The 230,686-nt window shown below is 59.6% G+C and carries 214 protein-coding genes, 3 tRNA genes, 1 other RNA gene, 4 pseudogenes and 1 riboswitch (2 of these 223 only partly in view); of the genes and pseudogenes, 99 read left to right on the forward strand and 123 right to left on the reverse strand.

The annotated features are described in order from the left end of the window. From LOY52_RS21435 to cmoB, 9 genes are all read left to right on the forward strand, one after another. Positions 1–432: the end of a carbohydrate porin gene (locus LOY52_RS21435; RefSeq protein WP_258675910.1), read on the forward strand. The gene continues 930 nt to the left of window position 1, outside the view; only the last 432 of its 1,362 coding nucleotides appear in the window; the start codon falls outside the window, past its left edge; its stop codon occupies positions 430–432. A gap of 162 nt (positions 433–594) precedes the next feature. Beyond that, positions 595–3,006 (forward strand): glucose/quinate/shikimate family membrane-bound PQQ-dependent dehydrogenase, encoded by a 2,412-nt coding sequence (locus LOY52_RS21440; RefSeq protein WP_258675911.1) that lies wholly within the window; start codon positions 595–597, stop codon positions 3,004–3,006. Between the two features lie 538 nt (positions 3,007–3,544). Continuing rightward, positions 3,545–3,919 (forward strand): DUF6124 family protein, encoded by a 375-nt coding sequence (locus LOY52_RS21450; RefSeq protein WP_258675912.1) that lies wholly within the window; start codon positions 3,545–3,547, stop codon positions 3,917–3,919. A gap of 776 nt (positions 3,920–4,695) precedes the next feature. Further along, positions 4,696–7,113 (forward strand): endopeptidase La, encoded by a 2,418-nt coding sequence (gene lon, locus LOY52_RS21455; RefSeq protein ID WP_258675913.1) that lies wholly within the window; start codon positions 4,696–4,698, stop codon positions 7,111–7,113. Positions 7,114–7,327: 214 nt separating this feature from the next. Beyond that, entirely contained in the window at positions 7,328–7,720 is a 393-nt protein-coding gene (locus LOY52_RS21460; RefSeq protein WP_007964468.1) for a protease inhibitor I42 family protein, read from the forward strand. Positions 7,721–7,722: 2 nt separating this feature from the next. Beyond that, a complete protein-coding gene (locus LOY52_RS21465) occupies positions 7,723–8,355 on the forward strand; it encodes a lysoplasmalogenase (RefSeq protein ID WP_258675914.1) in 633 nt (210 codons plus the stop codon). A gap of 144 nt (positions 8,356–8,499) precedes the next feature. Next, complete coding sequence (locus LOY52_RS21470) at positions 8,500–8,997, forward strand: hypothetical protein (protein ID WP_258675915.1); 498 nt, start codon at positions 8,500–8,502, stop codon at positions 8,995–8,997. 113 nt (positions 8,998–9,110) lie between these two features. After that, the gene (gene cmoA / locus LOY52_RS21475; RefSeq protein ID WP_258675916.1) at positions 9,111–9,890 is read left to right on the forward strand and encodes a carboxy-S-adenosyl-L-methionine synthase CmoA; all 780 of its coding nucleotides are present in this window, start codon (positions 9,111–9,113) and stop codon (positions 9,888–9,890) included. Further along, positions 9,887–10,843 (forward strand): tRNA 5-methoxyuridine(34)/uridine 5-oxyacetic acid(34) synthase CmoB, encoded by a 957-nt coding sequence (gene cmoB / locus LOY52_RS21480; RefSeq protein WP_258675917.1) that lies wholly within the window; start codon positions 9,887–9,889, stop codon positions 10,841–10,843. Before cmoA ends, cmoB begins: the two co-directional genes overlap by 4 nt. 81 nt (positions 10,844–10,924) lie before the next feature. Here the strand turns inward: cmoB and tadA are convergent, their stop codons facing one another. Next, positions 10,925–11,419, reverse strand: coding sequence for a tRNA adenosine(34) deaminase TadA (gene tadA / locus LOY52_RS21485; RefSeq protein ID WP_258675918.1), 495 nt, complete (start codon positions 11,417–11,419; stop codon positions 10,925–10,927). Beyond that, positions 11,419–12,795 carry a multicopper oxidase family protein gene (locus LOY52_RS21490; RefSeq protein ID WP_258675919.1) on the reverse strand — a complete coding sequence of 459 codons (1,377 nt, stop codon included), beginning with the start codon at positions 12,793–12,795 and terminating at the stop codon, positions 11,419–11,421. Before LOY52_RS21490 ends, tadA begins: the two co-directional genes overlap by 1 nt. 226 nt (positions 12,796–13,021) lie before the next feature. On the opposite strand from LOY52_RS21490, the gene LOY52_RS21495 reads away from it, so the two are divergent. Further along, a complete protein-coding gene (locus tag LOY52_RS21495; protein ID WP_258675920.1) occupies positions 13,022–15,961 on the forward strand; it encodes a membrane-targeted effector domain-containing toxin in 2,940 nt (979 codons plus the stop codon). Between the two features lie 82 nt (positions 15,962–16,043). Here the strand turns inward: LOY52_RS21495 and guaA are convergent, their stop codons facing one another. From guaA to LOY52_RS21515, 4 genes are all read right to left on the reverse strand, one after another. Then, complete coding sequence (guaA, locus tag LOY52_RS21500) at positions 16,044–17,621, reverse strand: glutamine-hydrolyzing GMP synthase (protein WP_003227864.1); 1,578 nt, start codon at positions 17,619–17,621, stop codon at positions 16,044–16,046. A gap of 99 nt (positions 17,622–17,720) precedes the next feature. Then, complete coding sequence (gene guaB / locus LOY52_RS21505) at positions 17,721–19,190, reverse strand: IMP dehydrogenase (RefSeq protein ID WP_027612123.1); 1,470 nt, start codon at positions 19,188–19,190, stop codon at positions 17,721–17,723. A gap of 206 nt (positions 19,191–19,396) precedes the next feature. Further along, positions 19,397–19,945: a sugar ABC transporter ATPase gene (locus LOY52_RS21510; RefSeq protein WP_258675921.1), complete on the reverse strand. Its 549-nt coding sequence runs from the start codon at positions 19,943–19,945 to the stop codon at positions 19,397–19,399. Between the two features lie 144 nt (positions 19,946–20,089). Further along, entirely contained in the window at positions 20,090–20,863 is a 774-nt protein-coding gene (locus LOY52_RS21515; RefSeq protein WP_258675922.1) for a sulfite exporter TauE/SafE family protein, read from the reverse strand. 100 nt (positions 20,864–20,963) lie between these two features. Between LOY52_RS21515 and LOY52_RS21520 the strand changes: the two genes are divergently transcribed. From LOY52_RS21520 to leuA, 4 genes are all read left to right on the forward strand, one after another. Beyond that, positions 20,964–21,851: a LysR family transcriptional regulator gene (locus LOY52_RS21520; protein WP_258675923.1), complete on the forward strand. Its 888-nt coding sequence runs from the start codon at positions 20,964–20,966 to the stop codon at positions 21,849–21,851. Positions 21,852–21,982: 131 nt separating this feature from the next. Beyond that, positions 21,983–23,362: an exodeoxyribonuclease VII large subunit gene (gene xseA, locus LOY52_RS21525; protein ID WP_258675924.1), complete on the forward strand. Its 1,380-nt coding sequence runs from the start codon at positions 21,983–21,985 to the stop codon at positions 23,360–23,362. 3 nt (positions 23,363–23,365) lie between these two features. Then, on the forward strand, positions 23,366–24,190 hold the full coding sequence (locus LOY52_RS21530; protein WP_027612128.1) for a peptidoglycan DD-metalloendopeptidase family protein: 825 nt from the start codon (positions 23,366–23,368) through the stop codon (positions 24,188–24,190). Positions 24,191–24,652: 462 nt separating this feature from the next. Beyond that, positions 24,653–26,332, forward strand: coding sequence for a 2-isopropylmalate synthase (gene leuA / locus LOY52_RS21535; RefSeq protein WP_027612129.1), 1,680 nt, complete (start codon positions 24,653–24,655; stop codon positions 26,330–26,332). A 144-nt stretch (positions 26,333–26,476) separates the two neighbouring features. On the opposite strand, the gene LOY52_RS21540 is transcribed toward leuA, so the two are convergent. From LOY52_RS21540 to trmJ, 21 genes are all read right to left on the reverse strand, one after another. Continuing rightward, a complete protein-coding gene (locus LOY52_RS21540; RefSeq protein ID WP_047599302.1) occupies positions 26,477–27,268 on the reverse strand; it encodes an amidohydrolase in 792 nt (263 codons plus the stop codon). Further along, positions 27,256–28,404, reverse strand: a complete 1,149-nt coding sequence (locus LOY52_RS21545; RefSeq protein ID WP_258675925.1) for a pyridoxal phosphate-dependent aminotransferase — start codon at positions 28,402–28,404, stop codon at positions 27,256–27,258. Before LOY52_RS21545 ends, LOY52_RS21540 begins: the two co-directional genes overlap by 13 nt. Positions 28,405–28,653: 249 nt before the next feature. Beyond that, on the reverse strand, positions 28,654–30,126 hold the full coding sequence (gene der / locus LOY52_RS21550; protein WP_103520542.1) for a ribosome biogenesis GTPase Der: 1,473 nt from the start codon (positions 30,124–30,126) through the stop codon (positions 28,654–28,656). Between the two features lie 135 nt (positions 30,127–30,261). Then, complete coding sequence (bamB, locus tag LOY52_RS21555) at positions 30,262–31,413, reverse strand: outer membrane protein assembly factor BamB (RefSeq protein WP_027612133.1); 1,152 nt, start codon at positions 31,411–31,413, stop codon at positions 30,262–30,264. After that, positions 31,406–32,047 (reverse strand): tetratricopeptide repeat protein, encoded by a 642-nt coding sequence (locus LOY52_RS21560; RefSeq protein ID WP_007964436.1) that lies wholly within the window; start codon positions 32,045–32,047, stop codon positions 31,406–31,408. Before LOY52_RS21560 ends, bamB begins: the two co-directional genes overlap by 8 nt. A gap of 41 nt (positions 32,048–32,088) precedes the next feature. After that, complete coding sequence (hisS, locus tag LOY52_RS21565; RefSeq protein WP_258675926.1) at positions 32,089–33,378, reverse strand: histidine--tRNA ligase; 1,290 nt, start codon at positions 33,376–33,378, stop codon at positions 32,089–32,091. A 36-nt stretch (positions 33,379–33,414) separates the two neighbouring features. Then, complete coding sequence (gene ispG, locus LOY52_RS21570; protein ID WP_007964434.1) at positions 33,415–34,524, reverse strand: flavodoxin-dependent (E)-4-hydroxy-3-methylbut-2-enyl-diphosphate synthase; 1,110 nt, start codon at positions 34,522–34,524, stop codon at positions 33,415–33,417. Between the two features lie 3 nt (positions 34,525–34,527). Continuing rightward, positions 34,528–35,565 (reverse strand): RodZ family helix-turn-helix domain-containing protein, encoded by a 1,038-nt coding sequence (locus LOY52_RS21575; protein ID WP_258675927.1) that lies wholly within the window; start codon positions 35,563–35,565, stop codon positions 34,528–34,530. Continuing rightward, positions 35,565–36,323, reverse strand: a complete 759-nt coding sequence (pilW, locus tag LOY52_RS21580; protein ID WP_007964430.1) for a type IV pilus biogenesis/stability protein PilW — start codon at positions 36,321–36,323, stop codon at positions 35,565–35,567. Before pilW ends, LOY52_RS21575 begins: the two co-directional genes overlap by 1 nt. Positions 36,324–36,335: 12 nt before the next feature. Beyond that, a complete protein-coding gene (gene rlmN, locus LOY52_RS21585) occupies positions 36,336–37,484 on the reverse strand; it encodes a 23S rRNA (adenine(2503)-C(2))-methyltransferase RlmN (RefSeq protein WP_003227893.1) in 1,149 nt (382 codons plus the stop codon). Positions 37,485–37,512: 28 nt separating this feature from the next. Then, on the reverse strand, positions 37,513–37,938 hold the full coding sequence (ndk, locus tag LOY52_RS21590; RefSeq protein WP_258675928.1) for a nucleoside-diphosphate kinase: 426 nt from the start codon (positions 37,936–37,938) through the stop codon (positions 37,513–37,515). A gap of 87 nt (positions 37,939–38,025) precedes the next feature. Beyond that, positions 38,026–38,226 (reverse strand): Fe-S cluster assembly protein IscX, encoded by a 201-nt coding sequence (iscX, locus tag LOY52_RS21595; RefSeq protein WP_003227895.1) that lies wholly within the window; start codon positions 38,224–38,226, stop codon positions 38,026–38,028. A 14-nt stretch (positions 38,227–38,240) separates the two neighbouring features. Continuing rightward, a complete protein-coding gene (fdx, locus tag LOY52_RS21600; RefSeq protein ID WP_007964424.1) occupies positions 38,241–38,582 on the reverse strand; it encodes an ISC system 2Fe-2S type ferredoxin in 342 nt (113 codons plus the stop codon). Beyond that, a complete protein-coding gene (gene hscA / locus LOY52_RS21605; protein ID WP_258675929.1) occupies positions 38,582–40,447 on the reverse strand; it encodes a Fe-S protein assembly chaperone HscA in 1,866 nt (621 codons plus the stop codon). The genes fdx and hscA overlap by 1 nt, the downstream gene beginning before the upstream one ends. Positions 40,448–40,498: 51 nt before the next feature. Beyond that, positions 40,499–41,020, reverse strand: coding sequence for a co-chaperone HscB (hscB, locus tag LOY52_RS21610; protein WP_008084660.1), 522 nt, complete (start codon positions 41,018–41,020; stop codon positions 40,499–40,501). A gap of 8 nt (positions 41,021–41,028) precedes the next feature. After that, a complete protein-coding gene (iscA, locus tag LOY52_RS21615; RefSeq protein ID WP_003227904.1) occupies positions 41,029–41,352 on the reverse strand; it encodes an iron-sulfur cluster assembly protein IscA in 324 nt (107 codons plus the stop codon). 28 nt (positions 41,353–41,380) lie between these two features. Beyond that, on the reverse strand, positions 41,381–41,767 hold the full coding sequence (gene iscU, locus LOY52_RS21620; protein WP_003227907.1) for a Fe-S cluster assembly scaffold IscU: 387 nt from the start codon (positions 41,765–41,767) through the stop codon (positions 41,381–41,383). Positions 41,768–41,850: 83 nt separating this feature from the next. Beyond that, a complete protein-coding gene (locus LOY52_RS21625) occupies positions 41,851–43,065 on the reverse strand; it encodes an IscS subfamily cysteine desulfurase (protein ID WP_007964423.1) in 1,215 nt (404 codons plus the stop codon). A 50-nt stretch (positions 43,066–43,115) separates the two neighbouring features. Further along, positions 43,116–43,607 (reverse strand): Fe-S cluster assembly transcriptional regulator IscR, encoded by a 492-nt coding sequence (gene iscR / locus LOY52_RS21630; protein WP_007956690.1) that lies wholly within the window; start codon positions 43,605–43,607, stop codon positions 43,116–43,118. Positions 43,608–43,855: 248 nt separating this feature from the next. Continuing rightward, complete coding sequence (gene cysE, locus LOY52_RS21635; RefSeq protein ID WP_007964422.1) at positions 43,856–44,632, reverse strand: serine O-acetyltransferase; 777 nt, start codon at positions 44,630–44,632, stop codon at positions 43,856–43,858. A 3-nt stretch (positions 44,633–44,635) separates the two neighbouring features. Then, positions 44,636–45,406: a tRNA (cytosine(32)/uridine(32)-2'-O)-methyltransferase TrmJ gene (trmJ, locus tag LOY52_RS21640; RefSeq protein WP_027612138.1), complete on the reverse strand. Its 771-nt coding sequence runs from the start codon at positions 45,404–45,406 to the stop codon at positions 44,636–44,638. Positions 45,407–45,551: 145 nt separating this feature from the next. Between trmJ and suhB the strand changes: the two genes are divergently transcribed. Continuing rightward, positions 45,552–46,370 (forward strand): inositol-phosphate phosphatase, encoded by an 819-nt coding sequence (suhB, locus tag LOY52_RS21645; RefSeq protein WP_258675930.1) that lies wholly within the window; start codon positions 45,552–45,554, stop codon positions 46,368–46,370. A 218-nt stretch (positions 46,371–46,588) separates the two neighbouring features. Here the strand turns inward: suhB and LOY52_RS21650 are convergent, their stop codons facing one another. From LOY52_RS21650 to queA, 6 genes are all read right to left on the reverse strand, one after another. Then, on the reverse strand, positions 46,589–47,137 hold the full coding sequence (locus tag LOY52_RS21650; RefSeq protein WP_027612139.1) for a glycine zipper 2TM domain-containing protein: 549 nt from the start codon (positions 47,135–47,137) through the stop codon (positions 46,589–46,591). Between the two features lie 121 nt (positions 47,138–47,258). Beyond that, the gene (gene secF / locus LOY52_RS21655; protein WP_047599292.1) at positions 47,259–48,173 is read right to left on the reverse strand and encodes a protein translocase subunit SecF; all 915 of its coding nucleotides are present in this window, start codon (positions 48,171–48,173) and stop codon (positions 47,259–47,261) included. A 9-nt stretch (positions 48,174–48,182) separates the two neighbouring features. Further along, positions 48,183–50,054: a protein translocase subunit SecD gene (gene secD, locus LOY52_RS21660; RefSeq protein WP_258675931.1), complete on the reverse strand. Its 1,872-nt coding sequence runs from the start codon at positions 50,052–50,054 to the stop codon at positions 48,183–48,185. Between the two features lie 64 nt (positions 50,055–50,118). Further along, on the reverse strand, positions 50,119–50,457 hold the full coding sequence (gene yajC / locus LOY52_RS21665; protein WP_003227923.1) for a preprotein translocase subunit YajC: 339 nt from the start codon (positions 50,455–50,457) through the stop codon (positions 50,119–50,121). A 43-nt stretch (positions 50,458–50,500) separates the two neighbouring features. Further along, a complete protein-coding gene (gene tgt, locus LOY52_RS21670; RefSeq protein ID WP_161794909.1) occupies positions 50,501–51,616 on the reverse strand; it encodes a tRNA guanosine(34) transglycosylase Tgt in 1,116 nt (371 codons plus the stop codon). 14 nt (positions 51,617–51,630) lie between these two features. Further along, the gene (queA, locus tag LOY52_RS21675; RefSeq protein ID WP_007964414.1) at positions 51,631–52,695 is read right to left on the reverse strand and encodes a tRNA preQ1(34) S-adenosylmethionine ribosyltransferase-isomerase QueA; all 1,065 of its coding nucleotides are present in this window, start codon (positions 52,693–52,695) and stop codon (positions 51,631–51,633) included. Positions 52,696–52,803: 108 nt separating this feature from the next. On the opposite strand from queA, the gene LOY52_RS21680 reads away from it, so the two are divergent. From LOY52_RS21680 to LOY52_RS21725, 10 genes are all read left to right on the forward strand, one after another. Next, positions 52,804–52,888 (forward strand) — tRNA-Leu (locus LOY52_RS21680). A 164-nt stretch (positions 52,889–53,052) separates the two neighbouring features. After that, the gene (locus LOY52_RS21685) at positions 53,053–54,294 is read left to right on the forward strand and encodes a tyrosine-type recombinase/integrase (RefSeq protein ID WP_258675932.1); all 1,242 of its coding nucleotides are present in this window, start codon (positions 53,053–53,055) and stop codon (positions 54,292–54,294) included. A 280-nt stretch (positions 54,295–54,574) separates the two neighbouring features. Beyond that, a complete protein-coding gene (locus tag LOY52_RS21690) occupies positions 54,575–55,414 on the forward strand; it encodes a hypothetical protein (RefSeq protein WP_258675933.1) in 840 nt (279 codons plus the stop codon). Positions 55,415–55,514: 100 nt separating this feature from the next. Further along, positions 55,515–55,796 (forward strand): AlpA family transcriptional regulator, encoded by a 282-nt coding sequence (locus tag LOY52_RS21695; protein WP_085641060.1) that lies wholly within the window; start codon positions 55,515–55,517, stop codon positions 55,794–55,796. Further along, entirely contained in the window at positions 55,793–56,098 is a 306-nt protein-coding gene (locus LOY52_RS21700) for a hypothetical protein (protein ID WP_258675934.1), read from the forward strand. Before LOY52_RS21695 ends, LOY52_RS21700 begins: the two co-directional genes overlap by 4 nt. Before the next feature lie 531 nt (positions 56,099–56,629). After that, complete coding sequence (locus tag LOY52_RS21705; protein ID WP_258675935.1) at positions 56,630–56,914, forward strand: hypothetical protein; 285 nt, start codon at positions 56,630–56,632, stop codon at positions 56,912–56,914. Next, complete coding sequence (locus LOY52_RS21710) at positions 56,911–57,183, forward strand: DUF3077 domain-containing protein (RefSeq protein WP_085641054.1); 273 nt, start codon at positions 56,911–56,913, stop codon at positions 57,181–57,183. Before LOY52_RS21705 ends, LOY52_RS21710 begins: the two co-directional genes overlap by 4 nt. Further along, positions 57,180–60,095: a DUF927 domain-containing protein gene (locus tag LOY52_RS21715; RefSeq protein WP_258675936.1), complete on the forward strand. Its 2,916-nt coding sequence runs from the start codon at positions 57,180–57,182 to the stop codon at positions 60,093–60,095. The genes LOY52_RS21710 and LOY52_RS21715 overlap by 4 nt, the downstream gene beginning before the upstream one ends. 219 nt (positions 60,096–60,314) lie before the next feature. Then, entirely contained in the window at positions 60,315–61,157 is an 843-nt protein-coding gene (locus tag LOY52_RS21720; protein ID WP_258680014.1) for a chromosome segregation protein SMC, read from the forward strand. Positions 61,158–61,472: 315 nt separating this feature from the next. Next, a complete protein-coding gene (locus LOY52_RS21725) occupies positions 61,473–61,838 on the forward strand; it encodes a histone-like nucleoid-structuring protein, MvaT/MvaU family (protein WP_258675937.1) in 366 nt (121 codons plus the stop codon). A gap of 51 nt (positions 61,839–61,889) precedes the next feature. On the opposite strand, the gene LOY52_RS21730 is transcribed toward LOY52_RS21725, so the two are convergent. The 5 genes from LOY52_RS21730 to LOY52_RS21750 form a co-directional block, all read right to left on the reverse strand. Beyond that, positions 61,890–62,177: a hypothetical protein gene (locus LOY52_RS21730; RefSeq protein ID WP_258675938.1), complete on the reverse strand. Its 288-nt coding sequence runs from the start codon at positions 62,175–62,177 to the stop codon at positions 61,890–61,892. Between the two features lie 152 nt (positions 62,178–62,329). Then, positions 62,330–62,965, reverse strand: a complete 636-nt coding sequence (locus tag LOY52_RS21735) for a hypothetical protein (RefSeq protein ID WP_258675939.1) — start codon at positions 62,963–62,965, stop codon at positions 62,330–62,332. 48 nt (positions 62,966–63,013) lie between these two features. After that, the gene (locus LOY52_RS21740; RefSeq protein ID WP_258675940.1) at positions 63,014–64,075 is read right to left on the reverse strand and encodes a hypothetical protein; all 1,062 of its coding nucleotides are present in this window, start codon (positions 64,073–64,075) and stop codon (positions 63,014–63,016) included. Then, a complete protein-coding gene (locus LOY52_RS21745) occupies positions 64,072–66,306 on the reverse strand; it encodes a sensor histidine kinase (RefSeq protein WP_258675941.1) in 2,235 nt (744 codons plus the stop codon). The genes LOY52_RS21740 and LOY52_RS21745 overlap by 4 nt, the downstream gene beginning before the upstream one ends. A gap of 25 nt (positions 66,307–66,331) precedes the next feature. After that, complete coding sequence (locus LOY52_RS21750; RefSeq protein ID WP_258675942.1) at positions 66,332–67,711, reverse strand: Eco57I restriction-modification methylase domain-containing protein; 1,380 nt, start codon at positions 67,709–67,711, stop codon at positions 66,332–66,334. 897 nt (positions 67,712–68,608) lie between these two features. Between LOY52_RS21750 and LOY52_RS21755 the strand changes: the two genes are divergently transcribed. Then, positions 68,609–68,830 (forward strand): hypothetical protein, encoded by a 222-nt coding sequence (locus LOY52_RS21755; protein ID WP_215502325.1) that lies wholly within the window; start codon positions 68,609–68,611, stop codon positions 68,828–68,830. A 20-nt stretch (positions 68,831–68,850) separates the two neighbouring features. Next, positions 68,851–69,645: a hypothetical protein gene (locus LOY52_RS21760; RefSeq protein ID WP_258675943.1), complete on the forward strand. Its 795-nt coding sequence runs from the start codon at positions 68,851–68,853 to the stop codon at positions 69,643–69,645. A 444-nt stretch (positions 69,646–70,089) separates the two neighbouring features. Here LOY52_RS21760 and LOY52_RS21765 read toward each other — a convergent pair whose 3' ends face one another. Both LOY52_RS21765 and LOY52_RS21770 read right to left on the reverse strand, forming a co-directional pair. Further along, a complete protein-coding gene (locus LOY52_RS21765) occupies positions 70,090–70,446 on the reverse strand; it encodes a hypothetical protein (RefSeq protein WP_258675944.1) in 357 nt (118 codons plus the stop codon). Positions 70,447–70,513: 67 nt separating this feature from the next. Further along, positions 70,514–70,774, reverse strand: a complete 261-nt coding sequence (locus tag LOY52_RS21770) for a DUF6429 family protein (protein ID WP_258675945.1) — start codon at positions 70,772–70,774, stop codon at positions 70,514–70,516. A gap of 265 nt (positions 70,775–71,039) precedes the next feature. On the opposite strand from LOY52_RS21770, the gene LOY52_RS21775 reads away from it, so the two are divergent. Next, positions 71,040–71,369, forward strand: a complete 330-nt coding sequence (locus tag LOY52_RS21775) for a hypothetical protein (protein ID WP_096795509.1) — start codon at positions 71,040–71,042, stop codon at positions 71,367–71,369. Positions 71,370–71,393: 24 nt separating this feature from the next. On the opposite strand, the gene LOY52_RS21780 is transcribed toward LOY52_RS21775, so the two are convergent. Then, positions 71,394–72,143 (reverse strand): hypothetical protein, encoded by a 750-nt coding sequence (locus LOY52_RS21780; RefSeq protein ID WP_258675946.1) that lies wholly within the window; start codon positions 72,141–72,143, stop codon positions 71,394–71,396. 118 nt (positions 72,144–72,261) lie between these two features. Between LOY52_RS21780 and LOY52_RS21785 the strand changes: the two genes are divergently transcribed. From LOY52_RS21785 to LOY52_RS21800, 4 genes are all read left to right on the forward strand, one after another. Then, on the forward strand, positions 72,262–72,627 hold the full coding sequence (locus LOY52_RS21785) for a hypothetical protein (protein ID WP_123589100.1): 366 nt from the start codon (positions 72,262–72,264) through the stop codon (positions 72,625–72,627). A gap of 96 nt (positions 72,628–72,723) precedes the next feature. After that, positions 72,724–73,455: a hypothetical protein gene (locus tag LOY52_RS21790; RefSeq protein ID WP_258675947.1), complete on the forward strand. Its 732-nt coding sequence runs from the start codon at positions 72,724–72,726 to the stop codon at positions 73,453–73,455. A gap of 72 nt (positions 73,456–73,527) precedes the next feature. After that, the gene (locus LOY52_RS21795) at positions 73,528–75,447 is read left to right on the forward strand and encodes an alkaline phosphatase D family protein (RefSeq protein WP_258675948.1); all 1,920 of its coding nucleotides are present in this window, start codon (positions 73,528–73,530) and stop codon (positions 75,445–75,447) included. A 31-nt stretch (positions 75,448–75,478) separates the two neighbouring features. After that, a complete protein-coding gene (locus LOY52_RS21800) occupies positions 75,479–75,862 on the forward strand; it encodes a hypothetical protein (protein ID WP_258675949.1) in 384 nt (127 codons plus the stop codon). Positions 75,863–76,099: 237 nt separating this feature from the next. Here LOY52_RS21800 and LOY52_RS21805 read toward each other — a convergent pair whose 3' ends face one another. Then, the gene (locus tag LOY52_RS21805; protein WP_258675950.1) at positions 76,100–77,272 is read right to left on the reverse strand and encodes an aspartate aminotransferase family protein; all 1,173 of its coding nucleotides are present in this window, start codon (positions 77,270–77,272) and stop codon (positions 76,100–76,102) included. 102 nt (positions 77,273–77,374) lie between these two features. On the opposite strand from LOY52_RS21805, the gene LOY52_RS21810 reads away from it, so the two are divergent. Further along, positions 77,375–78,280 (forward strand): LysR family transcriptional regulator, encoded by a 906-nt coding sequence (locus tag LOY52_RS21810; protein WP_102357917.1) that lies wholly within the window; start codon positions 77,375–77,377, stop codon positions 78,278–78,280. Between the two features lie 54 nt (positions 78,281–78,334). Next, a complete protein-coding gene (locus tag LOY52_RS21815; RefSeq protein ID WP_258675951.1) occupies positions 78,335–78,739 on the forward strand; it encodes a GNAT family N-acetyltransferase in 405 nt (134 codons plus the stop codon). 10 nt (positions 78,740–78,749) lie between these two features. Here the strand turns inward: LOY52_RS21815 and msrA are convergent, their stop codons facing one another. From msrA to msrB, 3 genes are read right to left on the reverse strand one after another with little or no spacing between them, the layout of a single operon-like run. Then, the gene (gene msrA, locus LOY52_RS21820; protein WP_258675952.1) at positions 78,750–79,454 is read right to left on the reverse strand and encodes a peptide-methionine (S)-S-oxide reductase MsrA; all 705 of its coding nucleotides are present in this window, start codon (positions 79,452–79,454) and stop codon (positions 78,750–78,752) included. A gap of 15 nt (positions 79,455–79,469) precedes the next feature. Then, the gene (locus LOY52_RS21825) at positions 79,470–81,245 is read right to left on the reverse strand and encodes a cytochrome c biogenesis protein DipZ (protein WP_258675953.1); all 1,776 of its coding nucleotides are present in this window, start codon (positions 81,243–81,245) and stop codon (positions 79,470–79,472) included. Positions 81,246–81,288: 43 nt separating this feature from the next. After that, entirely contained in the window at positions 81,289–81,807 is a 519-nt protein-coding gene (msrB, locus tag LOY52_RS21830; protein WP_258675954.1) for a peptide-methionine (R)-S-oxide reductase MsrB, read from the reverse strand. A gap of 151 nt (positions 81,808–81,958) precedes the next feature. Between msrB and LOY52_RS21835 the strand changes: the two genes are divergently transcribed. From LOY52_RS21835 to LOY52_RS21845, 3 genes are all read left to right on the forward strand, one after another. Further along, the gene (locus tag LOY52_RS21835) at positions 81,959–82,669 is read left to right on the forward strand and encodes a response regulator transcription factor (RefSeq protein ID WP_258675955.1); all 711 of its coding nucleotides are present in this window, start codon (positions 81,959–81,961) and stop codon (positions 82,667–82,669) included. Then, positions 82,666–84,186 carry a HAMP domain-containing sensor histidine kinase gene (locus tag LOY52_RS21840; RefSeq protein WP_258675956.1) on the forward strand — a complete coding sequence of 507 codons (1,521 nt, stop codon included), beginning with the start codon at positions 82,666–82,668 and terminating at the stop codon, positions 84,184–84,186. Before LOY52_RS21835 ends, LOY52_RS21840 begins: the two co-directional genes overlap by 4 nt. A 119-nt stretch (positions 84,187–84,305) precedes the next feature. After that, the gene (locus tag LOY52_RS21845) at positions 84,306–85,007 is read left to right on the forward strand and encodes a hypothetical protein (RefSeq protein ID WP_258675957.1); all 702 of its coding nucleotides are present in this window, start codon (positions 84,306–84,308) and stop codon (positions 85,005–85,007) included. 67 nt (positions 85,008–85,074) lie between these two features. On the opposite strand, the gene LOY52_RS21850 is transcribed toward LOY52_RS21845, so the two are convergent. From LOY52_RS21850 to hmpA, 11 genes are all read right to left on the reverse strand, one after another. Next, positions 85,075–85,566, reverse strand: coding sequence for a RidA family protein (locus tag LOY52_RS21850; RefSeq protein WP_258675958.1), 492 nt, complete (start codon positions 85,564–85,566; stop codon positions 85,075–85,077). 198 nt (positions 85,567–85,764) lie between these two features. After that, complete coding sequence (locus LOY52_RS21855; protein WP_047599259.1) at positions 85,765–86,079, reverse strand: DNA-binding transcriptional regulator; 315 nt, start codon at positions 86,077–86,079, stop codon at positions 85,765–85,767. Then, positions 86,076–86,420 carry a toxin gene (locus LOY52_RS21860; RefSeq protein ID WP_096795494.1) on the reverse strand — a complete coding sequence of 115 codons (345 nt, stop codon included), beginning with the start codon at positions 86,418–86,420 and terminating at the stop codon, positions 86,076–86,078. The genes LOY52_RS21855 and LOY52_RS21860 overlap by 4 nt, the downstream gene beginning before the upstream one ends. Before the next feature lie 126 nt (positions 86,421–86,546). Beyond that, a complete protein-coding gene (gene cyoE / locus LOY52_RS21865) occupies positions 86,547–87,434 on the reverse strand; it encodes a heme o synthase (protein ID WP_003227980.1) in 888 nt (295 codons plus the stop codon). Positions 87,435–87,444: 10 nt separating this feature from the next. Continuing rightward, positions 87,445–87,780 (reverse strand): cytochrome o ubiquinol oxidase subunit IV, encoded by a 336-nt coding sequence (cyoD, locus tag LOY52_RS21870; RefSeq protein ID WP_003227981.1) that lies wholly within the window; start codon positions 87,778–87,780, stop codon positions 87,445–87,447. Further along, complete coding sequence (cyoC, locus tag LOY52_RS21875) at positions 87,780–88,403, reverse strand: cytochrome o ubiquinol oxidase subunit III (protein WP_003227982.1); 624 nt, start codon at positions 88,401–88,403, stop codon at positions 87,780–87,782. The genes cyoD and cyoC overlap by 1 nt, the downstream gene beginning before the upstream one ends. Positions 88,404–88,406: 3 nt before the next feature. Beyond that, positions 88,407–90,434: a cytochrome o ubiquinol oxidase subunit I gene (cyoB, locus tag LOY52_RS21880; RefSeq protein ID WP_007968380.1), complete on the reverse strand. Its 2,028-nt coding sequence runs from the start codon at positions 90,432–90,434 to the stop codon at positions 88,407–88,409. Between the two features lie 3 nt (positions 90,435–90,437). Continuing rightward, positions 90,438–91,379 carry a ubiquinol oxidase subunit II gene (gene cyoA, locus LOY52_RS21885; protein WP_027612162.1) on the reverse strand — a complete coding sequence of 314 codons (942 nt, stop codon included), beginning with the start codon at positions 91,377–91,379 and terminating at the stop codon, positions 90,438–90,440. 826 nt (positions 91,380–92,205) lie between these two features. Then, the gene (locus tag LOY52_RS21890; protein ID WP_025109264.1) at positions 92,206–92,715 is read right to left on the reverse strand and encodes a disulfide bond formation protein B; all 510 of its coding nucleotides are present in this window, start codon (positions 92,713–92,715) and stop codon (positions 92,206–92,208) included. A 25-nt stretch (positions 92,716–92,740) separates the two neighbouring features. After that, complete coding sequence (locus LOY52_RS21895) at positions 92,741–93,301, reverse strand: ester cyclase (RefSeq protein WP_258675959.1); 561 nt, start codon at positions 93,299–93,301, stop codon at positions 92,741–92,743. Positions 93,302–93,519: 218 nt separating this feature from the next. Further along, complete coding sequence (gene hmpA / locus LOY52_RS21900) at positions 93,520–94,701, reverse strand: NO-inducible flavohemoprotein (RefSeq protein WP_258675960.1); 1,182 nt, start codon at positions 94,699–94,701, stop codon at positions 93,520–93,522. A gap of 162 nt (positions 94,702–94,863) precedes the next feature. Here hmpA and norR point away from each other — a divergent pair, with 162 nt between their 5' ends. The 5 genes from norR (at position 94,864) to LOY52_RS21925 (ending at position 99,374) form a co-directional block, all read left to right on the forward strand. Further along, positions 94,864–96,417: a nitric oxide reductase transcriptional regulator NorR gene (gene norR, locus LOY52_RS21905; RefSeq protein WP_258675961.1), complete on the forward strand. Its 1,554-nt coding sequence runs from the start codon at positions 94,864–94,866 to the stop codon at positions 96,415–96,417. A gap of 261 nt (positions 96,418–96,678) precedes the next feature. After that, a complete protein-coding gene (locus LOY52_RS21910; protein ID WP_007968390.1) occupies positions 96,679–97,581 on the forward strand; it encodes a chemotaxis protein CheV in 903 nt (300 codons plus the stop codon). A gap of 27 nt (positions 97,582–97,608) precedes the next feature. Next, a complete protein-coding gene (locus LOY52_RS21915) occupies positions 97,609–98,067 on the forward strand; it encodes an N-acetyltransferase (protein ID WP_258675962.1) in 459 nt (152 codons plus the stop codon). 147 nt (positions 98,068–98,214) lie between these two features. Beyond that, the gene (locus LOY52_RS21920) at positions 98,215–98,538 is read left to right on the forward strand and encodes a hypothetical protein (protein WP_258675963.1); all 324 of its coding nucleotides are present in this window, start codon (positions 98,215–98,217) and stop codon (positions 98,536–98,538) included. An 86-nt stretch (positions 98,539–98,624) separates the two neighbouring features. Beyond that, complete coding sequence (locus tag LOY52_RS21925) at positions 98,625–99,374, forward strand: YkgJ family cysteine cluster protein (RefSeq protein WP_258675964.1); 750 nt, start codon at positions 98,625–98,627, stop codon at positions 99,372–99,374. Between the two features lie 140 nt (positions 99,375–99,514). Here the strand turns inward: LOY52_RS21925 and LOY52_RS21930 are convergent, their stop codons facing one another. The 5 genes and pseudogenes from LOY52_RS21930 to LOY52_RS21945 all read right to left on the reverse strand — a co-directional run bounded on the left by LOY52_RS21930 (position 99,515) and on the right by LOY52_RS21945 (position 102,541). After that, on the reverse strand, positions 99,515–100,645 hold the full coding sequence (locus LOY52_RS21930; protein WP_408980447.1) for a methyl-accepting chemotaxis protein: 1,131 nt from the start codon (positions 100,643–100,645) through the stop codon (positions 99,515–99,517). 177 nt (positions 100,646–100,822) lie between these two features. After that, a pseudogene (locus LOY52_RS27545) lies at positions 100,823–101,104 on the reverse strand (PAS domain-containing protein); the annotation flags it as partial. A gap of 149 nt (positions 101,105–101,253) precedes the next feature. Then, positions 101,254–101,493, reverse strand: a complete 240-nt coding sequence (locus tag LOY52_RS21935; protein ID WP_041071739.1) for a hypothetical protein — start codon at positions 101,491–101,493, stop codon at positions 101,254–101,256. Between the two features lie 111 nt (positions 101,494–101,604). Next, positions 101,605–101,910, reverse strand: coding sequence for a type 1 fimbrial protein (locus tag LOY52_RS21940; protein WP_247842129.1), 306 nt, complete (start codon positions 101,908–101,910; stop codon positions 101,605–101,607). A 268-nt stretch (positions 101,911–102,178) separates the two neighbouring features. Continuing rightward, entirely contained in the window at positions 102,179–102,541 is a 363-nt protein-coding gene (locus LOY52_RS21945) for a DUF6124 family protein (protein WP_258675966.1), read from the reverse strand. 1,031 nt (positions 102,542–103,572) lie between these two features. Between LOY52_RS21945 and LOY52_RS21950 the strand changes: the two genes are divergently transcribed. The 7 genes from LOY52_RS21950 to LOY52_RS21980 all read left to right on the forward strand — a co-directional run bounded on the left by LOY52_RS21950 (position 103,573) and on the right by LOY52_RS21980 (position 113,496). Then, entirely contained in the window at positions 103,573–104,733 is a 1,161-nt protein-coding gene (locus LOY52_RS21950; RefSeq protein WP_258675967.1) for an efflux RND transporter periplasmic adaptor subunit, read from the forward strand. Further along, positions 104,730–107,831: a multidrug efflux RND transporter permease subunit gene (locus tag LOY52_RS21955; protein WP_258675968.1), complete on the forward strand. Its 3,102-nt coding sequence runs from the start codon at positions 104,730–104,732 to the stop codon at positions 107,829–107,831. Before LOY52_RS21950 ends, LOY52_RS21955 begins: the two co-directional genes overlap by 4 nt. Before the next feature lie 7 nt (positions 107,832–107,838). After that, a complete protein-coding gene (locus LOY52_RS21960) occupies positions 107,839–108,516 on the forward strand; it encodes a heavy metal response regulator transcription factor (protein ID WP_007916978.1) in 678 nt (225 codons plus the stop codon). Then, complete coding sequence (locus LOY52_RS21965; protein WP_258675969.1) at positions 108,506–109,870, forward strand: heavy metal sensor histidine kinase; 1,365 nt, start codon at positions 108,506–108,508, stop codon at positions 109,868–109,870. Before LOY52_RS21960 ends, LOY52_RS21965 begins: the two co-directional genes overlap by 11 nt. A 189-nt stretch (positions 109,871–110,059) precedes the next feature. Further along, complete coding sequence (locus LOY52_RS21970) at positions 110,060–110,281, forward strand: hypothetical protein (protein WP_202369010.1); 222 nt, start codon at positions 110,060–110,062, stop codon at positions 110,279–110,281. Positions 110,282–110,478: 197 nt separating this feature from the next. Then, on the forward strand, positions 110,479–111,795 hold the full coding sequence (locus LOY52_RS21975) for an OprD family porin (protein ID WP_258675970.1): 1,317 nt from the start codon (positions 110,479–110,481) through the stop codon (positions 111,793–111,795). Between the two features lie 195 nt (positions 111,796–111,990). Beyond that, positions 111,991–113,496, forward strand: coding sequence for a sensor domain-containing diguanylate cyclase (locus tag LOY52_RS21980; protein WP_258675971.1), 1,506 nt, complete (start codon positions 111,991–111,993; stop codon positions 113,494–113,496). Between the two features lie 149 nt (positions 113,497–113,645). On the opposite strand, the gene lpxC is transcribed toward LOY52_RS21980, so the two are convergent. The 18 genes from lpxC to rsmI all read right to left on the reverse strand — a co-directional run bounded on the left by lpxC (position 113,646) and on the right by rsmI (position 133,198). Then, positions 113,646–114,557 (reverse strand): UDP-3-O-acyl-N-acetylglucosamine deacetylase, encoded by a 912-nt coding sequence (lpxC, locus tag LOY52_RS21985; protein ID WP_007961638.1) that lies wholly within the window; start codon positions 114,555–114,557, stop codon positions 113,646–113,648. Between the two features lie 112 nt (positions 114,558–114,669). Beyond that, on the reverse strand, positions 114,670–115,866 hold the full coding sequence (ftsZ, locus tag LOY52_RS21990; RefSeq protein ID WP_047599230.1) for a cell division protein FtsZ: 1,197 nt from the start codon (positions 115,864–115,866) through the stop codon (positions 114,670–114,672). A gap of 68 nt (positions 115,867–115,934) precedes the next feature. Beyond that, complete coding sequence (gene ftsA, locus LOY52_RS21995; RefSeq protein ID WP_003228014.1) at positions 115,935–117,194, reverse strand: cell division protein FtsA; 1,260 nt, start codon at positions 117,192–117,194, stop codon at positions 115,935–115,937. Positions 117,195–117,209: 15 nt separating this feature from the next. Then, positions 117,210–118,076: a cell division protein FtsQ/DivIB gene (locus LOY52_RS22000; protein WP_007961636.1), complete on the reverse strand. Its 867-nt coding sequence runs from the start codon at positions 118,074–118,076 to the stop codon at positions 117,210–117,212. Between the two features lie 4 nt (positions 118,077–118,080). Continuing rightward, positions 118,081–119,055, reverse strand: a complete 975-nt coding sequence (locus LOY52_RS22005) for a D-alanine--D-alanine ligase (protein ID WP_027612179.1) — start codon at positions 119,053–119,055, stop codon at positions 118,081–118,083. Further along, positions 119,052–120,512 (reverse strand): UDP-N-acetylmuramate--L-alanine ligase, encoded by a 1,461-nt coding sequence (murC, locus tag LOY52_RS22010; RefSeq protein ID WP_258675972.1) that lies wholly within the window; start codon positions 120,510–120,512, stop codon positions 119,052–119,054. Before murC ends, LOY52_RS22005 begins: the two co-directional genes overlap by 4 nt. Then, positions 120,505–121,575, reverse strand: coding sequence for an undecaprenyldiphospho-muramoylpentapeptide beta-N-acetylglucosaminyltransferase (murG, locus tag LOY52_RS22015; protein WP_258675973.1), 1,071 nt, complete (start codon positions 121,573–121,575; stop codon positions 120,505–120,507). The genes murC and murG overlap by 8 nt, the downstream gene beginning before the upstream one ends. After that, entirely contained in the window at positions 121,565–122,782 is a 1,218-nt protein-coding gene (gene ftsW / locus LOY52_RS22020; RefSeq protein WP_003228018.1) for a putative lipid II flippase FtsW, read from the reverse strand. Before ftsW ends, murG begins: the two co-directional genes overlap by 11 nt. After that, the gene (gene murD, locus LOY52_RS22025; protein WP_258675974.1) at positions 122,779–124,125 is read right to left on the reverse strand and encodes a UDP-N-acetylmuramoyl-L-alanine--D-glutamate ligase; all 1,347 of its coding nucleotides are present in this window, start codon (positions 124,123–124,125) and stop codon (positions 122,779–122,781) included. Before murD ends, ftsW begins: the two co-directional genes overlap by 4 nt. Positions 124,126–124,130: 5 nt before the next feature. Further along, a complete protein-coding gene (gene mraY, locus LOY52_RS22030) occupies positions 124,131–125,213 on the reverse strand; it encodes a phospho-N-acetylmuramoyl-pentapeptide-transferase (RefSeq protein WP_025109289.1) in 1,083 nt (360 codons plus the stop codon). Further along, positions 125,213–126,580, reverse strand: a complete 1,368-nt coding sequence (gene murF / locus LOY52_RS22035; RefSeq protein WP_258675975.1) for a UDP-N-acetylmuramoyl-tripeptide--D-alanyl-D-alanine ligase — start codon at positions 126,578–126,580, stop codon at positions 125,213–125,215. The genes mraY and murF overlap by 1 nt, the downstream gene beginning before the upstream one ends. Next, on the reverse strand, positions 126,573–128,036 hold the full coding sequence (locus tag LOY52_RS22040; RefSeq protein WP_258675976.1) for a UDP-N-acetylmuramoyl-L-alanyl-D-glutamate--2,6-diaminopimelate ligase: 1,464 nt from the start codon (positions 128,034–128,036) through the stop codon (positions 126,573–126,575). The genes murF and LOY52_RS22040 overlap by 8 nt, the downstream gene beginning before the upstream one ends. Beyond that, a complete protein-coding gene (locus LOY52_RS22045; RefSeq protein ID WP_177325626.1) occupies positions 128,036–129,775 on the reverse strand; it encodes a penicillin-binding protein 2 in 1,740 nt (579 codons plus the stop codon). The genes LOY52_RS22040 and LOY52_RS22045 overlap by 1 nt, the downstream gene beginning before the upstream one ends. Further along, positions 129,775–130,068: a cell division protein FtsL gene (gene ftsL, locus LOY52_RS22050; RefSeq protein ID WP_007961627.1), complete on the reverse strand. Its 294-nt coding sequence runs from the start codon at positions 130,066–130,068 to the stop codon at positions 129,775–129,777. Before ftsL ends, LOY52_RS22045 begins: the two co-directional genes overlap by 1 nt. Beyond that, a complete protein-coding gene (gene rsmH, locus LOY52_RS22055) occupies positions 130,065–131,012 on the reverse strand; it encodes a 16S rRNA (cytosine(1402)-N(4))-methyltransferase RsmH (RefSeq protein ID WP_408980410.1) in 948 nt (315 codons plus the stop codon). The genes ftsL and rsmH overlap by 4 nt, the downstream gene beginning before the upstream one ends. Next, positions 131,009–131,464: a division/cell wall cluster transcriptional repressor MraZ gene (mraZ, locus tag LOY52_RS22060; RefSeq protein WP_003228026.1), complete on the reverse strand. Its 456-nt coding sequence runs from the start codon at positions 131,462–131,464 to the stop codon at positions 131,009–131,011. Before mraZ ends, rsmH begins: the two co-directional genes overlap by 4 nt. 401 nt (positions 131,465–131,865) lie before the next feature. Further along, positions 131,866–132,219, reverse strand: an RNA gene (gene rnpB, locus LOY52_RS22065) — RNase P RNA component class A. Between the two features lie 73 nt (positions 132,220–132,292). Beyond that, a complete protein-coding gene (gene rsmI, locus LOY52_RS22070; protein ID WP_258675977.1) occupies positions 132,293–133,198 on the reverse strand; it encodes a 16S rRNA (cytidine(1402)-2'-O)-methyltransferase in 906 nt (301 codons plus the stop codon). Positions 133,199–133,375: 177 nt separating this feature from the next. Between rsmI and LOY52_RS22075 the strand changes: the two genes are divergently transcribed. From LOY52_RS22075 to LOY52_RS22090, 4 genes are all read left to right on the forward strand, one after another. After that, the gene (locus LOY52_RS22075) at positions 133,376–135,187 is read left to right on the forward strand and encodes a penicillin-binding protein activator (RefSeq protein WP_041073162.1); all 1,812 of its coding nucleotides are present in this window, start codon (positions 133,376–133,378) and stop codon (positions 135,185–135,187) included. After that, positions 135,187–135,549 carry a YraN family protein gene (locus tag LOY52_RS22080; protein WP_007961623.1) on the forward strand — a complete coding sequence of 121 codons (363 nt, stop codon included), beginning with the start codon at positions 135,187–135,189 and terminating at the stop codon, positions 135,547–135,549. Before LOY52_RS22075 ends, LOY52_RS22080 begins: the two co-directional genes overlap by 1 nt. Before the next feature lie 104 nt (positions 135,550–135,653). After that, on the forward strand, positions 135,654–136,247 hold the full coding sequence (locus tag LOY52_RS22085; RefSeq protein WP_007961622.1) for a phosphoheptose isomerase: 594 nt from the start codon (positions 135,654–135,656) through the stop codon (positions 136,245–136,247). Then, positions 136,244–136,822, forward strand: coding sequence for a BON domain-containing protein (locus LOY52_RS22090; RefSeq protein ID WP_007961621.1), 579 nt, complete (start codon positions 136,244–136,246; stop codon positions 136,820–136,822). Before LOY52_RS22085 ends, LOY52_RS22090 begins: the two co-directional genes overlap by 4 nt. A 149-nt stretch (positions 136,823–136,971) precedes the next feature. On the opposite strand, the gene LOY52_RS22095 is transcribed toward LOY52_RS22090, so the two are convergent. From LOY52_RS22095 to rplM, 7 genes are all read right to left on the reverse strand, one after another. Beyond that, a complete protein-coding gene (locus LOY52_RS22095; RefSeq protein WP_003228047.1) occupies positions 136,972–137,385 on the reverse strand; it encodes a ClpXP protease specificity-enhancing factor in 414 nt (137 codons plus the stop codon). 16 nt (positions 137,386–137,401) lie between these two features. After that, the gene (locus LOY52_RS22100; RefSeq protein WP_007961620.1) at positions 137,402–138,019 is read right to left on the reverse strand and encodes a glutathione S-transferase N-terminal domain-containing protein; all 618 of its coding nucleotides are present in this window, start codon (positions 138,017–138,019) and stop codon (positions 137,402–137,404) included. A gap of 146 nt (positions 138,020–138,165) precedes the next feature. Further along, a complete protein-coding gene (locus LOY52_RS22105; RefSeq protein WP_258675978.1) occupies positions 138,166–138,948 on the reverse strand; it encodes a cytochrome c1 in 783 nt (260 codons plus the stop codon). Beyond that, on the reverse strand, positions 138,948–140,159 hold the full coding sequence (locus LOY52_RS22110; RefSeq protein WP_258675979.1) for a cytochrome bc complex cytochrome b subunit: 1,212 nt from the start codon (positions 140,157–140,159) through the stop codon (positions 138,948–138,950). The genes LOY52_RS22105 and LOY52_RS22110 overlap by 1 nt, the downstream gene beginning before the upstream one ends. Then, positions 140,159–140,752, reverse strand: a complete 594-nt coding sequence (gene petA, locus LOY52_RS22115) for a ubiquinol-cytochrome c reductase iron-sulfur subunit (protein ID WP_003228055.1) — start codon at positions 140,750–140,752, stop codon at positions 140,159–140,161. Before petA ends, LOY52_RS22110 begins: the two co-directional genes overlap by 1 nt. A gap of 270 nt (positions 140,753–141,022) precedes the next feature. After that, on the reverse strand, positions 141,023–141,415 hold the full coding sequence (gene rpsI / locus LOY52_RS22120; RefSeq protein WP_003228056.1) for a 30S ribosomal protein S9: 393 nt from the start codon (positions 141,413–141,415) through the stop codon (positions 141,023–141,025). 14 nt (positions 141,416–141,429) lie between these two features. Next, positions 141,430–141,858, reverse strand: a complete 429-nt coding sequence (gene rplM, locus LOY52_RS22125) for a 50S ribosomal protein L13 (protein ID WP_003228062.1) — start codon at positions 141,856–141,858, stop codon at positions 141,430–141,432. Between the two features lie 244 nt (positions 141,859–142,102). On the opposite strand from rplM, the gene LOY52_RS22130 reads away from it, so the two are divergent. Continuing rightward, positions 142,103–143,143 carry an NADP(H)-dependent aldo-keto reductase gene (locus LOY52_RS22130; RefSeq protein ID WP_139054190.1) on the forward strand — a complete coding sequence of 347 codons (1,041 nt, stop codon included), beginning with the start codon at positions 142,103–142,105 and terminating at the stop codon, positions 143,141–143,143. A 102-nt stretch (positions 143,144–143,245) separates the two neighbouring features. Here the strand turns inward: LOY52_RS22130 and LOY52_RS22135 are convergent, their stop codons facing one another. Then, positions 143,246–144,382: an acyl-CoA dehydrogenase family protein gene (locus LOY52_RS22135; RefSeq protein ID WP_258675980.1), complete on the reverse strand. Its 1,137-nt coding sequence runs from the start codon at positions 144,380–144,382 to the stop codon at positions 143,246–143,248. A gap of 250 nt (positions 144,383–144,632) precedes the next feature. Between LOY52_RS22135 and LOY52_RS22140 the strand changes: the two genes are divergently transcribed. Beyond that, on the forward strand, positions 144,633–145,529 hold the full coding sequence (locus LOY52_RS22140) for a GlxA family transcriptional regulator (protein WP_171061848.1): 897 nt from the start codon (positions 144,633–144,635) through the stop codon (positions 145,527–145,529). A 139-nt stretch (positions 145,530–145,668) separates the two neighbouring features. On the opposite strand, the gene zapE is transcribed toward LOY52_RS22140, so the two are convergent. The 3 genes from zapE to LOY52_RS22155 form a co-directional block, all read right to left on the reverse strand. Then, complete coding sequence (gene zapE, locus LOY52_RS22145) at positions 145,669–146,763, reverse strand: cell division protein ZapE (protein ID WP_041074841.1); 1,095 nt, start codon at positions 146,761–146,763, stop codon at positions 145,669–145,671. Positions 146,764–146,853: 90 nt separating this feature from the next. Next, positions 146,854–148,209: a tryptophan--tRNA ligase gene (locus tag LOY52_RS22150; RefSeq protein ID WP_115988926.1), complete on the reverse strand. Its 1,356-nt coding sequence runs from the start codon at positions 148,207–148,209 to the stop codon at positions 146,854–146,856. 24 nt (positions 148,210–148,233) lie between these two features. Next, complete coding sequence (locus LOY52_RS22155; protein WP_258675981.1) at positions 148,234–148,863, reverse strand: alpha/beta hydrolase; 630 nt, start codon at positions 148,861–148,863, stop codon at positions 148,234–148,236. A gap of 144 nt (positions 148,864–149,007) precedes the next feature. Between LOY52_RS22155 and LOY52_RS22160 the strand changes: the two genes are divergently transcribed. Next, positions 149,008–149,442, forward strand: a complete 435-nt coding sequence (locus tag LOY52_RS22160) for a YhcB family protein (RefSeq protein WP_027612195.1) — start codon at positions 149,008–149,010, stop codon at positions 149,440–149,442. 256 nt (positions 149,443–149,698) lie between these two features. Here LOY52_RS22160 and LOY52_RS22165 read toward each other — a convergent pair whose 3' ends face one another. Beyond that, entirely contained in the window at positions 149,699–150,427 is a 729-nt protein-coding gene (locus tag LOY52_RS22165) for an OmpA family protein (protein ID WP_108590184.1), read from the reverse strand. A 114-nt stretch (positions 150,428–150,541) separates the two neighbouring features. Beyond that, entirely contained in the window at positions 150,542–151,186 is a 645-nt protein-coding gene (locus LOY52_RS22170; protein ID WP_258675982.1) for an MBL fold metallo-hydrolase, read from the reverse strand. 205 nt (positions 151,187–151,391) lie between these two features. Here LOY52_RS22170 and LOY52_RS22175 point away from each other — a divergent pair, with 205 nt between their 5' ends. Beyond that, positions 151,392–157,136, forward strand: coding sequence for a M10 family metallopeptidase C-terminal domain-containing protein (locus LOY52_RS22175; RefSeq protein WP_258675983.1), 5,745 nt, complete (start codon positions 151,392–151,394; stop codon positions 157,134–157,136). Positions 157,137–157,230: 94 nt separating this feature from the next. On the opposite strand, the gene LOY52_RS22180 is transcribed toward LOY52_RS22175, so the two are convergent. The 5 genes and pseudogenes from LOY52_RS22180 to LOY52_RS22200 all read right to left on the reverse strand — a co-directional run bounded on the left by LOY52_RS22180 (position 157,231) and on the right by LOY52_RS22200 (position 166,417). Next, positions 157,231–159,963: a LuxR C-terminal-related transcriptional regulator gene (locus LOY52_RS22180; protein ID WP_258675984.1), complete on the reverse strand. Its 2,733-nt coding sequence runs from the start codon at positions 159,961–159,963 to the stop codon at positions 157,231–157,233. A gap of 264 nt (positions 159,964–160,227) precedes the next feature. Next, positions 160,228–161,592, reverse strand: coding sequence for a DUF1329 domain-containing protein (locus LOY52_RS22185; RefSeq protein WP_096797152.1), 1,365 nt, complete (start codon positions 161,590–161,592; stop codon positions 160,228–160,230). Between the two features lie 28 nt (positions 161,593–161,620). Next, complete coding sequence (locus LOY52_RS22190) at positions 161,621–163,510, reverse strand: DUF1302 domain-containing protein (RefSeq protein ID WP_202371244.1); 1,890 nt, start codon at positions 163,508–163,510, stop codon at positions 161,621–161,623. Positions 163,511–163,847: 337 nt separating this feature from the next. After that, positions 163,848–165,530, reverse strand: coding sequence for a fatty acid--CoA ligase (locus LOY52_RS22195; RefSeq protein ID WP_258675985.1), 1,683 nt, complete (start codon positions 165,528–165,530; stop codon positions 163,848–163,850). A gap of 256 nt (positions 165,531–165,786) precedes the next feature. Further along, positions 165,787–166,417: pseudogene (locus LOY52_RS22200) on the reverse strand (LysE family translocator). 273 nt (positions 166,418–166,690) lie between these two features. Here LOY52_RS22200 and LOY52_RS22205 point away from each other — a divergent pair. The 3 genes from LOY52_RS22205 to LOY52_RS22215 all read left to right on the forward strand — a co-directional run bounded on the left by LOY52_RS22205 (position 166,691) and on the right by LOY52_RS22215 (position 169,525). Next, on the forward strand, positions 166,691–167,656 hold the full coding sequence (locus LOY52_RS22205) for a 2-hydroxyacid dehydrogenase (RefSeq protein WP_258675986.1): 966 nt from the start codon (positions 166,691–166,693) through the stop codon (positions 167,654–167,656). Positions 167,657–167,689: 33 nt separating this feature from the next. Continuing rightward, positions 167,690–168,688, forward strand: a complete 999-nt coding sequence (locus LOY52_RS22210; RefSeq protein ID WP_027612205.1) for a class I SAM-dependent methyltransferase — start codon at positions 167,690–167,692, stop codon at positions 168,686–168,688. 40 nt (positions 168,689–168,728) lie between these two features. Continuing rightward, positions 168,729–168,842: riboswitch (yybP-ykoY riboswitch) on the forward strand. Positions 168,843–168,940: 98 nt separating this feature from the next. After that, positions 168,941–169,525, forward strand: coding sequence for a TMEM165/GDT1 family protein (locus tag LOY52_RS22215; RefSeq protein WP_047599206.1), 585 nt, complete (start codon positions 168,941–168,943; stop codon positions 169,523–169,525). Between the two features lie 123 nt (positions 169,526–169,648). Here LOY52_RS22215 and LOY52_RS22220 read toward each other — a convergent pair whose 3' ends face one another. Then, the gene (locus LOY52_RS22220; protein ID WP_007967719.1) at positions 169,649–170,467 is read right to left on the reverse strand and encodes a M48 family metallopeptidase; all 819 of its coding nucleotides are present in this window, start codon (positions 170,465–170,467) and stop codon (positions 169,649–169,651) included. A gap of 1,353 nt (positions 170,468–171,820) precedes the next feature. On the opposite strand from LOY52_RS22220, the pseudogene LOY52_RS27550 reads away from it, so the two are divergent. Continuing rightward, a pseudogene (locus tag LOY52_RS27550) lies at positions 171,821–172,018 on the forward strand (HAMP domain-containing protein); the annotation flags it as partial. A 111-nt stretch (positions 172,019–172,129) separates the two neighbouring features. Further along, a complete protein-coding gene (locus tag LOY52_RS27555; protein ID WP_408980448.1) occupies positions 172,130–172,873 on the forward strand; it encodes a methyl-accepting chemotaxis protein in 744 nt (247 codons plus the stop codon). Between the two features lie 71 nt (positions 172,874–172,944). On the opposite strand, the gene LOY52_RS22230 is transcribed toward LOY52_RS27555, so the two are convergent. From LOY52_RS22230 to LOY52_RS22240, 3 genes are read right to left on the reverse strand one after another with little or no spacing between them, the layout of a single operon-like run. Further along, a complete protein-coding gene (locus LOY52_RS22230; RefSeq protein WP_204895333.1) occupies positions 172,945–173,568 on the reverse strand; it encodes an SOS response-associated peptidase in 624 nt (207 codons plus the stop codon). A gap of 36 nt (positions 173,569–173,604) precedes the next feature. Continuing rightward, entirely contained in the window at positions 173,605–173,865 is a 261-nt protein-coding gene (locus LOY52_RS22235; protein ID WP_003228093.1) for a putative signal transducing protein, read from the reverse strand. Between the two features lie 9 nt (positions 173,866–173,874). Next, the gene (locus LOY52_RS22240) at positions 173,875–174,057 is read right to left on the reverse strand and encodes a CPXCG motif-containing cysteine-rich protein (protein ID WP_096797159.1); all 183 of its coding nucleotides are present in this window, start codon (positions 174,055–174,057) and stop codon (positions 173,875–173,877) included. A gap of 142 nt (positions 174,058–174,199) precedes the next feature. Here LOY52_RS22240 and LOY52_RS22245 point away from each other — a divergent pair, with 142 nt between their 5' ends. Beyond that, on the forward strand, positions 174,200–175,363 hold the full coding sequence (locus LOY52_RS22245) for a 1-acyl-sn-glycerol-3-phosphate acyltransferase (protein ID WP_258675988.1): 1,164 nt from the start codon (positions 174,200–174,202) through the stop codon (positions 175,361–175,363). 87 nt (positions 175,364–175,450) lie between these two features. On the opposite strand, the gene LOY52_RS22250 is transcribed toward LOY52_RS22245, so the two are convergent. After that, positions 175,451–175,729 carry a hypothetical protein gene (locus LOY52_RS22250; protein WP_007967709.1) on the reverse strand — a complete coding sequence of 93 codons (279 nt, stop codon included), beginning with the start codon at positions 175,727–175,729 and terminating at the stop codon, positions 175,451–175,453. A 194-nt stretch (positions 175,730–175,923) separates the two neighbouring features. On the opposite strand from LOY52_RS22250, the gene LOY52_RS22255 reads away from it, so the two are divergent. Next, positions 175,924–176,130, forward strand: coding sequence for a hypothetical protein (locus LOY52_RS22255; RefSeq protein WP_027612213.1), 207 nt, complete (start codon positions 175,924–175,926; stop codon positions 176,128–176,130). A 181-nt stretch (positions 176,131–176,311) separates the two neighbouring features. Here LOY52_RS22255 and LOY52_RS22260 read toward each other — a convergent pair whose 3' ends face one another. Continuing rightward, positions 176,312–176,896 carry a YajG family lipoprotein gene (locus tag LOY52_RS22260; protein WP_003228101.1) on the reverse strand — a complete coding sequence of 195 codons (585 nt, stop codon included), beginning with the start codon at positions 176,894–176,896 and terminating at the stop codon, positions 176,312–176,314. 205 nt (positions 176,897–177,101) lie between these two features. Between LOY52_RS22260 and LOY52_RS22265 the strand changes: the two genes are divergently transcribed. Together LOY52_RS22265 and mqo are read left to right on the forward strand one after the other, a co-directional pair. After that, on the forward strand, positions 177,102–177,335 hold the full coding sequence (locus LOY52_RS22265; protein ID WP_007912834.1) for a hypothetical protein: 234 nt from the start codon (positions 177,102–177,104) through the stop codon (positions 177,333–177,335). A gap of 709 nt (positions 177,336–178,044) precedes the next feature. Next, the gene (gene mqo, locus LOY52_RS22270; RefSeq protein WP_258675989.1) at positions 178,045–179,553 is read left to right on the forward strand and encodes a malate dehydrogenase (quinone); all 1,509 of its coding nucleotides are present in this window, start codon (positions 178,045–178,047) and stop codon (positions 179,551–179,553) included. A 189-nt stretch (positions 179,554–179,742) separates the two neighbouring features. On the opposite strand, the gene LOY52_RS22275 is transcribed toward mqo, so the two are convergent. The 3 genes from LOY52_RS22275 to LOY52_RS22285 form a co-directional block, all read right to left on the reverse strand. Next, positions 179,743–180,030: a PA4642 family protein gene (locus LOY52_RS22275; protein WP_258675990.1), complete on the reverse strand. Its 288-nt coding sequence runs from the start codon at positions 180,028–180,030 to the stop codon at positions 179,743–179,745. 63 nt (positions 180,031–180,093) lie between these two features. Further along, a complete protein-coding gene (locus LOY52_RS22280; protein WP_258675991.1) occupies positions 180,094–180,579 on the reverse strand; it encodes a hypothetical protein in 486 nt (161 codons plus the stop codon). A gap of 195 nt (positions 180,580–180,774) precedes the next feature. Further along, complete coding sequence (locus LOY52_RS22285; RefSeq protein ID WP_016987197.1) at positions 180,775–181,332, reverse strand: hypoxanthine-guanine phosphoribosyltransferase; 558 nt, start codon at positions 181,330–181,332, stop codon at positions 180,775–180,777. Between the two features lie 161 nt (positions 181,333–181,493). On the opposite strand from LOY52_RS22285, the gene upp reads away from it, so the two are divergent. Together upp and LOY52_RS22295 are read left to right on the forward strand one after the other, a co-directional pair. Then, a complete protein-coding gene (upp, locus tag LOY52_RS22290; protein ID WP_003228118.1) occupies positions 181,494–182,132 on the forward strand; it encodes a uracil phosphoribosyltransferase in 639 nt (212 codons plus the stop codon). A gap of 2 nt (positions 182,133–182,134) precedes the next feature. Beyond that, positions 182,135–183,409: a uracil-xanthine permease family protein gene (locus tag LOY52_RS22295; RefSeq protein ID WP_003228120.1), complete on the forward strand. Its 1,275-nt coding sequence runs from the start codon at positions 182,135–182,137 to the stop codon at positions 183,407–183,409. A gap of 150 nt (positions 183,410–183,559) precedes the next feature. Here the strand turns inward: LOY52_RS22295 and hemH are convergent, their stop codons facing one another. Together hemH and LOY52_RS22305 are read right to left on the reverse strand one after the other, a co-directional pair. Further along, entirely contained in the window at positions 183,560–184,585 is a 1,026-nt protein-coding gene (gene hemH, locus LOY52_RS22300; protein ID WP_202371236.1) for a ferrochelatase, read from the reverse strand. Positions 184,586–184,598: 13 nt separating this feature from the next. Beyond that, complete coding sequence (locus LOY52_RS22305) at positions 184,599–185,501, reverse strand: TIGR01777 family oxidoreductase (protein WP_258675992.1); 903 nt, start codon at positions 185,499–185,501, stop codon at positions 184,599–184,601. A gap of 197 nt (positions 185,502–185,698) precedes the next feature. Here LOY52_RS22305 and LOY52_RS22310 point away from each other — a divergent pair, with 197 nt between their 5' ends. From LOY52_RS22310 to LOY52_RS22365, 12 genes are all read left to right on the forward strand, one after another. Continuing rightward, the gene (locus tag LOY52_RS22310) at positions 185,699–186,685 is read left to right on the forward strand and encodes an NAD(P)/FAD-dependent oxidoreductase (RefSeq protein WP_258675993.1); all 987 of its coding nucleotides are present in this window, start codon (positions 185,699–185,701) and stop codon (positions 186,683–186,685) included. Beyond that, entirely contained in the window at positions 186,682–186,897 is a 216-nt protein-coding gene (locus LOY52_RS22315) for a TIGR02450 family Trp-rich protein (protein WP_103485753.1), read from the forward strand. The genes LOY52_RS22310 and LOY52_RS22315 overlap by 4 nt, the downstream gene beginning before the upstream one ends. A 142-nt stretch (positions 186,898–187,039) precedes the next feature. After that, the gene (locus LOY52_RS22320) at positions 187,040–188,002 is read left to right on the forward strand and encodes a DUF523 and DUF1722 domain-containing protein (protein ID WP_258675994.1); all 963 of its coding nucleotides are present in this window, start codon (positions 187,040–187,042) and stop codon (positions 188,000–188,002) included. Then, positions 188,002–188,943, forward strand: a complete 942-nt coding sequence (locus LOY52_RS22325) for a MerR family transcriptional regulator (protein WP_258675995.1) — start codon at positions 188,002–188,004, stop codon at positions 188,941–188,943. Before LOY52_RS22320 ends, LOY52_RS22325 begins: the two co-directional genes overlap by 1 nt. Before the next feature lie 11 nt (positions 188,944–188,954). Next, positions 188,955–190,400, forward strand: a complete 1,446-nt coding sequence (phrB, locus tag LOY52_RS22330; protein WP_258675996.1) for a deoxyribodipyrimidine photo-lyase — start codon at positions 188,955–188,957, stop codon at positions 190,398–190,400. Next, complete coding sequence (locus LOY52_RS22335) at positions 190,393–190,815, forward strand: nuclear transport factor 2 family protein (RefSeq protein ID WP_258675997.1); 423 nt, start codon at positions 190,393–190,395, stop codon at positions 190,813–190,815. The genes phrB and LOY52_RS22335 overlap by 8 nt, the downstream gene beginning before the upstream one ends. Further along, a complete protein-coding gene (locus LOY52_RS22340) occupies positions 190,812–191,594 on the forward strand; it encodes an SDR family oxidoreductase (RefSeq protein ID WP_258675998.1) in 783 nt (260 codons plus the stop codon). The genes LOY52_RS22335 and LOY52_RS22340 overlap by 4 nt, the downstream gene beginning before the upstream one ends. After that, positions 191,591–192,838 carry an NAD(P)/FAD-dependent oxidoreductase gene (locus LOY52_RS22345; RefSeq protein WP_258675999.1) on the forward strand — a complete coding sequence of 416 codons (1,248 nt, stop codon included), beginning with the start codon at positions 191,591–191,593 and terminating at the stop codon, positions 192,836–192,838. The genes LOY52_RS22340 and LOY52_RS22345 overlap by 4 nt, the downstream gene beginning before the upstream one ends. Beyond that, positions 192,835–193,650: a DUF1365 domain-containing protein gene (locus tag LOY52_RS22350; protein WP_258676000.1), complete on the forward strand. Its 816-nt coding sequence runs from the start codon at positions 192,835–192,837 to the stop codon at positions 193,648–193,650. The genes LOY52_RS22345 and LOY52_RS22350 overlap by 4 nt, the downstream gene beginning before the upstream one ends. After that, positions 193,637–194,902 (forward strand): cyclopropane-fatty-acyl-phospholipid synthase family protein, encoded by a 1,266-nt coding sequence (locus LOY52_RS22355; RefSeq protein ID WP_258676001.1) that lies wholly within the window; start codon positions 193,637–193,639, stop codon positions 194,900–194,902. The genes LOY52_RS22350 and LOY52_RS22355 overlap by 14 nt, the downstream gene beginning before the upstream one ends. Further along, on the forward strand, positions 194,895–195,386 hold the full coding sequence (locus LOY52_RS22360) for a DUF2878 domain-containing protein (protein ID WP_258676002.1): 492 nt from the start codon (positions 194,895–194,897) through the stop codon (positions 195,384–195,386). Before LOY52_RS22355 ends, LOY52_RS22360 begins: the two co-directional genes overlap by 8 nt. Before the next feature lie 53 nt (positions 195,387–195,439). Beyond that, on the forward strand, positions 195,440–195,745 hold the full coding sequence (locus LOY52_RS22365) for a YkgJ family cysteine cluster protein (RefSeq protein WP_041072462.1): 306 nt from the start codon (positions 195,440–195,442) through the stop codon (positions 195,743–195,745). Between the two features lie 133 nt (positions 195,746–195,878). On the opposite strand, the gene LOY52_RS22370 is transcribed toward LOY52_RS22365, so the two are convergent. From LOY52_RS22370 to hemA, 6 genes are all read right to left on the reverse strand, one after another. After that, complete coding sequence (locus tag LOY52_RS22370; RefSeq protein WP_027612230.1) at positions 195,879–196,397, reverse strand: acyloxyacyl hydrolase; 519 nt, start codon at positions 196,395–196,397, stop codon at positions 195,879–195,881. A gap of 112 nt (positions 196,398–196,509) precedes the next feature. Beyond that, positions 196,510–197,301, reverse strand: a complete 792-nt coding sequence (murI, locus tag LOY52_RS22375) for a glutamate racemase (RefSeq protein ID WP_258676003.1) — start codon at positions 197,299–197,301, stop codon at positions 196,510–196,512. After that, the gene (locus LOY52_RS22380) at positions 197,294–198,049 is read right to left on the reverse strand and encodes a molybdopterin-synthase adenylyltransferase MoeB (RefSeq protein ID WP_258676004.1); all 756 of its coding nucleotides are present in this window, start codon (positions 198,047–198,049) and stop codon (positions 197,294–197,296) included. Before LOY52_RS22380 ends, murI begins: the two co-directional genes overlap by 8 nt. Next, positions 198,043–198,873, reverse strand: a complete 831-nt coding sequence (prmC, locus tag LOY52_RS22385; protein ID WP_258676005.1) for a peptide chain release factor N(5)-glutamine methyltransferase — start codon at positions 198,871–198,873, stop codon at positions 198,043–198,045. The genes LOY52_RS22380 and prmC overlap by 7 nt, the downstream gene beginning before the upstream one ends. Then, positions 198,874–199,956, reverse strand: coding sequence for a peptide chain release factor 1 (gene prfA, locus LOY52_RS22390; protein ID WP_027612234.1), 1,083 nt, complete (start codon positions 199,954–199,956; stop codon positions 198,874–198,876). Continuing rightward, positions 199,953–201,239, reverse strand: coding sequence for a glutamyl-tRNA reductase (gene hemA, locus LOY52_RS22395; RefSeq protein ID WP_027612235.1), 1,287 nt, complete (start codon positions 201,237–201,239; stop codon positions 199,953–199,955). Before hemA ends, prfA begins: the two co-directional genes overlap by 4 nt. Positions 201,240–201,555: 316 nt before the next feature. Here hemA and LOY52_RS22400 point away from each other — a divergent pair, with 316 nt between their 5' ends. From LOY52_RS22400 to ychF, 8 genes are all read left to right on the forward strand, one after another. Continuing rightward, complete coding sequence (locus tag LOY52_RS22400) at positions 201,556–203,280, forward strand: tetratricopeptide repeat protein (protein ID WP_258676006.1); 1,725 nt, start codon at positions 201,556–201,558, stop codon at positions 203,278–203,280. Between the two features lie 3 nt (positions 203,281–203,283). Beyond that, positions 203,284–203,901, forward strand: coding sequence for a lipoprotein insertase outer membrane protein LolB (gene lolB, locus LOY52_RS22405; RefSeq protein WP_258676007.1), 618 nt, complete (start codon positions 203,284–203,286; stop codon positions 203,899–203,901). A 3-nt stretch (positions 203,902–203,904) separates the two neighbouring features. After that, a complete protein-coding gene (gene ispE / locus LOY52_RS22410) occupies positions 203,905–204,756 on the forward strand; it encodes a 4-(cytidine 5'-diphospho)-2-C-methyl-D-erythritol kinase (protein ID WP_007967648.1) in 852 nt (283 codons plus the stop codon). Between the two features lie 37 nt (positions 204,757–204,793). Further along, positions 204,794–204,868 (forward strand) — tRNA-Gln (locus LOY52_RS22415). Positions 204,869–204,913: 45 nt separating this feature from the next. Next, positions 204,914–205,855 (forward strand): ribose-phosphate pyrophosphokinase, encoded by a 942-nt coding sequence (locus tag LOY52_RS22420; RefSeq protein ID WP_003171603.1) that lies wholly within the window; start codon positions 204,914–204,916, stop codon positions 205,853–205,855. A 141-nt stretch (positions 205,856–205,996) separates the two neighbouring features. Beyond that, a complete protein-coding gene (locus tag LOY52_RS22425) occupies positions 205,997–206,599 on the forward strand; it encodes a 50S ribosomal protein L25/general stress protein Ctc (RefSeq protein ID WP_007967646.1) in 603 nt (200 codons plus the stop codon). 169 nt (positions 206,600–206,768) lie between these two features. Further along, complete coding sequence (gene pth, locus LOY52_RS22430) at positions 206,769–207,353, forward strand: aminoacyl-tRNA hydrolase (protein WP_003228164.1); 585 nt, start codon at positions 206,769–206,771, stop codon at positions 207,351–207,353. A 22-nt stretch (positions 207,354–207,375) separates the two neighbouring features. Beyond that, positions 207,376–208,476 (forward strand): redox-regulated ATPase YchF, encoded by a 1,101-nt coding sequence (gene ychF / locus LOY52_RS22435; RefSeq protein ID WP_103306068.1) that lies wholly within the window; start codon positions 207,376–207,378, stop codon positions 208,474–208,476. 183 nt (positions 208,477–208,659) lie between these two features. Here ychF and LOY52_RS22440 read toward each other — a convergent pair whose 3' ends face one another. Beyond that, positions 208,660–209,877 (reverse strand): MFS transporter, encoded by a 1,218-nt coding sequence (locus LOY52_RS22440; protein ID WP_258676008.1) that lies wholly within the window; start codon positions 209,875–209,877, stop codon positions 208,660–208,662. Between the two features lie 425 nt (positions 209,878–210,302). Between LOY52_RS22440 and LOY52_RS22445 the strand changes: the two genes are divergently transcribed. After that, positions 210,303–212,360 carry a methyl-accepting chemotaxis protein gene (locus LOY52_RS22445; RefSeq protein WP_258676009.1) on the forward strand — a complete coding sequence of 686 codons (2,058 nt, stop codon included), beginning with the start codon at positions 210,303–210,305 and terminating at the stop codon, positions 212,358–212,360. Here LOY52_RS22445 and LOY52_RS22450 read toward each other — a convergent pair. Then, entirely contained in the window at positions 212,353–213,255 is a 903-nt protein-coding gene (locus LOY52_RS22450; protein ID WP_258676010.1) for a LysR substrate-binding domain-containing protein, read from the reverse strand. The genes LOY52_RS22445 and LOY52_RS22450 overlap by 8 nt on opposite strands. A gap of 227 nt (positions 213,256–213,482) precedes the next feature. On the opposite strand from LOY52_RS22450, the gene LOY52_RS22455 reads away from it, so the two are divergent. The 6 genes from LOY52_RS22455 (at position 213,483) to LOY52_RS22480 (ending at position 219,096) form a co-directional block, all read left to right on the forward strand. Continuing rightward, positions 213,483–214,601, forward strand: a complete 1,119-nt coding sequence (locus tag LOY52_RS22455; RefSeq protein WP_258676011.1) for an ABC transporter ATP-binding protein — start codon at positions 213,483–213,485, stop codon at positions 214,599–214,601. 15 nt (positions 214,602–214,616) lie between these two features. Next, the gene (locus tag LOY52_RS22460) at positions 214,617–215,537 is read left to right on the forward strand and encodes an ABC transporter permease (protein WP_258676012.1); all 921 of its coding nucleotides are present in this window, start codon (positions 214,617–214,619) and stop codon (positions 215,535–215,537) included. Continuing rightward, the gene (locus LOY52_RS22465) at positions 215,537–216,343 is read left to right on the forward strand and encodes an ABC transporter permease (protein WP_258676013.1); all 807 of its coding nucleotides are present in this window, start codon (positions 215,537–215,539) and stop codon (positions 216,341–216,343) included. Before LOY52_RS22460 ends, LOY52_RS22465 begins: the two co-directional genes overlap by 1 nt. Before the next feature lie 39 nt (positions 216,344–216,382). Then, positions 216,383–217,417, forward strand: coding sequence for an extracellular solute-binding protein (locus tag LOY52_RS22470; protein ID WP_408980449.1), 1,035 nt, complete (start codon positions 216,383–216,385; stop codon positions 217,415–217,417). Between the two features lie 62 nt (positions 217,418–217,479). Beyond that, complete coding sequence (locus tag LOY52_RS22475; protein ID WP_258676015.1) at positions 217,480–218,934, forward strand: amidase; 1,455 nt, start codon at positions 217,480–217,482, stop codon at positions 218,932–218,934. 85 nt (positions 218,935–219,019) lie between these two features. Further along, positions 219,020–219,096: transfer RNA gene (locus LOY52_RS22480), tRNA-Met, on the forward strand. Between the two features lie 109 nt (positions 219,097–219,205). On the opposite strand, the gene LOY52_RS22485 is transcribed toward LOY52_RS22480, so the two are convergent. Next, the gene (locus LOY52_RS22485) at positions 219,206–220,315 is read right to left on the reverse strand and encodes a M14 family metallopeptidase (RefSeq protein ID WP_258676016.1); all 1,110 of its coding nucleotides are present in this window, start codon (positions 220,313–220,315) and stop codon (positions 219,206–219,208) included. Between the two features lie 264 nt (positions 220,316–220,579). Between LOY52_RS22485 and ggt the strand changes: the two genes are divergently transcribed. Further along, positions 220,580–222,412, forward strand: a complete 1,833-nt coding sequence (gene ggt, locus LOY52_RS22490) for a gamma-glutamyltransferase (RefSeq protein ID WP_258680027.1) — start codon at positions 220,580–220,582, stop codon at positions 222,410–222,412. A 90-nt stretch (positions 222,413–222,502) separates the two neighbouring features. Here the strand turns inward: ggt and LOY52_RS22495 are convergent, their stop codons facing one another. From LOY52_RS22495 to LOY52_RS27565, 3 genes and pseudogenes are all read right to left on the reverse strand, one after another. Further along, positions 222,503–223,102, reverse strand: a complete 600-nt coding sequence (locus tag LOY52_RS22495) for a flavin reductase family protein (protein WP_258676017.1) — start codon at positions 223,100–223,102, stop codon at positions 222,503–222,505. A gap of 166 nt (positions 223,103–223,268) precedes the next feature. Then, complete coding sequence (locus tag LOY52_RS27560) at positions 223,269–223,877, reverse strand: methyl-accepting chemotaxis protein (protein WP_372241231.1); 609 nt, start codon at positions 223,875–223,877, stop codon at positions 223,269–223,271. After that, positions 223,857–224,633, reverse strand: a pseudogene (locus tag LOY52_RS27565) (PAS domain-containing protein); the annotation flags it as partial. The pseudogene LOY52_RS27565 and the gene LOY52_RS27560, both read right to left, overlap by 21 nt. 191 nt (positions 224,634–224,824) lie before the next feature. On the opposite strand from LOY52_RS27565, the gene LOY52_RS22505 reads away from it, so the two are divergent. Continuing rightward, positions 224,825–226,195 (forward strand): GntP family permease, encoded by a 1,371-nt coding sequence (locus LOY52_RS22505; protein ID WP_258676019.1) that lies wholly within the window; start codon positions 224,825–224,827, stop codon positions 226,193–226,195. 7 nt (positions 226,196–226,202) lie between these two features. On the opposite strand, the gene LOY52_RS22510 is transcribed toward LOY52_RS22505, so the two are convergent. Beyond that, on the reverse strand, positions 226,203–227,516 hold the full coding sequence (locus LOY52_RS22510; RefSeq protein ID WP_258676020.1) for an MFS transporter: 1,314 nt from the start codon (positions 227,514–227,516) through the stop codon (positions 226,203–226,205). Between the two features lie 340 nt (positions 227,517–227,856). Between LOY52_RS22510 and LOY52_RS22515 the strand changes: the two genes are divergently transcribed. Further along, positions 227,857–229,275, forward strand: a complete 1,419-nt coding sequence (locus LOY52_RS22515; protein WP_258676021.1) for a short-chain fatty acid transporter — start codon at positions 227,857–227,859, stop codon at positions 229,273–229,275. A 36-nt stretch (positions 229,276–229,311) separates the two neighbouring features. On the opposite strand, the gene LOY52_RS22520 is transcribed toward LOY52_RS22515, so the two are convergent. Then, entirely contained in the window at positions 229,312–229,656 is a 345-nt protein-coding gene (locus LOY52_RS22520; RefSeq protein WP_258676022.1) for a DUF86 domain-containing protein, read from the reverse strand. Continuing rightward, on the reverse strand, positions 229,653–229,943 hold the full coding sequence (locus tag LOY52_RS22525; RefSeq protein ID WP_103368563.1) for a nucleotidyltransferase family protein: 291 nt from the start codon (positions 229,941–229,943) through the stop codon (positions 229,653–229,655). The genes LOY52_RS22520 and LOY52_RS22525 overlap by 4 nt, the downstream gene beginning before the upstream one ends. Positions 229,944–230,089: 146 nt before the next feature. Between LOY52_RS22525 and acpA the strand changes: the two genes are divergently transcribed. Beyond that, positions 230,090–230,686: the 5' portion of an acid phosphatase gene (gene acpA / locus LOY52_RS22530; protein WP_258676023.1), read on the forward strand. 1,101 nt of this gene lie beyond the right edge of the window; 597 of the gene's 1,698 nt are visible here — the first part of the coding sequence; the start codon lies at positions 230,090–230,092; its stop codon lies off the right edge, out of view.

Raw genomic sequence — 230,686 nt, forward strand, 5'->3', positions numbered from 1 at the left:
GGTGCGCAGCAGCAAGTCACCAGCCTCGCCAGCGACCATTCGCGTGGTCTGAGCGTGTTCGCCAACGCGACGATGCACGACAAGAAAACCAACGCCATCGACAACTACGTGCAGGCCGGCGTGGTCTACAAAGGCCCGTTCGATGCCCGCGCCAAGGACGACATCGGTTTTGCCCTGGCCCGCGTCCACGTCAACCCGGCCTTTCGCAAGAATGCCGAGGCGAGCAATCAGGCGCAGGCGGTTTACGACTACGACGATCCGACATTCCTGCCGCCACAGCACACCGAATACAGCGCCGAACTGTATTACGGCGTGCACGTCGCCAACTGGCTGACCGTACGCCCGAACCTGCAATACATCCGGCATCCGGGCGGTGTGGACCAAGTCGATGACGCGCTGATCGCGGGGATCAAGATCCAGTCGTCGTTCTAAAAAACACTGAAGAAACCTGTGGGAGCTGGCTTGCCAGCTCCCACAGGGGAACTCATGAATTTCGTTAGCTAGACAAGTTTTTATCTGAACCATACCTGTGCCCAATCGTCATCTAAAGTGACTACAGCGCGGGACTACATAAACGTCACGGAGAATCACACTATGAGCACCGAAAGTGCTTCGAGTCGGGGCCGTCTGCTACCGAGCCTGCTCGGCATTCTGCTTCTACTGATGGGCCTGGCCATGTTGGCCGGGGGAGTCAAGCTGAGCATGCTCGGCGGCTCGCTGTACTACCTGCTGGCCGGTATCGGCATTGCGCTGAGCGGCATTCTGTTGCTGCTGCGTCGTCGTGCAGCGCTGGGCCTGTACGCCATCGTGCTGTTCGCCAGCACGGTCTGGGCCTTGTGGGAAGTCGGTCTGGACTGGTGGCAACTGGTGCCGCGTCTGGCGCTGTGGTTCGTTCTCGGCATCGTGATGTTGCTGCCGTGGTTCCGTCGTCCGCTGCTGCTCAATGGCCCGGCGCCGATGGGCACTGGCGGTCTGAGTGTGGCCGTGATTCTGGCCGGCGTCACTGCCCTGGCCAGTCTGTTCACCCACCCGGGCGAAACCTTTGGCGAACTGGGCCGCGACACTGCGGACATGACCAGCACCGCGCCGCAAATGCCTGAAGGCGACTGGCAGGCCTATGGCCGCACCGAATTCGGTGACCGCTACTCGCCGCTGAAGCAGATCACCCCGGCCAACGTCGGCAAGCTGCAAGAAGCCTGGCGCATCCAGACCGGCGATCTGCCGACTGCCGATGACCCGGTCGAGCTAACCAACGAAAACACCCCGCTCAAAGCCAACGGCATGCTCTATGCCTGCACCGCGCACAGCAAAGTGCTGGCACTGGACCCGGACACCGGCAAGGAAATCTGGCGCTTCGACCCGCAGATCAAGAGCCCGGTGGGCTTCAAGGGCTTCGCCCACATGACCTGCCGTGGCGTGTCGTACTACGACGAAGCCGCTTACGCCAAGTCTGAAAACGCCGCTTCCGCCGTCATCTCCGAAGCCGGCAAAGCCGTTGCTCAGGCCTGTCCGCGTCGCCTGTACCTGCCAACCGCTGATGCCCGTCTGATCGCCCTGAACGCCGACACCGGCAAGATCTGCGAAGGCTTCGGCAAAAACGGCGTGGTCGACCTGACCCAAGGCATCGGCCCGTTCACCGCCGGTGGCTACTACTCCACCTCGCCAGCGGCGATTACCCGTGATCTGGTGATCATGGGCGGTCACGTCACCGACAACGAGTCGACCAACGAGCCATCGGGCGTGATCCGCGCCTTCGACGTGCGCGACGGCCACCTCGTGTGGAACTGGGACAGCGACAAGCCGGACGCCACCGAGCCATTGGCACCGGGCGAAACCTACAGCCGCAACTCGGCCAACATGTGGTCGCTGGCCAGCGTCGACGAAAAACTCGGCATGGTTTACCTGCCACTGGGCAACCAGACTCCAGACCAGTGGGGCGCTGACCGCACCCCGGGCGCCGAGAAATTCAGCGCCGGCATCGTTGCCCTCGACCTGGCCACCGGTAAAGTGCGCTGGAACTACCAGTTCACCCACCACGACCTGTGGGACATGGACGTTGGCAGCCAGCCAACCCTGCTCGACATGAAAACAGCCGACGGCGTGAAACCGGCGCTGATCGCCCCGACCAAACAAGGCAGCCTGTACGTCCTCGACCGTCGTGACGGCACGCCGATCATCCCGATCAAGGAAATCCCGGTACCGCAAGGCGCCGTGAAAGGCGACCACACCGCACCGACCCAGGCCCGTTCGGACCTCAACCTGCTGGCCCCGGAACTGACCGAAAAAGCCATGTGGGGCGCCAGCCCGTTCGACCAGATGCTGTGCCGCATCCAGTTCAAGGAACTGCGCTACGAAGGCCAATACACGCCTCCGTCGGAACAGGGCAGCCTGATCTACCCGGGTAACGTCGGCGTGTTCAACTGGGGCGGCGTCTCGGTCGACCCGGTTCGCCAGATGCTGTTCACCAGCCCGAACTACATGGCCTTCGTCTCGAAAATGGTGCCACGCGAGAAAGTCGCCGCCGGCAGCAAACGCGAAAGCGAAACCGCTGGCGTGCAGCCAAACACCGGCGCGCCATACGCGGTGATCATGCACCCGTTCATGTCGCCACTGGGCGTACCGTGCCAGGCCCCGGCCTGGGGCTACGTCGCCGGTATCGACCTGACCACCGGCAAAGTCGTGTGGAAACGCAAAAACGGCACCAGCCGCGACAGCTCGCCGATCCCGATCGGCTTCACCCTGGGCGTACCAAGCATGGGCGGCTCGATGGTCACGGCCGGCGGCGTCGGCTTCCTCAGCGGCACCCTCGACCAGTACCTGCGCGCCTACGACGTGAACACCGGTAAAGAACTGTGGAAATCGCGTCTGCCTGCCGGCGGCCAAGCGACCCCGATGACCTACACCGGCAAGGACGGCAAGCAATACGTGCTGCTCGTGGTGGGTGGTCACGGCTCGCTGGGGACCAAGATGGGTGACTATGTGATTGCGTACAAACTGCCGGAATAATTTTTAGCGGCGGTAAAGGAAGGCGATGTTCCGTAAGGGGCATCGCCTTTTTTGTGCCCACCATTTCTGCATACACCTGAGAACCCTGTGGGAGCGAGCCTGCTCGCGAAGGCGTCAGCACATTCCACATCTACGGTGCCTGACACAATGCTTTCGCGAGCAGGCTCGCTCCCACAGGTTGAAAAGTGTTTGTCTGTGGGAATGTGCTCGTCCTACAAATGCTGGTGATTGCACGGAGTTTTCCGACAGGTCGCGTCGGTTGTGCCTCGGAAATCGACTGGATAGGCTCTGAGGGTCGCTGCAAATTCAGCGAGCGGGCGTCGCGGCCCGAGCAGTTCATTCGATTTGATGCATAATCGCCAGCCCAAACGGGAGCGCTCAGGTGTTCTGTGTTTGGTTTGATGGTGGCTGTGCGCGGGATACCTTCGGGTATGCCGAGATTGCCGAATGGCTCGGTCCGCGAACCCGCGTACAGCTGCCTCCTGTTATCGCGTCGCGGCGATATGTGGCAGCTCCACTTCTCATTCGGAGCTTCACCATGATTAAACCAACTCCCAATCCGCCCGCAGCGGAAAGCACATCCCCCTACGAATCCCTCGATTCCAGAAAGCTCCACGACGCCGCCGAACGCGCCCTCGACCACTACCTGAAGCCCTCCGCCGCCGCAGTGAGATTCCACAAACCCAGTAGCATGTTCCAGGTCGCCCCGGATATGGACAACGAAAGCCTGCTGGTTCACGCCTGCGAATCACTGGCCCAAGCCAGCCTCATGACCAGCGACATCGCCGCGTACATCGACACCCCGCAGCGCCGGACGATACTGGCCATTCAGCAAATCATCATGCTCGCCGAACTGGCGGTGAATCGAGTACTGGATAATGTAGAAGTCAGCCAATCTGCAGCACACAACTGACCCCTTGCTGGAGCAGGCTTACTCGCGAAGCCAAGCCATCACACGATGTAACTGTGTAGGAGCTGCCGAAGGCTGCGATCTTTTGATTTTGAAGATCAAAAGATCGCAGCCTGCGGCAGCTCCTACAGTGGGATTGGGTGCATTCAGTTGGAGATTGGTCGGCTCGCAGGCCGCCATCGCTGGCAAGCCTGCTCCCACAAAAGAGCAAAAGCAGAAATAAGATCAGAAGATCGCAGCCTTCGGCAGCGCCTACAGGGAAAATAAGTACAACCCGCACGCGGCGCAGCCGCCCCACTCAACAGGATGAGCGCAAGCTCGGCTGCCGCTCTTGATCTTGATCTTGATCCTCGGGCGACGTCGGAAGGCTGAGTGGAGGGATTGATCCGGGGGGTGGGAGCGTAGCGACCGTTTGGCGCAGCCAAACACAGCGAGAGGAGGTGCAGCGAAGCAAACCGTAGGCGCTGCGCCCGGATCGATCCCGGAGCGAAGGAACCCCGAGCCCCAGCGAGCGGGCCGAACGCAGGAGCAAGCCTTTTCGGTTACCTTTTCGGCGTCTGGAAAAGGTGACTCGCCGTAAGGGCGAAACCGCCAGCCGCAACACCCAAAAAACGGATATGCCCCCAAAACCCCAAGAACCTGGTCGGCCCAAAGGCCGCCAAGCCCAAAGCGTGCCCCCTGTCAAAACCCTGAACACACAAGCGGAAACACCGCCCCCCATTGAAACCACCCAAAGCCTGCCCCATCTAAGACCCATACTCCATTGCGCAGGTGCCCCAATGAGCGACCAGCAAGAATTCCCGGACAACCCAGACGACTACACCGAAGCTGAACACATCGAGCACACTTCCTCCGGCAAAGGCCTCGCCCTGCCCGGCCAGAACCTGCCGGACAAGGTCTATGTCATCCCGATCCACAACCGCCCGTTCTTCCCGGCCCAAGTGCTGCCGGTCATCGTCAACGAAGAACCCTGGGCCGAAACCCTCGATCTGGTGAGCAAATCCGACCACCACTCTCTGGCCCTGTTCTTCATGGACACGCCCCAGGAAGACCCGCGCCACTTCAACACCAAAGCCCTGCCGGAATACGGCACGCTGGTGAAGGTGCACCACGCCAGCCGCGAAAACGGCAAACTGCAATTCGTCGCCCAGGGCCTGAGCCGCGTGCGCATCAAGACCTGGCTCAAACACCACCGCCCACCGTACCTGGTGGAAGTCGAATACCCGCACCAGCCGACCGAGCCGACCGACGAGGTCAAGGCCTACGGCATGGCGCTGATCAACGCGATCAAGGAACTGCTGCCGCTCAACCCGCTGTACAGCGAAGAGCTGAAAAACTACCTCAACCGCTTCAGCCCCAACGATCCGTCCCCGCTGACCGACTTCGCCGCCGCCCTCACTTCGGCGACAGGTAATGAGCTGCAAGAAGTGCTCGACTGCGTGCCGATGCTCAAGCGCATGGAAAAAGTCCTGCCGATGCTGCGCAAGGAAGTCGAAGTAGCGCGCCTGCAGAAAGAGATCTCCGCCGAGGTCAACCGCAAGATCGGCGAGCATCAGCGCGAGTTCTTCCTGAAAGAACAACTCAAGGTCATCCAGCAGGAACTCGGCCTGACCAAGGACGACCGCAGCGCCGACCTTGAACAGTTCGAACAACGCCTGGAAGGCAAAGTCCTCTCGCCACAGGCGCAGAAACGCATAGAAGAGGAAATGAACAAACTGTCGATCCTCGAGACCGGTTCGCCAGAGTACGCGGTCACCCGCAACTACCTCGACTGGGCGACCTCGGTGCCGTGGGGCGTGTACGGCGAGGACAAACTCGACCTCAAACACGCACGCAAAGTGCTCGACAAACACCACGCCGGCCTCGATGACATCAAGGATCGCATCCTCGAATTCCTCGCGGTCGGTGCCTACAAAGGCGAAATCAGCGGCTCCATCGTATTGCTGGTCGGCCCGCCGGGCGTGGGTAAAACCAGCGTCGGCAAATCCATCGCCGAATCCCTTGGCCGCCCGTTCTACCGCTTCAGCCTCGGTGGCATGCGTGACGAAGCCGAGATCAAGGGCCACCGCCGCACCTACATCGGTGCGCAGCCGGGCAAACTCGTCCAGGCGTTGAAAGACGTCGAAGTGATGAACCCGGTGATCATGCTCGACGAGATCGACAAGATGGGCCAGAGCTACCAGGGCGACCCGGCCTCGGCGCTGCTGGAAACCCTCGACCCGGAACAGAACGTCGAATTCCTCGATCACTATCTCGACCTGCGCATGGACCTGTCGAAAGTCCTGTTCGTGTGCACCGCCAACACCCTGGATTCGATTCCCGGGCCGTTGCTGGACCGCATGGAAGTGATTCGCCTGTCGGGCTACATCACCGAAGAAAAGGTCGCCATCGCCAAGCGCCACCTGTGGCCGAAGCTGCTGGAAAAGGCCGGCGTGTCCAAGGGCAGCCTGAGCATCAGCGACAGCGCGCTCAAAGCCTTGATCGACGGTTACGCCCGTGAAGCCGGGGTGCGCCAGCTGGAAAAACAGATGGGCAAACTGGTGCGCAAAGCGGTGATGAAGCTGATCGACGACCCGAAAGCGGTGATCAAGCTCGGCCCGAAAGATCTGGAAGCCTCGCTGGGCCATCCAGTGTTCCGCAACGAACAAGTGCTGTCCGGCACCGGCGTGATCACCGGTCTGGCCTGGACCAGCATGGGAGGCGCGACCCTTCCGATCGAAGCCACGCGAATTCACACGCTCAACCGTGGTTTCAAACTCACCGGGCAACTGGGCGACGTGATGAAAGAGTCGGCGGAGATCGCCTACAGCTACGTCAGCTCGCACCTCAAACAGTTCGGCGGTGATGCGAAATTCTTCGACGAAGCCTTCGTTCACCTGCACGTGCCGGAAGGCGCCACACCGAAAGACGGCCCGAGCGCCGGCGTGACCATGGCCAGCGCCCTGCTCTCGCTCGCCCGCAATCAGCCGCCGAAAAAAGGCGTGGCGATGACCGGCGAACTGACCCTGACCGGGCACGTACTGCCGATTGGCGGGGTGCGCGAGAAGGTGATCGCGGCGCGGCGGCAGAAGATCTTTGAGTTGATTCTGCCGGAACCCAACCGGGGTAACTTTGAGGAGTTGCCGGATTATCTGAAGGAAGGGATTACGGTGCACTTTGCCAAGCGCTTTGCGGATGTGGCGAAGGTGCTGTTCTGATCATCATGTAGTGTCCTGATATACCGCTTTCGCGAGCAAGCTCGCTCCCACAGGGTTTAGGGTGGACACAGGATTTGTGGACACTGCCGGCTACTGTGGGAGCGAGCTTGCTCGCGAAGGCGTCCGTCCAGACACCTCCACTCCTGACTGTCACACTTTGTCTCATTCTCAGTTATGCTCGCCGTTCGTCGTCAACGCCGGAGCCACTGAGCCTATGTCCGCCACTCGCCTGTTTGTCCCTCTCGCCCTCTCTTTACTGGCCGCCTGCGCCACGCAGCCAAAACAGAACGTGACCGTGGAAAACCAGAGCGAATGCCCCGTGCAGTTGACCAACGGACAAAATCTGATCGTCATGCTGCCGAGCAACCCGACCACCGGCTATCGCTGGGCAATTCAGGATTCGGCCGGCGGCGTGCTGCATGCCCTCAGTCCCGAGGTTTACAGCAGCCCGAAAGACTCGGGCATGGTCGGTGCGGGCGGTTTCTCCACCTGGCGCTTTCAGGCCTTTGCCACCGGCACTGGACGCCTGCGCCTGACCTCACAGCAGCCGTGGGAACCGGAAGTCGAGCCGGCAGAAACCTTCGACTGCGCCATTTCGGTGAACTGATCGTGGGCTGGCTGATTCTGGCGCTGATGGGCGCGGTGACCTTTCTCTATGGCGTGAGCACCCATGCGGCGCTGCTGTGCCTGTTGGTCAAACCGTTGCCGGTGCTGGCGTTGCTCGGCTGGCTGCACGATGCGCCACCCAGCGACTATCGGCGCTGGATCAGCCTGGGGCTGATTTTCTCTGTGCTCGGTGACGTGTTGCTGGCCTGGCCAGGGGATTTGTTTGTGTTTGGCCTCGGTGCGTTTCTGGTCGCGCATCTGGCGTACCTCAAGGCTTATCTCAGCGATTGCAAACGGCTGGCGCTTTTGCCGCTGGTGCTCGCGCTCGGCGTCGGCGCGGTGCTGCTGGGGATTTTGATTTCCAGTGGCCTGGGGCCGTTGCTGGTGCCAGTGCTCGTCTATGGCGCCGCGATCAGCGCCATGCTCTGGCGCGCCCTCGCCCGCCTCGGCACCGATGTGCCCAAGCGTTCGGCGCTGCTGGCGGCGGCGGGTGCGCTGGCGTTCGTGTTCTCCGACAGTGCGATTGGCATCGACCGCTTTGTGTCGCCATTCCACGCGGCGCCGTACGTGATCATCATCAGTTATTGGTTGGGACAATGGGGCATTACCGCCTCTGCATTCAATAAAGATGAATAAATCGCCAAACTCACATAATCAAATCAAGTCTCATACCAAAACAATATAAGAGACTGTCAGAACTGACAGTAGTTAATTTTTTTATGCCTACCTAGTATGCAGATGGCTTTACCTACCATCCATTTGCATACAAGGAAGACCACCATGACTTTCTTTAAAAGCAATAACGCAATTTCTGCCAACTCTGCAGATCCTTTCATCACTGTTAGCGCGGAAACAATTGCCACAATTTCTGGTCGAGTAAAATTTGAGAGCCAGATTGTTGCATACGAACCTGACCCTTGCGGGAGCGACAATATCGCACTGGTGACTCGCGCGAATGCTTCGGACTATTCACGAGGATGCAAAAAAGGTCTGGTACTGGTATTCGATAAAAACATCAAACCTGGCACCTATACAGTTACCGATTCTAACTTTCCTTTCCTTAATGCCTATTACTTCGAAACCAGTACCCGCCCAGGTGACATCAGATCTCACAACTATGATGCGAAAAGTGGCTCCATCACGATTGAGAGTGCAGTAGTCAGTTTCGATAAACTGAATTACAAACTCTCTTTTAATTTCAAAGGTGTCGACAAGCGAAATCGTGAGCTTAATATCAAGGGCACATCCGACTGCACCGTGTTAATCGATTTCGAGTAATCCGCATTAATTAATGGATGGCCAAGCCTCATCTTGGGCCAGGTCATCCATTTTCCTCATCTGCTTCACGCTTTATCAGACAACCCAAGCATCCCCGCTCCAGTTTGGCTAAAATGCCGGCCTTTTCCACCGACACCGCCGGAACCGCCGTGAGCAAAGAACCCGATCGCATTTTCGCCCAGCCGATGGCCCAGGTGCCTGACTTCGCCTTCAACGAGGACGTGGTGCGGGTGTTCCCGGACATGATCAAGCGCTCGGTGCCGGGTTACCCGACCATCGTCGAAAACCTCGGCGTGCTTGCGGCGCAATTCGCTCAACCAAACAGCGTTCTGTACGACCTCGGCGCTTCGCTCGGCGCCGTGACTCAGGCCTTGCGCCGTCACGTGCGCACCGATGGTTGCCGGGTGATCGCGGTGGATAACTCGTTGGCGATGGTCGAACGCTGCCGCGAGTACCTCAACGGTCAGGATTCGATGTTCCAGGAGCTGCTCCCGGTCGAGGTGATCGAAGGCGACATTCTCGCGCTCGAATTCAAACCGGCCTCGGTGGTGGCGCTGAACTTCACCCTGCAATTCATCGCCCCGGAGCAGCGCACCGCATTGCTCTCGCGCATCCGCCAGTCGCTGCTGCCCGGCGGTGCGTTGATCTTGTCGGAAAAACTGCGTTTCAACGATGCGCAAGAGCACGCGCTGCTCACCGACCTGCACGTCGCGTTCAAACGCGCCAACGGCTACAGCGAACTGGAAATTGCCCAGAAGCGCAGCGCCATCGAAAACGTCATGAAGCCCGACAGCCTCGAAGAACACCGCGAACGCCTGCTGGCCGCCGGGTTCTCGAAAGTCGTGCCGTGGTTCCAGTGTCTTAACTTTGCCTCGTTGATTGCCTTGCCATGATTGATCTGTCCCCCCTCGCCCGCCGTCTGGCCGGTACCCCGCTGGCCGATTGGGCCAACACCCTGCAAGTGCAACTCGACAAGAAAATGGAGAAGGGCCACGGCGACCTCGAGCGCTGGCAGAGTGCGCTGGACGCGCTGCCGAAGATCCAGCCGAGCGAAGTCGATCTGCTCAACGGCTTGAAACTCGATACCGCTTGCGACGACGAAACCCGCGCGCAAATGCGCACCGCGCTGATGGGCCTGTCGCCGTGGCGCAAGGGGCCGTTCGATCTGTTCGGCGTGCACGTCGACACCGAATGGCGCTCGGACTGGAAGTGGTCGCGGGTCGCCCCGCATCTGGACCTGAAGGGCAAACGCATCCTCGACGTCGGTTGCGGCAACGGCTATTACATGTGGCGCATGCTCGGCGCCGGTGCCGACAGCGTGATCGGCGTCGATCCGAACTGGCTGTTTTTCTGCCAGTTCCAGGCCGTGCAGCGTTATCTGTCCGAGCCGAATGCCTGGCACCTGCCGTTCCCGTTCGAAGACCTGCCGCCAAACCTCGAAGGCTTCGACACGGTGTTCTCGATGGGTGTGTTCTACCACCGTCGTTCGCCGATCGAGCATTTGCTGGCGCTGAAGGATTGCCTGGTCAAGGGCGGCGAGCTGGTGCTGGAAACGCTGGTGGTTGAAGGCGACAAGCATCAAGTGCTGGTGCCGGAGGATCGCTACGCGCAGATGCGCAACGTGTGGTTCCTGCCATCGGTACCGGCGCTGGAATTGTGGCTGCGCCGAGCAGGCTTCACCGATATTCGTTGCGTGGACGTCAGCACCACCACCGTTGAAGAACAGCGCGGTACCGAGTGGATGAAGTATCAGTCGTTGAGCGACTTCCTTGATCCCGAGGACCACAGCAAGACCATCGAAGGGCTGCCGGCGCCGATGCGGGCGGTGATTGTCGCCCGCAAATAAAGCTAAATCAAAAGATCGCAGCCTTCGGCAGCTCCTACAGATCTCGTTGTAGGAGCTGCCGAAGGCTGCGATCTTTTGATCTCAATCCCGACTTGCCCGCCGGGCGCGGAAGAACTCGGTCAGCACCGCCCCACACTCCTCCGCCAGCACCCCACCTTCATACAACACCCGGTGATTCAAAAAGCCCTGGGTAAAGAACTGTCCCTGACTCTGCACGATCCCGGCCTTCGGCTCCAGCGCGCCATACACCACACGGGCAATGCGTGAATGCACGATCAGCCCGGCGCACATGCTGCACGGTTCCAGCGTCACGTACAGCGTGCTGCCCGGCAGGCGATAGTTGTTTACGGCCTGGGCAGCGGCGCGGATCGCGACCATTTCCGCGTGGGCACTCGGGTCGCTGGTGGTGATCGGGCAGTTGTAGCCACGCCCGATGATTTCGCCGTCCTGCACCAGCACCGCGCCCACCGGCACCTCGCCGAGGGTTGCGCCCTGGGCGGCGAGGCTCAAGGCTTCACGCATGAAATCGCGGTCACGGCTGCGGTCGATGATCGCGGCGGGGCGAATCTGGCGCATCACTTCACCTCGATGGCGGCCATCAGGCCGGTTTCCATGTGGTCGATCACATGGCAATGGAACATCCACACCCCCGGGTTATCCGCCACCAGCGCCACTTGCGCACGCTCGTTCTTGCCCAGCAGATAAGTGTCGGTGAAGTACGGAGTGATCTTGTGCCGGTTCGACGCAATCACCTTGAAGCTCATGCCGTGCAGGTGAATCGGGTGCTGGTACTGGGTCATGTTCTTCAGTTCGAAGATGTAGCTCTGGCCCAGCTTCAGGCTGGCAATCGGCCGATCGGCGCAGGTCTTGTCCGTGATGTCCCAGGCCTTGCCGTTGATCTGCCACAGGCTCGGTGGCTTGCCGTTTTCGACATTCACCGACACTGAGCCGACCCATTCGAAATTGAAGTTGAGTTTCTCGGCATTCGCCAGATCCGGCTCGGCCACCGGGTTGGCGGGCAAGGCTTTCGGCCACTCGGTCGGCGCATCGTTATTGGCCACCGAGCGCAAGGTCCCCAGACGCACCGGGCCGTTGCGCAGCGACAACTCTTCACCGGCCGGCGGTGCCTTGATCGCCAGGCAAATGCGCATGCCGGGGCCGAGCCAGTATTCCTTGCCCAGCGGCCGCGGCTCGATCGGGTTGCCGTCCAGCGCATAGATCTGCGCTTCAACACCGGGGATGTTGATCCGATACGTCAGGGTGTTGTCGAGGTTGAGCAAACGCACCCGGGTGATCTGCCCCGCCGGCAACTCGATCACCGGCGTTGGTACGCCATTGATGGTCGACAAGCGCCCCGCCGTACCGCCACGCGCCGCTTCACGAGGGATGCTGAACTCGACGAAATTGCCTTGCTCGTCGATGTGCCAGTTCTTCAGGCTCAGGGTCTTTTCGTACTTGAAACCGGTCGGCTCGCGCTCTTCGACAATCAACGGCCCGACCAGCCCGCGCCCCAGCTCTTCGCTGCTGCTGACGTGCGGGTGATACCAGTAGCTGCCGGCGTCCGGCACGCGGAATTTGTAATCGAAGTATTCACCGGGCAGCACCGGCAATTGCGATACGTACGGCACACCGTCCATCTCCAGCGGCAGACGGATGCCGTGCCAGTGAATGGTGGTCGCCACCGGCAGGTGGTTGATGAAACGCACCCGCAACCACTCGCCCTGACGCACACGCAGTTCGGTGCCCGGCGCCGACGGGCCGAACGCCCACGCTTCGGTCTTGTGCCCCGGCACCAGCTCGACGTCCAGTGGCGCCGCGATCAGCTCGTAGTCGTGGCCCGCGTCAGCGTCGGCCATCTTGCCCAGCCAGTAACGCGACGCGCCTCCCGCTCCGACACCAACGACAACAAGACCGGCCAGGCCACCGAGGATTTGGCGACGGGTAAAGGACATGAACTCAACTACCTCACGTATCTGCGTCGGGCACCGGGCCCGCAAAAGGCAAATACGATACACCTGCAATTGCGAAACAGTAAGGGCAGCGCGGCGGATGGACGCAGTTGCGCCTCGCGCGTACACGATTTCGATCGCTCAAGTGACATAACTATGTAGTGCACATGCAGCGAACAGCCGGGCCATCCTGTGCCACCCGTTTCTCAAGGACAGAGAGCCTGAACACATGCCCAACCCGATGCCCAACGCCGCCGACAAGGCCGCGCTCAAGGCGATTGCCGCCACCGTCATCCAGACCTGCCCGATCCTGCAGGACGCTGCTCGACAGGTCGCCAGCGACTTGTTGATCAAATACCGGATCCACGGCCTCGACCCGGATCAGGTGTATTTCCACCGCTTCGACGCCTCGCAAAGCAGTGCAAAAGCCTTCACCGGCTGGGAGCATGTGCACGCCACGCCCACGTCAAGCATGACCCTGACCCAATTGGTGATTCACCGCTTCCGCGTCACCGACCAAGACAACGCCGACCTGCTCGACGTTTATGGCGGTTTCTACACTGCCGGTCCCGATGCCCGCACCTTCGATGAACGCAATGAAGTACGCCTGCATGGCAACGACGTGCTCAAGGACTTCTGGAGCACCGACTTCAGCGCCCTGTACGACGCTCAACTGAACGCATTCTGGAACACCAGCAGCAGCGACTTTCGTACCCTGGCCAAGTGCAATTTCCTGATCAAAGCGCTGCAGGCGCGGGACAAACGTCAGCTGAGTGACGAGGATTTCCTGTTCGTCACGCAAGCGGTGATCGGCCCACTGACGTGGCCGGTCAGCCTGCCAATGCTGCAGGCCCAACACCTTTGCCCAAACAGTGTGCGCACACTGGATCTGAGCGGTTACGCCGCTACCAACGTCCTGCGTTTCGTCATGCCCCAAGGTCGGCAGATCCTCTACCTGCCCGGCGACAGCGATGCCTTCCAGGTATTGGAAAGCAGCACCGACCTGCACTTCTGGATCCTGCAGCGGATGAACACATCCGCCGCCCGCGAGACATTCCTTGCGCATTTCTCGCTGGCCGACCGGCAGCAGATAAACGCCAATCTTGGTGACTTGATGAATCGCCTGGTGGCCACGTGGGGCCGCTACGACCATTCGCTAATCAATCAGGACAACCGCGCGGTCAGTGGCGACGCCTTCACCTGGCTGAGTGACTCGACCCGCGTGGCGATGTTTGCCGAGGCCAGCCTGTCCCTGACCTCCAACGGTGACCTGCGCAAGAAGCTGTGGATCGGCTACCTCAGCGCCGGGGTCAAGGTGTTCGGGCCAATGGCCGTGGTCGGCTGGCCAGTCGCATTGCCGGTGATCGGCGCCAGCATTGCCAACATGGGGCTGAACATCGATCAGGCGGTCAATGGCAAAACTGCCGCCGAGCGCAAGGCCGGGATTCTCGGCGCGGTGCTCAGCGGCATCGACATGCTGTTCAACCTGCTGGTACTCAAAGGCCCGGGGTCGCTGACCGAGGTCGGCCCCGAGGTGGATGCCGCCGAGGCGGCGGAAATGACCGATCTGACCGATAAAGTCGGGACGCCGATGGGTGGGCCTCAGCCGCCGATTGCCACGACCCTGATTGACACCCCGCGACCGGTCATTCCGCCGAGCTGGCAAGCCAACGAGTTGCTCGACGGCATTACGCCGGTGAGCGAACCCGGAAAATTCCAGGGCATTTATCTGCTCGATTCGAACCCCTCGACCGCCATCATGATGGACGACACCGCCTATTACGTACGCTACGAAGCCGACATCAACGGCAGCGGACGCTGGGCGGTCATCGATCCCGAGCATCCCCACGGTTTTACTCGCTCGATCCCGGTACGCCTGAACCCTGAGGGTGAATGGGAAACCATGTCCCGCGCAGGACTCAGCGGCGGCGGCAAGTCTTCCGGTCTGGCCGGTTCAAGCAGCCGCAACCCGGTGGCCACCCTGCCCGCCTCGCAATACGACGTGCCAGCCCCCCTCAAGACGCATCTGGAGGAAGGCGCAGCGGGACTGAATGACGAAGCCTTGCGTGACTTCTACGACAGCTTGAACGAGTTCGATGCCTACCGCGATTTCAAGGTCATCCGCAAACGCCTGTATCGCGACGCACTGGATTTTTACAGCACCTTGCGCCTGCCCGAACGCCCTCCGGTGCCAACCCTGGCGGCAGATGCAACTGCTGAAGAGATCATTGAAAAAATCCTCGAACATGCCCGAGGCCTGGTGCTCGGCGAGAGCCACACGGCCATCGGCAGCAAGCAATGGCTGATCGAGAACATGCAATTGCTCGCTAGCAAACAGGTGAAGAGCCTGTACATGGAGCACCTGCTGACCGACTTCCATCAAGCCGCGCTGGATGAATTCTTCCGCACCGGCAACATGCCGCAAAAACTCGAGGCCTATCTCAAGGCACTCGACGTCGGCAACATGACCGATCCGCTGGAGCGCTACACGTTCCTGGAATTGGTCAAGGAAGCCAGAAAGCAGGGGATCCATGTACAAGCCATCGATTGCATGGCGAGTTACCGACTCAACGGCATGGACTTGCCATTGGGCAACAACACCGCGCGGCAGAAAATGATGAATTACTTCGCCCGCCTGATGATCCGTGCCGATCAGTCCGCACGCGGCGCACACAAATGGGTGGCGCTGATGGGCAACTCTCACTCCAACACTTTTGATGGGGTTGCCGGCGTCAGCGAACTGGAAGAGGCGATCGGCATTCGCGTCGAGGATGTCGCCGAAGGGACTTCACGGGGCATTGAAGTCGATCCCGGGAGAATCCTGCCCTTGGGTGGTACGGCGCACGATCGTTCCGCGCTGGTCAGAGGCGACTTGCGCCTGCAAATCGAAACACCCTGGACCGCGCACACCATGACCGAATTCGAAACCTTGTTACCTCGCCATGGCATGTACTCCCTGAAGCAACAACCCAATCTGACGTTCATCGTGCACCGCAGTCGTTCGCGAGAACTGGTACGGACCGTCATCGACACCGACGGCAAACATTTCTCCATCGAACGCCCCGGCTGGCCTTCGGTCAGCGGTAAACGCTACCCGAGCATGAAAGCGCTGCTGCAAGCGCTGGACGATTTGGGCATGCAACTGGGCGGATGGTCAAAACCGCTATAACGCAAAAACAGAAAAGCCGTGTGAAACGAATTTCACACGGCTTTTCGGTTGCAGCGCTCAAGCCTTCACGGCTTGCGCGGGATCACTCCCACTCAATCGTCGCCGGCGGCTTGCTCGACACGTCGTAAGTGACGCGCGAAATACCTTCGATTTCATTGATGATGCGGCCGGAGACGGTTTCCAGCAGTTCGTAAGGCAGGTGTGCCCAACGTGCGGTCATGAAGTCGATGGTTTCCACGGCACGCAGGGCCACGACCCAGGCGTAACGACGGCCATCGCCGACCACGCCAACCGATTTCACTGGCTGGAACACCACGAAGGCCTGGCTGACCTTGTGGTACCAGTCGGCTTTGCGCAGTTCTTCGATGAAGATGTGGTCGGCACGACGCAGCAGGTCGGCGTATTCCTTTTTCACTTCACCGAGGATGCGTACGCCCAGACCCGGGCCCGGGAACGGGTGACGGTAGACCATGTCGTACGGCAGGCCCAGTTCCAGACCCAGACGACGGACTTCGTCCTTGAACAGTTCGCGCAGTGGCTCGACCAGTTTCAGGTTCATCTCTTCCGGCAGGCCGCCCACGTTGTGGTGCGACTTGATCACGTGCGCCTTGCCGCTTTTCGCGCCGGCCGACTCGATCACGTCCGGGTAGATGGTGCCTTGCGCCAGGTACTTGATGTTGTCCAGCTTGCAGGATTCAGCATCGAACACATCGATGAAGGTACGGCCGATGATCTTGCGCTTCTTCTCCGGGTCGGCTTCGCCGGCCAGGTTGTTGAGGAACTGCTCTTCAGCGTTGGCGCGGATCACCTTGACGCCCATGTTCTCGGCGAACATGGCCATCACTTGCTCGCCTTCGTGCAGACGCAGCAGGCCGTTGTCGACGAAGACGCAGGTCAGTTGGTCGCCGATGGCCTTGTGCAGCAGCGCCGCAACCACCGAGGAGTCAACGCCGCCGGACAAACCCAACAGCACGTTGTCGGTGCCGACCTGTGCGCGGATGTTGGCGATGGCGTCTTCAGCGATCTTCGACGGGGTCCACAGGGCTTCACAGCCGCAGATGTCGAGCACGAAGCGCGAGAGGATGCGACCGCCCTGCTTGGTGTGGGTCACTTCCGGGTGGAACTGCACGCCGTAGTAAGCGCGTTCGTCGTTGAACATGCCGGCGATCGGGCAGCTTGGGGTGCTGGCCAGGATGTGGAAGTCTTCCGGCATCTTGGTAACTTTGTCACCGTGGCTCATCCACACGTCGAGACCGAACAGGCCATCGGCGTCGATGTGGTCTTCGATGCCGTCGAGCAGGCGGCTCTTGCCGACTACGTCAACGCGGGCGTAACCGAACTCACGCAGTTCGGAACCTTCAACCTTGCCGCCCAGTTGCTCGGCCATGGTCTGCATGCCGTAGCAGATACCGAAGACCGGCACACCCAGATCAAACACCGCTTGCGGGCAGCGCGGGCTGTTGGCTTCGTGCACGGACTCGGGGCCGCCGGCGAGGATGACGCCTTTAGGTGCGAATTCGCGGATCGCCTCTTCGTCCATGTCGAACGGGTGCAGCTCGCAGTACACACCGATCTCGCGCACGCGGCGGGCAATCAGTTGGGTGTATTGCGAACCGAAGTCGAGGATCAGGATGCGGTGAGCGTGAATGTCGAGGGCCATGATTCAGTCTCGTCTAAGTAATTCAGAAACAGTCGTGATTCAGAAACAACTCGGGGCTGAATAAAACAGCCCCGGTTGCTTAACGATTTGCTTGAAGCCTCAACCTACGCGGTAGTTTGGCGCTTCTTTGGTGATCTGCACGTCGTGAACGTGGGATTCGGCCATACCGGCACCGGTGATCCGCACGAACTCAGGCTTGGTGCGCATTTCTTCGATGTTGGCGCTGCCGGTGTAACCCATCGAGGAACGCAGACCACCCATCAACTGGTGGATGATCGCCGTCAGGGTGCCTTTGTACGGCACACGGCCTTCGATACCTTCCGGAACCAGTTTCTCGGCGCCTGCCGAGGAGTCCTGGAAGTAACGGTCGGAAGAACCTTGCGCCTGGGACATGGCGCCCAGCGAACCCATGCCGCGATAAGCCTTGTACGAACGGCCCTGGAACAGTTCGATCTCGCCCGGGGCTTCTTCAGTACCGGCGAACATCGAACCCATCATCACGCAGGACGCACCGGCTACGATGGCCTTGGACAGGTCACCGGAGAACCGGATGCCGCCGTCGGCGATCAACGGCACGCCAGTGCCTTCAAGGGCAGCGGCGACGTTGGCGATGGCACTGATTTGCGGCACGCCGACACCGGCGACGATACGGGTGGTGCAGATCGAGCCAGGGCCGATACCGACCTTGACCGCATCGGCGCCAGCTTCGGCCAGGGCCTTGGCGGCTGCGCCGGTGGCGATGTTGCCGCCGATCACCTGCACTTCAGGAAAATTCTCTTTGACCCAGCGAACGCGGTCGATCACGCCCTTGGAGTGACCGTGTGCGGTGTCGACCACCACCACGTCCACACCGGCATTGACCAGCGCGGCAACGCGGTCACCGGTGTCTTTACCGGTACCGACGGCAGCGCCAACGCGCAGACGACCTTGATCGTCCTTGCTGGCCAGCGGGTAGGCTTTGGCTTTTTCGATGTCTTTGACGGTCATCATGCCTTTGAGGGCAAACTTGTCGTCGACGATCAGGACTTTTTCCAGGCGGTGCTTGTGCAGCAGCTCGCGGACTTCGTTCTTGTCGGCGCCTTCACGCACGGTGACCAGACGCTCTTTAGGCGTCATCACTTCACGTACGGTGGCTTCCAGACGGGTTTCGAAGCGGACGTCACGGGAAGTGACGATGCCGACCAGGTCGCCATCGTGCAGCACCGGAACGCCGGAAATGTTGTGCATGCGGGTCAGTTCGAACAGGTCACGCACCGTGGCATCGGCCTCGATGGTGATCGGATCTTTCACGACGCCGGCTTCGAACTTCTTGACCTTACGCACTTCGGCAGCTTGCTGCTCGATGGTCATGTTCTTGTGGATGATACCGATACCACCTTCCTGAGCCATGGCGATTGCCAGACGGGCTTCAGTGACGGTGTCCATGGCGGCAGAAACCAGAGGAATATTCAGCTCGATGCCACGGGTAAGGCGGGTCTTGAGACTGACTTCGTTAGGAAGCACCTCGGAATAACCAGGCACTAGGAGAATGTCGTCGAATGTCAGAGCTTCTTGGCTGATACGCAGCATCGCGGGGGCTCCCGAGCGGGAAAATGGAAGCGCGCCATTATAGTCAGACACCCCCAGCTGTTCAATGTAAAACTCAGCCTAATTGATGTACGGGGCCCGCTGTTTTCTGTAGGAGCTGCCGAAGGCTGCGATCTTTTGATCTTGTCTGTAAAAAACAACGTCAAAAGATCGCAGCCTTCGGCAGCTCCTACAGGGCCGAATGCAGGTCAGAGTTCGACTTTCACCCAACTGACAGGCTGGTCGAGCCAATCGGCGAACTCATCGATAAAGCTCTGCTTGAAACCGGCTTCCAGCCAGTTGTTGAAGATGAAACCCAGGTTGGAAAACGCACATTCCTGCAAGTACAGAAAGCCGTTGATGTCGTCTTCATGCCCGCATTCCGGGCAGGTAAAGTTGTCGGTGCGGCCTGGAAACCAGTCTTCGAGGCTTTCGAACAGCGCTTCGCCGACTTCGCGGCGGCATTCGGCGCACCCGGCTTCTTCGAGAAAGCCCTTGGCCGGCGTGTAGATGCAGCGCTTGGTGACGATCTCCAGGCCGTTGATGGGCTCACCGAAGGGCAATGCTTGCGGGTGCAGCACCACCGCACGCGCGCCATCGGCGATCGCGTAGGCCATGCGATTGCCGGTGCGGCCGCAGGTGCTCAACTCTTCCTTGACGATATTCTTGCGCACCAGCCAGCGCACGATCGCCCGCGCCCGGGGTTCGTGCACCGGCAGGGTGGAGATTTTCGGGACGATGATGCTTTGCGAATTCATGGAAAGTCCTGCGGTATGGCTTCTGACGCCTTCGCGAGCAAGCCCGCTCCCACAGGGATATGCATTCCAATGTGGGAGCGGGCTTGCCCGCGAAGGGGCCCTAAAGGCCGGCAGCTTAATCCCTGACGAAATCCGGTCAAGTGCTCACGCCATACTAATAATGTAGCGCCCGATCAACGCAATCCCGCTCGCCAGCACCAGCCACGTCACCAATCGCACAAACGCCTCGCGCGACAAGCGCATGGTCAACCGCCGTCCGATCCACAGCCCCAGCGCCATGGCCGGCAACAAACACAGCGCCAGCATCAACAAGGGTAGCTCGGCATACACCCCGGCGATGGCGAACAGGCTCAAACGCACCACAGTGCTGCAACTGATCAGCGCACTTTGCGTGGCCCGCGCCGCGTCCTTGGGCAAACGGCTGTTGAGATAGATCGCATATAAGAAGCCGCCACTGCCAAACAGCGCGCCAAACAGACCGCCTACCGTGCCCATCGGTAGCGCCCATGCGGCGGATAACTGCGTCGGCCGGGTTTTCACCCACAGGCTGTAAACCGCGTAGGCACTGATGAACAACCCCATCAACAGCAACAACAGATCGGATTTGAGATTAAGCAGGAAAATCACCCCCAACGTGCACCCCACCGCCATGCACGGCAGCAGCCGTAACAATTCGGGTTTCGCCACATCCCGGCGCGAAGGCAACAGATTGCCGAATGCCGCGACGAAATCCAGCAGCACCAGCAGCGGCACGATTTTCGACAACGGCATGAACAGAATCAGAATCGGACCCGCGACCAGTGCGGTACCGAACCCGGCAATCCCGAAGACGATATAGGCCAACGCGATTCCCAGGCCGATTACCACCCAGCCGCCCGCGCCCCACGTCCACTCGCTTAACAACCCCGCCACGCTCATCGGTCCGCTTCCTTTATAAGCCTGTGATGACTTTAGCCAGCGCCAAGCCTTGCGACTAATATGTTCAAAGCCACTTACTCATCTCGAAAAGGCATACCTGGTGCTTTCAACCCGTCAATTGCGCTACTTCTTGGAAATCGCCGAATGCGGCAGCTTCAGTGCTGCGGCGGAACGTCTGTTCATCGCGCAGTCGGCCCTGAGCCGGCAGATCAAGGACATGGAAACCCGCCTGCAAACCCCGCTGTTCGAACGCACCGCACGCCAGCCCCGACTCACGGCGGCCGGCGAGGCGTTTCTGCCCCGGGCCAGAAACCTGCTCAATGAACTGAGCAAAGCCAGCGCGATGGCGACCGAAGTCGGTAACGGACAATTGGGCACGCTGCGTCTGAGTCATTCCAGCACCGTGTCGATCAGCGGGCATTTATTGGGTCGGATCAGCACTTATCTCGATCAGCAGCAAGGCGTGTCGCTGGACATCGGCAAGCTGTCCTCCGAGGCGCAGCTTGAGGAACTCGCGGAAGGACGCCTCGACATTGGCCTGTTGCGCCTGCCGGTGCTGCGTCAGCGTGAAGGCATTCAGGTTGTGCCATTGTTCACCGAGCGCCTGCTGCTGGCGGTGCCGAACGATCATCGACTGGCCGATTCATCCTCCATCGAACTGGCGCAACTGCAGGACGAAGCCTTTATATCGATCCCGCATCCACAACGCGGTGGCCTCAGTTATCTATGTGCCGACCTGTGTATGCGTCAGGGCTTTTTCCCCAAAGCGGCGCGGGTGATGTCACGCAAGACTACGCAGTTGCAGCTGATCCAGGCTGGATTCGGCATCGCCTTGCTGCCCGAATCGATGCAGGACATTGCCCCGCCCAGCGTACGATTTCTGCCGCTGAGCGATCCCGATTGCCAAAGCACCGTCGCCCTCGCCCACCGGCAAAATCCCACGCCACTGACTCAACACTTCATCCAGACCTTCACAAATCCCCTGTAGGAGCTGACGAGTGAAACGAGGCTGCGATCTTTTGATCTGGCTCTCCAAAAAAAGATCAAAAGATCGCAGCCTTCGGCAGCTCCTACAGGGATTCGTGTATTGCGTCGGAAATTAGCTTTAAACTGCGCCCCATGATTAAAGATCCCTTTGCAAGACTTGGCCTGGACCGTGAAGTCCTGACCGTCAGCCAGCTCAACGGCCGCGCGCGGGTGTTGCTCGAAGACGTGTTCAGCAACATTTGGGTCGAAGGCGAAATCTCCAACCTCGCCCGCCCGGCGTCCGGCCACGTGTATTTCACCCTCAAGGACAGCGGGGCGCAGGTGCGTTGCGCGCTGTTCCGCAATAATGCGGCGCGGGTGCGTCAGGCGCTGAAGGACGGTCTTGCCGTGAAGGTACGCGGCAAGGTCTCGCTGTTCGAAGGGCGTGGCGACTATCAGCTGATTCTCGACACCGTGGAGCCGGCCGGTGACGGCGCACTGCGCCTGGCCTTCGATGCACTGAAGGAAAAGCTCAGCGCCGAAGGTCTGTTCAGTGCCGAACGCAAAGTGCCGTTGCCGGCGCATCCGCAACGCATCGGCATCATCAGTTCGCCGACCGGCGCGGTGATTCGCGACATCATCAGCGTGTTCCGCCGCCGGGCGCCGCAGGTGCAACTGACGCTGATCCCGACCGCCGTGCAGGGCCGTGAAGCCACTGCACAAATCGTCCGCGCGCTGAAACTGGCCGACGCCCGTGGTTTCGACGCGCTGATCCTCGCCCGTGGCGGTGGTTCGCTGGAAGACCTCTGGTGCTTCAACGAAGAAGCCGTGGCCCGCGCGGTCGATGCCTGCGTGACGCCGATTGTCAGCGCGGTCGGGCACGAAACCGACGTGTCGATCAGTGACTTCGTGGCTGACGTGCGCGCCCCAACGCCCTCCGCCGCCGCCGAACTGCTGGCCCCGGATTCGAGCCACCTGATCCGTCAGGTCGAAAGTCTGCACCGGCGTCTGGTGATGCGCATGCGCGACCGGCTGATGCGCGATCGTCTGCGCCTGGAAGGCATGGCCCGCCGCCTGCGCCACCCCGGCGAACGCCTGCGTCAGCAAGCGCAACGCCTGGATGACCTGGACATGCGCATGCGCCGGGCTTTCGAGCGCCAGCTCAACACCCGCCGCGAACGCCTGATTCGTCTGGAAACCCGCCTCGCCGGGCAACATCCGGGACGCCAATTGGCGATGCTGCGCCAGCGCCTCGACAGCCTCGCCGAACGTCTGCCGCGAGCCATGCGCGAAGGCCTGAAAAACCGTCGCCTGCAATTGCACAGTCAGATGCAGACGCTGCATGTGGTCAGTCCGCTGGCAACCCTCGGCCGTGGCTACAGCATTCTGTTGGATGAGCGCGGGCACGCCATTCGCAACGCCGCGCAGACCCACACCGGCCAGCGCCTGAAAGCAAAACTGGGCGAAGGCGAACTGCAAGTGCGCGTCGAGGACAACCACCTGACGCCTGTCACTCTTTCTTTACTGGACTGATCCATGCCGCGTTTTTTTGCTCCGTTATTGTTGCTGTGCCTGACCTCCTTCAACGCGCACGCCGACAGCTACATCACCCGTTTGCTGAACAAACCGGTGCCGGGCGGCGTCGCGGTGGTCGATCTGGGCAGCGCCGCGCAGGCACCAAAAGCCACCTATCAAGGCAAACCGGTGCTGGTGGTGAAAGAACAGAACAACTGGCTGGCGATTGTCGGCGTGCCGCTAACGGTCAAACCCGGCAGCCAGCAGATCAGCAGCGGTGGGCGCAATCTGCCGTTCACGGTTGGCAACAAGAAATACCCGGAACAGCACATCACCCTGAAGAACACTCAACAGGTCAATCCGAACCCGGCCAACCTCAAGCGCATCGAGGGTGAACTGGCCGAGCAGATCAAGGCGTATCGCAGCTTCAGCCCGAACACCCCGAGCAACCTGCTGCTGGACAAACCGGTCAACGGGCCGCTGTCGAGCAAGTTCGGTGTGCGCCGCTTCTTCAATGGTGAAGAGCGCAACCCCCATGCCGGCCTCGACTTTGCAGTGCCCGCCGGCACGCCGATCAAGACCCCGGCGGCGGGCAAGGTGATTCTGACCGGCAACTACTTCTTCAACGGCAACACCGTGTTTGTCGATCACGGACAGGGCTTTATCAGCATGTTCTGCCACATGTCGAAAATCGACGTGAAGGTCGGCGATCAACTGGCCCGGGGCGCGGTGGTGGGCAAGGTCGGCTCGACCGGCCGGGCGACCGGGCCGCACATGCACTGGAACATCAGCCTGAACGATGCGCGGGTGGATCCGGCGATTTTCATTGGTGCATTTCAGCCTTGATAGTTGTTTGAGGCGGCCGGCCCCTTCGCGAGCAGGCTCGCTCCACAAAGGATCTTTGAGCGACACACATCCAATGTGGGAGCGAGCCTGCTCGCGAAGACGACTCATCCCACACTGCAAACACCGCTGACACCCCACCAATTTCAATTGCGCTCCAATCACCCCCTGCGCAAAAACAAAAACGATCTCCTGCCTCAAGCACAATAAAATCGCGCAAATCCGCGCTTTTCGAGTATTCCTCTCAATTTTTTTCGACTGCTTGCCATCCTCTCCCCTCGCGGTTAGGGTTGAAGGCATGAAAACCTCTCACACCCTTATTCAGCTTCGCCAGCACCGCAGTCTGTGCCTCGTCAGCGCACGACTGCCGGGCTGAATCGCTGCGCCTCGTCCCAAGCTGTTCCCCGAACATTCGTTCCACCGGCAGGCCGCCTCTTTTCGGCCCAGACAATAAGGATTTTCCCGATGAGCATGCTCAAAGACCCGTCTTCGAAATACCGCGCGTTCCCCGTCATCAATCTGCCGGATCGCACCTGGCCGTCGAAAACCATCGACGCCGCGCCGATCTGGTGCAGCTCCGACCTGCGTGACGGCAACCAGTCGCTGATCGAGCCGATGGACGCGGTGAAGAAGCTGCGCTTCTGGAAAACCCTCGTGCAAGTCGGCGTGAAGGAAATCGAAGCCTCGTTCCCGGCCGCTTCGCAGACCGACTTCGACTTCGTGCGCACCTTGATCGAAGAAGGCCACATCCCGGACGACACCACCATTCAGGTGCTGACCCAGGGCCGTGAAGACTTGATCGAGCGCACCTTCGAATCCCTGCGCGGGGCGAAGAAAGCCATCGTTCACCTGTACAACGCCACCTCGCCGTCTTTCCGTCGCATCGTCTTCAACCAGGACAAGGACGGCATCAAGGCCATCGCGGTCAACGCCGCCAAGCTGTTCGTCAAATACGCGGCGATGCAACCGGACACCGAGTGGACCTTTGAATATTCGCCGGAAACCTTCAGCGCCACCGAGCTGGAGTTTGCCAAGGAAGTCTGTGACGCGGTGATCGAGGTCTGGAACCCGACGCCTGAGCACAAGATGATCCTCAACCTGCCGGCCACCGTCGAATGCGCAACGCCGAACGTCTACGCCGACCAGATCGAATGGTTCGGCCGCAACATCAACCGTCGTGACAGCGTGATCATCAGCCTGCACACCCACAACGACCGTGGCACCGGCGTCGCCGCCACCGAGTTGGGCCTGATGGCCGGCGCGGATCGCGTCGAAGGCTGCCTGTTCGGCAACGGCGAGCGCACCGGTAACGTCGACCTCGTCACCGTGGCCCTGAACATGTACACCCAAGGCGTTGACCCTGAGCTGGACTTCTCCGACATCGACGGCGTGCGCAAAGTCGTTGAAGAGTGCAACCAAATCCAGGTGCACCCGCGTCACCCGTACGTCGGCGACCTGGTTCACACCGCATTCTCCGGCTCGCACCAGGACGCGATCCGCAAGGGCTTCGCCCAGCAGAAACCGGACACCCTGTGGGAAGTGCCGTACCTGCCGATCGACCCGGCCGACATCGGTCGCAGCTATGAGGCGGTGATTCGTGTGAACAGCCAGTCGGGCAAGGGCGGTATCGCCTACCTGCTGGAGCAGGAATACGGCATCAGCCTGCCGCGTCGCATGCAGATCGAGTTCAGCCAGGTGGTGCAGCGGGAAACCGATCGCCTCGGCCTGGAAATGACCGCCAAGCAGATCCACTCGCTGTTGATCAGCGAATACCTGCAAGCCAACACCCCGTACGCGCTGGTCAGCCATCGCCTGCAGGAAGAAAACGGCAACAGCGCCGTCGAAGTGGAAGTGGCGAGCAAGGGTCAGGGCGAAACCAACCTGCACTGGCGCGGCAAGGGCAACGGTGCGCTGGAAGCACTGGTGGCCGGCCTGCCGATTCCGGTGGAGATCATGGACTACAACGAACACGCGATCGGCGCGGGCACCAACGCCAAGGCAGCCGCATATATCGAGCTGCGCGTGAACGGTGAGCGTGCGGTGCACGGCGTGGGTATCGATGAAAACATCACCACCGCCAGCTTCAAGGCGCTGTTCAGTGCGCTGAACCGCTCGTTGAGCCAGCCTGAGGCGAAAGCGGCTTAAGCCTTCGCTGACATGCAAAAGGCCCCGGAGTGTGGACTCCGGGGCCTTTTTATTGAGGATCAAAAGATCGCAGCCTTCGGCAGCTCCTACAGGATGTACGCCGTCCCGATGTAGGAGCTGCCGCAGGCTGCGATCTTTTGCTTTTCAGGTGAACTCGAAGGTATCCGCATCCAGATTCGCCGGAAAGCGCTCCCGATACGCCGCCAATGGCGCGGCCTCCAGCACGACCTTGAACACCCCGTCCGCCTCCCCCGCCGCCAGCAACGTCTCGCCCTGAAAATCCAGCACCTGACTGTCGCCGGTATAGGCAAAGCCCTTGCCGTCGGTGCCGATCCGGTTCACCGCCGCCACATAACACAGGTTTTCAATCGCCCGCGCCGGCAATAAGCGGTTCCAGTGCAGACGCCGCGCCCCCGGCCAGTTGGCGGTGTATAGCAGCAGATCGGTGTCTTGCGCATCGCGACTCCACACCGGGAAGCGCAGGTCGTAGCAGATCAGCGGGCGGATACGCCAGCCCTTGAGTTCGAACTGCACCTGGCGCTCGCCGGGGGTGTAGTGGTTGTGCTCACCCGCCATACGGAACAGGTGGCGCTTGTCGTAATGCCAGACTTCGCCGTCCGGGCGCGCCCACAGCAGGCGATTGCGATGGCTGCCGTCAGCCGCCTGAATGATCACGCTGCCGGTGATCACCGCATTCAGTTTCGCGGCCTGCGCCTTCATCCATTTGCTGGTCGGGCCATGTTCGGCTTCGGCGAGGGTTTCCGATTCCATGGAGAAACCGGTGGTAAACATCTCCGGCAGGATGATCAGGTCTGCGCCCCGGGCCTGCTCCAGCAGCAACTCGAAGTGCTCGAGGTTGGCCTGACGGTCATGCCAGGCCAGGCTGGTCTGGATCAGCGCCAGATTGAGATCGGGCAATGCACTCAGATCACGCATAGTTTTGCCGCTGCTTCGCGCAGCGTCTCCTCGCGCTTGGCAAAGCACAGGCGCACCAGGCGCTGGCCTTGCGGTGGATTCTGATAGAACACCGACACCGGAATGCTCGCCACGCCATGTTCGCGGGTCATCCAGATCGCCATGTCGACGTCGTTCAAGTCAGGACGGATCTGCGAGTAGTCGACCAACTGGAAATACGTACCGGTGACGCGGGTGAAGGTGAAGCGCGACGGCGTCAGCAAATCGCAGAACAGGTCGCGCTTGGCCTGATAGAAACCCGGAAGCTCTTCGACGTGTTCCGGGTGCTCGGCCATGTAATCGGCCAAGGCGTATTGCAGCGGCGTGACGCCACAGAAACTGACGTACTGGTGCACCTTGCGCAGCTCGGCGGTCAGCGCCGGGGGCGCAACCACGTAGCCGGTTTTCCAGCCGGTGACGTGGTAAGTCTTGCCGAACGAACTGACAACGAACGCGCGCTGATACAGCTCTTCGTGGGCCAGTACGCTGACATGCGGCACGCCGTCGAACACCAGGTGTTCGTACACCTCGTCGCTGATCAGGTAGATGTCCCGCCCCCGAATCAAATCCGCCAGTTGATCTAGTTCGGCACGGCTGATCAGCGCCCCGCTCGGGTTGTGCGGGGTGTTGATGACGATCATTTTCGTACGCGGGCTGAGGGCCGCGGCGAGCTTGTCGAAATCGATGGAGAAATCGTGCGGGTTCAGCTGCACATGCACGCAGCGGCCACCCGCCAACTGCGTCGCCGGGTCATAGCTGTCGTAGCACGGATCGAACACGATGACTTCGTCGCCGCTGTGGATAACCGCCTGAATCGCACAGAAGATCGCCTGGGTCGCACCCGGCGTCACGGTCACTTCGCTGTCGGCATCGACTTTCACACCATAGCTGCGGGCGATCTTCGCCGCGATCTGCTCGCGCAGGGCCGGCAGACCGGTCATCGGTGAATACTGGTTATGGCCGCTGGCGATATGCCGACCGACCGCGTCACGCAGGGACTGCGGGCCGTCGAAATCAGGAAAACCCTGGGACAGGTTGATCGCTCCGGTCTGCGCCGCGAGCTGAGACATCTGCGTGAAAATAGTGATGCCGACATTCGGCAGCTTACTGGTGATCATCGAGGGGTTCCCTGCTCTACACCCGGCTCTGACGGCGGCGCGGGAGAGCCCGAGAATAGCCCATCCGGCGCCCATAAAAAAAGGGCGCTCAACTGAGCACCCTCTTTATCGCCGAACCCTGTAGGAGCTGCCGCAGGCTGCGATCTTTTGATCTTGCCTTCAAAGCAAAGTCAAAAGATCGCAGGCTTCGCCAGCTCCTACAGAAGCGGTTGAGCGTTCCCACTCAATTGTGGGAACAATCAACCTTGATCACTTCTTGTCGCGACGTTTCTTGCTGGCTTTCTTGTTGTGCGACATCAAGCGACGCTTCTTGTTGACCTGGCGGTCGGTCAGCGTGTTCTTGTTGCCTTCGTACGGGTTCTCGCCACCTTTGAACTCGATGCGGATCGGCGTACCGACCAGCTTCAGCACACGGCGGTAAGTGTTTTCCAGATAGCGCACATACGACTTCGGCACTTTCTCGATCTGGTTACCGTGGATCACGATGATCGGCGGGTTGGCGCCACCCAGGTGAGCGTAACGCAGCTTGATCCGGCGGCTATTGACCATCGGCGGCTGGTGCTCGCTGACCGCATCTTCGAGAATCTGCGTCAGGCGGCTGGTCGGCCAGCGGGTGACCGCGGACTTGAACGAGTTCTGCACCGAGGCGTAGAGGTTGCCCACGCCAGTGCCGTGCAGCGCCGAGATGAAGTGGATATCGGCGAAGTCGACGAAGAACAGCCGACGCTGCAGCTCGACCTTGACGTAGTCGCGCTCGCTCGGGGTCATGCCGTCCCATTTGTTGATCGCGATCACCAGCGCACGACCGGCTTCGAGGGCAAAGCCCAACAGGTTGAGATCGTGATCGACCACGCCTTCGCGGGCGTCCATCACGAAGATCACCACGTTGGCGTCTTTGATCGCCTGCAGGGTTTTGACCACGGAGAATTTTTCGACTTCTTCGTGGATCTTGCCGCGCTTGCGCACACCGGCGGTGTCGATCAGCGTGTACTTCTCGTCGTTACGCTCGAACGGGATGTAGATACTGTCGCGGGTGGTGCCGGGCTGGTCATAAACGATTACCCGGTCTTCACCGAGCATGCGGTTGACCAGGGTCGACTTGCCGACGTTCGGACGGCCGATGATGGCGATCTTGATCCCGTCTTTTTCGCTCGGGCCAGGAATGCGCTTGGCTTCCTCGCCTTCGGCAACGATCTCTTCCTCTTCGCCTTCCGCCGGCTCGTCATCATCACGCGGGAAATCGCTCAGTGCCGCTTCCAGCAGTTGAGTGATACCACGGCCGTGAGCACCGGCGATCGGGATCGCGTGGCCCATGCCCAGCGGGGCGAATTCAGCGCGGGCCATTTCCGGGTCGATGTTGTCGACCTTGTTGGCAACCACGTGGGAACGCTTGTTACGCTTGCGCAAGTGTTCGGCGATCATCTGGTCGGCGGCGGTGAAACCGGCCTTGGCATCTACCAGGAACAGCACAACATCCGCTTCTTCAATGGCCAGCAGCGACTGCTCGGCCATTTTTTCGTCCATACCGTGTTCGTCACCGGAGATACCACCGGTGTCGATCAGAATGTAGGAACGCCCTTGCCACTTGGCCTCACCGTACTGGCGATCACGGGTCAGACCGGACAAGTCGCCGACGATGGCGTCGCGAGTCCTGGTCAGGCGGTTGAACAAGGTGGATTTGCCGACGTTCGGTCGGCCCACCAGGGCGATTACGGGAACCATGCGGCTCTCCACTTCGTTATTTCAGAAAATACAAAAGCCGCTGCGAGGCAGCGGCTGGTGCTCGGGGCAACGCCGGTTAGCGCTGCAAGCCCCGGAAATCCGGGGCCGCTTGGGGGTTAACCCCAAGCATAGTTGTTACTTGATGGTCAGGGCTTCCAGTTTGCCGCTGTTGCCATACACATAGATCGTGTTGCCCACCACCAGCGGACGGGCACGCAGGCCGTCACTGTCGATACGCTCACGACCCACAAAACGACCGTCCACCTGGCTCAACAGGTGCAGGTAACCTTCCAGGTCACCGACGGCTACGTAGCTGGAGAACACTTCCGGAGCCGACAGTTGGCGGCGAGCCAGCGAGTCGTTGCTCCACAGTGCAGTGGTCGAACGCTCGTCAACGCCTTCAACGGTGCCCGAAGACAGGCTCACGTAGACGTTGCCGAACCCTTGGGCGACACCGGCATAGCTCGACGCATCGCGCTGCCACAGTTGGCGACCGCTTTGCAGATCAAGTGCCGCAACGCGACCCTGGTAGCTGGCAACGTACAGGGTTTCACCGGACAGCAGCAGACCGCCGTCGATGTCGACCACGCGCTCCAGTTCCGAACGACCGGTTGGAATCGCGACCCGTTGTTCCCACACCGGCACGCCGTTGGAAATGTCCAGGGCAACCACTTTACCGGTCGACAGGCCAGCCACCGCGAGGCGGTTGGTCACGACAGGGGCGCTGGTGCCGCGCAGGGTCAGGACCGCAGGGGTGCTGTCATAAGTCCAGCGACGGTCGCCGGTAGCAGCGTCCAGACCGATCAGACGATCGTCCTGAGTCTGTACCACGACAACGTCACCGTTGTTGGCCGGTGGCGCGAGGACTTCGCTGGATACCCGGGCGCGCCACTTCTCTTCGCCGTTGATGGCGTCGAGGGCAACGATTTCACCCTTGAGGGTACCGATCGTGACCAGACCGTAACCCACGCCAACGGCGCCGGAGACAGGCAGTTCAAGATCCTTTTTCCATTTCACGTCGCCATTGCTGCGATCCATGGCCATCAGCACGCCGGTCACATCGGCCGCGTAGATGGTGTCACCATCGATCGCCGGCACCAGCATGTTGTAGGTTTCGCCCTGACCGTCACCGATCGAACGGCTCCACTGCTTTTGCAGAACCACTTCTTCTTTGAAGTCGGTCAGCTCGGCCGGTGGCAGTTCTTTTTTGCTGTTGCTGCTGCAACCCGCGGCCAGAATGGCCAGAGCCAGCAATGCTGCATGCTTCCAACGGATCACGTCACGCATCCCCTTTGGCCAGGTCGTCGAGCTTGATTTGAAGGCCGCCGACTGCCGCTTCATCCGACAGTGCCGCCTTGGCTTTTTGATACGCGGTGTTCGCCTCGTCGGTACGACCCAGCTGAACCAGCAGATCACCCTTGAGCTCTTCGCGAGTGGCCAGGAACGCCTTGTCGGCATCACCGTCGAGCAGCTTCAGGGCTTCGTCGGCCTTGTTCTGCGCACCCAGCACCTGCGCCAGACGCTGACGGGCGATTTCGCCCAGCGCCGGGTTGGCCGGTTTGGCAACGATGGCTTTGAGTTCAGTCGCAGCGTCGTCCAGCTTGCCGCTGTCGACCGCTACTTTGGCCACGAACAGGCTGCCGTACTGCGCGTACGCAGTGCCGCCGAATTCGCTATTGAGCTTGCCGGCCAGATCCGCAACGCGGGCAGCGTCAGGCTTGCCGTCCGGGGTCAGCGTGGTTTCCAGCAGTTGCTGATAGAGCACCGAGGCGCCTTGCGACTGGTTGCTCTGATACTTGTGAAAAGCCTGCCAGCCGAACACGATGACCAGCGCCAACAGGCCGCCGGTGACCAGAGGTTTGCCGTTGCGTGTCCACCAGTCCTTCAAATCCGCCAACTGTTCGTCTTCGGTACTCGACACCCCAATACTCCTTAATCGCTAAATCGGCTGTTTAGACAGCTTCAACCCTGCACGACGCAGGTGGCCAGGTGAGCGGCGAGCGCATCCCAGGCAATGCTTTGTTGTTCGCCCTGGCCACGCAGGGGTTTGAAACCTACCACTTGCTGGGCCATTTCGTCGTCACCGAGGATCAGTGCGTACAGCGCACCGCTCTTGTCGGCTTTCTTGAACTGGCTTTTGAAGCTGCCGGCGCCGGCATTGACTTGCAGACGCAGGTTTGGAAGCTGGTCACGTACACGCTCGGCCAGGGCCAGACCGGCCAGTTCGGCCTGCTCGCCAAAGGCGCAGAGGTACACGTCGACCTGACGGGAGATTTCTTCCGGGATCTGCTCCAGGGTTTCGAGCATCAACACCAGACGCTCGATGCCCATGGCGAAACCCACGCCGGTAGTCGGCTTGCCGCCCATCTGCTCGACCAGACCGTCGTAACGACCGCCCGCGCAGACAGTGCCCTGGGCGCCGAGCTTGTCGGTGACCCATTCGAATACGGTTTTGCTGTAGTAATCGAGGCCGCGCACCAGTTTCGGGTTAAGCACGTACGGGATGCCAACCGCGTCCAGACGCGCCTTCAGACCTTCGAAGTGCGCACGGGATTCGTCGTCCAGGTAGTCGGCCATCTTCGGCGCATCGACCAGTACCGCCTGAGTGTCGGCATTTTTGGTGTCGAGCACACGCAGCGGGTTGCTTTTCAGGCGACGCTGGCTGTCTTCGTCGAGCTTGTCGTGGTGCGCCGAGAGGTACTCGACCAGCGCTTCACGATAGCGACCGCGGGATTCGCTGGTGCCCAGGCTGTTGAGTTCGAGCTTGACCGCATCACGGATGCCCAGCTCGCCCCACAGGCGCCAGGTCATGATGATCAGCTCGGCGTCGATGTCCGGACCGTCGAGGTTGAATACCTCCAGACCGATCTGGTGGAACTGGCGATAACGGCCTTTCTGCGGACGCTCGTGGCGGAACATCGGGCCGATGTACCAGAGTTTCTGCACTTGGCCACCGCCGGTGATGCCGTGCTCGAGCACTGCACGCACGCACGCCGCGGTGCCTTCCGGACGCAGGGTCAGGGAGTCGCCGTTGCGATCTTCGAAGGTGTACATCTCTTTTTCGACGATGTCGGTCACTTCACCGATCGAGCGCTTGAACAGCTCGGTGAATTCGACGATCGGCATGCGGATCTGCTTGTAACCGTAGTTATCCAGCAGACGCGCGACAGTGCCCTCGAAATAACGCCACAGCGGGGTCTGTTCGGGCAGGATGTCGTTCATGCCACGAATGGCTTGCAGAGACTTGCTCACTTTAAATCCTTAAATTCGTTCGGCTTTCAGTCAGGCTCAGCCGCGCGCGATGACCGCTGCGTCAGCTTCGACCTTCTCGGCCGCTTTCTCGCGGATCAGCTTTTCCAGCTCGTCCACCAGATTGTCATTCGTCAGTTTCTGCGACGGCTTGCCGTCGATGTAAATCAGGTTTGGCGTGCCGCCGGTCAAGCCGATATGGGCTTCCTTGGCTTCGCCGGGGCCGTTGACCACGCAACCGATCACCGCGACATCCAGCGGCACCAGCAGGTCTTCAAGGCGCCCTTCCAGCTCGTTCATGGTCTTGACCACATCGAAGTTCTGCCGCGAGCAGCTCGGGCAGGCGATGAAGTTGATGCCACGGGAACGCAGATGCAAAGACTTGAGAATGTCGTAACCGACCTTCACTTCCTCGACCGGATCGGCCGCCAGCGAGATGCGGATAGTATCGCCAATACCCTCGGCGAGCAGCATACCTAGGCCTACGGCGGATTTCACTGTGCCCGAACGCAATCCACCGGCTTCAGTGATGCCGAGGTGCAGCGGCTGGACGATTTCTTTCGCCAGCAGACGGTAGGCTTCGACGGCCATGAACACGTCGGAGGCTTTCACGCTGACCTTGAAGTCCTGGAAATTCAGGCGTTCGAGGTGCTCGACGTGACGCAGCGCGGACTCGACCAGTGCGGCCGGGGTCGGTTCGCCGTATTTCTTCTGCAGGTCTTTTTCCAGCGAGCCGGCGTTGACGCCGATACGGATCGGAATCCCGCGATCACGGGCGGCATCGACCACGGCTCGCACCCGGTCTTCACGACCGATGTTGCCCGGGTTGATGCGCAGGCAGTCCACACCCAGTTCGGCGACGCGCAGAGCGATCTTGTAGTCGAAGTGGATGTCGGCAACCAGCGGCACCTTGACCAGTTGCTTGATCCTGCCGAACGCCTCGGCGGCGTCCATGTCCGGTACCGAAACACGGACGATGTCGACGCCGGCCGCTTCCAGACGATTGATCTGGGCGACGGTGGCAGCCACATCATTGGTGTCGCTGTTGGTCATGCTCTGCACAGCGATAGGCGCATCGCCGCCAACAGGTACGTTACCGACCCAGATCTTGCGCGAAACGCGACGTTTGATTGGAGATTCGCCGTGCATGACTTATTGACCCAACTTCAGGCGAGCAGTCTCGCCACTGGTGAACGGAGCGATATCGACCGGTTGGCCGTTGTAGCTGACCTGTGCGGCGCGAGCCACACCCAGGCGTACCGCCAGTGGCGGCTTGCCGGAAACCGAAACGCTGTCGCCTTTATGTTTCAGACCGCTGAACAGTACTTTGCCGCGACCATCGGTGACCTGTGCCCAGCAATCGGCGGTGAACTGCAGTTGCACCTGGCCATCGCCGGCCGCTGGGACAGCTGCGTCTGCGGTCGGCGCAGGGGTAGCCGCGACCACTGGTGCGGTGACAGTCGGCGCTGGTGTGGCCGGGGCATTCGGTGCCGGAGTCGCCGGGGCAGCCACAACCGGAGCCGGTGTATGAACCGGTGCGGCTGGCATGGCTGCAGCCGGGGCAGCTGGTGCGGTTGTCGGAGCAACCGGCTCGGCACCGGTCGATTCAGCGGTGGTTTCCGATTGCGGGAGGGCCAGCGCGGTTGCGCCTTCGGCCTGACCTTCGGCAACGGCCTGGTCTTCCGGCTCGTCGATCGGGTGAATCTGCGTGGTGCCGTCGGCGCCTTCGACTTCAACGTGCTCCGGGGCCAGGCTGGTCACGTCCTTGCTGCGCTGCGAGGTCTGATCCTGCCACCAGACGAAACCGCCGCCGATGACCGCGACCAGCAACAGCAGGCTGACAATACGCAAAATAGTGTGTGAAACCCGCACCGGCTCTTCGATACGACCCAGCGCATGCACGTTGCTGCCCTGTGAGTCGGTGCCGGTGGACTGGTCGAATTGCTGAACCAGAACAGTCTGATCCATCCCGAGCAATTTGGCATAAGCGCGAATGTAACCGCGAGCGAAGGTATGCCCCGGCAGCTTGTCGAAAGCGCCAGCTTCAAGATTGCTCAGGGAAGTCACGGTGAGGTTGAGCTTGAGGGCCACTTCGGCCAGCGACCAGCCATTGCTTTCGCGGGCCTGGCGCAAAGTCTCACCGGGATTAACGCGAGTCGCTGCTACAACTTCGGGATGCGCCGCTTTCATCATTGCTCCGACAGGTATTGCTGATATTCCGGCGTACCGGGATAGAGTCGTTTTAATTGCAGGCCATAACTGGCGGCCTTGTCGCGATCTTCAAACACTTTTGCCAGCCGAACGCCGAGCAATAGACTACGTGCATTTTGCTCGGTTAGCAGGCTGAAACGGTCGTAATAGTCACGCGCGGGCACATAATGCCTGTCTTCGAAGGACAACTCAGCCATTTCCAGCAAAGCGCGCGGTTGTTGACGGTTCAGCCGCAGGGCTTTTTCCAGTTGCTGCTGCGCCAGATCCCGTTGCCCGAGTTTCGAGGCGGTCATGCCGAGGTTCTCGAAGACTCGCGAACGCTCAGGATACAGGGTATCGGCGGCGGCCTGCTCAAAACGCTCGTAGGCTTCCTTGTAACGCTGTTCTTCGTAGAGAAAACTGCCGTAGTTATTGAGGATTCGTGCATCGGTGGGACGCGAAGACAGGGCTTTGCGGAAATGTTCGTCGGCCAGCTTCGGCTCCATTTCGGCCTGGAACACCAGGCCGAGGGCAGCGTTGGCATCAGGATCGGAACCGTCCAGCTCCAGCGCCTTCTTCAGCGGCACCTTGGCGCGCTCGGTCATCCCTTGCTGCAAGTATCCCAGTCCCAGCTGCACGTAGGCGGCACGCGCTTCGTCGCGGCCCTTGCTGGTCTTCATCGGGTTGTAGTCACCCGACAGGACACAACCAGCACACAGGCTGGCCATCAGCAACAGCAGCGCAAAGCGCAGGGACATAGAGATCCTCTCTTAGTTAGTGTTCGCGGCGTTCTGTGCCAGATCGCTGTCGGCGCTCAACTCGCGCACGGCGATGTAACGTTCACTGCGACGGGTGCGATCCAGCACCTGCCCTACCAATTGACCACATGCGGCGTCGATGTCTTCACCACGGGTGGTGCGGACAGTGACGTTAAAGCCGGCCTGATGCAACTGATCCTGGAACCGACGAATGGCGTTGTTGCTCGGCCGCTCGTAACCGGAATGCGGGAAGGGGTTGAACGGAATCAGGTTGATCTTGCACGGAATGTCTTTGAGCAGCTCGATCATTTCCACGGCGTGCTCAAGCTTGTCGTTGACGTCCTTGAGCAAGGTGTACTCGATGGTCAGCACACGTTTCTCGCCCAGGGCGGACATGTAGCGCTGGCACGACTCGAGCAGCATCTTAAGCGGATATTTCTTGTTGATCGGCACCAATTGGTTACGCAATGCGTCATTCGGTGCGTGCAGGGACAACGCCAGGGAGACGTCGATGTGCTTGGCCAGCTCATCGATCATCGGCACCACGCCCGAAGTGGACAGGGTCACGCGGCGCTTGGAGATCCCGTAGCCCAGGTCATCCATCATTAGATGCATGGCGGCCACGACGTTGTCGAAGTTCAGCAGCGGTTCGCCCATGCCCATCATCACCACGTTGGTGATGGCGCGGTCGATGGTGGCGGGAACACTGCCGAAGGATTTGTTGGCAATCCACACCTGACCGATGACTTCGGCGGCGGTCAGGTTGCTGTTGAAGCCTTGCTTGCCGGTGGAGCAGAAACTGCAGTCCAGGGCACAGCCTGCCTGGGACGAAACGCACAGAGTGCCGCGTTTGCCCTGAGGAATGTAGACGGTCTCGACACAGCTGCCGGACGCCACGCGCACCACCCACTTACGGGTGCCGTCGCTGGAAATGTCCTCGCTGACCACTTCGGGACCACGGACTTCAGCAATAGCCTTGAGCTTGTCGCGCAAGGCCTTGCTGACGTTCGTCATGGCGTCGAAATCATCGACGCCAAAGTGGTGAATCCATTTCATTACCTGACCGGCACGGAAACGCTTCTCCCCGATTGAGTCGAAGAATTTTTCCATTTCCGGCTGGGTCAGACCCAGCAGGTTTGTTTTAACAGTCGATGTAGTCATGGATTCACCTTCACTCTTCAAGCAATGCTTAGCGAGTGGTTACTTCAGTAGCTGCGAAGAAGTACGAGATTTCGCGAGCAGCAGCGGCTTCGGAGTCCGAACCGTGAACGGCGTTGGCGTCGATCGACTCAGCGAAGTCAGCACGGATGGTACCGGCAGCAGCTTCTTTAGGGTTGGTAGCGCCCATCAGCTCACGGTTGCGAGCGATAGCGTTTTCGCCTTCCAGAACCTGAACAACAACAGGACCGGAGATCATGAAAGCAACCAGGTCGCCGAAGAAACCGCGCTCTTTGTGCTCAGCGTAAAAGCCTTCAGCTTCGGCTTTGGACAGCTGCTTCAGTTTCGAAGCTACAACGCGCAGGCCTGCTTTTTCGAAACGAGTGGTGATCTCGCCGATGACGTTTTTTGCAACAGCGTCAGGCTTGATGATGGAGAAAGTACGTTGAACAGCCATGGTGTAACTCCAGAAACAGTAATTTGCGAAAAATTAAACCCGCGAATTATACGCGGGTTCTTGGGTATTGCCTAACCTGCGAGACGATCAGTCCAATTCTGCGGCCCAAAGCTCCTGAACCCTTTCCAACACCTTCTCGCCAACGCGGCCAGAAGTCTTATCGAAGTCAGGCAGTTCCTCGATCATATGCTGCAGACGGACGAAACCTACAGAGTACGGATCGAGTCCCTCATGGGTCTCGGCCAATTCTTCTGCAATGCGTTGAACATCATTCCAACCGTAGCTCATGACAGTCTTACCAGTCAGTGCGGCGCTTCGGCCGCATGGTTAAGCGAATATTTCGGAATCTCGACGGTGATGTCTTCTTCACCAACGATTGCCTGACAGGCCAGACGCGATTGCGCCTCCAGACCCCAGGCGCGATCGAGGAAGTCTTCTTCCAACTCGTCAGCCTCTTCCAGCGAGTCGAAACCCTCGCGGATGATGCAGTGACAAGTGGTGCAGGCGCAGACGCCGCCACAGGCGCTTTCCATCTCGATGTGGTGTTCGTGAGCAAGCTCGAGAATCGAAGTGCCGGGTTCGGCCTCGACAACCATGCCTTCAGGGCAGAACTTCTCGTGGGGCAGAAAAATGACCTGCGGCATCAGATATCCTCGATTTCATTCAGGTTGCGCCCCGACAGAGCGGCTTTCACCGTCAGATCCATGCGGCGGGCAGCAAAAGCATCGGTCACTTGCGACAGACGCTTGGTCTGCTGCTCGATGGCGTAACCATCGGTGCCTTTCATCAGTTCGGCCAGTTCCTGCATCTGCAACTCGATGACCATGCGCTCTTCGGCGTCGAGCAAACGCTCGCCATCGGCCTCCAGAGCGCCCTGCACCGCTTCGATCAGGCGCTGGGCATCGACTTGCTGCTCACGCAGAACGCGGGCGACCTTGTCATCATTGGCGTGCTGGAACGAGTCCTTGAGCATCTTGGCGATTTCACCGTCGGTCAGGCCGTAGGACGGCTTGACCTGAATGCTCGCCTCGACGCCCGAACCCAGTTCACGGGCAGACACGCTGAGCAGACCGTCGGCATCGACCTGGAAGGTCACGCGAATCTTCGCCGCACCAGCCACCATCGCCGGAATGCCGCGCAATTCGAAGCGCGCCAGGGAGCGGCAGTCGCTGATCAGCTCGCGCTCGCCCTGCAACACGTGGATCGCCATGGCCGACTGGCCGTCTTTATAAGTAGTGAAGTCCTGCGCACGGGCGACCGGGATGGTGGTGTTGCGCGGAATCACCTTTTCCATCAGCCCGCCCATGGTTTCCAGCCCCAGGGACAGTGGAATCACATCGAGCAGCAGCAGTTCGCCGCCATCACGCTTGTTGCCAGCCAGCGTATCCGCCTGGATCGCGGCCCCGATGGCCACCACTTGATCCGGGTCGATTTCCGTCAATGGCTGACGACCGAAGGCTTCGGCAACGGCTTCACGTACACGCGGGACGCGGGTCGAACCGCCGACCATGACCACGGCATGCACCTCTTCCAACTCAATACCGGAATCACGCACGGCGCGACGGCAGGCTTTCAGGCTGCGCGCGACCATTGGCTCGATCAGCGCATCGAAGGATTCGCGGGTCAGCTGCGCTTTCCAGTCACCGTAGGCAACTTCGACGCTGGCAGCATCGGTCAGGGCTTCTTTTGCCGCGCAGGCGGTTTGCAGCAGATTGCGTTGTGCGCCCGGATCGAGATCAGCGGACAGGCCGGCGCTCTCAATGATCCAGCCGGCAATCGCGTGATCGAAGTCATCCCCGCCCAGCGCGCTGTCGCCGCCCGTGGCGAGCACTTCGAAAACACCGCCAGTCAGACGCAGAATCGAAATATCGAACGTACCGCCGCCCAAGTCGTAAATTGCGACCAGACCTTCGGCGTGCTGATCAAGACCATACGCCACGGCGGCAGCGGTCGGCTCGTTGAGCAAACGCAGTACATTCAGACCGGCGAGTTTCGCCGCATCCTTGGTGGCCTGGCGCTGAGCATCGTCGAAATACGCCGGAACGGTGATCACCGCACCGACCAACTCGCCGCCCAGGGTCGCTTCAGCACGCTGACGCAGGACCTTGAGGATATCGGCGGAGACTTCGACCGGGCTTTTCGGGCCTTGCACGGTGTCGATGAACGGCATGTGCGATTCGCCACCGACGAAGCGGTATGGCAGTTGCTCGCCCAATTGCTTGACGTCGGACAGGCCACGACCCATCAGGCGCTTGACCGACAGCACAGTGTTCAAGGGATCGGAGGACGCGGCCAGTTTGGCCGACTCGCCAACCTCGACGCGGTCGGCGTGATAACGCACGGCGGACGGCAGGATGACCTGCCCGTCAGCGTCGGCCAGTGGTTCGGAAAGACCACTGCGCAACGCAGCAACCAGCGAATTGGTAGTGCCCAAGTCGATCCCCACAGCCAGACGACGCTGGTGCGGTTGAGGACTTTGGCCGGGTTCGGCGATCTGCAGTAGGGCCATCGTGATCAGGACTTATCTGTATATCAGGCGTGCGACCGGAGCGGCACTGGGTTAATCGTCGAGGCGCTCTTCTAACTGGCGCACTTCGTAGGTGAGCTTGTCGAGGAACTGCATGCGCCGCATCAGGCGTTCGGCCTGTTCGCGTTGCGCTGCATCATCCCAACAGGCTGCGAAGCTTTCGTTGAGTTCTTCCTGAGCCACTTTCAGGCGCCGCTTGAATACCGCGACACCGTCGAGGTCGGCACTGTCCTGAAGGTCTTCGAGCTCTTCGCGCCATTGCATCTGCTGCAGAAGAAACTCAGGATCATGGACCGTGACTTCCATCGGCACTTCATGCCCGCTGATGGTCAGCAGGTAGCGTGCACGCTGGGCCGGACTCTTGAGCGTCTGGTACGCGTCGTTGAGCCGCGCAGACTGCTCGAGCGCCGAACGCTGCTCGCGCTCGGATGCGTCGGCAAAGCGGTCAGGATGAACGCCACGCGCCAACTCACGGTAGCGCGTGGCCAACTGCTCGAGATCCAGGCGAAAGCTCGGCTGCAGCTCGAATAAAGCGAAATGACAAGGAATACCCACGACAAGCCTCAGATGTTGAAGCTTTCGCCGCAGCCACATTCACCGCGTACGTTGGGATTGTTGAACTTGAAGCCTTCGTTCAACCCTTCCTTGACGAAATCGAGCTCGGTGCCGTCCAGGTAGGCCAGGCTTTTCGGGTCGATGATCACTTTCTCGCCGTGACTTTCGAACACCTGATCCTCGGCAACCACCTCGTCGACAAACTCCAGCACGTAGGCAAGGCCGGAACAGCCTGTGGTGCGAACACCCAGACGAATCCCTTCACCTTTGCCGCGCCCGTCGAGGGAGCGTCGCACGTGTCGAGCAGCCGCTTCTGTCATGCTGATAGCCATCGTTGACTCCTTACTCGTCGCGCAATGCTTAGATCAAGCCTTTCTTCTGCTTGTAGTCGCGAACAGCCGCTTTGATAGCGTCTTCAGCGAGTACCGAGCAGTGGATTTTCACTGGCGGCAGAGCCAGTTCTTCGGCCAGCTGAGTGTTCTTGATGGTCTCGGCTTCGTCCAGCGTCTTGCCCTTCATCCACTCGGTGGCCAGGGAGCTGGAAGCGATTGCCGAACCGCAGCCGTAGGTCTTGAACTTGGCGTCTTCGATAACGCCCTGATCGTTGACCTTGATCTGCAGACGCATCACGTCGCCGCACGCCGGGGCGCCGACCATGCCAGTGCCGACATCCGGGTCTTCCGCATTCATCTTGCCGACGTTGCGCGGGTTTTCGTAGTGGTCGATGACCTTTTCGCTGTAAGCCATGGTGCTTAATCCTCACTCATCAGAGAGTCGCTCTTTAAGCCCTGCAACCTGGAGTCGCAGGGCCGGTTCGCGGCGACTTGAAATCAGTGTGCCGCCCACTCGATTTTCGAAATGTCGACACCGTCTTTGTACATGTCCCACAGCGGCGACAGAGCGCGCAGCTTGGTAACGGCCTCGCAGACTTTCTGCGCGGCGTAGTCGATTTCTTCTTCGGTAGTGAAACGGCCGAAGGTGAAACGGATCGAGCTGTGCGCCAGTTCGTCGTTGCGGCCCAGGGCGCGCAGTACGTACGAAGGCTCCAGGGACGCCGAGGTGCAGGCCGAACCGGACGATACCGCCAGATCCTTGAGCGCCATGATCAGCGACTCGCCTTCAACGTAGTTGAAGCTCAGGTTCAGGTTGTGCGGAACGCGGGCGGTCAGGCTGCCGTTGACGTACAGCTCTTCCAGGTGCTCGACCTGCTTGTAGAAGCGGTCGCTCAGGGCTTTGATGCGCACGTTTTCGGCAGCCATGTCTTCCTTGGCTACACGGAACGCTTCGCCCATGCCGACGATCTGGTGGGTCGCCAGCGTGCCGGAACGCATGCCGCGTTCGTGACCGCCGCCGTGCATGGTCGCTTCGATGCGCACACGCGGCTTGCGGCTGACGTACAGCGCGCCGATGCCTTTAGGGCCGTAGGTTTTGTGGGCGGAGAACGACATCATGTCGACTTTCAGCTTCTGCAGGTCGATGTCGACCTTGCCGGTGGACTGAGCCGCGTCAACATGCAGCAGAACGCCCTTGGAGCGGGTCAGTTCGCCGATGGCAGCGATGTCGTTGATGGTGCCGATTTCGTTGTTCACGTGCATCACCGACACCAGGATAGTGTCTTCGCGCAGTGCCGCTTCGATCATCGCCGGAGTGATCAGACCGTCTTCAGTCGGCTCGAGGTAGGTCACTTCGAAACCTTCACGCTCCAGTTGGCGCATGGTATCGAGGACAGCCTTGTGTTCGATCTTGCTGGTGATCAGGTGCTTGCCCTTGGAGCCATAGAAATGCGCCGCACCTTTGATCGCCAGGTTGTCGGATTCGGTGGCGCCGGACGTCCAGACGATTTCGCGCGGGTCGGCGTTGACCAGATCGGCCACCTGACGACGGGCGTTTTCGACGGACTCTTCAGCTTTCCAGCCGAACACGTGGGAACGGGACGCCGGGTTACCGAAGTTTCCGTCGACCAGCAGGCATTCACTCATCTTTTGCGCAACGCGCGGATCGACCGGGGTGGTCGCAGAGTAATCAAGGTAAATCGGCAATTTCATGGACTATCTCCTAAATCAGGCTGGCTGGCGTGCCGCTAGCTCTTTGGCTGTCATTCGACGGCGGACGCTTCAATCTTGTCCAGGCGCGGCGCCTTGCCATTGCAACGACGCTGATCCTGACGCTGGGCCACTTCCTGCACCTCACGGCGAGTTACGAGGTCGGCCAAGCTGATACCGCTGAGAAATTCGTGAATCTGCAGGCTCAGATCGCACCACAGGTGATGAGTCAGGCAGGTGTCGCCAGAATGGCAATCGCCCTGGCCCTGGCACTTTGTAGCATCGACCGATTCGTTGACCGCATCGATCACCTGAGCCACCTGGATGCCCTGCATGTCGCGGGACAGCTGGTAGCCACCGCCTGGACCGCGAACACTGGAAACCAGGTTACTGCGGCGCAGCTTGGCGAAAAGCTGTTCGAGATAGGACAGGGAGATGCCTTGGCGCTCGGAGATATCGGCCAGGGACACCGGCCCGTGCTGCGCGTGCAACGCCAGGTCAAGCATGGCGGTCACGGCGTATCGGCCTTTTGTAGTCAGTCGCATGGACAATTACCACGGAGTTCGGAATGGGCGGGAGTATGCAATTCCCGAGCATTTAAGTCAACTATAAGACCTAGTGCTTTAGTCGGGTTTACCCGCAAAAGAGCGCGCGCATCATAGCAGGGTCTGCGGCTTAATGGCACACCGGTTGCCGCATGCCTGTGTAGGAGCTGCCGCAGGCTGCGATCTTTTGATTTTGCCTTGAAAAAGATCAAAAGATCGCAGCCTGCGGCAGCTCCTACAAAAGCTTGTCAGCCGGCTTTGGATTCGTCTTTGCCTTTGACGCAGGCGAAGTCTTCTTCGCGCAGCTCAGGCAGATCTTTCGCACAGTAATTACTGCCCAGATCCTTCAGCGCGCCGCACATCCCCTCCAGCCGCCCGTCCACCGCTTGCAGGTGATCGAGCAACTGACCGATGGCGCGAGCCACCGGGTCAGGCATGTCTTCGCTGACCCCATAGGCATCGAAACCGATCTTCTCGGCCATCGCCTTGCGCTTGGCGTCCTGCTCTTCATCGGACTTGACGATGATCCGCCCCGGAATCCCCACTACTGTAGCGCCCGGCGGCACTTCCTTGGTCACTACGGCGTTGGAGCCGACTTTCGCGCCAGCCCCTACCGTGAACGGCCCAAGCACTTTGGCGCCAGCACCAACCACCACGCCATCACCCAGCGTCGGGTGGCGCTTGCCTTTGTTCCAGCTGGTGCCACCAAGGGTCACGCCCTGGTAAATGGTCACGTCATCACCGATCTCGGCGGTTTCACCAATGACGATGCCCATGCCGTGATCGATGAAGAAACGCCGACCGACCTTGGCACCCGGATGAATCTCGATCCCGGTCAGCCAGCGACCGAAGTTCGACACCAGCCGCGCCAGCCATTTCAGCTCGTTGCGCCAGAGCATCCCGGCCAGCCGGTGAATCCAGATCGCATGCATACCGGGGTAGCAGGTCAGAACTTCAAAAGCGTTCCGCGCCGCCGGATCTCGATGGAATACGCTCTGGATATCTTCACGCAAACGCTCAAACATCATTCAGTCCTTCCGCTTAAGAAGCTCACCACGGGCCGCTTTTTGGGTTTCCGTGAGGATGCCACGCAAAATATTCATTTCCGCCCGGCTGACCGAGCTGCGTCCGTACAACCGGCGCAAGCGCGCCATCAAGTGCCGTGGCTTTTCCGGATCAAGAAATTCGATGGCGACCAGCGTCTGCTCCAGATGCTCATAAAAGCGCTCCAGCTCATCCATGGTCGCGAGCTCGGCGCTTTTCACCGAGGCCACTTCTTCTTTCTCGATCTTGGTCGGCTGCCCTTGAGCGGCCAGCCAGGCCATGCGCACTTCGTAGCTCAACACCTGCACCGCCGCCCCGAGGTTCAGCGAGCTGAACTCAGGATCGGAGGGGATGTGCACGTGAAAGTGACATCGCTGTAGCTCCTCGTTGGTCAGGCCGGAGTCTTCACGACCGAATACCAAAGCGATTTGCGCGCCCTGCCCCGCCTCCTCGACCACTTTGCTCCCGCATTCGCGCGGATCGAGCAGCGGCCAGGGAATGCGGCGGTCACGGGCGCTGGTGCCGAGCACCAGATTGCAGCCGACCAAAGCGTCTTCCAGGGTGGCGACGACTTGTGCGTTTTCAAGGATATCCCCGGCACCGGAAGCTCGCGCATCGGCTTCGTGATGCGGAAACAGGCGCGGCTCGACCAGCACCAGCCGCGACAGACCCATGTTTTTCATGGCGCGCGCGGCCCCGCCGATATTGCCGGGGTGGCTGGTATTGACCAGGACGACACGAATGTTCTGCAGCAAGGGAGGCGCTCTCGGACACAGGAAAGGGGTGCAAATCTTACAGAACAGCCTACCGTTAAGCTATGAAAGCGAACAGCGACCTTCACCTGAAGAAAAGTTCTGATAGAATGCGCGGCTTTCTTTAACAACCTTAGGTGACACATCCATGCAGCCCATGCTGAATATCGCGCTGCGCGCCGCCCGCAGCGCCAGTGAACTGATCTTCCGCTCCATCGAGCGCCTGGATACCATCAAGGTCGACGAAAAAGACGCCAAGGATTATGTATCCGAGGTCGATCGCGCCGCCGAACAGAAAATCATCGATGCTCTGCGCAAGGCTTACCCGAATCACTCGATCCAGGGTGAAGAGACCGGCATGCACGTCGGTAACGGTATCGAAGGCGAAGAGTACCTGTGGATCATCGACCCACTGGACGGCACCACCAACTTCCTGCGCGGCATTCCTCACTTTGCTGTCAGCATTGCCTGCAAATACCGTGGTCGCCTGGAACACGCTGTGGTTCTGGACCCGGTTCGCCAGGAAGAATTCACCGCCAGCCGTGGTCGCGGCGCTCAACTGAACGGTCGTCGTCTGCGCGTCAGCGGTCGCAACAGCCTCGAAGGCGCCCTGCTGGGTACCGGCTTCCCGTTCCGCGACGATCAGATGGACAACCTCGACAACTACCTGGGCATGTTCCGCGCCCTGGTTGGCCAGACTGCCGGCATCCGCCGCGCAGGTTCCGCCAGCCTGGACCTGGCCTACGTGGCTGCCGGTCGTTTCGACGCATTCTGGGAATCGGGCCTGTCCGAGTGGGACATGGCTGCAGGCGCCCTGCTTATTCAAGAAGCCGGCGGCCTGGTGAGCGACTTCACCGGCGGTCACGATTTCCTTGAAAAAGGCCACATCGTTGCCGGTAACACCAAATGCTTCAAGGCAGTACTGACGGCGATCCAGCCGCACCTGCCGGCTTCGCTGAAGCGCTAAGCTTCCCGCGAAACGCAAAAAGCACCCTTCGGGGTGCTTTTTTTATGCCCAAAATCCCCCCCTGTAGGAGCTGCCGAAGGCTGCGATCTTTTGACTTTGTTTTTTAAGAGCAAGATCAAAAGATCGCAGCCTTCGGCAGCTCCTACAGGGGGATTGGTTTAACTGCAAGCCACAAAAAAGCACCCCGCAGGGTGCTTCTTCATTAAACGATCGGACGGTTATTGAGCTGGCTGATTCTGCGACAGAATCAACTTGCCTTCCTTGTCGACCGGAATCTGGTTGCCCGGATCGCGATCCATCCGCACTTTGCCTTCCTTACCATCGAGCGAATAACGCACGTCGTAACCGACAACCTTGTCGCTGATGTCATTCACGGTGTTACAGCGAGTCTGAGTGGTGGTGTAGGTATCGCGGTTCTGCATGCCTTCCTGCACCTTGTTACCGGCATAACCGCCACCGACCGCGCCAGCGACCGTGGCAATCTTCTTGCCGGTACCGCCGCCGATCTGGTTACCCAGCAAACCACCCGCTACCGCACCAATCGCGGTACCTAGGATCTGGTGTTGATCCTTGACCGGCGCCTGGCGGGTTACAGCAACATCCTTGCACACTTCACGTGGAGTCTTGATCTGTGTTTTGACCGGTTCTACGGCCAGCACTTGCGCATACTCAGGGCCGCTTTTAACCAGGCTGTAGGTGGCAACAGCACCCCCGGCAGTCACACCGACAGCACCCAATACCGCACCAACCAGCAACGACTTGTTCACATGAACCTCCTGACCATCACATGCGGGACGCGCCCGCGCTTCTCCCAGCCTTGGAGCATAAAAAAAGGCGCGAGTTCAACTCGCGCCTTTTTCGGGCTGACAACCGGTGAAGCGATGGCCGTTATGGACGGTCGTCGACTTCCTTCTCGGTGTTGGCCGGAGGAATCAGATCCTCGGTGCTCAGGTTCAGCCAGATCAGTACCACGTTCGCGATGTAGATCGACGAGTAGGTACCCGCCAGAACACCGATGAACAGGGCGATGGAGAAGCCGAACAGGTTGTCGCCACCGAAGAACAGCAGCGCAGCGATCGCCAGCAAAGTGGAGATCGACGTCGCCATGGTCCGCAGCAAGGTCTGGGTGGTCGAGATGTTGATGTTCTCGATCAGCGAAGCCTTGCGCAGCACACGGAAGTTCTCACGAACCCGGTCGAACACGACGATGGTGTCGTTCAGCGAGTAACCGATGATCGCCAGTACTGCCGCCAGCACCGTCAGATCGAAGGTGATCTGGAAGAACGACAGGATACCGACAGTCACGATCACGTCGTGAATCAGCGAAACGATGGCGCCGACCGCGAATTTCCACTGAAAGCGAAAAGCCAGGTAGATCAGGATGCCGCCGAGCGCCAGGAGCATGCCGAGACCACCCTGGTCGCGCAGCTCTTCACCGACCTGCGGGCCGACGAACTCGACACGTTTGACCGTCGCCGGGTTGTCGCCACCGACTTTCTGCAGCGCGTCTGCTACCTGATGGCCCAGTTGCGGGTCTTCACCCGGCATGCGCACCAGCAGGTCGGTGGTCGCACCGAAGTTCTGCACGATGGCTTCGTGGTAACCGGACGTCACCAGTTGCTCGCGCACTTTGGTGACGTCAGCCGGACGCTCGTAGGTCAGCTCGATGAGCGTACCGCCGGTGAAGTCCAGACCCCAGTTCATGCCCTTGTGGAAAACGCTGAACAAGGCCAGAACGGTGAGAAACACAGTGACGCCGAACGCAAAGTTGCGAACGCCCATGAAGTTGATTGTACGTAACATGGCAGCCCCTTAAATCCACAACTTCTTGAAGTCACGTCCGCCGAAGATCAGGTTGACCATTGCGCGGGTCACCATGATGGCCGTGAACATCGAGGTAAAGATCCCGAGGGACATGGTCACTGCGAAGCCCTTCACCGGGCCGGTGCCCATGGCGAAGAGGATGCCGCCGACCAGCAGAGTGGTCAGGTTGGCGTCGAGAATCGCGGTGAATGCCCGGCCGAAGCCTTCGTTGATTGCACGCTGCACGGTCATGCCGGCGGCGATCTCTTCACGGATCCGCGAGAAGATCAGCACGTTGGCGTCGACCGCCATACCCATGGTCAAGACGATACCGGCGATACCCGGCAAGGTCAGTGTTGCACCCAGCAGCGACATCAGCGCCAGCAGCAGCACCATGTTCACCGCCAGTGCGACCGTGGCGATCACGCCGAAGAAACGGTAGATCGCGATGATGAACAGCGAGACGAACAGCATGCCCCACAGCGATGCATCGATACCTTTGGTGATGTTGTCAGCACCCAGGCTCGGACCGATTGTGCGCTCTTCAGCGAAGTACATCGGAGCGGCCAGACCACCGGCACGCAGCAGCAGCGCCAGCTCGGACGATTCGCCCTGGCCGTTCAGGCCGGTGATACGGAACTGCGCACCGAGCGGCGACTGAATGGTCGCCAGGCTGATGATCTTCTTCTCTTCCTTGAAGGTCTGGACCGGCACGTCTTTCTCGACGCCGTCGACAACCTGCTTGACGTAGCTGGTCACTGGACGCTGTTCGATGAAGATCACCGCCATGCTGCGACCTACGTTGCTGCGGGTCGCGCGGTTCATCAGATCGCCACCGTGACCATCCAGGCGGATGTTCACTTCAGGCGTACCGTGCTGAGAATCAAAACCGGCCTTGGCGTCAGTCACCTGGTCACCGGTGATGATCAGGCCACGCTCGATCTGCGCAGGAGGACGCTTGCCTTCACGGAACTCGAAAGTTTCGGAAGTGGCTTTCGAAGCACCCGGCTCTGCAGCCAGACGGAACTCAAGGTTGGCCGTCTTGCCGAGAATACGCTTGGCTTCGGCAGTATCCTGCACGCCCGGCAGCTCAACCACGATGCGGTTGGCGCCCTGACGCTGAACGATCGGTTCGGCAACACCCAGCTCGTTGACGCGGTTACGTACCGTGGTCAAGTTCTGCTTGATGGAATATTCACGGATTTCCGCCAGCTTGGCCGGGGTCATCGCCAGACGCAGCACCGGTTGACCGTTGAGGTCGGCCGGAACAATGTCGAAATCGTTGAAGTTCTTGCGGATCAGCGCACGAGCCTGTTCGCGGGAGTCAGCATCGCTGAAGCCCAACTGAATGGCACCGCCCAGTTGCGGCAGGCTGCGATAGCGCAGCTTCTCTTTGCGCAGCAGGCTCTTGACGTCGCCTTCGTAGACTTTCAGGCGGGCGTCGAGGGCTTTGTCCATGTCCACTTCCAGCAGGAAGTGCACACCACCGGACAAGTCCAGACCCAGCTTCATCGGGTGCGCGCCCAGATTACGCAGCCATTGCGGGGTGGTCTGTGCCAGGTTCAGTGCGACGACGTAGTCATCACCCAATGCCTTGCGCACAACGTCCTTGGCCGGGAGCTGGTCTTCAGCCTTGGTCAGACGGATCAGACCGCCCTTGCCGTTGGCGGCCAGTGAGGCTGCCTTGACGTTGATTCCGGACTCACGCAGCGCGGTGCTGACGCGATCCAGATCGGCCTGATTGACCTGCAGTGCCGTGCTGGCGCCGCTGATCTGAATGGCCGGGTCATCGGGGTATAGATTGGGAGCGGAATAAATCAGACCGATCGCCAGCACCGCCAGGATCAGAATGTATTTCCACAGAGGATATTTGTTCAGCATCACGCCGCCCGTTATGAACGCGGGGCGCCTTGCGCGCCCCGTCGATTGAGTAGAAGTTGGAACCTTAGATCGCTTTCAGCGTGCCTTTTGGCAGCGTGGCGGCGATGGCGCCCTTCTGGAACTTCATTTCCACGGTGTCGGAAACTTCCAGAACCACGAAGTCATCGGCCACTTTGGTGATCTTGCCGGCGATGCCGCCGGTGGTAACCACTTCGTCACCCTTCGCAAGGCTGCTCAGCAGGTTCTTCTGCTCTTTGGCGCGCTTGGCCTGTGGACGCCAGATCATCAGGTAGAAGATGACCAGGAAGCCGACCAGGAAAATCCACTCGAAGCCGCCGCCCATTGGGCCTGCAGCAGCCGGTGCAGCTGCGTCAGCCATGGCGTTAGAGATAAAAAAGCTCATTTAGCACTCCAGTTGCAAATGTTGAATCTTGGGGTCAGAAAACTCAGTCCAAAGGCGGAACGGGGAGCCCGCGTTTGGCGTAGAAGGCATCGACAAAGGCGGCCAATGTACCCTGTTGAATAGCCTCGCGCAAACCAGCCATCAGCACCTGATAATGGCGCAAGTTATGGATGGTATTGAGCATGCTGCCGAGCATTTCGCCGCACTTGTCCAGGTGATGCAGATAAGCGCGGGAGAAGTTCTGGCAGGTATAGCAATCGCAGGTCGGATCCAGCGGCGAATCATCATGGCGATGGAACGCGTTACGGATCTTCAGCACGCCTGTATCAATGAACAGATGCCCATTGCGGGCATTACGGGTTGGCATCACGCAATCGAACATGTCCACACCGCGGCGCACACCCTCAACCAGATCTTCCGGTTTGCCAACGCCCATAAGGTAACGAGGTTTGTCAGCCGGCATCATGCCCGGCAGATAATCCAGCACCTTGATCATCTCGTGCTTCGGCTCGCCCACCGACAGACCGCCAATGGCCAGGCCATCGAAGCCGATCTTGTCGAGGCCTTCCAGCGAACGCATGCGCAGATCCTGGTGCATGCCGCCCTGAACGATACCGAACAGCGCCGCGGTGTTGTCGCCATGCGCGTTTTTCGAGCGCTGAGCCCAACGCAGCGACAGCTCCATGGATACGCGGGCGACGTCTTCGTCAGCCGGGTACGGCGTGCATTCGTCGAAGATCATCACGATGTCGGAACCCAGATCGCGCTGCACCTGCATCGACTCTTCCGGGCCCATGAACACTTTCGAGCCGTCAACCGGGGAGGCGAAGGTCACGCCCTCCTCCTTGATCTTGCGCATCGCGCCCAGGCTGAACACCTGGAAACCACCGGAGTCGGTGAGGATCGGGCCTTTCCACTGCATGAAATCGTGCAGGTCGCCGTGCTCCTTGATCACCTCGGTGCCCGGGCGCAGCCACAGGTGGAAGGTGTTGCCCAGAATGATTTCCGCGCCAGTGGCGACGATGTCACGCGGCAACATGCCCTTGACCGTGCCGTAGGTGCCCACCGGCATGAACGCCGGGGTCTCGACGGTGCCACGCGGGAAGGTCAGACGACCACGACGAGCCTTGCCATCGGTGGCAAGCAGTTCAAAGGACATGCGACATTCGCGACTCATTCTGTTTCCTCTGGGCCTGTGTGTTCAGGGGCAGTCGGGGCGGGATTACGGGTGATGAACATCGCATCACCGTAGCTGAAAAAGCGGTAGCCGTTGTCGACGGCGGCTTTATAGGCGGCCATGGTTTCGGGATAACCGGCGAACGCCGAAACCAGCATCAACAGCGTGGATTCGGGCAAATGGAAGTTGGTGACCAGGGCGTCGACCACATGGAACGGCCGGCCCGGGTAGATAAAGATGTCGGTGTCGCCACTGAACGGCTTGAGCACGCCATCGCGCGCGGCACTTTCCAGCGAACGCACGCTGGTGGTGCCCACGGCAATCACTCGCCCGCCGCGCTCACGGCACGCGGCAACGGCGTCGACCACATCCTGGCCGACTTCCAGCCACTCGCTGTGCATGTGGTGATCTTCGATCTTGTCGACGCGCACCGGCTGGAACGTCCCCGCACCGACGTGCAGCGTGACGAACGCGGTCTCGACGCCCTTGGCGGCAATCGCCTCCATCAGCGGCTGATCGAAATGCAGCCCCGCCGTCGGCGCCGCCACCGCCCCCAGACGCTGGGCGTACACGGTCTGATAGCGCTCGCGATCCGAACCTTCGTCCGGGCGGTCTATATAAGGAGGCAACGGCATGTGCCCGACGCGATCGAGCAGCGGCAGCACTTCTTCAGCGAAGCCCAGCTCGAACAGCGCATCGTGACGCGCAAGCATCTCGGCTTCGCCACCGCCGTCGATAAGGATCTTCGAACCCGGCTTCGGCGACTTGCTTGAGCGCACATGGGCCAGCACGCGGTGCGAATCGAGCACGCGCTCGATGAGGATTTCCAGCTTGCCGCCCGAGGCTTTCTGCCCAAACAGCCGCGCCGGAATCACCCGGGTATTGTTGAATACCATCAAATCGCCCGGGCGCAAATGCTCAAGCAAATCAGTGAATTGACGGTGTGCAAGGGCGCCGCTCGGCCCATCAAGGGTCAGCAGGCGACTACCGCGACGCTCGGCCAGAGGGTGGCGGGCGATCAGCGAATCAGGGAGCTCGAAGGTAAAGTCAGCAACGCGCATGATGGGGTTCGTCTAGCAGGGCCAGAAAGTCTAGCGGAATTATCAAAAATTGACCATGAAACGTGATTGACCAACGGTAATCACCTCTCTATACTTCGCCGCCATTGAGCCCTGATGGCGGAATTGGTAGACGCGGCGGATTCAAAATCCGTTTTCGAAAGGAGTGGGAGTTCGAGTCTCCCTCGGGGCACCACATAGCAGTATCTGAAAGTCTCTACCAGCCTCTCAGACCCAGAGAAACCGGCCACTTGGCCGGTTTTTTTGTGCCTGTCTGTCTATCCCTGTCTCCCCTTATCCGTTGTATCCCTGTATCCCTGCTTGTATCCTGAGAAAAATACCGAACTTTGGGATACAAGGATGAAGCGCGCAGACATCAAGCGCCGCCCTCTCGCTGACACGACACTTGCGGGATTGGAGCCGGAATCAAAGGAATACAGGGAGCTGGACGGAAACGGCCTCTACTTCAGGGTTAAACCTGATGGTGGTAAATCCTGGCAACTCCGCTACAAACGTCCGGCGGGCAATTGGGCTTGGATGGGGCTCGGGGGTTACCCGGAAGTTAGTGGCGCGTTGGCAAGGGACAAAGCTGCCGATCTACGCAAAGTAGTGAGTAGCGGTGTCGACCCCCTTGAACAAAAGCGATCCGCGAAAGCTGCTATCGATGCGGCCAAGACCCGAACCTTTCGAGCTGCCGCTGATGCCTGGCTGAAGGCAAAAGAGGAAAAGGGTCTCGCACCCTCCACTCTCAACAAAATCCGCACCTACCTCGACAAAGACATACTCCCGGCACTGGGAGATAAGCCTCTAGACGAAATCACCCGTACCGACTGCGCGGAGCTCCAAGCATCCATCGAAGCCCGGGACGCACACAACGTAGCGGAAAAGTGTCGCACTTGGATCAATCAGATATTCGGGCGAGCCATCGGTTTGGGCCTCACGGAAAACGATCCGGGCAGTCGATTACGAGATATTGCAGCTCAAGCTCCGAAGACTCAGCAGCATCCCCATTTACTTGAGCCTGAGTTGGCAGAGTTCCTCCAAGCACTCAAAAACACTCCTAGCAGGCTGACGGCCCGGACTGCAGCATGGCTCTGTATCTGGACCGCATCTAGACCGGGCATGGTTCGGTTAGCTGAATGGAAAGAGTTCGACCTCGATAAAGCGTTATGGACGACGCCTGCCGCCAAGATGAAGATGCGCAGGGACTTTGTATGCCCACTCCCTAAGCAAGCGCTTTCCGCTCTCAAAGAACTTCACTGCCTCACTGGCCGCAGCCGTTGGCTTTTCCCCGGAGTGGGCGCGAAGAATCCAACGATTAGTGAAAACACAATCAATAAAGTCTTCGCGACGGTTGGTTACAAAGGCCGCTTGGTTGGGCATGGGACTCGTCACACCGCCAGCACTTTGCTCAGAGAACACGGCTGGCCGAAAGAGCATGTCGAAGCGCAGCTTGCTCACAAAGAAGAGGGAATATCCGGGGTTTACAACAAGGCTCAATACCTAGAGCACAGGGTGAAGATGATGCAGTGGTATGCAGATCACCTTGATGCGTTGGCAAACGACCAGGTGACCAAGGGACAATTTGGAAAAGCGGTATGAATGCACCTATCCATACCACCTCCAAAATCCATGTTACGAGTGTTACTCGTGTAACGATGCCCGCCAAACACCCGGATTCATTGGCTTTGAACCCCGTTACACTCCAGCAAGCCATTCCGTACACTCGATGTAACGCACACCGATTGTGTAACGCCACAACAGGCCCCTTGCCTTCTGCGGGCCGACACTCCCTCACACTTGGCCATAGCGCAAAGCCCGCTGGCTACGCTTCCAGCTCGCAGGGCGCGGGACAGCGCGTTGCCCATCGAGAGCCATTCGCATGATTGATACCCACCCGATCTTGCACTCGGCACTAACCGCTGGCCTGATCCAATATCTCTCAGAGCAGCCACTCTACGAGTTCTGCAATGAACAGATCACTGACGTGTGCGGACTGATCAATCAGTGCTGCATTCGCATCCAGACCGGCGACATCAGCAGCGACATGAGCAACATGTGCATCCAGACAACGATGCATGAGGAAGCTATTTTTCAGTACGCCTCAACCGACAAAAAAAATCGTCTCGGTCATTGGGTTCGCCAATACAGCAAGTGTCATTCAGCATCGGAACGCGAGGCTTATGCAGCCTACGTCATGGCCTGCGCGGTGAAAGCGCTGAGCGCCTTAGCTGACTGGATGCGTTCCACGGAACAAGAGGCTTGGTCTCATGTTGCCGAGCCGCCGACGGATTGGCCGTGGGACCTTTATTGTCAGGTTGTGGAAAGGCAGGTCGATCCTAACGAACGTATTGAGGTACTGGACCAGTACGTGCTGTTTCTGGAGCCCATAACATCCCTACCCTGCTTGATCAGTGACGAGCTGACCCCAATCGCTTACAGGGCAATCGAGAACGCTATCCGCACTAAGGGCGGCATCATCAGCGGAATGGAGCGTAACGAAGAAATCGGCGCACGCGATAAAGCAATCATTAGGCAAGGTCGACACTACGTGTCTAGCGGAATGTCACGGCGAAACGTGACCACGGCGGTTCACGCCTGGCTGGAACGAGAGGTCTCCAAACCACTCAAACAGCGCGCTGAATGGGTGACAATGGAAACCGAAAAAGCTCTAACCCGCAAAAGCGTGGAGGGAATCCTCAAGCGCAATTTTGTGGTGTGACCAATATTTCAATGTCATTTCAAATGGAAGTGAACTGCTCACCGCCGACCAATTTCTAGACGATTGCTCTCGTTGTCCAAACCAATCGAGAGCAATACCTATGAACACCTCTGTCACCGATTTTCCCCGCAAGACTCCCGCCAACGCCGCCTCACTTTTTGATGCCGCTTCAACTTTAATCCGCATGCGTGAAGTGGAAGGCATCGTGGGGATGAAGCGCTCGACCATCTACAAACTGATGCAGCGCACCGACTGCGGCTTTCCGCAGCCCGTCAAACTGAGCAACAGCAACGCACGCGGCGCCCCTGTCGCCTGGGTCCTTTCCGAAGTTCAAGCGTGGGCGCGCAGCCGCATCGAGGCGCGTGATCAGGTGGCTGCATGAGCCACAAGACTGCAAACAACGCTTTGATGCACCCCTTTTCCGTGTTGCGTCGGATCGGTTTCTCGCCTCGCGTCATGCAGCGTCTTGAACGCTACCGCAGCCAGCAGGACATGCAAGGTCGCGTTGTCAGCGTGCTCAGTTGGGCCGACGGTACCTGGTGCGCCCTCTCCCTACATTGCGAAAAGACCGGAGCCGTTGTCGTCGACGAAGGCCAGCAGGTCGACGCCTACGAGGACGCCCGCTCCATGCTCAGCGGCGGATTTCTACCCCTTCTCTCCCTGCGCTGGGAAGCCCACGCCTGAAACGAAAACGCCTCCGGGGGCGATCCGGAGGCGTTGAGGTCAATCTACATGCACGAACAATTTATTCCGCACCTGAAAAATCCGCAAGCTATCAGCACAGTTGCACTTTCGAAACACGGACGTTACTCTCTCGCCGTCGCTGCAAATTCAGCGACCGGGTTTGGCGACCCGAGCTCATACAGGCGCACAGGCGCCCCCATACCGATTGCAGGCGCTTTTTTTGTGCCCGCATTCCTGCTTTATGGCGGCTGTGCGTGGGAGACCTTCGGGTCTGCCGGGGTCCTGTATGCCCGGTTCGCCAACCCGCGCACAGCTGCCACCCTTACATCGTTTGGCGACGATCAGTGGCAGCTCCTCACATACAGGAGCTTCACCAATGCACACCCTCAATCCGTCCAAAACTCGCGCCGCTGCACACCGTGCAATGGCTCTCGCCGCTTTACACGCCAACTCCAGCCTCGCAACACGTCTCTCCCGTTACAACGCTCACATGGCCAAAGCCCGCGCACTCGAAACCGCAGGCGGTGCCCAATGAACAATACCCTGAGCTTTGCCCTGCCCGAAAACCTGCTTTGCGTGAATCCAGCCGCAGAGGCCGGCATTCCTATCGACGCCATCACCTGCGCCATTGACCGTGCTGACTCGGTGCTGACGCTGCTGGAAGACCACTTCGAAAACGAATCCTCGCGCCTTGCCAATCACGTCATCGCCGCCGTCCTCTGGGACGTGCGCGGCACCCTCGGACTGATCAAGACGCTCGCCATGCACGGCGATAACACCTCAACGCCTGCGGTGCAGAAAGGTAGTGCGCTATGAGCATTTCCACGACACCGGGCCACGCCACCTTTTCTCGCGTTAATGCCACCGACCTGAAGCTATTTCGGGTGAATGCCGGAGTACCCGTCGAAGACGCGCTGGAGATGGTGTCGTTGCTGCAACATCACGCGAACCAGCTCAGTTTCGACGCGGCCATGAGTGACCACGGCGAGCGTTTCAGTTGGCCCGCCTTGTACCTGGGCGAGATGGCCAAAGCCCTGATCGACGACATCAACGATGCGCTGTTTCTGCCGAGGGCTGACACATGAGCCAACGACCGAACAACGCTAAACGCCCGAGCTTCGCCGACGTGAAAACCGCCGCGCTGAAAGACATTGAGCGTGTCTTGTCGCACTGGCTGCCCAACGGAAAACGCGTGGATGGCGGCAAGGAATACACCGCTCCAAATCCGACCCGCAGCGACAAGCGCGCCGGTTCGCTCAAGATCAATTTGAGCAAGGGCACCTGGGCGGATTTTGCCACCGGCGACAAGGGCGGCGACCTGATCGATCTGGTGCGCTATCTGGATGGCAGCACCGACGTCGAGGCGTGTAACAAGCTGGCTGAATGGCTGAACGTTGCGCCCGGCGCTGCCCAGACGAAAGCGGCACCAACCAAGCTCAAGGCGCCGACATGGAACGCAATTCAGCCGATCCCGGCCGAGGCCATGAAAAAGTGTCCGGCCAAGCACCGTGAACACGGCGTGCCATCCAAGGTGTGGATCTACCGCGACGTGCAGGGTCAGCCGCTCATGGCGCTGTATCGTTTCGACCTCGGCCCGGATGAAGACGGCAAGCCGAAGAAGGTCTTTGCGCCCCTGACATGGTGTCAGCGCGCCGATAGCCAAACCAAGCAATGGCGCTGGCAGGGGCTGCCGGATCCGCGTCCGCTGCTGCACCTTGATGAGCTGGCCCAGCGCACTGACGCACCGGTGGTTCTGTGCGAAGGCGAGAAAGCCGTCGTTGCCGCCGCCAAGTTGCTGCCGAACTACGTGGCCACGTGCTGGCCGAACGGCTCCAACTCCTGGCACAAAGCCGACCTGACGCCGCTCGAGGGACGCGACGTTTTGTTGTGGCCGGACAACGACGACAGCGGTAAAGCCTGCATGACTGCCGTTGCCGAGAAACTTCGTGAAATCGGCGCCGCTTCGGTCCGGGTCATCGCGTTGGAGGTGTTCAAACGCAAGCCGACGCTGAAGAACGACAGCGCCGCGTTCGCCAAAGGTGGTCAATGGGACGACGGCGACGATGCCGCCGATGCGCTCGCCAAAGGCTGGACCGCCGGCCACTTCGTCGAACTGGAAAGCAGCGGCGAACTGTTCGGTGTGATCGAAGAAAAACCGGTAGTTGCCCAGGTGAAACCCAAGCCGGAACCAGAGCCGGAAGCGAAACCAAAAGCAGCAGCCAAGCGTCCGGCAAAATCGAAAAACGACCTGATGCCCGGTGGCTTTCGACTGACGCCCGAAGGTGTGTTTTATGCCGGCGATGACGGCGAAGCACGTCCGGTGTGTTCGCCGCTGGCGATCCTCGCGCGTACCCGCGACGAGAAGGGGCACAACTGGGGCTTGCTGGTCGAGTTCGACGACCCCGACGGGACCAAGAAACGCTGGAACATCCCGGCGCGCACCATGACCGGCGACTTCGGTAAAGACGTACTCGGCCCGTTGGTGGATATGGGGTTGCGTCTGGCCGGCAGTCGTTCGGGGCGCAACGCTCGCAACGATTTGCAGAGTTACTTAGGCGGCTTCGATAGCGCGCAACGTGCACGTCTGGTCACCCGTTTAGGCTGGCACGACAACGCCTTTCTGTTGCCCGAGCAGCAGGTCGGAATGCACGCGGAACACCTGCACTTCTACGAGGCCGGCGCGCAGCTTCCGCCAATCAGCGAAGCAGGCACGCTGGAACAATGGCAACAGCAGATCGGCGCGCTATGCATCGGCAACCATCGCTTGGCGTTTGTCGTCGGCGTGGCCTTCGCCGGTCCGCTGCTGCACATGCTCGGCCACGAATCGGGCGGCTTTCACCTGTACGGCGACAGCTCCGGCGGCAAGACCACGCATCTGCAAGTTGCCGCCTCGATCTACGGCGGACCGCGTCTGGTGCGTTCGTGGCGTTCGACCGACAACGCGCTCGAGTCGATCGCTGCCGCGCATTCCGACGGGCTTCTGGTGCTCGATGAAATCGGCATGTGTGATGCCCGCATCATCGGCGAGACCGTGTACATGCTCGGCAACGGCACCGGCAAGGCCCGCGCCAATGATCGAGGCCAAGCGGGCCGACAGGTGCAGGAATGGCGCCTGCTGTTTCTCTCCACCGGAGAGAAGACCTTGGCCCAGCACATGGCCGAGGCCAACAAGGAGCTGAAAGCCGGCATGGAGGTACGCATGCTCGCCGTTCCGGCGGATGCCAGCAAAGGTCTTGGCATGTTCGACACGCTCAACGGTTTCGAAGATGCCGCCGCCCTGTCCGACGCACTCAAGGCTCGCGTAGCGAACTATTACGGCACACCGCTTACCGCGTTCCTGACTGCGCTGTGCGAACCCGGCAAGCGCCACGGCTGGGCGGCAATCCTGCGCCGCACGCTGGAAGGCTTTATTGCCCAAGCGCTCCCCGCCTCTGCCAGTGGACAGGCACACCGTGCCGCAGCGCGCTTCGGTCTCGCGGCTGCTGCGGGCGAGCTGGCCACCGCGATGGGCATTACCGGCTGGCCGGACGGCACGGCCACCACAGCAGCTCGGGTGTGCTTGAACGCCTGGCTCCACGAGCGCGGTGGTGCCGGTAACTTCGAGGGCGATGCGATCTTGGCGCGACTGCGTCAGGTCATCGAGCGCTTCGGCGAAAGCCGTTTCACCCGCTGGGAGTCGGCGGCCGCCAAGATCGACGAACACGGCCCGCGCACTATCGACCGCCTCGGCTTTCGCAAGACACTGGAGCACGGTATGGGCGACACCATGCACACCACCAACACCTACTACGTGCTGCCCGAAGCATGGCGCTCCGAGATCTTCAGGGGCATGAACATCAACGCCGTGAACAAGGAGCTGTTGCAGCGTGGCGTGCTGGAGCCGGCCAGCGATGGCAAGGCATCGAGTCTGGTCCGATTGCCAGGACTTGGGCCCCAGCGCTGCTACATCGTGAAGAGGATTCCGGGAACGGATGAGAGCGAGGCTCGGGCTGCCTGAAGGCACGTCCGCTGATCGAGGTAGCGCCGGCTTATTCCCGGCCTCGCCAGCCGCTCATTCAACCCAAACCCATTTTTCGAAGGAACAAGACAGATGAACGAATTCCAAACTTCCACCGAACAACACGAACTGCTGGCCCGCCGCGAGATCACGGGGCTGGCACAGCCGGTTTCAGACAACACTACAGCGACCGGCCATAGCGCCAAGAAACAACGATTGATCGACGAGATCAACCAACTGACCGCCCAGCGCGATGAATATCTGCGAGAGGCTGAAGAGCACTACGCCAAAATGGCGCCGCTGGAAGCGCTACTGGAAGGCGATGAGGTCATTGAGGCGGACCGGTTAAACAAAATCCGCAACGAGCACAGCAGCCTGAAAGTTCCATACGACGCCAGAAAACACCGTGCCTGGCTGCTCAATGCAAAGATCACTCGGCGCGAGCAACTGCTCAATCATGAAACCCTGATGGCGGGCTACACCGAGTCGATGGCGAACTGGAAAGCCGATGAGCTAGAGCTCAACGAAAAACGCGACAGCCTCAGCACTCGATTGGCACAAATCCAGCAGCAAGCGGAAGAAGACATGACCAAGGCCCGGCAGGCCGAAACCGACGCCGCCACCGCTTATGCGCAGGCAGTGGCCTGGGGCGATATCGAGGGCGAAAAGAACGCCAACGCCGATGCGCAGAAGGCCGCGAAAAACCTCGCAACGGCGACCGAACACAATCGCCGCCAACACCTGATCATCACTGCGTTGGAACAGGAGCTGGCCATCGTCGACCAGCACATCGCCGAGGCGCAAAGCGAACATCAAACCATCCAGAGATCAGCCATGTCGCTAGCCCGCACGGTTTTGGAAGAACAGTGGAACGAACAAGCGCAAGCGCTGATGGAGTTGGGCGGCAAGCTGTGGAATGTGCAAGGCATGTTGGGAGGCGAACACCTCAGCCTAATGAAGCTGGTACTTCCACGAGAAGGCGAAGACTTCCACAGCTGGAACTGGCGCGAGCTGTTGGATCGATCCAGCCAGTACAGCGTGCAAGACATCCTTTCGCTGTAACGCGCTGAGCCACCGAAAAAGCCTACGCAGGTAGGCTGTTTAAACCTCCACAGGTTACAAAATGATCATTCATATAGACCTCAGAAATACTCCCAACTGGAAAGACCTACTGAAAGCACGAATAGGCTCTTTAAAGGAAATGCTGGAATTCGTGGACAAACCCCGCATAAAAACGAAAGTCGAGATTCTCACTGTAAAATTGATCAAGGCAGAGATCATCAGCATCCGAGAGTTTTTGAAACTTTCAGAATAGCGCTGAACTTGTGAGCCGTACGAACATTCAAACTGTCATCAAATAAATATAGGAAACAAAAAATGTCCAAACTTGCCGAATACCGTCAGCTGGAAAAAAACCTCGCAGAGCAGCTCCAGGCACTGGAGACGATGAAGAGCGACGGCGCGCTGAAAAAAGAAATCGAGTTCGAGACCAAGCTGCGCGAGCTGCTGAATCAGTACGGTTTCAGCCTCAAGCACATCATCAACCTGCTGGACCCACAGAGCACGAAGCGCGCTACAGCGCCGGTGGCGGCAGCTGGCAAACGCAAGCCTCGCGATCTCAAGGTATACAAGAACCCGCACACCGGTGAAGTGGTTGAAACCAAAGGCGGCAATCACAAGACGCTGAAGGAGTGGAAAAACCAGCACGGTTCCGATGTAGTCGAGAGCTGGCTGACGAGATAACATCCGGTGAGAAAAAGGCCTCCACTGAGGCCTTTTGTTTATCCCCATCAGCTATTTTTTCCTACAAACCTCAACGTCGTATTGAGTTTTCAGATCGGTGTCGATTCCGAGCAGATATCTGCAGTAATCAATGATCCAGTTACGTTCCTCCTCCGTGAGCTGTTCGACTTTGCGAATCTCCCCGTCATTGGCGTGGATGTTGTAAAACTTTATCTGAAACGTCGGATGCTTCTTGATAAACAGTATGGTGTCGATTTCTCCATCTTCCAGCGCTTCGTAATACCCAACATAGAGCACAGTTACCAGAACAAAAACGATCAGGGCAATCAGCTTATTCATTTCGCGGCGCTGTGTGAGCAGCAGAGTCTTGGTTCCGATGCTACTAACTAGTTGCATGACCTTGCTAACGGGACAGACGCTCCCCTTCGATGCCTGGTCAGCGAATTCCCAATGCTCAAAAAAACCTGATCAACAAATTCGTCACAAATCAGCTAAGAGTATAATCTATGAGCTTGAAAACACGTCGAATCTAAAGTATTTAACGGCGCACTTCTGCAGTCGATTCGTGCTTTCGCATCATTAAAAAGATGTTGAGTTTTTGCAAATGACAAAAATGTAGCGAAATTATCATGCGGCAAATGATCGGCAAACAGCGACAATATGGCAGCCGGAAAACCTACATGAACTGTTGGAATTCTAACTCTCACAAGATCCTTCCATTCTTGAATCACACGATCAAACTTTACATCCGCAAGCTCTTGAACTGAAAAGCTAGAAGAACCTAATTGCGCGTGAAATATCGGATGTGCCGCACCGATCTTATACTCATAGTCATAATGCAATCCCAACGTCGGAACTGCCTCTTCAGTATGAGCATTAAAGTACATTATCTGCACAGTAGATTTCACAAGTCGAAGTGTATCTTTTTCATAGATCTCTGTAGAACGAATTAATATATCAAGCTTCTTTGAGGCCTTTTTTGACCCAGAACTATATGGCCACTCTTTTAAGTAAAAAAAACCAACCACCTCAGTATGGGGTTCGTCATCTTTCGTTGGAGCGAGCATCGTGGAAGAAGCGTGCACCGTTCCACCGGCGGCTCTTGCTTGACGAATAAATTCGTCCACAAGTGATCTATACTGCAAGCGCAATTTGTCTATTCGCATGTGAGTCCCTTACACGCTAAGCCACGGAGATAGCTCGTCATATACCGGTTCGGCTAATCTTGCCAAATCCGCACCCGGTGGGAATGTACTAATATTCCCTACGGATCGTTCAAAGCTTACTGGCATCTCCGTTACCATGCAGTAATACCCAGCTTCCAAGCTCTGATCCACAGAGCACATACATGGAGATACGTTCAGTCCATGGATTTCAACTAACTCCAGTCCGCTATCCACGTTTGAATTTGCGAGCAGTCGATCAATTTCGTCCCTCCAATACAGAGGGGAATGCTCATCTGCAAATGGTCCAAAATATTTACACTTTTCAAATACAGCCCTAACATCCTCACGATTAAAATCGTCTACTGAAATATTTAGATAGCTAGCGGCAGATACGCAATTAAGAAACACGCCAGGATATCTCATGAGAGAATCGTATATCCAAGTGCCGAATATAGTCGCATGCCGCTTTATACGTCCATCCTTGGGACTAGAAAGGATTTCTGCGGCGATACGTTGATCGCCTGACAAATATAGATTAATTCTGTCGGCAGTCTCCTTGCGACCTATCAGCTGCGCTATTAGATCAGCAGGCGATTGAGGGCGCTTATCTACCGGGTTAGCTGCAATTTCCTCCATCAGGGCGTTTATAGACTGAAAGCCATTTGCCAAGACACTGATACGCTGAGCAATCTGCTCATAATCGGTTGAACCCAACAGAATTCGTCCATCACCGGCCTGATCCAACCGCCTGCCTTCAGAACCACTCAGAGCTGTACTGTAATAGGCCGTCGGCAGACCTAATTCGTGAGCCACTCGAAATATTACTGCATCGGTAAGCCCTTTGAACTTATCAGTCTTTGACAAATCCATATCTGAAACTATTAATAGTATTTCATGATAATGATTTAGCTCTAATGTAAGCCGCTCAACAAAAGACTCACTAGAGTCGTTATCTTTAGCAGAGAATATCTGAACATCAAAATCAGCTGAAAGCTTAGCTAGATTACGCTCAAGGCTACTCGCGTTATCAATAGTGTCTTCAAAAATCAAAATAACTGGCTTATTATTCATTTGCTCACCGAGAATGGGAAAGTTAGGCGAAAACAAGTCGCGTACGAATCGGGAGGTGTGGCCAGTTCAATCTTTCCTCGCGCCTGCTCCACTAGCTGCTTAACTAGTGACAAACCCAGCCCCATGCCTGAACCCAAAGGATTGTTAAGCCGCGAAGTAGTAGTGAACAAAGGATCCCATATTCTTGCCGCGATATTTTTCGGAATCCCAATACCAGTATCCATCACTTCAACTATGTGATGCGTCGAGGTAGATCTTGCTCTAAAGCAAATTTCCAAAGGACCTGATGATGAGTCCTTAGCCAAGACAGCCTTTAATGCATTAGTATATAAATTAAGGAGAATACCACTATACACAGTAACCGGCATAGGAGGCACAGCAACATCACTCGCAATATCTATATTAACTAAAACACCTCGATCCTCAGCAAACTTCCCAAACTTCTCAGCAACCCTCCGAACTTGCGGCGCACACTTAAACGAAACCGCTTTAAAGTTATGAGTCGCATCAACAAATAGTTTTGTATACTCAAGATGAGACCGCAGCGCATCGTAACTCTCATTGATTATCGCTAAATAAGGCTCAATCTCAGCATGAGTTCTAGATAGATTTTTTAAAACCTCGGAAACCTCCTGAATTGTACTTACAATTCTTGAAGCCTCGTGAGTTAGAAAGCCAGCAACAACTCCTAAAGACCCCATTACCTCAAGTTTGCGTCTAGCCTCTCGATCATAATCTTCTACATCATCAATCTTTTTGGATAGCGTACTATAGTCTTTTACAAGCCGCGTTTTTTCAGCTATAGAAAGAGTAGGCACGCTTTGAACGTACTCAATTGCCGCCTTGTATTCATCTTTAACCTGCTGAGCCGCTTCACGAGCGAATCTCTCTTGCTCCTCTAGGGATCGCGTTTTATCCACGCGAGCTAGAAACTCGATCCCAGCTCTCACAATTTCATTTAAATGCTCGAATCCATCAGTGCGAAGAAACCCCTCACGGTCGGTTGAAGGGATTATATCTTCCTCGTGATCGGTCTTTTTGTTCGAGGAGTGAACAAATACAGCGCCAACGAGCTGATGGTTAGCAGGCAAATTTAACGCTGGGTTAAGTGCAGGATCATTTTTTTCTCGGCTAGAGATGGGGAAGTTTTCGTTAGCTATAAACGATCTCCACTCTCGTGCATTTGCAGCAGAATCTCTATCTAAACGTAGCCAGTCATCGTCAGGGTCACCGTAAGGCTTCACTCGAAAGCCACGATCAACTACTACAACACCGCTATTATTTCTCACCCAAGTATATGCCGTTCGTCCATCTACGCCTTTGCCGGAGAACAAACCTGCACGTCTTGGAAAAAAGCGGATGTCTGCATGCAGACCTGCAGAAATCATTGATTTACAAGGGAGAAAAAGTTCGTATTTCTTTTTTTCACCAAAAAACTGGACAATATATTTTAACTCGTCCTCATAGAGATCGACTGACAGCGTAGCCCACGCATTATCAAGGACGTATTTAGCTATATCAATTTTCGATTCTTCATCATTCCCTGGCAGACTTGCACTAAAGCCAGGATCCATTGTGCCTTGATCAGTGTTTCTTTTGAATCGGCCTCTATCCAACCCAGAGATCGGACTTACGATATTCAGGACACTTGATCTAAACTGTGGAGTCCACGCGAAATCACCGCCTCGTCGCAACCCTGCAACATATAGAGTAGTCCCCAATGGCTCATCGTCCTCAGCTTTGTAAAGCTTATAAGGAATGGAAGTAGCAACTAGAGAGGGATTCTCATCAATTTTATGCCAATCAAAATCCGCGACTAAACGGGTTCTGCACTGACGACTGGCGTCAAACGCCACTGATACTACCTGTAGCTTATTTCCTAGAAAGCGGACAGCGAATCGACCGATACCCTTCTGCCCGGTCAAGTCACGCTTATAACTACGGGAGACTCGCTCTTCAGCTTTTTTTGATGTAGCGATTGTCATCCATCGACTCTCAAACTCATCCTTCGTCATGCCGTGACCATCATCGGTTACAACAAGAGTCTTCTTATCAGCAGAAAATCCAATAATGCACTGCGTAGCGTCGGCGTCGTAAGAGTTCTTTATAAGTTCAACCAATGCCACTTCAGGTTGAGCGACCAACCTCTCCCCTAGCTCTTGTAATAATCTAGCCTCTGCATGAAATGAAAGACTTCCTTGATCAAGTTGCGCGGCATTATTTTCCGTCACAGTGAGCCTTCCTTTGATGGTTCTTTTATGCGAGAACCCGTTGTATAAATGTGTTCATCTGGTTTACCTCAATCTTGGTAAACCCTCTTGACACAGCCACAACCTCAGTCCTGATTACCGAGCTCTTAAGTGCGGCAATCAGATCCCCCGAAAATTCTTTTGAATCCGTATGGATGCCACATACAGAACCTACAGCAATAGCATTCACTTCATTAATAAGCGCTTTTGGCCTATCCCCTCTGAACCCGGAACTATAGATTATTGAAGGAACTCCAGGAAGAGTATATTCCCACCAAACTTTTCGCTTATTGCAAGTATAGTTATCTCGCTGCGCAGGATCGACGCTTTCTAAATACCGACGTAACGCAGCGCTCATTTTTTTACTTGGAAGTATCAGCCAGCATTTTTTCCCTTTACTTACATACTCAGCCCTAAACAGCTCACCATTTAATACGTCAGTATTGGTGTCCACATGCCTCAATGTTGTGACGCACGGCAACACATCGATGCCTTTCAACAAACCAAATGAGACGCGCTGCTGTTCCGTTAAAATAAAAACAGACTGTCCGCCAGGGCTCAGCCCCCTTTGGGCATATGCTGATCGAACGCGCGACTGATACTTCAGAGGGGGGAGATTTGACTTCGTCGCACTTACTAATGGGCGCACTGCACCCTGATTATCAATAGCAAAATATGAGGTTTTATGATTACGCTGACTTTTATCAATCACGCTTATTGATGCCGTAGTCAAAACTCTCGGAAATGGCTCCACATCAAACTTGTAGACATCCAACGCCCACCCTTGCGCTTTTATATAGTCTCTAAGTTTTTTAGCAGCAGGTTTTTCCACCCATTCAAACGGTATAACTAAAGCGATTAATCCATCAACTTTTGTAGTAATTATGCTTAACCAAAGAAAATATAAATACGCATTAGAGAGACCGCTTGGCTTTTGGCCAGTTTTATGTTGAATCCATCTTGAAATATTAGCTCGCCAGTCATCGCTAAGATCATGATGACGAACATACGGAGGATTACCAATGCTTAAATCATAATGAAGATCCACGGCATTAGAAAATGCACAAGCCCTAATAATCTCTGCCCTTTCCGGAAGGTCTTGGCATGGCACGCGCTTGGGATCTATTTCATACCCACAATAGTTAGTATAAGTCCCTTGCTTTGAAAATCTACCATCTCCAGCACCGGCATCCAATACAAATTCGAAACTTTTACGATAATTATGAGCAATCTTCCACACTATAGAAACTATATCTACCGGAGTGTCAACTTGGCAACGAGTAAGGTACTCAGCATTATCGATTAAACCATAGCCGTGAATACTGGATTGATTAACATCAACATCAACTGTCGAATTTTTTTCAATAAAATTTTCTAAATATGACATGTTTCCAGTATCTCGAACGATTCGACAGTCTACGGCTCTAGGTATCGAGCCTTGGACAGTCTACCCATTACACCGGCTGACACAAGGAAACTGACAGTGAAAAGGGACCAATGCCCCGCTTTTCGTGGCAGTCCAACGCCTGCAATATAGTTGGCGTGAGACGGCTTGCCATCCTAATGGCGCGACTCTAGGAGGATGAACCCGCTTGATGCGGGCCAGGGGGGAGTGTTTTCAGCAGCCGCTACCTCCCTCGGCAACATCCATTGCCCGCCGATAGCGGCCGATCAATTGCGCTCCCATGCCCAACGTTACACAAGACCCGCCAGTAACACCTCTCTGAATCAAGGAGATGCACGCGTGTTACTTAAAGATTATCGAATGATTACAGTGCCTTAGGGCAGCTCGTTACACCTGTAACCAGCGTAACACGGGTTTCAGTGACGCAGCTCCACCCCGCCCCCCGATTGACTCAATTCCCCCAGCGAGATTTCGACCGTGCTGTCGAAGAAGTGCCAGAGTCCCTGAAGTCATCGTTTCGACACGAGGTCGGAAAGCCGTCGATCTTGACAGCGTGAGCACTTCATTCTTAGTGAACAAGTGACCCCGGTGAACTGCTGGTTCACCAGTGCATTTGCCCTATGAAACAGGCGATCCAAGACCACCTTTACCGGAACCGTAACGATCCCCTTTTTTCTTCAAGATCCTTTCAATTTCAATACTGAAATTTGAGTAAGCTGGGAGACCTGCTGCTAACGAGATCCCGCGGGTTTCCGACCCCGTGTTATTAGGAATCTGCCAGGGTCCCCAGCGCCTTTTTCAACAGAACCCGCCTGAACCCCTCCTTCGCATGGGCTGTATCGCAGCTACGCTCATTGCTTTGCATCCAAGGAGAAAATCATGGAAGACATTTCGTTGCTCGCGTCATTGCTGAGTCGGCTCAATGAGAACCAGATTGCGCTAGGTGCTGCTGTCGAAGAGCTTTCAAAATGGGTTGGCGAGCGCGGGTCAACCGATGTGGCGGAAAATGTATCCAGTGCGCTTGATGCTCTGGATAGAAACGCAGGATTTATAACTATGGCTCTGATTTCAATCTCAGCTGAAGGTAAGCGCTCAAGCTGATCCGACGATGGAAGGGAATTATGGAAGGCCGTCTTTATAAAACGCTTGAGCAGGAGTCCCTCGTCATTCGCTCCTGCCTGGCCACAGGACTGACCGAATTGCGTAATGCGAACCTGAATGAAAAAGGCCGCTACTACTCCGCGTTTTTTCAATTGGCAATCGGCATTGAACGTCTTGCAAAGCTTGCTTTGATTCTCGACCACATGGCCCGAAACAGTCTGCAGGCCCCAGGCCAATCAACCGTCAAGGGATACGGTCATGATTTGCGAATACTGGTATCAAAAGCCTCAGCAGTAAGCTCACTCCGGATTCTGCTAACCCCCCTATGCACGAAGATAGTTTCTTTCTTATCTGACTTCGCAATGGGGATGCGGTACGCGAATCTGGATGCATTGGCGACTGGCAGAACTCAAAGAGATCCTTTTAGCGAGTGGAACGATATATTGCAGGAAGTCATAGCAACAAAAATCAGGAGATCGACACACCATCGAATTTCCAGAGCGTCCAATTCTCTCGCAGGGCTTCTTGGCAGCAATACAATGGTTTTAGCAAGTGATCTGGCTGGTGAGCCACTCACACTGAGCTCGTTCTACTCAGAACCTTCGGTGCTCGACACAGCATCGAAACACTTGGTGTGGGAGGTAGTAACACTACTCGGCCCGCTTCGAGATGTTGTGGTGCAGCTGGGTGAGACAGTGGATAGCATTGCAGCCTCCAGACAACCACCAAGTGACCGGGTACCTTATCTAAGTGAGTTTTTTGATTTTATCTGGGTGGATCGCCCTTACGTGATGCGCAAGAAGCGCTGGCCATAGCACGACGATGAGCTTCTGATTATGCCCCTCGGCCGACACACGATTAGCGTTCACCCGAATGACGAAGTATGGCAAGGTAGCGCCTAGCAAACCTTACCGTGTATCCCTGCTTGTATCCCCCGAGCCGAAATCAGGCCGTAGGCCACGGTTTATATAGCGCACTCGAGTCTCCCTCGGGGCACCAAAATCAAGAAAGGTCTTGCTTAGCAAGGCCTTTTTTTTCGCCTGCTGAAAAATTGGGCAATTATTGTTGCGTAACCGTGCTACGAAAAATGTGGGCTAAACGATGGGCGATTAATCACAGCAATATGCAAGAGAATTTGCAGCTATGACTTTGGCGCCATGCCGTGGCAATGGGCGACTGGTCGAATCGGTTGAACGTGCTGCAGGTTGTGCCACAACTGAGTCCTTTTCATGGTCACCTGGTCCATTGAACGCTTGGGTTCAAAGCCTACTGGCGATTTCCTTCCAGATGTAGGCGTAGTTGTATTTCAGCCAACGAACCAGCACTTTATCGAACTGCCTACGACACCAGTTGCGCTCTCTAGCTGCCAACCTTTCTTCTATCGACTGTCTGAGCCTGTCGGGGTCGAACCCAGTCCAAATCGGAGGCACAGCTGCAACGAGATTGGTAAAGCACACCGGCGCAACCTCTGAATAGAGAATTTCGTAAAGGGTTTCCGGGGCGACGCCTCTTACCTGATTCGCCACATAGTCATATTCGACGGGAAAATCGTTGAATGACTCAGAAAGAGCAGCTCTCACTATTGTCAGTTGTGGCTCAGTCAGAAAATGCTCCAACGGAGAAACTCCTCCAGTTGCGTTCCACTGGCGCGGCCCGAATCAAGTGATCAGCCAAACCAGAACCTCAGATATCCGGGTCAGACACACGCTCGGCTTGAACACCTCCCCCAAACAAACGCTCAGCTATCTGACGACCTCGTTCCTGGCCCTCCTCCGTCAACCAGATCGATTTGTTCCTGTTTACCGGATTACTGATGAGACCCTGCTCATGCAATCGGTTCATGACCTCAAAATCGAAGCCTTTCCATGCATTGCCGTCGTCGGAACTGAACGCGACCAACAGGGCAAGCACAGCCTCTTCAATCAACTTTTCATCATATTCCATGATCGTCGCTCCGCTCATGTGTCTGAATTAACGTTGAGTTTGTCTGGCACCTCATACTCGCTGGCCACCTTGAGAAACTCGTTCTGTTACTTAGGTCATTGAATGTCTCGGCGCTGTCCGTGCGACCTGTTTTGCCTAGGGACTGCACCTGATGCGTCCACTCAGTATAATCACCCCCCGCCTACAGGCGGTCTGCCGCCCGTTGCGGCTTTCGTTGGTCGTACCGAATTTCAAGACTCATGCTCAAGGACCTCCAAGGCCAACCATGGAAACGTCACTGGAAACCGTCGCCCTGTTCTCTCTCAAACTCGCTTACGAGGAGGAAGGCCTGAGCCCGATTCTGCGGGATGACATGGTTATGGGTGACTATCAGAAAGACGTTTTCGAACTGCTGGTGCGCCGGGGTGATGTCGAGACCATCCAGTTCAAGATGAACGAGTGCCTGGGCTTGGCGATGGATGCGTTGGGCGGTGTCGAGAAACCGCTGGGGCGGGAGCTGCACAAGCTGTCAGCCGATTTCAGTCAGGCGCAGTCGCTGGAGCAGCTTGATCAGCCGCTCCTCGCGCTCAAGGGTTATCTGAAAGACATTCTCTGATCAGTTGCTTCACGCGCTGACCTTTCAGCGTCGAGCCTTCAAAACCCGAATATCCGTGGGAAATCCATCCACCCCCACAAGCTTCTTCCAGCCCACATACTGAAACTCGCCCCGCTCATCGATGTAATCGCCCTTCTCCACCGACCGGCCGCCGACAACCGCCATGCGTTTTTCCTCGCCACAGCCGCCATCCGACGGGCGCACGGTATAAATCACATACGGCTTCACATATTGCGTGGCGCGGAAGTGTTGGCCGCAGATTTCGTCGACCGTGATCAGCATGGTTTTCAGGCGGGCTTCGCCGTCCATGTCTTCGTGGAGTTTGAGGAAGGAGATGTCGCCGACGTCGCTGTAGCCGAGTGAACGAGCGCGTTTGTATTCGGGGGAGTTCTGGTGGGCGATGCGGCCTTGCTCGGCGGCCTGGTTCATTCTGGCGGCGAACTCGGCACTGCCTTGAGCAATGGTTGCCTCGGCCTGGGCGGCGACATTTTCGCATTGCGCGAATTCGCGGGAGCCGAGGTATTGGGGCGTCAGGTTCGAGCGGCGCTGGTTCATGCTCCGCAGGCTGTTCTCCAGATCGCCGATCACCTCATAGGCGCTGGGTACGCGACCGCTCTGGACGTCGGCGATTTTTTCCTGCATTCGCTTGCAGTTGGCGAGGTAATACTGCCAGCTGCTTTCCGGGGGCTCCTTCCACTCGGCGAATGCCGGGGTAATGACAGCGGCGCAGGTGATTGCACAGAGCAAGCGCAGAACAGAAGCGGCTTTTGGCATGAGTAGTCCATTACAGGAATCAAGAAAGTGGCGCGAAGCTACTATTTTGATATCTTGCCGTCCACTCTCGCTGGAGGCCGCTCAATCGCCTCTGTTATCGCGCACTGGGGATAAACCAATGGATGCTTTGTTGTGCTTGCTAGTGATGGCCGGAACCTGGTTTTGGGTAGTGAAACAACGGGGTGAGTGGAGTTTGCTGCTGGGCAACCTTGCTGGTGCCGGAAGTAGCGTAGTCACCGGCATTGTGTTCACGCTGATTTACGACGCGGTCATTGGTACATCGATGGCGGCACCCAACTTGAATCGCAGTCTGGTGGTGTTCACCACAAGCGCAGGCGTTCTGGCGGGGGTGTGGTTGTGGATTGCCAATCGCCATCAACCCGAACACCCGGTTGCACGTCAATTGCTGGGCGCGGTGTGTGGCTTTGCCGCCGGCATGGTGGCACTGCTGGTGCTTGCTGTGAATTTTTTCCCCAACACATGATCGAGCGGCGTCACTGTTTTGTTATCTTGGCGCCCTTCGTCAGCGCTCACTTCGGTGTGCGTTGATTTCAGCTTTCGAAATTAAGGAAAGGATCGAATGGCGTTTCTGAGTTTTCTGGCATTTATCGCCGCCTGGGGTTTCATGTGGCGCTGGGTGGTGAAAAACCGCGGCAGCTGGAATCTGTTTTACGGCAACATCGTTGGCGCGGCGGGCGGTTTTATCGTCGGTCTGGTGGTGCTGTCGATCCTCCTGTCGCTGTTCCCGTCAGCGCATAAATCCGAAAAAGCGCCAATCGAAGACGTGATCACACAGAGCGATGTCACCACCAGTCTGTTGCCCGAAGCCGAGTCGGATTCGACGTCTGCGGAGCTGGAAAACGCGCCGGGCTTTGCCGCGATCGAGCCGGATAATCAGCCTTCTCCGCCGGATTCCGCACTGCTGCCGAATTACGCCAGCCGGGCACCGAAATCGATATCGGAAAAAACCGTCCTCGATCAGAGCGACGTGCAGGGCCGTAAAGCGCTCACCGCGCTGCGCGACAAGCTTGGGCAAAATGCCGACAGCGATAAATCGATGCTCGCGTATGTCATGTGCGGCACGGTGGTCACCAGCACACTACGCTTCCCGGCGTCGGAGCGCTTCGCCGACAGCTCTGCCATTGTCACCAAGCGCTTCAAGGATCAGGTCTACACCCTCAGCAACAAGGTCACCGCGCGCAACATGAACGGTGATGACGTCACTTATCGCTTCGACTGCTCGGTGCAGGAGCAATCCGCGTCCGCCGAATGGCGACTGCTGGCGCTGAAGCTGCAGAAGGCTGACTCTTAAGCCTCGTTTAAGGGTTCAAGGCGCCGGCTGCGCTATCATCGCCAGCCTGTGCGTCTTGAGCTTTGCCCCTGAATGTCCCCGATACCTGCTGACCTGAATCCGCTGCCTCCCGTCTTGGCCGGCCCGCTACTGCGACGGCTGGAACCAACGCGAGTGGTGCTGTGGTTGGTCGGTACGCGTCAACTGTCGCTGAGCCTGCGCTTGCAGGGTGTAGGAGACATTCCTCTCGATGCCGGGAAATGCACGGTCATTCCTGTAGGCCGTCATGCGTTCGTCCAGTTGATTGACGTTGCGCTCGACAGCGCCCTGCCCTGCGACACGCGTATCGACTATGACCTGCTGATCGACGGCCAGACGCCCATCTCCGAATGGGCGCCGCATCTGCTGTACGGCAATGCCCGCTGTCCGAACCTTGTCGTGCGTTCGCGGATCGATCAGTTGCTGCACGGCTCCTGCCGCAAACCGCATCATCCGGCGGCAGACGGTCTGCTGTGCGTCGATCAACTGCTGTCTGGCGAAACCGATCCGCAGCAACGCCCAGCGCTGCTGATGATGAGCGGTGACCAGGTTTACGCCGACGATGTGGCCGGCCCGATGCTGCGGGCGATTCATGCGTTGATCGAGCGCCTCGGTCTGTTCGACGAACACCTCGAAGGTGCCGTGGTCAGCGACAGCGCCAGACTCTACGAACACCCGGCCAGCTACTACCACCGCGCGGATCTGTTACCGGCGCTGGAGAGCAACGAGACCTTGCGCGAGCGATTTTTCGGCGGTGCGCGCAAGCCGATTTTCACCAGCAGCAGCGCCGACAATCATCTGGTGACGTTCGCCGAAGTGATGGCGATGTATTTGCTGGTGTGGTCGCCGATTGCCTGGGGGTTGATCAATCCTGCTGCTCCATCGCTGACGCCTGAACGCTTGAAGCGCTACACCCTGGAGCAAACCCGCATTGATGGCTTCAAGGCCGGGTTGGGCAAGGTCGCCCGAGCCTTGGCGCACCTGCCGAGCCTGATGATTTTCGATGACCACGACATCACCGATGACTGGAATCTTTCCGCGCAATGGGAGGAAACCGCCTACAGCCATCCGTTCTCCAAACGCATCATCGGCAACGCCTTGATCGCGTACATGTTGTGCCAGGGTTGGGGCAACAATCCGGACGCGTTCAAGGATCTGCTGGAGAACACTCGACGCCTGAGCGCCAGCGGCGATGATCGTTATCTCGACAGCCCGGTGCAGGACGCGCTGATCGACGACTTGCTGCGCTTTCAGCATTGGCATTTCGTGCTGCCGAGCAGCCCGGCGCTGGTGGTGCTGGATACCCGCACCCGGCGCTGGCGCAGCGAGATGGCACTCAAGCAACCCTCCGGTTTACTGGACTGGGAAGCGCTGAGTGAACTGCAGCAGGAACTGCTCGATCATCCGTCAGCGATCATCGTTTCACCGGCGCCGATCTTTGGCGTGAAGTTGATCGAAACCGTGCAGAAGGTTTTCAGCTGGTGCGGTTATCCGCTGCTGGTCGACGCGGAAAACTGGATGGCCCATCGCGGCGCGGCGCAGGTGATCCTGAACATTTTCCGACACACCCGCACACCCGGAAACTACGTGGTGCTGTCGGGCGATGTGCATTACTCCTTCGTCTACGAAGTACTTATCCGACACCGCAAGGCCGGGCCACGGATCTGGCAAATCACCAGCAGCGGGATCAAGAACGAGTTTCCGAAAACCCTGCTGGAATGGTTCGACCGCCTCAACCGCTGGCTCTACTCGCCGCGCTCACCGTTGAACTGGTTTACCAAACGCCGACGCATGCGCATCGTGCCGTACACCCCGGAACATGCCGAAGCCGGTGAGCGGCTGTGGAATTCGGCGGGGATCGGGCAGGTGTTTTTCAATGCGCAGGGACAGCCGAGCGAGATCATTCAGCACAATTCGAACGGGGCGCTGAAGACGCGGATGCTGGCGCCGGAGTTGGGGGATTATCCTGATTGATAAGGCCTCTTTTGCCCACAATGAGATTGCAATGACGACACCTTCGCGATTACTTATCACCCGCGACAGCGTACATGCCGGCGATGATTGCGAGGCTCCCCATGCGCGCTGGATCAACCTGCAAGAGAGTGAAACCCTGGAGGATGCCCTGCGCCTACTACTCCACAATGGTTATCTGCCAAGCATTGCTGGTGGATGTGCGACCTGGATCGTACGCGGCCCTCAGGCCCTAGCTGTAGTCGCCCAGCAATGGCGGGAGCCGCGTTTTCTGGTCGATGCACGGTCGACACTGGTCAATTTGGAAGAGTTGAGGTTTGTATATTGGTGCCAGGTAGATCCAGAGCTTGTTTTCGACTGCCTGCTAACAGGCACCGAACTTCCTGACAGATACAGCGGATTTAAGACGTCAAAGTAGTCGGAAAGGGATTACAGTTTTTAAGGAAACATCTCTGGAATCGCTGGTTCATACTCTGCCTCCCTTACACAGGAAGCAGAGCCATGCGAAAAAGACAGCCAGACCCTTTAGAAATCGATACAACGACTTACCTTTTAAGCTCCCCGGCCAATGCTAGAAGGCTGCTGAGATCTATCGCAGAAATGCACAATGGAATTCGTGCAAATACGGACGCCTCTTCGTTCAATTTCGTGCCTCTCAGTCAGTTGAGACCGCCAGCCCCACACCTCTGACAATCATCCCCACCTCCCGCTCATCAATCGTCAGCGGCGGCAGCAGCCGTATCGTCTTGCCGCGTGTAACGTTGATCAGCAGCCCATGATCCCGCGCAGCAATCAGCGTCAGATCGCGGATTGGCTGTTTCAGCTCGATGCCGATCATCAAGCCCTGCCCACGAATTGCCAATACATTGGGGTTGTCTGCCAGTTCGGCGCGCAGGCGGGTCAACAGATGCTTACCCTGCACTCTGACGTTCTCCAGCAGCCCCTGCTCTTCGATGATATCCAGCACCGTGCAGCCGACCCGGCAGGCCAGCGGGTTGCCGCCGAAGGTGCTGCCATGGCTGCCGGGGGTGAACAGGTCCGCCGCCCTGCCCCGCGCCAGACAAGCGCCGATCGGCACGCCGTTGCCGAGGCCTTTGGCCAGGGTCATGACGTCGGGCACGATGCCTTCATGCTGGAACGCGAACCACTGGCCGGTGCGGCCGATGCCGGTCTGGATTTCGTCGAGCATCATCAGCCAGGCGTGCCGATTGCACAGGTCGCGCAGAGCTTTGAGGTAGCCGGGCGGCGCCAGTTGTACGCCGCTTTCGCCCTGGATCGGCTCGACCAGAATCGCCACGATACGCGCGCCATGTTTTTGCTGCAGCTGATCCAGCGCAGCCAGATCACCGAAGGGCACTTTGACGAAATCACCCGGCAGATCATTGAAACCCAACCGCACCGCCGGGCCATCGCTGGCCGATAAAGTCCCCAACGTGCGGCCATGAAATGCGTTGGCCATGACCACCACCAGCGGCTGTTCGATGCCTTTGCTCCAGCCGTACAAGCGCGCAAGTTTCAGTGCAGTTTCATTGGCCTCGGCGCCGGAGTTGTTGAAGAACGCCCGCTCCATTCCCGACAGCTGCGTGAGTTTCTGCGCCAGCTGTTGTTGCCAGTCGATGCTGTACAGGTTGGAGGTGTGCAGCAGCATTCCGGCCTGCTCACTGATGGCCGCGACGATCCGTGGATGCGAGTGCCCTACGTTGGTCACCGCAACGCCCGCAACAGCATCCAGGTATTCACGACCGGCCTGATCCCACAGGCGCGTGCCCAGGCCTTTGGTGAAGCTCAGGGCCAACGGTTGGTAGGTGTTCATCAGGGCGGCGGTCATGACTTCAAACTCCAGTGAAGGTCGGTGTGCTGGCAGTATGGTTAGCCACCGAAACTGGATAAACTCGGCAAAACTTCTTTCATTTAAAAGCCGAGCTTGATAATGGACCTGTTGCAGGCGATGAGCGTCTACGTGAAAGTCGTGGAAGCCGGGAGCATGACGGCCGCTGCGTTGCAATGCGAAATGTCCACGACCATGGTCGGAAATCACCTGCGCGCACTGGAGCAACGGCTCGGCGTGCAATTGTTGCAGCGCACCACCCGCCGGCAGCGGCTGACCGAATTTGGCAGTGTCTACTACCAGCGCTGTCTGGATGTTTTGGGCCTGGTGGCCGACTCCGAACGCCTCGCCGAACAGGCCCTCGACGAGCCGCGCGGCTTGCTGCGTATCACCGCGCCACTGACTTTTGGCGTCGAACGCCTAGCCCCGGCGCTCAGCGAGTTTTCCCTGCAATACCCGCAGGTGAAAATGGATGTGGTGCTGACCAACCGCCGCCCGGATCTACTGGAAAGCGGTCTCGACGTGGCATTCAGGCTGGGGCATTTCGAGCAGTCGAACCTGATCGCCCGACCGCTGATCGACTACACCCTCACCGTGTGCGCCTCGCCGGCCTACGTCGCCCGGCGCGGCATGCCGATCACTCCGCAAGACCTGCAGCAACACGACTGCCTGTCGTTCGCCTACCCTGCCGGCGACGATTGGCAATCGGTGGAAAAACGCTGGCGCCTCAGCGGCCCGGATGGCGAAATTCTGGTGGATGTCAGCGGCCCGATGCTGATGAACACCTCCGCCGGCCTGCATCAGGCAGCGCGCACCGGCATGGGCATCGTGATGCTACCGGATGCGCTGGTGGAACAAGACCTGCGCGACGGCAAACTGGTGACGGTGATCCCCGATTATCAGCCCCCAAGCCGCCCTTTGCATTTGCTCTATGCCCCGGATCGTTATCGTTTGCCCAAGCTGCGGCGCTTCGTCGAATTCGCAATGCAAACCTGGGGCAGATCCTGACTCAGTTGCTATCGACTACGCTCCGGTGATTGCCGACAAGGATGCTGCCACGTGATGAAAAACGACCTTACCGTACGCGACCTGTTGCCCGACGAAGTGGAGCCAGTGCGGCTGTTTCTCGGCCTACATGGCTGGGGACACCGAACAGGCTCCAGCGACTACTTCGCCCAACTCATCGAAAACTCGCAACGCACTGCGGTCGCGCTGAGCGGCGAACAAATCATCGGTTTTGCCCGAGGCATCACCGATGGTTTGTCCAACGGCTATCTGTCGATGGTCGTGGTCGATGACCAGTATCGCCGTGCTGGCGTCGGGCGCGCACTGGTCGAGCATGTCATGGGGGATAACCCCGAGATCACTTGGGTCCTGCGCGCCGGGCGCGAAGGTGCGGAGGCGTTTTTTGCCAGTTTGGGGTTTGAAACATCAGTGATTGCCATGGAGCGCCCAAGGCTCAAGTAACACGTGAGAATCAACTCCCGCTTTTCACCAACATCGGCTTCTCCTGATAATGCTGCGCGAACAACTGCTTCAACTGCGCCACCTTGGGCATGTCGTTGATCACGATGTACGGATAGCTCGGGTGTTCGGTGAGGAAATCCTGGTGATAGTCCTCCGCCGGGTAGAAGCCGTTGTAGGTTTCCAGTTGGGTGACGATCGGTTTGCTGTAGGCATGCGCCGCGTCGAGTTGAGCGATGTAGGCCTGGGCCATTCGTTGTTGATCGGCATTGACCGGGAACAGCGCCGAGCGATATTGCGTGCCGCTGTCCGGCCCTTGGCGGTTGAGTTCGGTCGGGTTGTGGGCCACCGAGAAGTAGATCTGCAGCAGGCTGCCGTAACTGACTTGCGTCGGATCGAAGGTGACTTGCACTGACTCGGCATGACCGGTATCGCCTTCACTGACCCGCTCATATTGCGCCGTGTTCGCCGCACCGCCGGCATAACCGGAAACGGCTTTCTGCACACCTTTGACGTGTTGGAAAACCCCTTGTACGCCCCAGAAACAACCACCGGCGAACACCGCGGTTTCACTATGCGCCTGAGTGGTTTCGTCGAGGGCCGGTGGCGGGATGGCCACCGCGTCTTCGGCGCCGAAAGAGAACGCGGAGCACTGACCGATCACACCGGCCATGGCGACGCCGAGCAATGCACGGCGCCAGTTGTTTTGAGCTTTCATGTTGCGCACTCCCGATCAGCCGAAGGTGAAGGCGTAAGCCGATACGCCCGGGTCAAGAAATTCGATGCTGAAGGTGCGATCCTTCACTGCATCGGTTTGCCGCACCAATTGGTACAGGCGCTGCTCAGTCACGCTACCGCTGCCATCCGCGGCGACATCGACACCGTGCGCCTCACCCGGCGCCTGACCGTCGATCGACACTTTGAAACGCACCGGTTTGCCATCCGCGCCCGGCCCCAGGACCAGATGCAGATCGCGGGCGTGGAAGCGGTAGACGATGCGGCTGGCCGGTGCACTGGCGGTGGCGCGCTCGGCACCGACGGCCCATTGGCCACCGAGGCTCCAGTCATTCAGGGTCAGGTTGGCCGGTGGGTTATAGGTCGCCACCTTGTCCGGCACCAGGTCGGTTTGCGCTACGAAATGTTCCGCACGCTGGTAGCCGACATAGGTTTCCGGCGACAGCACCTGATTCATATCCGGGGCCAGTTGCACGCCTTGGGCGTCGGCGTTGATCAAGCCATCGGCCACAGTTTTCGCCCCGGCTTCACGCAGCAAATGCTGTATGACCCGTTCCGATTCGGCGTAGTCCCCTTCGCCAAAATGGTGGTAACGAATCCGTCCCTGAGCATCGGCAAAATAATGCGCCGGCCAGTATTCGTTGTTGAAAGCACGCCAAATTTTGTAGTCATTATCGATGGCCACCGGGTAGTTGATACCCAGCTCCTTCATGGCTTTAGTGACATTGCCCACATCGCGCTCGAAAGCGAACTCCGGGGCGTGCACACCGATCACCACCAGCCCCTGATCACGGTATTTTTCGGCCCAGGCTTTGACGTATGGCAAGGTGCGCAGACAGTTGATGCAAGAGTAGGTCCAGAAATCCACCAGCACCACTTTGCCCTTGAGTGCCTGGGCGTCCAGCGCTGGCGAATTGAGCCATTGCACGGCGCCGTCAAGCGGTGGCAACTGGCCTTCGACCGGCAATGTACCCGGAGCCTTGTCGGCGACTTTCATCGCCCCGCCGGCAGCAGGAATCTGCGCCATCATGGTTCCGTTGCCCGTCGGCGATTTGCTGGACAGCTTGCCGACCAGCGCCTGTTCAATCCCGCCTGTGGACGCTGTCGAAATCCGCGCCAGAATACCGGTGTCGAGACCCAGGGCAATCGCTGCGACACCCGCGAGCATTGCCGCCCCCAACCCGCGCCGGATCCATTCACCAGTGCCAATCGAGCGCTTCATCAACGCAAACACCTTACCGCCCAGCAGCAGCGCCGCCGCCAGTGAAGTCGCAGCGCCCGCCGCGTAGGCGAGCAACAACAGCGTGGTGGCGATGCTTGCCCCTTGCAGCGCGGCTCCGGTCAGAATCAAACCGAGGATGGGCCCGGCGCACGGCGCCCAGAGCAGCCCCGTGGCGACGCCGATCAGAAACGAGGCACCGGGACGCGGACGATTGTCCTGGCCCGCGGCTTCGGACAGCCGACTGCCGGCCGACACCAGCGGCCGCGTCAGGCGCTCGGCGAGGCGCGGCAGCAGCAGCGTCAGCCCGAACAGTGCAACGAACAGCAACGCGAGCCAGCGCCCGTACTGATTGACTTGCACCACCCAACCGCCGCCCACCGCCGCCAGTGTGGCGACGAGGGCGAAAGTCAGCGCCATCCCGGCCAAGAGCGGCAAGCCACTCTTGATAAACGGCTGCCCGGTGCGAGCGAAGACAAAAGGCAGAACAGGCAGGATGCACGGACTGACGATCGTCAGCACACCGCCCAGATAAGCGAGAACCAAGAGCCACATGGTGTCGTCCTGTAGAAAGTGAACATCGAAAAATGGCCATGCCTCATGCCGCCACGGGTTTGAACGTCATCGCCAGGCCATTCATGCAATAGCGCAGGCCGGTGGGTTTCGGGCCGTCGTCGAAGACATGCCCCAAGTGCCCGCCGCAGCGTCGGCAGTGCACTTCATTGCGTGACATACCGAACGATCGGTCCTGACGCGTGGCCACCGCCTGTTCCAACGGTGCCCAGAAACTCGGCCAGCCCGTGCGGCTGTCGAACTTGGTCGCCGATGAAAAAAGCGCCAGGTCACAGCCCGCGCAGGCGAATGTGCCGCTGCGATGTTCGTTGTTGAGCGGGCTGGTATAGGCCCTTTCGGTGCCCTCTTCGCGCAGGATGGCGTATTGCTCAGCCGAGAGCAGCGAGTGCCATTCGCTGTCGCTATGGGTCACCTCAAACGCCTCATCGGCTTGCGCCTGCTCGACCAGCGCGGTGTCCAAGGACAATTTTGGCAATACACCCGCCACCAGGGCTGCGAGCCCCAGCCCGCCGCTCGCTACGAGAATCTGTCGCCGTGAAAACATGGCCGTCTCCAAAAATTCCAGGTGCCTGTCATGGAACACAGCCTAGGCTTGGGTTGATCGCCAAATCCTCACGGGAAGTTAACGAATTCGTGATAACTCGCCCCGAGGAAAACCCGCACAATGCGCTCACTGCGCCGAAGGATTGAGCTTGATGGAACTGACCAGACGCATCCTCGTGGTCGAGGATGACCAACACATCGCTGACCTGATTTGCCTGCACCTGCGCGATGAGCATTACGACGTCGTGCACAGCGCCGACGGCGATCAAGGCATGCGCCTGTTGCAGCAAGGGCAATGGGATGCACTGATCCTCGACCTGATGCTGCCGGGGGTCGACGGCCTGGAAATCTGCCGCCGCGCCCGGGCGATGGCGCGCTATACGCCGATCATCATCACCAGCGCCCGCTCCAGCGAATTGCACCGCATCCTGGGTCTGGAACTGGGTGCCGACGATTACCTCGCCAAACCATTCTCGATGCTGGAACTGGTGGCGCGGGTCAAAGCCTTGCTGCGCCGGGTCGACGCCATGGCGCGCAACCTGAAGATGGACGCCGGCAGTCTGAGTCTCGAAGGCCTGAACATCGACCCGATCACCCGCGACGTCGCCCTCAACGGTGCGCGGCTGGACCTCACTCCGCGAGAGTTCGACTTGCTGTATTTCTTTGCCCGACAACCAGGCAAGGTGTTCTCGCGCATGGACCTGCTCAACGCGGTATGGGGTTACAGCCACGAAGGCTACGAGCACACGGTCAACACCCACATCAATCGCTTGCGGGCGAAAATCGAAAGCGATCCGGCGCAACCGACGCGCATCCTCACGGTGTGGGGTCGCGGCTATAAATTCGGCACGGAACAACCATGAGACTGAACCTGTCGCAGCGCCTGTCGCTGGTGTTCGCCGTTTTGCTGCTGGTGTGCTGCGGCACCTCGGCGTGGCTGCAGGTGCGCTCCAGCAAGATGCATGAACTGGAAGTGGTGCAAGGCCTGTCGCGGGACCTGGCGCAGCACATCGCCCATGACACGGTGCTGATGGACAGCAATGGCCTGATGCCCGGCGCCGTGCGCGAACTGTTCAGCAAGCTGATGCTGGTCAACCCGAGTGTCGAGGTGTACCTGCTCGACAGTGAGGGGCGGATTGTCGGCAATGCGGCGCCCGAAGGCCATCTACGCCGGGAGACCGTCGATCTGGCGCCGATCCGCCGCCTGCTCAATGACCAGCCGCTGCCGATCCTCGGCGATGACCCGCGCAGTGCCGACGGGCGCAAGGTATTCAGCGCTGCGCCATTGAAGGTCAACGGCAAACCTGCCGGTTATCTGTACGTGGTGTTGCTCAGTGAAGAACACGATCGCTTCGCTGAACGGGGCGCGACCAGTGCTGCACTCAATACGGCGTTGCTGTCGATCGGGCTGGTGGCGCTGTTGTGCCTGATCGCGGGTCTCACGGCGTTCAACCTGATCACCCGGCCACTGCGCCGATTGACCGAAACCGTCAGCCGCTTCGACATTGATGGCTCGCCGCAACCTCTGCCCGCTCCATCAGCTGCTGTGGATAAAAGCGCTGACCCGGATGAGATCGCCGTGCTTGATGGCGCCTTCCGCCAAATGCAAAAACGCCTCGGTGAGCAGTGGCGCTCGTTGACCCGTCAGGATCAGGAGCGCCGCGAACTGGTGGCGAACATTTCTCACGACCTGCGCACACCGCTGGCCTCGTTGCACGGCTATCTGGAAACCCTGTCACTCAAGGACGCCACACTCACCGCCGAAGAACGCCGGCGTTATCTGGGCATTGCCCTCGATCAAAGCCGCAAGGTCGGCGGGTTGGCGCAATCGCTGCTGGAGCTGGTGCGTCTGGAGCACGGTTTCGTGCAACCGGTACTGGAGCGCTTCTCGCTGATCGATCTGCTGCAGGACATCTTCCAGAAATTCGAACTGGCCGCCGAAGCTCGGCACGTTGAACTCAAGGCCAGCTTCGGGCCGAACCTGCCGACGGTGTGCGCCGACCTTGGGTTGATCGAACGGGTGCTGACCAATCTGGTGGACAACGCCTTGCGCCACACGCCGCAGGGCGGCGAAATCGAGCTGGATATGAAACCCCAGGGCGTCTTGGTCGAAGTCACGGTCAGCGACACCGGCCCCGGCATCGCCCCAGAGTTGCGCGACGGTCTGTTCCTGCGTCCATTCAATATTGGTGGTGCGCGACGCGACGGTGGCCTGGGTCTGCGCATCGTCCACCGTATCCTGCAACTGCACGGGCGTGAGATTCAGTTGATCGATGTCGCCGGGCGCGGGGCGACTTTCCGCTTCACGCTGCCGACCGATCAGCAAACCGCAGAACAGTGGATGGTGCGCTCAATGAACCTGAACACGCCGGACAAATAATCCGCACCACCGGACTGTTGTTCCGTGACAACGCCGCCCCGCTCCCCTAAATTAACCGGCCTGAAAAAGACCTCGCGCTTTCTCGTTTCCACTCAAGTTAAAAAAGTAGTGAAATTTCAATGTCCGATTTCAACACCGCTGAATCCGTAGTCACCGAATCGTCCAAAGCGGAATACGAAAACTCCATCAATCTTTCACAACACCTTCCACAAGCCAAGATCATCAGCGAGATGGTGCTGGATGCTTTCCAGTCGACGCGCGAAAGCGACCAGATTCGCGAGCTGCGCGCCGCGATCCGCCAAGCGCACGACAGCTTCGATGACGACAAGGCCTACGAGCTGATGGGCCAGCTCAAGGCGCTGAAAGACGCCGAGGCCGCCGACCTCGCCGCCCTCGAAGACCTGAGCAGCAAGTTCTCGATCGGCCGCATTCTGTCCTGCTTCAAGGACGATCCGGCATTCCAGGAAATCGTCTACGGCCTCGCGCTCAAAGTGCTGAACCAGACCCATCAGGCGATCAGCAACCCGAGCGGCGGCAAGGGCAAGGCTGCCAAGAAGAAAGAACTGGAAATCTTCACCATCAGCAAGGACGGCAACAGCGTGACCCTGCCGCTGCGCACTCCGCGTTCGCGCCTGAACGTTGACCGTGAAGCGCTGGAGTTCCTCGGTTTCACCTTCGTCGGTGAAGGCGAAGAAGCCGAGCTGGAGGGCGAAACCTTCCTCGACAACGCCGGCACCGAACACGCGATCAACCGCAAGAACATCATCACCGCGCTGCAACAGCAGATCGCGTTCGATGGTTACAGCATCGCCGCGCAGTAATCCCGACGCCGACAAAAAAGCCCCGCTCTGAGATTCAGGCGGGGCTTTTTGTTGCGCGGCGTAACGGTCAGACTTCCGGCTGCACCGCCGCGATCATGTCGACTTCAACCGCGGCGTTCTTTGGCAACTGATAGACACCGACCGTAGTGCGAGTGTGCCGACCGGCATCACCGAGCACATGGCTGAACACGTCTGATGCACCGTTGGCCACTTCGCTCAGGTCAACGAAGTCCGGGGTCGACTTCACATACACCGTGACCCGCAACAACGCCCGGATCTTGTCCAGCGAACCCACCGCATCGACGATCAGCGCCAGGCAGCGCATGGCACTGATGCTCGCGGCTGCCTGGGCATCCTTGAGCGTCAACTCCAACCCGACGCGACCGGGATACAGAATCTTGCCATTGACCCGCGGCACCATGCCGCTGATGTACAACTCATCGCGATGGCGGATCAGCGGCGCATAATTGCCGCCGGCGGTGTTCTCGCCATAGATGTCGTAGTTCAGCTCTTGTGCCAGGGCAATGAAGCGTTCGTCGCAGGTCATCCTCTCAGTCATTTCGCCCAGCCTTTTGATCGATGCATAAAGAATCGCGGAGTGGAACAGTTGAGCGCCCAAAAAGTGGCATGGCGCTATCACTGAAGACTGGATCCAAATCTAGGTGGTTTGCGGCGATACCGCAACCTGTCGTTCTGGACGAAAAACCCCGCGACTCTATCGAATCGCGGGGCTTGATGACCTATATCAACGAACTATCTACACAGCGCCCAAGCGCTCAACCATATCAGGGAATTTCTCCACCAAGCGGATCAACAGTGCCGCCTGAGCATTGGGCTTGGACTTCTCCTGCTCCCAATTCCTCAATGTGCTCGGGCTGGTCCTGATTCGCTTTGCAAATACCGCTTGTGACATGTGCAATTTTTCACGCAGTGCAACGATCTCTTGTGCACCAACCTCGGGAACCGGTTTGTCCTCGACGACCGTATTGCGCAGCGTAATTTTACCTTCGCGATGGGCCGCCATCTCTTCAACGCCCTGCATCAATTCCGCAAACAGGTCGCGTTTTTTCATGAAGCACCTCTTTTTCTCAACTCTATCTCAATGGCTTTTTTGAGCGCCTTCTCTTTCTCGGCGGACAGATTCTCAAGCTCATCTTTGTCATAAATCGCAAACATCCAGAACTGACGATCATTCATAAGCCAATAGTAGATGACCCGCAAGCCACCTCGTCGGCCTTTGCCACGCCGGGCGTCAGACCAACGTAATTTCCGGAAGCCGCCAGTCCGCGGTATTACGTCGCCCGACGCTGGATTGCACTGCAGATAATTCTGCAACTCCCGATACTCATCGTCCGTCAGGTAATGACCAACGCTCGCGGTGAATATTGTGGTTTCAAAAAATACAGTTCGCATGGGCAAACTATAGGCAACTTGCCCATGGAGAGACTATCAACAAATTCGACCTTTGATAAACATCCGATCAACAAAAAACCCCGCACATCTCTCAATGTGCGGGGTTTTTCGTGAAGCCATACTGCCTTACGGCGCGTACGTCAGCAGCAGCTCGGCCGGCACCTTGAAGTCCAGGGACATCATGACGCTCAGGGCGGTGATGGTGAAGATCGAGAACACGAACAGCTTGCGTGCCCAGACCGTGTCATCCACCGCCTTGTAGCCGGTCCAGGCCATGTACAGCCAGTACATGCCCATGGCCGCGGCGACGGCGAGGTAGCTCATGCCGGCATAACCGCTGAAGGTCAGCATCAAGGTCGCCACGAGGAACGCCAGGATGTAGAGCAGGATGTGCTTCTTGGCCACTTCGATTCCGCGCTTGACGGGCAGCACCGGAATCGATGCGGCCAGGTAGTCGTTGAAACGGAAGATCGCGATGGCGTAGGAATGCGGCATCTGCCACAGGCTGAACATCACCAGCAGGGTCAGTGCGGCCATGTCGAAGCTGTTGGTTACGGCAACGTAACCGATCACTGGCGGCATGGCGCCCGACAGACTGCCCACCAGCGTGCCGTGAACCGACTTGCGCTTGAGGTACAGGCTGTAGAAGCCGACGTAGATGATGAAGCCGATTACCGCGAACAGGGCGGCCAACGGGTTGGCCACCTTGTACAACAAGGCAACGCCGAGAACACCCAGGATGGTCGCGTAGACCAGGGCCAGTTTCAGGGAGATCAAGCCCTGCACCAGCACCCGGTTCTTGGTGCGTTCCATCTTCAGGTCGATGTCGCGGTCGATGCAGTTGTTGAACACGCAACCGGAGGCCACAACCAGGGATGTGCCGATCATGGCGGCCAGGAACACCGCCAGATCTACATGCCCTTTCGAGGCCAGGAAGAACCCGCCTGCCACAGAAAGCACGTTACCGAAAATGATCCCCGGTTTGGTGATTTGGATAAAGTGCTTGAGCGACATCGGGTCTACCTCACTTCGCCATCATGTACGTGTGGATGCTGAACATGATCCACAGCGACAGGCCAACCAGCAGCAGGATCACGATGGCCGTAAAGACAAACGCGATCACGTTGTTACGTTGTGCAATCGAACGGTCCAGGTGCAGGAAGTAGTACAGGTGAACAATCACCTGGATGACTGCGAACAACAGAACGATTGCCAGCGTGGTCGACTTCGGCAAGGTCGGGAACATCACCAGGCCGAACGGGATGGCAGTCAGGATCACCGACAGGATGAAGCCGATGGCGTACGACTTTACGCTGCCGTGGCCAGCATCATGGCTGTCATGGGAGTGTGCATTAGCCATTACAGAGTCCCCATCAGGTAAACAACGGTGAATACGCAGATCCACACCACGTCCAGGAAGTGCCAGAACAGGCTCAGGCAGCTCAGACGGGTCTTGTTGGTCGCCGTCAGGCCGTGCTTGTTGACCTGGTACATCATGATGCCCATCCAGATCAGACCCGCAGATACGTGCAGACCGTGGGTACCGACCAGGGTGAAGAACGCCGACAGGAAGCCCGAACGGCTAGGACCGAAGCCCTCGGAGATCAGCAGGTGGAACTCGTTGATCTCCATGGCGATGAAGCCTGCGCCGAGCAGGAAGGTCATGAACAACCAGCCCAGAACCTGCTGCTTCTTGCCTTTGTACAACGCCAGCATGGCGAAGCCGTAGGTGATCGAACTGAACAACAGCAGAGCGGTTTCGCCCAGCACGTATGGCAGTTCGAAAATGTCGTGGCCCGACGGGCCACCGGCGACGTTGTTTACCAGTACTGCGTACACCGCGAAGATCGACGCAAACAGAATGCAGTCGGTCATCAGGTAGAGCCAGAAACCGTATACGGTCATCTCGCCCGAGTCGTGGTGATGGTCATCGTGCCCATGGTCACCATGGGCGTGTCCAACATTGGTCACTAAGTTCGACATGGTTTAAGCCTGTTCCAACGAGGTTACACGGGTGGCATTGGCCGGGATTTTCCCTGCCGCGACCAGACGCTTGTGCTGCTCGGCTTCGATGCGCTCGATCGTTTCAACCGGAACCATGTAGCCCTGGTCGTCACGTGCGGCGTGGATCACGAAGTAGATGACAGTGCCGGCCAGGCTGGCGATCGCCAACCACCAGATGTGCCAGATCATCGCGAAACCGAAGACGGTCAGCAGTGCGCCCATCACCACGCCAGTGGCGGTGTTGTTCGGCATGTGGATCGGCTCGTACTTGGCCGGAGCCTGGTACGCAGTACCGTTTTCCTTGGCTTCGGTGAACGGGTCGATGCAGTCAGCCTTAGGCAGCACAGCGAAGTTGTAGAACGGAGGTGGCGACGAGGTCGACCATTCCAGAGTGTGGGCATTCCACGGGTCACCGTGTTCGCACATGTTCTCTGGCTTGTTGCGGTCACGCACACTGACGTACAGCTGGATCAGTTGGCAGGCGATACCGACAGCGATCATCACCGCACCGAACATGGCCACGTACAGGTACGGTACCCACTCAGGGTTGGTGGTGGCGTTCAGACGACGGGTCATGCCCATGAAGCCCAGTGCATAGAGCGGCATGAACGCGACGAAGAAGCCCGAGATCCAGAACCAGAACGCTGCTTTACCCCAGCCTTCGTGCAGCTTGAAGCCGAACGCTTTCGGGAAGTAGAAGCCGAAACCTGCGATGTAGCCGAATACCGCGCCGCCGATGATCACGTTGTGGAAGTGCGCGATCACGAACAGGCTGTTGTGCAGAACGAAGTCAGCACCCGGGATGGCCAGCAGTACGCCGGTCATGCCGCCGATGGCGAAGGTCACCATGAAGCCCAGGGTCCACAGAACCTGGCTGGTGAAGCGCAGACGGCCCTGGTAGATGGTGAACAGCCAGTTGAACAGTTTCACACCCGTCGGGATGGAAATCAGCATCGTCGCCAGACCGAAGAAGGCGTTGACGCTGGCACCCGAACCCATGGTGAAGAAGTGGTGCAGCCAAACCATGAAGCCCAGTACCGAGATCGCGCCCGAAGCGTAGATCATCGAGTGGTGGCCGAACAGTTTCTTGCCGGTGAACGCCGAGATCACTTCCGAGAAGATGCCGAATGCCGGCAGGATCAGGATGTAAACCTCAGGGTGGCCCCAGGCCCAGAACAGGTTGACGTACATCATTGGATTGCCACCAAGTTCATTGGTGAAAATGTGGAAATCCATGTAACGGTCGAGGGTCAGCAGTGCCAGGGTAGCGGTCAGGATCGGGAACGAAGCCACGATCAGGACGTTGGCCCAGGTGCAGGTCCAGGTGAAGATCGGCATGTCCATCAGTTTCATGCCAGGGGTACGCATTTTCAGCACGGTGGCGAGGAAGTTGACCCCCGTCAGCGTCGTACCTAACCCGGATAGCTGTAGCGCCCAGATGTAGTAGTCCATCCCCACGCCAGGGCTGTACTGCAGACCCGACAGCGGCGGATAGGCAACCCAGCCGGTCTTGGCGAATTCGCCGACGCCCAGGGACAGGTTGATCAGCACCACGCCGGACACCAGCAGCCAGAAGCTCAGGGAGTTCAGGAACGGGAAGGCAACGTCACGCGCGCCGATCTGCAGCGGCACTGCAAGGTTCATCAGGCCGGTGAAGAATGGCATCGCCATGAAGATGATCATGATCACACCGTGAGCGGTGAAGATCTGGTCATAGTGTTCAGGTGGCAGGTAGCCAGGCGAACCCTCGGTGGCCATGGCCAGCTGGGTACGCATCATGATGGCGTCGGCAAAGCCACGCAGCAGCATGACCATGGCAACGATGATGTACATCACACCGATTTTCTTGTGGTCGACCGACGTCAGCCACTCGGTCCACAAGTAGGTCCACTTCTTGAAGTAGGTGATTGCAGCGAACAACGCCAGACCACCGAGCGCGATCATCGAGATGGTGACCATCACGATCGGCTCGTGGAAAGGGATCGCTTCCCAACTTAATTTACCAAACATCGTTTACTCCTCTGCCCCGGCAGCTGAATGCGAATTCGAGTCCATGTCCGTTGCCGCCACTTCTTTCTCTTTCTTCTCGTGCTTCAGCGGCTTGCCCGGTTTCATGCCTTCGTACTTGTCGACGATGGTCTGGAACAGGTTCGGCGTGACCGAGGAGTAGAGCTCGACTGGATTGTTCTGGCTTGGCTTGGCAAGGGCTGCGTATTCAGCTTGTTCAAGCTGTTTAGGTGCCTTTTTGACTTCACTTACCCAGGCGTCGAAATCTTCCTGAGAAGTTGCGATCGCTTTGAATTTCATACCGGTGAAACCAGCGCCGCTGTAGTTGGCGGAGATACCGTCCATTTCAGCGTTGCGGTCAGCGATCAGGTGCAGCTTGGTGGTCATGCCCGCCATCGCGTAGATCTGGCCGCCCAGGCCCGGGATGAAGAACGAGTTCATCACGGCGTCGGAGGTGATCCGGAAGTTGACCGGGGTGTGCGCCGGGAACACGATCTTGTTGACCGTGGCAATGCCTTGTTCCGGGTAGATGAACAGCCACTTCCAGTCCAGCGCAACGACTTCGATGGTCACCGGCTTGACGTCGGATTCAATCGGACGGTACGGGTCCAGTTTGTGGGTCGAAATGTAGGTGATGTAACCCAGGGCGATGATGATCAGAACCGGGATGGTCCAGACCGCCACTTCGATTTTGGTCGAGTGCGACCATTTCGGGGTGTAGACGGCATCCTTGTTGGACGCGCGGTACTTCCAGGCGAACAGGAAGGTCATGACGATAACCGGCACAACGACCAACAGCATCAGCAGCGTGGCGGTGATGATCAGGTTGCGCTGTTCCAGGCCGACCTGGCCCGTTGGATTGAGCAGGGTCATGTTGCAGCCTCCCAGCAACAACGTGCCGAGCAGCGGCACTAGGCCTAGTAATCTGGGGTACCTGTTTTTACTCATCTCACGACCTCTAAAGCAGCTTGCGCAATGCAGTTGGGTTTTGATCGCCAACACTTCACCCTGCCAAGGGTTGGCATTTTCTTTGGATTGAATAAGGGCCGCCCGTCGCGCGTCAGACGCTCGACAAAACCTTGGGACAGCGGTCAGTTCTTATTCGAATTCGTGGTCAAAGGCCTTGTTACAGACCAATTCCATTTGGTGCGGAAAGTTGGAAGGCACCGACACCTGGGTGTCGCAAAAGCCTTTCGGCCCGCTCGACACCCGACTTCCTGTCCAGTTCCTTAATAAAGGCTGAACAGTGCCGGGAATTCAGTGCGGGCGATTGTAGATAGGTAGCGCCCTATACACCATGTCTTATCCCGAAATAATTTTTATCGCTCAGAGCAACAATCCATCACCGTTTTTGCAAAAGTTCCGCATGTTATCGAAATCGATTCTCAACAAAAACACCAAAAAATGTAGGCCTATACACCTCAGTTCAGACAGCTCCGAAGGCTTTTTCCCGCCACCGAATCGGCGCAAAGCCCGATATTCAAAGGCCTCTGGCCATCTGCCAGAGCCTGTTAAAACTGCCTGATCTGGCACCTGCGTGCAAAACCAGAAAATTGCCGAAACAGACCAATCCTTTTTTGTAACATTACGCCAATCCGGGTCGCCGAAACGCCCTGCGACAGGGCGCGTGTGACAACATGTCGCACACCTGCCGCACTCTCCATTGCCGTTCGTCACGGTGATTTCACAAACACTCTGAAATGCAAAACGCCCCGAGCGGCTGATCCGCAAATCGGGGCGTTTTCTGTATCGGCCAATTTGCCGAAGAGTTGATTCAGCGCAGTGCTTTCCGGTTACGCGAGGTCAGCAGCGGCACCAGAATCACCACCAGCACGAACGCCACCAGCGCCCATTGCGCCAGCGACAGACCGAGGATCGGCGGGTACGGCGTCGAGCAGAAACCGTCGACCTGGAAGCCCAGCGGGAAGATCTTCGCCAACGGCAGGTCGTCGACAATCGGCTGCAGCACATCGATGCCGCAGCTCACCGCCGGATAGAACTGGGTGTACACGTGATGCCCGGCGACGCCGGCCCCGGCGATCGCGCAGATCACCACCAGCACTTCGAACACCGTGATGCTGCGGCGGGTGCGCATCGCCGCGCCGATAAACGCGAACAGCGCAATCAGCAGCAATGCATAACGCTGCAGGATGCACAGCGGGCATGGCGCCTCGCCCAGCACGATCTGCATGTACAGCGCACCACCGATCAGTGCCAGGCAGATGATGCCCAGCAGCACCAGAAAGCGCCGCTCACGTCCCAGTCGAATCGTTTCCTCGCTCATCGCGTTTCCCTTGTATGTCCATGGTTCAGCTGGCTGGCGGCTGCGCTTGCAGTTGCGCCATCAGACTGATGTTGTCTTCGATATGCCAATTGGCCGCGATGCGACCGTTGTCGATCTGATAGATATCGGTTGCCCGGAAGTCTACACGCTGGCCCTGCCCTTTGAGAGCCTTGAACGTACCGCTGAAGTGGCCGCGAAAGTGCAGATGCACCACCACGCGGTCACTGGCAATGATCATTTGCTCGATCTCGCAGCTCAGGTCTGGCACCGCCGTGCGAAAGAACTTCGACGCCAGCAACGGTCCGCTCGGGCCCTGCACCCGACCTTCGGGCGGGGTCTTGTCGACAAACTGCGGCGACAAGGCTGCCGTGGCCAGGGCCTCTTCCCCACTGTTCCAGAAACTGCCGTAACGCCGTGCCGCCAACTCCATTGCATCGCGCTGAGCCTTGGGCAGGCTCTGATCGACGATCAGGGTCTGTGGTGCGATCAACGCCGATTCGGCCGCAGCAAACGGACTGGCCAGCAAAGCAGCCGACAGGCCAAGCATTGCCAGGTTCAGACGAGAGGAGAAGATGATGTGCGACATGGGGGCGATCCTGATCAGTTAAACGAACGAGCGCCTATCATCAGCATCGGGGAATAAACGATAAACCGGTTAAGAAACGATTAACCTTTAAACAGAATTTAAGAATCGAGACCGCGTAACGGCCTTCGCGAGCAGGCTCGCTCCCACATTGGATCTGCGTTGAACACAAATCCTGTGGGAGCGAGCCTGCTCGCGAATGAAGACAACCCGGTTTCAGATCACTCCAAAGCCGCCGCCGGCCCGAAGAACTCATAACGGCTCTGCTGATCCGGAACGCCCAACGCTTTCAGATGCCGCTTGATCGCGCCCATGAAGCTCTTCGGCCCCAAGAAGTAAGCGTCGACGTCACGTTGCGCAGGCAGCCACTCGCCCAACTGCTCCTGACTGAGGATGCCGATCTTGTCCGCCGCCGGGCTCACGCCGTCGTCTTCGGCGTAGCAATAAAAGCGCTTGAGCTGCGGATGACGCGCCGCCAGCCCATCGATCCAGTCGCGGAACGCATGCACGCTGCCGTTGCGCGCGCAATGGATAAAGTGCACCGGGCGCTCGGTTTGCAGCGCCGCTTCGAGCATCGCCAGGGTCGGTGTGATGCCGACGCCACCACTGATCAGCACCAACGGCTTGTCGCTCTTAGTCAGGGTGAACTCGCCCGATGGCGGGAACAGCTGGATGCTCGCGCCGACGTGCAATTGATCATGCAAGTGGTTGGACGCACGACCACCCGGTTCGCGTTTGACGCTGATGCGGTACTGACCTTTATTGGCCAGCGCCGACAGCGAGTAATTACGGCGGATTTCTTCGCCATCAAGGATAAGTTTCATGCCGATGTACTGACCCGGTTCTGCGGCAAGGATCGGGCCTTTGTCTGCCGGCTCGAAGTAGAACGAAATGATTTCCGCGCTCTCCTCGACCTTTTCCACCACGATGAACTCCCGCGCCCCGCGCCAGCCGCCGACCGCTTGTTCTTTCTGGTCGTAGATCGCGGCTTCAGCGCCGATCAGAATCTCGGCCAGTTGCCCGTAGGCCGCGCCCCACGCGCTCATCACTTGCGGAGTGGCGATCTCGTCGCCGAGCACTTCGGAGATGGCACGCAGCAGGCAGGTGCCGACAATCGGGTAGTGCTCCGGGAGGATTTGCAGGGCGACGTGCTTGTTGATGATCTTCGCCACCAGATCGCCCAACTGGTCGAGCTGATCGATGTGCCGGGCATACATCAACACGCCATTGGCCAGCGCACGGGGCTGGTCGCCACTGGCCTGGTGCGCCTGGTTGAACAGTGGGCGCACCTCAGGGTATTCGGAGAGCATCATGCGGTAGAAGTGTGTAATCAGCGCTTCACCGCCGCTTTCCAGCAGAGGCACAGTGGATTTGACGATGGCACGATCCTGGACGCTAAGCATAAGAGTGACTCCTGAGCTTTTTGAGAATTACCTAAGGCTTATCAGTTTTCGTGCCAGATTAATTATCGTTATAAATCAACGGCTTATTTTTTACATAGTCATTTAGACTCAAAGCGTTTTATAGTCATCGCGACTACATCGAGTCTCTTTGACTACAAGACCATGACCGCCAAATCCCTGCTCACCGCTTTACTGCCGCTGGTCTCCGACCTGTCCCGCGAACTGCCCGAAGGCGAGCGCTATCGACGCCTGCTCGAAGCCATGCGCGCCCTGCTGCCGTGCGATGCCGCCGCGTTGCTGCGCCTAGACGGCGAATGGCTGGTGCCGCTGGCGGTGGATGGTTTGAGCACCGACACCCTCGGCCGGCGCTTCAAGGTCAGCGAACATCCCCGTTTCGAGATCCTGCTGGACGGCGCCGGGCCGACACGGTTCGCCGCCGACAGCGACTTGCCCGATCCTTACGACGGCTTGGTCGATGGTCTGGGCGATCACCTCGAAGTGCATGACTGTCTCGGCTGCCCGCTGTTCGTCGATGAAAAACTCTGGGGCCTGATCACCCTCGATGCGCTCGATCCGGAGCGTTTCGAACCGATCGAACTCGACGCCTTGCAAGCCTTCGCCAGCCTCGCCTCGGCCACGGTTAACGCCGCCGAACGTATCGAACGCCTGGCGCTGCGTGCCGAAGACGAACACCAACGCGCCGAGGTCTACCGTCAGGCCAGCGGTCAGCAGCAACGCGAAATGATCGGCCAGAGCAAGGCGCACAAACGTCTGGTGGAGGAAATCAATCTGGTCGGCGGCAGCGACCTGACCGTGCTGATCACTGGCGAAACCGGGGTTGGCAAGGAACTGGTGGCGCAAGCGATTCACGCCGCCTCCCCGCGCGCCGACAAACCAATCATCAGCCTCAACTGCGCGGCCCTGCCCGACACCCTGGTCGAGAGCGAACTGTTCGGCCACGTACGCGGCGCCTTCACCGGCGCCACCAGCGACCGTCGCGGCAAGTTCGAACTGGCCAATGGCGGCACGCTGTTTCTCGATGAAGTCGGCGAACTGTCGCTGACCGTGCAGGCCAAATTGCTGCGCGTGCTGCAAAGCGGCCAGTTGCAGCGGCTTGGCTCGGACAAGGAACATCAGGTCGATGTGCGCCTGATCGCCGCGACCAACCGCGATCTGGCTGAAGAAGTGCGCAGCGGCCGCTACCGCGCCGACTTCTATCACCGCCTGAGCGTGTACCCGCTGCGGGTCCCGGCGCTGCGCGATCGCGGCCGCGATGTGTTGCTGCTCAGCGGCTTCTTTCTGGAACAGAACCGCTCGCGCATGGGCCTCAACAGCCTGCGCCTGAGCAGCGACGCCCAGGACGCGTTGCTCGCCTACACTTGGCCGGGCAACGTGCGTGAACTGGAACACTTGATTGGCCGCAGCGCACTGAAGGCGCTGGGCAATTGCAAGGTGCGGCCGAAGATTCTCAGTTTGAGCGCGGCGGATCTGGATCTGCCGCGTGAGGCTGTGGATAACTCGGCTGAACCGGTTGCCGAGGTGCTTTCGATGCCGTTGATCAGCGGCGATTTGCGCAGTGCCACCGAGCAATATCAGCGGCAGTTGATCAGTGCTGCGCTTGAGCGTCATCAGGATAACTGGGCGAGTGCGGCGCGGGAGTTGGGGCTGGATCGGGCGAATCTTGGGCGGATGGCTAAACGCCTTGGGATGAGATAGACCTCCATTGTGGCGAGGGAGCTTGCTCCCGCTCGGCTGCGCAGCAGTCGCAAAAGCAGCGGACATGACCAACCTGATACACCGCGGTGGATGGTTATGGGAGCGCTTCGCACTCCAGCGGGAGCAAGCTCCCTCGCCACACCGTTTGACCCGGATTGAGGATTGAGCCTAAAGCCTGCCCCCGACAAGTCGATAACCCGGCATCAATAGTTTCTGGCGATTTGCACCCTCGCCCATCACCTTTTTCCACAGAAGGTTTATATGTCTTCCACCAAAGCCCGCGCAGATTCACTTTCGCTTCTGCTGTTTACCTTGCGCAGCGGCAAGCTGATGGCGATCAACCTGCTGAAAGTCAGTGAAATCATCCCCTGCCCGCCACTGACCAAAATGCCCGAGTCGCATCCGCACATCAAAGGCATCGCCACCCTGCGCGGCGCGTCGCTGTCAGTGATCGACCTCAGCCGTGCCATCGGCGAGCGACCGCTGGAAGACCCGAACGGCGGCTGCCTGATCGTCACCGACGTCAGCCGTTCGAAGCAGGGCCTGCACGTGCAGGCGGTGAGCAAAATCGTCCATTGCCTGACCACCGACATCAAGCCACCGCCGTTCGGCTCCGGCGGTTCGCGTGCCTACATCACTGGCGTGACCTCGGTCGACGGCACGCTGGTACAAGTGCTCGACATCGAGAAAGTCATTCACAGCATCGCCCCGGCGCAGATCGAAATGGCCCCGACCGACCTGAGCATGGAAGACGCCGAAGTCCTTGGTAACGCACGGATTCTGGTGGTCGACGACAGCCAGGTGGCGTTGCAGCAATCGGTGCACACCCTGCGCAACCTCGGCCTGCAATGCCACACCGCGCGCAGTGCCAAGGAAGCCATCGACTGCCTGCTGGATCTGCAAGGCACCGCACAGCAGATCAACCTGATCGTCTCCGACATCGAAATGTCCGAAATGGACGGCTACGCCTTCACCCGTACCCTGCGCGAGACCCCGGACTTCGCCCACCTCTACGTGCTGCTGCACACCTCGCTCGACAGCGCGATGAACAGCGAGAAAGCACGCCTGGCCGGGGCCAACGCGGTGCTGACCAAGTTCTCTTCGCCGGAACTGACCCAGCGTTTGATCGAAGCCGCCAAACACGTCGCAGCCAACGGTCATTGAATCTTGAGCCAGACGTACTGCTTTTTGATGCGGCGCGACCTTCGTCAAGACGTGCCGCCGCCCCACTGGCCGGAAGGCATTGAGCTGAGCACCTATCGTCCAGAACTGGCGGTGGCCGTGCATCAGCTGATGCAACTCGGCTACCGCGAGGGCGGCGGTCGCGTGCCAGCGCTGGAGGAGTGGCAACAGCGCTTTGAAAGCGATGCCGAATACGATCCCGAGTTGTGCTGGATTGCCACAGACGCCGAAGGCGTGATCGGTGTGGCGCAGTGCTGGACCAGTTCCTACATCAAGAATCTGGTGGTGCATCCCCGCGCTCAGGGCTGTGGGCTGGGTCGGGCGTTGCTGTCACATGCATTCAAAGTGTTTCAGCAACGCCGTGAAGGGTTTGTCGATCTGAAGGTGCTGGAAGACAACCTGCGGGCGCAGCGGTTGTATGAAAGTGCCGGGATGATGGTGGTTCGCCGGGAACTTGTACCGGACTGATCGACCGTCTTCGCGAGCAGGCTCGCTCCCACCCTGGAATGCATTTCAAATTTTGGGAGCGAGCCTGCTCGCGAAGAGGCCAGCACAGGCAACTTCCCTTCCCGGGCAGACTCCAACCTTGGCCACCCACGACCAAGGACGCCCACGATGAAAACCCTCACCCTAAGCCTGCTCTGCCTCACCGCCCTCGCCTCACAGGCCCACGCCTCCAGCCCCGACGCCTGGGCCGCTTACGATAAAACCGTGCTCGCCAGTTGCACCAAGGCCAGCGGCCTGAAAGCTGCGAAACCGGTCGGCACACCCGCGCAATTCGATGACCGCGTTGGCTACACCGCCGTGCTGCTGCAAGGCCAATACCCGCAAAAACACATGAAAGGCCAGCAAGGCACTGAGCTGTGCCTGTACAGCAAAAAGTCGAAAACCGCGTTCGTCACCGAATGGGACTCGATTGGTCCGACCGCCAAGCCTTGAGGACTGGCGCACAACTTGCTTCGATCAGCCTCAGCCTGGCGACTTTATGTCGCCGTTTCACACTCTGATTGAAGATTGATCGTGCAATGAAAACGACATTTTCCTGCGTCGGTTGCGGCAAATGCTGCACCGACCACCATGTGCCCCTGACCCTCGCCGAAGCCCGCATGTGGGCGGCGGACGGTGGTCAGGTGATCGTGCTGGTGGAGGCCTTTCTCGGCAACGGCCTGGGCCTGCCGGCGCAGCAGCGTGAACACGCCGAACGGCGTTCGCTGGTGGTACGCAGCGGCACGACCGAGGCCCACGTGGCAATCACCTTTGCCGCGTACAACGTCGGGCGCTGCCGGAATCTTGACGAAGAAAACCTGTGCCGCATTTACGAACGCCGACCGTTGGTGTGCAGGATTTATCCGGCAGAAATCAATCCGCACATTCCGCTCAACCCGGCGGCCAAGGATTGCCCGCCAGAGTCGTGGCAACAGGGGCCGCTGCTGATTGTCGGCGGGGAGCTGGTCGATCAGGAACTGCTGGAGCTGATCCAGCGTTCGCGTCAGGCCGATCGCGATGACATCCGCATCAAGGATGCGATCTGCGCCGCACTGGGGATTCGCACCACAGCGCTCAAGGGCGATGGATTTACCGCGTATTTGCCGCAGATGGACGCGTTTGCGGCCGTGATCGATCAGGTTTCAGCACAGCCGCTGAGTAACGCGCCGAGTAAGTGGCTGTTTCATTTGTCCGGGGACGATGTGGCCGGGCAGCTGCTTGCAGCCGGGGCGCAGGTAGTGACTGAGCCGGCGCAGACGTATGCGTTTATTTCGCTGCGGGCGGCTTGATCCGGATTTTGTACTGCCTGCAATGGCCCCTTCGGGGGCAAGCCCCCTCCCACAGGGTTTTGAGTTGTACACAGAATAAATGATCAACTCACAAACCTGTGGGAGGGGGCTTGCTCCCGAAGAGGCCGGCCCAGACAACCTCAATCCCGAACCTGCCGCCGCCCCCAGAACTCCCGCGCCAGCAACCGCAAATCCCCCGCCAGCCCCGCCACATCCTCGGAATTGCGCTGACTCTGCCGCCCCTCGTCCACCGTCAATTCCGACGCCGTGCGAATGCTGACGATGTTGCGGTTGATGTCTTCGCTCACCGCGCTCTGCTGCTCCACCGCTGCGGCAATTTGCAGGCTCATCTCGGTGATCTGCTCGACCCGTTCGCTGATTCCGTCCAGCGCCCGCGCCGCACGCTGCGCCTGTTCGACGCTGTTGTCCACATGCTCGCTGCTCTGGCGCATGACCAGCACTGCGTCCCGTGCACCGTTTTGCAGGGTGCTGATCATTCGTTGAATCTCGTTGGTCGATTGCTGCGTGCGCTGCGCCAGCCCGCGTACTTCATCGGCCACCACCGCAAACCCGCGCCCGGCATCGCCAGCGCGCGCCGCTTCAATCGCTGCGTTGAGCGCCAGCAGATTGGTCTGCTCGGCGATGCTGCGGATCACCTCCAGCACCCCGGAAATCTCGCTGCTGTGACCTTCGAGCTGATGGATCACCTCGGTTGCCCGCCGCAACTCCTCGGCCAGATGCAGCACCGCGCTGCGACTCTCGCCCACCAGCCAACGCCCCTCACGGGTTTCAGTACCGGCCAGGTCCGCCGCCACCGAGGCCTGCTGCGCATGGCTGGCGACCTGCGCGACACTGGCGGCCATCTGATGAATCGCCGCCGCCACCTGATCGGTTTCCGCTTGCTGCGCCAACGAACTGCTGTGGCTGCTTTGCAAATGATCAACCAGTTGCGCCGCATGCCCGGCCAACTGCTGCGATGCATCACCGATGCGCCCGACCACCGCGCCGACCTGGGCTTCGAGCATCTGCAGGGCAAACTCGATCTGGCCGAACTCATCGCTGCGCCCGGTGTAAATGCCCTGGCTCAACGGATTGTCCGCGATCTGCCGCGCCCGCTCGCTCAGCCGTTCCAGCGGACGCAGAATCCAGCGCACGCCTAATGCACAAACACTGCTGCCGACGACAAATGCGGTGCCATCGATCCATGCCGACTCCGGACGCAACCAGGCCTCGATCCCCAACACCAGCCCCAGCAACGCACTGGCCAACATCGTGATCCTGCCACGCAGACCTAAAGTGGGCAGCGGCCGCCGTCCCTTCAACTCTCCACGCAACTGCGCGTACACCCGCTCCGCCGCCGCCACCTGCCGTGCATCCGGCCGGGTGCGTACCGACTGATACTCCACCGCCACACCGCTCTGCGTAACCGGCGTGACATAGGCGCTGACCCAATAATGATCGCCATTCTTGCAACGATTCTTCACCAGCCCCATCCACGAGCGTCCGCCCTTCAGCGTCTGCCACATATGGGCAAACGCCTGCGCCGGCATGTCCGGGTGACGCAACAAGTTATGCGGCGTGCCGAGCAATTCGTCGCGGCTGTAACCGCTGATCTGAATGAAATCGTCGTTGGCGTAAGTGATCGCGCTGGTCAGATCGGTGGTCGAAAGAATGTTCGCATCCAGCGCCACATCGACGTTACGGCCGGTTACCGGGAGATTGATCTTCATGGAAAGCGCGCTCGTTTTATGGGAAGAGTCGGCAGGGCTGCTGACTCTAAGCGCACCAATTGGTCAAATATTGATCTGGCTCAGGATCTGAGCACTTAGCCATCACTGCGACCGAAAATCGCAGTCGATGGCTGAAGGCGGGATAAAACTCAGCGCTTGCCCATCGAGCGACGGGTACCCGGCGGGGCCATGCCCGGGGTCTTGGTGTGGCCGTTCTTGGCGCCGTTCTTGTACCACGGCTGATTCGAACCCTTGGCAGCCGCCAGCTCCCCCGGTTTGAACGGGAACTTGAAAGCCGGGATCTCGGGTTTGGTTTCGCTGGCGTCAGTCAGCTCGGCCGGGACATCGCTCACGGCGTCGTCAACCGGCGGTTGGGTCGGGGAAGTCATAAAAGCTCCGCAAAGCAAAAAGTCCGGCCCGAACAGTGAGCCGCGAAGGCGCGCAGTATACCTGCGCGCCCGGACTCGGCACCTGAAGATTTGCAGCGTACGCCGAACGGTTTACAGGTAAGTGATGGTGACGATGCCTTTGTCGGTCGAGGTCTGCAACGGTTCATAGGACATGGAAAGCGGCAGCGCCTGACGGCTGCAGGCGTTGCGATACGTGTCCACATCGACGTTCACACCGGGCTTGATTTCAACTCGCCGGGCCCCGGTGGAAGACAACGCTCCCGCACGCCCGACTGCACAGCCGGAATCAACGATCTGCCCTGTAAAACGGATCTCGCCGGATTGACTGCCGGGCGCGGCGAACGCGGTGAGTGGAAGCAGGAGAAGCACACATGACATTGCGGTTTTCAGCTTCATATCTAGACACTCCCGATGTGAGGCCCAGCGAACCCGGGCTACACAATGTTTATCCGCGCTCGGGGCTGGATCTTGAGAAGATTAGTCGGCATTTGAGTCCCGAATCGGGAATGATCGGGCCCTTTTTGGGACCGGCCAACAACAATAGCCGGCAGAGATGCGTCGCCCGCACAGGCGTCTTCGCGAGCAGGCTCGCTCCCACAGGTGGACTGTGCTTCAACCTGTGCGAGCCTGCTCGCGATGAACAATGACGCGGTGCCCGGACGGATCAAGTGCGTGGATCAACCCTATCCAGCGCCCGGTTCACTGCCAGCTCGGCGAGCATGACGATTTGCTGGATCGCCAGTGCCGTGCTGCGTTGCGGACCGCCGAGTTCATTGGCGAAGTTACTGGCCATGGCACTGGCAGAGGCCAACGATTCGTAAGCGTGGGCGAGCAGGGTTTCGGTGTCGATACCTGGGTTGACCAGAAACATGGTACTTGGCTGTCGCGGCTGGACGGGTTGCGGACAGAGGTAGAAATCGAGCGCACGTTTGATGGCTTCGCGGTTTTTGGCGAAGTCGTCAGCGCGGATGGCTTCGGCGAGCGGGGTTGTGGTTTCGGGGGGAGGGTCTGGAATCAGTTTATCCATGGTGTAGCTCCTACTTGTATTTGGGAGCCAGCCTTTGCCGTTTCCACACGACAAAAGGTGGCAACTGTGCGCGGGGTGGAAAACCGATAAGTAGGCAACCGGCCAGACCGAAGTCTGCCCACGCACAGCCGCCGCGACGCAGTTTGCAGACGAAAAAAGACGTCGGCAACGATTACGGTGCTGGTGCATTGTTTCTACTTGAATCGGGTTTCCACGCCCGATCGCTGAATTGGCAGCGATGACCAAAGACTAGAGACCGCATGTCCGACGGACAACCTGAAAACCTTGTGGGAAGGTTCTGGTTATTTGGAACAGAATTAAACAGCCTCAGACCATGGGGTGGATAGGCTGGCTCCCCACAATTGAATTGAGTGCATTAAGTTGAATATTGGTCGGCTATCAGGCCGCCTTCGCGAGCAAGCCCGCTCCCACAGTGGGATTGGGCGAGTCAGTTGGAGATTGGTCAGCTGTCAGGCCGCCATTGCTGGCAAGCCAACTCCCACAAAAGAGCAAAAGCAAAAGCAAGATCAAAAAATCGCAGCCTGCGGCAGCTCCAACAGGGAAAATAAGTCCAACCCGCACGCGGCGCAGCCGCCCCACTCAACAGGATGAGCGCAAGCTCGGCTGCCGCTCTTGATCTTGATCTTGATCCACGGGCGACGTCGGAAGGCTGAGTGGAGGGGTTGATCCGGGCGTGGGAGCGTAGCGACCGTTTGGCGAAGCCAAACACAGCGAGAGGAGGTGCAGCGAAGCAAACCGGAGGCGCTGCGCCCGGATCGATCCCGCAGCGAAGGAACCCCGAGCCCCAGCGAGCGGGCCGAACGCAGGAGCAAGCCTTTTTGGTTACTTTTTCGGCGTCTGGAAAAAGTGACTCGCCGTAAGGGCGAAACCGTAATCAGCCACACCCGCAGAAACGGATATACACCCCGGCGAAACTGACACCGCTGACAGCTAGCCGTCACCCTACTGACCTGCAGACAGGTTTATAAAGACAACAACCCTGCCCAAACTCCGTCCGGCGCCCACCCCGCATGCGAATCCAAAAGAACAAAGCCCTGCTCGCCACCCTATTGATCGTCCTCGCAGGCGCAGGTCTGTGGTACGTCCTGAAACCCACCCCGACCAAACTGGCCATCCCAACCGCCATCCCGGTTCGCGTCGTCACCGTCAGCGAAAAAGACGTCCCCCGCTACACCACCGGCATCGGCTCCGTACTCTCATTACACAGCGTCGTAGTGCGCCCACAAGTCGACGGCATCCTCACCAAAATCCTCGTCAAGGAAGGCCAACTCGTCAAAGCCGGCGACCTGCTCGCCACCATCGACGACCGCTCGATCCGCGCCAGTCTCGACCAGGCCCGCGCACAACTGGGCGAAAGCCAGGCACAACTGCAAGTCGCCCTGGTCAACCTCAAACGCTACAAACTGCTCAGCGTCGACGACGGCGTCTCCAAACAGACCTACGACCAGCAACAGGCACTGGTCAACCAATTGAAAGCCACCGCCCAAGGCAACCAGGCCTCGATTGACGCGGCGCAGGTACAACTTTCCTACACGCAGATCCGCTCCCCGGTCACCGGCCGCGTCGGTATTCGTACAGTCGATGAAGGCAACTTCCTGCGCATGACCGACACCGCCGGCCTGTTCACCGTGACCCAGATCGACCCGATCGCCGTGGAATTCTCGCTGCCACAGCAAATGCTGCCGACCCTGCAGGGCCTGATCAACGATCCGCAGCACGCACAGGTCAAGGCTTACATTGGCGCCGACACCGACGGTGAAACCGGCAACCTGCTCGGCGAAGGTCACCTGACCCTGATCGACAACCAGATCAACGCCAACACCGGCACCATCCGCGCCAAGGCCGAATTCGACAACGCCAGCCAGAAGCTCTGGCCGGGCCTGCTGGTGACGGTAAAAATTCAGACGGCACTGGATAAGAATGCGCTGGTGGTGCCGCCTACCGTCGTACAACGCGGCCTCGACCAACACTTCGTTTACCGGGTGAGTGGCGACAAAGTCGAAGCCGTACAAGTGCAGATGGTCTATCAGGGCAGCGGCCAGGACATCATCAAAGGCGTGAAGGCCGGTGACGTGCTGGTGACCGACGGCCAGTCGCGACTCAAACCCGGTTCGACCGTGCAGGTCATGAGTGAGCCGCCGCAAGTGGTGCAAGCGGAGCCGAAGCCATGAAGGCGCACAAAGGCGTCTCCACCTGGTGCATCGATCACCCGGTCGCGACGATTCTGCTGACCATCGCATTGGTGCTGGTCGGCGTGATTGCCTTCCCGCGCCTGCCGATTGCCCCACTGCCGGAAGCGGAATTTCCTACAATTCAAGTCTCGGCGCAGTTGCCCGGCGCCAGCCCTGACACCATGGCCTCGTCCGTGGCCACGCCGCTGGAGGTGCAATTCAGCGCCATCCCCGGCATGACCCAGATGACCTCCAGCAGTGCGCTCGGCTCCAGCCTGCTGACCCTGCAATTCACTCTCGACAAGAGCATCGACACCGCCGCTCAGGAAGTCCAGGCCGCGATCAATACCGCCGCCGGCAAGCTGCCCAAGGACATGCCGACGCTGCCGACCTGGAAGAAGGTCAACCCGGCCGACAGCCCGGTGCTGATCCTCAGCGTCAGCTCGACGCAAATGCCCGGCACCGAACTCAGTGATCTGGTGGAAACGCTGCTCTCGCGTCAGATCAGTCAGATCGACGGTGTAGGCCAGATCAACATCACCGGTCAGCAACGTCCGGCGATCCGCGTGCAAGCCTCGGCCGACAAATTGGCGGCCATTGGCCTGACCCTGGCCGACATCCGGCTGGCGATCCAGCAGACCAGCCTCAACCTCGCCAAAGGTGCGTTGTACGGCGAATCGAGCATCTCGACGCTGTCGACCAACGACCAGTTGTTCCATCCCGAGGACTACAGCCAACTCATCGTTTCCTACAAGGACGGCGCCCCGGTTCACCTGCGCGATGTCGCCAAAGTCGTCAACGGTTCGGAAGATGCCTACGTGCAAGCCTGGGCCGGTGATCAACCGGGGGTGAACCTGGTGATCTCGCGGCAACCGGGGGCCAACATCGTCGAAACCGTCGACCGCATTCAAGCCGCCCTGCCCGGCCTCGAAGCCATGCTCCCGGCCTCGGTGCAGGTAAAAACCCTGATCGACCGCACCCAGACCATTCGCGCCTCGCTGCATGAAGTCGAGATCACTTTGCTGATCGCGATCCTGCTGGTGGTGGCGGTGATGGCGCTGTTCCTGCGCCAGTTGTCGGCGACCATGATTGTGTCGGCTGTACTCGGCGTGTCACTGACCGCCAGTTTCGCCCTGATGTACCTGCTGGGGTTCAGCCTGAACAACCTGACGCTGGTGGCGATTGTCGTGGCCGTCGGGTTTGTCGTGGACGACGCGATCGTGGTGGTGGAAAACATCCACCGGCATCTGGAGGCCGGCGACAGCATGCGCGAAGCGGCGGTCAAAGGGGCCGGCGAGATCGGCTTTACCGTGGTGTCGATCAGCTTTTCGCTGGTGGCGGCGTTCATTCCGCTGCTGTTCATGGGCGGCGTGGTCGGGCGGCTGTTCAAGGAATTCGCCCTGACGGCGACCTCGACCATTTTGATTTCGGTGGTGGTGTCGCTGACTCTCGCGCCGACGCTGGCAGCGCTGTTCATGCGCAAACCGGTGCACCACGCCCACGACAAACCGGGCTTCAGCGAGCGCTTGCTGGCCTGGTACGAAAAGGGTCTGCGCCGCGCCCTCGCCCATCAGAAGCTGATGATCGGCGTGTTCGGCCTGTCGCTGGCAATGGCGATTGCCGGCTACATTTTTATTCCCAAGGGTTTCTTCCCGGTGCAGGACACCGGTTTTGTCCTGGGCACCACCGAAGCCGCGGCGGATATTTCCTACGGCGACATGGTGAAAAAACACTTGGCAATGGCCGAAATCGTCGCCGCCGACCCGGCTGTGCAGGCGTTCTCCCACTCGGTCGGTGTGTCCGGCAGCAACCAGACCATCGCCAACGGGCGTTTCTGGATTGCTTTGAAAAAACGCGGCGACCGCGACGTCTCGGCCAGCCAGTTCATCGACCGCATTCGTCCACAACTGATGAAAGTCCCGGGCATCGTCCTGTACCTGCGCGCCGGCCAGGACATCAACCTCAGTTCCGGCCCGAGCCGCGCACAGTACCAATATGTGCTCAAGAGCAATGACGGCGCGACCCTCGCCACCTGGACCCAGCGTCTGACGGAAAAGCTGCGCAGCAACCAGGCGTTCCGCGACATTTCCAACGACCTGCAACTGGGCGGCAGCATCACTCACATCAGTATCGACCGCAGTGCCGCCGCGCGTTTCGGCCTGACCGCGAGTGATGTCGACGAAGCGCTGTACGACGCCTTCGGGCAGCGCCAGATCAACGAGTTCCAGACCCAGGTCAACCAGTACAACGTGATTCTGGAACTGGACACCAAGCAGCGCGGCAAGGCTGAAAGCCTCAACTATTTCTACCTGCGCTCGCCGCTGAGTGGCGAGATGGTGCCGCTGTCGGCGCTGGCCAAATTCGATGCGCCGACCATCGGCCCGCTGTCGATTGCCCACGACGGCATGTTCCCGGCTGCCAACCTGTCGTTCAACCTCGCGCCCGGCGTGGCGTTGGGTGATGCGGTGATTCTGCTCAATCAGGCCAAGGCCGAGATCGGCATGCCGACCGCGATCAGCGGCAATTTTCAGGGCGCGGCGCAGGCGTTCCAGAGTTCGCTGGCCAGTCAGCCGTGGCTGATTCTCGCGGCGCTGGTGGCGGTGTACATCATTCTCGGCGTGCTTTATGAGAGCTTCGTGCATCCGCTGACGATCATTTCGACGCTGCCGGCGGCTGGTCTCGGCGCAGTGATCATGCTGTGGATCTGCGGTCAGGACTTTTCGATCATGGCGTTGATCGGGCTGGTGTTGCTGATCGGTATCGTCAAGAAAAACGGCATCCTGATGATCGACTTTGCCCTGGAGGCGCAGCGCCATCGCGGACTGGCACCGCAGGATGCGATTTTCGAAGCGTGCCTGACGCGGTTCCGGCCGATCATCATGACCACACTTGCCGCGCTGCTCGGCGCGTTGCCGCTGATGCTCGGTTACGGCACCGGCGCCGAACTGCGCCAGCCACTGGGGATCGCGGTGGTGGGCGGTTTGCTGGTCAGCCAGATGCTGACGCTGTTTACCACGCCGGTCATATACTTGTGGCTTGAGCGGCTGTTCCACAGGCCCAAACCAATGCCCGCTACGGCACTGGCGACTACAGACTGAGGCAGTCATGCGTGTTCTGATTATCGAAGACGAGGAAAAAACCGCGGACTATCTGCACCGCGGTCTGACGGAACAGGGTTACACCGTGGACCTGGCCCGCGACGGCGTCGAAGGCCTGCACCTGGCGCTGGAAAGCGACTACGCGGTGATCGTTCTCGACGTGATGTTGCCGGGCCTGGATGGCTTTGGCGTGCTGCGCGCATTACGTGCGCGCAAGCAGACTCCGGTGATCATGCTCACCGCCCGCGAGCGCGTCGAAGACCGGATCAAGGGCCTGCGTGACGGCGCCGACGATTACCTCGGCAAGCCGTTTTCCTTCCTCGAACTGGTGGCCCGCCTGCAAGCGCTGACCCGGCGCAGCGGTGGCCATGAACCGGTGCAAGTGAGCATCGCCGACCTGTGGATCGATCTGATCAGCCGCAAGGCCACCCGCGCCGGCACGCGGCTGGATCTGACGGCGAAAGAGTTCTCGCTGCTCAGCGTTCTGGCACGCCGGCAAGGTGAAATCCTCTCGAAAACCGCGATTGCCGAGATGGTCTGGGACATCAATTTCGACAGCGACGCCAACGTCGTCGAAGTCGCGATCAAACGCCTGCGGGCCAAGCTCGACGGGCCCTTCGACGAGAAACTGCTGCACACCATTCGCGGCATGGGTTATGTGCTGGAGAGCCGCGGTGTCCAGTAATTCCATCGCCCTGCGCCTGAGCGGCATGTTCACGCTGGTGGCGCTGCTGGTGTTTCTGTTGATCGGCGGCGCGCTGTATCAGCAGGTCGACAAGGGCCTGGGCCTGCTGCCCGAGGCTGAGCTGGACGCGCGTTACAGCGTGCTTGAATCGGCGCTCAATCGGTATGGCACGCCTGAGCATTGGGTGAAGATCAACGCCAAGCTCAAGCTGCTCGGCGAGGAAGACAAGCGCATTCGTTTCTGGGTGGTCAGCGGTGATCCCGGTTATGAGTACGGCGAGCCTGACGCGCGGATCCGCGCCTTCGCCAAAGGCCCAACCGGTATGCATGACCTGCAATTGCCCGAGCATCCTTATCCGCTGAAAGTGCTGCTCACCGAACTGCCGGCCAAGGATCAACGCCCGCCGCTGCGCTTCATGATCGGCATCGATACCGAGACCTTTCATGAGACTCAAAACAACCTGCTGATCGCCTTGGTAAGCCTGGCGATTATCGGCGTGCTGCTGGCCTCGGCGCTGGGTTATTGGGTGGCGCGGATCGGTCTCAAGCCGCTGATCAAACTGTCCCACGAGGCCCAGCGCCTGGCACCGCCACTACGGGCCGGACGCCTGCGCATGTCGCCCTTGCCGCCGGAGCTGGAGCAGTTTGTCGACTCGTTCAACTCAACCCTGGAGCGGGTCGAACAGGCCTATTCACGCCTGGAATCGTTCAACGCCGACGTCGCCCATGAACTGCGCTCGCCACTGACCAACCTGATCGGCCAGACCCAGGTCGCGCTGACGCGCGGGCGCTCCGCCGAACACTATTTCGAAGTGCTTCAATCGAACCTCGAAGAACTGGAACGCCTGCGCTCGATCATCAACGACATGCTGTTTCTGGCCAGCGCCGACCAGGGCAGCAAGGCGACCAAGCTCACCGAAACTTCGCTGGCTGATGAAGTCGCGACCACGTTGGAGTACCTGGATTTCATCCTCGAAGACGCGCAAGTGCAGGTCCACGTCAGTGGCGATGCACAGGTGAGCATCGAGATCGCGCATCTGCGCCGGGCATTGATCAATCTGCTGAGCAACGCCGTGCAGCACACCGAGCCGGGCAAGGTGATCGAAGTGCGGATCGAGGTTGAAGACCATCAGGTCAGCATTGGTGTGGCCAACCCGGGATCGCCGATTGCCAGCGAGCACTTGCCGCGTCTGTTCGAACGTTTCTACCGGGTCGATGCCTCGCGCAGCAACAGCGGCAACAACCATGGGTTGGGGCTGGCGATCGTCAAGGCGATTGCGCTGATGCATGGTGGCGATGTGTTTGTGCGAAGTGATCGGGGGATGAATACCTTCGGCATCCATCTGCCGGTTTGAAGCAGATCAAAAGATCGCAGCCTTCGGCAGCTCCTACAGGAAATGTGCTCTTCTGTAGGAGCTGCCGCAGGCTGCGATCTTTGCTTCTGCTGTAACAGTCATTTATGAAAATCACGCTGTTTCCCAACGCCCGGCGACCTTATCTTTGCCCGCACCAAACAGCACTTGCCAAGCAAGAAGGTTTTCCAGATGTCCAACAGTATGGGTATTGCCAGCGCTTTCGTTTTGTCCTCATTGATCCTGTCGCCGATGGCGATGGCTGAAGAATCGCAGTCGTTCGTAGCGCAGAATGCCGCTCGCGCTCACGCCTTCGAGCAATCTCAGGCAGAAGTGATGGCCAAGTCGCAGGATGCCTCGCAAGCCCCTCAAGCCGCCACTTCCCAGGCTCAAGCGGCCGAGAAAGACAGCTGAGTCGCGCACCGCGAAACATTTCCCTCGACGCGGTTGTTTGGCTCTTCCCGTTCAACCGTCGTCCTTCCAGGCCGCTGCCTTTCAGCGGCCTTTTTTCGTTGTGGTCTGAAAGCCGTTTGGTTCGTCTGTAAAAAACAAGAAACATCCCGCACCTCAAGCCATTGAAGTGTCAGTTGACCCAAGGAGCTCCATCGCAAGTGCGTTACCCAGTCCGTTTCACCCCGCTGTTCATTGCAATTGCCGCAACGATTGCCCCCACAGCCCAAGCCGACGAAGCCGCCAAACAAGGCTTCATCGAAGGCTCGAGCCTCAACCTCAACGCCCGCAACTACTACATGAATCGCAACCGTCTGCAGCAGACGGACGACAACATCGAGTGGGGCCAGGGTTTTCTCGGGATCTTCCAGTCGGGTTACACCGAAGGCACGGTCGGCTTCGGCATCGATGCCCACGCCATGCTCGGGCTGAAGCTCGACGGCGGTGGCGGTACCGATGGTTCGAGCATCCTGCCGATCAGCGATGGCAACGGCAAAGCGCCGGGTTCGTTCTCGACTGCGGGCGGCACATTGAAAATGCGCGCGTTCGATACCGAGCTGAAGGCCGGTGACCTGTTCCTCACCAACCCGGTGATTGCCGGCGGTGATTCGCGCATGCTGCCGCAGACCTTCCGTGGCGTCAGTCTGACCAATCACAGTTTCGACGGCTGGATGTTCGAAGGTGGCCAGGCCAGTTTCACCAAGCCGTACAATCAGAGTGGTCGCCAGCGCATCGGCACGTCCTACGGCAAACTCGCCGAGGGCGACGAAAGCCGTCACCTGAACTGGGCCGGCGTGTCCTGGAGCGGCGTCGAAGGGCTGACCAGCAATCTGTACGCCGCCGAGCTTAAGGACATCTGGAACCAGTACTACTACGACCTCGACTACACCTGGCAGTTGAACGATCTGGTCAGCCTCAACCCGGGTCTGCACTTCTATCACACGCAAGACACCGGCGACGCGCTGCTGGGCAACATCGACAACAACACCTACAGCCTGCATTTCACCGTCGGCATCGGCAGCCACAGCGTCACTGCCGCGTACCAGCGGGTCAACGGCAACACGCCGTTCGACTACATCAGCCAGGGCGACAGCGTTTACCTCGACAACTCGCAGCAGTACTCGGACTTCAACGGCCCCAACGAGCGCTCGTGGAAGCTCAAGTACGCCTACGACTTCGCCGGTCTCGGCCTGCCGGGCCTGACTTCGGCGGTTTCCTATTCACGTGGCACCGTGGACCTGACCAAGGTCGATCCGGACAGCAAAGGCTATGCCTCGTGGTACAGCGCTGACGGTCGTAACGCCAAGCACTGGGAACGCGACCTCGATTTGAAATACGTGGTGCAGAGCGGTCAGGCGAAAGACCTCGCGGTCCGCCTGCAATGGGCGACCAACCGAGGTGGCAACGGCTACGGAGCGATTGATACCGATACCGATGAATACCGGGTGATTGTCGACTACCCGATCAACGTCTTCTAAGATCACCTCAAGTCAGTCGCGACTGGCGCAGAACCTGTGGCGAGGGAGCTTGCTCCCGCTGGACTGCGCAGCAGGCCCCTCCTCGAAAGCAAGGGGTCGCTGCGCAACCCGGCGGGAGCAAGCTCCCTCGCCACAGATGGTTCCGTGTTTGTGCAACTACTCTTATAAGTATTACCCCAACCGAAAGCCCCCATCATGATCGCGAGCCGTACCCCACCTGTTGCGGGCAAGACCGGACGCCCCGAATTGCTGCTGATCTGCGGCAGTTCGCTGACCGTGATCGCGATTCTGTGCATCGTCACTTTTCTGCTGATTCGTGAGCACGCCAACGCTCAGGAAGCGGCCACCCGCAGCGCCACCACCATCGCCCAGTTGATCGACGCCGATGTCCTGCGCACGGTCGAGTTGTACGACCTGACCTTGCAAGGCCTGATCGCCGCCGCCCAGCGCGACGACTTGCGCGACGTCACCCCGCAGATCCGCCATCTGGCGCTGTTCGACCGCTCGACCACCGCACGCTTCAAGGGCGACATCCTCCTGCTCGACAAGCATGGCGATGTGGTTGCCGACTCGTCGCGGATCGAACCCAAACCGGGCAACTTCGCCGACCGCGATTATTTCCTCGCCCATGCCTTCAACCGTGACATGGGCATGTTCATCAGCCGCCCGTTCAAGACCCGTTGCGATTGCGACGACGCCAACCAGTGGCGCATCAGCTTCAGTCGGCGGATTTCTTCGGACACTGGAGAATTCGCCGGCGTGGCGGTGGCGTCGATGAAGCTCGACTACTTCGATCAACTGTTCAACAGCCTCGACATCGGCAAAGACAGCACGCTGAACATCATCAACAACGACGGCGTGCTGCTGGCGCAGAAGCCTTATCTGCAAAGCGACTCCATCGGCAAGAGTTTCGGCAACCGGCCCAACGTGGTGCGGATTCTCGGCGACAAGGATGGCAGTGGCAGTTTCACCAGCACCTCAAGCATGGATCATCAGCAACGGCTCTACACCTATTCGCGGGTCGGCAATCTGCCGTTGACGGTGATGGTCGCGCTCTCCAGTGATGAGGTGTTTGGCACCTGGCGCCGCACCGCGCTGTTGATCAGCGGCGCCACCGGCGTGCTGTGTGCCGGACTGCTGTGGCTGACCTGGCTACTTGCCCGTGAGCTGCGTTTGCGCCAGCGCGCCGAACGTGAACTGGCGCAACTGGCCGCCACCGATGCGCTGACCGGCGTGGCCAACCGGCGGATGCTCGATCAGTCGCTGCGCCACGAATGGTTCCGCGCCCAGCGTTCGGGCAAGCCGCTGTCGGTGATGATGATCGACGCCGATCACTTCAAGGCGTTCAACGACCGTCATGGGCATCAGGCCGGTGATCAGGCGCTGCGCGAACTGGCCAGGGTTATTACCGCGAACGTGCGACGACCGGGTGATCTGGTCGCCCGTTACGGCGGCGAAGAGTTTTCGGTGATCCTCGCCGAAACCGACAGCAGCGGCGCACGGCAGATTGCCGAACATATCCGCCTGGCGGTCGAGCAGATGCCGAGGGTCCAGGGCGCGGACGTGGCGATGACCGTCAGTATCGGTATCAGCACCTGGACGGCAACGGTCGAGATGTCGCTGGAGCAACTGCTGTTTGCGGCGGACAAGGCGTTGTATCAGGCCAAGGAGAGCGGTCGCAATCGCGTAGTCAGTTCGTAAGAGCAAAAGATCGCAGCCTTCGGCAGCTCCTACAGTTGGCATACCTTTCCCTGTAGGAACTGCCGAAGGCTGTGATCTTTTGCTTTTAATTAGGGCATAAAAAAAGGCCATCCGAGGATGGCCTTCAAAAAACTAGAGAGGTTTTTTACTTACACCGCCGCAACCGGACGCATGTAAGAGATCGGTGCAGTGCTGGCGTCTTCGAACGTCACGACTTCCCACGCATCTGTCTGCTCAATCAACTTGCGCAGCAGCTGGTTGTTCAGTGCATGACCGGACTTGAAGCCTTTGAACTCACCAATCAGGCTGTTACCCAGCAGGTACAGGTCGCCAATCGCATCGAGGATCTTGTGCTTCACGAATTCGTCTTCGTAGCGAAGGCCGTCTTCGTTCAGTACACCATCGGAATCAACCACGATCGCGTTTTCAACGCTACCGCCGAGTGCGAGGTTGTGCTTGCGCAGGTACTCGATGTCACTCATGAAACCGAAAGTACGGGCGCGGCTGACTTCTTTTACGAACGAAGTGCTGGAAAAATCCACGCTTGCACTTTGGGTGCGGTCCCGGAAAACCGGGTGATCGAAATCGATCTCGAAGCTCACCTTGAACCCTTCGAAAGGGACGAAAGTGGCGCGCTTGTCGCCGTCTTCCACTGTCACTTCACGCAGGATGCGGATGAATTTCTTGGCGGCGTCCTGCTCTTCCAGGCCAGCCGATTGAATCAGGAATACGAACGGTCCAGCGCTGCCATCCATGATCGGGACTTCGGACGCGGAGAGCTCGACGTAGGCGTTATCGATGCCCAGGCCAGCCATGGCCGAGAGCAAGTGCTCTACCGTGTCCACTTTGACGTCGCCGTTGATCAGCGTCGTCGACATAGTGGTTTCACCGACGTTTTCCGCGCGGGCAGGGATCTGCACCACAGGGTCGAGGTCAGCGCGACAAAACACAATGCCAGTGTCGACAGGCGCAGGCTTGAGGGTCAGGTAGACCTTCTCCCCGGAATGCAGGCCTACACCTGTGGCACGGATAATATTTTTCAGTGTGCGTTGTTTAATCATGGCTTGGGCCGCTTCAGCGCAAATTGCGAACTGGTATCAACAAAGGCTGGCGATAATAGCAGACCGAGCCTTTGCTGAACACCAATCACCGTCATAGCCCTGATACATTCCATCAATCGGCCTGACGACGCAGGAATGCCGGGATGTCCAGGTAATCCAGATCGTCCTGCGGGTTCATCTTCGCGGCAGTCGCAGCACCGGCCTGAGCCTGGTTGCGCATGACGGTCGGACGGTCCAGGTCACGGTAGTTCACCGCCGGAGCTTCCTGACGCGCAGGAGCCGGTTGTTGAACCTGAGCGGAAGCCATGGAGGTGTGAACGGTGTTGTCGATGACCTTCACGGGCTTCTCGATTTTCGCGCCCAGACCGGTGGCAACCACGGTGACGTGCAGTTCGTCGCGCATGTCCGGATCGATAACGGTACCGACCTTGACCATTGCGTGCTCGGAAGCGAAGGCTTCGATGATGCTACCCACGTCGGAGTACTCACCCAGGGACAGGTCAGGACCGGCGGTGATGTTCACCAGGATGCCGCGTGCACCTTGCAGGTTCACGTCTTCCAGCAGCGGGTTGCGGATGGCCGCTTCGGTCGCTTCACGTGCACGGTTCGGACCGCTGGCGCAGCCAGTGCCCATCATCGCCATGCCCATTTCGCTCATCACGGTACGCACGTCGGCGAAGTCGACGTTGATCATGCCCGGACGCTTGATGATGTCGGAGATACCGCGAACGGCACCGGCCAGTACGTCGTCAGCCTTGGCGAAAGCCGACAGCAGGCTCGCGTCTTTACCGAGGATGGTCAGCAGCTTCTCGTTAGGGATGGTGATCAACGAGTCGACGCTTTCGGAGAGCATGCGGATGCCTTCGTCGGCGATCTGCATACGCTTGCGGCCTTCGAACGGGAACGGACGGGTCACGACCGCAACGGTCAGGATGCCCATTTCCTTGGCCACTTCGGCGATGATCGGCGCAGCTCCGGTACCGGTACCGCCGCCCATGCCAGTGGTGATGAACACCATGTTGGTGCCCTGCAGGACTTCGGCAATGCGCTCACGGTCTTCGAGAGCGGCCTGACGACCTACTTCAGGGTTGGCGCCAGCGCCGAGACCTTTGGTCACGCCGGTGCCCAGTTGCAGGATGGTACGCGCGCCGATGTTTTTCAGCGCTTGAGCATCAGTGTTGGCGCAGATGAATTCGACGCCTTCGATGTTGCTCTTGACCATGTGGTTGACAGCGTTGCCGCCGCCACCGCCAACACCGATAACTTTGATTACCGGGCTTGCGGGGATGTTGTCTACGAGTTCGAACATTTTCCCTCTCCTTACATTCTCTAGTTTTTTCGCCTACTGCATTTTTGTAGCGGTGTTGCGGTAAAGCTTTAGAAGTTGCCTTGAACCCACTTCTTCAATCGGTCCAGCAACGGCGCCTGTGGCTCATCGTTGCTGTAGCTGTCGCGGCTGCCGATGCCCGAGAACGAGATCCCGTCGGACTGCTTCTGCAGGCCGTACATCAACAAGCCCACGCCAGTGGAATAAATCGGGTTGCGCACCACGTCATCCAGGCCCTTCACGCCATGCGGCACGCCCAGGCGCACCGGCATGTGGAAGATTTCTTCAGCCAGTTCGGTGGCACCTTCCATCTTCGATGTGCCGCCGGTCAGGACGATGCCCGCCGGGATCAGGTCTTCGTAGCCGCTGCGACGCAGTTCGGCCTGGATCAGGGTGAACAGTTCGTCGTAACGCGGCTCAACCACTTCGGCCAGGGCCTGACGCGACAGTTCGCGCGGTGGACGGTCGCCAACGCTCGGCACCTTGATGGTTTCGCCGGCACCGGCCAGTTTGGCCAGGGCACAGGCGTAGCGGATCTTGATCTCTTCGGCGTACTGGGTCGGGGTGCGCAACGCCATGGCGATGTCGTTGGTCACCTGATCGCCGGCAATCGGGATCACCGCGGTGTGGCGGATCGCGCCTTCGGTGAAGATCGCGATGTCGGTGGTGCCGCCGCCGATGTCGACCAGGCACACGCCCAACTCTTTTTCGTCGTCGGTCAACACCGAGTAGGCCGAGGCCAGTTGTTCGAGAATGATGTCGTCGATTTCCAGACCGCAGCGACGCACGCATTTTTCAATGTTCTGCGCGGCGTTGACGGCGCAAGTGACCACGTGAACCTTGGCTTCCAGACGGACGCCGGACATGCCCAGAGGCTCGCGGACGCCTTCCTGGTTATCGATCACGTAATCCTGCGGCAGGGTATGCAGCACGCGCTGGTCAGCCGGGATCGCCACGGCCTGGGCGGCGTCGAGTACGCGCTCCAGGTCAGCCGAGCTCACTTCGCGATCACGAATCGCCACGATGCCGTGGGAGTTCAGGCTGCGGATGTGATTGCCGGCCACGCCGACGAAAGCCGAGTGAATGCGGCAGCCCGCCATCAGTTGGGCTTCTTCGATCGCGCGCTGGATCGATTGCACGGTGGACTCGATGTTCACCACCACGCCCTTCTTCAGGCCGCGGGACGGGTGAGTACCGATACCGACGATTTCCAGCGTGCCGTCGTCCGCGACCTCGCCTACCAGCGCCACCACCTTGGAGGTGCCGATATCCAGACCGACGATCATTTTGCCGCTTTGCACGTTTGCCATGGGTCCTGCCTCTTCTTAATTCTTTGCGACAGCGGGTTGGGCTGTCGTCGGCGCTACTGGTTCCCGCCAGCCAACGGCGAGGCCGTTGGCGTAGCGCAGATCGATGCGCGCAATGTTCGTAATCTGGTCTTTAAGCGTCTTGTCATAGATGGCAATGAAGCGGCGCATCTTTTCCACCAGGTTGCCGCGTCCCAGCAGCAACTCGATGCCGGGGCCGGAGCTGCCGGCACCGGTGGTCAGGAACCAGCTGCCACGTTCACGCAGTTCCAGGCGCGCGATCGAGAAACCCAGCGGCCGGAGCATCTGGCTCAGCACCTGATACTGCTGCATCACTTGCTGCTGGGCCCGTTGTGGGCCGAACAGCTGTGGCAGGTGTTCGTAGTTCGCCAACTCCTTTGGCGTGAAGGCCTGACCCTGGTTGTTGAGCAGCGACTCGTCGCCCCAACGGGCCACGGGCAGTTGCTCTTCGAGGCGGATCACCACCTGATCCGGCCACACCCGGCGTACTTCGGCGTGGGCGATCCAGGGCATCTGCTCAAGCTCGGTACGCATGCTGGCCAGATCAATGGTGAAGAAGCTCGACGCCACGTACGGGGCGATTCGCTGCTGCACCGCTTGCTGACTGATGTAGCTCAGGTCGCCCTGCACGGCGATCTTGGTGATCGGCCGGTCGGCGTACGGCAGCAAACGCTGCGCGCCTTCGTAGGTACCGAATCCGAGCGCCACCAGCAGCACCGGCCAGAACAGGCTTTTCAGAAAGCCGAAATTGGCTTTCGGCAGGCGCGCGGACATCGGCTCTTTGGCCACCATTCGGCTGGCACCCCGCGGCACCGGCTTGCGGCCGGGTGCGGGTGGCTGATGTCTGAGATGAGCGCCTTGCATGGTCTTAACCTCGCGCCTCTGTATTACCGGAGCCTTCAACACTGGCGGCCAGAATGGCCAGGACCAGTTGCTGGAAGTCCAGACCGGCAGCACGGGCCGCCATCGGCACCAGACTGTGATCGGTCATGCCCGGTGCGGTGTTCACTTCCAGGAACCAGAACTGCCCGTCGGCGTCCTGCATCACGTCCGCCCTGCCCCAACCGGCAATACCCAGCGCCTCACAGGCCTTGGCCGTGAGATCCATGAGTTCCTGCTCCTTGGCGGCATCCAGCCCGCACGGAATGCGGTACTGGGTATCGTTGGCGATGTACTTGGCGTCGTAGTCGTAAAACGTGTGCGGTGTACCCAGGGCGATAGGAGGCAACACCTGGTCACGCAGGGTGGCGATGGTGAACTCCGGACCTTGAATCCATTGTTCAACCAAGACTTGCGAATCGTAGGTACTGGCCGCTTTCCATGCGTCGATCAACTCGGACGCAGAACTCACTTTGGCCATCCCGATACTTGAACCTTCATGCGCCGGTTTGACGATCAAAGGGAAGCCCAGTTCCGTCGCCGCGGAAATACAATCGGCTTCGCTGCACAGCACGGCGTGACGCGGCGTCGGAATCCCGAGGCTGTGCCAGACCTGCTTGGTGCGCAGTTTGTCCATCGCCAGTGCCGAGGCAAGGATGCCGCTGCCGGTGTACGGAATGCCCGCGCATTCGAGCAGGCCCTGCATCGAGCCGTCTTCACCGCCACGACCGTGGAGAATGATGAACGCGCGGTCGATCTTTTCATTCAGCAAACGCTGCAGAAAATCCTCGCCGACGTCGATCCCGAACGCGTCCACGCCCGCGCTTTGCAGCGCGTCGAGCACGGCGTTACCGGATTTCAGCGAAACCTCACGCTCGGCACTCATGCCACCGAACAGCACGGCGACACGGCCGAAGTCTTTCGGCGCGATGGTGGAGAACAGGTTGGCGTAGGCAGCAGTCATTTCAACTTCCCCTCGACCGACGCAGCCACGGCGCCAGCGAACAATTCACTTTTCAACAGCTTCGGCGCGAGACCGCCGATATCCCCGGCACCCTGGCACAGCAGGATGTCGCCGGCACGCAGCAGCGGCTTGACCAGCGGCGCGAGGTCGACACCGCGCTCGATGTAGATCGGGTCGAGCTGACCGCGCTGACGGATGCTGTTGCACAGTTTGCGGCTATCCGCGCCCGGGATCGGTTCTTCGCCGGCCGGATAGACTTCCATCAGCAACAGCACGTTGGCATCGGCCAGTACATTGACGAAATCGTCGTACAGGTCGCGGGTGCGGCTGTAACGATGCGGCTGGTAGACCATCACCAGACGGCGCTCCGGCCAGCCACCGCGCACGGCTTTGATCACGGCGGCGACTTCGGTCGGGTGGTGACCGTAGTCGTCGACCAGCATCACGTTGCCGCCGTCCACCGGCAGTTCGCCATAGACCTGGAAGCGTCGGCCAACGCCCTGGAACCCGGACAGGCCCTGGACGATGGCTTCGTCACTGACGCCTTCGTCGGTGGCGATGCAGATGGTCGCCAGCGAGTTGAGCACGTTGTGGTTGCCCGGCATGTTCACCGACACATCCAGCGGCTCGCGGTCCGGGCGCAGCACGGTGAAGAAGGTCTGCATGCCTTGCTGGCGTACATTGATCGCGCGCACATCGGCGTCTTCGCTGAAGCCGTAGGTCACGGTCGGACGCTTGACCAGCGACAGGATTTCACGCACCACCGGATCGTCCAGGCACATCACCGCCAAACCGTAGAACGGCAGGTTGTGCAGGAACTCGACGAAGGTTTTCTTCAGTTTGTTGAAGTCACCGTCGTAGGTCGCCATGTGATCGGCGTCGATGTTGGTGACCACGGCCACCAGCGGTTGCAGGTGCAGGAAGCTCGCATCGCTTTCGTCGGCTTCAGCGATCAGGTAGCGGCTGGTGCCGAGCTGGGCATTGGTGCCCGCCGCATTCAGTCGGCCACCGATGACGAAGGTCGGGTCCAGGCCACCGGCGGCGAACACCGAAGCGATCAGGCTGGTGGTGGTGGTTTTGCCGTGAGTACCGGCGACGGCGATGCCGTGGCGATAGCGCATCAGCTCGGCGAGCATCTCGGCACGCGGTACCACCGGAATACGACGCTCAAGGGCGGTCGCCACTTCCGGGTTGGAGGTGTTCACAGCGCTGGAAACCACCAGCACGTCGGCAGTCGCAGCGTTTTCAGCGCGGTGGCCGATATAGATGTGCGCACCGAACGATTCCAGACGCTCGGTTACCGGCGACGCTTTCAGGTCGGAACCGGACACTTCATAGCCCAGGTTCAACAACACTTCAGCGATGCCGCACATGCCCACGCCGCCGATACCGACGAAGTGGATGCGACGGATGCGGCGCATTTCCGGTTGTGGCATGGCTTTCTGATTCTCAACCATGAGCCACCTCCAGGCAGGTATCGACCACGCTACGGGTGGCATCGGGTTTGGCCAGACGGCGGGCCGCTTGGGCCATTTCTTCGAGTCGTTGCGGTTGCATCAAGACCTCTGTCAGGCGCGCGGCAAGGTCCGCGGCACCAGTCGTTCTTTGCGGCATCACGAAGGCTGCGCCTTCACGGGCCAAATAATCGGCGTTGCGGGTCTGGTGATCGTCGATCGCGTGGGGCAAAGGCACCAGCATCGAGGGCAGACCAACGGCAGCCAGCTCACTGATGGTCAGCGCGCCAGCGCGGCACACCACCAGGTCAGCCCAGCCATAGGCCTGGGCCATGTCTTTGATGAACGGCTGCACCTGCGCATCGACGCCGGCGGCGCGGTAGCGCTCTGCAGTCACTTCATCGTGGTTTTTGCCGGTCTGATGAAACACTTCCGGACGCAAATCGGCAGGGACTTGCGCCAGGGCTTCAGGCAGCAACTTGTTCAACGGTTCTGCGCCCAGGCTTCCGCCGAGGATCAGCAAACGCGCTTTGCGCCCAGCCAGAGCCGGTCGCGATGTTTCGAGGAACAGCTCGCTGCGCACCGGATTTCCGGTGGTACGGCGGGTGTCCGACAGAGTAAAGGTGTCGGGGAACGCTTCACACACCCGGGCGGCGAACGGCACCAGCAACCGATTGGCGGTGCCGGCCACGGCGTTCTGCTCGTGAACGATCACCGGCACACCGGCCAGTTTCGCGGCAATCCCGCCAGGCCCGGTCACATAACCACCGAAGCCGACCACGCAGACTGGACGCAACTTGCGAATCACCGCCCGCGCCTGCCACACCGACTTGAGCAACATGAACGGTGCCTTGAGCAGCGACAGCTTGCCCTTGCCACGCAACCCGGTGGCATTGATGCGGTGCAGTTCCAGACCTGCAGCCGGCACCAGTTCGTTTTCGATTCCGCGTGGCGTGCCGAGCCAGTGCACGGTGTAGCCGCGCGCCTGGAATTCGCGGGCACAGGACAGCGCCGGGAACACGTGGCCGCCGGTGCCGCCGGCCATGATCAATACGTTAGCGCCCATGATTCGGCTCCTCGGCGAAGTCGCTCTCATGGAACTCCATCTCTTCACTGCCCAAGTGGGTCCGACTCTCCCACTCGATCCTCAGCAACAAGCCGAGGCAGGCGCAGCAGATCACCAGGGAACTGCCGCCATAACTGAGGAACGGCAGAGTCAGGCCCTTGGTCGGCAGCAGGCCAACGTTCACCCCGATGTTGATCAGGAACTGACCGATCCACAGGAACGACAGTCCGTAAGCCACATAAGCGGCGAAGAACTGCTTGGCCTTCTCCGCCCACAGACCGATGTACATGCCACGGATACAGACGAAGACGAACAGCGCGACGGTGCACAGCGAACCGACGGCGCCCAGCTCTTCGGCCAGCACCGAGAACACGAAGTCGGTGTGCGCTTCAGGCAGGTAGAACTGTTTCTGCACGCTGTTGCCCAGGCCGACGCCCAGCCACTCACCGCGACCGAAGGCGATCAATGCCTGCGACAACTGGTAACCGGCGCCGAACTGGTCAGCCCACGGGTCGGCGAAGTTGGTCAGACGCGCCATTCGATAAGGCTGCATCTGAATCAGCAAGACCACGGCCCCGACTGCCAGCACCACCATCAGCGAGAAGCGGAACAGCCCGACCCCGCCAAGGAACAGCATCGCCGCCGCAGCCCCCATCATTACCACGGTGGCACCGAAGTCCGGCTCCATCAGCAACAGGCCCGCCATTGGCAGCAGCACGATGAACGGCTTGAAAAAGCCCATCCAGCTCTCGCGCACTTCTTTCTGCCGACGCACCAGATAACCGGCGAGGTAGATCACCACAAACACCTTGGCAATCTCGGACGGCTGCACGTTGAAGAAGCTGAAACCGATCCAGCGCATCGACCCGTTCACTTCACGGCCGATCCCGGGGACGATCACCATCACCAGCAGACCGAATGCACCGATCAGCATCATCCAGCCCAGACGCTGCCAGGTGGCGATCGGAATCATCATGGTGATGATGCAGGCACCCAGGCCCAGCGCCACATAGATCAGGTGGCGAATCATGTAATACAGCGCGCTGCCCGACTGCGCCGCCGCCACTTCAGTGGAAGCCGAGGCGATCATGATCAGGCCCAGGCCCAGCAGTGCCAGGCAACCGGCGAGCATCGGGAAGTCGAGGTCGATGCCACGGCCGGTAATGATCGGCGACGGGTACGGCTTGATGATATTGCGCAGGCTCATGCCAGATCCTCCACGGCGCGGACGAACTGGTGACCACGGTCTTCGTAATTCTTGAACATGTCGAAACTGGCGCAGGCCGGCGACAGCAGCACCACGTCACCCGTTTGGGCGACCGCGCGGCATTGCGCAACGGCGTCGACCAGCGAGGTCGCGCGAATCAGTGGCACGGCGTCACCGATGGCTGCGCCGATCTTGTCGGAGTCACGGCCCATCAGGATCACGGCGCGGCAGTTGGCCGCCACCGGATCGCGCAGGTCGTTGAACTCGGCGCCTTTGCCGTCGCCACCGGCGATCAGCACGACCTTGCCGTCGATATCCGCACCCAGGCCTTCGATGGCAGCCAGAGCGGCGCCGACGTTGGTGGCCTTGGAATCGTTGTAGTAACCGACGCCGTCGAGGTCACGCAGCCACTGGCAGCGGTGTTCGAGGCCGGTGAAGTTACGCAGGGCATCGAGCATGGCTTCGAACGGCAGGCCGACCGCATGACCGAGCGCCAGCGCCGCGAGGGCGTTGGCCTGGTTATGCGCGCCGCGCACTTTCAGTTCGCGCACTGGCATCAGGTTCTGGAATTCGAAGGCCAGGTATTTCTCGCCGTCTTCTTCGCGCAGGCCGAAAGCCTTGAAATCCGGTTTGTTCAGGCCGAAGGTCCAGCATGGCTGGCCCTCGCCGATCAGCGGACGGCTGAGTGCGTCCTGACGGTTGACCACAAACTGCTTCGCGCCACGGAAGATCCGGTGCTTGGCCAAGTGGTACGCCGGCAGGCCGCTATAGCGGTCCATATGGTCTTCGCTGATGTTCAGCACGGTGGCCACTTCAGCATTGAGCTGGTCGGTGGTTTCCAGCTGGAAGCTCGACAGCTCCATCACGTACAGCTCGACGTCATCACTGAGCAATTCCAGCGCTGGCGTACCGAGGTTGCCGCCGACCGCGACGCGTTTGCCGGCCGCAGCCGCCATCTCGCCGACCAGGGTGGTGACGGTGCTTTTCGCGTTGGAACCGGTGATGGCCACGATCGGCGCCCGCGCGTTACGCGCGAACAGCTCGATATCGCCGGCCATTTTCACGCCACGGGCGGCAGCGGCTTGCAGGGCCGGGGTCGCCAGCGCCAGGCCGGGGCTCACGTAGAGCTCGTCGGCACGGCACAGGAATTCGACGTCCAGCTCGCCACAACGCACTTCCACGTGCGGATAGTCACGCTTGAGCGTGGCCAGTTCCGGTGGATTGTCCCGCGTATCGGCGACGGCAAACGACACGCCCCGGTTCGCCAGGAAGCGAACCAGGGACATGCCGCTCTTGCCGAGGCCGACAACGATGCGGAAGTGGTCAGAAGCGATCAGAGACACTCGTTCTACCTCAGCTTCAGGGTGGCAAGGCCGATCAGCACGAGAATCACGGTGATGATCCAGAAACGGACGATCACGCGTGGCTCGGGCCAGCCCTTGAGTTCAAAGTGGTGGTGAATCGGTGCCATGCGGAACACTCGGCGACCGGTCAGCTTGAAAGAGGCAACCTGGATAACCACCGACAGGGTTTCCATCACGAACACGCCGCCCATGATGAACAGGACGATTTCCTGACGGACGATCACTGCGATGGTGCCCAGTGCCGCGCCGAGAGCCAGAGCACCGACATCGCCCATGAACACTTGCGCCGGGTAGGTGTTGAACCAGAGGAAGCCGAGACCGGCGCCGATCAGCGCACCGCAGAACACGATCAGCTCGCCCGCGCCCGGCACATAAGGGATCAGCAGGTATTCAGCGAATTTCACGTTACCCGACAGGTAGCAGAAGATGCCCAGACCGCCGCCGACCATCACGGTTGGCATGATCGCCAGACCGTCGAGGCCGTCAGTCAGGTTGACCGCGTTGCTCGAGCCGACGATCACGAAGTAGGTCAGCACGATGAACCCGGCGCCCAGCGGAATGCTGTAGTCCTTGAGCATCGGCAGGATCAGCGTGGTTTCCACCGGCGTGGTCGCGGTCATATAAAGGAAGATCGCCGCGCCCAGACCGAACACCGACTGCCAGAAATATTTCCAGCGGCTTGGCAAGCCACGGGAGTTCTTCTCGATCACTTTGCGGTAATCGTCGACCCAGCCGATGGCGCCGAACAGCAGAGTCACCAGCAGCACGACCCAGACGTAGCGGTTGCTCAGGTCTGCCCACAGCAGGGTGCTGACACCGATGGAAGACAGAATCAACGCGCCGCCCATGGTCGGCGTACCCGACTTGGACAGGTGCGATTGCGGGCCGTCATTGCGAACGGACTGGCCGATCTGACGGTTCTGCAGGGTGCGGATCATCCACGGGCCATAGCACAGCGACAAAACCAGCGCGGTCAGCACACCGAGGATCCCGCGCAGGGTCAGGTACTGGAAGACCGCGAAGCCTTTGTAGAACTGTTGCAGATACTCCGCTAGCAGCAGCAGCATTAATGTTTCTCCAGACTGGACCCGCACAGAGCCGCAACGATGTTTTCCATCGCTGCACTGCGCGAACCCTTGATCAAAATGGTGGTGTTTGTGTCCTGCTCGGCGTCGAGGGCCTGGATCAGTTCGGCTTGCGTGCCGAAGTGATGCGCCTCTTTGCCGAATGCGTTCACGGCGTGGACCATGTTCGGCCCGACCGCGTAAAGCGCGGAAACCTTGCCCCGGGCATATTCGCCCACGTCGCGGTGCCCCTGCTCCGCCCAGTCGCCCAACTCGCCGATATCTCCGAGCACCAGGACGGTGCGACCGGAAAAGCCGGCGAGTATATCAACGGCAGCGCACATGGAGGTGGGGTTTGCGTTGTAAGTGTCATCAATCACGCGCATGCCGTTCTTCGCCAGTTGCGCGACGGTGCGACCCTTGACCGGCTGTACCGCGCCAAGCCCGGTGGCAATGCCGAACAACGACACGCCCAAGGCGTGAGCGGCAGCGGCGGCAGCCATGGCGTTGGCGACGTTATGGGTGCCGAGCAGGTTCAGTTGAACGTGCTCCACACCTTCAGGTGTATGCAGGTTGAAGGCCGGGCAACCCCGGGCATCGGTGCTCAGGTCGCTGGCGTAGAAATCTGCCTGCGGATTGCTCAGGGAGAAGGTCAGTACCTTGCGTGCGCCGGCGCGGAGCTTCCAGATACCAAAGGCCTTGTCATCGAGGTTGAGCACGGCGACGCCATCCGCTGCCAGCCCGTCGATGATCTCGCCTTTGGCTTCGACGATTTTTTCCGGCCCGCCGAACTCGCCAACGTGAGCGGTACCGGCGTTGTTGAGGATCGCCACGTGTGGCTTGGTCAGCCCGACGGTGTAAGCGATTTCGCCCAGACGCGAAGCGCCCAGTTCGATCACGGCGGCGGTGTGTTCCGGGGCCAGTTCGAGCAGGGTCAGCGGTGCGCCCAGATCATTGTTCAGATTGCCGCGCGTCGCCAGCACCGGACCGCGGGTACGCAGGATGCTCGCGAGCATTTCTTTGACCGTGGTCTTGCCGCTGGAGCCAGTGATGGCCGCGACTGGCTGGGTGAATGCGGCACGGTTCAACGCACCCAACTGGCCGAGGGCCTGGCGGGTGTCCTTGACCAGCAGTTGCGGCAAGGTGCTGTCGACGACTTCGCGCTCGACCAGTGCCGCCACCGCGCCTTTGCCGGCGACGTCATTCAGATAGTCGTGACCATCGAAGCGCGGACCGGTCAGGGCAATAAACAGTTGGCCAGCGGTGATCGCACGGCTGTCGATGCTGACGCCATCAAAACTGGCGTCGGTGCTGATCAGACGGGCATCGAGCACGTTGGTCAGCTCGCTCAATGTCAGGGCCTTAAGCATGGGCCACCTCCCACGCGGTGAGGGCATGATCGGCCTCGACCAGATCGGAGAAAGCGTGCCGCTCGCCGTTGATTTCCTGATAGTCCTCGTGACCTTTACCGGCCAGCACGATCACGTCATCCGCCGAAGCACCGGCGATCAGCTGGGCAATCGCCTGACCACGGCCGGCGACGAAGGTCACTTTATCCACAGCGCTGAAACCGGCGCGGATGTCGTCGAAAATCTGCGCCGGATCCTCCGTGCGCGGGTTGTCATCAGTGACCAGTACGCGATCAGCCAGACGCTCGACCACTTCGGCCATCAGCGGACGCTTGCCGCGATCACGATCACCGCCACAGCCGAACAGGCACAGCAACTGGCCTTTGACGTGCGGGCGCAATGCAGTCAGAACTTTTTCCAGCGCATCCGGGGTGTGGGCGTAGTCGACCACCACCAGCGGCTGAGTGCCGCCACCCAGACGCTGCATGCGTCCGGCCGGGCCTTCGAGTTTCGGCAGCACCTTGAGAATTTCGTCGAGGGCGTAATCCAGACCGAGCAAGGCGCCGACCGCTGCCAGTACGTTGCTCAGGTTGAAACGACCGAGCAGCGTGCTGCGCAGATGATGCTCGCCCTGCGGCGTGACCAGCGTGGCGCGTACGCCGTGGTCATCGAACTGCGCTTCACGGCAGAACAGGTAGGCGCTGCTGTCGAGCAGGCTGTAAGTGATCAGGCGCGAATCGCGTTTTTCGGCGGCCAGTTGCCGACCGAAATCGTCGTCGAGGTTGAGCACGCGGCACTTCAGGTCATTCCAGGCGAACAGTTTGGCCTTGGCCTCGGCGTACGCCTGCATGGTGCCGTGATAATCCAGGTGATCGCGGGACAGGTTGGTCATCACCGCCACATCAAATGCCAATGCAGTGACCCGGCCCTGATCCAGACCGTGGGACGACACTTCCATGGCCACGGCTTTGGCCCCGGCCTTTTTCAGGTCGCCGAGGGTCGCTTGCACGGCAATCGGATTCGGCGTGGTGTGCAGGCCGCTTTCCAGCGCGCCATAGAAGCCTGAGCCCAGCGTACCGACGATGCCGCAGTGCTGACCGAGCAGATCGAGTGCCTGCGCGACCAGTTGGGTCACGCTGGTTTTGCCGTTGGTGCCGGTAACGCCGATCAGGTTCAAGTGATGGCTCGGCTCGCCATAAAAGCGCCCGGCGATGTCGGACAACTGCGCCGCCAGGCCCTTGACCGGAATCAATGGCACTTCAGTGATCGGCAGCACGGTGGCACCTTCCACTTCATAGGCAACCGCCGCCGCGCCGCGCTGCAAGGCATCGGCGATGTGCGCACGGCCATCGAACTTGCCGCCCGGCACGGCGAGGAACAGGTCACCCGCGCGTACGTTGCGGCTGTCCAGCGCCAATTCACGGATCAACAGATCGTGGCCGGCGTGGGGGAATATCTTGTTCAGACTCAGAGACATCAGCCGCGCCCTCCATTGGCTTTCAGCGGAACGACCGGGGTAGCGTTGGCCTGTTGGGTGGTCGGCAGGTTGTCCGGGGTCACGTTCATCAGGCGCAGGGTGCCGGACATCACACGGCTGAACACCGGCGCCGACACCAGACCACCGAAGTAACCGGCCTTGGACGGTTCATCGATCACCACCACGATGGCGTAACGCGGATCGCTCATCGGGCCGAAACCGGCGAACAGCGAGCGGTAGGAGTTTTCGGCATAACCCTTGGTGCCCACCGAAGTCTTACGTGCAGTACCCGATTTGCCGGCCACGTGATACGCCGGCACCTGCGCACGGAACACCCCGCGCGGCGCTTCGATCACTTGCTGCAGCATGCCTTGCATGGTTTTCGCCACGGCTTCCGGGAGCACCTGGGTGGTCTGCGGCGGCTTGTCGGTTTTGATCAGGGTCAGCGGTGCCAGACGGCCGTTGTTGGCCAGTGCCGAGAACGCGTGAACCAGCTGGATCGCCGTCACGGAAATACCGTAGCCATAAGACAGCGTCGCGGTTTCGGCCTTGCGCCATTCACGGTAATTCGGCAGGTTGCCGACGCGCTCGCCCGGGAAGCCGAGGCCGGTGTCCTGGCCGAGGCCGACTTTCTGTGCGAGGCGGAAAATGGTTTCGCCACCAATATCGAACGCGACCTTACTCATGCCGACGTTACTGGAATTGATCAGAATGCCGGTCAGGTCGAGTACCGGACCTTCGGTCTTCGACACGTCCTTGATGGTGTACTTGCCGATCTGCAGGGAGCCCGGGTACACCTCGACGGTGTCGCTCGGTTTCCAGCGGCCGGTTTCGATCGCGGCACTCATCGAGATCGCTTTCATGGTCGAGCCCGGTTCGAACACGTCGATCATCGCGCGGTTACGCATCATCGCCGGCTGCAGGTTGCGACGGTTGTTCGGGTTGTAGGTCGGCTGGTTGACCATGGCGAGAATCTCGCCGGTCTTCACGTCCATGATCACCAGGCTGCCGGCCTTGGCGCCGTTCTCGATGATCGCGTTGCGCAGCTCGCGGTTGGCCAGGTATTGCAGACGCAGGTCAATCGACAACGCCAAGGGCTTGCCGGCCTTGGCGTTCTTGGTGACCTGGACATCCTTGATCAGCCGACCGCGCCGATCCTTGATGACCTGCCGCTTGCCCGGGACACCGGCCAGCCACTCGTCGTAGGCCAGCTCGACGCCTTCACGCCCGTGATCGTCAATGTCGGTAAAGCCGACCATGTGCGCGGTAACTTCACCGGCCGGATAGAAGCGGCGGAATTCTTCAATGCCGTAAACGCCCGGCACTTTCAGATCGAGTACAGCCTGGCCCTGCTCGGGGGTCAGCCCGCGCACCAGATAAATGAATTCTTTGTTGGCTTGCGCTTCGAGGCGTTCAGTCAGGGCTTTAGGGTCCTGACCCAGCGCGGCGGCCAGTGCTGGCCACTTCTCCTTGGCGGTCTGCATTTCCTTGGCGTTGGCCCACAGCGTAGTCACCGGGGTACTCACGGCCAGAGGTTCGCCATTGCGGTCGGTGATCAGACCACGGTGAGCAGGAATCGGAATATGACGCAGGCTGCGCGCGTCGCCCTGACCTTTGAGGAAGTCACGGTCAACCACTTGCAGGTCGATGATGCGCCAGCAGATCGCCGCGACCATCACGCCGAGCAGTGCCACCATCAGGCGGAAGCGCCACGGGAAGAGTGCCCCTTCGAGTTTCATCATGGCGCCACCATCTTCACGTCAGCCGCGCCAGGGATGTGCATTTTCAGTTGTTCGGTGGCCAGCACTTCGATGCGGCTGTGCGCAGTCCAGGTGCTTTGCTCGAGAATCAGGCGCCCCCACTCGGCCTGCGCCTTGTCGCGCACGCTGAGTTCGTTATAAAGATTGTTGAGCAACTGCCGGTTCCAGTGCGCGCTGTAAGACACGCCGATGGCCGACACGAGCACGCCGATAAACAGCAGCAGCATGATAAAGCTGCCGCCTGGCAGGGGCTTGGCGAAAAGCTTGCTCACCGCAACTTCTCCGCGACACGCATGACAGCGCTACGGGAACGTGGATTGGCTTTGAGTTCGGCGTCGGAGGCCGTCTGCGCTTTGCCGTGAATTTTGATTTTCGGTTCGAACGCCACGTGGCGCACGGGCAGGTTGCGCGGCAGGTTGTCGGCTTCGCCTTTCACCAGCTTGCGCATGAACAGTTTGACGATGCGGTCTTCCAGCGAGTGGAAGCTGATGACTACCAGACGGCCACCGATCTCCAGAGCATCCAGGGCGGCTTCGAGGCCGGCTTCCAGATCGCCCAGTTCGTTGTTGACGTGAATGCGCAACCCCTGGAACGCACGGGTCGCCGGGTTCTTGCCCTTCTCCCACGCGGGGTTGGCGACTTTCAAGACTTCGGCAAGATCAGCGGTACGCTCGAACGGCTTGATGTCGCGGCGCTCGGCCACGGCACGGGCCATGCGCCCGGAGAAACGCTCTTCGCCGTATTCCTTGAACACTCGGGCAATTTCTTCCACCGGCGCGGTGTTGACGAACTCGGCGGCGCTGATGCCACGGGACGGATCCATGCGCATGTCCAGCGGGCCGTCATTGAGGAAACTGAAGCCGCGCTCGGCGTCATCCAGCTGCGGCGACGACACGCCGAGATCGAGCAGGATACCGCTGACCTTGCCGCTCAGACCTTGCTCGGCAACCACCGAACCCATCTCGGCAAAGCTGCGCTGCACAACGACAAAGCGGCCGTCTTCGGCCGCTAGCGTTTGCCCGGTGGCAATCGCTTGTGGATCCTTGTCGAACCCGATGAGCCGACCGTCCGTCCCGAGCTGGCTGAGGATCAGCCGACTGTGCCCGCCGCGCCCGAACGTACCGTCCAGATAGCAGCCATCAGGACGTACCGCGAGAGCCTCGACGGCTTCGTCAAGCAGTACGGTGATGTGGTTAAAGCCGCTATCAATAGTCACAGGATCAAATCACGCAGTTCGTCAGGCATGGCGCCCGGTTGTTGAATAGCAGCAAGGTCAGCGGCAGACACCGCATTCCATGCATCCTCGTCCCACAATTGGAACTTGTTCAGTTGGCCCACCAGCATCGCTTTCTTATCAAGCTTGGCGTATTCGCGCAGACGCGGTGGAACCAGAAAACGACCACTGCCGTCGAGTTCGAGGTCGACGGCATTACCAATCAATAAACGCTGCAGGCGACGGTTCTCTTCGCGAAGCGAAGGGAGTGCGCGCAACTTGGTTTCAATGATTTCCCACTCGTCGAGCGGGTAGACACACAGGCACGGATCAACGGCATCAATGGTCACGATCAATTGGCCGGAACTACGCGAAACGAGCTCGTCACGGTACCGGCTCGGCATGGCGAGACGGCCCTTTGCATCGAGACTGATAGCGTTAGCTCCGCGAAACACGTCAGCGTTTCTCCAATTTTTATCGTTTTGAGCTCAAAAAACCCACTTCATGCCACTTTCCGCCACTTGCGCACACTATAGGAATGCGCCCACCACACCGTCAAGGCGCGGATCAAAGGAAAACCCTTACAGAACGGAGATTTAGGAGCTTAAAAGGAGGGGTAACGACAATTTGGCGGACACTTTTGACCAATAACTTGATGCAGCACTGAAAGCTGCGCTCGGAAGTTAAAGTAATTTGTTAAGAGTAAGATTTTTTCGGTATTACAAAAGCGCTTCTGCTGTTGATTGAAGCAAGGTGGGAAATGGCTATTACTGCATTTGCCGCTGCCGGACTTTAGCGCAGGCCTGCCGATAATAACCAGCCCTGATGCCATTGATTCAAGCAGGGAAAGAAAAAGGTGGAGAGTCGATCTGTAAGCCGGGTTCTGTCTTGAACAGTCATTCGTCTACGATGGCCATCACTGGACATCTTTAGCAACCTACCCGGTCCCAGCGCGGGCCACGCCTTGGGACCCTATTTGGTCTTGCTCCAAGTGGGGTTTACCTAGCCACGAACTGTTGCCAGACGTGCGGTGCGCTCTTACCGCACCTTTTCACCCTTACCGGCGCCGAAGCGCTTAGGCGGTTATTTTCTGTGGCACTTTCCGTAGGCTCACGCCTCCCAGGCATTACCTGGCACTTCGCCCTATGGAGCCCGGACTTTCCTCCCCCCCCTAATTTTCATAGAGGGCAGCGACTGTCCGATCGACTCTCCGCCGCGCAGGTTAACGGCAGAGCGCCCGAAGAACAAGCGCTAATAGCCGTGAAACCCGTCTGCGCGACGGGTTACCCGCCCTTCTGCTGCTCCAGTGCGACCTGATACAGGACGTTTTTGCGCTCGCCGGTGATTTGCGCGGCCAGGGCGGCAGCGCGCTTGAGCGGCATCTCTTCGAGCAACAGATTGAGCACGCGCATCGCTTCGCTGCTGACCGCATCTTCAGACTCCGGTGCAGACCAGCCCGCCACCAGCACCACGCACTCGCCGCGCTGCTGATTGCTGTCGGACTCGACAAACGCACGCAACTCAGCCAGCGGCAAGCCTTTGAGGGTCTCGAAGGTTTTGGTGATTTCCCGGGCCAGCAACGCCTGACGCTCGCCACCGAACACCGCTTCCATGTCCTGCAGGCATTCGAGAATACGATGCGGGGCCTCGTAGAAAATCAGCGTGCGCGGCTCTTCCTTTACCGCTTCCAGGCGCGCCTTGCGCCCTACCGACTTGGCCGGCAGAAAGCCTTCGAAGATGAATCGGTCGGAGGGCAGGCCCGCCGCCGACAGCGCCGCGATCAAAGCACAGGCACCCGGCACCGGCACCACATTGATCCCCGCCGCCCGCGCCTGACGCACCAGGTGGTAACCCGGATCGGAAATCAGTGGCGTCCCGGCATCGGAAATCAGCGCGACGTTATCGCCCGCCAGCAAACGGGTAATAAAGCGACTACCTTCATCACGTTCGTTGTGTTCGTGGCAGGCGGCCAACGGTGTAGAGATGCCGAAGTGCTGCATCAGCCGCGCCGAGTGCCGCGTGTCTTCAGCGGCGATCAGCGCCACTTCGCGGAGAATTTTCAGAGCCCGGGCGCTGATGTCGTCCAGGTTGCCGATGGGCGTCGCCACCACATAAAGCGAGCCAGCAGCGGAATTCAAAGGACCTGGAGCAGTCAAAGCGCACACCTCGTGTTCGGTAAAAGCGAGCATTGTAGCGCGTCACGAGGCTTGCGAACCGTATGCGCGGAGCGCGGTTTTGCACGCCGTTGTGCGCCGCCGCAACATTTACTCCAGCTAAATTGATTGATTCACGCCAGTAACATCGCGCCCCGGCCAGTGCTTGGGTACAATTCCACGCTAATTTGATCGAGTATCAGGAACACTTACATGATCGCTTGCCTGCGGCTGTTCACTGCCCTCTGCCTCGCTGCCTTGCTGGCGGCCTGCGCCAGCTCCCCTTCCTCCAGCCTTGGCGAACTTCCACGGACTCCGGATGCCAGCATCGAGCAACTGCTCGAACAGGCTACCCAGGCCAAGACGCCGGAGAAAGCCGCCCTGTTACGCTTGAGCGCGGCAGACCTGGCTTATCGCCAGGGCAATGCCGGCCAGTCCGCGCAGATCCTGCAACAAGTGCCGATGGAGCAGTTGAAGCCGGGCCAGCAGATCTTCGCCAGCACCCTGTCCGCTGAACTGGCGATGACCCGCAATCAGCCGAAAGCTGCGCTGACCGCCCTGAGCCATCCAAGCCTGCAGCACCTGAGCGAAATGCCGGAAGATCAGCAAGTGCGCACCGGCACCGTGCATGCCCGGGCACTGGAAGCCGACGGCCAGACCCTGGCTGCCGCTCGCGAGCGCATCTTCATCGCACCGATGCTCAAAGGCGAAGCCGCGAGCAAGAACCACGAAGCGATCTGGACCCTGATCGCTTCGCTGCCGACCGATCAGCTGCAACCCAACACCGCCGACGATCTCGGCGGCTGGATGGGTCTGGCCCTGGCCGTGAAAACCGCCGGCACCCTGGAACAGCAGCAAGCGGCGATCGATGCCTGGCGCGCGCAGAATCCAAAACACCCGGCTGCGATCAACCTGCCGCTGCCACTGACCAAACTCAAGGAACTGGCCAGCCAGCCCCTGAGCAAGATTGCCCTGCTGCTGCCGCAAGACGGCCCGCTGGCTTCGGTCGGCAAGGCCCTGCGTGAAGGCTTCATGGCGGCGCACTATCAAGCGCAACAGGCCGGCCAGAAGCCGCCCGCCATCGAGTTCTATGACAGCTCCAAGCTGACCTCGATGGACGAGTTCTACCGCAAGGCCCAGGCTGATGGCGTGCAACTGGTGGTCGGCCCGCTGGAAAAGCCGCTGGTCAAACAACTGAGCACCCGTCCGCAACTGCCAATCACCACCCTCGCACTGAACTACAGCGAAGGTGATCAGGGTCCGGCGCAACTGTTCCAGTTCGGCCTGGCCGCTGAAGACGAAGCCCGCGAAGTCTCGCGTCGTGCCCGCGCCGACGGCCTGCATCGCGCGGCGATCATGGTGCCGAAAGGCGAATGGGGCGATCGCGTACTGCGTGCGTTCAGCCAGGACTGGCAAGCCAATGGCGGCAGCATCGTGGCCACCGAACGTGTCGATCAGCCAGTGCAACTGGCCCAGCAGATCGCCGACATGTTCCAGCTGCGTCAAAGCGAAGCCCGCGCCAAGAGCCTGCAGAATGCCGCTGGCACCAACGTCGCCGCGCAACCGTCGCGTCGTCAGGACATCGAGTTCATCTTCCTCGCGGCCACCCCGCAACAGGCGCAGCAGATCAAGCCGACCCTGAACTTCCAGTACGCGGGTGACGTTCCGGTGTACGCAACGTCCCACGTCTACAGCGCCAGCGGCGATGTGAACCAGTACAACGACATGAACGGCGTGCGCTTCTGCGAAACCCCATGGTTGCTGGAAGCCAACGACCCGCTGCGCCAGCAAGTCACCGCGCAATGGCCACAAGCGGCCGGCAGCCTTGGGCGTCTGTACGCCATGGGCGTCGATGCCTACCGCCTGGCGCCGCGCCTGGGTCAGTTGAAGGCGCTGCCGGACAGCCGCATCGAAGGTCAGTCGGGCAGCCTGGGCATGACCCAGACCCAACGCGTCGTACGTCAGTTGCCATGGGCGCAGTTCGTCAACGGTCAGGTTCAACGCCTGCCGGACACCCCGCGCTGATGCCCGACGGCTCGCACCTGCAAAGCGGCAAGGATGCCGAGCGCCAGGCGCTCGAGCATCTGCAGCACCAGGGTCTGCGCCTGCTGGCGCAGAACTGGTCATGCAAACGGGGCGAGCTTGATCTGGTCATGCTTGATGGCGATACAGTAGTATTCGTCGAAGTCCGCTACAGAAAAAACACTCAATGGGGTGGCGCGCTCGCTAGCATCGATGAGCGCAAACGGCAGAAACTGATTTTCGCCGCGCAGTATTTTCTTCAGCGTGAGTCACGTTGGGCTGATTCCCCTTGCCGCTTCGACGTGGTGGCCATCGACAGGCACCCGGATCAGTTGAACTGGTTGCAGAATGCGTTCGATGGTTGATTCTCTGCACACCACCCCGGACACCTTCACCGACAATTTTTGCTCTTTGCTTTGCGGGCTGCACATTCACGTGCCGAACAGCCGCGCTACTTAAGGTCACACAGATGGACATGCAATCCCGAATTCGCCAGCTTTTCCAGGCCAGTATCGACACCAAGCAACAGGCGATGGACGTACTTGCACCGCACATCGAGCAAGCCAGCCAGATCATGGTCAACGCCCTGCTCAACGAAGGCAAAATGCTTTCGTGCGGCAACGGCGGCTCTGCCGGCGACGCCCAACACTTCTCCTCGGAGCTGCTCAACCGCTTCGAGCGCGAACGCCCGAGCCTGCCGGCCATCGCCCTGACCACCGACAGCTCGACGATCACCTCGATCGCCAACGACTACAGCTACAACGAAGTGTTCTCCAAGCAGATCCGCGCACTGGGTCAGCCAGGCGACGTATTGCTGGCGATTTCGACCAGCGGTAACTCGGCAAACATTATTCAGGCGATCCAGGCCGCACATGATCGCGAAATGATTGTCGTAGCATTGACTGGCCGCGATGGCGGCGGCATGGCTTCGCTGCTGCTGCCTGAAGATGTCGAGATTCGCGTACCGGCCCATGTCACTGCACGTATTCAGGAAGTCCATCTGCTGGCGATCCATTGCCTCTGCGATCTGATCGACAGCCAACTGTTCGGGAGTGAAGAATGACCCCTAATCGCCTTGGCCTCTTGGCCTTGACCCTGTGCCTCGGCATCAGCGGCTGCACCTCGGTGGTGAATGCCAGCCGTGAAGCGCCGATTGAAGACGACCGCGGCACCCGAACCTTCGGCAGCAAAATCGACGACTCGCTGATCGAGACCAAAGTCGGCGTCAACGTGGCCAAGGCCGACCCAGGCCTGGACAAGGACTCGCATATTGTCGTCACCAGCTTCAACGGCGTGGTGCTGCTCGCCGGCCAGACGCCGCGCGAAGACCTCAAGGCCAAGGCCGAACAGGCCGCCGCCAATGTCCAGCGCGTGAAGAAGGTGCACAACGAGCTGCAAGTGATTGCGCCGTCGAGCTTCCTCGCCCGCCAGAACGACGCCTGGCTGACCACCAAGATCAAGACCCAGATGCTGACCGATGCCAGCATTCCCGGCTCGCGCATCAAGGTCGTGACCGAGAATGGCATCGTCTATCTGCTGGGCCTGCTGACCAAGCAGGAAGCCCAACAGGCGACCAATCTGGTGCAAAGCGTTTCCGGCGTGCAGAAAATCGTGAAGCTGTTCGAATACATCGACTGACCGATACCCATGTAGGAGCTGCCGCAGGCTGCGATCTTTTGATTTTGTTTTTAAGATCAAGATCAAAAGATCGCAGCCTCGTTCCACTCGACAGCTCCTACAGGAATAGAACAGATAAAAAAGGCGACCCTCTCGGGTCGCCTTTTTTATTACTTCACCACTTTCAGGCTTGGCCGGCCGCTTGGGCGCGGCGGCTCGCTGTCCGGTGGCGGCAAGTCGTCATCGGGCTCGATATCGTCTTCGTCATCCATCGGCGACTCGAGATCGAACACCATGCCCTGCCCGTTCTCCCGAGCGTAGATACCCAGGATCGCACTGATCGGCACATACAGACTGTGCGGAACGCCACCGAAGCGACCCTCGAAGGTCACCACGTCGTTATCCATGTGCAAGTGACGCACGGCGCTGGGCGAAATGTTCAGGACGATCTGCCCGTCACTGGCGAAACCCTGCGGCACCTGCACCGCCGGGTATTCGGAATTGACCAGCATGTGCGGGGTGCAATCGTTATCCACAATCCACTCGTAGAGCGCGCGGACCAGATAAGGTCGACTGGAGTTCATAGCGGCTCCTTAAGCCTTAGCGCATATCGCGTTCGACGCCAGACAGACTCGCCTGGAAAGCCTCACGCGCAAACTGGCGCTCCATATAATCAAGCAGCGGCTTGGCCGGCCGCGGCAGTTCAATACCCAGAATCGGCAAACGCCAGAGTATTGGCAATAGGCAGCAATCCACCAGACTTTGTTCCTCACTGAGGAAAAACGGCTTGTCGGCAAACAGCGGCGACACGCCCGTCAGGCTTTCACGCAATTCCTTGCGCGCCACGACACGCGCGGCCTCCTTGGACTTGGGATCAAGAATCAGATCCACCAGACCACACCAGTCACGCTGAATACGATGAATCAGCAGACGGCTGTTGGCACGCGCCACCGGATAAACCGGCATCAGTGGCGGATGCGGGTAACGCTCATCCAGATATTCCATCACCACGGTCGACTCCCACAACGCCAGGTCGCGATCGACCAGTGTCGGGAGACTGCCGTAAGGGTTCACCTCAATCAGTTTAGGCGGCTGGCGACCAGCTTCCACGTAAATGATTTCGGCGCTGACACCCTTCTCTGCAAGCACGATGCGCACTCGGTGGGAATAGTGGTCGGCGGGGTCGGAGTAACAGGCCAACCGATTGGTCACGCCCATGGCGATCCTCCTCGCTTGTTGAAATTATCGGAACCGGAAAAACGCGCGCGCCCAGAGGGCACCTCCCGCAATGTCTGGCGAACCAGACATTGCGTTATCGGAGGCACCCTTGGGCGCGCGCGATTAACAGCAATGCTTGAAGCGTATCAGTGCACGTCTTTCCAGTATTCACGCTTGAGCAGGTAGGCGAACACAAAGAAGAACGCCAGGTACAGCAAGACGTAAGTACCGATGCGCTGATGTTGCAGCTTAACCGGGTTAGCCGAGTAAGCCAGGAAGGTTACCAGATTCTTGACCTTCTCATCGAACTGCTCTTCGTTCAGAGCACCGGATTTCGGCACGATGGTCAGCTGATCGCACGCTTCATGCGTCAGCGGCGTACCGGTCAGCGGATCGTATTGCTTCTTGCCATCCTCGACGATCTGCACTTGCTTGCAGCCCACTACCTGACGACCTTGCAGGCCGACCAGCACGTTAGGCATGCCGACGCTCGGGAAGACCTTGTTGTTCACGCCCCAAGGACGTGCCGGATCTTCGTAGAACGAGCGCAGGTAACCGTAGAGCCAGTCAGTGCCACGCACACGCGCCACCAGGGTCAGGTCCGGCGGAGCAGCACCGAACCAGGTCTTGGCGTCCGCCGGCTGCATGCCGATGTTCATGTGGTCGCCGATCTTGGCGCCAGTGAACACCAGCTTCTCGAGCATCATTTCGTGGGGAATACCAAGATCATCGGCAACCCGCTCGTAACGCTGGAACTTGGCACTGTGGCAACCCATGCAATAGTTGGCGAAGGTCCGCGCACCATCTTGCAGGGCAGCCTTGTCGGACAGGTCGATTTCGATTTTTTCCAGCTCCGGACCACCGTGTTCGGCGGCGAAAGACAGCACAGGCAGAGCAGCAAAAATCAGAGCAAAAAATAACTTTTTCATCAGCCAGTCACCCTTTCCGGAACCGGTTTGGTCTTCTCGAGCCTGGTGTAGAACGGCATCAGAATGAAGTAGGCGAAGTACAGGAAGGTGCAGACCTGCGACACCAGCGTGCGCTCCGGCGTCGGGGCCAGTACGCCCAGAATGCCGAGGATCACAAAGGAAATGCAGAACACCACCAGCCAGGCTTTGCTCATCCAGCCCTTGTAGCGCATCGATTTGACCGGACTGCGATCCAGCCACGGCAGCACGAACAACATGGCAATCGAGGCGCCCATGGCGATCACGCCCATGAGTTTGTCCGGGATCGCACGCAAGATCGCGTAGAACGGCGTGAAGTACCAGACCGGTGCAATGTGCTCAGGCGTCTTGAACGGGTTGGCTTGCTCGAAGTTTGGTTTTTCGAGGAAGTAGCCGCCCATTTCCGGGAAGAAAAACACGATAAAGCAGAAGATAAACAGGAACACCACCACACCGACGATGTCTTTCACGGTGTAGTACGGATGGAAGGCAATGCCATCCAGCGGGATACCGTTTTCGTCTTTGTGCTTCTTGATGTCGACGCCATCAGGGTTGTTCGAACCCACTTCGTGCAGCGCCAGAATGTGCAGCACCACCAGACCAAGGATCACGATCGGCAGCGCCACGACGTGCAGGGCGAAGAAGCGGTTCAGGGTGATTCCGGAGATCAGGTAGTCACCACGAATCCACTGGGTCAGGTCGTTACCGATCACCGGAATCGCACCGAACAGCGAGATGATCACCTGGGCACCCCAGTAGGACATCTGGCCCCACGGCAGCAGATAACCCATGAAGGCCTCGGCCATCAGCGCCAGGTAGATCAGCATGCCGAACACCCAGACGAGTTCACGTGGTTTCTGGTAAGAACCGTAGAGCAGGCCACGGAACATGTGCAGATAGACCACGATGAAGAACGCCGACGCGCCGGTCGAGTGCAGCAGACGCAGGATCGAGCCGTACTCGACATCGCGCATGATGTATTCGACAGAGGCGAACGCCTCTTCTGCCGACGGGGTGTAGCTCATCGTCAGCCAGACACCGGTGACGATCTGGTTGACCAGCACCAGCAGCGCCAGGGAGCCGAAGAAATAGAAGAAGTTGAAGTTTTTTGGCGCGTAATACTTGCTGAGATGGTCTTCCCACATTTTGGTCGCGGGGAAGCGCGCATCCACCCAATCCATGAACTTGCTCATCACGCTTTCTCCGTATCGACGCCAATGACAATCAGGTCATCGGTCTCATAGGAATGCGGGGGAACTGGCAGGTTCAAAGGCGCAGGTTGCGACTTGTAGACGCGGCCAGCCAGATCGTAGTGGGAACCGTGGCAAGGGCAGAAATAGCCACCGACCCAGTCTTTACCCAGATCCGCAGGTGCCACTTCGGGACGGAAGGTTGGTGAGCAACCCAGGTGCGTGCAGATCCCGATCAGCAGCAGAATTTCCGGCTTGATCGAGCGCACTTCAGGATCGACATAGGTAGGTTGCGTGGAGTTTTTGGAAGTCGGATCGGAGAGCTGGCCCTCGATCTTCTTGAGATTCCCCAGGATTTCCGCAGTACGGCGGACAATGAACACCGGCTGGCCGCGCCACTCGGCAATCATCTGCTGTCCTGGCTCGATCTTGCTGACATTCACTTTCACCGGTGCACCGGCGGCTTTCGCCTTGGCACTGGGAAACCATGACCCCACGAACGGGACCGCAGCCCCCACCGCTCCTGCAGCACCCACCACGGATGTGGCTGCTACCAAGAAGCGACGCCGGCCTGCATTCACGCCGTCATTGCTCATTCAGTCCTCTCCCATCAGCTTTGTGGCCTGTTAAATCAGGCATCTACTAAATAAATCAATGTTACTTATAAAAATTTTGCCGAGATGGTAATGAAAAGCCCCAATTCTGACAAGGGAATTACCCGGAGCTCATACCCTCAAGCCTTGCAGTATAGGGGGTCTACGAATGTGGCAAGTTGTCACAGCGCAATTCTTTTGATAAATCGCGGGCATAAAAAAACGCCCGGTTCCGTGAGGAATCGGGCGTTCTTTTTTGAACGTGGAAACGAATTAACGCTTCGAGTACTGCGGACGCTTACGCGCTTTACGCAGACCAACTTTCTTACGTTCAACTTCACGGGCGTCGCGAGTAACGAAGCCAGCTTTGCGCAGAGCGCTACGCAGGGTTTCGTCGTAGTCCATCAGAGCGCGAGTGATGCCGTGGCGGATTGCGCCAGCTTGACCACTTACACCACCGCCGATCACGGTGACGTAGATGTCGAATTTCTCGACAGTCTCGGTCAGCTCCAGCGGCTGACGAACTACCATGCGGGCAGTTTCGCGGCCGAAGAAGTTATCCAGCGAACGGTTGTTGATGGAGATGTTACCAGTACCCGGACGCAGGAAAACGCGTGCGGTTGCGGTCTTGCGACGGCCAGTGCCGTAATTTTGAGTCGCCGACATAATGAACTATTCCGTTAAATCTTCAGTTCTTGGGGCTGCTGAGCAGTATGAGGGTGTGCAGCGCCCGCATAGACTTTCAGCTTACGGTACATGTCACGACCCAGCGGGTTCTTAGGCAGCATGCCTTTAACCGCGGTCTCGATCACGCGCTCAGGGGCTTTGGCGATCAGCTTTTCAAAGTTGATCGACTTGATGCCGCCCGGGAAACCGGAGTGGGAGTAGTACATTTTGTCAGTGGTTTTAGCGCCGGTAACACGGATCTGCTCGGCGTTGATTACGACGATGTAGTCGCCGGTGTCAACGTGAGGAGTGTACTCAGGCTTGTGCTTGCCACGCAGACGGCTCGCGATTTCGGTGGCCAGACGACCCAGGGTCTGACCAGCAGCGTCGACGACAAACCAGTCGCGCTTTACTGTTTCCGGTTTAGCAGTAAAAGTTTTCATTCTTTATAGCCTCAGGGGCCGCCTGTAAATAAGACGGCGGATCTTACTGAATAGTGCGTACTTTGACAAGTCAAAGGCAGCCGGATACAGACGCTTTCGGGGGCTCGGGTCGGCGCGTCCGTTCAACGGCAAGATTCTTCGGCGGCGGCGCATCACTTCCACTGCAGAAAGAGGTCGGCAATTATGCAGATTGCGAAAAATTTTTCAACCTGCTTTTATGATTGTTTTGCCCAAGGAGCACCCGATGGACTATCGCCAGCTAGGCCGTACCGACCTGAACGTGAGTGCAATCTGCCTCGGCACCATGACCTGGGGCGAGCAAAACACTGAGGCTGAAGCCTTCGCCCAGATCGAGCGGGCCAAGGAAGCCGGGATCAATTTCATCGACACCGCCGAGATGTACCCGGTGCCGCCGAAAGCCGACACCTACGCCACCACCGAGCGCTACATCGGCAACTACTTCAAGCGTCGCGGCGACCGCGCCGACTGGATCCTCGCGAGCAAGATCGCCGGCCCCGGCAACACCATCGACTACATCCGCGACAAAAACCTGCGCCACAACCGCCAGCACATCACCGCCGCGGTGGATGCCAGCCTTGAGCGCCTGCAGACTGACTACATCGACCTGTATCAATTGCACTGGCCAGAGCGCAGCACCAACTTTTTCGGACAGCTGGGCTACAAGCACAAGATCGAAGCCAACCTGACGCCGCTCGAAGACACCCTCGAAGCGCTCGACGAGCAGGTCAAGGCCGGCAAGATCCGCCATATCGGCCTGTCCAACGAAACCCCGTGGGGCACCATGCGTTTCCTCGCCCTGGCCGAAGCCCGTGGCTGGCCGCGTGCGGTGTCGATCCAGAACCCGTACAACCTGCTCAACCGCAGCTTCGAAATCGGCCTGGCGGAAATTGCCATCCGCGAACAGTGTGGCCTGCTCGCCTACTCGCCGCTGGCGTTCGGTTTCCTGTCCGGCAAGTACGAAGGTGGCGCTCGCCCACCGAAAGGTCGCCTGAGCCTCTACAGCCGCTTCAGCCGCTATTTCAACGCGCAATCGGAAGCTGCCTGCAGCCGTTATGTGGCCCTGGCCCGTGAACACGGTCTGGATCCGGCGCAGATGGCGCTGGCGTTCGTTACTCAGCAACCGTTCGTCACCAGCAACATCATTGGCGCGACGACACTTGAGCAACTGGACAGCAACATTGCCAGTTTTGATCTGAAACTTTCCGATGAAGTGCTGGCGGGAATCGAAGCGATTCACAAGGATCATCCGAATCCGGCGCCTTGATCGACCGCTAAAAGCTTCGCGAGCAGGCTCGCTCCCACAGGTACGGTAATCCCTGTGGGAGCGAGCCTGCTCGCGAAGGGGCCCATCAATTCACTGCAAAACTCACAGCGACCGCGCAATGATCTCCTTCATGATTTCATTGGTGCCGGCATAGATGCGCTGCACGCGCGCATCCGCCCACGCCCGGGCCACCGGGTACTCCCACATGAAGCCGTAGCCGCCATGCAACTGCACGCACTCGTCGAGCACCTTGCATTGCAGGTCGGTGCCCCAGTATTTGGCCATCGCCGCCGTCGGCACATCCAGTTTGCCCAGCAGATGCAGTTCCAGGCACTTGTCGACAAATACTCGGCCGATCTGAATTTCCGTCGCCATTTCCGCCAGTTTGAAGCGGGTGTTCTGGAAATCGGCGATCGCCTTGCCGAACGCCTTGCGATCACGGGTGTAATCCAGCGTCCACTTCAGCGCAGCTTCGGCTGAGGCCAGACCACCAATCGCCACCGTGAGACGTTCCTGCGGCAATTCCTGCATCAGGTAGGCAAACCCTGCCCCGGCCTGACCCAGCAGGTTTTCCTTGGGAACGCGCACGTCCTGGAAGAACAATTCCGACGTGTCCTGGGCCTTCATTCCGACCTTCTCCAGGCGTTTGCCCTTCTCGAAGCCCGGCATATTCGCCTCTACCACAAACAGGCTGGTGCCCTTGGCGCCGGCCTTCGGATCGGTCTTGGCGACCACAATCACCAGGTCAGCGAGGAAGCCGTTGGTAATGAAGGTCTTGGAGCCGTTGATCACGTACTCGTCGCCATCCAGCACCGCCGTGGTCTTGACCCCTTGCAGGTCGGAACCGGCACCCGGCTCGGTCATGGCAATCGCGCTGACCATCTCGCCCGAGACCAGTTTCGGCAGGTATTTGTGCTTCAGCGCTTCACTGCCGTAATGCAGGATATACGGCGCGACGATGTCCGAATGCAGCGAGAAACCGATACCGGTCAGACCCAAGCGACCAACCTCTTCGATCACCACCGCGCTGTACAGAAAGTCCGCACCCAGACCGCCGTATTCTTCCGGCAGGTGCGAGCAGAGCATCCCCGCCTCCCCGGCCTTGTTCCACAACTTGCGGTCGATGTGGCCTTGTTTCTCCCATTGCGCATGGAACGGCACGGCCTCTTTTTCGAGGAAGGTTCGTACGCTGTCGCGGAACAATTCGTGCTCGGAGCTGAACAAGGTTCTGGGGATCATGCGGCACCTTTCATTCTTGTTGGAGAATTATGACCTTCAGAGACTAAGCCTCACCTCCGACACAGGACACTGGACACATCCGACAAAAAATAAGACGATCCAGCCGTCTGGTGACCACTTTCCCTTATAAAAACAAAACAAAAGTTGAATTATGTCCAAGCAAGTCTCCACGCCCTTGCGGCGCGTCAGCATCCTGGCAATCGACCGGGTTTTCGCATCCACTCTCATGCAAGCCAAGGATTTCTTCCATCTGGCCAGCCTGCGTTACGGCAAACAACTGGGCCACGGCCTGACACCGGCGTTTGAAACCCGCCTGGTCAGCCCAGACGGCAAACCGGTGAACAGCTTCAGTGACGTGATGATGCCGGTGGACGGCGGCCTGGAAAACGCCGACGTCATCATCCTCCCGGCGTTCTGGGACGACTTCGAAACCCTGTGCGGCCGTTATCCACAAATCCTGCCGTGGCTGCGCGAGCAGCACGCACGCGGTGCCGTGCTCTGCGGCGAAGCCACCGGGGTGTTCTGGCTGGCCGAGGCCGGACTGCTCAATGGCAAGGAAGCGACCACCTACTGGCGTTTCTTCAATGCCTTCGCCGAACGCTTCCCCAAGGTGTACCTCAATCAGGACAAGCACCTGACCGACGCCGACAATCTGTATTGCGCCGGCGGCACCACTTCGGCCTGCGACCTCTATATCTACCTGATCGAACGCTTCTGCGGCGCCAACGTGGCGCAAGCCGTGGCCCGCGACATTTTGTATGAAGTGCAGCGCAGCTATTCGCCGGGTCGCATCGGGTTCGGCGGGCAGAAGCTGCACCAGGACGTGATCATCCTGCAGATCCAGCACTGGCTCGAAGAGCATTTCGCCGACAAGTTCCGCTTCGAAGACGTGGCCCGCGAGCACGGCATGAGCATCCGCAACTTCATGCGCCGCTTTCAGACCGCGACCGGCGACAAACCGCTGCACTACCTGCAACGCCTGCGCATCGAGACCGCCAAGGGTCTGTTGTCGGGCAGCCGCAAGAGCATCAAGACCATCAGTTATGAGGTCGGGTACGACGATGCGAGTTTCTTTGCGCGGCTGTTTCGCCAGCATACGGAGCTGTCGCCGAACCAGTATCGGCAGCAGTTTCAGCAGGCCGCCTAAAGCAAAAGATCGCAGCCTGCGGCAGCTCCTACAGATTGGGATGCACCTGTAGGAGCTGGCGAAGCCTGCGATCCTTTGATTCTTCCGCGCACAAAAAAGGGCCTGCAATTGCAGGCCCTTTTTTATATGCCGAATCGGTTTAAGGCTTGTGCGCCCGGGACAGGAATTCGTGGGATTGCATCTCCAGCAGACGGCTGAGGGTACGCTGGAACTCGAACGTCAGGCGTCCGCCGGTGTAAAGGTCTTTCAACTCGACTTCGGCAGAAATGATCAGCTTGACGTTACGGTCGTAGAACTCGTCGACCATGTTGATGAAGCGCCGGGCGATGTCGTCGGTGGTGACGCTCATCTGCTCGACGCCGCTAAGCAGCACAGCGTGGAAGATCTTGCCCAGTTCGATGTAATCGTTCTGGCTGCGTGGGCCGTCGCACAGTTCGCGGAAGTCGAACCAGGCTACGTCGTCGCAGGTGCGCAGCGCACGGATTTCACGGTTTTCAATGATCAGCACATCGTTCTCGACCGCTGCAGTGCACTCTGGTGTGAGTGCCTTGAAGCTCTTGCGCAGGCTTTCGTGCGCGGCTTCGTCCAGCGGATAGTGGAACAGCTCCGCTTGTTCGAGGTGGCGCAGACGGTAGTCGACGCCGCTGTCGACGTTAACGATTTCAGTGTTCTGCTTGATCAGCGCAATGGCCGGCAGGAAGCGCGCACGCTGCAGACCGTCCTTGTACAGGCCATCCGGAACGATGTTCGAGGTCGCGACCAGGGTCACGCCGTTCTTGAACAGTTCTTCCATCAGCGTGCCGAGGATCATCGCGTCGGTGATGTCGGAGACGAAGAATTCATCGAAGCAGATCACTCGTGACTCGGTCGCAAAGCGCTTGGCGATGATGGTCAGCGGGTTTTTCTCGCCGCCGAGGGTTTTCATCTCTTCGTGCACACGTTTCATGAAGCGGTGGAAGTGAGTGCGGGTCTTTTCCTTGAACGGCAGCGCTTCGAAGAAGGTGTCGACCAGGTAAGTCTTGCCGCGACCCACGCCGCCCCAGAAGTACAGGCCCTTGACCGGCGTCTGATCCTTCTTGCCAAACAGCTTGCCCAGCAAACCCGGCTTGTTCTGCTCGGCCGCGATCAGATCGTCATACAGGCGCTGCAGATGACGCACGGCAGTTTCCTGCGCCGCGTCATGGAAGAAGTCCGGGCGTTTCAGATCAGCTTGGTATCGTTCTAGGGGCGTCATAATTCGTTAGCAAGGCAACAAAAACGGGCCGTCACTGTAGCGACGGCCCGTAGGAATGGCAATCAGCCCTTGGTCGGGCCGCGCCGCGGATTAGTCCTGAACCGGGGTCAGTGCAACGCGCAGAGCCTCGATGGCCGCGTCCCGCGCAGCAGCATCAGCGAACGCCGGGCTGTCACCGACGCACTCGCCTTCGAGCCACACGCTGAAGCTCAGGTCTTGATTGCGGATGTCCAGCGCCTGACCGGCTTGCAGTTGCTTGGTCACCTGGCCGGCGGTTTTGCCGTCGGCAAAGTTGCGCGACAGCAGCAGTTGCTCGCCATCGGCCGCCAGCAGACGGAAGCGGAAGCTGCCGTCGTCTTCACGGAAGCTGACGAAACGTGCAGCTTTCACGGCTTTCTTTTTGGTGGTCGCAGCGACTTGCACTTGATTGACGAAAGAACGCAGGCCGACCGCTTCACGCAGTTCGTTGAGGAACGGCGTCGCCACCGCACGGGCCTTTTTCGCGCCGTGTTGCAGGATGTCTTCCAGATCCGCCGGGCGTTCGATCAACTGGTGGTAACGCTCGCGGGACTCGCCCAACTCGTTATCCAGCAACTGGAACAGACGGTTTTTCGCCTCGCCCCAACCCAGACCGCCGAGCAGTTCGCTGCGGAATTCGTCAGCCTGCGCCGGCGTGGCGAACGCCTGGAACAAGGTGAACAGGTGCGAGTTGTCCGGATCCTTGGCTTCGCCCGGCGCTTTGGAGTCGGTGACGATCCGCGAGATCGCGTCTTTCATCTCCTTGGCGCTGGAGAACAGCGGGATGGTGTTGTCGTAGCTCTTGGACATCTTGCGCCCGTCGAGGCCCGGCAACGTCGCCACACTTTCCTCGATCAGCGCTTCGGGCATGGTGAAGAACTCCTTGCCCTGGCCGAACAGATGGTTGAAGCGCTGACCGATGTCGCGGGCCATTTCCACGTGCTGGATCTGGTCGCGACCGACCGGCACCTTGTGCGCGTTGAACATCAGGATGTCCGCCGCCATCAGCACCGGGTAGCTGTAGAGGCCCATGGTGATCCCGGCATCCGGGTCTTCACCGCTCTCGACGTTCTTGTCCACCGAGGCCTTGTAGGCGTGCGCACGGTTGAGCAGGCCCTTGGCGGCGACGCAGGTCAGCAGCCAGGTCAGCTCAGGGATTTCCGGGATGTCGGACTGGCGATAGAAGGTCACGCGATCGACATCCAGGCCACCGGCCAGCCAGGTCGCGGCGATTTCCAGACGCGAGCGCTGGATGCGCAGCGGGTCATCGCATTTGATCAGGGCGTGGTAGTCGGCCAGGAAGTAGAACGAATCGGCATTGCTGTCGCGGCTCGCGAGGATCGCCGGGCGAATGGCGCCGGCGTAGTTGCCCAGGTGCGGCGTGCCGGTGGTGGTGATGCCGGTGAGGATACGGGTACGGTTCGTCATGGGTAATCGCTTGTCAGACTGCAATCAATTCGAGAGACGCGGCAGGATCAGATCCTTGAGATCGGTCAGCTTGCCATGAAAAAAGTGTCCGCATTCTGCCACTTTCAGCAGCTCATGGGGGCGTTGGAGTTGTTCCGACCAGTCGTAGACCAACTGCGGATCGATCACTTCGTCGGTTTCCGGCTGGATCACGGTCAACTCGCCGTGCTGTGGCAGTTGATCCTGATCGCCCAGACGCATCACCGCCGGCGCGACCATGAACAGGTGCTTCGACTGCACGCCTTGCGCTTCGAGACGGCCGCCGAGACTTGCTGCAACAAATCCGCCGAAGGAGAAACCGAACAGGGTCAGCGGCAGCTCCGGATGCTTTTCCAGTAGCCAGGCGGCGGCAGCCTGAGCGTCGTCGACTTCACCGCTGCCCATGTCGTGGGAACCTTCGCTGGCACCGACGCCGCGATAGTTGAAGCGCAAGGTAATCAGACCGGCGTCGCGCGCGGTGCGCTGCAGGGTCGAGACGACCTTGTTGAGCATGGTGCCGCCCTGCACCGGGTTCGGATGGCAGATCAGCGCGATGCCGACTGGCTGCTCGTTATCGAGGTACAGCGCTTCGATTTGGCCGACTGGGCCGGCAATCACTACAGGGGTTTCACGCATCAGCAAGGAAGGAACTCCGTGACCTCGAATCGGGTCGACTCGTCTAGCAAATTGTCTGTGCCAATCTATTGCGAGTGAATCGCGGTATACAGCGCAGGTTCGAGCCGTTAACGTAAAGCAAAGCCGTTTATAGAGGAAGGACTCGTGGAACACTCGCTCTTAGTTTGGTTGTTACCGACTCTTGCCCTGGTTGTGGGTGTCGCCATTGGATTCCTGATCGCTCGCGTCGCACCGAATGCCGCGCCGAGCCGCACGCAGCGTCAACTGGATGATATCCAGGAGCGTTTCGACAGCTATCAAAACGAGGTGGTCACCCACTTCAACAGCACCGCAACGCTGGTCAAGAAGCTGACCCAAAGCTATCAGGAAGTGCAGGATCACCTCGCCGAGGGTGCCAACCGTCTGGCCCTGGACGAGCAGACCCGTCAACGCCTGATCGCTGCTTTGCACGCCGATGCCGCGCAGGCACCGCGCGAACGTCTGACGCCACCGCGCGATCAGGAGCCGCCACGCGACTACGCACCGAAAGCCCCGAACTCGCCGGGCATGCTCGATGAGCATTACGGCCTGAAGAAGTAATCGGGTTTCGCGCCCAACAAAAAGCCCCCGGACAATTCGGTTGTCCGGGGGCTTTTTTGTGCCTATCGAGCTTCTGTTGACTGTCCCAATAACCCTGTAGGAGCTGCCGAGTGAAACGAGGCTGCGATCTTTTGATCTTGGTGTCAAAGCTAAAGATCAAAAGATCGCAGCGTGCCGCAGCTCCTACAGGGCAACTGCGTTCAGACCATAAAAATGCCCGGGCTCAGACCGGGCATTTTTTCATTCGGACGATCGCTTACGGATACTGCTGAACCGTACCCGGCTGTTGCTGCTGACCACCATACTGCTGACCCGGGATCGCCTTCAGGTTGACCTCGACGCGACGGTTCTGCGCGCGGCCATTGACGTCGCCGTTACTGGCAATCGGGTTATCCGGGCCGGCGCCACGGGCCGAGAGGTTGGCACCGCTGACACCTTGCGAGGTCAGGTAGGTCGCCACGCTCTGCGCACGACGCTGAGACAGGTCCATGTTGTGCTGGCGGCTGCCGGTGCTGTCGGTGTAGCCGACGATTTCGATCTGGTTCTGGTTGAACTCCTTCAGCGAGTTCGCCAGGTTGTTCAGCGGCTGGTAGAAGCTTGGGGCGATGTTCGCCGAATCGGTGGCGAAGGTGATGTTGCCCGGCATGATCAGCTTGATCTGATCGCCCTGGCGCTGCACTTCAACCCCGGTGTTGGCCATGCTGGCGCGCAGCTTTTTCTCTTGCTGGTCGGCGTAGTAACCGTAACCCGCGGCCGATGCACCGACCACCGCCGCGCCAATCAGGGCGCCCTTGCCACGGTTGTTGTGGTCGATGGCGGCACCCGCCAAAGCACCGGCCAGAGCGCCGAGGCCACCGTACTTGGCGGTTTTGCTCACACCGCCACCGTCGGCCTGGCCCTGGTTGTCATACGGGTTGGGCGAGGCGCAGCCGGCCAACATGGCTACAGCAGTAGCAACAATAATCAAACGAGGCGTGGTGAACATGAAGAGCTCCTGATTTTCGCATTCTGTGTGGCAGCGGCCCCAGGCAATAGACCTGTGCGGGCGTTGGATCATGACAATGCCGAAAAATTCCGCTGCACACTCGTGACAAAATGTTTAGGCGCGCACGAACGGGTTTTCGCGCATTTCATCTCCGAGACGCGTGTCCGGACCATGCCCGGCAACCACGATTGCGTCTTCGTCGAGCGTGTACAGCCGCTGCTTGATCGATCGCACGATGGTCGCCTGATCGCCGCCCCACAAATCCGTGCGCCCTACCCCGCGACGAAACAACGTGTCGCCGGCAATCAACAGCTTAGCCTCGGAAAACCAAAAGCTCATGGAACCAGGTGTATGTCCCGGGGTATGCAGCGCGACACCACAGCCGCAAGCCAGTTCTTCATCGTCGCTCAACCAACGATCCGGTGACGGCACCGGAGAGTACGGCACACCGAACATCTGGCATTGCATCTCGAGGTTGTCCCACAGGAACTGGTCTTCCTTGTGCAGGTGCAGGGTCGCACCGGTTTTCTCTTTCATCTGACCGGAGGCGAGGAAGTGATCGAGATGCGCGTGGGTGTGGATGATGCTGACCACTTTCAGACCAAGAGCATCGAGGCGCGCCATGATCAGGTCAGGATTGCCGCCCGGATCGACGACGATGGCTTTTTTAGTGAGCGGGTCGCCGATGATCGTGCAGTTGCACTGGAGCGGGCCGACGGGGAAGGTTTCGCGGATGAGTGTAGAGCTGAGAGCAGTCATGAAAAATCCTGGACGAACGGTCGTGAGGCTTATTTCAGAATTCTACTGCACATGCCGATACAGATCGCCCGGTCAGTTATTTGACGCCACCAATCCGAAAAATGATGGCTCAATGATGTCAAATGTATTGTTTCTGGTGCAAAATCGCATTTTTTTGTAGCGGTCGCATTCAGGAAGGGCCGCAGCGCACTCAGGAAATCCCCGCATGCCTACGCCCTTGACGTACTCCTTCACGTTTCCCGCTTCACTGACTGGCAACGCGCTCGTCGACAGCCTTATTGCCGGTAAATTCTGGCTCGGATCCGACTGGAATCCATTCGGGGCGACCAACCTCAGTTATAGCTTCATGGCTCCGGGGACTTCGTACTTCGCCACCAATTACAGCCCCAAGAACGAATACAACGCACTGTATGAACTGACGACCGCGCAGAAGACTTCGATTATCGGGGCCCTGGGGGCGTGGAGTGCTGTTGCCAACATCAATTTCACCCTGACCAGCGATAACCTGGGCACTGTGGGTGATCTGCGCTTCGGTGGCTATCGGTTGATGGACAACAAAACGGCGGCGTGGGCTTACTTTCCTGACAACTTGCCCGCTGCGGGCGATGTATGGGTCGGGATGGCTACTGATGATCCGAATCCGGTCAAAGGCACCTACGACTACCTGACTTTTGTGCATGAAATCGGACATGCCCTGGGTCTCAAGCATCCTTTCGATACAAGTGCAGCCAACAAACAATTGCTCGATCCGTCGTTTGATGACGTTCACTTCACCGTGATGAGTTACAACAGCAACTATTCCTATCAGCCAACGACGCCAATGGTGCTGGACATCATTGCGATGCAAAGCCTGTATGGCGCCAACATGCTTTGGCAAACCGGCGACAACGTTTACAAATGGGATGCCAACCAGTCCGTCTTCGAGACGATCTGGGACGCAGGTGGCAATGACACCATTGATGGCAGCAACCAGCTCGCAGCCGTCAACATCAATTTGAATGAGGGCGCCTACAGCCAGATCGGTAAAGCCTTCACCGACCTCAACACCAACACCTTGATCAATGACGGTCTCGGGATCGCGATTGGCGCCAAGATCGAGAACGCTATCGGATCAGCCTTCAATGACGTGTTGACCGGTAATAGCCTGGATAACCTGCTGGATGGCAGAGCGGGCGCCGACACCATGTCCGGTGGTGGTGGCAACGACACCTATATCGTCGACAACGTCGGAGATGTGGTGATCGAGATCGGCACCTCCCCGACCGAAATCGATACAGTCATTGCCGCACTGAATTACTCACTGGGCAACAACCTCGAAAACCTCGTCCTGTGGGGCAGCGACAACCTCAACGGCACCGGCAACGCCCTGAACAACACCATCACCGGCAACACCGGCAACAACATCCTTGACGGGGGAGCAGGTGCCGACACCCTGATTGGTGGCACCGGCAACGATACTTATATCGTCGACAACGCCAACGATGTCGTGGTCGAAACCAGCACCCTGGCCAACGAAATCGATACTGTCATGGCCTCGCTGAGCTACACCCTCAGTGCCAACGTGGAAAACCTGACCCTCACCGGTACCGGTAACTTCAACGCCAGCGGCAACGCCCTCAACAACGTGCTGATCGGCAACAGCGGCAACAACATCCTGATCGGTGGCGACGGTCTGGACACCATGATCGGCGGTGCCGGTAATGACACCTATCTGGTCGATCAGGCCGGTGAACTGGCGCTGATTCAGGAACTGGCCAACGAAGGCCTGGACACCCTGTACGTCAACTACACCCCGACAGCCCAGACCGGCACCGTCGACCTGAACAGCACCAGCCTGCGCAACATCGAGAACGTCACCCTTGGCGCCACCGGCACCTTCACCGTACTGGGCAACGATCTGAACAACACCCTGCTCGGCAACGCCCTGGCCAACAACCTGCAAGGCGGGGCCGGTAACGACCTGCTTAATGGCGGGGCAGGAGCCGATACCCTCAGCGGCGGTACGGGCGATGACACTTACATCGTCGACAATGCCAACGACGTGGTCATTGAGAACGCCAACGAAGGCTACGACCTGGTGCAGACCAGCGTCAGCTATGTCTTGTCGGCCAACGTCGAGGCCGGTCAGTTGCTGGGCAATGACAGCCTGTACCTGGTCGGCAACGACCTGGGTAACACCTTGACCGGCAACGGTGCCGACAACATCCTCGACGGCAAGGCAGGCGCCGATACCATGTCCGGCGGTGCCGGCAACGATACCTATGTCGTGGATAACGTGGGCGACGTGGTGATTGAGCTCGGTACTTCCGCAACCGAAATCGACACCATCGTGTCTTCGGTCAGCTACACCCTGGGCAACAACGTCGAGATCCTGACCCTGCGCGGCAGCGACAACCTCAACGGCACCGGCAACGCCCTGAACAACACCATCACCGGCAACACCGGCAACAACATCCTTGACGGTGGAGCAGGTGCCGACACCCTGATTGGTGGCACCGGCAACGATACTTATATCGTCGACAACGCCAACGATGTCGTGGTCGAAACCAGCACCCTGGCCAACGAAATCGATACTGTCATGGCCTCGCTGAGCTACACCCTCAGTGCCAACGTGGAAAACCTGACCCTCACCGGTACCGGTAACTTCAACGCCAGCGGCAACGCCCTCAACAACGTGCTGATCGGCAACAGCGGCAACAACATCCTGATCGGTGGCGACGGTCTGGACACCATGATCGGCGGTGCCGGTAATGACACCTATCTGGTCGATCAGGCCGGTGAACTGGCGCTGATTCAGGAACTGGCCAACGAAGGCCTGGACACCCTGTACGTCAACTACACCCCGACAGCCCAGACCGGCACCGTCGACCTGAACAGCACCAGCCTGCGCAACATCGAGAACGTCACCCTTGGCGCCACCGGCACCTTCACCGTACTGGGCAACGATCTGAACAACACCCTGCTCGGCAACGCCCTGGCCAACAACCTGCAAGGCGGGGCCGGTAACGACCTGCTTAATGGCGGGGCAGGAGCCGATACCCTCAGCGGCGGTACGGGCGATGACACTTACATCGTCGACAATGCCAACGACGTGGTCATTGAGAACGCCAACGAAGGCTACGACCTGGTGCAGACCAGCGTCAGCTATGTCTTGTCGGCCAACGTCGAGGCCGGTCAGTTGCTGGGCAATGACAGCCTGTACCTGGTCGGCAACGACCTGGGTAACACCTTGACCGGCAACGGTGCCGACAACATCCTCGACGGCAAGGCAGGCGCCGATACCATGTCCGGCGGTGCCGGCAACGATACCTATGTCGTGGATAACGTGGGCGACGTGGTGATTGAGCTCGGTACTTCCGCAACCGAAATCGACACCATCGTGTCTTCGGTCAGCTACACCCTGGGCAACAACGTCGAGATCCTGACCCTGCGCGGCAGCGACAACCTCAACGGCACCGGCAACGCCCTGAACAACACCATCACCGGCAACACCGGCAACAACATCCTTGACGGTGGAGCAGGTGCCGACACCCTGATTGGTGGCACCGGCAACGATACTTATATCGTCGACAACGCCAACGATGTCGTGGTCGAAACCAGCACCCTGGCCAACGAAATCGATACTGTCATGGCCTCGCTGAGCTACACCCTCAGTGCCAACGTGGAAAACCTGACCCTCACCGGTACCGGTAACTTCAACGCCAGCGGCAACGCCCTCAACAACGTGCTGATCGGCAACAGCGGCAACAACATCCTGATCGGTGGCGACGGTCTGGACACCATGATCGGCGGTGCCGGTAATGACACCTATCTGGTCGATCAGGCCGGTGAACTGGCGCTGATTCAGGAACTGGCCAACGAAGGCCTGGACACCCTGTACGTCAACTACACCCCGACAGCCCAGACCGGCACCGTCGACCTGAACAGCACCAGCCTGCGCAACATCGAGAACGTCACCCTTGGCGCCACCGGCACCTTCACCGTACTGGGCAACGATCTGAACAACACCCTGCTCGGCAACGCCCTGGCCAACAACCTGCAAGGCGGGGCCGGTAACGACCTGCTTAATGGCGGGGCAGGAGCCGATACCCTCAGCGGCGGTACGGGCGATGACACTTACATCGTCGACAATGCCAACGACGTGGTCATTGAGAACGCCAACGAAGGCTACGACCTGGTGCAGACCAGCGTCAGCTATGTCTTGTCGGCCAACGTCGAGGCCGGTCAGTTGCTGGGCAATGACAGCCTGTACCTGGTCGGCAACGACCTGGGTAACACCTTGACCGGCAACGGTGCCGACAACATCCTCGACGGCAAGGCAGGCGCCGATACCATGTCCGGCGGTGCCGGCAACGATACCTATGTCGTGGATAACGTGGGCGACGTGGTGATTGAGCTCGGTACTTCCGCAACCGAAATCGACACCATCGTGTCTTCGGTCAGCTACACCCTGGGCAACAACGTCGAGATCCTGACCCTGCGCGGCAGCGACAACCTCAACGGCACCGGCAACGCCCTGAACAACACCATCACCGGCAACACCGGCAACAACATCCTTGACGGTGGAGCAGGTGCCGACACCCTGATTGGTGGCACCGGCAACGATACTTATATCGTCGACAACGCCAACGATGTCGTGGTCGAAACCAGCACCCTGGCCAACGAAATCGATACTGTCATGGCCTCGCTGAGCTACACCCTCAGTGCCAACGTGGAAAACCTGACCCTCACCGGTACCGGTAACTTCAACGCCAGCGGCAACGCCCTCAACAACGTGCTGATCGGCAACAGCGGCAACAACATCCTGATCGGTGGCGACGGTCTGGACACCATGATCGGCGGTGCCGGTAATGACACCTATCTGGTCGATCAGGCCGGTGAACTGGCGCTGATTCAGGAACTGGCCAACGAAGGCCTGGACACCCTGTACGTCAACTACACCCCGACAGCCCAGACCGGCACCGTCGACCTGAACAGCACCAGCCTGCGCAACATCGAGAACGTCACCCTTGGCGCCACCGGCACCTTCACCGTACTGGGCAACGATCTGAACAACACCCTGCTCGGCAACGCCCTGGCCAACAACCTGCAAGGCGGGGCCGGTAACGACCTGCTTAATGGCGGGGCAGGAGCCGATACCCTCAGCGGCGGTACGGGCGATGACACTTACATCGTCGACAATGCCAACGACGTGGTCATTGAAAACGCCAACGAAGGCTACGACCTGGTGCAGACCAGCGTCAGCTATGTCTTGTCGGCCAACGTCGAGGCCGGTCAGTTGCTGGGCAATGACAGCCTGTACCTGGTCGGCAACGACCTGGGTAACACCTTGACCGGCAACGGTGCCGACAACATCCTCGACGGCAAGGCAGGCGCCGATACCATGTCCGGCGGTGCCGGCAACGATACCTATGTCGTGGATAACGTGGGCGACGTGGTGATTGAGCTCGGTACTTCCGCAACCGAAATCGACACCATCGTGTCTTCGGTCAGCTACACCCTGGGCAACAACGTCGAGATCCTGACCCTGCGCGGCAGCGACAACCTCAACGGCAGCGGCAACGCCCTGAACAACACCATCACCGGCAACACCGGTAACAACATCCTTGACGGTGGAGCAGGTGCCGACACCCTGATTGGTGGCACCGGTGCAGATACTTTTGTTTTCGGCGCTGTCAGCGAAATGGGTCTGGGCATCAACCGCGATGTCATCGCCGACTTCAACAGCGCACAGGGCGACAAAATCGACCTGACGAAATTTGATGCCAACCTGCTGGATGCCGGTTTCAATGGTTTCTCTTTCATCGGTGCAGCCGATTTTACCGGCGCAGGTCAACTGCGCTTCGTCGACCACGTGCTGTCGGGTAACGTCAGCGGTAACGCCGGTGCGGACTTCGAGATCCAGCTGGTGGGTGTGAACAGCTTCAGCGCCAACGATCTGGTGGCCTGATACAACGGCTACCCGACCTGCTCGCAGGTCGGGACACCCGCAAAAAAGCCCCGAGCATTCGGGGCTTTTTTGCGGGTGTCGATAAGCCCTAGCGCTAGGTCAACACACCGAGTTCCTTGGCCCGCGCCACCGCCTGCGTACGCCGCTCAACGCCCAGTTTGCTGTTGATATGGCTGGCATGGGTTTTCACGGTGTGCAGTGAAATGAACAGCTGTTCGCTGATTTCCTGATTGGAACAACCCTGGGCAATCAAACGCAGTACCGCCAGCTCTCGGCTGCTGAGTTGTTCGGCTGCGGTGGACTCAACCACTGGCCGAGTCGCCACCAGCGGAAAATGCGCCAGTAACGGTTGTCCTGCCAATGCCGGCGAAGCATGCAATTGGCTGCGCAACCAGTCCGGATATTCTCGGATCAGTGCGTCAAACGGCTGTATCACGCCGCCAGCCGCCGCTTCCAGCGCCTGACTCAAGGCCTTGCGTGCTTCCGGTTCGCGGCCTGTGCCCAGCAACAAGGCGACCTTTTGCGCCAGCGCCATTACACACAGCAACTGTCGACCGGTTTGCTGACCATTTTCCAACAGCACATTCAACCGCCCTTCGGCGAGCATCGGCTGCCCTTGAATCACATCGAGCAGCGCTTGCTGCAGTTCGACATGCAATGGCAACTGAGGATGAAATTCCGGTGGCGCCGCGGCACGCTCGCCGGTGTAGGTCTGGCCCAGTCGTGCCAACCAGGCTTCAGCCAAATCGGTACGGCCCTGCATCAGCCACAGTTCGCATTTGACCAGGGTGATCATCGCCAGATAGTAGATCGGTGGCACATCCCAGATATGCATCAGGCGCTCGGCTTCGGCGAGTTCGGCAAAGGCCTTGGCAAACTCGCCTGAGCTGCCGTCCAGACGAGCGATCACGCAATGGCCGATCAACACGCTGATATCGCGACAGGCCCGCGCTTCGGCCACACCGCTCAGCAATCGAGTCCGGGCCTGCTGGGGTTGCAGGCGCATGGACAACAGAAAACCTTCGTACAGCGTCAGCCGCGCACGCACCGCATACAGACGTTGCGGGGACAGTCCACGCAACCGTTCCAGGCCCTGATGCACTTCATCCAGCGCACGCAGTATCTCGCCACGGGCCTGCAACACCCGCGCCCGGTCATAATGCGCCAAGGCTTCGAACAACGGATTGCCAACCCGCTGCGCCAGCTCGAGGGACTCACGGTTCAACCCCCGGGCGCGCCACAGGTCGCCGTCGGCGATTGCCAGATTGGACAGGGTCGACAGGCACATCAGGCGTTGCCCGTAACGTTTCACCGGCAGGCTTTCCAGCGCTTCGCTGCAATAGCGTTGAGTCAATTCACGATGACCACGCCCACGAGCGATGATCCCGCTGAGCGCCAGCCATTGTGCAAGCATCGACTTCTGCGCCGAAGCCGAAGGCGCCGGCAGGAAACGACTCAAATGACTGGCCAGCTCTTCAGCGGCATCCAGCTGACAGGCCAGCCCCAACGCCCAGCTATAGAGCACGATCAAGCGCGGCGTACTGATCAGCAGACTGTCGGGCAAGTCCATCTTCCAGCGCAGCAACATGCCAACGTTCTGCTCGGCGAGCAGCTGTTCCTCGGACAGGTTCTGCACCAGATTCGCCGCCACATCCAGATGGCCGGCACGTAACGCCTGCTCGACCGCCTCATCGAGCAGGCCCTGCGCATTGAACCAGCGGCAGGCGCGCAAGTGCAGCGTGGCCGCAGGCACTACCGCCCGAGCAATGGGCCGGCTGCGCAACAGATCGGAAAACAGATGGTGATAGCGATACCAGTGACCGTGCTCGTCCAGCGGCACCAGGAACACTTGATGCGCCAACAGAAAACGCAGGATTTCGCCGCTGTCGTGGGCTTCGCGCACCGCGTCGCACAGTTCGCTGCAAAAGCGCTCCTGAGGGGCGGTGTCGTAAAGAAACGCTTGCACCTCGACAGGCAGGCAATCGATGACTTCTTCGAGCAGGTAGTCGCGAATCAGCCCTTCCCCGCCGTTCAGCGCTTGCGGCAATGCGGTCTCGTTGCCGGCTTCGGATGCCGCCAGCAACCAGAAACGCAGCCCGGCCACCCAACCTTCGCTGCGCAGAATCAGGTTTTCCAGAGCCTCACCCCGCAGCGACGTGCTATGCCGATCAAGCAGGGCCAGGGCTTCGTCATGGGTCAGGCGCAGATCCTGCTCGTGCAGTTCGAGCAGTTGCCGTGACAGGCGCAGGCGCGCCAGATGCCAGTCCGGGCGCTGCCGACTGGTGACCATGACCAGCAAGCCATCGGGCAGATGATTGAGGAAGAACTGCAGGCAACGGTCGAGTACCGGGCCTTGGGCGAGATGGTAGTCGTCGAGCACCAGCAACAGCGGCGCCGTCGGTTGCAGTTGCAGGGCCAACTCATCGAGCAAGCCGTCGAGCCATTCTTCGAAGGCAAAAGGCTGATGGCGCTGGCGCATCTTCAACAGGCCGAGCGCACGACTGCCCAGATCCGGAAAGTAATCCTGCAGCCCTTCCAGCAACCGCTCGAGAAAGCGCCCCGGATCGTTGTCCCGTGGGCTCAATCCCAGCCACAGGCTTTGCCAGTGCGCCGGCAGGCTCTGACAAAATTCCACAGCGAGCGAACTCTTGCCGAACCCTGCAGGCGCGCAGACCAGCAACAGACGTCCACCGAGCCCGGCGCTCAGGCGTTCACACAGACGCGGTCGCAAAACGTAACCGTCGGGCAGTGGCGGGCGAAAAAAACGCCCGTCCAGTGTCGCGACGGCAGCGCTTGCAGGATCCGGAAGCGGGGACAGATCAGTCATGGCCGGCTCTTGTTTGAATGGCTGTTGGCGGCGTAGCAGATGTCCGCAGCCTAGCCTTAAACGTAGCGGTTATGAAGGTTGCTGCTACAAATGGCTACAAAAAGGTCACGAGCCGTTAAGCGCAACCTTGTAGGAGCTGCCGCAGGCTGCGATCTTTCAGGATCAAAAGATCGCAGCCTGCGGCAGCTCCTACAAAATCAAAGCAAAAAAAACGCCCCGAACCAGTCGGGGCGTTTTTTCGAGGATGCGGCCTCGGGTCAAAGCTTAGCGGATACCGTCCTGGCCCAGGTTGCCCGGCTGGAATTCGCTCTTGGTGGCAGAGAAACCGAAGTCATACGCTGATTTCTCTTCGTTCTTCATGCCCAGCGCCAGGTAGCGGCCCGATTGCAGGTCGTACAGGGCTTCCAGCGCGTACCACGGCACTTGCTTGTCGTAGTAGTCCTCGGCATGCGCTTCGGCTACACGCCACAGCTGACCGCGACCGTCGTAGTGGTCGATGACCGCTGCCTGCCAGGTGTCCTCGTCGATGTAGAAGTCACGTTTGGCATAGATATGGCGCTGACCCGGTTTCAGGGTGGCGACCACGTGCCAGACACGACGCAGCTCGTAACGGGTCAGGTCCTGATTGATATGGCCGGCCTTGATGATGTCGGCGTACTTGAGGGTCGGCGAGTCGATCTTGTAGCTGTTGGAGGCAATGTACATCTCTTTCTTGCCTTCGAGCTTCCAGTCGTAGCGATCCGGTGCACCGTTGTACATGTCGAGGTTGTCGGAAGTACGCAGGCCGTCCGCGGCGGTGCCCGGCCCGTCATACGATACTTGCGGTGCCTGACGTACTCGGCGCTGGCCAGTGGCGTAAACCCAGGCCTTGCGCGGCTCCTTCACCTGGTCGAGGGTTTCGTGCACCAGCAGTACGGTACCGGCCAGACGTGCCGGCGCAGTCACTTTCTGCTTGAAGTAGAACAGGATGTTGCCCGGGTTGGCCGGGTCGTAGTCCTTCATCTTGTCGCGGAACACGAACTGGTCCTGGAAATACACCAGGCTGAACGAGCCGTTGGTTTGCGGGGTCGCCTGGGTCACCAGACGGGTCACGCTGCCACCGCGATAGCGGGTGATGTGGTTCCAGATCACTTCCAGACCGCTTTTCGGAATCGGGAACGGTACGGCGGTATCGAAGTTTTCCAGGCCGTTGCCGCCCGCCACCAGATTGGTGGTGGTGGCGTTTTTCTTGATCGCGGCGAACACGTCATCCGGCACGGTCGAGCCGCGATGGGACGGATAAACCGGAATCTTGAAGGTGTCCGGGTAGCGCTTGAACATCGCGTACTGGCCCGGTGCAAGCTTGTCCTTGTACTGCTCGACGTTCTGCGCGGTGATGGTGAACAGCGGCTTTTCACTACCGAACGGATCGGACAGGAAGCCCTTGCTGTCGACCGTGCCGGCGTTTTTCGCCAGCGGTTTCCAGGCCGGGATCGAACCGTCGGCGTTGCCGGCCATTTCGGCGCCCATCGGGGTCAAGCTCTTGCCCAGCTTGTCGGCTTCGGCGGCGGGAACGGCCGCCATGACGCTGGTCGCCAGCAGCGACAAACCCAGAACACCCGCGTGGAACAGACTCTTTGTTATTTTCATATGTGTGTTCGTCCTGAAAAAACTGTGCTTAGAAGTTCACGCCGACGCTCAAGGCCACGAAGTCACGATCGTCCACGGTCGTGTAGTCGCCGCCAAAGAAGTTGGTGTAGGCCAGGCTCGCGGTATAGGTGTTCTGATATTCGGCATCGAGACCGAGGCTGATGGCCTTGCGACCTTCCTCGAAGTTGCCGCCAGGACCTGGCGAGTAACCTTTCACGTCATGCGACCAGGCCACGTTCGGCTTGAGGTTCACACCGGCGAACACGTCGCTGTAATCCCAGATGGCCCGAGCGCGATAGCCCCATGAGGTGGCCGTGGTGAAACCGTCGTTGTTGCAGTTGCTGGAAACGTTATCGCGCGAAGCCCCTGGACCGGCACCGTTGATGGTGGAGGTGTTGAGGATCTGCGAGCAGGTGTTGAGACCACCCGTGGCAGGCAGTTCACCCGGACCGAACACCGGATCGCGGCCGTAACGGGCTTCGGATTTGCTCTCCAGGCCACCGACGTGGGTCACGCCGACTTCACCTACCAGGGTCAGACGGTTGGCGCCCATCACCTGATCGAAGAAGTGCGTCAGGGTGGTTTGCAGTTGGGTAATTTCTTTACGGTTGTAACCGTGCAGATCCTGGCCCGGCACGCCGTTGAGAATCGACGCGTTGGTCAACGCGCCACCCAGCGGACGTACGCCGGCGAACAGAATGTCGGTGGAGTTCAACTGCACCGGCGCATTCGGCCGGTAGCTGACCTCACCGCTCCACGCCGTACCGGTAGGCAGGGTGGTGGAGAAGCTCAGACCGTACAGGCGAATATCTTCAGGGTATTCGATGAAGTAGTTCGAGTTGCCTGCGACGACCAGTGGCCCCAGCGCCTGGAACGGCCCCGGCAAAGCTGCCACGCCGTTATAGATACGTTGTGGCGCACCGGTGGCGCTGAAGATCGGCGCACGACTGTGATAGTTCATGAAGTAGGCACCGAACTCGGTGGCCAGCGGGTCGAACATGTACTTGGCGGAAACGCCCCACTGGCCGCTGTCGCGGGCGTTGCGGTTAGGCGAACGGCGCACCAGCACGCCCTCTTCGTTGACATCCACGCCGGCGGCGGCCAACGGCCCGAGCGCAATGCCCGGAATGGTCGAACGCTTGTTCAGTACCCGCAGGTTGTCGTCGCAACCGGTGGTGACGATGTCCGGCTGCGAGAAGAACGTGCCGCAGTTGTCGGTCACGGTCTTCTGCCAGTCGATCTGGTAGAAACCTTCAGCCGAGAGGTTTTCGGTGAGGCTCTGCGACACGTAGAACATGTTGACCGGGATCAGGCCTTCCTTGATCTCGGCACCCGGACGACGGAACGCGGACACGTCGATCGGGTTGATCGAGTTGATGCCGCCGCCGATGAAGGTACTTTCACCCCAGTTCACCACCTGCTTGCCCAGACGCACCGAACCCGGCTCATCGGCGATCGAGTAGTTGTGGTAAACGAAGGCGTCGAGGATCTGCCCGCCGGAAGAACGCGCCGCGACGTCGCGGTTGTGGTTGCTGACGTCCTTGTATTCCAGGTCCTGATTCTGCAGCGCGAAGTCGTACCAGTATTTGCCCCGGACGAAGACCCCGGTGTCGCCGTATTTCAATTCGAGATCATGGATGCCCTTGAAGATCTTCGAGAAGGCTTGCCCGCTCTTGAAGTTCAGGTGGCCGTTGTCGGAGGTCTGGGACAGGCCCTTGCCGCCGTTGTTGACACCAATAAGGTCCTTGTTCGGCTGCTGAGTCGATATACTCATGCCCAGGGAGAGCGAGGAGTCGAACTGACCTTCGATTTCACCGACGTTGAAACTGACGCCGAATGCGGGCCCGGCGAGCGTAGAGGCAAGACTGACGGCCAGAGGCAGTTTAGCCCGGCGCCAGAACTGGTTTACTGATGTCATCGACGCTACTCCATGTGCATTATTGTTATGGCAGTGAGTACTTTTAAAAACGCCTGGAAGACCGGGAGCCAGTAGCCACCCGACGTCACTCCAAAGTTGCATCGCCCCTGTTCGTGCGTGTGCCCCGTTCTTAAAAATCCTTGAGCGGACTATAGCCAGCAGGGGGTACTGCTTGATCCCTCTAAAGTGTGATTTGCAGCTGCCGGCCACTCTGGAACAGTCCTTTCGCCAGTCCGACACATGTCGGCACGGCAAGGATGGCTGAATTTTTCGATTTAACAAGCCAAGCGCTTGCTTGGTGGGTCTGGCGCGCCGGTTTCGGCGCGCCAGCGGACACTCAAAGTGTCGAGAGGAAGGTGCTGTTGTTGGCCTGCCATTCGGTGATGTCGAGGCGGATGCGCTTCTTGTCGAGCTTGCCGACACTGGTCTTGGGAATTTCCGTAACAAGGGCGATCTGGCTCGGAATCGCCCACTTGCTCAGGTGTCCCAGTTCCACGAACGGCTTGAGGTGTTCCTTGAGTTCGCGCGCGCCGATCTCGTGCCCTTCGCGGATTACCAGCAGTGCAAACGGCCGCTCGCCCCACTGCGGATCAGCGATACCCACCACTGCTACTTCGCGTACCGCCACATGACGGCTGATCAGGTCTTCAAGGTCCAGCGAGGAGATCCACTCACCGCCGGTCTTGATCACATCCTTGATGCGGTCGCGGATGTCGATCACGCCCATGCTGTCGAGCGTTGCCACATCGCCGGTGTGCAGCCAGCCGCCAGCCCAGAGCTCGGCGCCCTTCTGCGGTTCGTTGAAATAGCCTTCGGTGAGCCATGGCGCACGCAGCACCAGTTCGCCCTGGGTTTCGCCGTCGGCGGGCAGGAAGTTGCCCTCGGCATCGACAATCGCGGCTTCCACCAGCGGCCCCGGCACACCGGCCTTGATCCGGTAAGTGGTGCGTTCGTCTTCGGTGCCGGCCATCAACTCGTCATTCAAATGTGCACAGGAAACCAGTGGCCCGGTCTCCGACATGCCGTAGGCCGCCGTCAGTTGAATGCCCCGGGCCTTGGCGGTTTCATACAGCGTGCGGTTGAGCGCGCTGCCACCGATGACGATCTTCCAGCCGCCAAAATCGGTGCCCTGCGCACCCTTGGCATTGAGCAGCATTTGCAGGATGGTCGGCACGCAGTGGGAGAACGTGACCTTCTCCTTGCGCCACAACTCGACCAGGAACTCCGGGTCGTAACGCCCCGGATAAACCTGCTTGAGCCCGAGCATCGTCGCCACGTACGGCAAGCCCCAGGCATGCACATGGAACATCGGGGTAATCGGCATGTACACGTCGTTGGTGCCAAGCAGGCGCACGCTGTCGATCGCGCCCATGATCGTCGACACGCCCATGGTGTGCAGCACCAGTTGCCGATGGGTGAAGTACACGCCTTTCGGATTGCCGGTAGTGCCGGTGGTGTAGAAGGTGGTGGCAACCGAGTTTTCGTCGAAGTCCTGAAAGTCGTACTGCGCACTTGCAGCGGCCAGCAGTTGCTCGTACTCGCCGACCAGGTTCAGCAGCTCGGCGGTTTTCTCCGGCAGATCGGTCAGCAGCAGGGTTTTCTCCACCGTGGTCAGGTGCGGCGCAATGGCCTGATACAACCCGACGAACTCGCTGTTGACCAGCACGAAGCGGTCCTCGGCGTGGTTCATGGTGTAGAGGATCTGCTCCGGCGACAGACGCACGTTGATGGTGTGGATCACCGCGCCGATCATCGGAATGGCAAACATGCATTCGAGGTAGCGATGGCTGTCCCAGTCCATCACCGCCACGGTATCACCCGCCTTCACCCCGGCCGCCGTCAACACGTTGGCCAGCCGCGCCACCCGCTCGATCAAAGTCGGATAGCTGTAACGCAACTGGTCTCGGTAGATGATCTCGCGGGTTTTCTCGTAACGGGCGCCGGACATCAGCAGCCGTTTGATCAGCAATGGATACTGGTAGGCCCCATCGGCCGGGGGAATGACGCGAGTCTGCAACATATGAATCCCTTTTCTGGCTGCACGGTGTTGGCGTAGAGAGCGTTACTCTAGAGCCGTTATACCCCAGTCAAATCAGCCGAAGGAATGATTTGCACAGCCGTACAAATGCTAGCTTTGCGCCAGCATCTGCCGGTAATCAGCGCCGATCAGGCCGCTTGCTCTTCTGTAGGCGCTAACGCTGGCTGCGATCTTTTGATCTTCTAAAAGCAACATCAAAAGATCGCAGCCTGCGGCAGCTCCTACAGGTGAGTGTTGATCAATGCATCTCGGTAAACGCGATTTTCACGCCGAGAGCGATCAGCACCGCGCCCATGGTGCGGTCGAACCAATGGCCCATGCGGGCAAAACCGGCACGTACACGTTGCTGACTGAACAGCATTGCCACCAGGCAAAACCACACAGCCGTCGCTACGGCCAGATAGACGCCGTAACCGGCCTGCACCGCCAGCGGCGTGTGCGGGTTGATCACCACGGTGAACAGCGACAGGAAGAACAGCGTGGCTTTCGGGTTCAGGCCGTTGGTGACGAAACCCGAAGTGAAGGCGCCACGGGCGGTGCGCACGCCTGCCTCCTTGTGCAGGTCATCGGTCACGGTTTTTCGCCGGCTGCGCGCGCAAGGCCTTGAAGCCGATGTACAGCAGGTACGCGGCGGCGGCCCATTTCAAGGCGTTGAACAGCACGATCGACTGCGACACGATCAGGCCAATGCCCAGCAGCGAATAACCCACGTGCAGGAAAATCGCCGTGCCCACACCCAGCGCGGTCCAGGTGCCGGCGCGACGGCCATGGGTCACGCTCTCGCGCACCACCACGGCAAAGTCCGGGCCGGGGCTGGCCACGGCCAACAGGTGGATCAGGGCAACGGTCAAGAACTCGGTCCAGTACATGGGGGCTCCTCTTTAATGAGTAAAAACAATTCATCAACTGGCTCAAACCCTGTGGCGAGGGAGCTTGCTCCCGCTCGGCTGCGCAGCAGCCGTAAAACCTGAAACACCGGTGTGCCTGACACAGTACGGTGAATGGGTTTGGGTCTGCTTCGCAGCCCAGCGGGAGCAAGCTCCCTCGCCACTGGGTATTGCGGGCGCTGTGAGTAACCAATTGTTTCATCTGGTAGGCTCGCCAGATTACGCCTTCCGTTCCAAGCACAAAAGGTACAGTTGATGACGAACCCGCGCCGCGCCGTATTCCTCGATCACCCGTCTCTGGATCTCGGCGATCTCGACCTCAGCCCGTTGCGCGCCTGTTTCAGCGACCTGCAACTGTTCGCCCAGACCGCACCTGATCAGGTCGCCGAACGCCTGCACGGTGCCAGCGTGGTGATCACCAACAAGATCCGCATCGATGCCGCCGCGATGGCCGCCAACCCGGATCTGCAACTGATCCTGATCACCGCCACCGGCACCAACAACGTCGATCTGGACGCGGTTCGCGCCCATGGCATCACCGTGTGCAACTGTCAGGGTTACGGCACGCCATCGGTGGCGCAACACACGATCATGTTGCTGCTCAACCTCGCCACCCGCCTCGCCGATTATCAAAAAGCCGTCGACGAAGGTCGCTGGCAGCAGGCCAGACAGTTCTGCCTGCTCGACTACCCGATTGTCGAACTGGAGGGCAAAACCCTTGGCCTGCTTGGTCACGGTGAGCTCGGCGGCGCGGTCGCGCGCTTGGCCGAAGCGTTTGGCATGCGTGTGTTGCTCGGGCAGATACCCGGCCGCCCGGCACGCCCGGATCGTCTGCCACTGGACGAACTGCTGCCACAGATCGACGCCCTGACCCTGCACTGCCCGCTCAACGAACACACCCGGCACTTCATCGGCGCCCGCGAGCTGGCGTCGATGAAACCCGGCGCCTTTGTGGTCAACACCGCTCGCGGCGGTTTGATCGACGAGCAAGCCTTGGCCGACGCCCTGCGCAACGGTCACCTCGGCGGTGCGGCTACCGATGTGCTCAGCGTCGAACCGCCGGTCAACGGCAATCCGCTGCTGGCGGCCGATATTCCGCGGCTGATCGTGACTCCGCACAACGCCTGGGGCAGTCGCGAAGCGCGGCAGCGCATCGTCGGCCAATTGACCGAAAACGCCCAGGCATTCTTCAGCGGTACAGCGCTGCGGGTCGTCAGTTGATAAACTACGGCACTTTTTTTCCAGGGAGCAGTTATGGATCCGCGCAGTGAAGTACTGCTTCGTCAGGCCGAGTTATTCCAGGGTTCGCTGTTGTTGGCCGGGTTGCCCGCCGACGATCTGCTCGGGCGTCTGCCCAATGCGTTCGGCTGGTGCTGGCATGCCGGCGATCAAGCCGCTCTCGATGCGCGCTTCGAAGGTCGCAGCCATTTCGGTGTGAACGTGCCGGAGCGCGAGTTCGACAGCGCCGTGGTGTTTTTGCCCAAGTCCAAGGACCTGACCGATTACATCCTCAATGCCGTGGCCGCACGTCTGCCCGGGCGCGAGGTGTTTCTGGTCGGGGAAAAACGCAGCGGTATCGAGGGTGCGTCCAAGCAACTCAACCCGTTCGGCAAGCCGCGCAAGCTCGACAGCGCCCGTCACTGCCAACTGTGGCAAGTCACCGTGGCCAATGCACCCGAAGCTAAATCGCTGGAAAGCCTGGCGCAGACTTATGAGCTGCCGCTGGCCGAAGGCCCGCTTAAAGTCATCAGCCTGCCGGGCGTGTTCAGCCATGGTCGACTGGATCGCGGCAGCGCCCTGCTGCTGGAGCATCTGGACAAACTGCCGAGCGGTCATCTGCTGGATTTCGGTTGTGGCGCCGGGGTTTTGGGCGCGGCGGTCAAACGTCGCTATCCGCACAATCAGGTAACTTTGCTCGACGTCGATGCCTTCGCCGCCGCAAGCAGTCGCCTGACGTTGGCGGCCAACGGTCTGGACGCCGAAGTGCTGACCGGTGACGGAATCGACGCTGCACCGATGGGTTTGAACGCGATTCTGAGCAACCCGCCGTTCCATGTCGGCGTGCACACCGATTATTTCGCCACCGAGAACTTGCTGCGAAAAGCGGCAAAACATCTGAAAAACGGTGGCGAACTGCGCCTGGTTGCGAACAGCTTCCTGAAGTATCAGCCGCTGATCGAAGAGCATCTGGGCGTGTGCGCGATCAAGGCAGAAGGCAATGGTTTCCGGATTTACCGGGCCAAGCGCGGCTGAAAACTAGCACTTGCCGAATGGATTCTGCCTAGGCAGAATCCGCTCCGTCCTAGGGGAGTAGTCTCCCACGAGCGCCAAGCTCGTCCGGCATACGTCAACATACTTGATCCTCAGATCATGGCGTATGCGACCCAAGCGTCCGCACCAGACGGATCGCAGAGTTTGACAAGACCTATGACACGCACACCTTACCCGGGGCGGGAAGGCTGTACGTGTCATAGCCGTGTCGACCCGCCCCTTAGGAAAATCCTGATGCTGGACTCGTTACTCGTTCCCACCGCAATCGTTGCCTTGGCCGAAATCGGCGACAAGACGCAACTGCTCGCGCTGATTCTCGCCGCTCGCTTTCGCAAACCCTGGCCGATCATCGCCGGTATCGTCGCCGCGACCCTGGCCAACCACGCGGCAGCCGGTGCGGTAGGCGCCTGGTTCGGCAGCTTCTTCTCCGATTCGGTGCTGCACTGGATTCTCGCCGCGAGCTTCACCGCCACGGCGCTGTGGACGCTGGTCCCGGACAAGATGGACGACGATGAAGCCAGCACCGCACGCAAGTTCGGTCCCTTCCTGACCACGCTGATTGCGTTTTTCCTCGCGGAAATCGGTGACAAGACGCAGATCGCCACCGTGATGCTGGCGGCGCAATACCCTGAGCTGTGGCTGGTGATTATCGGCACCACCCTGGGCATGTTGATTGCCAACGTGCCGGTGGTATTGGCGGGTAACTTTGCCGCGGAGAAATTGCCATTGACCTTGATCCGTCGTCTGGCGGCTTCGGCGTTCCTGATTCTGGCGATCGTGGCGGTGTACAAGGCGATGCAGAGCAGTGGCTGGGTTTAACCCCGTAAGTCGGTAGACCGAGTTATCGTTCTTCGCGAGCAGGCTCGCTCCCACAGTGGAATGCATTCCAAAGGTGGGAGCGAGCCTGCTCGCGAAGGGGCCATCAGCCTTGCGGCAAAACCATCAGGACTTCGGGGCTTTCTCGTACAACGGCATCACCTTCGGAATCGCCGCCTGCAGCGAGGCGATCCGGCTGGCCGAGGCCGGGTGAGTGCTCATGAACTCCGGCGGTGCGCCTTCCGAAGCCTTGCTCATCTTGTTCCACAAGGTGATCGCCGCATTCGGGTTGTAGCCGGCGCGGGCGGCCAGTTCCAGGCCGATCAGGTCGGCTTCGTTTTCGTTGGCGCGGCTGTTGGGCAAGGTCATGCCGTAGTTGGCCACGGTGTCGGCCAGCGCCAGGCTGTCCTGACCCAGACCGAACAACGCACCGGCACCCTGCTTGGCCATTTCAATACCATAAGCCTTGGACATCGCTTCACGACCGTGTTCGCGCAGGGCGTGGGCGATTTCATGGCCCATGACCGCAGCGATTTCATCGTCGGTCAGCTTCAGGCTGTCGATCAGCCCGGTGTAGAAAATGATCTTGCCGCCAGGCCCGCAGTTGGCGTTGAGCTCGTCGCTCTTGATCAGATTGACTTCCCACTGCCATTGCGCGGCGTCCGGACGGAAGTTCGGTGCCTGGGCGATCAGCCGGTTGGCAATCGCCTGAACCCGCTTGGCCTCCGGGCTGGTCTTGTCCAGTACGCCTTTGCTCGACGCCTCGCCGACGGTCTTCTGATAGGACTGGGCATACATCTGGTCGACCTCTTGCGAGGACAGCATGCTGAACATGTACTGCTTGCGCTCCACCCCAACGGCTCCGCCGCTGGTGGTGTTGACCGACTGACAACCGGCCAGCAACAGCGCTGCGCTCAGTGCACTTACAACCAATGTCTTGTTCATTCAAAAGCTCCCTGAAAACCTGCCGCGTATCGTAGGGGGTGAATTGTATCGGCGCCAGATACAACAGACGTGTTGCAGCGTCTTTCGGAAATTTCCCACCGCTGTTGTCGTAAAAAATTCACAGCAACCGGCAAGCCTGCTGCCGCTGCGTCGCGCACCGATCCATTTGCGACATCCTCCGGCCCTTTGTTCCGCTCAACGCTCATGGCGCCATGCCTGCTGCCGATACAACAGCGCAGACGTCCTCTTGCGTGCGGAGCTCCCATGAAGTTCAAGTCGATCCAGTTTTCCGTCGCCGCCCTGGCCGGCGCCATCGTCCTCAGCGTGGTCGCCGCGCTGGTGCTGTACGCGCTGTTTTCCGGTGCCCGCACTCAAGACATGGTGCAACAGCGCACTCAGGCGCAGTTCGAACAGGTCATCGAACAACGCCTGACCTCACTGGCGCAGACCCAGGTCAGCCAGATCCAGCGCGAACTCGAAGCGCCGCTGCTGATTGCCGGCGGCCTGGTGCGGGTCAACGCGCTGCTCGGCACACCGGGCGCCGACGGCCAGCCGCGCCTGAGCGTCAGCCGTGAGCAACTGATCAGCCTGATCAAGGAGAACGTCGAAAAGAATCCGAAGATTCTCGGCACCTACATCGGCTGGGAAAAAAACGCCCTGGACCACAATGACGCGGCCTACGTCGGCAGCGCCGTGACCGGTATCGATCCCGCCAACGGACGCTTCCTGCCGTGGTGGTTCCGCAATACCGACGGCAGTCTGGGCGTGGACAAACTGGCCGATGTCGACGATCAGAAAACCCTGTCCACCGGGGTGCGCGCCAGTGAGTACTACCTCTGCTCCAAGGAAACGAAAAAGCCCTGCGTGATCGATCCGGCGCCGTACAAGGTCGGCGACAAGGTCGTCATGCTCGCCTCGTTCATTGAACCGATCATGCTCAACGGCGCATTCCAGGGCATCGTCGGCGCCGACCTGTCGGTGAACTTCATCCAGGAAATGCTCCTCGGCGCCAACCAGAAGTTGTACAGCGGCGCCGGGCAAATGGCCCTGATCGGCGGCAACGGCCGGATCGTGGCTTACACCAAGGATCCGAGCAAATTCGGGGAAAAGGTCAGCGACATTCTCGACGCCGAGCAGATCGCCAACATGGCCAATCTCAAACGCGGTGAAGTCACCTACTCGGTCAACAAGGACAAGGGCCGCATCGAGCTGTACCTGCCGTTCGGCATCGGCCAGACCGACGCGCGCTGGACCCTGATGCTGCAACTGCCGTTGAACGCGGTGATGGCGGATCTGCAAAAACTCCAGGCCGACCTCGATGCGCAACGCAAGTCCGACACCTTCGGCATGGCCATGGTCGGCCTGATCATTGCCGCCATCGGCCTGCTGGTGATCTGGCTGGTCGGTCACGGCATCGCCCGGCCACTGAAGCAAATGGTCGCCATGCTCGATGACATCGCCAAAGGTGAAGGCGACCTGACCCGTCGCTTGAGCAGTGATCGCAGCGATGAACTCGGCTCGATTGCCAAGGGTTTCAACACCTTCCTCGCCAAGTTGCAGGCGATGATCACTCAAGTGGTGACGTCGGTGCAGAGCGTCAGCGATTCCTCGGAGCACACTGCCGACATCGCGATTCGCACCAACATCGGCATTCAGAAACAGATGGCCGAGATCGATCAGGTTGCCACGGCGGTGCAGGAGATGACCGCGACTGCGCAAGACGTGGCGCGCAACGCCACCCAGGCGGCGCAAGCCGCCAGCCACGCGGATCAGGCCGCAGGCCAGGGCATGCAGATTGTCCGTGATACCTCGAACTCGATTGGTGTACTGGCGGTGGAGATCGGCAAGGCCGTTGAGGTGGTACAGACGCTGGCCAAGGACAGCGAAAACATCAACGCGATCCTCACCGCGATTCGCGGGATCGCCGAGCAGACCAACCTGCTGGCGCTGAACGCAGCAATCGAAGCGGCGCGGGCCGGCGAACAAGGGCGCGGTTTTGCGGTGGTGGCGGACGAGGTGCGCAATCTGGCGCAGAAAACCCAGAAGGCCACCGAAGAAATCCAGAGCATGATCCAGCAACTGCAACAGGGCACCCGCGATGTGGTGCGGGTCATGGAAGACAGCCAGAACCGCACCGACGAAAGCGTGCAGCACGCGGCGAAAGCGGCTGAAGCGCTGGAGACGATTACTCAGGCGGTGTCGGTGATCAACGACATGAATACGCAGATTGCCAGTGCGGCGGAAGAACAGAGCGCAGTGGCGGATGACATCAACCGCAACGTGATCAATATCGGTCAAGTGGCGAATGAAGTGGCGGGCGGTGCGGATGAGTCGAGTTCGGCGAGTGCCGGCCTGACTAAATTGGCGGAGCAGCAGCGGCGGTTGATCAATCAGTTCAAGGTTTAACAGCAAGATCAAAAGATCGCAGCCTGCGGCAGCTCCTACACTGATCCGGGCTGCGATCTTTCGCTTTTACATCAACCCGGGGTCAGGCACTCCGGCCCATTGAGCTTTGGATCATTGACCAGATTCGCCAGCACCCGCTCGCGCAACGCCGCCGGTTCACTGGCGAGCAAGCCCTGCAGCACGTGCAGCGGCGTCTCGGGATCAAGCCAGGCCGCCTGCCCCGCCTCATCGAGAATCAACGGTCGGCGCTGACTGGCCGCCGGCTGCGTGATGACGGCGGTGCTCAGCCACACCTGCTCCTGCACCGGATACGCCTCCCAGATCGCCGCGAAGAACAGCGAAGAACCCTCCCCCGGCGTCAACCAGTACGGGCGTTTGCGCAGATTGCCGCGCCATTCGTAGAAACCGTTGGCCGGCAGCAGGCAGCGACGCAGGCGCAGCGCCTCGCGGAACATCGGTTGCTCGGCGACCGTTTCGGCCCGGGCATGCGCCGGTGTTTTCGACAGATCGGTCAGCCACGGCGGCGTCAGGCCCCAACGGGCGCGGGCCAGCGTGCGTTGGCCGTCGGCCTCGGCACGCAGCATCAACACCGAATCATTGGGGGAAATGTTCCACTGCGCCTGCTGATCGGCGGGAAATCCGGGCAGGGCCGCGAAGTCGCGGTTCCAGCGAAACAGGGCATAACGTCCACACATGGGGCAACACGACTCAGAAATAATACGAACGCCAGCCTAACAGACCAGCGTCCCGGGGAAGCTCTCCGGTTCATCGCCGGGCAGCGGCAGCGCGGCATTGTACGCGGTGATCAATTCGCGGGCGTATTCGGCCTGATCGTTTTCGACCGACAGCCCCAGCAGGCCAAAAATCGGCAATTCCCCCGTGCCGCCGAGCAGATCGCGGCCCACCAGGTGCGCTTCGATGCCTTCACTGGCGAGCATGCCCTTGAGCATCTCGCCTTCCATCAGGTTTTCCGGCTCGTAGATTCGCTGCATGGGCGCCCCTCATTCGTTTTCGCTGAACACTTCCAGAAACCAATCCTCGCCATGCACCTGCAAGACAAACGTGATCGGTCGACAACACACCTGACAGTCCTCGATGTAGGTCTGATCGCCTGCGGACAGGTCCACCGTCGTCTCGACCTCTTCACCACAATACGGACATTCATACAGTGCGCTTTCCAGCATCGCGGTCTCCCAGGTGACTTGTGCGTATAATCGCCGGTCTATTTGCAGGGCTATTTTTGTCTGGCTACCTTTTCAGACCGTGCCCCGTTGGTTTTCGATCAAAACCTTTACTTACCCTAGCCGTTTCCAACAAGAGAGCATGATGGGCGAATTCGATGCCATCCGACCTTACGACGACAGCGAAGTACCTGCGGTACTGGCAAGACTGCTCGGCGACAAGGCGTTTCTAGATATCCTCACCCACTTCCGCTTCCCGCGTTTTGCCGGTGCCTTCGGCTGGATGCTCAAACCACTTATAGCCCATCGGTTGCGTCGTGAGTTTGCCGACGTGACCTCCGTGGCCACTTTGCAGGACAAAGTCGAGTTCTACGTCGACCACACCATCGAGCGCGCCACTGATGGCGTGACCTACACCGGTGTCGAGCAATTCAAGTCCGGCAGCGCCTACCTGTTCATCGCCAACCACCGCGACATCGTGATGGACCCGGCCTTCGTCAACTACGCGGTGTACCACGCCGGCCTGCCGACCCCGCGCATCGCGATCGGCGACAACCTGCTGCAAAAGCCTTTCGTCAGCGACCTGATGCGCCTGAACAAGAGCTTCATCGTGCACCGTTCGATCACCGGGCGTCGCGAGAAGATGGCCGCGTATCAATTGCTGTCGGCGTACATCAACCACTCGATCCGCAACGATTGCGCCTCGATCTGGATCGCTCAGGCCGAGGGCCGGGCAAAGGACGGCGACGACCGTACCGAGTCAGCGATCCTCAAGATGTTCCACATGAGCCGCAAGGACGAGCCGTTCGGCGAAGTGATTCAGTCGCTGAACCTGACCCCGGTGTCGATCAGCTACGAATACGACCCGTGCGACCAGGCCAAGGCCCGTGAGCTGTACATCCGCGCCACTACCGGCACCTACGCCAAGGCGCCGGGCGAGGATGACGTGAGCATCGCCAAGGGCATCACCGGCTACAAGGGCCGGGTGCACGTGAACTTCGCTGCGCCGATCACCGAGCTGTTCGAAGACACCAAGCAATTGGCAGTCGAGATGGACAAGCAGATTCTCGGCGGCTATCGCCTGTTCCCGGTGCATTACCTGGCGTATGCGCAGTGGGCCGATGCCGATCCGCAATTGAACGTGCCGAAGGCAGCCGAGCTGTTTCCGGCCGACGAACTGGCCAAGGCGCAGGAAGAATGGCAGCGCCGACTGGATGCCTGCCCTGAGGAGCACCGTCCGTATCTGGTGCTGCAATATGCGACACCGGTGCGCAATCAGTACCGCGTAAAAGCGGGGTTGCCGTTGTAAAGCAACAGCAAGATCAAAAGATCGCAGCCTGCGGCAGCTCCTACACCAATCTCCTGTAGGAGCTGCCGAAGGCTGCGATCTTTTGCTTTAGAAGCGGGTGCTGATCCAGGAGACGATCAGGGCGAGCCCGAGGCAGGCGAAGCCGAAGCGGTAGAAAAAGCGGTTCATGCGCAACGTCGCCCAATCCAGGATCGGTTCGGCGTTCGGTTGAGCCTGGCGTTGCGCGGCGATGCTGGCCATGGCGCGTTGTTCACGACGGCGGGTCGCGTGCAGCAGCCAACTGCCCGGGAAGGCCAGTGCCAACGCCAGCAGGTTGATCAATTTGGCGGGATGGGCGGTAAACAGCGTCATCAAGTGCAGCGACATCACAGACCTCGGAACTGAATCGGTGTGGCAGGCGCCAGATCGACGACCGCGGCGCGGATTCTACCGAAACCCTCCGCCACTACCCTACCCTTTGCGACAAATAACCTGACAATCGACCGATGGCTGTCCTGTGTCACGGCATCGTCATTTACATCGGCCACCATGCGCGCCTCGAAACACACATGGAACGCGACATGCTGCACGCCGAAAACCAGGATCGTCTGTACCTCATCACCCCGACCGACGAACAACAAAGCCTCGTCGGCAGCCTTGCCTTCAATGTTCAGGATCGCCACTGGCTGGTGTATTGCGCCCTCGGCGGGCATCAGCATGCCGATTTGCCGGAGACTGATCTGCTGACCGGTGTGAGCGTTCTCGACTTCTATTCACAAGCCGCCTGAACACCATCGCCCCCCTGTAGGAGCTGCCGCAGGCTGCGATCTTTTGATCTTGTTTTTAAAAAATCAAAGTCAAAAGATCGCAGCCTGCGGCAGCTCCTACAGGGGATTGGCGTCGAACTGCAGGCATGAAAAAGCCCGGCGCCATCACTGGCGCCGGGCTTTTTCACATCAGCCGCACTGCTTACTCGGCGAGAATCTGACCCACGGTCGGGTCCTTGAACAGACGGGTCAGGGCATCACTCAGCACATCGCTGACCAGTTTGGTGTTGGTTTCCTGGTTCGGCGCCATGCCGAAACGCTGGTCCAGCGAAGCGCCGTAACGGCCGCTGTAGCGACGATTGCCGCTCTGCACGTCGGAGCGGAAGGTCGCGCCGATGGTGGCTTCGGTCACGTACATGCCTTCTTTGGGCGACTGGTACTTCAGCTCGGTCAGGGTCACGGTCAGCTGCGGAGCGTTCATCCCGTTGCTGGTCGGGGTGAAGCCGAGCAGACGCACGGCGGCTTCAGCCTGAGCCTGCAACTTGGGCAGGATCTGCTCGCGCTGCACGGTGATTGCGCTGGTTTCCGGGTACAGGCCGCCACGGGTGCCGAGGGTTGGCGACGGACGACCGTCAACCACACGCACCACCACTTGCTGGCCATGGCCGACCGGGGCCAACTGCGTGGTCAGCTTCGGTTCCGGGCTCAGTTGTTGCGGGCTGTGGGCGCAGCCAACCAGGGTCAAACTGGTCACAGTGATCAAACCGAACAACAGGCGTTGCAACATGCTCTTTTCTCCAGAATCAGGCACAAACAGGCCGGCAGTATAGCGGTGGGCCACTGCGGGTCACCAGCACCCGACAGTGAATACTCAAATGTCTGACCCAGCCGTGGGAATGCGGTTCCTGTCACAGATTATTCACCGCCCATACACGTTGGCGTCACGGCCGCCTGGCAAGCTTCAAACCAGTCCTCCAACAAGGTACTCGGCCATGCGTTATCTGATCTCGTTGTTCGCCCCACGTCCGCTGCACCGCAGCTTTGCCCTGCTCGACCGCAACGGTCATTGCCAGGCATTCAAGCAGTGCAGCCTGCAACCGATGGGCGATGGCTGGGTGGAAATCGAAGAAATCCGTCTCAACTGGTTGCACCAGCCACTGCCCGCCAGCGCCCGCGTCATAGCGTCGCAGCCCCGCGCACGGGTGCAAGCGATGTTGAGCATCTGACCGGATGCCTAATAAAAGTCATTAAACACGAGCAACTGCCCGCATTTCTTCGATACAATCTCCCCCCGATTATAAGGACGTCTCCTGATCGGGCCCCGCAACACCGTCAATGCGCATGCATCGACACCCAAATCGCCCACAGAGAGCCGCCCACACAGATCGAGTGAAGTTGGCGCGCTTGCCTGTTCTTCCGGCAAAAACCCCGCTTTTCGCGAATCTGCAGAGCTGTCATGACGCTCGGCCACCGCGTTGTTTTGCCCTTGCGGGCAGGGTGCCAGGCCTGGACAGCCCTTTTTTGAGGTTCACGTCTTCAAAAGAGCGTGAAAAAAACGGGTTTTCACAACTTCACAAGAGTGTGGCGAGCAAATGAAAAGTTTTGCGTCTGAACATGCACCATTAGCGTCTGAAACAGCCCAACGACACAGGACCGGGTATACCTCGAATATCGGAGCCTGAAGCCTGTCCGCTACGGATTTGGTTGCACAAAAACGGATGTCTCGACCATAAGTCGAATTGCCAGCCGCGTGCTGAAATGAGTTCATGGAGCTCTTGAAGCCAGGCCGCATGCATCCGTCGAAGTTGCGAAAAATTGCGAAGATTCGGACATGACGAACCTGACCATGGGTATCCGGGGCGCAACTGACCTGCCCCGTCACTCCCTGGCAGCCATGCCGACAATTTGGTGCTGCAGATTTTGGAGACGCGTTAAATGGCGCATAACGAAGCAGTCGACGTAGTTCTGGTTGGGGCGGGCATCATGAGTGCCACCCTGGCAGTACTGCTCAAAGAGCTCGACCCGGCGATCAAGCTGGAAGTCGTCGAGTTGATGGATTCCGGTGCTGCGGAGAGTTCCAACCCGTGGAACAACGCCGGTACCGGGCACGCCGGCCTGTGCGAGCTGAACTACACGCCGCAGGCAGCCGACGGCAGCGTCGACATCAAGAAAGCCGTGCACATCAACACCCAGTTCGAAGTGTCCAAGCAGTTCTGGTCGTACCTGACCAAGAAAGGCACCTTCGGCTCGTGCAAATCCTTCATCAGCCCGGTGCCGCACCTGAGCTTCGTCCAGGGTGACAAAGGCGTGTCGTTCCTCAAGGAACGCTTCAACGTGCTGCACAAGCACCACGCCTTCGCCGACATGGAATACACCGAAGACAAGGCCAAGATGGCCGAGTGGATGCCGCTGATGATGCCGGGCCGCTCGCCGGACGAAGTCCTGGCCGCGACCCGCGTGATGAACGGCACCGACGTCAACTTCGGCGCCCTGACCAATCAGTTGCTCAAGCACCTGACCAGCGCACCGGACACCCAGGTCAAATACTGCAAGCGCGTCACCGGCCTCAAGCGTAACGGCAGCGGCTGGACCGTCAGCATCAAGGACGTCAACAGCGGCAGCAGCCGTGAAGTCGATGCCAAATTCGTCTTCCTCGGCGCTGGCGGCGCGGCCCTGCCGCTGCTTCAGGCTTCGGGCATCGAGGAAAGCAAAGGCTTCGGCGGCTTCCCGATCAGCGGGCAATGGCTGCGTTGCGACAACCCGGAAGTGGTCAAGCACCACCAGGCCAAGGTCTACAGCCAGGCGGCAGTCGGTTCGCCACCGATGTCGGTGCCGCACCTGGACACCCGTGTGGTCGATGGCAAGAAATCCCTGCTGTTCGGGCCATACGCCGGTTTCACCACCAAGTTCCTCAAACACGGTTCATTCATGGACCTGCCGCTGTCGGTTCGCGCCGGCAACATCGGACCGATGCTGGCAGTGGCGAAAAACAACATGGACCTGACCAAGTACCTGGTCAGCGAAGTGATGCAATCGATGGAGCAGCGCCTGGAATCGCTGCGTCGCTTCTACCCTGAGGCGAAAGCCGAAGACTGGCGTCTGGAAGTGGCCGGCCAACGGGTACAGATCATCAAGAAAGACCCGAAAAAGGGCGGCATCCTGCAATTCGGTACCGAACTGGTCGCGGCGAAAGACGGCTCCCTCGCCGCCCTGCTCGGCGCTTCGCCAGGCGCTTCGGTGACCGTTTCGATCATGCTGGAACTGATCGAGAAATGTTTCCCGGCCAAGGCCAAGGGTGAGTGGGCGGCCAAACTGGCGGAGATCTTCCCGGCCCGCGAGAAGGTTCTGGAAACCGATGCTGCGCTGTATCGCAAGATCAACACGCAGAACAACATCGCCCTGGAACTGGTTGAAGAAAGCAGCGAGACCCCAAGCTTCGCTTGATCTTGCGACATAAAAAACGCCCCGTACTCAGTGAGTGCGGGGCGTTTTTTATGGCCCTTGAAAAGCAAAAGATCGTCCGAACGCGGCCCGAACCTTCGGCAGCTCCTACAGGGTAAACACAAATCCTGCGTAGGAGCTGCCGAAGGTTCGGGCCGCGTTCGGACGATCTTTTGATCTTGTCTTTTGATCTTATCCGCGAGCCTTGTCGATCAGCTCGATGTACTCGGCCGCGTTGCGCTGATCGGCGATCAGCTCAACAAACGTCTGGCCCTGCGCATCCTTGCCATCCACGTCGTAACCGGCAGCCACAAAGAAGGTCAGGAAGCGCTCGAAATCGTCGATGCGCAGGCCACGGTAGGCCTTGATCAGTTTGTGCAGCGACGGCGAAGTGGCGTCGACCGGTTCAAAATCGAGGAACAGCTTGATCTGCTCATCGCCGATCTCGTCACCAATCACCTGTTTCTTATCTTTACGCATTGCCGACTCCAGCTCGCAGACATTACACGGGGCGGGCAGTTTACCCCTGCCCAGCCACAAGGCTCAACGCGAACGAACAGCCCCGGTGTGCAGATCGGCCCAGATGTGGCCGTTGGCATAACTGAGGAACTGTACATACACGGTGTCGTTGCGCAGCAAATCGATCACCACTCGGTACTGGGCCAACGGGTAGTACAGGGTCAGGGTTTTGCTCTTGTCGTCATAAGCCGGTTTTTTCAGGCTTTTGCTTTCGCCATCGAAATTGACCAGCACCTGGGCGATGGTTGCGCCCTTGTTCAACGACTTGCCCTTGAGGCGGATCATCAGCGGCGATGTGACCGGAATCGGCTGCTGATTGGACTGGCGCTGCGCTCCGACCACCACCGAATAATCGGTGACTTGCAGCAATTGTTGCTGCTCGGGTTCGGCATCGCGCAGGGTCAGGTCGTCCGGCGGCAGAAATTGACTGTGCATCGGCGCCGGGGCGGCGGCCAGGGGCAGGCTGAGGGTCAGCAACAGGGCGGCAAGGCTGCGGATCAAGAGGCTCATGGAAGGCTCCGGGGGGGGCGGGGCCGAGCACTCTAGCATGGGGAACGCGGATGGATCAGCACACACAAAACAGCTGTGGGAGCGAGCCTGCTCCGGGCGGCGTTCCGACGAAGGCGGTGTGTCAGTTTTCAATGATGCTACTGACACGACACCTTCGCGAGCAGGCTCGCTCCCACAGGGGATAGCGCGGGGTTCTTACATGCCTTTAACGGCAAAGATCCCGTTGGCGTTGCGCCAGTAGCCTTTGTAGTCCATGCCGTAACCGAAGATGTAGCGGTCAATGCACGGCAGGCCGACGAAGTCTGCTTTCAGGTCAGGACGCGCCTTGCGGTCGTGATCTTTGTCGATCAGCACGGCGGTGTGCACTTTGCGCGCGCCGGCGTGTTTGCAGAAGTCGATGATCGCGCCCAGGGTGTGACCTTCGTCGAGGATGTCGTCGATGATCAGCACGTCGCGGTCGATGAACGAGACTTCCGGCTTGGCTTTCCAGAACAGGTCGCCGCCGCTGGTTTCGTTGCGATAACGGGTCGCGTGCAGGTAGGACGCTTCCAGCGGAAATTGCAGGTGAGTCAGCAGTTTGCCGGAGAAAATCAGGCCGCCGTTCATCACGCAGAACACCACCGGGTTGCTGTCAGCCAGCTGTTCGTTGATTTGTGCACCGACGCGGGCGATGGCGGCCTCGACTTCAGATTCGGTGTACAGGCAGTCAGCCTCTCGCATGATTTGACGGATATGCTCGAGATCAGCGGACATGGCGCTCTCCAGGGGGATGTTTTCGGAAAAGCGGGCAAAGGTACGCATCCCGTGAGGTCGAATCAAGCCTTAATGGACTAACGTACTCAATGTCCTATAGGACATCACCCTCGGATAGATTAATCTAGGCCGGTTTTTTTGCCCGCCGCCGGAGTTTTTCCATGCCCATCCTCGAGATCCGCCACCCGCTGATCCGCCATAAACTCGGCCTGATGCGCCGCGCCGATATCAGCACCAAGAATTTCCGTGAGCTTGCTCAGGAAGTCGGCGCCCTGTTGACCTATGAAGCTACAAAAGATCTGCCGCTCGAATCCTACGATATCGCCGGTTGGTGCGGCACTGTGTCGGTGGAGAAAATCGCCGGCAAGAAGATCACCGTCGTGCCGATCCTGCGCGCCGGCATCGGCATGCTCGAAGGCGTGCTGAGCCTGATCCCGGGTGCCAAGGTTTCCGCTGTGGGCGTTGCCCGCAATGAAGAAACCCTGCAAGCGCACACCTATCTGGAAAAACTGGTTCCGGAAATCGACGAACGGCTGGCGATGATCATCGACCCGATGCTCGCCACCGGCAGCTCCATGGTCGCGACCATCGATCTGCTGAAGAAAGCCGGTTGCAAGGACATCCGCGCGATGGTGCTGGTTGCCGCGCCGGAAGGCATTGCCGCTGTGGAACAGGCTCACCCGGACGTGACCATCTACACCGCGTCCATTGATGAGCGTCTGAACGAACACGGCTACATCATTCCTGGGCTTGGCGACGCCGGTGACAAGATCTTCGGCACCAAGCAGAAGGACGCGTAAGCATGCAGCAAGAGTTCAACGATCCGCTCTGGCGCACGGTGCTGTCCGGCGCCCAGATGCTGTTCGTGGCTTTCGGCGCCCTGGTGCTGATGCCGCTGATCACCGGCCTGGACCCGAACGTGGCACTGTTCACCGCAGGTCTGGGGACGATTCTGTTCCAGATCGTCACCGGGCGTCAGGTGCCGGTGTTCCTCGCATCGAGCTTTGCCTTCATCACCCCGATCATTCTCGCCAAGGGCCAGTTCGGCCTCGCCGCGACCATGGGCGGCGTGATGGCGGCCGGTTTCGTCTACACCTTCCTCGGCCTGGCCGTGAAGATCAAAGGCACCGGTTTCATTGACCGTCTGCTGCCGCCGGTGGTGATTGGCCCGGTGATCATCTCGATCGGCCTGGCCATGGCGCCGATTGCCGCGAACATGGCGATGGGCAAAGCGGGTGACGGTTCCGAGCTGATCCACTACCAGACCGCGATGATGATCTCGATGCCGGCGCTGCTGACCACGTTGATCGTGGCGGTGTTCGGCAAAGGCATCTTCCGTCTGGTGCCGATCATTTCCGGGGTGCTGGTCGGTTTTGCCATGTCGTTCTATTTCGGCGTGGTCGATACCGCGAAGATTGCCGCTGCACCGTGGTTTGCGCTGCCGCACTTCACCGCGCCGGAGTTCAACTGGCAGGCGATCCTGTTCATCGTTCCGGTAGCCCTGGCTCCGGCCATCGAGCATATCGGCGGCGTAATTGCCGTGGGCAGCGTGACCGGTCGTGATTATCTGAAGAAGCCGGGTCTGCATCGCACCCTGCTCGGTGACGGCATCGCCACCACGGCGGCCGGTCTTTTTGGCGGCCCACCGAACACCACCTACGCCGAAGTGACCGGCGCGGTGATGCTGACCAAGAACTACAACCCGAAAATCATGACCTGGGCGGCGATCTTCGCCATCACCCTGGCGTTCATCGGCAAGTTCGGCGCGCTGCTGCAAAGCATTCCGGTGCCGGTGATGGGCGGGATTCTGTGCCTGCTGTTCGGTTCGATCGCAGCGGTGGGGATGAACACCCTGATCCGCCACAAGATCGACCTCGGTGAAGCGCGCAACCTGGTGATCGTGTCGGTGACTCTGGTGTTCGGTATCGGCGGTGTGCTGGTCGGCACCGGCACTGGCCCGGACGACTTCGGCCTCAAAGGCATCGCGCTGTGTGCGGTGGTGGCGATTGCGCTGAACCTGATTCTGCCGGGCAATGATGGCTGGAAGAACAAGAAGGCCGATGAGCCGCTGATCTAAAATCCGGCTCATCACCTGTGGCGAGGGAGCTTGCTCCCGCTTGACTGCGAAGCAGTCATAAACTCGGCGGATGCGGTTTCCTGTGAACCGCGTCCGCAGGGCTGGGGCTGCATTACAGCCCAGCGGGAGCAAGCTCCCTCGCCACAACAGCTACAGGGCCAACGGCGCTCTCTCGCACAGGGTTGCCAACGCCTTCGCCCATTGCGGGTCGTCATTCAGGCACGGCACCAGCACCAGCTCCTCGCCCCCCGCTTCGCGGAACTGTTCCTTGCCGCGATCACCGATCTCTTCCAGCGTCTCGATGCAATCGGCGACAAACGCCGGGCACATCACCAGAATCTTCTTCACCCCGCTTTGCGCCAGCTCGTCCAGCCGCGCTTCGGTGTAGGGTTCAATCCACTTCGCCCGCCCCAGACGCGACTGAAACGACACCGACCATTTCCCATCGGCAATGCCCGCGCGCCTGGCGAACTCTGCGGCGGTGCGCATGCACTGGGCGCGATAACAGGTGGCCAGGACTGCCGGCGAAGCGTTCTTGCAGCAATCCTCATTTTTCAAGCAGTGACTGCCGGTCGGATCGAGCTTGGTCAGGTGCCGCTCTGGTAAGCCATGGAAGCTCAGCAGCAAGTGATCGTAGTCCTGCTGCAAATGCGGGGTAGCGCTGGCGACGAGCGCGTCGATGTACTCAGGCTGATCGTAAAACGGTTGCAGCACCGAGAGTTTTACATCGAGCTTCTTCTCGCGAATCACCCGCTTGGCTTCTTCGATCACCGTGGTCGTGGTGCTGTCGGCGAACTGTGGATACAGCGGCGCCAGCGTGATGCGCTTGTGCCCCGCAGCCACCAATTGCAGCAACCTGGTTTCAATCGAAGGCTCGCCGTAACGCATGGCCAGTTCCACCGGGCCATGGGTCCACTGGGTGGTCATCTGCTGCTGCAGACGGCGGCTGAGCACCACCAGCGGCGAGCCCTCCTCCCACCAGATCGAAGCGTAGGCATGTGCCGATTGCTCGGGGCGCTTGATCAGGATCAGCGACACCAACAGCCGCCGCACCGGCCACGGCAGGTCGATCACGTACGGGTCCATCAGAAATTGATTGAGGTAGCTGCGTACATCGGCCACCGAGGTGGAGGCCGGGGAACCCAGGTTGACCAGAAGCAAGGCGTGATCGGTCATGCATCGTCCTATTTCAAAGGCGGCCGGAGAGATCATCCAGGGCCGCGCGCAAATCCGTGAACTGGAAAGTGAAACCCGCTTCCAGCAAGCGTGCCGGCATGGCGCGTTGGCCGCCCAGCAACAGCAAAGACATTTCGCCAAGCCCGACCTTCAGGGCCAGGGCCGGCATCGGCATGAACGCCGGGCGGTGCAATACGCTGCCCAGCGTCTTGGCAAACTCGCGATTGCGCACCGGTTTCGGTGCGCAGGCATTATAAGGACCGCTCGCCTGATCGCGGTGCAGAAGAAAATCAATCAGGGCGATTTGATCATCGATGTGAATCCATGGCATCCACTGCCGGCCATTGCCCAAAGGCCCGCCAAGCCCGAGTTTGAACGGCAGCAACAGCCGCGACAAAAAGCCGCCCTCGGCCGACAGCACCAGCCCGGTACGCACCAGCACCACGCGAATGCCCAGGACTTCGGCACGCTGGGCGGTTTCCTCCCAGGCAATGCACAACTGACTGGCAAAATCGTCGATCACTGGCGGCGACTCTTCGGTCAGCTCGCGTTCACCACCGTCGCCGTACCAGCCGACAGCAGAACCGGAGATCAACAACGCCGGTTTCTGCTGCCGTGTTTCCAGCCAGGCCAGCAGGGTTTCGGTGAGGGTGATGCGGCTGCTCCACAACAACGCCTTGCGCCGATGGGTCCATGGCCGATCAGCGATCGGCGCACCGGCCAGGTTGACCACCGCGTCCAACGGCTCGTTGCCGAAGTCTTCGAGGCGCGCAATCGCGCGCACCTGCGCGCCACAGATTTTCGCGACCTTTTCCGGGCGTCGACTCCACACCGTCAATTGATGGCCCTGCCCCGACCAGTGTCGGCAGAGCTGACGGCCTATCAAACCAGTACCGCCGGTCAGCAATATGTGCATGACTTCTTCCTCGCGTGGCGTTTTACCCGGATCACTAGTCTATTTTTATAAGCAGGGATCTTTTCTATCGGGCAGGCTCTATTGTTTAACCATAGGCCAAGCTGTCAGAACGAGAACGCTAGAAGTTATACCAAAAAACAAAATTGTACAGGTTTCATTGACGGCGTAGTCTGTACAGAAAGGTAAACGAGGCCCCTATGACTGTACCTATCGCAATCATCGGCACCGGCATCGCCGGACTCTCCGCCGCGCAGGCGCTGACAGAGGCCGGACACACCGTCCAGCTCTTCGACAAAAGCCGCGGCAGTGGCGGACGCATGTCAAGCAAACGCAGCGACGCCGGTTCGCTGGACATGGGCGCGCAATACTTCACCGCCCGCGACCGGCGTTTCGTCACCGAGGTGCAACGCTGGCAAAGCCTGGGCTGGGTCGCCGAGTGGACGCCGCAGCTCTACACCTTTCAGGGCGGGCAACTGAATCCGTCGCCGGACGAACAGACGCGCTGGGTCGGCACGCCACGCATGAGCGCGATCACCCGAGGTTTGCTCGACGGTCTGGAAGTACACTTCGCCTGCCGCATCACCGAGGTTTTTCGCGGTGAACAACACTGGCACCTGCAGGACGCCGAAGGCTTCACCCACGGCCCGTTCAGTCACGTGGTGATTGCGACGCCAGCACCGCAAGCCACTGCATTGCTGGCCGCGGCACCGAAACTGGCCGGCGCGGCCGCCGGGGTAAAAATGGACCCGACCTGGGCCGTCGCCCTCGCCTTTGACAAGCCATTGGATACGCCGATCGAAGGTTGCTTCGTGCAGGACAGCCCCATCGACTGGCTGGCGCGCAACCGCAGTAAACCGGGGCGCGATACCACTTGCGACACTTGGGTGCTGCATGCCAGCAGCGCCTGGAGCCGGCAACATATCGACCTGTCCAAGGAAGCCGTCATCGAGCAACTGCACGGGGCTTTCGCCGAACTGCTGCACAGTGCGATGCCCGCTCCGACCTTCAGCCTCGCCCACCGCTGGCTCTACGCCCGCCCGGCGACCGGCCACGAATGGGGCACGCTGGCCGATGCCGATCTGGGCCTGTACGCCTGTGGCGACTGGTGCCTGTCCGGACGTGTCGAAGGCGCCTGGCTCAGCGGTCAGGAAGCCGCGCGCCGCTTGCACGAGAATCTGCAGTGAACCGTATCAATCCGCAAAAACTGCTGCTGTCGAAGTGGACAGCAGCCCACCCGCAAAACCGCGAAAAACATTTTCTGGTCACCGAACTGTTCCGTGATGAGGAAGGCACGGTGCTGGAGATTGAGTTGCAGGCGGTGCTGACCAAGCGCGCCGAACGCCTCGATTGGCAGACGCTGAAGAACAACGATCACTGGCTACTGGGCTGGAAATAAACATCCCGTAGGAGTGAGCCTGCAGGGATCGGGAAATTCGCAAAAACTTATACAAATGATTTGACTTGTACACGCATGAATCTATGCTGAGGAAAAGTTGTACAGAGATAATTTCCTGTACAGGAATAGATTCGAGGTGTGCATGTCCGACCTTTCTGCTTCCCGGCCCAAAATCGCCATCAGCGCCTGCCTGATGGGCGCTGAAGTGCGCTTCAACGGTGGGCATAAAGAATCGCGGCTGTGCAGCCGCACCCTCGCCGAGCATTTCGAATTTGTGCCGGTATGCCCCGAAGTTGCCATTGGCCTTGGCATCCCCCGCGAACCGATCCGCCTGGTCGGCGATCCCGATGCTCCCCAAGCCATCGGCACGGTCAACCCGCAAATCAATGTCACTGAACCGCTGGCGGCCTACGGCCAGAGAATGGCTGGCGAGCTTGATGACATCTGCGGCTACATCTTCATGCAGCAGTCGCCTTCGTGCGGTCTGGAGCGGGTCAAGGTCTATCACGCCAACGGCGCGCCGGTGAACGGCGGCGGCCGTGGCATTTACGCTCAGGCGTTCTGCACGCAGCACCCTGACCTGCCGGTGGAAGAAGCCGGGCGCCTGAACGATCCAGTGCTGCGGGAAAATTTCATCACCCGCGTACTCGCCTACAGCGCCTGGCAACAGGTGCTCGAACAAGGCTTGAGTCGCCGCGCACTGACCGAATTCCACTCGCGCTACAAATACCTGCTGATGGCGCACAATCCGGAGCAATACAAAGCCCTGGGCAAACTGCTGGGCAACATGGGCAAGACCGATCCGGTCGAACTCGGCCCGCATTATTTCAGCGAGTTGATGAGCGCGTTGAAGAAATGCGCCACCCGCCGCACCCACAGTAATGTCCTGCAGCACATCAGCGGCTATCTGAAACAGGCGATCAGCCCTGAAGACAAACAGGAAATGCAGCATGTGATCGGCCAGTACCGCCATGGCATCGTGCCGCTGGTGGTGCCGTTGACCTTGCTCAAGCATCACTTTCGCCAACACCCGGATCCCTATATTGCGCAACAGGTTTACCTGCAGCCGCATCCGGAAAACCTCAGCTTGCGAAACGCCATTTGATGAACGACAAACTCGACACCAGCGCCCAGGAAGACCTGGGTGCCGACTTCAAGAAAGCCCTCGACGAAGGCTGGCTGCCGATCCGCGAAGTAGCGCGGCAGACCGGGGTCAACGCCATCACCCTGCGCGCCTGGGAGCGCCGTTACGGGTTGATCGTGCCGCAACGCACGCCCAAGGGCCATCGCCTGTATTCCAGTGAACATGTGCAACGAATCCTGACCATCCTGACCTGGCTCAACCGCGGCGTGGCGGTCAGTCAGGTCAAGCCGCTTCTCGACACTCCGCAAGCCTTTACCGAGACGGTGGAAAACGACTGGCAGCGCCAGCGCCAGGTGTTGCTCGACGCTGTAACCCGTCTCAATGAACGCAGCCTCGACGACAGCATCAACCAGGCCATGGCCCTGTATCCGCCGCGCACCCTGTGCGAGCAATTGCTGCTGCCGCTGCTGGCCGAACTCGAGCAGCGCTGGCAAGGCCAGTTCGGTGCGCAGATGGAACGCGGGTTCTTTTATTCGTGGTTACGCAGCAAATTCGGCGCGCGCATCTACCATAACAATCGACAGTTACACACCGCTCCCCTGCTGTTGATCAATCACTCGGACCTGCCACTGGAACCGCACCTGTGGCTATGCGCGTGGCTGATCAGCAGTGCCGACTGCCCGGTGCAAGTGTTCGACTGGCCTCTACCGGCCGGAGAACTGGCGTTGGCGGTCGATCATCTGCAAGCGCGCGGCGTGCTGCTGTATTCCAGCAAGGCGATGAATCTGGCGCAGCTGCCAAAACTGCTGAATGGCGTCAGTGCTCCAAAACTGCTGGTCGGACCAACGGTATGCATCCACCAGGCCGAGTTGTCCGTAAGAACACATGAGATCGCTGATTTGATCCTGGCCGAAGACCCGCTCTCGGCGCATCAGGAACTGGTTCAGCGTGGGCTGATTTAATGGAAACCGCGATGCAATTGATCTGGCTGCGCAGCGACCTGCGCCTACATGACAACACCGCCCTCGCGGCCGCCGCAGCGCGCGGCCCGACGGTTGCCGTGTATCTGTTGAGCCCGCAGCAATGGCTGGAACATGACGACGCCGCGTGCAAGGTCGACTTCTGGCTGCGCAACCTGCGTGAGCTGAGCAGTCGCCTCGGCGAGCTGAACATCCCGTTGCTGCTGCGCACCGCCAATCATTGGGATCAGGCCCCGGCGGTGCTGCTCGAACTTTGTGTGCAATTGAATATTCAAGCTGTGCACGTCAACGAAGAATATGGCATCCACGAAAGCCAGCGCGACGCCGCGGTGGCGGTGGCCCTGAAGAGCAAAGGCATCGCTTTCCACAGCTACCTTGACCAACTGCTGTTCAAGCCCGGCACGGTACTGACCAAAACCGAAACCTACTTTCAGGTGTTCAGCCAGTTCCGCAAGGTCTGCTATGAACGCCTGCACCGCTCGATGCCGGCACTGGTGAAGACGCCCGGCAAACAGGCAAAACTGAATATCGACAGCGATCCGGTACCGGCATCCGTCGCCGGTTTTGCAACGCCGAGCGAATCCTTGCGCGCACTGTGGCCGGCCGGCGAACAGGAAGCCCGGCGCCGTCTCGATACCTTTGCTGACGCACAGATCGACTACTACCAGAGCGAACGCGACTTCCCGGCCAAACCCGGCACCAGTCAACTCTCGGCCTATCTGGCCGCCGGGGTAATTTCGCCACGCCAGTGCCTGCAGGCTGCCCTGCAAAGCAACCAGGGCGAGTTCGACAGCGGCAAGGTCGGCGCGGTGACCTGGATCAACGAACTGCTGTGGCGCGAGTTCTACAAACACATTCTGGTCGGCTACCCACGGGTTTCACGCCACCGCGCGTTTCGCCCGGAAACCGAGGCCCTGGCCTGGCGTGATGCGCCGGATGATCTGGCGGCCTGGCAAGAGGCACGCACCGGTTTGCCAATCATTGATGCGGCCATGCGCCAACTGCTGGAAACCGGCTGGATGCACAACCGGCTGCGGATGATTGTGGCGATGTTCCTGACCAAAAACCTGCTGATCGACTGGCGTGAAGGCGAACGCTTTTTCATGCGTCACTTGATCGACGGCGATCTGGCGGCGAACAACGGCGGCTGGCAATGGAGCTCCTCGACCGGCACCGATTCGGCGCCGTACTTCCGCATTTTCAACCCGATCAGCCAATCGGAAAAATTCGACAGCGAAGGCCTGTTCATCAAGCACTGGCTGCCTGAACTGGCCGGCCTGAACAAGAAGGAAGTACACAACCCGGCCAATGCCGGTGGACTGTTCGGCGTGGCGGATTATCCGGCACCAATCGTCAATCTCGGGGCCTCCCGCGAACGCGCTTTGGCGGCCTTCAAGAACCTGCCGTCCCGCTCGTCTATGGAAGAAGTCCATGAGTGAATTCCTGCGCCGCTTCGCCCGCCAGTTCGCCGAGTTGAACAAAGACAACTTGCAACGCCTGGGCGAGCTGTACAGCGATGACATTCACTTCACCGACCCACTGCATGAAGTGCAGGGGCTGGCGCAACTGCGGCATTACTTCAGCGAGTTGTACGCCAACGTCAGCGAGCTGCGCTTCGATTTCCACGGCTTCGACCAGATCGCTGACGGTGAAGGTTACCTGCGCTGGATCATGAGTTACCGCCACCCGCGTCTGGCCGGCGGCCGTTTGATTCGCGTCGCCGGGTGTTCGCACCTGCTCTGGCGCGACAAGGTTTATCGCCACCGGGATTACTTCGATGCCGGGGCCATGCTGTATGAACATTTACCCGTATTGGGCCGGGTGATCGCCTGGTTGAAAAGGAGAATGGGATGAGTCGTACACCTCCACGGCGTTATTGGCTGACCGGTGCCAGCAGTGGCATCGGCGCAGCACTGGCTGAAGAGATTCTGAAAAGCGGCGCGCATCTGGCTGTCAGTTCGCGTCAGGTGGCACCGCTCAAAGTGCTTTCGCAACGTTATCCGGGGCAGGTGCTGGTGGTGGCGGGCGACCTGACCGACAGTCAGACCGTGCGCGAAATCGGCCAGCGGATCGAACAGGCCTGGGGCTCGCTGGACAGCGTGATTCTCAATGCCGGCACCTGCGAGTACGTCGACGCGCGCCAGTTCGATGCCTCGATCATCGAACACGTGGTGCGCACCAACCTGCTCGCCAGCAGTTACTGCATCGAAGCCGCCCTGCCGTTGCTGCGCAAAGGCACCGCACCGCATCTGATCGGCATGGCCAGCTCCGTGACCTATCTGCCGCTGCCCCGGGCCGAAGCCTACGGCGCGTCGAAGGCCGGGCTGCGTTACCTGTTTGAATCGCTGCGCATCGATCTGGCGGACGAGGGCATCGAAGTCACCATCATCAGCCCGGGTTTTGTCGAAACGCCACTGACCGCCAAGAACGACTTCCCGATGCCGTTGAGCTGGCCTGTGGATAAAGCCGCGCGGCACATCTTCGCCAAACTCAAGGATCGACCACTGGAGATCGCTTTCCCAGCGCTGTTCATGGCGGCGTTGTGGCCGCTGTCGAAACTGCCGTCGCGGGTGCAACTGGCGATCGGCAAACGCATGGTGCGTAAACCGCCACCGCTGCAGGAACCCTCGTGAAAATCGCCATCATCGGCAGCGGAATCGCAGGCCTGACCTGCGGCTATCTGCTCAATCGCCAACACGATGTCACGGTGTTCGAAGCCAGCGACTGGGTCGGCGGCCACACGCACACCGTGGAGGTGACCGTCGAAGGCCGCAAATACGCCGTGGACACCGGATTCATCGTGTTCAACGACTGGACCTACCCGAACTTCATCCGTTTGCTCGGCCAGCTCGGCGTGTCGTTCAAACCGACGCAAATGAGCTTCTCGGTCACCGATCCGGACACTGGCCTGGAATACAACGGCAACAACCTCAACAGTTTGTTCGCCCAGCGCAGCAACCTGTTGTCTCCGGGGTTCTGGGGCATGTTGCGCGACATCCTGCGCTTCAATAAAGAAGCCCAGCGCGACCTCGCCGAACAACGCATTGCCGCCGATACCACGCTCGACGATTACCTCAAGGCCGGCGGTTATGGCGAGCGTTTCATCCTGCATTACATCGTGCCGATGGGCTCGGCGATCTGGTCGATGCCGATGGCCGAGATGCTCAATTTCCCGCTGCAATTCTTTGTGCGCTTCTTCAAGAATCATGGCCTGCTGTCAGTCAGTGATCGCCCGCAATGGCAGGTGATCGAGGGTGGCTCCAGTGCCTACATTGCGCCGTTGACTGCGGCGTTCCACGACAAGATCCGCCTCAGTTGCCCGGTGACGCGCATCGATCGCGATGAACACGGCGTGGTTATCCACAGTGCGGCCGGCATCGAGCGTTTCGACAAAGTCGTGCTTGCCTGCCACAGCGACCAGGCCCTGCAATTGCTCGGCACGCCAAGCCAGGCGGAACGCTCGATCCTCGGCGCCCTGCCCTATGCCGATAACGAAGTTGTGCTGCATACCGATACCCGTCTGCTGCCAACCCGCAAACTGGCGTGGGCCAGCTGGAACTATCGCTTGAGCGGCGCCGGCCATACGCACGCGGCCGTGACTTACGACATGAACATCCTGCAGGGCATTCAGAGCGACTCCACCTTCTGCGTCAGCCTCAACCAGAGCGCCGGCATCAGCCCGTTCAAGGTGCTTGCCCGATACACCTATGCCCACCCGCAATTCAGTCTCTCGGCCGTGACGGCGCAAAGCCGCTGGGCCGAACTCGACGGTCAGCAGCACACCCACTACTGCGGCGCCTATTGGGCCAACGGCTTTCATGAGGACGGTGTGGTCAGCGCCCTGCGCGTGGCCGCCGCCTTCGGGGAAAGCTTATGAACAGCGCCCTGTACAGCGGCTGGATCGGCCATCGGCGCTTTTCGCCCAGACGCCACGAATTCCGTTACCGCATCGGTCTGTTGTACCTCGATCTGGAGGAACAGGACGCCGTGCTCGGTCTGTCGCCGCTCGCCAGTCGTAGCCGCTTTGCGCCGTTTTCGTTTCGCGAAACCGACTACTTGAAAACCTTCACCGGCAGCGGCATGCGCCTGATCGATGCGGTGCGCCAGCAAGTCGGCGTCGCCATCGGCCATCAACCGCAGGGTTCGATCTGCCTGCTGACCCAACCGCGCAGTTGGGGTCTGGCGTTCAATCCGGTGAGTTTCTTTTATTGCCACGAGGCCGACGGGCAACTGGCGGCGATTCTCTGCGAAGTCACCAACACGCCGTGGCGCGAACGTTATCACTACGTGCTGCCGGCCCGGACCCCGACCAACCTGCAAGACTTTCACCAGCACTTCGCCGTGGCCAAGGCCTTTCATGTCTCGCCGTTTTTGCCGCGTGACCTCGAGTACCGCATGAGCTTCAGCCCGGCTGCGCAAAAGCTCGGCGTGCACATGGCCGACTGGCAGGGTGAGCACAAGCTGTTCGACGCCACGCTCAATCTGCAGCGCGAACCCCTCGACCGCCACAGCCTGCACCGCTACTTGCGACGTTTTCCGTGGATGACCGCGAAAACCTGCCTGGCGATTTATTGGCAAGCGGTGCGCCTGTTGTTCAAGCGTGCCCCGATTTTTGCTCATCAGGCTGCCGACGGCAGCTTTCAGATCGCCACTGTGCCTCCCAAGGAGCACCGCCATGAAATCCTCTAGCCTGTCGGTCAGTCGCTTCAGCACCAATGGTTTGACCGGCTCGCTGCTGCGTCGCGGCGTTTTGCGGCAACTCAGTCAGCTCAAACACGGGCAATTGCTGGTGGTCGAGGATGGCGAACGCCTGATGTTCGGCACGCCGGGCAGCCACCTGCTCGGCGAAATTCATGTGCAGGATGCAGCGGTCTGGGGCATGGTCGCCGGCAACGGATCGATTGGCGCCGGCGAAGCGTTTATCCACGGTTACTGGAGTTCACCGGATCTGACGGCGGTCGTGCGCGTGTTCGTCAGCAACCTCGACGTGCTCGACGCCATGGAACGCGGCCTGGCCCGCCTCAGCCGGCCGCTGGTGCAAGGCCTGCACTGGCTCAACCGCAACACGCGCAAGGGTTCGCAGAAAAACATCGCGGCGCACTATGACCTCGGCAACGATCTGTTCGAACAGTTTCTCGACCCGACCATGATGTATTCGGCGGCGCAGTTCCTCAGTCCCGAAGACAGCCTGGAACAGGCTCAACTGAACAAGCTGGAACGGATCTGCCAGAAGCTCGCGCTCAAACCCGAGGATCATCTGCTGGAGATCGGCACCGGTTGGGGCAGCATGGCGCTCTACGCCGCGCAGCATTACGGTTGCCGTGTCACCACCACAACACTGTCGAAAGAGCAGTACGCGTTTACCGCCAGGCGCATTGAAGCACTGGGGTTGCAGGATCGGGTGACACTGTTGCTCAAGGACTACCGCGACCTCACCGGCGAATACGACAAACTGGTGTCGATCGAGATGATCGAAGCGGTCGGCCATCGCTTCCTGCCCACCTATTTCAAGCAGTGCGCGCATCTGCTCAAGAGCAACGGCCTGATGCTGTTGCAGGCAATCACTATCCGTGAACAACGTTACGAGCAGGCCAAGCGCGGTGTCGACTTCATCCAGCGCTACATCTTCCCCGGCGGCGCCCTGCCCTGCGTGCAGAAGATGCTCGAAGTGGTCAGCCGCGAGACCGACATGAACCTGCTGCACATGGAAGACTTCGGCCTGCACTACGCCCGCACCCTGCGCCTGTGGCACGAAAACTTTCGCCGCGCCCATGGCCGCTTGAGCGAATTGGGTTACGACGATTACTTCCTGCGACTGTGGGAGTTTTACCTGTGCTACTGCGAAGGCGGGTTTCTGGAACGCACCATCGGCACCGCGCAACTGCTGCTGGCCAAACCGGCCGCGATGCCGGCGCCGTTGCTCGGACGCTTCGATGCTTGAGCGGCTGACCAACGCCGTGCTGTTCCAGGTCGGATGGCTGGCCTGTGTGCTCGGCGGCAACAGTCTGTGGTTGCTGCTGGCCCTGGCGGTGTTGGTGATCCATCTGGGCTGGATCAGCAGTTGGGCGGCGGAAGGCCGTTTGATCCTCAGCGTGGTGATTGTCGGCACGGCGGTGGACAGCGTGTTGCGCGCAGCGGGAGTTTTCGATTTTCAGGATCCGGCACCGCTGATTCCGCTGTGGCTGATGTTGCTTTGGGCCTTGCTCGCCACCACGTTGCGTCACTGTCTGCAATGGAGCGCCCGCCCGTGGTGGCTGGCCAGTGTGCTCGGCGCGGTGGGTGGTGCGGTGTCCTATTACGGCGGTGGACGTTTGGCCGGGGTGCAATTTCCTTACGGTGAAGTGTCGACCCTGATCGGCATCGGCCTGCTCTGGGCGCTGTTGTTTCCGCTGCTGCATGCGATGGCTCGACGGTTGGCCCACTGAGCGTCTGTCAGGCCTTTCACACAGCAACCGGCGGCTGCCTTACACTGCGCAGCATGAAAACCATTCCCCACCAGCAAATCACCGAGCCCGCGGTCACCTGTTCGACCTGCGCAGCGTGCTGTTGCCAGCTCGAAGTGATGCTGATCACCGACACCGGCGTGCCCGAACGCTTTATCGATACCGATGAGTGGGGTGGTGAAGTGATGCTGCGTCTGGACGACGGCTGGTGCGCGGCGCTGGATCGCGACAGCATGATGTGCACGATCTACGAAAGACGCCCGCTGATCTGTCGCGAGTTCGAGATGGGCGCACCGGAGTGCATTGAAGAACGCAAAGGCATTGCCACTGCCTACCGCTGATCTTTCAAGCAATACAAAACCAATGTGGGAGCGAGCCTGCTCGCGAAAGCGGTTCTTACAGTCAACATCTTCGTTGAATGAGAAATTGCTTTCGCGAGCAGGCTCGCTCCCACAAAGGTCAGGTTCGGATCTGTTACAGCGGCATCGTGTAATGCAGCGCGTAGCTTTCTACACCGTCGTTGCTGCTGGCCAGGCCGGCGTTGGAGTAGTGCGTCGCACGAATCCCCACTTCATGCCCACCGTTGAAACGCAGACCAAAACCGATACGGTCTTCGAACTGGAAAGAGCCGCCGATGTTGTTGCTTTCATACTTGGTGTTGGAGAACGCTGCAACACCAATGCCCGCCTCAACATACGGCTTGACCGACTGACCGGCAAACTCGTAAACGAATACCGGCGAGAACGACAGGCTGTTGTTGCTGGAAGTCTTGTCACCCTCCCAGTAAGTGTAAGCGCCGCTCCAGTAACCGGTCAGGCGACCGACGTCACTTTGCAGCCAGCTCTTGTCCCAATCGAAATTCATGCCCAGGCGATAAGTCATGGTCGAATCGCTGGTAGCACCCACTGCAAACTCAACGCCTGCGGCTTGTGCGGTAATACTTTGCCCCATCAGTGCGGCCGCAATCGCGGCCAAGCAGAATAGTCGCTTCACGTTGAAACTTCCTTTTCCGGAACGATCGTTTGGTTTTCTAGATAACTCATCGCTATAGAAGCTAGCGCGTGATTAGAAGTTCAGCTGTTTTTTTAGTTATTTCACATTTTTTTTACAAGCTGAATTTTTCGACGTCGCCGGCAACCTGACCCAACAGGGGCAGGGTCTTGCGGAAGAACTCGGGGTCGGCGCTGGTCCAGAATCTGACCGGGCGGTTCGGCCCTTCGGCCAGCAGATCACGTTCGGCCAGCAACCGTTGCAGTTGCCGCGCTACCGCCGCGCCGGTATCGATCAGGCTGATGCTGTCGGGGATCATCGTCTTGAGCATCGGCTTGAGAAACGGATAGTGAGTGCAACCGAGTATGATCGTGTCGCAACCGTTGGCCAGCAGCGGATCGACGTAATGCTGCAGCAACGTGCGCAACTCGGCGCTGTGCAGATCACCGCTTTCAATCAGTTCCACCAGACCGGGGCACGGCTGGGTGATGACGCGAACGTCAGCGGCGAAGCGATCGAGCAGCGCGGCGAACTTGGCACTCTGCAACGTGCCGGTGGTGGCGAGTACGCCAACCACACCGCTACGGGTGGCGGCAGCTGCAGGTTTGACCGCTGGCTCCATGCCGACAATCGGCCATTCGGGAAAATCACGGCGCAGATCGGCAACCGCGGCCACCGTCGCCGTGTTGCAGGCGATCACCAGGGCCTTGGCGCCCTGCTCCCGGAAAAATCCGGCCATCACATTGCAGCGCTGGCGGATGAACTCCGGGGTTTTCTCGCCGTAGGGAATATGCCCGCAATCGGCGAAATACAGCAGTGATTCATGGGGCAGCAAACGCTGAATTTCAGCCAGTACCGACAAGCCGCCGACACCGGAATCGAACACCGCGATCGGCGCCTCACGCATGCTGCGAACCACAGACGCTGCACCCCGGATCGCGCTTGACCCGCAGTTCACGAAAGCGCGAACCCAGTGCATCGATCAACAGCAAACGCCCCACCAACGGTTCACCAAAACCGACCAGCACTTTCAACGCTTCAAGCGCCTGCAGGCTGCCGACCAGCCCCACCAGCGGCCCGACCACACCGGCCTCGCTGCACGTCAGTTCGGCTTCGCTGCCATGCCCGTACAGGCAGTGGTAGCACGGACTTTCCGGGCGACGCGGGTCGAATACCGACAACTGCCCTTCCAGACGAATCGCCGCGCCGCTGACCAGCGGTTTGCGCGCGGCCACACACGCGGCGTTGACCGCCTCGCGGGTGGAGAAGTTATCGGAGCAGTCGAGCACCAGATCCACCGCAGCCACCACGGCGGCCAGGGAATCCTCGTCCAGCGCCTGACGATGAGGCACCAGTTTAATCTCGGGATTGATCGCGCCCAGACGCTTGAGCGTCGAGTCGACCTTGCTCATGCCGACGCTGTCGGTGTCATGAATGATCTGGCGCTGCAGGTTGGTCAGGTCGACCGTGTCGAAATCCGCCAGATGCAACTCACCGACACCGGCCGCCGCCAGATACAGCGCAACCGGGGCACCGAGACCGCCGAGGCCGACGATCAGCACACGGCTGTCTTTCAGCTTCAGTTGCCCATCGATATCGATGTGTTGCAGCAGAATCTGCCGGCTGTAGCGCAGCAATTCCTGATCATTCAGCACGGCAGGCGCCCCAGGCTGATCCGTTGATGGCCGCCCAGATCGGTGCGGCTGTGAACCTCTTCGAACCCGCGAGTCAGCAACAGATCACGCACGGCCTCGGCTTGATCATAGCCGTGTTCGAGCATCAGCCAGCCGCCGGCTTCCAGATGATCCGGGGCCTGGGCGACGATCAGACGCAGATCGTCGAGCCCGTCGACACCGGCCACCAACGCACTGGTCGGCTCGAAGCGCACGTCGCCCTCGACCAGATGCGGGTCGGCGGTGGCGATGTATGGCGGATTGCTGATGATCAGATGGAAACGCTGGCCTGCGAGGGCGCTGAACCAGTGACTGCTCAGCACCGTGGCGTTGCTCAGGTTCAAACGCTGACGGTTGCGTTCGGCGAGGGCCACGGCTTCCAGCACGCGATCCACCGCCATGACGTTCCATGCCGGACGCTCACTGGCCAGAGCCAATGCAATCGCGCCGCTGCCGGTGCCCAGATCGAGGACTTTCGCCGGCGTTGCCGCCAGCAATTCCAGCGCCGCCTCGACCAGCAATTCGGTGTCCGGGCGCGGGATCAACGTGTGCGGCGCGACTTCCAGATCGAGTTTCCAGAAACCCTGCTGACCAAGGATGTAGGCCACCGGCTCGCCACTTCGACGCCGTTGCAGGTACTCGGTAAAAATCAGCACCGCTTCGCTGGGTACGATGCGCTCAGGCCAGGTGTGCAGGAAGCTGCGCGGCTTGCCCAGTGCCGCGGCCAGGAGCAATTCGGCATCCAGGCGCGCCGTCGGCGAGTCCGGCAGTTCGGCGGCGCGCAACAGACTGGCAATGATGGTCATTTATTCACCTATCGCTGCAAGTTGGTCGGCCTGGTATTCGGCCAGCAAAGGCTCGATCACCGCTTCAACGCCACCGGCGAGGATTTCATCAAGGGAGTACAGGGTCAGGTTGACGCGATGGTCAGTGACCCGGCCCTGGGCAAAGTTGTACGTGCGAATGCGCTCGGAACGGTCACCGGAACCGACCAGCAATTTACGCTCGCTGGCAATTGCATTCGCCGCCGCTGCGGTTTGCTGATCGTTGAGTTTGGCCGACAGCCAGGCCATCGCCCGGGCACGGTTCTTGTGCTGGGAACGTTCTTCCTGACACTCGACGACGGTGCCGGTCGGTATGTGCGTGATGCGGATTGCCGAGTCGGTGGTGTTGACGTGCTGACCACCGGCCCCGGAGGAGCGGTAAGTGTCGACACGCAGATCCGCCGGGTTGATCTCGATGGCTTCGCGCTCGTCCGGCTCGGGCAACACCGCCACGGTGCAGGCCGAGGTGTGGATACGGCCCTGGGATTCGGTGGCAGGTACACGCTGTACGCGGTGCGCGCCGGACTCGAATTTCAGCTTGCCGTAAACGTTGTCGCCTTCAATGCGAGCGATGACTTCTTTATAGCCTCCGTGCTCGCCTTCGTTTTCCGAAAGAATCTCCACGCGCCAGCCACGTCGTTCGGCGTAACGCGAGTACATGCGGAACAGATCGCCGGAGAAGATCGCCGCCTCGTCGCCACCGGTACCGGCGCGAATTTCGAGAAAGACGTTACGACCGTCATTGGGATCCTTGGGCAGCAACATGCGCTGCAGATCATCTTCCAGCCTGATCAGCAATTCCTTGGCTTCGCGGACTTCTTCCACGGCCATTTCACGCATGTCCGGGTCGCTGTCCTTGAGCAGCGCCTGGGCGCCTTCAAGATCACTTTGTACGCCGAGCAGCTTTTTATAGCCTTGTACCACCGGCTCGAGTTCGGCGTATTCCTTGGAATAAGCGCGGAATTTGGCCTGATCGGCAATGACTTCGCCGTCGCCGAGCAGCGCGGTCAGTTCCTCGAAACGGTCCTGGAGGGTGTCCAGCTTGTTGAGCAGTGACGCTTTCATTGCGGTTTTTTATCCGAAAAACTATCCGGTGAGCCCTCGAGGGCAAAGAGTTCCTGAGCCATGGCCAGCGCATCGAGGCGGCCTTCGGCAGAAAGCTTTTTCAATTGCACGCTGGGCGCATGCAACAGTTTATTGGTCAGGCCGCGGGCCAGTTGCCCGAGCACGTCTTCGGCGTTGCCGCCGTTGGCCAGCAGGCGCAGGGCTTTTTGCAGCTCCTCGTCGCGCAGGCGTTCACTCTGTTGCCGATAGGCCTTGAGCACATCGACCGCCGCCAGCTCGCGCAGGCGCACCATGAAATCGTCGGCGCCGACCGAGACCATCTCTTCCGCCGCCTGGGCTGCGCCCTGACGACTCTTGAGGTTCTCGGCGACCACTTCGTGCAGATCATCGACGCTGTACAGATAAACGTCGTCGAGTTCGCCGACTTCCGGCTCGATGTCGCGGGGTACGGCGATGTCGACCATGAAGATCGGCTTGTGCTTGCGCTGCTTCAGCGCGCTTTCCACCGCGCCCTTGCCGAGGATCGGCAACTGGCTGGCGGTCGAACTGATCACGATATCGCTGCGCACCAACTCTGCCGGAATGTCCGAGAGCAGCACCGCGTGCGCGCCGAACTGCTCGGCCAGAAGGCTGGCGCGCTCCAGCGTACGGTTGGCGACCACGATGCGCTTGACCCCCAGCTCATGCAAATGACGGGCGACCAGCGTGATGGTCTCGCCGGCGCCGATCAGCAAGGCCTGGCTACGTTGCAGGTCGCTGAAAATCTGTTTGGCCAGGCTGACGGCGGCAAACGCCACGGACACCGGGTTTTCGCCGATGGCGGTGTCGGTACGCACTTGCTTGGCGGCATTGAACGTCGCTTGAAACAGCCGCCCCAGCAGCGGACCGATGGTCCCGGCCTCACGCGCCACGGCGTAGGCCGATTTCATCTGGCCGAGAATCTGCGGTTCGCCCAGCACCAGCGAGTCGAGCCCGGAGGCGACGCGCATCATGTGACGAACTGCCGCATCATCTTCATGCACATAAGCACTCGCGCGCAGCTCATCGAGGCTTAAATGGTGATAATCGGCCAGCCAGCGCAGAACCAGATCAGCCGAAACCTGATCCTGTTCTATATACAGCTCACTGCGATTGCAGGTGGAGAGGATCGCAGCTTCGCGGCTGTCGGTGAGTCGGCAGAGCTGCTGCAAGGCCTCCACCAGCTGTTCAGGAGTAAAAGCCACGCGCTCGCGGACGTCTACTGAAGCAGTCTTGTGGTTGATACCGAGTGCAAGGAAGGCCATTCAAGGTCGCTGATGGTGACGTGAAGCCGGCAATTGTCCTACTTCGTCAGATTCAGAACAACTATTGGATATCTATCGCCCTTATTGTATCCACATCGTGCTGCGATCCATTCTCGTTCATGTACACACACCCCCTGTAGGAGCTGCCGCAGGCTGCGATCTTTTGATCTTGCTTTTGATCGGTAAAAACCAGAATCAAAAGATCGCAGCCTGCGGCAGCTCCTACAGGGATCAGCGTAAATTGCCTGAGCGGTTATGTTTGACCGAAGGCTTGTGTCATGATGATCCGACCGCAGGTTAGTCGTCCTCTTCCTATATGAATAGATCTTCCGCGTTGCTCCTTGCTTTTGTCTTCCTCAGCGGCTGCCAGGCCATGGCCCCCGTTTCGCCGGATGGTACCCCGCCGGTCGAAGACACCGCGTCCAAGCCTGAAAAACCCAAGGTTTACAGCTCGTTCAGCGAAGAAACCGTTTTCAGCCTGCTGAGCGCCGAACTCGCCGGCCAGCGCAATCGGTTCGACATTGCCTTGGACAACTACGTGACCCAGGCGATCAACACCCAGGATCCGGGGGTTTCCGAGCGCGCGTTCCGCATCGCCGAATACCTCGGCGCCGACCAGCCTGCGCTGGATACCGCACTGATCTGGGCAAAAAACGCTCCGGACGACCTCGAAGCGCAACGTGCCGCCGCCGTGCAACTGGCCCGCGCGGGGCGTTACGACGACTCCATGGTCTATATGGAGAAAGTCCTGCAGGGCAAGGGTGACACCCATTTCGACTTCCTCGCCCTGTCGGCGGCCGATACCGATCAGGAAACCCGCAACGGCCTGATGAAAAGTTTCGACCGTCTGCTGCAGCGCCACCCGAAGAACAGCCAGCTGATATTCGGCAAGGCCCTGCTGCTGCAACAGGACGGCGACAATAAAGCCGCACTGACCCTGCTCGAAGACAACCCGCCGGAAGAAGGCGAGATTGCGCCGATCCTGCTGCGCGCGCGTCTGCTGCAAACCATGAATCGTGGCGACGAAGCCCTGCCGCTGTTGCAGAAAAGCATCAAGAAATACCCGGACGACAAGCGCCTGCGCCTGACCTATGCGCGCACGCTGGTCGAACAGGACCGGATGGACGACGCCAAGGTCGAGTTCTCCACCCTGGTTCAGCAATACCCCGAAGACGATGAACTGCGTTACTCGCTGGCGCTGGTGTGCCTGGAAGCCAAGGCCTGGGACGAGGCCAAGGGTTATCTGGAAGACCTGATCGCTCGTGAAAGTCATGTTGATTCGGCGCACCTGAACCTGGGGCGCATCGCTGAAGAACGCAATGACCCGCAAGGCGCGTTGATCGAATACGCGCAGGTCGGCCCGGGCAACGACTATCTGCCGGCGCAACTGCGTCAGGCCGATATTCTGATGAACAACGGCAAGACCGCCGAAGCCCAGAGCAAACTCGCCGCCGAACGCGATGCCCAGCCGGATTACGCGATCCAGCTGTATCTGATCGAATCCGAAACCCTGTCGGCCAACAAACAGGACGACAAGGCCTGGAAAACGCTGGATAAAGCCTTGCAGCAATACCCGGACGATCTGAATCTGCTCTACACCCGGGCCATGCTCGCGGAAAAACGCAATGATCTGGCACAGATGGAAAAAGACCTGCGCCTGATCATCAAGCGCGACCCGGACAACGCCATGGCGCTCAATGCGCTGGGCTACACCCTGTCCGATCGCACCACCCGCTACGCTGAAGCCAAAGCCCTGATCGAACAGGCACACCAGATCAATCCGGAAGACCCGGCGGTACTCGACAGCCTCGGCTGGGTAAATTTCCGCATGGGCAATCTGGACGACGCCGAGAAATATCTGCGTCAGGCGCTCGAGCGTTTCCCGGACCACGAAGTCGCCGCGCACCTGGGCGAAGTTCTGTGGGTCAAGGGCAATCAGCGCGAGGCCAAACAGGTCTGGGGCAAGTACCTCAAAGATCAGCCCGACAGCACCATCCTGCGCAGCACCATCAAGCGCCTGACCGGATCCGAGACTCTTTAACTCATGTTTTTGCGCCACGTTATTGTTTTCAGCTTCATCGCCCTGCTCGCCGGTTGCGCGGGTTTCGGCGCTCGCGAATCGGTCGACGGCCACGGCAGTCCGGCTCAGTGGGCCGCGAACAAACAACAGCTGACCGGCCTCGACGGCTGGCAGATCGACGGCAAGATCGGCATTCGCGCGCCGAAAGACTCCGGCAGCGGCACGCTGTTCTGGCTGCAACGCCAGGACTACTACGACATTCGCCTGTCCGGCCCGCTGGGTCGTGGCGCGGCACGTCTGACCGGGCGTCCGGGCAAGGTCTCGCTGGAAGTCGCCAATCAGGGCCGCTATGACTCCGAGTCGCCGGAAGCGCTGCTCGAAGAGCAACTCGGCTGGAAGTTGCCGGTGTCGAATCTGGCCTGGTGGGTCCGTGGCCTGCCGGCCCCCAGCAGCAAAAGCCGTCTGACCCTCGATAACGACAGTCGCCTGGCCAATCTGGAACAGGACGGCTGGAAGGTCGAGTACCTCAGCTACGCCGAGCAAAACGGTTACTGGCTGCCCGAGCGGATCAAACTGCATGGCACCGATCTGGACGTAACGCTGGTGATCAAGACCTGGCAACCGCGTAAATTGGGGCAATAACGCATGACCGCTCCACGTCTGACGCTGCCCTCGCCGGCCAAGCTCAACCTGATGCTGCATATTCTCGGGCGCCGTGCAGACGGTTACCACGAACTGCAGACGCTGTTTCAGTTTGTCGATTACGGCGACGAAATCACCTTCGCCGTGCGCGATGACGGTGTGATTCAGCTGCACACCGAGTTCGCGGGCGTGCCCCACGACAGCAACCTGATCGTGCGCGCGGCGAAAATGCTGCAGCAACAATCCGGCTGTTCGCTCGGTATCGATATCTGGATTGATAAAGTTCTGCCCATGGGCGGCGGCATCGGTGGCGGCAGCTCCAACGCGGCGACCACCCTGCTCGGCCTCAATCACTTGTGGCAACTGGGCTGGGATGAAGATCGCCTCGCTGCACTGGGCCTTTCGCTCGGCGCTGACGTACCGGTTTTCGTCCGGGGTCATGCGGCATTTGCCGAGGGTGTGGGCGAGAAACTGACCCCGGTCGACCCCGAAGAACCGTGGTATCTGGTGCTCGTGCCGCAAGTCTCTGTAAGTACGGCAGAAATTTTTTCCGATCCTTTGTTGACACGTAACACGCCGCCCATTAAAGTGCGCCCCGTTCCCGAGGGAAACAGTCGAAATGACTGCTTGCCGGTGGTTGCAAGGCGTTATCCAGAGGTACGTAACGCATTGGATTTGTTAGGTAAATTTACCGAAGCAAAACTCACCGGAACTGGAAGTTGTGTGTTTGGGGGCTTCCCAAGCAAAGCTGAAGCTGATAAAGTCTCGGCCCTTCTGACAGAGACCCTTACAGGGTTTGTAGCGAAAGGAAGCAACGTTTCGATGTTGCATCGCAAGCTGCAAAGTCTGCTCTAAAAGGAATCAAGTGCCAGGCACTTGAAGCAACAGATACAGGGGCGTCGCCAAGCGGTAAGGCAGCAGGTTTTGATCCTGCCATGCGTTGGTTCGAATCCAGCCGCCCCTGCCATTTTCTATACTCATCCAGGTTACCCTCAGCCTCTAGGTACTGCGCGTGTCCAAGATGATGGTCTTTACGGGGAACGCTAACCCCGATCTGGCTCGGCGTGTTGTACGTCAGCTGCATATCCCTCTCGGTGACATCTCTGTCGGCAAATTCTCCGACGGCGAAATTACTGCCGAGATCAATGAAAACGTTCGCGGTAAAGACGTTTTCATTATTCAGCCGACTTGCGCTCCGACCAACGATAACCTGATGGAACTGGTAGTGATGGCTGATGCCTTCCGCCGCTCCTCAGCTACTCGTATTACTGCTGTTATTCCTTATTTTGGTTATGCCCGTCAGGATCGCCGTCCGCGTTCCGCACGTGTGGCTATCAGCGCGAAAGTCGTTGCTGACATGCTTACCGTAGTCGGCATCGACCGTGTTCTCACGGTTGATCTGCATGCTGACCAGATTCAGGGTTTCTTCGATATTCCGGTAGATAACATCTACGGCTCCCCGGTTCTGGTGGATGACATTGAAGATCAGCGCTTCGAAAACCTGATGATCGTGTCCCCGGACATTGGTGGCGTCGTGCGTGCACGGGCTGTTGCCAAATCCCTGGGTGTTGATCTCGGGATCATCGACAAACGCCGTGAGAAAGCCAATCACTCTGAAGTGATGCATATCATCGGTGATGTCGAAGGGCGTACCTGCATTCTGGTCGATGACATGGTCGATACCGCCGGCACTCTGTGCCACGCGGCCAAGGCCCTGAAAGAGCATGGCGCAGCCAAGGTCTTTGCCTACTGCACACACCCTGTGCTGTCGGGCCGGGCCATCGAGAATATCGAAAATTCCGTGCTGGACGAGCTGGTGGTGACTAACACCATCCCGCTGTCCGCTGCAGCACAAGCCTGTGCACGTATCCGTCAACTGGATATCGCACCGGTTGTTGCCGAAGCGGTTCGCCGCATCAGCAATGAAGAATCGATCAGCGCGATGTTCCGTTAAGGGCCCTGCCCTTCTCGAAATGTCTCGTTGACGAAAAGCGCCCCGCCCCGGCATACCTGTCGGGGCGGGGCTTTTTTGCCCATACCGTGTTTGGCGCTGGTCGCAAACGCCACTCGGTCATGGCTATTTTGGAGATACAAAATGAACGATTTTACTCTGAATGCTGAAGTGCGTTCCGACCTGGGGAAAGGTGCGAGCCGCCGCCTGCGTCGTCTCGCCGCTCTGGTTCCAGCTGTTGTTTACGGTGGCGACAAAGCCCCTGAATCCATCAGCATGCTGGCCAAAGAAGTTGCCAAACTGCTCGAAAACGAAGCGGCTTACAGCCACATCATCGAGCTGAACGTTGGTGGCAAGAAACAAAACGTCGTCATCAAAGCTCTGCAACGTCACCCGGCCAAAGGCCACGTGATGCACGCTGACTTCGTACGCGTTGTAGCTGGCCAGAAACTGACCGCTATCGTTCCTGTGCACTTCATCAACGAAGCTGCTCCAGTGAAGAAAGGCGGCGAAATCTCGCACGTTGTTGCCGAGATCGAAGTTTCCTGCCTGCCAAAAGACCTGCCTGAGTTCATCGAAGTCGACCTGGCTAACGCTGAAATCGGCACCATCGTTCACCTGTCGGACCTCAAAGCTCCTAAAGGTGTCGAGTTCGTTGCTCTGGCACACGGCGATGACAAGGCAGTAGCCAACGTCCACGCTCCACGTGTTGCTCCAGAAGCTACCGAAGAAGGCGCAGCAGAGTAATTTCACTCTGTTCGTCGGAGTGAGTGAAACATCGCGGACTGGAACGTAGCGAGAAAGCGGGCGGGAACGCGGAGTTTACATTCATGGTAAATGAGCAATTTTCGTCCACTTTCGCCGCCTTCACTGATCGCGGCGATGTTAACCACCACTCCAAGGAAGGGCCCCTATCGTGACTGCCATCAAACTGATCGTTGGCCTGGGTAATCCAGGCGCTGAATACGAACAGACCCGGCATAACGCAGGGGCCCTTTTTGTTGAGCGTATCGCCGCCGCGCAAGGTGTGAACCTTGTGGCCGATCGCAAATATTTCGGCCTGACCGGGCGCTACTCGCATCAGGGTCAGGATGTTCGTCTGCTGATTCCCACCACCTACATGAACCGCAGCGGCCAGGCCGTGGCGGCACTCGCCGGTTTCTTCCGCATCAAGCCTGAAGAAATCCTGGTGGCGCACGACGAACTCGACCTGCCTCCGGGCGTCGCCAAGCTCAAGCAGGGCGGCGGCCATGGCGGTCACAACGGGTTGCGCGACATCATCGCGCAACTGGGCAATCAGAATACTTTCTACCGCCTGCGGCTTGGCATCGGCCACCCGGGCGTCGCCAGTATGGTTTCAAATTTCGTCCTGGGTCGTGCGCCACGCGCCGAACAGGAAAAACTCGATGCCAGCATCGACTTTGCCCTCGGCGTGCTGCCGGATATCCTCGCCGGTGAATGGAACCGCGCGATGAAAAACCTGCACAGCCAGAAGGCCTGACTCTAATCCGAGGGGAAACACCATGGGATTCAATTGCGGCATCGTCGGCCTGCCTAACGTCGGCAAGTCCACCCTGTTCAACGCCCTGACCAAATCCGGGATCGCGGCCGAGAACTTCCCCTTCTGCACCATCGAGCCGAACAGCGGCATCGTGCCGATGCCGGATCCACGTCTGGAAGCCCTGGCGGCCATCGTCAATCCAAAGCGCATCCTGCCGACCACCATGGAATTCGTCGACATCGCAGGCCTGGTGGCCGGCGCCTCGAAAGGTGAAGGTCTGGGCAACAAGTTCCTGGCCAACATCCGCGAAACCGACGCCATCGCTCACGTGGTGCGCTGCTTCGAAGACGACAACGTGATCCACGTTTCCAACAGCGTCGACCCGAAGCGCGACATCGAAATCATCGACCTGGAACTGATCTTCGCCGACCTCGACAGCTGCGAGAAGCAACTGCAGAAAGTCGCGCGTAACGCCAAGGGCGGTGACAAGGACGCAGTCGTTCAGAAAGCTCTGCTGGAGCAACTGATCGCGCACTTCACCGAAGCCAAGCCTGCGCGCAGCCTGATGAAGAACATGAGCGCTGACGAAAAAGCGGTGATCAAGGGCTTCCACCTGCTGACCACCAAACCGGTCATGTACATCGCCAACGTCGCTGAAGACGGTTTCGAGAACAACCCGCACCTGGACGTGGTCAAGGCCATCGCCGAAGAAGAAGGTGCCATGGTCGTCCCGGTCTGCAACAAGATCGAAGCGGAAATCGCCGAGCTCGACGACGGCGAAGAGAAAGACATGTTCCTCGAGGCCCTGGGCCTGGAAGAGCCTGGCCTGAATCGCGTGATCCGCGCCGGCTACGAAATGCTGCACCTGCAGACCTACTTCACCGCCGGTGTCGAAGAAGTCCGCGCCTGGACCGTCAAAGTCGGTGCCACCGCACCACAAGCTGCCGGCGTGATCCACACCGACTTCGAAAAAGGCTTCATCCGCGCCGAAGTCATCGCCTACAACGACTTCATCCAGTACAAGGGTGAAGCCGGTACCAAGGAAGCCGGTAAATGGCGTCTGGAAGGCAAGGACTACATCGTCAAAGACGGCGACGTGATGCACTTCCGCTTCAACGTCTAAGCGTTACGCCCAAGAAAAAGCCGCGTTTGATACGCGGCTTTTTTGTGCCTGAAATTTACTGCTGAACATATTTCCCCTGTGGGAGCGAGCCTGCTCGCGAAGAGGGAGTGTCAGTCACATCTCTGTGAATGCCATACCGCATTCGCGAGCAGGCTCGCTCCCACAGTTGGAAATAGTGTGGGGTCAGGCCTTTTTGGTGCGCGGCAGGAAGATCGCCAGCACGCCAAACAACGGCAAAAACGAACACAGAAAATACACGTATTCAATGCCGTGCACATCCGCCAGATGCCCCAGCAACGCCGCACCGATCCCGCCGAAACCAAACATCAAGCCAAAGAACACCCCGGCAATCATCCCGACGTTACCCGGTACCAGTTCCTGCGCGTAAACCACGATCGCCGAGAACGCCGAGGCGAGAATGAAGCCGATCACCACGCTGAGGACAGTGGTCCAGAACAGATCGACGTGGGGCATCAGCAAGGTGAACGGCGCCACACCAAGGATCGAAAACCAGATCACCGCCTTACGCCCGATCTTGTCGCCAATCGGCCCGCCAAAAAACGTCCCCGCCGCCACCGCACCGAGAAACAGGAACAGATGCAGCTGCGAACTGGCCACCGACAGGTCGAATTTCTCGATCAGGTAAAAGGTGAAATAGCTGGTGAGGCTCGCCATATAGAAATACTTGGAAAACACCAACAGCCCCAACACCACCAGCGCACTGATCACCCTGCCCTTCGACAATCCGTGAGTCGCCGCCTGGCCGGCCTTGAGCTTGAACAGATTGAGGTGATGGGCGTACCAGCGGCTGATGCGATACAGCACGAACAGCGCAAACACCGCGAACAGACCGAACCACGCCACGTTGCCCTGACCGAACGGAATGATGATCGCCGCTGCCAGTAACGGGCCGAACGCGGAACCGGCGTTACCGCCGACCTGAAAGGTCGATTGGGCCAGACCAAAGCGTCCGCCCGAGGCCAGCCGCGCGATCCGCGAAGCTTCGGGGTGGAAAGTCGAGGAGCCGATACCGATCAGCGCCGCCGCCAGCAGAATCAATGGAAAACTGCCGACCACCGACATCATCACGATGCCAATCAGCGTGCAGATCGAACCCGCCGGCAACAGCCACGGTTTCGGATGGCGATCAGTGTGATAACCGACCCACGGCTGCAACAGCGACGCAGTCAATTGGAAGGTCAGCGTGATCAGGCCGACCTGGGTGAAGCTCAAGCCATAGTTGGCCTTGAGCATCGGATAGATCGACGGCAGCACCGACTGAATCAGGTCGTTGATCAAATGCGCCAGCGCCACCGCGCCGATGATACGCATCACCAACGGGCTGCTTTGGGGGGGAGCGGACGCCGAGGCAGCGGCGGTCTGAGCGTTGCTGATAGCCATGAAAGTTTCCGTACAGCAGATGGGTGCACGCAGGCAGGTGCGTCAATGTGCCATTTTTCGGTGCGCCAGCGCCATCCCCTTAGCCAGCTAACTAACCAACCGAACGCCCTAGTCCTGTAGGAGCTGCCGAAGGCTGCGATCTTTTGATCTTGCTCCTTAAAAACAAAATCAAAAGATCGCAGCCTTCGGCAGCTCCTACAGGGGAAAGGGTGATAGCGCAACGCCATGGTCTGAATCTTGCCTTGCTTCTCCCCTCGAACGCGGTGGCCTTACAAAGGCAGCCGAGAATGGGAAGTTTCGCTACAGAGCCGGCCTACAGAGCGGGCGAGAGTGAACTTTCGAGGCCTTTTAGCAGGGCACGACATCCAGGTCGCACGACCGCGATGCACGCCATTGGTGCGTGGTGTCCAGAGGAGTCATGAGGCATGCAGGCTTTCTTGTCACCGGGGATCAAATTGCTGGGGCGGTTTGGATTCGCGCGTAAATTCCAGCTGTTGTTTCTGCTGTTTATTCTGCCGTTGGCCGGCAGCCTGTTGATGATCGGCCAGGACTATCGCGACAAGCTCAATCTGATTTCCGGCGAACGCGCCGGGGTGCGCCAATTGCTCAGCCTCGATGCGCTGGACAACCTGCTCGCCGCCCAGCGTGACCGCGCCGCCCGTTGGCGTGCCACCGAAACCAATCGCCAGCCAACCCCGGCCACCCTCGCCGCCATGGCAGCGTTCGACAAGGTCCAGCCCGCTGTTGTGCAAGCCACCACGGACTTGGGCAACGCGCTGAAAAATGACGGCGCCGAAGGCGAAACCCTCGCCCGCTATCAAGCCCTGCAAACCGCGCTCGGTGGTCTGGATTCGAAAAGCCTGAGCAGCGTCGGCTGGTGGCCGGACGGTTACGATCGTTTCACCAACGCCCTCAGCGCCCTGCAAGGCTTGCGCGAGCAAATCGTCATGGACAACCGCCTGACGCTGGCGCCATGGCTGGAAACCTATCTGCTGACGCAGATCTCCACCCAGCATGCGCCGGATCTGATCGAGCGCGTGGGTCGCCTGGGGGCGGTCGGCCAGGCTTCGGTGGTCTCGGGACAATTCACCCTGCAAAGTCGCTTGCAGCTACGCGATCTGCGTGGCCGCATCGGCGACGCCCGCGAGCAGCTTGTCAAAACGGCAGGCTTGCTCGAAGCGCGCCTGCCTAGCGATCTGCAAACCTGGGCCGGCCAGTACCACGACAGTCTCAAACGCCTCGATGCCGGCCTGAAAGTGCTGGATGACGGCGTGTTCGGCGGCAGCATTACCCTCAAACCCGAAGACTTCGAACGCAGCCTCGACGCCCTGCTGAGCGATCTTGCGTCGTTGCGCCAGCAATCGCTGCTGTCGCTGGACCAGCGCCTGGACGCCTACCACGCTTCGGCGATTCGCAAGTTCATCGTGGTCGCCGCCGTGTTCGGTTGCCTGCTGCTGGCGGCGCTGTATCTGTTCGTCTGCCTGCAAGCTTCGATCCGCCGCAGCGCCAGCGGCATTACTCTGCTGGCCGAAGCCCTGCGTGACGGCAATCTCAGTCTGCAAGTGCCGGTGGTGGGCCGCGATGAGCTGGCGGCGATCAGCACCGCGCTCAACGTCGCCGTGGTGCAACTGCGCGCGAGCATGCTCGGGGTCGATCACGAAACCTCGCAACTGAGCCACGCGGTGCGCAGCCTCAACGATCACTCCAGCGGCGCGCTGAGCGAAGTCGAAGCGCAGCAGTTGCAGATCAGCCAGATCGCCGCCGCTGCCACGCAACTGGCCGCCACTTCGCAAGGTGTGGCGCAGAGTTGCGAACAGGCGTCCGGCAGCGCTCAGCACACGCGGCGCATCGCCGCCGACAGCAGTCGCGACAGCCAGCGCACCACGGCGAGCATTCAGCAACTCAACCAACGCCTGAACGAAACCGCAGCGGCACTCGGTCGAGTCAGTGAGCAGGGCCAGCAGATTCAATTGGTGGTCGACACCATTCGTGGCGTCGCCGAGCAGACCAACCTGCTGGCGCTCAACGCTGCGATCGAGGCGGCACGCGCCGGCGAACAGGGACGCGGGTTTGCCGTGGTCGCCGATGAAGTGCGCAGCCTGTCGCAGCGCACTCAGTCATCGACTGCGCAGATTGCCGGCACGGTCGACAGCCTGCGCGCCACAGTCAACGAGGCGGTGAGCCTGATGGAAGCCGCCTGCGGCCAGGCGCAATCGGATGCCGCAGCCGTGACCGGTCTCGGTGAACGTCTCGGCGAAATCGCCAGCGCCGTACAAAGTGTCACCGACACCCTGGCGCAGATCGCCACGGCAGTGGAAGAACAGGCGAGCACCGCCGATGAGGTCAGCGGCAATATCCAGCAGGTCGATCAGGCCGCCGTGCGCTTGCTGGAAGGCGCCCGCGCAGTGAATGTGGCGGCGGACACCTTGAGCCAGGGCAGCAAAGCCCTGAGCGATAACACCGCTCGCTTCCGCCTCAATTGATCCGCGCTTCGGGGAAGTCCGCTTCCAGCTCGGTCTTCAGCCACTGAATAAACCACGCCGCATCCGCCGACAGTTCGGCGGACGGCGTGAGGATCCGATAGCTTTCCAGCTTCACCTGCGCGTCTACCGCGCGCACCAGTTTGCCGGACTTGAGTTCCTCGCGAACCAGCACTTCATTGGCCAGAGCGATGCCCTGCCCGCTCTCGGCCACCGACAGTGCGTGATCGTTGTTGACGTAGAGCATGTCGGAATTGAGGTGAATATCCAGCTCGTGGGCGGCGAACCACAGGTTCCACCATTCGCCGTCATCGACGTGGATCAGCTCATGCCGAACCAGATCGGCCGGGCCGGCCACAGGCCCGATGCTGGCGAGGTATTGCGGGGTGCAGATCGGAAACACGCGCGGGCAGATCAGCGCTTCACGGGAGTCGGCGTATTGCCCGTCGAGGCCGTAGACGATGCCCAGATCGGCGCTCTTGCCGTCGACTTCGGTGAAGGTCGAGTTCGGTTCGATGGCGAACTTCAAACCCGGCCGCAAATGGCGCATCGCTTCGATGCGCGGCATCAGCCAGCGCTTGGCAAACCCCGGCACCACCATGATCCGCAACCAGCGCTCGGCATCCTTGGGCTGCGCCTCTTTGCCGGCCTCGATGATCAACTGCAGGGCGGCGGCGATCTTGCGGTGGTACTTCTCCCCCGCCGCTGTCAGGTTGACCCCGCGCGAGGTGCGTTCGAACAGCTGAATACCCAGCCACTCTTCCAGCAGCTTCACATGCCGACCAATCGCCGGCTGGGTCACGTGCAGGGCTTTCGAGGCCTCGACATAGCTGCCCAGACGCGCGGCGGCATCAAACGCACGCACCGCGTTGAGCGGCGGCAAACGGTGGTCGGGCATGATTCCTGGCACCTTTGGCTGTTAAATTAACTAACACCTGCCATGTTTAAATTGAAGTTTCGCCCGGCGCAAGCCCTCGCTGATAATCGAGCCACAGCAGAACAACAAAACAGCTGGTTTCACCCCGTACGCAATCTCGATCCTGCCCAGAAAAATAATATCCATGGCCCGACGACGTCGCTGATTCGCAGCGCAATCGCAGGCGATGGGGGAATCGGAGGTAACGCATGAATGCCCTGCATTCGCTGCAAACGCTGGCGGTGTCGATCCGCTCGGTGCGCAAGGTTTACGGTGATCCAAACACCGGTCCAGTGGCGTTGAAAAACATCGACCTGGACATTCGCGACAACGAATTCTTCACCCTGCTCGGCCCTTCCGGCTGCGGCAAGACCACCCTGCTGCGGATGATCGCCGGCTTCGAGTTTCCCACCGAAGGCGAGATTCTGCTGTACGGCGAAAACATCGCTGATCGCCCGCCGTTCCAGCGCCCGGTCAACACGGTGTTCCAGCATTACGCATTGTTCCCGCACATGACCATCGCCGAGAACCTGGCCTTCGGCCTCGAATCGCATCCAATGGGCAAGGTCCTGAACAAAGCGCAAATCGCCGAGCGCGTGCGCGAGATGCTCGCGCTGGTGCAGATGGAACGCTTCGCCAATCGCAAACCGGCGCAGCTGTCCGGCGGCCAGCAACAACGTGTGGCGCTGGCCCGTGCGTTGGCACCGCACCCGAAAGTCCTGCTGCTGGATGAACCACTGTCGGCCCTCGATCTGAAGCTACGCCAGGCCATGCGCGAAGAGCTGAAAACCATTCAGGCCAAGACCGGCATCACCTTCATCTTCGTCACCCACGACCAGGAAGAAGCGCTGACCATGTCCGACCGCATCGCTGTGTTGTCCGAAGGCGAAGTGCAGCAGGTCGGCCGCCCGGAAGACATCTACGAACGGCCGCGCAATCGCTTCGTCGCCGACTTCATCGGCGAGACCAACTTCATCCAGGGCACGGTGACGAAGATCGAGGACGGCCAAGCCTGGTTCGCCGGGCCGGCCGGGCATCCGCTGCTGGCGCAAGCGTGCAGCGACGTGGCAGTCGGCGCCAGCGTGACCTTGTCGGTACGTCCCGAGCGCCTGCACCTGGTGCCCGCGTCCACCGACGCCGCGCTGCCGTGCCGGATCGAAGCGCAGATCTACCTCGGCACCGATCTGCAATATCAGGTCAGCCTCAGCGACGGGTCGCGCCTCACCGTGCGCACACCCAACTGCGTCGACCAGAGCCTGCGCTTTGCGGTCGGCAGTCAGGCCGGTCTGTTGTTCGACCGCGCAAGCGCCAACGTCCTGCACGATTGAGCCCGAGGAATTGCCATGCACGCCTTACCGATTGCCAACACCCTGGAACGCCGCAAGGCCTTCCAGAGTTTCCTCGGGGTCAGCCCGGCGCTGGTCGCCATCGGCCTGTTTCTGCTGGTGCCGATCCTGATCGTCATCGGCTATTCGCTGATGGAAGCCAACCCCTACGGCGGGGTCAATAAAATCTTCAGCACTGACGCTTACACATCGTTGCTGTTCGAACGGCAAATGGACGACAGCCTCGCGTTCGCCGACTCCTACCTGATCATCGCCCTGCGCTCGATCGGCATCGCCGGCCTGACCACGATCATCACCCTGTTGATCGGGTTTCCGGTCGCGGTGTGGCTGGCGATGCAGCCGGCGCATCGGCGCGGCTTGCTGATCTTTCTGATCACCGTGCCGTTCTGGGCCAACCTGCTGATCCGCACTTATGCGTGGATTCTGCTGCTGCGTAACACCGGAGTGATCAACAACAGCCTGATGGGCATGGGCGTCATCCATGAGCCGTTGCAGTTGTTGTACACCGACGGCGCGGTGCTGCTGGGGCTGGTTTATACCTACGCGCCGTTCGTGGTGTTGCCGATCTACGCCACGCTGGAAAAGATGGATATCCGCCTGCTCGAAGCGGCGCAGGATCTGTATGCCGGCCGCGTGCGCACCTTGCGCAAAGTGGTGTTGCCGATTGCCAGACCGGGGATTCTCGCCGGCGCCATCCTCACGTTCGTGCCGTGCCTGGGCGCGATGATCGCCCCGGAGCTGCTCGGCGGCGGCACGCGGATGATGCTCGGCAACCTGATTTTCCGGCAGTTTAGCGATGCGCGTAACTGGCCGTTCGGCGCCGCGCTGTCGCTGGTGCTGATGGCCGCGGTGATGCTGGTGCTGACCGTTTATGCCCTGCGCGCCGAGCGCCAGCGCATCGCCAAGGGAGGTGCGTGATGCTCGCGCTATTCAAACGCAAAGGGCTGGGCGTGCAGGACTTTCCCGGCTTCGGTGGTTTCAGTTTCCTGTTCTATCTGTACCTGTACGCGCCGATCGTGGTGCTGGTGGTGTTCTCGTTCAACGCCAATCAGTCAGCGACGGTGTGGACCGGCTTCAGCCTCGACTGGTATCGCGCCGCGTTCGCCAATCAGGCCCTGCGCCAGGCCGCTGGCAACAGCCTGTTGATCGCGGTCTGCGCGAGCATGATCGCCACGGCGATTGCTACCCTCGCCGCCCTCGGCACTTCACGCGGAGCGAAGTTCAAGGGCCTGCAACTGTCGATGGGCGCGATCATGCTGCCGCTGGTGCTGCCGGAAATCGTCGTCGGTGTGGCGACGCTCGCACTGTTCTCGACCATTGGCCTGTCGCTGGGCTACGGCAACCTGATCATCGCCCATACGGTGTTCTGCATTCCGTTCGCCTACCTGCCGATCCGCGCTCGCTTGAACGACATGGACCTGTCACTGGAACAAGCCTCGGCCGACCTCTACGCCGGCCCGTGGCGGACCTTTCGCAAAGTGACCTTGCCGCTGCTGATGCCGGGGATTTTCTCCGGGTTGATGCTGGCCTTCATCGTCTCGCTGGATAACTTCGTGATCTCGATGATGGTCTCCCAGGCCGGCACCACAACGTTGCCGATCTTCATCTTCGGCCTGCTGCGCATGGGCGTGACACCCGACGTCAATGCCGTCTCGACCCTGATCCTCGGCGTCTCGGTGTTGTTCGTCAGCCTCTCTTACCTGCTGGGCAAAAAGCCCGCCTGAACCTTCTACGAACCGTGGGGAAATAGCATGAGCAAGTGGATGAAAAGCGTCGGCACTTCGTTGTTCCTGACTGTGCCGCTGGTCATGACCGGCAGCGTACAGGCCGCGGAAAAACTCAACGTGGTGAGCTGGAGCGGGTACTTCTCGCCGGAGATTCTCGCCAAGTTCCAGAAGCAGACCGGCATCGAAGTCACCGTCGATTCCTACGACTCCAACGAGACCCTGCTGGCCAAACTGAAACAGGGTGGCGCCGGTTATGACGTGGCGATTCCTTCGCACCAGTTCATCCCGATCCTGATCAAGGAAAACCTGCTGGAGCGTTTCGATCCGGTCAAGGAGCCGTACTACGCCAGCGTTGTGGATAACCTGAAAAAACCGAGCTGGGACCCGCAAGGCGCGTATTCGGTGCCGTTCATCTGGGGCACCACCAGCGTGGTCCTCGACGGTGCGCGCTACAAAGGCCCGGTCGACAGCTACAAGGTTTTGTACGAGCCGCCAGCCGAGTTGCAGGGGCGGATCAACATGTTCGATTCGGTCAGCGACATGGTCGACATGGCCAGCCTGTACCTGAACATTCCGCTGTGCAGCGAAGACCCGAAACAGATGCAGCAGATCCTCACCCTGCTCAAGGCGCAGAAGCCGTTCGTGAAGACCTACAGCTCCAAGGCCGGCTCGATCCGCGAGAACCTCGCCTCGGGTGAAATCGACATGTCGATGTTCTGGGGCGGCTCGTCGATGCGTGCCCGCGAGATGAAACCGAGCCTTAAATACCTGTACCCGAAAGAAGGCGTACTGGCCTGGGTCGACAACATGGTAATCCCCACCGGCAGCAAGAACCCGGCAAATGCCAAGGCGTTCATCGCGTTCCTCAGCCAGCCGGAAAACTCGGCGATGACCCAGAACTTCCTCAAGCACCAGAGCCCGATCAAAGGCGTCGAACCGTTCCTCGATGCGGCGCTCAAGGACGCGCCGGAATTGCACATTCCCGAGGGCACCCACGTGGTGTTCAGCAAGACCTGCGGCGAAGGCGCGATCCGCCTCGCTGACCGTCTCTGGACCAACCTGATGCGATGATCCCTGCCCGCCCCGGCATGCGGCCGGGGCGTTTCTCCAGCCGTCTGAAAGGCGCCGTTGTCATGAATTCCAATAACATCAGCGAACTGGTCCTGCTGCAGGCCCACGCTCTCGCCGACCGCATCCGCCTGCGCCAGGTGTCCTGCCGCGAAGTGATGCAGACTTATCTTGCCCATATCGAACGTTTCAACCCGCAGGTCAACGCGCTGATCAGCCTGCAGTCACCTGAAACCCTGCTGGCCCAGGCCGATGCGCGCGATGCCGAACTGGCGCGCGGTGGATACCGTGGCTGGATGCACGGCCTGCCCCACGCGATCAAGGATCTGTCGCTGACCCAGGGCATCCGCACCACGCTCGGCTCGCCGCTGTTCAAGGACTTTATCCCCGAGCGCGACGGCATCATGGTCGAGCGGATCAAGGCCGCTGGCGCGATCATCATCGGCAAGACCAACACCCCGGAATTCGGCCTCGGTTCGCAGAGCTACAACCCGCTGTTTGGCGCCACTGGCTGCGCCTTTGACCCGAGCAAAACCGCGGGCGGCAGCAGCGGTGGCGCGGCGGCAGCGCTGGCGATGCATCTGGTGCCGGTCGCCGATGGCAGCGACATGATGGGTTCGCTGCGCAACCCGGCGGCGTTCAACAACATCTTCGGGTTTCGACCTTCTCAGGGCCGCGTGCCGTTTGATGACAGTGCTGATCTGTTCTTCGATCAACTCGGCTATGAAGGACCGATGGCGCGCAGCGTGAGGGATGCGGCATTGCTGCTGTCGGTGCAGGCCGGGGGCGATGCGCGGGCGCCGCTGTCCATTGCCGAATCCGGTGAGGCCTTTGCGGCGCCGCTGGAGCGTGATTTCAGAGGCACGCGGTTGGGATGGCTGGGGGACTTCAATGGCTATCTGCCGATGGAGAGCGGCATCCTCGAACTGTGCGAAAAAACCTTTGCCGACTTCGAAAGCCTCGGCTGCCGGGTCGAGTCGGTTGAACCGGGTTTCGCGCCTGAGCGGTTGTGGAGCAGTTGGCGGACATTGCGGCACTGGATGGTCGCTGGTTCGCTGGGCGCGACCTACGCCGATCTGCAGAAGCGCACCTTGCTGAAACCGGAAGCCTGCTGGGAAGTGGAAAACGGCCTCAAACTCTCGGCCAGCGAAGTGTTCGCCGCGTCGGTGGTTCGCAGCGACTGGTATCGGGCGATCTCGCGGCTGTTCGAACACTACGACTACCTACTGCTGCCCAGCGCCCAAGTCTTCCCGTTCGATAAAACCGAGCCGTGGCCCAAGGCAATCGAAGGCGTGGCCATGGACACCTATCACCGCTGGATGGAAGTGGTGATTCCGGGAACGCTATCGGGTTGCCCGGTCGCCAGTGTGCAGGCGGGATTCAATTCGAACGGTTTGCCGATGGGGCTGCAGATCATCGGCCGGCATCAGGCGGACTTCGCGGTTCTGCAACTGGCGCACGCGTATGAACAGGCCAGCCGCTGGTTCCAGCGCTGTCCTTCACCGCTGCTCGGCCCATGATTTTGATAAACGGTTGAAAGCGTAGAAAAATTTTTAAATTTACGCTTGACGCTTTTCCATTTCAGGGGAATAATGCGCGCCACTTGGCTACATAGCTCAGTTGGTTAGAGCATAGCATTCATAATGCTGGGGTCCGGGGTTCAAGTCCCTGTGTAGCCACCAAGTACTAAAAACGGCTTACCGAAAGGTAGGCCGTTTTTTTATGCCTCGAGAAAACCGCCCTCTGTGGTGAGGAGATAAATCCCTCACCACAATGCCAATCCTGACCTATTCAGGTCTGCTCTGCCGGCAGGGCAATCAGCCCCTTCGCCCAGATCTGCCGAGTACGCAACCCGACCATCGCCCGCCAATCCGGATCGGCCGGATAAAACTGCTCCAGCAGATTCAACTTGATCGCCCGCCCCGTCGCATCCAGCGGATCGCCATGCAGATGCAGCCAGTGATCATCGCGCAAATAACGATGCACCTCCGGCCCCGGATAGGTTCCGCATTCGATCACGAATGGCATCAATTGCACGCCCGGCAACGCATTGAGCAATGCCTGTGAGGTGTAGCCGGTAGCCGTCGCTGCGACTCCGGTTTCACTCAACGTTTCGGCGCCGGTGTGCAAGGTGTACAACCATGGGCCGTAGATCGACTGTGCTTGCGCCAACGCCGGGTAAGGCGCCTGGGTGATGGTCAGCAACATCGGATGACCGTATTCGCCGGCGCCGGTGTGCAGGTCGAAACACATCACGGTTTGCGCACCGGTCAGATGCGCATCGATGATCTGGTGCAAGGTGCGATTCGACCAGCTCGGCGCGCGGCCGCCATAGAACAGTCCATCGGGATGGCTATGCTGACCGCCCTCGACAATCGACATCACCGCCGGCCAGCCGTGCTCGGCAATCTGCGCATCGAGCAAGGCATCGGCGCGCTTACGCTCGGGGCCGTGCAAATCGGTGCAGGCGCAGATCTCGTGCAGCGTGGCGTAGGCGCGGTTGTCCGGCAACGGGGCGGTGAAATCCAGGTGATTGCGGTTGAGGTCGATGTTGTCTTCGTTGACCCGGCGCAGCCACGCGGTGCCCCATGGGTTGATCAGGTGAATCATCACTACCGCGACATCCTTGGGCAGCGAGCCGGGCACGAAGGTCTTCAGCCAGTCGATCTGGCAATCCGAGCCGTAATAGCCCTCCACTCCGTGAGTGCCGCTGAGCGCCACCAGCCGGCGCTTTGCCTGTGGATCACCGAGCACAGCGACATCAGTGCTCAGCGGTTCGCCAAAAGGGCCGCAACGCGGATGTGCGTAGGAGGTGAGCGTGGCTCCGGCGGCGTTGGCGGCGGCAAGAAACTGTTCGCGTTGATTGCGGTAACTGGATTCGGTTGGAAACTCACTGTGCATTCTTGGCCTCATGTTGGTTTTTGTATTTGTGGGAGCGAGCCTGCTCGCGAAGCGGTCTTTCATTCAATATTCAGGCTGGCTGATACCCCGTATTCGCGAGCAGGCTCGCTCCCACAGGGGCGTATTTCAGTTCGATGAATTTGACATTGACCCTAGCGAACATCCGCCCGGAAAAGAAAGACAAAAATGCCCACCGGTTTGCGTCGCGACCGAGCGGTCGATAAAGTCCGTCAGACCTTTCACCCCACGGACGGAGAGCCCCACGTGTTTCCAGCCCTGCCCCTGAGCCGCTTTTGCCTGCCTGCCCTGACACTGATCATCAGCGCCCTGACCCTCGCCGCGTGCAACGCCCCGCCCTCCTCGACCTTGCCGCTGGCGCCGGAAGCCGCTTCCGGTTACCGCACTGATCTGCAGACTCGCCACGCCAGTAAACACATGGCCGCTGCCGCCAATCCGCTGGCCGCCGAGGCCGGGCGCGAGATGCTGCGCAAAGGTGGTTCGGCGATTGATGCCGCGATTGCCATGCAAGCAGTGCTGACCCTGGTCGAGCCGCAATCCTCCGGGATCGGTGGCGGCGCGATGATCGTGTTGTGGGACGGCAAACAGGTGCGTACCTATGACGGACGCGAAACCGCACCGGCGGGTGCCACCGAGAAGCTGTTCCTGCAGGCCGACGGCAAACCGATGCCATTCCCGCAGGCGCAGATCGGCGGGCGCTCGGTGGGTACTCCGGGCGTGTTGCGTGCGCTGGAAATGGCGCACAAGCAACACGGTCGACTGCCTTGGGCCACGCTGTTCGAGCCGGCGATCAAGCTCGCCGAGCAGGGTTTTGCGATTTCGCCGCGCCTGCATTCGCTGCTGGAATCCGACCCGGTCATCCGCCAATCCCCGGACATGGCCGCGTACTTTCTCAACAGCGACGGCAGCGTCAAAGCGGTCGGCACGCGTCTGCAGAACCCGGCGCTGGCCGCCGTGCTCAAGCGCATCGCCAACGAAGGCCCGGACGCGCTGTACAAAGGCCCGATCGCCGAAGAGATCGTCGCCAAGGTGCAGGGCCACGCCAATCCCGGCAGCTTGTCGCTGAATGATCTCCAGCGCTATCAGGCCAAGGAGCGCGCGCCGCTGTGCACCGACTACAAACGCTGGCAGGTCTGCGGTATGCCGCCGCCGTCGTCGGGCGGGATCGCCGTGGCGCAGATTCTCGGCACCTTGCAGGCGCTGGAAATCCGCGACCCGCGCCTGTCGCTGACACCGCTCAAACCGGAGAAAACCGACAAACCCGCCGGCATCGAACCGGCACCGCAAGCCGTGCACCTGATCGCCGAAGCCGAACGCCTGGCCTATGCCGACCGCGCGCAATACGTGGCCGATACCGACTTCGTCCCGGTGCCGGTCAAAGGCCTGGTCGACCCGGGCTATCTGGCCAGCCGCGCCAGCCTGATCGGCGAGCGCAGCATGGGCAGCGCCGAGCCGGGCACACCGCCGGGCGTGCAAGTGGCCTACGCCCCGGATCGCTCGCCGCTGCGCATCTCCACCTCGCAAGTCGTGGCGGTAGATGATCTGGGTGGCGCGGTGTCGATGACCACCACCATCGAAGCGGCGTTCGGCTCGCACCTGATGGTTCAGGGCTTTTTGCTGAACAACCAGATGACCGACTTCTCGTTCATCCCCGAAGAGAACGGGCAGAAAGTCGCCAACCGCGTCGAACCCGGCAAACGCCCACGCTCGTCGATGGCCCCGACGCTGATCTTCGACCGCAACAGCGGCGAATTCCTCGCCAGCGTCGGCTCACCGGGCGGCTCGCAGATCATCGAATACGTGGCCAAGACCACCGTCGGCCTGCTCGACTGGAACCTAGACCCGCAAAGCGCCATCAGCCTGCCCAACTTCGGCAGCCGCAACGGCCCGACCGAACTGGAACAAGGCCAGTTCAGCCCGGCGCTGATTCAGGCGCTGAAGGACAAGGGACATGTTGTGAATGAAATCGACATGACCAGCGGCACGCAGACGATCGTGCGGGTCAAGGATGCACAGGGTAAAGCGACGCTGGAAGGTGGCGCGGATCCGCGGCGTGAAGGGGAAGCGTTGGGGGATTGAGATTACGCAGGAAAAAACAAAAGGCTTACCGCGAGGTAAGCCTTTTTTGTGCCTTATAAATTGTGCTCCTCTGCCGCAAGAGGCTCGCAATCAAACCGGCAGGGGTTTACCGTCCACCGCATCGCCAATCGTCAGGAAATGCCCACCGGCCACGTGGTGCAGCGTGCGCAAGCCGTCGTGCCCGTCGAAATGCCAGCGGCCGTCGCTGAACACACGTTCATCGGCCTGGGCGGCGATGACTTCGGCGAGGAACAGGTCGTACTGCTCGTGATTGCGCGGTTCGGGCAGCAAGCGGCATTCGAGCCAGGCCACGCAGCCTTCGAGCAATGGAGCTTCGACGGTTTCACCGGTAAAGGTTTGCAAGCCGTAAGCCTGAAACTTGTCCTGCCCCTGACTCTGGCGGATCTCCAGCCCCGAGGTATTGCCGACGGTTTGCACAATGTCAGCCTGATTGACGCACGGCACGTTGAGCACAAAAGTGCCGGACGCTTCGAGCAACTGGCGGGTCCAGGTGGACTTGTCGAGGACGACCGCAACTTTCGGCGGTTCGAAATCCAGCGGCATCGCCCAGGCGGCGGCCATGATGTTGCGCTGGCCGTCATGGGCAGCGCTGACCAGCACGGTCGGCCCGTGATTGAGCAGACGGTAGGCTTTGTTCAAGGGAACCGGGCGGCGGTGAGAGGCGCTCATGGAAATCTGCTCCGGGGAAAAAGGAACAGATTGTAGCGCCAGCTGCGGGTGAAAACCTGTAGGAGCTGCGGCACGCTGCGATCTTTTGATTTTGATCCTTAAAATCAACATCAAAAGATCGCAGCCTCGTTTCACTCGACAGCTCCTACAGGAACCGGCGAGTCAATCAGTTAGAGAGTTGATTGGCAAACTGCCCGACCGCATCCACCACTTTCTGCGCGCCGTCCTGGATCTCGACGATCACTGTGCCCGCCTCCGCCGCCAGCGCCAGGCCCTGCTCGGCCTGCAGTTTGCCATCGGTCATCAGGGCCACGGCGTTGCGGGCCATTTCCTGGTTCTGCCGCACCACAGTGACGATCTCTTCGGTCGCCTGACTAGTGCGCGAGGCCAGTTGTCGCACTTCGTCGGCCACCACCGCAAAGCCCCGGCCCTGTTCGCCAGCACGGGCCGCTTCGATGGCGGCGTTGAGCGCCAGCAGGTTAGTCTGTTCGGCAATGCCGCTGATGGTTTTGACGATGGTACCGATCACCTGCGACTGCTCGTTCAGTGCCTCGATGCCCTCACCGGCCGCCTGCATGTGGCGCGACAGATCACGCATCACATTCACTGCCTCGGTGACCACCGTGGTGCCACGTTGCGCGGTGCTGTCGGTTTGCTGCGAAGTGCTGTAGGCAATGCTGGCCGCGTCGGCCACCGCTTGTTCGCGGTTGACCTGATCGGTGATCACCGTGGCGAATTTCACCACTTTGTACAGTTTATTGTTGGCATCGACCACCGGGTTGTAGGACGCCTCCAGCCACACCGTACGACCATGGCTGTCGACCCGCTTGAAGCGGTTGGCGACAAACTCGCCATTGTTCAGGCGACGCCAGAAATTCTGGTACTCGGCGCTGTTGTACTCCTCAGGCGTGCAGAACATCCGGTGATGTTTGCCTTTGATCTGCGCCAGGCTGTAACCCATGCCCTGCAGAAAGCGCTCGTTGGCATTGAGCACGTTGCCATTGAGGTCGAACTCGATCACCGCCGTCGAACGCACCAGCGCACCGATCAGGTTTTCGTGTTCGCGAGAGGCTTCAATGGTGCGGGTCAGGTCGCTGGAGAAGATCGAGAAATGCTTGATCCGCCCGTCCGAAGAGCGCACCGGCTGCACGATGGAGCGCAGCCATGCCTCTTCGCCATTACCACGCAACAGGCGCACGGCTCCGGCGAAATGCTCGCCACGGGTGAGTGCGGCCTTGAAACGATGATGAAAGTCATCGGCCTTCACGTGCGCCGGAACGATGTCTTCAATGGCGCGCCCCACCAGATCCTGGCTCTTGTAGAGCATCTCGGTCAGGAAGTTCTGGTTGACCGACTGAATCCGGCCATCAGGCTCCAGGGTCAGCACCAGCATCTCGCTTTCCAGGCTTTCCTTCACTTGCAGCAGGCTGGAGAGTTCTTCACGAAGCGTAGCCAGCTCTTGCTTGAGGCGTTTGTTGAACATGGGAAAGTACCGATAGGCAGGGTAGAAAGCGGGATGCAGCTTAACCATCGGCCTTGGAAAATTTTTCTGAAGAGCGTTTGAGACCGGTCAGTCAAAAATAATCCCGCCGGGCTTTTACTCCTACCGATCACTCCACTGAGCCGTTACAAAAGCCGCCGCTCTGGCCCGGCTACTTCAGGTATTCTCAGGTCAAATTGCAACAACATGTTGCAGGTATCCGCCCGATAAGGAGTGCCGTTTTGGATTTATCGACCGCTGCCTGGATGGTGCATGACACCCGCCTGATTCTTTGCTGCCTGCTGGCGATTGCGACGATTATCGTGTTGATCAGCGCCACCAAACTTCCACCTTTTCTCTCGATCCTGATCGGCACTTTTATTGCCGGTGTCGGCGCAGGTTTGCCGCCAGAGGATGTAGCGAAGGCGTTCAGCAAAGGCGCCGGGGCGATTCTCGGAGAAGCGGGGATCATCATTGCCCTGGGTTCGATGCTCGGCGCACTGATGGCCGAGTCCGGCGCTGCCGACCGTATCGCCTCGACGCTGCTCGGGCTGGGCAAAGGCAAGTCCCTGCCGTGGGTCATGGCGTTGGTGGCGATGGTGATCGGCCTGCCGCTGTTCTTCGAAGTGGGGCTGGTGATGATGGTGCCGATCATCTTCGTCATGGCCCGCCGCTCGGGTCAGCCATTGTTGAAAATCGCCATTCCGGCGCTGGCCGGGATGACCACCCTGCATGCCTTGATGCCGCCGCATCCCGGGCCTCTGATCGCGGTCAGCGCGTTGCATGCCGACCTTGGGCTGACCATGTTGTTGGGGTTCAGCATTGCGATTCCGGCCGTGATTCTGGCGGGGCCGATCTACGGCAACTGGCTGTCGAAACGCATGCACGTCGATGAACCAGCAGAGCTCGGCGCACTGTTCAGCGCCCCGCCGAAAGCGCCGCGCCAGCCGAGTTTCGGCATGTCGCTGCTGATCATTCTGTTGCCAGTGCTGCTGATGCTCGGCAGCACCCTGGCGAAAGTCGCGATGCCCCCCGAAAGCAGCGTGGCCCTGACGCTGAAGTTCCTCGGCGAACCGTTGGTGGCGCTGGGCATTGCGGTGATGGCGGCGGTGATCTGCCTCGGCTGGGCCAACGGCATGCCGCGCGAACAGGTCGGCGGCACCCTGCGTAAAAGCCTCGCGCCAATTGCCGTGTTGCTTCTGACCATTGGCGCTGGCGGCGGCTTGAAGCAGACCTTGCTGGACGCCGGTGTCAGCCAGACCATCAGCAAAGTCGCCGAAGGCGCGCACATGCCGTACCTGCTGCTGGCCTGGCTGATTGCCGTGGCGCTGCGTCAGGCTACGGGTTCGGCGACCGTCGCGACCACGACGACGGCGGGGATTCTGGCGCCGATGATGGCGGGCCTCGCCGCGACGCAAAGCTCGTTGGTGGCGCTGGCGATTGGCGCCGGCTCAGTATTCTTCTGCCACGTGAACGATGCCGGCTTCTGGATGGTTCGCGAGTACTTTGGCTTGCAGCTCAAACAGACCATCTGGGTCTGGTCGATCCTGCAAACCATTGTCTCGGTGGTAGGACTGGCCGGGACGTTATTGTGGTGGCACTGGTTGACCTGATCAGCCTTCAGGAACAGGGCGCCACCGAACGGCGCCCGACACCGGGCATGCGCACACCGAAGTACGCCGCACTGACGATGCCGACCGCCCCCATCACCGCACAGAACATCACGCAGATCCACGGACTCCACGGCATCAGACCGATCAGCAACAGCGGAGTGATGCTGGCCCACGCGGCGTAGGCAATGTTGTAGGTGAAGGAGATGCCCGACACGCGAATCCGCGCCGGAAACAACCCGACCATCACCGATGGCACCGCGCCGACCACACCGCAGGCCAGCCCTGCCACAGCGTAGGCCAGACCGACCCAATCACCACCGGCAATCAGACAGGCATACAGCACACCGATGCCCAGTGGCAGCAGCAGGCTATAAAGCATGACCGTGCGCCACGCACCGAGGCGATCGACCAGCAGCCCGGCAATCACACAGCCGATGTTGAGAAAGACGATGCCCAACGCGCTCAGGGCGAAGGTGTGGCTGGCAGTCATGCCGAAGGTTTTCTGCATCATGGTCGGGGTGATGACCACGAACACCACCACCGCCGACGTCAACACGCAGGTCAGCAGCATCGCCGGCAACATCGCCAGACGATGTTCGCGCAGCACCGTGCGCAGCGGCAGTTCGACCCGCGCTTCACGCTGGGCTTCCATGGCCATGAACACCGGGGTTTCGCTCAACCAGCGGCGCAGGTAGACACCGATCACGCCGAACACACCGCCGAGCAGGAACGGATACCGCCAGGCGTAATCAAGGATTTCCGCCGGGGTGAACACTTGTGCGAGAAAAGTCGCGGTCAGCGCGCCAATCAAGTAACCGAAGGTCAGCCCGGCCTGCAAAAAGCCCAGCGCGTAACCGCGATGCCCGGCAGGCGCGTGCTCGGCGACGAACACCCAGGCGCTCGGAACTTCCCCACCCACCGCCGCGCCTTGCAGGATGCGCAGCGCCAGCAACAGCAGCGGCGCGAAATAACCGATCTGGGCATAAGTCGGCATGATCCCGATCAGCAGGCACGGCAGCGCCATCATCAGGATGCTCAGACTGAAAACCTTTTTCCGGCCCAGACGATCGGCGAAATGCGCCATCAGAATCCCGCCCAGCGGGCGCGCCAGATAACCGGTGACGAAGATCCCGAAGCTTTGCAGCAGACGCAGCCATTCGGGCATTTCCGGCGGGAAGAACAATTGGCTGAGGGTCAGGGCGAAGAACACGAAAATGATGAAATCGTAGATCTCCAGTGCCCCGCCGAGGGCCGCAAGGCCGAGGGTCTTGTAGTCGGAACGGCTGAACGGCGCCGGTCGGGCTGTGGATTGGGCAGTCATGGCAAAGAACTCTGGCAGGCAAAAAACCAAGGCGCTCATGGTCTACGCAAATCCGCCTGGGGACAACCCGTTAGACCATAGTCATGGTTTGGCAAAACCTGCTCACAAAATGGCTTGGCTTGATTTACTGTTGAGGCTTGTCTGGCGGGACACACCTGAATCAGGTTCTGCCTCTGTGGCGAGGGAGCTTGCTCCCGCTGGGTCGCAAAGCGGCCCCCTCTGAACCGTAAAAGAAGGGGACTGCTGCGCAGTCCAGCGGGAGCAAGCTCCCTCGCCACAGGGTTGTCGGGTTTGAATGTCCCAAGGACCACAATAACCATAAAAATCCGAGGTACTCCCTGTGGCCGTTGATATCGAAGATAGCCGCTCTGCGCGCTTTGCCTTGCGCTGTTCAAGCTTTGCCGAACGCTGGTTCCCCGACTCCTGGGTATTCGCCGCGTTGGCCGTGATCATTGTCGCGCTGGCCACTTTGGCCATGGGCGCCAAACCCACCGATGCCGCGATGGCCTTCGGCGACGGGTTCTGGAGCCTGATCCCGTTTACCATGCAAATGGCCTTCGTGGTGATTGGCGGGTATGTGGTCGCCAGCTCGCCACCCGCCGTCAAACTGATCGACAAACTGGCGCGCATCCCGAAAAACGGCCGCTCCGCCGTGGCCTGGGTCGCGTTGATCTCGATGATTGCCTCGTTGTTGAACTGGGGCCTGTCGCTGGTGTTCGGCGGTTTGCTGGTGCGCGCCCTCGCCCGCCGCACCGATCTGAAAATGGATTACCGCGCGGCCGGTGCGGCGGCGTATCTGGGTTTGGGCGCGGTCTGGGCGCTGGGCCTGTCATCGTCGGCGGCGCAGTTGCAGGCCAACCCGGCCAGCCTGCCACCGGCGATCCTGTCGATCACCGGGGTGATTCCGTTCACGCAGACCATCTTCCTCTGGCAGTCCGGCGCGATGCTGCTGGCGCTGATCGTGATTTCGATCATCGTGGCCTACGCCACCGCGCCCGGCCCGAACTCTGCACGCGATGCCAAGGATTGCGGCATCGACCCGGCGTTCAATCTGCCACCGCTGCAACCGCGCACCCGGCCCGGCGAATGGCTGGAGCACAGTCCGCTGCTGATCATTCTGCTGGTGTTGCTGGCGGCCGGCTGGCTGTTCCACGAGTTCTCGAGCAAACCGGCGATCACCGCGATTTCCGGGCTGAACACCTATAACTTCCTGTTCATCATGCTCGGCGCGCTGCTGCATTGGCGCCCGCGCAGCTTCCTCGATGCGGTGGCCCGGGCGGTGCCGACCACCACTGGCGTACTGATCCAGTTCCCGCTGTACGGCTCGATCGCCGCGCTGCTGACCACGGTCAAAGGCGCCGATGCCCAGACCCTGGCGCATCACATCTCGACCTTCTTCGTCAGCATCGCCTCGCACGACACCTACGCGTTGCTGATGGGCGTGTACTCGGCGATTCTCGGTTTCTTCATCCCGTCCGGCGGCGGCAAGTGGATCATCGAAGCGCCATACGTGATGCAAGTGGCTAACGATCTGCAATACCACCTCGGCTGGGCGGTGCAGATCTACAACGCCGCCGAAGCGCTGCCGAACCTGATCAACCCGTTCTACATGCTGCCGCTGCTGGGCGTGCTCGGTCTGAAGGCGCGAGACCTGATCGGCTTCTCGTTCGTGCAATTGCTGGTGCACACGCCGCTGGTGCTGTTCCTGCTGTGGGTGTTGGGGACGACATTGGCGTATACGCCGCCGGTGATGCCGTAGATTGACGAGATTGCACCTGCCTTAGGGCAGGTGCAATCAATGCTGCTCGGAGGGCAGGACTCTCAACAGCTCAGGCAAAGCAACCTGAACCGTATCCCAGACGACATCCAGATTGATATCGAAGTAGCCATGAGCGATCCGGTTACGCATCCCCCGCATGCTGCGCCAAGGAGTTTGAGGGTTCTGAGCCGCGAATTCCGAAAACCGGTCCATTACTTTGGTTGCCGCCTCGCCAATGATAACCAGGCTCATGATGACCGCTTGTTGCGTCCGTTTGTCGTCGACGAACTCTTCCTTGCTCAGACCTTCGACGAAGACCAGCGCGTCGCTTGCAGCTTGACGCATATGCTCAAGGTAATCGCCGAGTCGGTTCTCGATCATACGGGCCGGGCCTGTTCAAGTACCTGCTGACGGAACTTCAGCGGAAGGTCTCCCGGCGTCAGCAGGTCGACGGTAACGCCCAGCAAATCTTCAAGCTCAACCTGAAGCCCGCCGAGATCAAACAAGGTGGCACCGGGCAATGGATCGACCAATAGATCGAGGTCACTGCCTTCCATATCGGTCCCCAACACCGTCGAGCCAAACACGCGCGGATTGGCCACACGGAATCTGCCGACAACCTCACGAACGGCAGCTCGTTGCAGATCAAGAGCAATGGAAGGCTTCATGGTTCACTCAGGCCAGTTTCGGTATTGCAGCAGTCTAGCAGTGCGGAGGGGTCGTAGACACCGCACGATTTTGTAACCCAACCGTCACATTCACTTGTTAGCGTCCGCCGAAACATACTGAAACATTTAAGCATAACGGGCGCGACATGAATGACGAGACGAACGACAAAGAACCCACCTCGCCAGAATCCGATACCCCCACCGACACCAGCCGCCGCCGCTTCCTCGGTGGTGTTGCCGTCCTCGGCGTGGGCGCGACGCTGGCCGGCTGTGGCGCCAGCAATCAGCCGGGCAAACCAGTCGAGCGACCGCTGACGCCAGCCGAGCTGGACAAGGCTCTGCGCGAGCAGGTGAAAACCGTGGTGGTGATCTACGCCGAGAACCGCAGCTTCAACAATCTGTTTGGCGACTTCCCCGGTGTCGAGAAACCACTGTCCGCGCTCAAGCCTGCCGATTACCAGCAACGTGACCGCGACGGCAGTCTGTTGCAGTCCCTGCCACCCGCCTGGGGCGGCGTGTTGCAGATCGGCCCGCAAACCCTCGATGGCGTGACCTACCCCGCCGCCACGCAGTTTCAGGAAAATCTGCCCAACGCACCGTTCGCCCTCAAAGGCCCGAATGGTGAAGACTTGCCGTTTGGCCTGGTCACCCGTGATTTGTGGCACGTGTTTTATCAGAACCAGATGCAGATAAATGGCGGCAAGAACGATGGTTTCGTCGCTTGGGCCGATTCCGGTGGGCTG

The organism is Pseudomonas sp. B21-051, assembly GCF_024748795.1.
Classification (GTDB): Bacteria; Pseudomonadota; Gammaproteobacteria; order Pseudomonadales; family Pseudomonadaceae; genus Aquipseudomonas; species Aquipseudomonas putida_A.

Coding starts and splice junctions, on each gene's coding strand:
- LOY52_RS21440 (WP_258675911.1), top strand. CDS start 595: ATGAGCACCGAAAGTGCTTCGAGTCGGGGCCGTCTGCTACCGAGCCTG.
- LOY52_RS21450 (WP_258675912.1), top strand. CDS start 3,545: ATGATTAAACCAACTCCCAATCCGCCCGCAGCGGAAAGCACATCCCCC.
- lon (WP_258675913.1), top strand. CDS start 4,696: ATGAGCGACCAGCAAGAATTCCCGGACAACCCAGACGACTACACCGAA.
- LOY52_RS21460 (WP_007964468.1), top strand. CDS start 7,328: ATGTCCGCCACTCGCCTGTTTGTCCCTCTCGCCCTCTCTTTACTGGCC.
- LOY52_RS21470 (WP_258675915.1), top strand. CDS start 8,500: ATGACTTTCTTTAAAAGCAATAACGCAATTTCTGCCAACTCTGCAGAT.
- cmoA (WP_258675916.1), top strand. CDS start 9,111: ATGCCGGCCTTTTCCACCGACACCGCCGGAACCGCCGTGAGCAAAGAA.
- cmoB (WP_258675917.1), top strand. CDS start 9,887: ATGATTGATCTGTCCCCCCTCGCCCGCCGTCTGGCCGGTACCCCGCTG.
- tadA (WP_258675918.1), bottom strand. CDS start 11,419: ATGCGCCAGATTCGCCCCGCCGCGATCATCGACCGCAGCCGTGACCGC.
- LOY52_RS21490 (WP_258675919.1), bottom strand. CDS start 12,795: ATGTCCTTTACCCGTCGCCAAATCCTCGGTGGCCTGGCCGGTCTTGTT.
- LOY52_RS21495 (WP_258675920.1), top strand. CDS start 13,022: ATGCCCAACCCGATGCCCAACGCCGCCGACAAGGCCGCGCTCAAGGCG.
- guaA (WP_003227864.1), bottom strand. CDS start 17,621: ATGGCCCTCGACATTCACGCTCACCGCATCCTGATCCTCGACTTCGGT.
- guaB (WP_027612123.1), bottom strand. CDS start 19,190: ATGCTGCGTATCAGCCAAGAAGCTCTGACATTCGACGACATTCTCCTA.
- LOY52_RS21510 (WP_258675921.1), bottom strand. CDS start 19,945: ATGAATTCGCAAAGCATCATCGTCCCGAAAATCTCCACCCTGCCGGTG.
- LOY52_RS21515 (WP_258675922.1), bottom strand. CDS start 20,863: ATGAGCGTGGCGGGGTTGTTAAGCGAGTGGACGTGGGGCGCGGGCGGC.
- xseA (WP_258675924.1), top strand. CDS start 21,983: ATGATTAAAGATCCCTTTGCAAGACTTGGCCTGGACCGTGAAGTCCTG.
- LOY52_RS21530 (WP_027612128.1), top strand. CDS start 23,366: ATGCCGCGTTTTTTTGCTCCGTTATTGTTGCTGTGCCTGACCTCCTTC.
- leuA (WP_027612129.1), top strand. CDS start 24,653: ATGAGCATGCTCAAAGACCCGTCTTCGAAATACCGCGCGTTCCCCGTC.
- LOY52_RS21540 (WP_047599302.1), bottom strand. CDS start 27,268: ATGCGTGATCTGAGTGCATTGCCCGATCTCAATCTGGCGCTGATCCAG.
- LOY52_RS21545 (WP_258675925.1), bottom strand. CDS start 28,404: ATGATCACCAGTAAGCTGCCGAATGTCGGCATCACTATTTTCACGCAG.
- der (WP_103520542.1), bottom strand. CDS start 30,126: ATGGTTCCCGTAATCGCCCTGGTGGGCCGACCGAACGTCGGCAAATCC.
- bamB (WP_027612133.1), bottom strand. CDS start 31,413: ATGCGTGACGTGATCCGTTGGAAGCATGCAGCATTGCTGGCTCTGGCC.
- ispG (WP_007964434.1), bottom strand. CDS start 34,524: ATGCACGGCGAATCTCCAATCAAACGTCGCGTTTCGCGCAAGATCTGG.
- LOY52_RS21575 (WP_258675927.1), bottom strand. CDS start 35,565: ATGAAAGCGGCGCATCCCGAAGTTGTAGCAGCGACTCGCGTTAATCCC.
- pilW (WP_007964430.1), bottom strand. CDS start 36,323: ATGTCCCTGCGCTTTGCGCTGCTGTTGCTGATGGCCAGCCTGTGTGCT.
- rlmN (WP_003227893.1), bottom strand. CDS start 37,484: ATGACTACATCGACTGTTAAAACAAACCTGCTGGGTCTGACCCAGCCG.
- ndk (WP_258675928.1), bottom strand. CDS start 37,938: ATGGCTGTTCAACGTACTTTCTCCATCATCAAGCCTGACGCTGTTGCA.
- iscX (WP_003227895.1), bottom strand. CDS start 38,226: ATGAGCTACGGTTGGAATGATGTTCAACGCATTGCAGAAGAATTGGCC.
- fdx (WP_007964424.1), bottom strand. CDS start 38,582: ATGCCGCAGGTCATTTTTCTGCCCCACGAGAAGTTCTGCCCTGAAGGC.
- hscA (WP_258675929.1), bottom strand. CDS start 40,447: ATGGCCCTACTGCAGATCGCCGAACCCGGCCAAAGTCCTCAACCGCAC.
- iscA (WP_003227904.1), bottom strand. CDS start 41,352: ATGGCTATCAGCATGACAGAAGCGGCTGCTCGACACGTGCGACGCTCC.
- iscU (WP_003227907.1), bottom strand. CDS start 41,767: ATGGCTTACAGCGAAAAGGTCATCGACCACTACGAAAACCCGCGCAAC.
- LOY52_RS21625 (WP_007964423.1), bottom strand. CDS start 43,065: ATGAAATTGCCGATTTACCTTGATTACTCTGCGACCACCCCGGTCGAT.
- iscR (WP_007956690.1), bottom strand. CDS start 43,607: ATGCGACTGACTACAAAAGGCCGATACGCCGTGACCGCCATGCTTGAC.
- cysE (WP_007964422.1), bottom strand. CDS start 44,632: ATGTTTGAGCGTTTGCGTGAAGATATCCAGAGCGTATTCCATCGAGAT.
- suhB (WP_258675930.1), top strand. CDS start 45,552: ATGCAGCCCATGCTGAATATCGCGCTGCGCGCCGCCCGCAGCGCCAGT.
- secF (WP_047599292.1), bottom strand. CDS start 48,173: ATGTTACGTACAATCAACTTCATGGGCGTTCGCAACTTTGCGTTCGGC.
- secD (WP_258675931.1), bottom strand. CDS start 50,054: ATGCTGAACAAATATCCTCTGTGGAAATACATTCTGATCCTGGCGGTG.
- yajC (WP_003227923.1), bottom strand. CDS start 50,457: ATGAGCTTTTTTATCTCTAACGCCATGGCTGACGCAGCTGCACCGGCT.
- tgt (WP_161794909.1), bottom strand. CDS start 51,616: ATGTCCTTTGAACTGCTTGCCACCGATGGCAAGGCTCGTCGTGGTCGT.
- queA (WP_007964414.1), bottom strand. CDS start 52,695: ATGCGCGTTGCTGACTTTACCTTCGAGCTCCCTGATTCGCTGATCGCC.
- LOY52_RS21685 (WP_258675932.1), top strand. CDS start 53,053: ATGAAGCGCGCAGACATCAAGCGCCGCCCTCTCGCTGACACGACACTT.
- LOY52_RS21690 (WP_258675933.1), top strand. CDS start 54,575: ATGATTGATACCCACCCGATCTTGCACTCGGCACTAACCGCTGGCCTG.
- LOY52_RS21695 (WP_085641060.1), top strand. CDS start 55,515: ATGAACACCTCTGTCACCGATTTTCCCCGCAAGACTCCCGCCAACGCC.
- LOY52_RS21700 (WP_258675934.1), top strand. CDS start 55,793: ATGAGCCACAAGACTGCAAACAACGCTTTGATGCACCCCTTTTCCGTG.
- LOY52_RS21705 (WP_258675935.1), top strand. CDS start 56,630: ATGAACAATACCCTGAGCTTTGCCCTGCCCGAAAACCTGCTTTGCGTG.
- LOY52_RS21710 (WP_085641054.1), top strand. CDS start 56,911: ATGAGCATTTCCACGACACCGGGCCACGCCACCTTTTCTCGCGTTAAT.
- LOY52_RS21715 (WP_258675936.1), top strand. CDS start 57,180: ATGAGCCAACGACCGAACAACGCTAAACGCCCGAGCTTCGCCGACGTG.
- LOY52_RS21725 (WP_258675937.1), top strand. CDS start 61,473: ATGTCCAAACTTGCCGAATACCGTCAGCTGGAAAAAAACCTCGCAGAG.
- LOY52_RS21730 (WP_258675938.1), bottom strand. CDS start 62,177: ATGAATAAGCTGATTGCCCTGATCGTTTTTGTTCTGGTAACTGTGCTC.
- LOY52_RS21740 (WP_258675940.1), bottom strand. CDS start 64,075: ATGAATAATAAGCCAGTTATTTTGATTTTTGAAGACACTATTGATAAC.
- LOY52_RS21750 (WP_258675942.1), bottom strand. CDS start 67,711: ATGTCATATTTAGAAAATTTTATTGAAAAAAATTCGACAGTTGATGTT.
- LOY52_RS21755 (WP_215502325.1), top strand. CDS start 68,609: ATGGAAGACATTTCGTTGCTCGCGTCATTGCTGAGTCGGCTCAATGAG.
- LOY52_RS21760 (WP_258675943.1), top strand. CDS start 68,851: ATGGAAGGCCGTCTTTATAAAACGCTTGAGCAGGAGTCCCTCGTCATT.
- LOY52_RS21770 (WP_258675945.1), bottom strand. CDS start 70,774: ATGGAATATGATGAAAAGTTGATTGAAGAGGCTGTGCTTGCCCTGTTG.
- LOY52_RS21775 (WP_096795509.1), top strand. CDS start 71,040: ATGGAAACGTCACTGGAAACCGTCGCCCTGTTCTCTCTCAAACTCGCT.
- LOY52_RS21780 (WP_258675946.1), bottom strand. CDS start 72,143: ATGCCAAAAGCCGCTTCTGTTCTGCGCTTGCTCTGTGCAATCACCTGC.
- LOY52_RS21785 (WP_123589100.1), top strand. CDS start 72,262: ATGGATGCTTTGTTGTGCTTGCTAGTGATGGCCGGAACCTGGTTTTGG.
- LOY52_RS21790 (WP_258675947.1), top strand. CDS start 72,724: ATGGCGTTTCTGAGTTTTCTGGCATTTATCGCCGCCTGGGGTTTCATG.
- LOY52_RS21795 (WP_258675948.1), top strand. CDS start 73,528: ATGTCCCCGATACCTGCTGACCTGAATCCGCTGCCTCCCGTCTTGGCC.
- LOY52_RS21800 (WP_258675949.1), top strand. CDS start 75,479: ATGACGACACCTTCGCGATTACTTATCACCCGCGACAGCGTACATGCC.
- LOY52_RS21805 (WP_258675950.1), bottom strand. CDS start 77,272: ATGACCGCCGCCCTGATGAACACCTACCAACCGTTGGCCCTGAGCTTC.
- LOY52_RS21810 (WP_102357917.1), top strand. CDS start 77,375: ATGGACCTGTTGCAGGCGATGAGCGTCTACGTGAAAGTCGTGGAAGCC.
- LOY52_RS21815 (WP_258675951.1), top strand. CDS start 78,335: ATGAAAAACGACCTTACCGTACGCGACCTGTTGCCCGACGAAGTGGAG.
- msrA (WP_258675952.1), bottom strand. CDS start 79,454: ATGAAAGCTCAAAACAACTGGCGCCGTGCATTGCTCGGCGTCGCCATG.
- LOY52_RS21825 (WP_258675953.1), bottom strand. CDS start 81,245: ATGTGGCTCTTGGTTCTCGCTTATCTGGGCGGTGTGCTGACGATCGTC.
- msrB (WP_258675954.1), bottom strand. CDS start 81,807: ATGTTTTCACGGCGACAGATTCTCGTAGCGAGCGGCGGGCTGGGGCTC.
- LOY52_RS21835 (WP_258675955.1), top strand. CDS start 81,959: ATGGAACTGACCAGACGCATCCTCGTGGTCGAGGATGACCAACACATC.
- LOY52_RS21840 (WP_258675956.1), top strand. CDS start 82,666: ATGAGACTGAACCTGTCGCAGCGCCTGTCGCTGGTGTTCGCCGTTTTG.
- LOY52_RS21845 (WP_258675957.1), top strand. CDS start 84,306: ATGTCCGATTTCAACACCGCTGAATCCGTAGTCACCGAATCGTCCAAA.
- LOY52_RS21850 (WP_258675958.1), bottom strand. CDS start 85,566: ATGACTGAGAGGATGACCTGCGACGAACGCTTCATTGCCCTGGCACAA.
- LOY52_RS21855 (WP_047599259.1), bottom strand. CDS start 86,079: ATGAAAAAACGCGACCTGTTTGCGGAATTGATGCAGGGCGTTGAAGAG.
- LOY52_RS21860 (WP_096795494.1), bottom strand. CDS start 86,420: ATGCGAACTGTATTTTTTGAAACCACAATATTCACCGCGAGCGTTGGT.
- cyoE (WP_003227980.1), bottom strand. CDS start 87,434: ATGTCGCTCAAGCACTTTATCCAAATCACCAAACCGGGGATCATTTTC.
- cyoD (WP_003227981.1), bottom strand. CDS start 87,780: ATGGCTAATGCACACTCCCATGACAGCCATGATGCTGGCCACGGCAGC.
- cyoC (WP_003227982.1), bottom strand. CDS start 88,403: ATGTCGAACTTAGTGACCAATGTTGGACACGCCCATGGTGACCATGGG.
- cyoB (WP_007968380.1), bottom strand. CDS start 90,434: ATGTTTGGTAAATTAAGTTGGGAAGCGATCCCTTTCCACGAGCCGATC.
- cyoA (WP_027612162.1), bottom strand. CDS start 91,379: ATGAGTAAAAACAGGTACCCCAGATTACTAGGCCTAGTGCCGCTGCTC.
- LOY52_RS21890 (WP_025109264.1), bottom strand. CDS start 92,715: ATGAGCGAGGAAACGATTCGACTGGGACGTGAGCGGCGCTTTCTGGTG.
- LOY52_RS21895 (WP_258675959.1), bottom strand. CDS start 93,301: ATGTCGCACATCATCTTCTCCTCTCGTCTGAACCTGGCAATGCTTGGC.
- hmpA (WP_258675960.1), bottom strand. CDS start 94,701: ATGCTTAGCGTCCAGGATCGTGCCATCGTCAAATCCACTGTGCCTCTG.
- norR (WP_258675961.1), top strand. CDS start 94,864: ATGACCGCCAAATCCCTGCTCACCGCTTTACTGCCGCTGGTCTCCGAC.
- LOY52_RS21910 (WP_007968390.1), top strand. CDS start 96,679: ATGTCTTCCACCAAAGCCCGCGCAGATTCACTTTCGCTTCTGCTGTTT.
- LOY52_RS21915 (WP_258675962.1), top strand. CDS start 97,609: ATGCGGCGCGACCTTCGTCAAGACGTGCCGCCGCCCCACTGGCCGGAA.
- LOY52_RS21920 (WP_258675963.1), top strand. CDS start 98,215: ATGAAAACCCTCACCCTAAGCCTGCTCTGCCTCACCGCCCTCGCCTCA.
- LOY52_RS21925 (WP_258675964.1), top strand. CDS start 98,625: ATGAAAACGACATTTTCCTGCGTCGGTTGCGGCAAATGCTGCACCGAC.
- LOY52_RS21930 (WP_408980447.1), bottom strand. CDS start 100,645: ATGTTGGCCAGTGCGTTGCTGGGGCTGGTGTTGGGGATCGAGGCCTGG.
- LOY52_RS21935 (WP_041071739.1), bottom strand. CDS start 101,493: ATGACTTCCCCGACCCAACCGCCGGTTGACGACGCCGTGAGCGATGTC.
- LOY52_RS21940 (WP_247842129.1), bottom strand. CDS start 101,910: ATGAAGCTGAAAACCGCAATGTCATGTGTGCTTCTCCTGCTTCCACTC.
- LOY52_RS21945 (WP_258675966.1), bottom strand. CDS start 102,541: ATGGATAAACTGATTCCAGACCCTCCCCCCGAAACCACAACCCCGCTC.
- LOY52_RS21950 (WP_258675967.1), top strand. CDS start 103,573: ATGCGAATCCAAAAGAACAAAGCCCTGCTCGCCACCCTATTGATCGTC.
- LOY52_RS21955 (WP_258675968.1), top strand. CDS start 104,730: ATGAAGGCGCACAAAGGCGTCTCCACCTGGTGCATCGATCACCCGGTC.
- LOY52_RS21960 (WP_007916978.1), top strand. CDS start 107,839: ATGCGTGTTCTGATTATCGAAGACGAGGAAAAAACCGCGGACTATCTG.
- LOY52_RS21970 (WP_202369010.1), top strand. CDS start 110,060: ATGTCCAACAGTATGGGTATTGCCAGCGCTTTCGTTTTGTCCTCATTG.
- LOY52_RS21980 (WP_258675971.1), top strand. CDS start 111,991: ATGATCGCGAGCCGTACCCCACCTGTTGCGGGCAAGACCGGACGCCCC.
- lpxC (WP_007961638.1), bottom strand. CDS start 114,557: ATGATTAAACAACGCACACTGAAAAATATTATCCGTGCCACAGGTGTA.
- ftsZ (WP_047599230.1), bottom strand. CDS start 115,866: ATGTTCGAACTCGTAGACAACATCCCCGCAAGCCCGGTAATCAAAGTT.
- ftsA (WP_003228014.1), bottom strand. CDS start 117,194: ATGGCAAACGTGCAAAGCGGCAAAATGATCGTCGGTCTGGATATCGGC.
- LOY52_RS22000 (WP_007961636.1), bottom strand. CDS start 118,076: ATGCAAGGCGCTCATCTCAGACATCAGCCACCCGCACCCGGCCGCAAG.
- LOY52_RS22005 (WP_027612179.1), bottom strand. CDS start 119,055: ATGACTGCTGCCTACGCCAACCTGTTCTCCACCATCGCGCCGAAAGAC.
- murC (WP_258675972.1), bottom strand. CDS start 120,512: ATGGTTGAGAATCAGAAAGCCATGCCACAACCGGAAATGCGCCGCATC.
- murG (WP_258675973.1), bottom strand. CDS start 121,575: ATGGGCGCTAACGTATTGATCATGGCCGGCGGCACCGGCGGCCACGTG.
- ftsW (WP_003228018.1), bottom strand. CDS start 122,782: ATGAGCCTGCGCAATATCATCAAGCCGTACCCGTCGCCGATCATTACC.
- mraY (WP_025109289.1), bottom strand. CDS start 125,213: ATGCTGCTGCTGCTAGCGGAGTATCTGCAACAGTTCTACAAAGGCTTC.
- murF (WP_258675975.1), bottom strand. CDS start 126,580: ATGCTTAAGGCCCTGACATTGAGCGAGCTGACCAACGTGCTCGATGCC.
- LOY52_RS22040 (WP_258675976.1), bottom strand. CDS start 128,036: ATGTCTCTGAGTCTGAACAAGATATTCCCCCACGCCGGCCACGATCTG.
- LOY52_RS22045 (WP_177325626.1), bottom strand. CDS start 129,775: ATGAAACTCGAAGGGGCACTCTTCCCGTGGCGCTTCCGCCTGATGGTG.
- rsmI (WP_258675977.1), bottom strand. CDS start 133,198: ATGCTCGCTTTTACCGAACACGAGGTGTGCGCTTTGACTGCTCCAGGT.
- LOY52_RS22075 (WP_041073162.1), top strand. CDS start 133,376: ATGATCGCTTGCCTGCGGCTGTTCACTGCCCTCTGCCTCGCTGCCTTG.
- LOY52_RS22080 (WP_007961623.1), top strand. CDS start 135,187: ATGCCCGACGGCTCGCACCTGCAAAGCGGCAAGGATGCCGAGCGCCAG.
- LOY52_RS22085 (WP_007961622.1), top strand. CDS start 135,654: ATGGACATGCAATCCCGAATTCGCCAGCTTTTCCAGGCCAGTATCGAC.
- LOY52_RS22090 (WP_007961621.1), top strand. CDS start 136,244: ATGACCCCTAATCGCCTTGGCCTCTTGGCCTTGACCCTGTGCCTCGGC.
- LOY52_RS22095 (WP_003228047.1), bottom strand. CDS start 137,385: ATGAACTCCAGTCGACCTTATCTGGTCCGCGCGCTCTACGAGTGGATT.
- LOY52_RS22100 (WP_007961620.1), bottom strand. CDS start 138,019: ATGGGCGTGACCAATCGGTTGGCCTGTTACTCCGACCCCGCCGACCAC.
- LOY52_RS22105 (WP_258675978.1), bottom strand. CDS start 138,948: ATGAAAAAGTTATTTTTTGCTCTGATTTTTGCTGCTCTGCCTGTGCTG.
- LOY52_RS22110 (WP_258675979.1), bottom strand. CDS start 140,159: ATGAGCAAGTTCATGGATTGGGTGGATGCGCGCTTCCCCGCGACCAAA.
- petA (WP_003228055.1), bottom strand. CDS start 140,752: ATGAGCAATGACGGCGTGAATGCAGGCCGGCGTCGCTTCTTGGTAGCA.
- rpsI (WP_003228056.1), bottom strand. CDS start 141,415: ATGTCGGCGACTCAAAATTACGGCACTGGCCGTCGCAAGACCGCAACC.
- rplM (WP_003228062.1), bottom strand. CDS start 141,858: ATGAAAACTTTTACTGCTAAACCGGAAACAGTAAAGCGCGACTGGTTT.
- LOY52_RS22130 (WP_139054190.1), top strand. CDS start 142,103: ATGGACTATCGCCAGCTAGGCCGTACCGACCTGAACGTGAGTGCAATC.
- LOY52_RS22135 (WP_258675980.1), bottom strand. CDS start 144,382: ATGATCCCCAGAACCTTGTTCAGCTCCGAGCACGAATTGTTCCGCGAC.
- zapE (WP_041074841.1), bottom strand. CDS start 146,763: ATGACGCCCCTAGAACGATACCAAGCTGATCTGAAACGCCCGGACTTC.
- LOY52_RS22150 (WP_115988926.1), bottom strand. CDS start 148,209: ATGACGAACCGTACCCGTATCCTCACCGGCATCACCACCACCGGCACG.
- LOY52_RS22155 (WP_258675981.1), bottom strand. CDS start 148,863: ATGCGTGAAACCCCTGTAGTGATTGCCGGCCCAGTCGGCCAAATCGAA.
- LOY52_RS22165 (WP_108590184.1), bottom strand. CDS start 150,427: ATGTTCACCACGCCTCGTTTGATTATTGTTGCTACTGCTGTAGCCATG.
- LOY52_RS22170 (WP_258675982.1), bottom strand. CDS start 151,186: ATGACTGCTCTCAGCTCTACACTCATCCGCGAAACCTTCCCCGTCGGC.
- LOY52_RS22175 (WP_258675983.1), top strand. CDS start 151,392: ATGCCTACGCCCTTGACGTACTCCTTCACGTTTCCCGCTTCACTGACT.
- LOY52_RS22180 (WP_258675984.1), bottom strand. CDS start 159,963: ATGACTGATCTGTCCCCGCTTCCGGATCCTGCAAGCGCTGCCGTCGCG.
- LOY52_RS22185 (WP_096797152.1), bottom strand. CDS start 161,592: ATGAAAATAACAAAGAGTCTGTTCCACGCGGGTGTTCTGGGTTTGTCG.
- LOY52_RS22190 (WP_202371244.1), bottom strand. CDS start 163,510: ATGACATCAGTAAACCAGTTCTGGCGCCGGGCTAAACTGCCTCTGGCC.
- LOY52_RS22195 (WP_258675985.1), bottom strand. CDS start 165,530: ATGTTGCAGACTCGCGTCATTCCCCCGGCCGATGGGGCCTACCAGTAT.
- LOY52_RS22205 (WP_258675986.1), top strand. CDS start 166,691: ATGACGAACCCGCGCCGCGCCGTATTCCTCGATCACCCGTCTCTGGAT.
- LOY52_RS22210 (WP_027612205.1), top strand. CDS start 167,690: ATGGATCCGCGCAGTGAAGTACTGCTTCGTCAGGCCGAGTTATTCCAG.
- LOY52_RS22215 (WP_047599206.1), top strand. CDS start 168,941: ATGCTGGACTCGTTACTCGTTCCCACCGCAATCGTTGCCTTGGCCGAA.
- LOY52_RS22220 (WP_007967719.1), bottom strand. CDS start 170,467: ATGAACAAGACATTGGTTGTAAGTGCACTGAGCGCAGCGCTGTTGCTG.
- LOY52_RS27555 (WP_408980448.1), top strand. CDS start 172,130: ATGGCCGAGATCGATCAGGTTGCCACGGCGGTGCAGGAGATGACCGCG.
- LOY52_RS22230 (WP_204895333.1), bottom strand. CDS start 173,568: ATGTGTGGACGTTATGCCCTGTTTCGCTGGAACCGCGACTTCGCGGCC.
- LOY52_RS22235 (WP_003228093.1), bottom strand. CDS start 173,865: ATGCAGCGAATCTACGAGCCGGAAAACCTGATGGAAGGCGAGATGCTC.
- LOY52_RS22240 (WP_096797159.1), bottom strand. CDS start 174,057: ATGCTGGAAAGCGCACTGTATGAATGTCCGTATTGTGGTGAAGAGGTC.
- LOY52_RS22245 (WP_258675988.1), top strand. CDS start 174,200: ATGGGCGAATTCGATGCCATCCGACCTTACGACGACAGCGAAGTACCT.
- LOY52_RS22250 (WP_007967709.1), bottom strand. CDS start 175,729: ATGTCGCTGCACTTGATGACGCTGTTTACCGCCCATCCCGCCAAATTG.
- LOY52_RS22255 (WP_027612213.1), top strand. CDS start 175,924: ATGCTGCACGCCGAAAACCAGGATCGTCTGTACCTCATCACCCCGACC.
- LOY52_RS22260 (WP_003228101.1), bottom strand. CDS start 176,896: ATGTTGCAACGCCTGTTGTTCGGTTTGATCACTGTGACCAGTTTGACC.
- LOY52_RS22265 (WP_007912834.1), top strand. CDS start 177,102: ATGCGTTATCTGATCTCGTTGTTCGCCCCACGTCCGCTGCACCGCAGC.
- mqo (WP_258675989.1), top strand. CDS start 178,045: ATGGCGCATAACGAAGCAGTCGACGTAGTTCTGGTTGGGGCGGGCATC.
- LOY52_RS22275 (WP_258675990.1), bottom strand. CDS start 180,030: ATGCGTAAAGATAAGAAACAGGTGATTGGTGACGAGATCGGCGATGAG.
- LOY52_RS22280 (WP_258675991.1), bottom strand. CDS start 180,579: ATGAGCCTCTTGATCCGCAGCCTTGCCGCCCTGTTGCTGACCCTCAGC.
- LOY52_RS22285 (WP_016987197.1), bottom strand. CDS start 181,332: ATGTCCGCTGATCTCGAGCATATCCGTCAAATCATGCGAGAGGCTGAC.
- upp (WP_003228118.1), top strand. CDS start 181,494: ATGCCCATCCTCGAGATCCGCCACCCGCTGATCCGCCATAAACTCGGC.
- LOY52_RS22295 (WP_003228120.1), top strand. CDS start 182,135: ATGCAGCAAGAGTTCAACGATCCGCTCTGGCGCACGGTGCTGTCCGGC.
- hemH (WP_202371236.1), bottom strand. CDS start 184,585: ATGACCGATCACGCCTTGCTTCTGGTCAACCTGGGTTCCCCGGCCTCC.
- LOY52_RS22305 (WP_258675992.1), bottom strand. CDS start 185,501: ATGCACATATTGCTGACCGGCGGTACTGGTTTGATAGGCCGTCAGCTC.
- LOY52_RS22310 (WP_258675993.1), top strand. CDS start 185,699: ATGACTGTACCTATCGCAATCATCGGCACCGGCATCGCCGGACTCTCC.
- LOY52_RS22320 (WP_258675994.1), top strand. CDS start 187,040: ATGTCCGACCTTTCTGCTTCCCGGCCCAAAATCGCCATCAGCGCCTGC.
- LOY52_RS22325 (WP_258675995.1), top strand. CDS start 188,002: ATGAACGACAAACTCGACACCAGCGCCCAGGAAGACCTGGGTGCCGAC.
- phrB (WP_258675996.1), top strand. CDS start 188,955: ATGCAATTGATCTGGCTGCGCAGCGACCTGCGCCTACATGACAACACC.
- LOY52_RS22335 (WP_258675997.1), top strand. CDS start 190,393: ATGAGTGAATTCCTGCGCCGCTTCGCCCGCCAGTTCGCCGAGTTGAAC.
- LOY52_RS22340 (WP_258675998.1), top strand. CDS start 190,812: ATGAGTCGTACACCTCCACGGCGTTATTGGCTGACCGGTGCCAGCAGT.
- LOY52_RS22350 (WP_258676000.1), top strand. CDS start 192,835: ATGAACAGCGCCCTGTACAGCGGCTGGATCGGCCATCGGCGCTTTTCG.
- LOY52_RS22355 (WP_258676001.1), top strand. CDS start 193,637: ATGAAATCCTCTAGCCTGTCGGTCAGTCGCTTCAGCACCAATGGTTTG.
- LOY52_RS22360 (WP_258676002.1), top strand. CDS start 194,895: ATGCTTGAGCGGCTGACCAACGCCGTGCTGTTCCAGGTCGGATGGCTG.
- LOY52_RS22365 (WP_041072462.1), top strand. CDS start 195,440: ATGAAAACCATTCCCCACCAGCAAATCACCGAGCCCGCGGTCACCTGT.
- murI (WP_258676003.1), bottom strand. CDS start 197,301: ATGCGTGAGGCGCCGATCGCGGTGTTCGATTCCGGTGTCGGCGGCTTG.
- prmC (WP_258676005.1), bottom strand. CDS start 198,873: ATGACCATCATTGCCAGTCTGTTGCGCGCCGCCGAACTGCCGGACTCG.
- prfA (WP_027612234.1), bottom strand. CDS start 199,956: ATGAAAGCGTCACTGCTCAACAAGCTGGACACCCTCCAGGACCGTTTC.
- hemA (WP_027612235.1), bottom strand. CDS start 201,239: ATGGCCTTCCTTGCACTCGGTATCAACCACAAGACTGCTTCAGTAGAC.
- LOY52_RS22400 (WP_258676006.1), top strand. CDS start 201,556: ATGAATAGATCTTCCGCGTTGCTCCTTGCTTTTGTCTTCCTCAGCGGC.
- lolB (WP_258676007.1), top strand. CDS start 203,284: ATGTTTTTGCGCCACGTTATTGTTTTCAGCTTCATCGCCCTGCTCGCC.
- ispE (WP_007967648.1), top strand. CDS start 203,905: ATGACCGCTCCACGTCTGACGCTGCCCTCGCCGGCCAAGCTCAACCTG.
- LOY52_RS22425 (WP_007967646.1), top strand. CDS start 205,997: ATGAACGATTTTACTCTGAATGCTGAAGTGCGTTCCGACCTGGGGAAA.
- ychF (WP_103306068.1), top strand. CDS start 207,376: ATGGGATTCAATTGCGGCATCGTCGGCCTGCCTAACGTCGGCAAGTCC.
- LOY52_RS22440 (WP_258676008.1), bottom strand. CDS start 209,877: ATGGCTATCAGCAACGCTCAGACCGCCGCTGCCTCGGCGTCCGCTCCC.
- LOY52_RS22445 (WP_258676009.1), top strand. CDS start 210,303: ATGCAGGCTTTCTTGTCACCGGGGATCAAATTGCTGGGGCGGTTTGGA.
- LOY52_RS22450 (WP_258676010.1), bottom strand. CDS start 213,255: ATGCCCGACCACCGTTTGCCGCCGCTCAACGCGGTGCGTGCGTTTGAT.
- LOY52_RS22455 (WP_258676011.1), top strand. CDS start 213,483: ATGAATGCCCTGCATTCGCTGCAAACGCTGGCGGTGTCGATCCGCTCG.
- LOY52_RS22460 (WP_258676012.1), top strand. CDS start 214,617: ATGCACGCCTTACCGATTGCCAACACCCTGGAACGCCGCAAGGCCTTC.
- LOY52_RS22465 (WP_258676013.1), top strand. CDS start 215,537: ATGCTCGCGCTATTCAAACGCAAAGGGCTGGGCGTGCAGGACTTTCCC.
- LOY52_RS22470 (WP_408980449.1), top strand. CDS start 216,383: ATGAAAAGCGTCGGCACTTCGTTGTTCCTGACTGTGCCGCTGGTCATG.
- LOY52_RS22475 (WP_258676015.1), top strand. CDS start 217,480: ATGAATTCCAATAACATCAGCGAACTGGTCCTGCTGCAGGCCCACGCT.
- LOY52_RS22485 (WP_258676016.1), bottom strand. CDS start 220,315: ATGCACAGTGAGTTTCCAACCGAATCCAGTTACCGCAATCAACGCGAA.
- LOY52_RS22495 (WP_258676017.1), bottom strand. CDS start 223,102: ATGAGCGCCTCTCACCGCCGCCCGGTTCCCTTGAACAAAGCCTACCGT.
- LOY52_RS22510 (WP_258676020.1), bottom strand. CDS start 227,516: ATGACTGCCCAATCCACAGCCCGACCGGCGCCGTTCAGCCGTTCCGAC.
- LOY52_RS22520 (WP_258676022.1), bottom strand. CDS start 229,656: ATGATCGAGAACCGACTCGGCGATTACCTTGAGCATATGCGTCAAGCT.
- LOY52_RS22525 (WP_103368563.1), bottom strand. CDS start 229,943: ATGAAGCCTTCCATTGCTCTTGATCTGCAACGAGCTGCCGTTCGTGAG.